At 46.4% G+C, this 227,091-nt stretch carries 206 protein-coding genes, 2 tRNA genes and 1 riboswitch (1 of these 209 running past the window's edge); of the genes, 42 read left to right on the top strand and 166 right to left on the bottom strand.

Going from position 1 to position 227,091, the window contains the following annotated elements:
* The coding region (locus tag CRO25_RS33705; protein ID WP_218670788.1) for a hypothetical protein at positions 1–191 on the top strand (191 nt) is incomplete at its 5' end.
* An 86-nt stretch (positions 192–277) separates the two neighbouring features.
* On the opposite strand, the gene sufB is transcribed toward CRO25_RS33705, so the two are convergent.
* The 7 genes from sufB to CRO25_RS23025 form a co-directional block, all read right to left on the bottom strand.
* Positions 278–1,675, bottom strand: a complete 1,398-nt coding sequence (gene sufB, locus CRO25_RS23055; protein ID WP_076209130.1) for a Fe-S cluster assembly protein SufB — start codon at positions 1,673–1,675, stop codon at positions 278–280.
* Positions 1,676–1,695: 20 nt separating this feature from the next.
* A complete protein-coding gene (gene sufU, locus CRO25_RS23050) occupies positions 1,696–2,127 on the bottom strand; it encodes a Fe-S cluster assembly sulfur transfer protein SufU (RefSeq protein WP_017689537.1) in 432 nt (143 codons plus the stop codon).
* The gene (locus CRO25_RS23045) at positions 2,117–3,337 is read right to left on the bottom strand and encodes a cysteine desulfurase (RefSeq protein ID WP_079696575.1); all 1,221 of its coding nucleotides are present in this window, start codon (positions 3,335–3,337) and stop codon (positions 2,117–2,119) included. Before CRO25_RS23045 ends, sufU begins: the two co-directional genes overlap by 11 nt.
* Positions 3,334–4,638: a Fe-S cluster assembly protein SufD gene (gene sufD / locus CRO25_RS23040; protein WP_079696574.1), complete on the bottom strand. Its 1,305-nt coding sequence runs from the start codon at positions 4,636–4,638 to the stop codon at positions 3,334–3,336. The genes CRO25_RS23045 and sufD overlap by 4 nt, the downstream gene beginning before the upstream one ends.
* A gap of 24 nt (positions 4,639–4,662) precedes the next feature.
* The gene (sufC, locus tag CRO25_RS23035; RefSeq protein ID WP_062833524.1) at positions 4,663–5,445 is read right to left on the bottom strand and encodes a Fe-S cluster assembly ATPase SufC; all 783 of its coding nucleotides are present in this window, start codon (positions 5,443–5,445) and stop codon (positions 4,663–4,665) included.
* A 368-nt stretch (positions 5,446–5,813) separates the two neighbouring features.
* Positions 5,814–6,389, bottom strand: coding sequence for a DUF1802 family protein (locus tag CRO25_RS23030; RefSeq protein WP_079696573.1), 576 nt, complete (start codon positions 6,387–6,389; stop codon positions 5,814–5,816).
* A 127-nt stretch (positions 6,390–6,516) separates the two neighbouring features.
* Positions 6,517–6,978, bottom strand: coding sequence for a Dps family protein (locus CRO25_RS23025; protein ID WP_063564284.1), 462 nt, complete (start codon positions 6,976–6,978; stop codon positions 6,517–6,519).
* A gap of 299 nt (positions 6,979–7,277) precedes the next feature.
* Between CRO25_RS23025 and mtnK the strand changes: the two genes are divergently transcribed.
* Both mtnK and mtnA read left to right on the top strand, forming a co-directional pair.
* Positions 7,278–8,495: an S-methyl-5-thioribose kinase gene (gene mtnK / locus CRO25_RS23020; RefSeq protein WP_079696572.1), complete on the top strand. Its 1,218-nt coding sequence runs from the start codon at positions 7,278–7,280 to the stop codon at positions 8,493–8,495.
* Between the two features lie 44 nt (positions 8,496–8,539).
* Positions 8,540–9,613, top strand: a complete 1,074-nt coding sequence (gene mtnA, locus CRO25_RS23015) for an S-methyl-5-thioribose-1-phosphate isomerase (RefSeq protein ID WP_179132239.1) — start codon at positions 8,540–8,542, stop codon at positions 9,611–9,613.
* Between the two features lie 105 nt (positions 9,614–9,718).
* On the opposite strand, the gene CRO25_RS23010 is transcribed toward mtnA, so the two are convergent.
* A complete protein-coding gene (locus tag CRO25_RS23010; protein ID WP_017689545.1) occupies positions 9,719–10,021 on the bottom strand; it encodes a YunC family protein in 303 nt (100 codons plus the stop codon).
* A gap of 230 nt (positions 10,022–10,251) precedes the next feature.
* On the opposite strand from CRO25_RS23010, the gene CRO25_RS23005 reads away from it, so the two are divergent.
* Positions 10,252–10,830, top strand: coding sequence for a hypothetical protein (locus tag CRO25_RS23005; RefSeq protein WP_053780514.1), 579 nt, complete (start codon positions 10,252–10,254; stop codon positions 10,828–10,830).
* Positions 10,831–10,979: 149 nt separating this feature from the next.
* Here the strand turns inward: CRO25_RS23005 and CRO25_RS23000 are convergent, their stop codons facing one another.
* Positions 10,980–11,366 carry a DUF423 domain-containing protein gene (locus CRO25_RS23000; protein WP_063564280.1) on the bottom strand — a complete coding sequence of 129 codons (387 nt, stop codon included), beginning with the start codon at positions 11,364–11,366 and terminating at the stop codon, positions 10,980–10,982.
* Between the two features lie 279 nt (positions 11,367–11,645).
* On the opposite strand from CRO25_RS23000, the gene CRO25_RS22995 reads away from it, so the two are divergent.
* Positions 11,646–12,122: a hypothetical protein gene (locus CRO25_RS22995; RefSeq protein ID WP_079696570.1), complete on the top strand. Its 477-nt coding sequence runs from the start codon at positions 11,646–11,648 to the stop codon at positions 12,120–12,122.
* Positions 12,123–12,242: 120 nt separating this feature from the next.
* Positions 12,243–13,091 carry a DegV family protein gene (locus tag CRO25_RS22990; RefSeq protein ID WP_064639374.1) on the top strand — a complete coding sequence of 283 codons (849 nt, stop codon included), beginning with the start codon at positions 12,243–12,245 and terminating at the stop codon, positions 13,089–13,091.
* Positions 13,092–13,226: 135 nt separating this feature from the next.
* Here CRO25_RS22990 and pdaA read toward each other — a convergent pair whose 3' ends face one another.
* Both pdaA and CRO25_RS22980 read right to left on the bottom strand, forming a co-directional pair.
* The gene (gene pdaA, locus CRO25_RS22985) at positions 13,227–14,006 is read right to left on the bottom strand and encodes a delta-lactam-biosynthetic de-N-acetylase (RefSeq protein ID WP_072734009.1); all 780 of its coding nucleotides are present in this window, start codon (positions 14,004–14,006) and stop codon (positions 13,227–13,229) included.
* A gap of 157 nt (positions 14,007–14,163) precedes the next feature.
* A complete protein-coding gene (locus CRO25_RS22980) occupies positions 14,164–14,562 on the bottom strand; it encodes a hypothetical protein (protein WP_063564276.1) in 399 nt (132 codons plus the stop codon).
* Between the two features lie 148 nt (positions 14,563–14,710).
* On the opposite strand from CRO25_RS22980, the gene cysC reads away from it, so the two are divergent.
* On the top strand, positions 14,711–15,349 hold the full coding sequence (gene cysC, locus CRO25_RS22975; RefSeq protein ID WP_079696569.1) for an adenylyl-sulfate kinase: 639 nt from the start codon (positions 14,711–14,713) through the stop codon (positions 15,347–15,349).
* A 107-nt stretch (positions 15,350–15,456) separates the two neighbouring features.
* Here cysC and CRO25_RS22970 read toward each other — a convergent pair whose 3' ends face one another.
* From CRO25_RS22970 to CRO25_RS22935, 9 genes are all read right to left on the bottom strand, one after another.
* Positions 15,457–17,337, bottom strand: coding sequence for an ABC transporter ATP-binding protein (locus CRO25_RS22970; RefSeq protein WP_256863734.1), 1,881 nt, complete (start codon positions 17,335–17,337; stop codon positions 15,457–15,459).
* A gap of 27 nt (positions 17,338–17,364) precedes the next feature.
* A complete protein-coding gene (locus tag CRO25_RS22965; RefSeq protein ID WP_079696567.1) occupies positions 17,365–18,561 on the bottom strand; it encodes a nucleotidyltransferase family protein in 1,197 nt (398 codons plus the stop codon).
* Positions 18,545–19,027, bottom strand: coding sequence for a lasso peptide biosynthesis B2 protein (locus tag CRO25_RS22960; RefSeq protein ID WP_079696566.1), 483 nt, complete (start codon positions 19,025–19,027; stop codon positions 18,545–18,547). Before CRO25_RS22960 ends, CRO25_RS22965 begins: the two co-directional genes overlap by 17 nt.
* Before the next feature lie 4 nt (positions 19,028–19,031).
* A complete protein-coding gene (locus CRO25_RS22955) occupies positions 19,032–19,331 on the bottom strand; it encodes a lasso peptide biosynthesis PqqD family chaperone (protein ID WP_079696565.1) in 300 nt (99 codons plus the stop codon).
* On the bottom strand, positions 19,328–20,275 hold the full coding sequence (locus CRO25_RS22950; protein ID WP_079696564.1) for a hypothetical protein: 948 nt from the start codon (positions 20,273–20,275) through the stop codon (positions 19,328–19,330). Before CRO25_RS22950 ends, CRO25_RS22955 begins: the two co-directional genes overlap by 4 nt.
* 144 nt (positions 20,276–20,419) lie before the next feature.
* A complete protein-coding gene (locus CRO25_RS33075; protein ID WP_179132238.1) occupies positions 20,420–20,557 on the bottom strand; it encodes a paeninodin family lasso peptide in 138 nt (45 codons plus the stop codon).
* A gap of 77 nt (positions 20,558–20,634) precedes the next feature.
* Entirely contained in the window at positions 20,635–22,566 is a 1,932-nt protein-coding gene (locus tag CRO25_RS22945; protein WP_079696563.1) for an asparagine synthase-related protein, read from the bottom strand.
* Entirely contained in the window at positions 22,563–23,831 is a 1,269-nt protein-coding gene (locus CRO25_RS22940; protein WP_079696562.1) for a sulfotransferase, read from the bottom strand. The genes CRO25_RS22945 and CRO25_RS22940 overlap by 4 nt, the downstream gene beginning before the upstream one ends.
* Positions 23,832–24,210: 379 nt before the next feature.
* Positions 24,211–25,551, bottom strand: a complete 1,341-nt coding sequence (locus CRO25_RS22935; RefSeq protein ID WP_079696561.1) for an MFS transporter — start codon at positions 25,549–25,551, stop codon at positions 24,211–24,213.
* Between the two features lie 262 nt (positions 25,552–25,813).
* Here CRO25_RS22935 and yhbH point away from each other — a divergent pair, with 262 nt between their 5' ends.
* Positions 25,814–26,980, top strand: a complete 1,167-nt coding sequence (yhbH, locus tag CRO25_RS22930) for a sporulation protein YhbH (protein ID WP_063564268.1) — start codon at positions 25,814–25,816, stop codon at positions 26,978–26,980.
* The gene (locus CRO25_RS22925) at positions 26,977–28,416 is read left to right on the top strand and encodes a SpoVR family protein (RefSeq protein WP_063564267.1); all 1,440 of its coding nucleotides are present in this window, start codon (positions 26,977–26,979) and stop codon (positions 28,414–28,416) included. Before yhbH ends, CRO25_RS22925 begins: the two co-directional genes overlap by 4 nt.
* 65 nt (positions 28,417–28,481) lie before the next feature.
* Here the strand turns inward: CRO25_RS22925 and CRO25_RS22920 are convergent, their stop codons facing one another.
* From CRO25_RS22920 to CRO25_RS22890, 7 genes are all read right to left on the bottom strand, one after another.
* Positions 28,482–30,953 carry a bifunctional diguanylate cyclase/phosphodiesterase gene (locus CRO25_RS22920; RefSeq protein WP_079696560.1) on the bottom strand — a complete coding sequence of 824 codons (2,472 nt, stop codon included), beginning with the start codon at positions 30,951–30,953 and terminating at the stop codon, positions 28,482–28,484.
* A gap of 298 nt (positions 30,954–31,251) precedes the next feature.
* Positions 31,252–32,913 (bottom strand): ABC transporter substrate-binding protein, encoded by a 1,662-nt coding sequence (locus CRO25_RS22915; RefSeq protein WP_079696559.1) that lies wholly within the window; start codon positions 32,911–32,913, stop codon positions 31,252–31,254.
* A gap of 116 nt (positions 32,914–33,029) precedes the next feature.
* Positions 33,030–34,799, bottom strand: coding sequence for a sensor histidine kinase (locus CRO25_RS22910; RefSeq protein ID WP_306291825.1), 1,770 nt, complete (start codon positions 34,797–34,799; stop codon positions 33,030–33,032).
* 12 nt (positions 34,800–34,811) lie between these two features.
* Positions 34,812–36,428: a response regulator gene (locus tag CRO25_RS22905; RefSeq protein ID WP_179132237.1), complete on the bottom strand. Its 1,617-nt coding sequence runs from the start codon at positions 36,426–36,428 to the stop codon at positions 34,812–34,814.
* A 236-nt stretch (positions 36,429–36,664) separates the two neighbouring features.
* Positions 36,665–37,669, bottom strand: a complete 1,005-nt coding sequence (locus CRO25_RS22900; RefSeq protein WP_064639398.1) for a LacI family DNA-binding transcriptional regulator — start codon at positions 37,667–37,669, stop codon at positions 36,665–36,667.
* Positions 37,670–37,798: 129 nt separating this feature from the next.
* Complete coding sequence (locus tag CRO25_RS22895) at positions 37,799–38,803, bottom strand: globin-coupled sensor protein (RefSeq protein ID WP_063564262.1); 1,005 nt, start codon at positions 38,801–38,803, stop codon at positions 37,799–37,801.
* 245 nt (positions 38,804–39,048) lie between these two features.
* A complete protein-coding gene (locus CRO25_RS22890; protein ID WP_079696557.1) occupies positions 39,049–40,944 on the bottom strand; it encodes a PrkA family serine protein kinase in 1,896 nt (631 codons plus the stop codon).
* A 361-nt stretch (positions 40,945–41,305) separates the two neighbouring features.
* On the opposite strand from CRO25_RS22890, the gene CRO25_RS22885 reads away from it, so the two are divergent.
* Positions 41,306–42,154 carry a DUF2161 domain-containing phosphodiesterase gene (locus CRO25_RS22885; protein WP_063564260.1) on the top strand — a complete coding sequence of 283 codons (849 nt, stop codon included), beginning with the start codon at positions 41,306–41,308 and terminating at the stop codon, positions 42,152–42,154.
* A gap of 100 nt (positions 42,155–42,254) precedes the next feature.
* On the opposite strand, the gene CRO25_RS22880 is transcribed toward CRO25_RS22885, so the two are convergent.
* The 3 genes from CRO25_RS22880 to CRO25_RS22870 form a co-directional block, all read right to left on the bottom strand.
* Entirely contained in the window at positions 42,255–42,881 is a 627-nt protein-coding gene (locus tag CRO25_RS22880) for an FMN-dependent NADH-azoreductase (RefSeq protein WP_063564259.1), read from the bottom strand.
* A gap of 239 nt (positions 42,882–43,120) precedes the next feature.
* Positions 43,121–44,344, bottom strand: coding sequence for a PLP-dependent aminotransferase family protein (locus tag CRO25_RS22875; RefSeq protein ID WP_063564258.1), 1,224 nt, complete (start codon positions 44,342–44,344; stop codon positions 43,121–43,123).
* A 141-nt stretch (positions 44,345–44,485) separates the two neighbouring features.
* Positions 44,486–45,142 (bottom strand): response regulator transcription factor, encoded by a 657-nt coding sequence (locus CRO25_RS22870; RefSeq protein WP_063564257.1) that lies wholly within the window; start codon positions 45,140–45,142, stop codon positions 44,486–44,488.
* Between the two features lie 441 nt (positions 45,143–45,583).
* Here CRO25_RS22870 and CRO25_RS22865 point away from each other — a divergent pair, with 441 nt between their 5' ends.
* Entirely contained in the window at positions 45,584–45,994 is a 411-nt protein-coding gene (locus tag CRO25_RS22865; RefSeq protein WP_063564256.1) for a hypothetical protein, read from the top strand.
* Entirely contained in the window at positions 45,991–47,055 is a 1,065-nt protein-coding gene (locus tag CRO25_RS22860) for a phosphodiester glycosidase family protein (protein ID WP_063564255.1), read from the top strand. The genes CRO25_RS22865 and CRO25_RS22860 overlap by 4 nt, the downstream gene beginning before the upstream one ends.
* Positions 47,056–47,401: 346 nt before the next feature.
* Here the strand turns inward: CRO25_RS22860 and CRO25_RS22855 are convergent, their stop codons facing one another.
* From CRO25_RS22855 to CRO25_RS22825, 7 genes are all read right to left on the bottom strand, one after another.
* A complete protein-coding gene (locus CRO25_RS22855) occupies positions 47,402–48,418 on the bottom strand; it encodes a LacI family DNA-binding transcriptional regulator (RefSeq protein ID WP_063564254.1) in 1,017 nt (338 codons plus the stop codon).
* Between the two features lie 99 nt (positions 48,419–48,517).
* Positions 48,518–51,889, bottom strand: coding sequence for a GH36-type glycosyl hydrolase domain-containing protein (locus CRO25_RS22850; RefSeq protein ID WP_063564253.1), 3,372 nt, complete (start codon positions 51,887–51,889; stop codon positions 48,518–48,520).
* A 124-nt stretch (positions 51,890–52,013) separates the two neighbouring features.
* Complete coding sequence (gene bglX, locus CRO25_RS22845; RefSeq protein WP_079696556.1) at positions 52,014–54,179, bottom strand: beta-glucosidase BglX; 2,166 nt, start codon at positions 54,177–54,179, stop codon at positions 52,014–52,016.
* A gap of 134 nt (positions 54,180–54,313) precedes the next feature.
* Positions 54,314–55,912 carry an extracellular solute-binding protein gene (locus CRO25_RS22840; protein ID WP_063564251.1) on the bottom strand — a complete coding sequence of 533 codons (1,599 nt, stop codon included), beginning with the start codon at positions 55,910–55,912 and terminating at the stop codon, positions 54,314–54,316.
* A 54-nt stretch (positions 55,913–55,966) separates the two neighbouring features.
* A complete protein-coding gene (locus CRO25_RS22835; RefSeq protein ID WP_063564250.1) occupies positions 55,967–56,869 on the bottom strand; it encodes a carbohydrate ABC transporter permease in 903 nt (300 codons plus the stop codon).
* 18 nt (positions 56,870–56,887) lie between these two features.
* Entirely contained in the window at positions 56,888–57,847 is a 960-nt protein-coding gene (locus CRO25_RS22830) for a sugar ABC transporter permease (protein ID WP_063564249.1), read from the bottom strand.
* An 11-nt stretch (positions 57,848–57,858) separates the two neighbouring features.
* Positions 57,859–58,623 (bottom strand): alpha/beta hydrolase family protein, encoded by a 765-nt coding sequence (locus CRO25_RS22825; RefSeq protein WP_079696555.1) that lies wholly within the window; start codon positions 58,621–58,623, stop codon positions 57,859–57,861.
* Between the two features lie 464 nt (positions 58,624–59,087).
* Between CRO25_RS22825 and CRO25_RS22820 the strand changes: the two genes are divergently transcribed.
* On the top strand, positions 59,088–60,005 hold the full coding sequence (locus CRO25_RS22820) for a serine hydrolase (protein WP_079696554.1): 918 nt from the start codon (positions 59,088–59,090) through the stop codon (positions 60,003–60,005).
* Entirely contained in the window at positions 60,002–60,433 is a 432-nt protein-coding gene (locus CRO25_RS22815; RefSeq protein WP_072734025.1) for a GNAT family N-acetyltransferase, read from the top strand. Before CRO25_RS22820 ends, CRO25_RS22815 begins: the two co-directional genes overlap by 4 nt.
* A 94-nt stretch (positions 60,434–60,527) precedes the next feature.
* Here the strand turns inward: CRO25_RS22815 and CRO25_RS22810 are convergent, their stop codons facing one another.
* From CRO25_RS22810 to CRO25_RS22730, 17 genes are all read right to left on the bottom strand, one after another.
* Positions 60,528–60,782 carry an AbrB/MazE/SpoVT family DNA-binding domain-containing protein gene (locus CRO25_RS22810; protein WP_024629045.1) on the bottom strand — a complete coding sequence of 85 codons (255 nt, stop codon included), beginning with the start codon at positions 60,780–60,782 and terminating at the stop codon, positions 60,528–60,530.
* A 170-nt stretch (positions 60,783–60,952) separates the two neighbouring features.
* The gene (gene trmL / locus CRO25_RS22805) at positions 60,953–61,417 is read right to left on the bottom strand and encodes a tRNA (uridine(34)/cytosine(34)/5-carboxymethylaminomethyluridine(34)-2'-O)-methyltransferase TrmL (RefSeq protein ID WP_063564245.1); all 465 of its coding nucleotides are present in this window, start codon (positions 61,415–61,417) and stop codon (positions 60,953–60,955) included.
* Between the two features lie 136 nt (positions 61,418–61,553).
* Positions 61,554–62,663, bottom strand: coding sequence for a 3-phosphoserine/phosphohydroxythreonine transaminase (gene serC, locus CRO25_RS22800; RefSeq protein WP_170867852.1), 1,110 nt, complete (start codon positions 62,661–62,663; stop codon positions 61,554–61,556).
* A gap of 212 nt (positions 62,664–62,875) precedes the next feature.
* Entirely contained in the window at positions 62,876–64,300 is a 1,425-nt protein-coding gene (glnA, locus tag CRO25_RS22795) for a type I glutamate--ammonia ligase (RefSeq protein WP_063564243.1), read from the bottom strand.
* Between the two features lie 414 nt (positions 64,301–64,714).
* Complete coding sequence (gene aroF / locus CRO25_RS22790) at positions 64,715–65,779, bottom strand: 3-deoxy-7-phosphoheptulonate synthase (RefSeq protein ID WP_063564242.1); 1,065 nt, start codon at positions 65,777–65,779, stop codon at positions 64,715–64,717.
* Positions 65,780–66,010: 231 nt separating this feature from the next.
* Positions 66,011–66,964, bottom strand: a complete 954-nt coding sequence (locus tag CRO25_RS22785; RefSeq protein ID WP_063564241.1) for a 4-hydroxy-3-methylbut-2-enyl diphosphate reductase — start codon at positions 66,962–66,964, stop codon at positions 66,011–66,013.
* Positions 66,965–67,032: 68 nt separating this feature from the next.
* Positions 67,033–68,493 carry a cell wall metabolism sensor histidine kinase WalK gene (locus tag CRO25_RS22780; protein ID WP_063564240.1) on the bottom strand — a complete coding sequence of 487 codons (1,461 nt, stop codon included), beginning with the start codon at positions 68,491–68,493 and terminating at the stop codon, positions 67,033–67,035.
* 1 nt (position 68,494) lies between these two features.
* Positions 68,495–69,184, bottom strand: coding sequence for a response regulator transcription factor (locus CRO25_RS22775; protein ID WP_063564239.1), 690 nt, complete (start codon positions 69,182–69,184; stop codon positions 68,495–68,497).
* 195 nt (positions 69,185–69,379) lie between these two features.
* Positions 69,380–71,077 carry a S1C family serine protease gene (locus CRO25_RS22770; protein ID WP_079696553.1) on the bottom strand — a complete coding sequence of 566 codons (1,698 nt, stop codon included), beginning with the start codon at positions 71,075–71,077 and terminating at the stop codon, positions 69,380–69,382.
* Positions 71,078–71,225: 148 nt separating this feature from the next.
* Positions 71,226–71,888, bottom strand: a complete 663-nt coding sequence (locus CRO25_RS22765; protein ID WP_072734028.1) for a response regulator transcription factor — start codon at positions 71,886–71,888, stop codon at positions 71,226–71,228.
* Positions 71,885–72,922: a sensor histidine kinase gene (locus tag CRO25_RS22760; RefSeq protein WP_079696552.1), complete on the bottom strand. Its 1,038-nt coding sequence runs from the start codon at positions 72,920–72,922 to the stop codon at positions 71,885–71,887. The genes CRO25_RS22765 and CRO25_RS22760 overlap by 4 nt, the downstream gene beginning before the upstream one ends.
* 3 nt (positions 72,923–72,925) lie before the next feature.
* On the bottom strand, positions 72,926–73,987 hold the full coding sequence (gene liaF / locus CRO25_RS22755) for a cell wall-active antibiotics response protein LiaF (protein ID WP_079696551.1): 1,062 nt from the start codon (positions 73,985–73,987) through the stop codon (positions 72,926–72,928).
* A gap of 170 nt (positions 73,988–74,157) precedes the next feature.
* The gene (locus tag CRO25_RS22750; protein WP_063564337.1) at positions 74,158–74,343 is read right to left on the bottom strand and encodes a hypothetical protein; all 186 of its coding nucleotides are present in this window, start codon (positions 74,341–74,343) and stop codon (positions 74,158–74,160) included.
* 115 nt (positions 74,344–74,458) lie between these two features.
* Positions 74,459–74,992, bottom strand: coding sequence for a 3D domain-containing protein (locus CRO25_RS34185; protein ID WP_079696588.1), 534 nt, complete (start codon positions 74,990–74,992; stop codon positions 74,459–74,461).
* A 421-nt stretch (positions 74,993–75,413) separates the two neighbouring features.
* Positions 75,414–77,351, bottom strand: a complete 1,938-nt coding sequence (gene thrS, locus CRO25_RS22740; RefSeq protein WP_079696550.1) for a threonine--tRNA ligase — start codon at positions 77,349–77,351, stop codon at positions 75,414–75,416.
* A gap of 5 nt (positions 77,352–77,356) precedes the next feature.
* Positions 77,357–77,584, bottom strand: coding sequence for a hypothetical protein (locus tag CRO25_RS22735; protein ID WP_063564233.1), 228 nt, complete (start codon positions 77,582–77,584; stop codon positions 77,357–77,359).
* Between the two features lie 196 nt (positions 77,585–77,780).
* The gene (locus CRO25_RS22730; protein WP_064639434.1) at positions 77,781–78,725 is read right to left on the bottom strand and encodes a putative sporulation protein YtxC; all 945 of its coding nucleotides are present in this window, start codon (positions 78,723–78,725) and stop codon (positions 77,781–77,783) included.
* A gap of 180 nt (positions 78,726–78,905) precedes the next feature.
* Between CRO25_RS22730 and CRO25_RS22725 the strand changes: the two genes are divergently transcribed.
* The 4 genes from CRO25_RS22725 to CRO25_RS22710 all read left to right on the top strand — a co-directional run bounded on the left by CRO25_RS22725 (position 78,906) and on the right by CRO25_RS22710 (position 82,380).
* A complete protein-coding gene (locus tag CRO25_RS22725) occupies positions 78,906–79,310 on the top strand; it encodes a hypothetical protein (protein WP_063564231.1) in 405 nt (134 codons plus the stop codon).
* A 312-nt stretch (positions 79,311–79,622) separates the two neighbouring features.
* Complete coding sequence (locus tag CRO25_RS22720) at positions 79,623–80,117, top strand: cation:proton antiporter regulatory subunit (protein ID WP_053780467.1); 495 nt, start codon at positions 79,623–79,625, stop codon at positions 80,115–80,117.
* 4 nt (positions 80,118–80,121) lie between these two features.
* Positions 80,122–81,360, top strand: coding sequence for a cation:proton antiporter (locus CRO25_RS22715; RefSeq protein ID WP_063564230.1), 1,239 nt, complete (start codon positions 80,122–80,124; stop codon positions 81,358–81,360).
* A 114-nt stretch (positions 81,361–81,474) separates the two neighbouring features.
* A complete protein-coding gene (locus CRO25_RS22710) occupies positions 81,475–82,380 on the top strand; it encodes a YitT family protein (RefSeq protein ID WP_063564229.1) in 906 nt (301 codons plus the stop codon).
* 279 nt (positions 82,381–82,659) lie between these two features.
* Here CRO25_RS22710 and CRO25_RS22705 read toward each other — a convergent pair whose 3' ends face one another.
* The 6 genes from CRO25_RS22705 to metA all read right to left on the bottom strand — a co-directional run bounded on the left by CRO25_RS22705 (position 82,660) and on the right by metA (position 89,596).
* A complete protein-coding gene (locus CRO25_RS22705) occupies positions 82,660–83,673 on the bottom strand; it encodes a zinc-binding alcohol dehydrogenase family protein (RefSeq protein WP_079696549.1) in 1,014 nt (337 codons plus the stop codon).
* Complete coding sequence (locus tag CRO25_RS22700; RefSeq protein ID WP_079696548.1) at positions 83,670–84,647, bottom strand: aldo/keto reductase; 978 nt, start codon at positions 84,645–84,647, stop codon at positions 83,670–83,672. The genes CRO25_RS22705 and CRO25_RS22700 overlap by 4 nt, the downstream gene beginning before the upstream one ends.
* 251 nt (positions 84,648–84,898) lie before the next feature.
* Positions 84,899–86,035: a cyclic dehypoxanthinyl futalosine synthase gene (gene mqnC / locus CRO25_RS22695; protein ID WP_063564227.1), complete on the bottom strand. Its 1,137-nt coding sequence runs from the start codon at positions 86,033–86,035 to the stop codon at positions 84,899–84,901.
* 245 nt (positions 86,036–86,280) lie between these two features.
* Positions 86,281–87,474 carry a PLP-dependent aspartate aminotransferase family protein gene (locus CRO25_RS22690; protein WP_063564226.1) on the bottom strand — a complete coding sequence of 398 codons (1,194 nt, stop codon included), beginning with the start codon at positions 87,472–87,474 and terminating at the stop codon, positions 86,281–86,283.
* A complete protein-coding gene (locus CRO25_RS22685) occupies positions 87,467–88,654 on the bottom strand; it encodes an aminotransferase class I/II-fold pyridoxal phosphate-dependent enzyme (protein WP_053780460.1) in 1,188 nt (395 codons plus the stop codon). The genes CRO25_RS22690 and CRO25_RS22685 overlap by 8 nt, the downstream gene beginning before the upstream one ends.
* 24 nt (positions 88,655–88,678) lie before the next feature.
* Positions 88,679–89,596, bottom strand: coding sequence for a homoserine O-succinyltransferase (metA, locus tag CRO25_RS22680; protein WP_063564335.1), 918 nt, complete (start codon positions 89,594–89,596; stop codon positions 88,679–88,681).
* 234 nt (positions 89,597–89,830) lie between these two features.
* Positions 89,831–89,955: riboswitch (SAM riboswitch) on the bottom strand.
* A 453-nt stretch (positions 89,956–90,408) separates the two neighbouring features.
* Here metA and corA point away from each other — a divergent pair.
* The gene (gene corA / locus CRO25_RS22675) at positions 90,409–91,344 is read left to right on the top strand and encodes a magnesium/cobalt transporter CorA (protein WP_053780458.1); all 936 of its coding nucleotides are present in this window, start codon (positions 90,409–90,411) and stop codon (positions 91,342–91,344) included.
* Positions 91,345–91,436: 92 nt separating this feature from the next.
* Here the strand turns inward: corA and CRO25_RS22670 are convergent, their stop codons facing one another.
* The 8 genes from CRO25_RS22670 to CRO25_RS22635 form a co-directional block, all read right to left on the bottom strand.
* The gene (locus tag CRO25_RS22670; protein ID WP_079696547.1) at positions 91,437–92,438 is read right to left on the bottom strand and encodes an HRDC domain-containing protein; all 1,002 of its coding nucleotides are present in this window, start codon (positions 92,436–92,438) and stop codon (positions 91,437–91,439) included.
* Positions 92,439–92,621: 183 nt separating this feature from the next.
* Entirely contained in the window at positions 92,622–93,500 is an 879-nt protein-coding gene (locus CRO25_RS22665) for an ROK family protein (RefSeq protein WP_063564224.1), read from the bottom strand.
* A gap of 71 nt (positions 93,501–93,571) precedes the next feature.
* The gene (locus tag CRO25_RS22660; protein ID WP_079696546.1) at positions 93,572–94,267 is read right to left on the bottom strand and encodes an MOSC domain-containing protein; all 696 of its coding nucleotides are present in this window, start codon (positions 94,265–94,267) and stop codon (positions 93,572–93,574) included.
* 29 nt (positions 94,268–94,296) lie between these two features.
* Positions 94,297–95,403, bottom strand: a complete 1,107-nt coding sequence (locus CRO25_RS22655; RefSeq protein WP_063564334.1) for a phosphodiester glycosidase family protein — start codon at positions 95,401–95,403, stop codon at positions 94,297–94,299.
* 5 nt (positions 95,404–95,408) lie between these two features.
* Positions 95,409–96,302 (bottom strand): 5'-3' exonuclease H3TH domain-containing protein, encoded by an 894-nt coding sequence (locus tag CRO25_RS22650; RefSeq protein ID WP_072734037.1) that lies wholly within the window; start codon positions 96,300–96,302, stop codon positions 95,409–95,411.
* Positions 96,303–96,475: 173 nt separating this feature from the next.
* Entirely contained in the window at positions 96,476–96,841 is a 366-nt protein-coding gene (locus CRO25_RS22645) for an arsenate reductase family protein (RefSeq protein ID WP_063564222.1), read from the bottom strand.
* A gap of 347 nt (positions 96,842–97,188) precedes the next feature.
* The gene (locus CRO25_RS22640; RefSeq protein WP_079696544.1) at positions 97,189–98,172 is read right to left on the bottom strand and encodes an RluA family pseudouridine synthase; all 984 of its coding nucleotides are present in this window, start codon (positions 98,170–98,172) and stop codon (positions 97,189–97,191) included.
* Positions 98,169–98,750 (bottom strand): cob(I)yrinic acid a,c-diamide adenosyltransferase, encoded by a 582-nt coding sequence (locus tag CRO25_RS22635; protein ID WP_076289912.1) that lies wholly within the window; start codon positions 98,748–98,750, stop codon positions 98,169–98,171. The genes CRO25_RS22640 and CRO25_RS22635 overlap by 4 nt, the downstream gene beginning before the upstream one ends.
* A 226-nt stretch (positions 98,751–98,976) precedes the next feature.
* On the opposite strand from CRO25_RS22635, the gene CRO25_RS22630 reads away from it, so the two are divergent.
* Positions 98,977–99,588 (top strand): DedA family protein, encoded by a 612-nt coding sequence (locus tag CRO25_RS22630; RefSeq protein WP_024628348.1) that lies wholly within the window; start codon positions 98,977–98,979, stop codon positions 99,586–99,588.
* 105 nt (positions 99,589–99,693) lie between these two features.
* Here the strand turns inward: CRO25_RS22630 and CRO25_RS22625 are convergent, their stop codons facing one another.
* The 7 genes from CRO25_RS22625 to CRO25_RS22595 form a co-directional block, all read right to left on the bottom strand.
* A complete protein-coding gene (locus CRO25_RS22625) occupies positions 99,694–100,230 on the bottom strand; it encodes a bifunctional adenosylcobinamide kinase/adenosylcobinamide-phosphate guanylyltransferase (RefSeq protein ID WP_072734039.1) in 537 nt (178 codons plus the stop codon).
* A 37-nt stretch (positions 100,231–100,267) separates the two neighbouring features.
* Entirely contained in the window at positions 100,268–100,819 is a 552-nt protein-coding gene (locus CRO25_RS22620) for a hypothetical protein (protein WP_063564218.1), read from the bottom strand.
* Positions 100,820–100,981: 162 nt separating this feature from the next.
* Complete coding sequence (locus CRO25_RS22615) at positions 100,982–101,203, bottom strand: aspartyl-phosphate phosphatase Spo0E family protein (protein ID WP_179132242.1); 222 nt, start codon at positions 101,201–101,203, stop codon at positions 100,982–100,984.
* Positions 101,204–101,394: 191 nt separating this feature from the next.
* A complete protein-coding gene (locus CRO25_RS22610) occupies positions 101,395–102,603 on the bottom strand; it encodes an aminotransferase class I/II-fold pyridoxal phosphate-dependent enzyme (RefSeq protein WP_063564217.1) in 1,209 nt (402 codons plus the stop codon).
* A gap of 13 nt (positions 102,604–102,616) precedes the next feature.
* Positions 102,617–103,117, bottom strand: a complete 501-nt coding sequence (locus CRO25_RS22605) for an Lrp/AsnC family transcriptional regulator (RefSeq protein WP_024628343.1) — start codon at positions 103,115–103,117, stop codon at positions 102,617–102,619.
* Positions 103,118–103,275: 158 nt separating this feature from the next.
* Positions 103,276–103,671 carry a spore coat protein gene (locus CRO25_RS22600; protein ID WP_079696541.1) on the bottom strand — a complete coding sequence of 132 codons (396 nt, stop codon included), beginning with the start codon at positions 103,669–103,671 and terminating at the stop codon, positions 103,276–103,278.
* A 35-nt stretch (positions 103,672–103,706) separates the two neighbouring features.
* Complete coding sequence (locus tag CRO25_RS22595; protein WP_063564215.1) at positions 103,707–103,940, bottom strand: hypothetical protein; 234 nt, start codon at positions 103,938–103,940, stop codon at positions 103,707–103,709.
* A 96-nt stretch (positions 103,941–104,036) separates the two neighbouring features.
* Here CRO25_RS22595 and CRO25_RS22590 point away from each other — a divergent pair, with 96 nt between their 5' ends.
* The gene (locus tag CRO25_RS22590) at positions 104,037–105,257 is read left to right on the top strand and encodes an FAD-binding oxidoreductase (protein WP_079696540.1); all 1,221 of its coding nucleotides are present in this window, start codon (positions 104,037–104,039) and stop codon (positions 105,255–105,257) included.
* A gap of 61 nt (positions 105,258–105,318) precedes the next feature.
* Here CRO25_RS22590 and CRO25_RS22585 read toward each other — a convergent pair whose 3' ends face one another.
* The 4 genes from CRO25_RS22585 to CRO25_RS22570 form a co-directional block, all read right to left on the bottom strand.
* On the bottom strand, positions 105,319–106,533 hold the full coding sequence (locus CRO25_RS22585) for an MFS transporter (protein WP_072734041.1): 1,215 nt from the start codon (positions 106,531–106,533) through the stop codon (positions 105,319–105,321).
* Between the two features lie 128 nt (positions 106,534–106,661).
* Entirely contained in the window at positions 106,662–107,228 is a 567-nt protein-coding gene (locus tag CRO25_RS22580) for a hypothetical protein (protein WP_079696539.1), read from the bottom strand.
* Between the two features lie 120 nt (positions 107,229–107,348).
* Complete coding sequence (locus tag CRO25_RS22575) at positions 107,349–107,726, bottom strand: DUF350 domain-containing protein (RefSeq protein ID WP_079696587.1); 378 nt, start codon at positions 107,724–107,726, stop codon at positions 107,349–107,351.
* A 114-nt stretch (positions 107,727–107,840) separates the two neighbouring features.
* On the bottom strand, positions 107,841–110,210 hold the full coding sequence (locus tag CRO25_RS22570) for an endonuclease MutS2 (protein ID WP_079696538.1): 2,370 nt from the start codon (positions 110,208–110,210) through the stop codon (positions 107,841–107,843).
* Positions 110,211–110,397: 187 nt separating this feature from the next.
* On the opposite strand from CRO25_RS22570, the gene CRO25_RS22565 reads away from it, so the two are divergent.
* Together CRO25_RS22565 and CRO25_RS22560 are read left to right on the top strand one after the other, a co-directional pair.
* Entirely contained in the window at positions 110,398–110,763 is a 366-nt protein-coding gene (locus CRO25_RS22565; RefSeq protein WP_053780442.1) for a phage holin family protein, read from the top strand.
* 205 nt (positions 110,764–110,968) lie between these two features.
* Positions 110,969–111,352, top strand: a complete 384-nt coding sequence (locus tag CRO25_RS22560; RefSeq protein WP_079696537.1) for a cytochrome C oxidase subunit II — start codon at positions 110,969–110,971, stop codon at positions 111,350–111,352.
* 104 nt (positions 111,353–111,456) lie between these two features.
* Here CRO25_RS22560 and CRO25_RS22555 read toward each other — a convergent pair whose 3' ends face one another.
* The 9 genes from CRO25_RS22555 to CRO25_RS22515 form a co-directional block, all read right to left on the bottom strand.
* Positions 111,457–114,177, bottom strand: a complete 2,721-nt coding sequence (locus CRO25_RS22555; protein ID WP_079696536.1) for a hypothetical protein — start codon at positions 114,175–114,177, stop codon at positions 111,457–111,459.
* A gap of 138 nt (positions 114,178–114,315) precedes the next feature.
* The gene (gene pheT / locus CRO25_RS22550) at positions 114,316–116,769 is read right to left on the bottom strand and encodes a phenylalanine--tRNA ligase subunit beta (RefSeq protein WP_079696535.1); all 2,454 of its coding nucleotides are present in this window, start codon (positions 116,767–116,769) and stop codon (positions 114,316–114,318) included.
* 72 nt (positions 116,770–116,841) lie between these two features.
* Positions 116,842–117,876 (bottom strand): phenylalanine--tRNA ligase subunit alpha, encoded by a 1,035-nt coding sequence (gene pheS / locus CRO25_RS22545; RefSeq protein WP_079696534.1) that lies wholly within the window; start codon positions 117,874–117,876, stop codon positions 116,842–116,844.
* A 464-nt stretch (positions 117,877–118,340) separates the two neighbouring features.
* The gene (abc-f, locus tag CRO25_RS22540) at positions 118,341–120,227 is read right to left on the bottom strand and encodes a ribosomal protection-like ABC-F family protein (RefSeq protein ID WP_079696533.1); all 1,887 of its coding nucleotides are present in this window, start codon (positions 120,225–120,227) and stop codon (positions 118,341–118,343) included.
* A gap of 1,112 nt (positions 120,228–121,339) precedes the next feature.
* On the bottom strand, positions 121,340–121,624 hold the full coding sequence (locus tag CRO25_RS22535) for a hypothetical protein (RefSeq protein WP_079696532.1): 285 nt from the start codon (positions 121,622–121,624) through the stop codon (positions 121,340–121,342).
* Between the two features lie 6 nt (positions 121,625–121,630).
* Entirely contained in the window at positions 121,631–121,825 is a 195-nt protein-coding gene (locus CRO25_RS22530; protein ID WP_079696531.1) for a hypothetical protein, read from the bottom strand.
* A gap of 74 nt (positions 121,826–121,899) precedes the next feature.
* Complete coding sequence (locus CRO25_RS22525) at positions 121,900–122,802, bottom strand: tail fiber protein (RefSeq protein ID WP_256863732.1); 903 nt, start codon at positions 122,800–122,802, stop codon at positions 121,900–121,902.
* Positions 122,803–122,870: 68 nt separating this feature from the next.
* Positions 122,871–123,218 carry a tyrosine-type recombinase/integrase gene (locus CRO25_RS34305; RefSeq protein ID WP_373560309.1) on the bottom strand — a complete coding sequence of 116 codons (348 nt, stop codon included), beginning with the start codon at positions 123,216–123,218 and terminating at the stop codon, positions 122,871–122,873.
* 70 nt (positions 123,219–123,288) lie between these two features.
* Complete coding sequence (locus CRO25_RS22515; RefSeq protein ID WP_079696528.1) at positions 123,289–123,501, bottom strand: hypothetical protein; 213 nt, start codon at positions 123,499–123,501, stop codon at positions 123,289–123,291.
* Positions 123,502–123,700: 199 nt separating this feature from the next.
* Here CRO25_RS22515 and CRO25_RS22510 point away from each other — a divergent pair, with 199 nt between their 5' ends.
* The 3 genes from CRO25_RS22510 (at position 123,701) to CRO25_RS22500 (ending at position 125,823) form a co-directional block, all read left to right on the top strand.
* Positions 123,701–124,282: a hypothetical protein gene (locus tag CRO25_RS22510; RefSeq protein ID WP_079696527.1), complete on the top strand. Its 582-nt coding sequence runs from the start codon at positions 123,701–123,703 to the stop codon at positions 124,280–124,282.
* Between the two features lie 430 nt (positions 124,283–124,712).
* Complete coding sequence (locus CRO25_RS22505; protein WP_097115817.1) at positions 124,713–125,081, top strand: hypothetical protein; 369 nt, start codon at positions 124,713–124,715, stop codon at positions 125,079–125,081.
* Positions 125,082–125,166: 85 nt separating this feature from the next.
* On the top strand, positions 125,167–125,823 hold the full coding sequence (locus CRO25_RS22500; protein WP_097115816.1) for a site-specific integrase: 657 nt from the start codon (positions 125,167–125,169) through the stop codon (positions 125,821–125,823).
* 96 nt (positions 125,824–125,919) lie between these two features.
* Here CRO25_RS22500 and CRO25_RS22495 read toward each other — a convergent pair.
* The 11 genes from CRO25_RS22495 to leuB form a co-directional block, all read right to left on the bottom strand.
* Positions 125,920–125,990, bottom strand: a tRNA-Gly gene (locus CRO25_RS22495).
* A gap of 11 nt (positions 125,991–126,001) precedes the next feature.
* Positions 126,002–126,075: transfer RNA gene (locus CRO25_RS22490), tRNA-Pro, on the bottom strand.
* 142 nt (positions 126,076–126,217) lie between these two features.
* On the bottom strand, positions 126,218–128,344 hold the full coding sequence (locus tag CRO25_RS22485) for an EAL domain-containing protein (RefSeq protein WP_079696526.1): 2,127 nt from the start codon (positions 128,342–128,344) through the stop codon (positions 126,218–126,220).
* Positions 128,345–128,745: 401 nt separating this feature from the next.
* Positions 128,746–129,702 carry an aldolase catalytic domain-containing protein gene (locus CRO25_RS22480; RefSeq protein WP_063564204.1) on the bottom strand — a complete coding sequence of 319 codons (957 nt, stop codon included), beginning with the start codon at positions 129,700–129,702 and terminating at the stop codon, positions 128,746–128,748.
* 83 nt (positions 129,703–129,785) lie between these two features.
* Complete coding sequence (locus tag CRO25_RS22475; protein ID WP_079696525.1) at positions 129,786–131,102, bottom strand: hypothetical protein; 1,317 nt, start codon at positions 131,100–131,102, stop codon at positions 129,786–129,788.
* Positions 131,099–132,214, bottom strand: coding sequence for a DUF58 domain-containing protein (locus CRO25_RS22470; RefSeq protein ID WP_079696524.1), 1,116 nt, complete (start codon positions 132,212–132,214; stop codon positions 131,099–131,101). Before CRO25_RS22470 ends, CRO25_RS22475 begins: the two co-directional genes overlap by 4 nt.
* Before the next feature lie 3 nt (positions 132,215–132,217).
* Positions 132,218–133,186 carry a MoxR family ATPase gene (locus tag CRO25_RS22465; RefSeq protein WP_064639482.1) on the bottom strand — a complete coding sequence of 323 codons (969 nt, stop codon included), beginning with the start codon at positions 133,184–133,186 and terminating at the stop codon, positions 132,218–132,220.
* A 127-nt stretch (positions 133,187–133,313) separates the two neighbouring features.
* The gene (locus tag CRO25_RS22460) at positions 133,314–134,417 is read right to left on the bottom strand and encodes an ATP-binding protein (RefSeq protein WP_063564200.1); all 1,104 of its coding nucleotides are present in this window, start codon (positions 134,415–134,417) and stop codon (positions 133,314–133,316) included.
* A gap of 443 nt (positions 134,418–134,860) precedes the next feature.
* Positions 134,861–135,277 carry a hypothetical protein gene (locus CRO25_RS22455; RefSeq protein WP_024628323.1) on the bottom strand — a complete coding sequence of 139 codons (417 nt, stop codon included), beginning with the start codon at positions 135,275–135,277 and terminating at the stop codon, positions 134,861–134,863.
* Between the two features lie 363 nt (positions 135,278–135,640).
* Complete coding sequence (locus tag CRO25_RS22450) at positions 135,641–136,180, bottom strand: peroxiredoxin (RefSeq protein WP_024628322.1); 540 nt, start codon at positions 136,178–136,180, stop codon at positions 135,641–135,643.
* Between the two features lie 273 nt (positions 136,181–136,453).
* The gene (gene leuB / locus CRO25_RS22445) at positions 136,454–137,539 is read right to left on the bottom strand and encodes a 3-isopropylmalate dehydrogenase (RefSeq protein WP_024628321.1); all 1,086 of its coding nucleotides are present in this window, start codon (positions 137,537–137,539) and stop codon (positions 136,454–136,456) included.
* Positions 137,540–137,770: 231 nt separating this feature from the next.
* On the opposite strand from leuB, the gene CRO25_RS22440 reads away from it, so the two are divergent.
* A complete protein-coding gene (locus tag CRO25_RS22440) occupies positions 137,771–138,751 on the top strand; it encodes an aldo/keto reductase (RefSeq protein ID WP_063564199.1) in 981 nt (326 codons plus the stop codon).
* 227 nt (positions 138,752–138,978) lie between these two features.
* Here CRO25_RS22440 and CRO25_RS22435 read toward each other — a convergent pair whose 3' ends face one another.
* The 4 genes from CRO25_RS22435 to ilvB all read right to left on the bottom strand — a co-directional run bounded on the left by CRO25_RS22435 (position 138,979) and on the right by ilvB (position 144,170).
* A complete protein-coding gene (locus CRO25_RS22435; RefSeq protein WP_079696523.1) occupies positions 138,979–140,520 on the bottom strand; it encodes a 2-isopropylmalate synthase in 1,542 nt (513 codons plus the stop codon).
* Positions 140,521–140,643: 123 nt separating this feature from the next.
* Entirely contained in the window at positions 140,644–141,636 is a 993-nt protein-coding gene (gene ilvC, locus CRO25_RS22430; RefSeq protein WP_053780427.1) for a ketol-acid reductoisomerase, read from the bottom strand.
* Between the two features lie 303 nt (positions 141,637–141,939).
* Positions 141,940–142,422, bottom strand: a complete 483-nt coding sequence (gene ilvN / locus CRO25_RS22425; RefSeq protein WP_024628317.1) for an acetolactate synthase small subunit — start codon at positions 142,420–142,422, stop codon at positions 141,940–141,942.
* The gene (ilvB, locus tag CRO25_RS22420; RefSeq protein WP_063564197.1) at positions 142,419–144,170 is read right to left on the bottom strand and encodes a biosynthetic-type acetolactate synthase large subunit; all 1,752 of its coding nucleotides are present in this window, start codon (positions 144,168–144,170) and stop codon (positions 142,419–142,421) included. Before ilvB ends, ilvN begins: the two co-directional genes overlap by 4 nt.
* 600 nt (positions 144,171–144,770) lie before the next feature.
* Between ilvB and CRO25_RS22415 the strand changes: the two genes are divergently transcribed.
* A complete protein-coding gene (locus CRO25_RS22415; protein ID WP_063564332.1) occupies positions 144,771–145,214 on the top strand; it encodes a GNAT family N-acetyltransferase in 444 nt (147 codons plus the stop codon).
* Positions 145,215–145,220: 6 nt separating this feature from the next.
* On the opposite strand, the gene CRO25_RS22410 is transcribed toward CRO25_RS22415, so the two are convergent.
* The 9 genes from CRO25_RS22410 to CRO25_RS22370 all read right to left on the bottom strand — a co-directional run bounded on the left by CRO25_RS22410 (position 145,221) and on the right by CRO25_RS22370 (position 154,056).
* Positions 145,221–145,601 carry a hypothetical protein gene (locus CRO25_RS22410; protein ID WP_063564196.1) on the bottom strand — a complete coding sequence of 127 codons (381 nt, stop codon included), beginning with the start codon at positions 145,599–145,601 and terminating at the stop codon, positions 145,221–145,223.
* Positions 145,602–145,815: 214 nt separating this feature from the next.
* The gene (locus tag CRO25_RS22405) at positions 145,816–146,778 is read right to left on the bottom strand and encodes an ABC transporter permease (protein WP_063564195.1); all 963 of its coding nucleotides are present in this window, start codon (positions 146,776–146,778) and stop codon (positions 145,816–145,818) included.
* On the bottom strand, positions 146,779–147,858 hold the full coding sequence (locus CRO25_RS22400) for an ABC transporter permease (protein ID WP_063564194.1): 1,080 nt from the start codon (positions 147,856–147,858) through the stop codon (positions 146,779–146,781).
* Positions 147,851–149,389: an ABC transporter ATP-binding protein gene (locus CRO25_RS22395; protein ID WP_072734050.1), complete on the bottom strand. Its 1,539-nt coding sequence runs from the start codon at positions 149,387–149,389 to the stop codon at positions 147,851–147,853. The genes CRO25_RS22400 and CRO25_RS22395 overlap by 8 nt, the downstream gene beginning before the upstream one ends.
* Before the next feature lie 340 nt (positions 149,390–149,729).
* Positions 149,730–150,770 carry a BMP family protein gene (locus CRO25_RS22390; protein ID WP_063564192.1) on the bottom strand — a complete coding sequence of 347 codons (1,041 nt, stop codon included), beginning with the start codon at positions 150,768–150,770 and terminating at the stop codon, positions 149,730–149,732.
* A gap of 578 nt (positions 150,771–151,348) precedes the next feature.
* Entirely contained in the window at positions 151,349–151,708 is a 360-nt protein-coding gene (gene rplT / locus CRO25_RS22385) for a 50S ribosomal protein L20 (protein ID WP_017689664.1), read from the bottom strand.
* A gap of 78 nt (positions 151,709–151,786) precedes the next feature.
* Positions 151,787–151,987 carry a 50S ribosomal protein L35 gene (gene rpmI / locus CRO25_RS22380; RefSeq protein WP_062320217.1) on the bottom strand — a complete coding sequence of 67 codons (201 nt, stop codon included), beginning with the start codon at positions 151,985–151,987 and terminating at the stop codon, positions 151,787–151,789.
* Positions 151,988–152,011: 24 nt separating this feature from the next.
* Entirely contained in the window at positions 152,012–152,506 is a 495-nt protein-coding gene (gene infC / locus CRO25_RS22375; RefSeq protein ID WP_024628309.1) for a translation initiation factor IF-3, read from the bottom strand.
* A 311-nt stretch (positions 152,507–152,817) separates the two neighbouring features.
* Positions 152,818–154,056 carry a glycosyltransferase family 2 protein gene (locus tag CRO25_RS22370; protein ID WP_079696522.1) on the bottom strand — a complete coding sequence of 413 codons (1,239 nt, stop codon included), beginning with the start codon at positions 154,054–154,056 and terminating at the stop codon, positions 152,818–152,820.
* 711 nt (positions 154,057–154,767) lie between these two features.
* Here CRO25_RS22370 and CRO25_RS22365 point away from each other — a divergent pair.
* Positions 154,768–155,295, top strand: coding sequence for a phosphatase PAP2 family protein (locus tag CRO25_RS22365; protein WP_063564190.1), 528 nt, complete (start codon positions 154,768–154,770; stop codon positions 155,293–155,295).
* Between the two features lie 50 nt (positions 155,296–155,345).
* Positions 155,346–156,494, top strand: coding sequence for a glycosyltransferase (locus CRO25_RS22360; RefSeq protein ID WP_079696521.1), 1,149 nt, complete (start codon positions 155,346–155,348; stop codon positions 156,492–156,494).
* Between the two features lie 85 nt (positions 156,495–156,579).
* Here the strand turns inward: CRO25_RS22360 and CRO25_RS22355 are convergent, their stop codons facing one another.
* The 3 genes from CRO25_RS22355 to CRO25_RS22345 form a co-directional block, all read right to left on the bottom strand.
* Complete coding sequence (locus CRO25_RS22355) at positions 156,580–158,133, bottom strand: extracellular solute-binding protein (protein ID WP_079696520.1); 1,554 nt, start codon at positions 158,131–158,133, stop codon at positions 156,580–156,582.
* Between the two features lie 108 nt (positions 158,134–158,241).
* Positions 158,242–159,081 carry a carbohydrate ABC transporter permease gene (locus tag CRO25_RS22350; protein WP_371121667.1) on the bottom strand — a complete coding sequence of 280 codons (840 nt, stop codon included), beginning with the start codon at positions 159,079–159,081 and terminating at the stop codon, positions 158,242–158,244.
* Between the two features lie 89 nt (positions 159,082–159,170).
* Positions 159,171–160,076 (bottom strand): sugar ABC transporter permease, encoded by a 906-nt coding sequence (locus CRO25_RS22345; RefSeq protein WP_063564186.1) that lies wholly within the window; start codon positions 160,074–160,076, stop codon positions 159,171–159,173.
* A gap of 402 nt (positions 160,077–160,478) precedes the next feature.
* Between CRO25_RS22345 and CRO25_RS22340 the strand changes: the two genes are divergently transcribed.
* Positions 160,479–162,725 (top strand): AraC family transcriptional regulator, encoded by a 2,247-nt coding sequence (locus CRO25_RS22340; protein ID WP_079696518.1) that lies wholly within the window; start codon positions 160,479–160,481, stop codon positions 162,723–162,725.
* A 116-nt stretch (positions 162,726–162,841) separates the two neighbouring features.
* On the opposite strand, the gene trmB is transcribed toward CRO25_RS22340, so the two are convergent.
* Together trmB and CRO25_RS22330 are read right to left on the bottom strand one after the other, a co-directional pair.
* Positions 162,842–163,591: a tRNA (guanosine(46)-N7)-methyltransferase TrmB gene (gene trmB, locus CRO25_RS22335; RefSeq protein ID WP_064639506.1), complete on the bottom strand. Its 750-nt coding sequence runs from the start codon at positions 163,589–163,591 to the stop codon at positions 162,842–162,844.
* A 152-nt stretch (positions 163,592–163,743) separates the two neighbouring features.
* A complete protein-coding gene (locus CRO25_RS22330) occupies positions 163,744–163,944 on the bottom strand; it encodes a hypothetical protein (RefSeq protein WP_062320234.1) in 201 nt (66 codons plus the stop codon).
* Positions 163,945–164,216: 272 nt separating this feature from the next.
* On the opposite strand from CRO25_RS22330, the gene CRO25_RS22325 reads away from it, so the two are divergent.
* From CRO25_RS22325 to CRO25_RS22310, 4 genes are all read left to right on the top strand, one after another.
* Positions 164,217–165,170, top strand: a complete 954-nt coding sequence (locus CRO25_RS22325) for a TIGR01212 family radical SAM protein (RefSeq protein WP_079696517.1) — start codon at positions 164,217–164,219, stop codon at positions 165,168–165,170.
* 1 nt (position 165,171) lies between these two features.
* The gene (locus tag CRO25_RS22320) at positions 165,172–165,756 is read left to right on the top strand and encodes a class I SAM-dependent methyltransferase (RefSeq protein ID WP_079696516.1); all 585 of its coding nucleotides are present in this window, start codon (positions 165,172–165,174) and stop codon (positions 165,754–165,756) included.
* A 187-nt stretch (positions 165,757–165,943) separates the two neighbouring features.
* Positions 165,944–166,921, top strand: a complete 978-nt coding sequence (locus CRO25_RS22315; RefSeq protein ID WP_076289946.1) for a type I phosphomannose isomerase catalytic subunit — start codon at positions 165,944–165,946, stop codon at positions 166,919–166,921.
* An 82-nt stretch (positions 166,922–167,003) separates the two neighbouring features.
* Positions 167,004–167,981: an alpha/beta fold hydrolase gene (locus CRO25_RS22310; RefSeq protein WP_079696515.1), complete on the top strand. Its 978-nt coding sequence runs from the start codon at positions 167,004–167,006 to the stop codon at positions 167,979–167,981.
* Positions 167,982–168,107: 126 nt separating this feature from the next.
* Here CRO25_RS22310 and odhB read toward each other — a convergent pair whose 3' ends face one another.
* From odhB to CRO25_RS22255, 11 genes are all read right to left on the bottom strand, one after another.
* Positions 168,108–169,382: a 2-oxoglutarate dehydrogenase complex dihydrolipoyllysine-residue succinyltransferase gene (gene odhB / locus CRO25_RS22305; RefSeq protein ID WP_079696514.1), complete on the bottom strand. Its 1,275-nt coding sequence runs from the start codon at positions 169,380–169,382 to the stop codon at positions 168,108–168,110.
* 5 nt (positions 169,383–169,387) lie between these two features.
* Entirely contained in the window at positions 169,388–172,261 is a 2,874-nt protein-coding gene (locus tag CRO25_RS22300; protein ID WP_079696513.1) for a 2-oxoglutarate dehydrogenase E1 component, read from the bottom strand.
* 678 nt (positions 172,262–172,939) lie between these two features.
* Positions 172,940–176,011: a DUF5704 domain-containing protein gene (locus CRO25_RS22295; RefSeq protein ID WP_256863731.1), complete on the bottom strand. Its 3,072-nt coding sequence runs from the start codon at positions 176,009–176,011 to the stop codon at positions 172,940–172,942.
* Positions 176,012–176,621: 610 nt separating this feature from the next.
* The gene (locus CRO25_RS22290; protein ID WP_079696511.1) at positions 176,622–177,896 is read right to left on the bottom strand and encodes an S-layer homology domain-containing protein; all 1,275 of its coding nucleotides are present in this window, start codon (positions 177,894–177,896) and stop codon (positions 176,622–176,624) included.
* A gap of 341 nt (positions 177,897–178,237) precedes the next feature.
* On the bottom strand, positions 178,238–178,651 hold the full coding sequence (locus CRO25_RS22285; RefSeq protein WP_240321356.1) for an NUDIX domain-containing protein: 414 nt from the start codon (positions 178,649–178,651) through the stop codon (positions 178,238–178,240).
* A 163-nt stretch (positions 178,652–178,814) separates the two neighbouring features.
* Positions 178,815–179,177 carry a cupin domain-containing protein gene (locus tag CRO25_RS22280; RefSeq protein ID WP_063564173.1) on the bottom strand — a complete coding sequence of 121 codons (363 nt, stop codon included), beginning with the start codon at positions 179,175–179,177 and terminating at the stop codon, positions 178,815–178,817.
* Positions 179,174–179,692, bottom strand: a complete 519-nt coding sequence (locus tag CRO25_RS22275) for a GNAT family N-acetyltransferase (RefSeq protein ID WP_079696510.1) — start codon at positions 179,690–179,692, stop codon at positions 179,174–179,176. Before CRO25_RS22275 ends, CRO25_RS22280 begins: the two co-directional genes overlap by 4 nt.
* Positions 179,693–179,857: 165 nt before the next feature.
* Positions 179,858–180,280: a GNAT family N-acetyltransferase gene (locus tag CRO25_RS22270; protein WP_079696509.1), complete on the bottom strand. Its 423-nt coding sequence runs from the start codon at positions 180,278–180,280 to the stop codon at positions 179,858–179,860.
* 168 nt (positions 180,281–180,448) lie between these two features.
* Positions 180,449–180,817 (bottom strand): nuclear transport factor 2 family protein, encoded by a 369-nt coding sequence (locus CRO25_RS22265; protein WP_079696508.1) that lies wholly within the window; start codon positions 180,815–180,817, stop codon positions 180,449–180,451.
* Between the two features lie 44 nt (positions 180,818–180,861).
* The gene (locus CRO25_RS22260) at positions 180,862–181,356 is read right to left on the bottom strand and encodes an 8-oxo-dGTP diphosphatase (RefSeq protein ID WP_079696507.1); all 495 of its coding nucleotides are present in this window, start codon (positions 181,354–181,356) and stop codon (positions 180,862–180,864) included.
* Positions 181,357–181,709: 353 nt separating this feature from the next.
* Positions 181,710–182,495: a DUF3891 family protein gene (locus tag CRO25_RS22255; protein WP_063564169.1), complete on the bottom strand. Its 786-nt coding sequence runs from the start codon at positions 182,493–182,495 to the stop codon at positions 181,710–181,712.
* 193 nt (positions 182,496–182,688) lie between these two features.
* Between CRO25_RS22255 and coaA the strand changes: the two genes are divergently transcribed.
* Positions 182,689–183,618, top strand: coding sequence for a type I pantothenate kinase (gene coaA, locus CRO25_RS22250; protein ID WP_063564168.1), 930 nt, complete (start codon positions 182,689–182,691; stop codon positions 183,616–183,618).
* Positions 183,619–183,676: 58 nt separating this feature from the next.
* Positions 183,677–184,039: a DUF423 domain-containing protein gene (locus CRO25_RS22245; RefSeq protein ID WP_072734064.1), complete on the top strand. Its 363-nt coding sequence runs from the start codon at positions 183,677–183,679 to the stop codon at positions 184,037–184,039.
* Positions 184,040–184,109: 70 nt separating this feature from the next.
* Here CRO25_RS22245 and CRO25_RS22240 read toward each other — a convergent pair whose 3' ends face one another.
* From CRO25_RS22240 to CRO25_RS22145, 20 genes are all read right to left on the bottom strand, one after another.
* Complete coding sequence (locus tag CRO25_RS22240; RefSeq protein WP_079696506.1) at positions 184,110–184,661, bottom strand: histidine phosphatase family protein; 552 nt, start codon at positions 184,659–184,661, stop codon at positions 184,110–184,112.
* A gap of 32 nt (positions 184,662–184,693) precedes the next feature.
* A complete protein-coding gene (gene murI / locus CRO25_RS22235) occupies positions 184,694–185,518 on the bottom strand; it encodes a glutamate racemase (protein ID WP_079696505.1) in 825 nt (274 codons plus the stop codon).
* A 32-nt stretch (positions 185,519–185,550) separates the two neighbouring features.
* Positions 185,551–185,937, bottom strand: a complete 387-nt coding sequence (locus CRO25_RS22230) for a hypothetical protein (protein ID WP_079696504.1) — start codon at positions 185,935–185,937, stop codon at positions 185,551–185,553.
* 227 nt (positions 185,938–186,164) lie between these two features.
* Positions 186,165–186,860: a GNAT family N-acetyltransferase gene (locus CRO25_RS22225; protein ID WP_079696503.1), complete on the bottom strand. Its 696-nt coding sequence runs from the start codon at positions 186,858–186,860 to the stop codon at positions 186,165–186,167.
* Positions 186,861–187,093: 233 nt separating this feature from the next.
* Positions 187,094–187,978, bottom strand: coding sequence for a serine/threonine-protein kinase (locus CRO25_RS22220; RefSeq protein WP_079696502.1), 885 nt, complete (start codon positions 187,976–187,978; stop codon positions 187,094–187,096).
* Positions 187,975–188,556 (bottom strand): GNAT family N-acetyltransferase, encoded by a 582-nt coding sequence (locus tag CRO25_RS22215; RefSeq protein ID WP_079696501.1) that lies wholly within the window; start codon positions 188,554–188,556, stop codon positions 187,975–187,977. Before CRO25_RS22215 ends, CRO25_RS22220 begins: the two co-directional genes overlap by 4 nt.
* Entirely contained in the window at positions 188,553–189,134 is a 582-nt protein-coding gene (locus CRO25_RS22210) for a DJ-1/PfpI family protein (protein WP_072734070.1), read from the bottom strand. Before CRO25_RS22210 ends, CRO25_RS22215 begins: the two co-directional genes overlap by 4 nt.
* 51 nt (positions 189,135–189,185) lie before the next feature.
* On the bottom strand, positions 189,186–190,106 hold the full coding sequence (locus tag CRO25_RS22205) for an SDR family oxidoreductase (protein WP_079696500.1): 921 nt from the start codon (positions 190,104–190,106) through the stop codon (positions 189,186–189,188).
* 51 nt (positions 190,107–190,157) lie between these two features.
* Positions 190,158–191,492: a F390 synthetase-related protein gene (locus CRO25_RS22200; RefSeq protein WP_079696499.1), complete on the bottom strand. Its 1,335-nt coding sequence runs from the start codon at positions 191,490–191,492 to the stop codon at positions 190,158–190,160.
* Positions 191,489–192,349: an MBL fold metallo-hydrolase gene (locus CRO25_RS22195; protein WP_079696498.1), complete on the bottom strand. Its 861-nt coding sequence runs from the start codon at positions 192,347–192,349 to the stop codon at positions 191,489–191,491. Before CRO25_RS22195 ends, CRO25_RS22200 begins: the two co-directional genes overlap by 4 nt.
* Positions 192,343–193,338, bottom strand: a complete 996-nt coding sequence (locus tag CRO25_RS22190; RefSeq protein WP_063564158.1) for an NAD(P)-dependent oxidoreductase — start codon at positions 193,336–193,338, stop codon at positions 192,343–192,345. The genes CRO25_RS22195 and CRO25_RS22190 overlap by 7 nt, the downstream gene beginning before the upstream one ends.
* A complete protein-coding gene (locus tag CRO25_RS22185; RefSeq protein ID WP_079696497.1) occupies positions 193,335–194,630 on the bottom strand; it encodes an ATP-grasp domain-containing protein in 1,296 nt (431 codons plus the stop codon). The genes CRO25_RS22190 and CRO25_RS22185 overlap by 4 nt, the downstream gene beginning before the upstream one ends.
* Positions 194,620–195,621, bottom strand: coding sequence for a beta-ketoacyl-ACP synthase III (locus CRO25_RS22180; RefSeq protein ID WP_064639553.1), 1,002 nt, complete (start codon positions 195,619–195,621; stop codon positions 194,620–194,622). The genes CRO25_RS22185 and CRO25_RS22180 overlap by 11 nt, the downstream gene beginning before the upstream one ends.
* Before the next feature lie 256 nt (positions 195,622–195,877).
* A complete protein-coding gene (locus CRO25_RS22175; protein WP_079696496.1) occupies positions 195,878–196,759 on the bottom strand; it encodes a TIGR01777 family oxidoreductase in 882 nt (293 codons plus the stop codon).
* Between the two features lie 82 nt (positions 196,760–196,841).
* Positions 196,842–197,363 carry a hypothetical protein gene (locus CRO25_RS22170; protein ID WP_079696495.1) on the bottom strand — a complete coding sequence of 174 codons (522 nt, stop codon included), beginning with the start codon at positions 197,361–197,363 and terminating at the stop codon, positions 196,842–196,844.
* A gap of 155 nt (positions 197,364–197,518) precedes the next feature.
* Entirely contained in the window at positions 197,519–198,250 is a 732-nt protein-coding gene (locus tag CRO25_RS22165) for a YdcF family protein (RefSeq protein WP_079696494.1), read from the bottom strand.
* 52 nt (positions 198,251–198,302) lie between these two features.
* Positions 198,303–198,854: a nucleotidyltransferase family protein gene (locus CRO25_RS22160; RefSeq protein ID WP_306291824.1), complete on the bottom strand. Its 552-nt coding sequence runs from the start codon at positions 198,852–198,854 to the stop codon at positions 198,303–198,305.
* Positions 198,855–199,116: 262 nt separating this feature from the next.
* Positions 199,117–199,998: a glycoside hydrolase family 43 protein gene (locus CRO25_RS22155; protein ID WP_079696585.1), complete on the bottom strand. Its 882-nt coding sequence runs from the start codon at positions 199,996–199,998 to the stop codon at positions 199,117–199,119.
* 78 nt (positions 199,999–200,076) lie between these two features.
* Positions 200,077–200,934 carry an EamA family transporter gene (locus CRO25_RS22150; RefSeq protein WP_231952614.1) on the bottom strand — a complete coding sequence of 286 codons (858 nt, stop codon included), beginning with the start codon at positions 200,932–200,934 and terminating at the stop codon, positions 200,077–200,079.
* 42 nt (positions 200,935–200,976) lie between these two features.
* Complete coding sequence (locus CRO25_RS22145; RefSeq protein WP_079696493.1) at positions 200,977–201,942, bottom strand: metallophosphoesterase family protein; 966 nt, start codon at positions 201,940–201,942, stop codon at positions 200,977–200,979.
* Between the two features lie 272 nt (positions 201,943–202,214).
* On the opposite strand from CRO25_RS22145, the gene CRO25_RS22140 reads away from it, so the two are divergent.
* The 3 genes from CRO25_RS22140 (at position 202,215) to CRO25_RS22130 (ending at position 204,787) form a co-directional block, all read left to right on the top strand.
* Positions 202,215–202,985: a DeoR/GlpR family DNA-binding transcription regulator gene (locus CRO25_RS22140; protein ID WP_079696492.1), complete on the top strand. Its 771-nt coding sequence runs from the start codon at positions 202,215–202,217 to the stop codon at positions 202,983–202,985.
* A gap of 76 nt (positions 202,986–203,061) precedes the next feature.
* The gene (locus tag CRO25_RS22135) at positions 203,062–203,592 is read left to right on the top strand and encodes a TetR/AcrR family transcriptional regulator (protein WP_079696491.1); all 531 of its coding nucleotides are present in this window, start codon (positions 203,062–203,064) and stop codon (positions 203,590–203,592) included.
* Between the two features lie 88 nt (positions 203,593–203,680).
* Positions 203,681–204,787, top strand: coding sequence for an MFS transporter (locus CRO25_RS22130; RefSeq protein ID WP_079696490.1), 1,107 nt, complete (start codon positions 203,681–203,683; stop codon positions 204,785–204,787).
* A gap of 36 nt (positions 204,788–204,823) precedes the next feature.
* On the opposite strand, the gene CRO25_RS22125 is transcribed toward CRO25_RS22130, so the two are convergent.
* On the bottom strand, positions 204,824–205,858 hold the full coding sequence (locus CRO25_RS22125) for a formylglycine-generating enzyme family protein (RefSeq protein WP_079696489.1): 1,035 nt from the start codon (positions 205,856–205,858) through the stop codon (positions 204,824–204,826).
* Between the two features lie 150 nt (positions 205,859–206,008).
* The gene (locus tag CRO25_RS22120; RefSeq protein ID WP_079696488.1) at positions 206,009–206,554 is read right to left on the bottom strand and encodes a hypothetical protein; all 546 of its coding nucleotides are present in this window, start codon (positions 206,552–206,554) and stop codon (positions 206,009–206,011) included.
* Between the two features lie 247 nt (positions 206,555–206,801).
* On the opposite strand from CRO25_RS22120, the gene CRO25_RS22115 reads away from it, so the two are divergent.
* Entirely contained in the window at positions 206,802–207,119 is a 318-nt protein-coding gene (locus CRO25_RS22115) for a hypothetical protein (protein WP_079696487.1), read from the top strand.
* A 117-nt stretch (positions 207,120–207,236) separates the two neighbouring features.
* Here CRO25_RS22115 and CRO25_RS22110 read toward each other — a convergent pair whose 3' ends face one another.
* The 10 genes from CRO25_RS22110 to CRO25_RS22065 all read right to left on the bottom strand — a co-directional run bounded on the left by CRO25_RS22110 (position 207,237) and on the right by CRO25_RS22065 (position 221,182).
* Complete coding sequence (locus CRO25_RS22110; RefSeq protein ID WP_063564149.1) at positions 207,237–208,199, bottom strand: glycosyl hydrolase; 963 nt, start codon at positions 208,197–208,199, stop codon at positions 207,237–207,239.
* 91 nt (positions 208,200–208,290) lie between these two features.
* Positions 208,291–209,301 (bottom strand): carbohydrate ABC transporter permease, encoded by a 1,011-nt coding sequence (locus CRO25_RS22105; RefSeq protein WP_079696486.1) that lies wholly within the window; start codon positions 209,299–209,301, stop codon positions 208,291–208,293.
* Positions 209,302–209,333: 32 nt separating this feature from the next.
* Complete coding sequence (locus CRO25_RS22100) at positions 209,334–210,233, bottom strand: carbohydrate ABC transporter permease (RefSeq protein ID WP_079696485.1); 900 nt, start codon at positions 210,231–210,233, stop codon at positions 209,334–209,336.
* Positions 210,230–212,815: a DUF5696 domain-containing protein gene (locus CRO25_RS22095; RefSeq protein ID WP_079696484.1), complete on the bottom strand. Its 2,586-nt coding sequence runs from the start codon at positions 212,813–212,815 to the stop codon at positions 210,230–210,232. Before CRO25_RS22095 ends, CRO25_RS22100 begins: the two co-directional genes overlap by 4 nt.
* Before the next feature lie 14 nt (positions 212,816–212,829).
* Positions 212,830–213,450 (bottom strand): YIP1 family protein, encoded by a 621-nt coding sequence (locus tag CRO25_RS22090; protein ID WP_064639578.1) that lies wholly within the window; start codon positions 213,448–213,450, stop codon positions 212,830–212,832.
* Positions 213,431–214,897 carry an NHL repeat-containing protein gene (locus CRO25_RS22085; protein WP_079696483.1) on the bottom strand — a complete coding sequence of 489 codons (1,467 nt, stop codon included), beginning with the start codon at positions 214,895–214,897 and terminating at the stop codon, positions 213,431–213,433. Before CRO25_RS22085 ends, CRO25_RS22090 begins: the two co-directional genes overlap by 20 nt.
* 11 nt (positions 214,898–214,908) lie before the next feature.
* The gene (locus CRO25_RS22080) at positions 214,909–215,772 is read right to left on the bottom strand and encodes a carbohydrate ABC transporter permease (protein WP_079696482.1); all 864 of its coding nucleotides are present in this window, start codon (positions 215,770–215,772) and stop codon (positions 214,909–214,911) included.
* 2 nt (positions 215,773–215,774) lie between these two features.
* Complete coding sequence (locus CRO25_RS22075) at positions 215,775–216,686, bottom strand: carbohydrate ABC transporter permease (protein ID WP_064641001.1); 912 nt, start codon at positions 216,684–216,686, stop codon at positions 215,775–215,777.
* A gap of 75 nt (positions 216,687–216,761) precedes the next feature.
* A complete protein-coding gene (locus CRO25_RS22070) occupies positions 216,762–219,689 on the bottom strand; it encodes an extracellular solute-binding protein (protein WP_079696481.1) in 2,928 nt (975 codons plus the stop codon).
* A gap of 116 nt (positions 219,690–219,805) precedes the next feature.
* Positions 219,806–221,182 carry an ABC transporter substrate-binding protein gene (locus tag CRO25_RS22065; RefSeq protein ID WP_256863729.1) on the bottom strand — a complete coding sequence of 459 codons (1,377 nt, stop codon included), beginning with the start codon at positions 221,180–221,182 and terminating at the stop codon, positions 219,806–219,808.
* Positions 221,183–221,703: 521 nt separating this feature from the next.
* On the opposite strand from CRO25_RS22065, the gene CRO25_RS22060 reads away from it, so the two are divergent.
* Complete coding sequence (locus tag CRO25_RS22060) at positions 221,704–222,744, top strand: LacI family DNA-binding transcriptional regulator (RefSeq protein WP_257018711.1); 1,041 nt, start codon at positions 221,704–221,706, stop codon at positions 222,742–222,744.
* Positions 222,745–222,856: 112 nt separating this feature from the next.
* On the opposite strand, the gene CRO25_RS22055 is transcribed toward CRO25_RS22060, so the two are convergent.
* The 6 genes from CRO25_RS22055 to CRO25_RS22030 all read right to left on the bottom strand — a co-directional run.
* A complete protein-coding gene (locus CRO25_RS22055) occupies positions 222,857–224,035 on the bottom strand; it encodes a DUF4272 domain-containing protein (protein ID WP_079696479.1) in 1,179 nt (392 codons plus the stop codon).
* Between the two features lie 23 nt (positions 224,036–224,058).
* Complete coding sequence (locus tag CRO25_RS22050) at positions 224,059–225,279, bottom strand: RtcB family protein (RefSeq protein WP_079696478.1); 1,221 nt, start codon at positions 225,277–225,279, stop codon at positions 224,059–224,061.
* A 199-nt stretch (positions 225,280–225,478) separates the two neighbouring features.
* On the bottom strand, positions 225,479–225,901 hold the full coding sequence (locus CRO25_RS22045; RefSeq protein ID WP_256863728.1) for a hypothetical protein: 423 nt from the start codon (positions 225,899–225,901) through the stop codon (positions 225,479–225,481).
* 106 nt (positions 225,902–226,007) lie between these two features.
* Positions 226,008–226,445, bottom strand: coding sequence for a GNAT family N-acetyltransferase (locus CRO25_RS22040; protein ID WP_063564138.1), 438 nt, complete (start codon positions 226,443–226,445; stop codon positions 226,008–226,010).
* 40 nt (positions 226,446–226,485) lie between these two features.
* Entirely contained in the window at positions 226,486–226,911 is a 426-nt protein-coding gene (locus tag CRO25_RS22035; RefSeq protein WP_036669633.1) for a GNAT family N-acetyltransferase, read from the bottom strand.
* 22 nt (positions 226,912–226,933) lie between these two features.
* On the bottom strand, positions 226,934–227,091 hold the end of the coding sequence (locus tag CRO25_RS22030; protein WP_072734098.1) for a GNAT family N-acetyltransferase. Its footprint extends 325 nt past the window's final position; 158 of the gene's 483 nt are visible here — the last part of the coding sequence; the start codon falls outside the window, past its right edge; its stop codon occupies positions 226,934–226,936.

Raw genomic sequence — 227,091 nt, 5'->3', positions numbered from 1 at the left:
TAACGGCTTGTACTTTTTCTTCTGAACTGAATTTAGTCATAAAAAAACTGCACCTCCAATTGGTAGTTGTGTCTAACAATTGGGGTGCAGTTCATAGCGGGTGGTTTTTTGTTTCGCGCGTTACACGCACTCAACTGGCTAAAGCCATAATAAAAAAAGATCGAGGGATAAACTCCCTCGATCTTTCTTGATATGCTATTTAATTCACGTGAAACTGATTCAGCACAACTTTGCCACAATCAGAATCGACGTTTCGAAACGGGTTAGGGCAGTTGGATTAACCAATTGACCCTTCCATTTCGAATTTGATCAATCTGTTCATCTCTACCGCATATTCCATCGGCAGTTCCTTCGTGAACGGTTCAATAAAGCCCATGATGATCATCTGTGTTGCTTCTGCATCGGTCAAACCACGGCTCATCAGGTAGAAGAGTTGATCCTCGGACACTTTGGATACCGTAGCTTCATGCTCAAGCATGATGTTATCATTCATGATTTCATTGTAAGGAATCGTATCGGATGTGGACTCATTATCCAGAATGAGCGTATCACATTTGATATTGGATTTTGCGCCCTCCGCTTGGCGACCAAAGGAAGCCAGACCACGGTAGGTTACTTTACCACCATGTTTACTGATCGACTTGGATACAATCGTTGATGTTGTATCTGGAGCCAAGTGAATCATTTTCGCGCCTGCATCCTGATGCTGATTTTTACCAGCTACAGCGATGGACAGAACCGAACCTTTAGCTCCGCGGCCTTTCAGTACAACTGCTGGATATTTCATCGTCAGTTTGGAACCGATGTTGCCATCGACCCATTCCATCGTTGCATTTTCTTCTGCAACCGCACGTTTCGTAACGAGGTTGTAGATGTTTGGTGCCCAGTTTTGGATCGTTGTGTAACGAACACGAGCATTCTTCTTACAGATGATCTCAACAACCGCACTGTGCAGTGAGTTCGTGCTGTAGATTGGAGCTGTACAGCCCTCTACATAGTGAACGAAGCTGTCTTCGTCCGCAATGATGAGTGTACGCTCGAATTGTCCCATATTTTCGGAGTTAATCCGGAAATAGGCTTGCAGAGGCACTTCACATTTTACGCCTTTAGGCACGTAGATGAAGCTTCCTCCGGACCAGACGGCACTGTTCAATGCAGCGAATTTGTTATCTGCTGGTGGAATAACGGTTGCAAAATATTCACGCAGGATTTCCGGATGCTCTCTAAGTGCAGTATCCGTATCCATGAAGATTACGCCCTGATCTTCCAATTCTTTTTGCATGTTGTGGTATACAACCTCGGACTCATACTGAGCCGATACACCTGCGAGGAACTTTTGCTCTGCTTCAGGGATACCCAATTTATCAAAGGTTTCCTTGATTTCGGAAGGAACTTCCTCCCATGTTTTACCTTGTTTTTCAGAAGCACGAACGTAATACTGAATTTCATTGAAATCCAATCCGTCTAGATCTCCGCCCCATTTCGGCATTGGCATCTTTTCAAATTGTTTCAAGGATTTCAAACGGAATTCCAACATCCAATCCGGTTCATTCTTAATCTTGGAAATCTCGGTAACCACTTCTGCAGTCAGACCTTTACCGGTTTGAAAGATGGATTTGTGCTCGTCCCGAAAACCATATTTGTACTCTTCCATTTCTGGTGCTTTTTTAGCCATCTTGCTCTACCTCCCTATCGTTATTGTACTTTGTTCTCTTCGTCAATCCCTTTGCGTAATGCATTCCAGGCCAGAGTGGCACATTTGATGCGTGCAGGGAACTTGTTCACACCGGATAGGGCTTCGAGATCTTCATAATCGTCGAAATCGACTTCTTCACCTTTCATCAGTGAGGAAAAACGGTTAGCGATATCGAGTGCCTGTTCCATCGTTTTGCCTTTGACAGCCTCCGTCATCATTGATGCAGAGGACATGCTGATGGAGCATCCTTCACCCGTATATTTGGCTTCCTGAACGATTCCGTCTTTCAGCAAAATTTGCAGTGAAATCCGGTCGCCGCACGTTGGATTGTTCAAATTCACCGTGACAGCGTCATTATCAAATGTTCCACGGTTACGCGGATTTTTGTAGTGGTCCATTATAACACGTCTGTACAGATCATCAAGTTGCATCGCCAAAATACTCCTTTGTCTGGATTAAGGCGCTGACAAGCCGATCTACATCTTGTTCGTTATTGTATAGATAGAAGCTGGCACGAGCTGTTGAGCTAACTTCAAGCCAGCGCATTAGCGGTTGACAGCAATGGTGTCCGGCACGAATGGCTACGCCACTCGCATCCAGAACGGTTGCCACATCATGCGGATGAACATCCCCCAGATTAAAGGTAACGACACCCACATGCCGCTTCGCTGGGCCATAGATGGTTAACCCATCGATCTCGGCCAGTCGTTCTGTTGCATAAGCTGCCAGCACACTCTCATGATGTGCGATCTCATCCATACCAATCTGCTCCAGAAAATCAATGGCAGCTCCCAACCCTACCGCACCTGCGATAATCGGGGTTCCACCCTCGAACTTCCAGGGAAGCTCTTTCCAGTTGGATTCGTACAGACCCACATCATCAATCATTTCACCGCCGAACTCAATGGGTTCCATGGACTCCAGCAGCGCCTTTTTGCCGTAGAGTGCACCGATTCCGGTTGGTCCACACATTTTATGACCGGATAATGCATAGAAATCACAGTCCAGATCTTGAACGTCCACCTTCATGTGAGGTGTACTTTGTGCGCCATCAACAACGATGACAGCACCATTGCGGTGTGCAATTTCAGCAATTTGTTTCACAGGATGGATCAGCCCCATAACATTGGATACATAAGCGATGGCTACAATTTTAGTATTGCTTGTAATCGTCTTCTCAACATCAGCCAATTCAATGTGACCATCAGGCTGAAGCGGGATGTATTTCAATGTTGCACCTGTCTCCTTGGCAACCTGCTGCCAAGGAATCAGATTACTATGGTGCTCCATTTGCGTGATAACAATTTCATCGCCTTCTTTGCAATTGGCGCGGGCATAAGATGAAGCCACCAGATTCAGGGCTGTCGTTGTCCCGCGGGTAAAGATAATCTCCTGTGTACGGCGGGCATTGATAAACTTGGCTACCTTCTCACGTGCGCCTTCGTAAGCGTCTGTTGCACGGCTTCCAAGCGTATGAACACCGCGATGTACGTTGGAGTTCTCATACTCATAATAATGTTTGACTGCTTCGATCACAGCACGAGGCTTCTGTGAAGTCGCAGCACTATCTAAATATACGAGCGGGTGTCCGTTAATTTCCTGGTGGAGGATCGGGAACTGCTCGCGAATGGACGGGTTCATTGTCCCAGCTTCTTCTCAATCAGGGACTGCAATTGGGTGCGCAGTGCTTCCAGAGGAATATCCGCCACCACCGGAGCCAGGAAGCCATAGATGATCAGGCGTTCGGCATCCGTACGGTTAATTCCGCGCGACATCAAGTAATGAATCTGCTCGGCATTGACTTGACCAACAGAAGCCGCGTGACCTGCTGTTACATCATCCTCATCAATCAGAAGGATTGGGTTGGCGTCTCCACGTGCTTTAGGGCTCAGCATCAACACTTTCTCTGTCTGCTGTCCATCGGCTTTGGTAGCGCCTTTCTCAATCTTCGTGATCCCGTTGATGATTGCAGAAGCTTCTTCACGCATAACTGCACGTGTAATCATCTGACTTGGTGTATTCTTGCCGAAGTGACGAGCTTCTGTGGTGTAGTTGATTTTCTGTGAACCGGAACCTACAGCGATGACTTTGGAATCCGAACTAGATCCATTGCCTTTCAGCACGGTCATCGTGTTGCTCGCTGTATCGCCATTGTTCATTTCACCAACGATCCACTCGATCGAAGCATCATTCTCCAACACTGCACGACGGAATGAAACATCAGTTACATTCACACTCAGTTGATGAACCGATGCGAAACGTACTTTAGCACCGGATTTTGCGAATACTTCCACAACACCATTATGGAAAACAGGTGCGGACAATTCGCCAGATACATAGTTATCCACATAAGTAACGGAGCTGTTGGACTCAGCAACTACAAGCACATGCGGTGCAAATGTTGCAGATGCGTCATCCGTAAGCAACACTGCTTGCAGTGGTACTTCGATTTCGACATTTTTCGGAACATACAGGAAAACCCCGCCATTCCAAAGTGCCGCATGCAATGCAGCGAGGGAATGCTCATCGGCTTTCACTGCTGTGTTCAGATATGGTTTTACCAGATCGCTGTGTTCGCGAACCGCTGTAGCCAGATCTGTGAAGATAACTCCTTTTGCTGCAAGATCAGCAGACAACTTGGAATATACCGTACCGGAATTGCGCTGGATAACCAGACTGCCTTCCGCTTGGTCCTTAACTAGATCTTTAATGGAAGCTGGTACTTCCTCAAGGGAAGCAATCGCTTCACTAGCTTTATATGTTCCGTACTCGCTGACATTCCAGCGTTCGATTTTTTGTTTTTCCAGTTTAGGAAGCGCAAGCCCGCTCGCAAGCTTTAAAGCTTCGAGCCGCTGTTCGGTCAACCAGCCGGGTTCATTGTTGCTTTCCGACAAGGCGCGAAGCGCTTCAGATTCAACCGGAAGAATTGTTTGTGTAGTCATTGATTATCCTCCTCCGTTTTGTCTTTACGCTTCTTGACCTACAGTTTCGTCTGTAATTCCCAACTCTTCCTTAACCCAGTCATATCCTTCAGCTTCCAGACGGTGTGCCAGTTCAGGTCCGCCGGATTTCACGATACGACCTTGCATCATAACGTGTACGTAGTCAGGAGTAATATAGTTCAACAGGCGTTGATAGTGAGTGATAATCAAGAAACCACGATCTTCGCTCTTCATTGCATTTACACCGTTAGCCACGATTTTTAAAGCATCGATGTCCAGACCGGAGTCAATTTCATCAAGTACTACGATTTTCGGATCAAGCAGCATCATTTGCAGAATCTCGTTACGTTTTTTCTCACCACCGGAGAAACCTTCATTCAGGTAACGGTGAGCGAACTCAGGGTTCATGTCGAGTTCTTTCATTTTACCTTCCATTTGACGAATGAACTTGATCAGGGAGATCTCGTTACCTTCGCCGCGGCGTGCGTTAATTGCACTACGCAGGAAGTCGGAGTTTGTAACACCTGCAATTTCACTTGGGTATTGCATAGCCAGGAAAAGACCTGCACGTGCACGCTCATCTACAGCCATGTCCAATACATCTTCACCATCAAGTGTAATTGTACCGTCAGTTACTTCATATTTCGGATGGCCCATCAATGCAGAAGCCAGAGTTGATTTACCTGTTCCGTTCGGACCCATGATTGCGTGGATTTCTCCACCTTTCATTTCCAGGTTGATGCCTTTCAGGATTTCCTTACCTTCGATCGTCGCTTTCAGACCTTCAATGACGAAATTCGTAGCCATGTGTATTGTTTCCCTCCATTGATTAAATTGATGTTGTTGTCGAAAACGAAAAAGCGCCTATTATATCTGAACAGGGCTTCCCCTGAATTTCTCCTGTACTCGAATCTTCAAAGCAAGAACACTTTAGAATAATTCTAAACTGATTCTCAATGATAATCAAGTCATTTCCTAAGAACCTTTGTCTCTTGCATGAAACCTTATTCTTTCTGATTCTATAGTAAAAGACAAATTGAATCAAATGACAAAACTTCTACGTCATAAATAGACAGTGAGAAAAATCACAGGGATTCAATCTTTTATCAAATCTGATCCTCTCAATTGAAAAAGGACCTATCCATATCATGGACAAGTCCTTCCGATAAATAACATTACATTTTGAGCGTCTCGTTAATCTTCTGTACCTGTTCGTCAAAATCCGCAACGTCCACCACCGGCGTCATTTCACGCGGCACCGGACCATTCGGAATGGAAATCCATGAACGGCATCCGTTGTATTCAGGTAATACGGGAATCTCCATCGGTTCCTTCAAACGGTACACTCGGAGTATCAATACGTGGAGTGGATCTTTTCGTTTCCACTTTAGGCGATCTTCGGCAAAATCCGCAGTCCACATATGAAAGTCAAGAAGTCGATCCAGCATCTCCTGATCTCTGATCTCCAAATCCTGTGTCACTTCAGCATATGCTGTGAGACGGATCGTCGAAGCTTCAGGCACCCATTCGGCCAGTGATTCCTCAACATAGAAATGATCAGAGGACTTTATCAGTTCTTTACGCTGATGTTCATAAGTCGGATACAGATAGAATGCTGGACTTTTCAACTCAAAACGTCGGGTTTCCTCCACAATCCCGCCTTTGCGCATCACCATAACTTGGCGACCCGTTTCCAGCGCTTTGATTGCGGAGGCCCATTCTTTTAACGCTGGTATCGTTGTGCCTATCATAAAGTTCTCCTCCCGAAGTCAGTCTTGTCAGCAGTATAGACGCTCGGCGGCGTCCTGGCAACGTGAAAGATCGGTTAGAGTAACTGTATGGTTTATAAGCCAACAAACTCGGTAAATGCGGATGGAATTAGCCCAAGAAAGAGCGCAGCATCCACATATGTTTCTCCAGATCAGCTTTGAAGCCTGTCAGCATATCAGATGTTGGTTGGTCTTCCGCAGCGTCTGCCACTTCAATACCTTCCTGGTACTCGTTCGACAATGTAGCAAAATCTTCGATCAGATTCTGTACCATTGTGTTGGCATCTTCGCCACCAGCTGCTTCCTGAATGGAGGAAATCTCCAGATATTCTTTCATCGTAGCCGCTGGGCTACCTTTGAGGGTAAGAATACGTTCAGCAATTTCATCCATTTGTACAGTCACTTCATTGTAGAATTCTTCGAATTTTACGTGCAGTGTGAAAAAGTTAGGTCCTTTTACATACCAGTGATAGTTATGGATTTTAACATACAGGACGTTCAGGTTTGCCACCTGACGATTAAGTACTTGTTCCACCGATTTTGCTTGATCTGTTTTGTTTTTTGTAGCCATCTTAATCCCATCCTTTTATTATAAAATTAGTCTGACATTCACTATAAGCAGGGTACCCTGCCGTAAATGACAGAGATTTAACATTTCGGCACCACCCAGTGGTGGGGAGCCTTGTCGGCGGTATTTCTGTCAACCGTCCGGCCTATTTGTTTTTACCCGTACACCGGAAGTTCGAAACAAGTCCGGTATAGGCTGTCTCAAAAAAAGGGTACAAAATCACAGTTATTTCCGATATACTGACATATACCAAGCAAAGAAGTGGGTTTTCCTGTTTCTTCATATATATGGAGGTGGCATTCTTGTCCCAATATCACCCTTTTACACCCCAGGATGCAATCGAACTGGCCAAAACTTTACCGGGTCCGTTTGCGGCAGATGCGAATCTGGAATGTCGTGAGATCGGTGACGGCAATCTGAATTTGGTCTTCCATATCACGGATCAGAACTCCGATAAAAGTATCATTATCAAACAGGCTCTTCCTTATGCGAAAGTGGTCGGAGAATCATGGCCATTGTCTCTGGTACGTGCCAGAATTGAACGGGAAATCCTACAGGAAGAGTATCGTCTATGTCCGGGAATGGTGCCGGAAGTGTACCATTATGATGATGATCTCGCCTTAACCGTGATGGAAGATTTGAGCGATCATGTGATTATGCGTAAAGGCCTCATCGATGGCGGAACATATCCTCTTTTTGCACAACATATTGGGGAGTTCATGGCAAGAACATTGTTTTTCACGTCAGATCTTGGCATGAACCAGCAACTGAAGAAAGAGAAACAGGGCAGATTCGTCAATCCGGATCAATGTAAAATAACCGAAGATCTGGTCTTTGATGAACCGTATCGTATTGCGGAGAAAAATAATTATGAGGCTTCCATTGAAGATGAAGCGGAAGCACTTCGTACAGATGGAGAACTTCATCTTGAAGTAGCCTTGCTGCGCGAGAAATTTCTCACCCATGGTCAAGCTCTACTTCATGGTGATTTGCATACAGGCAGTATTTTTGTCACACCTGAATCCACCAAAGTCATTGATCCCGAATTTGCCTATTTCGGCCCAATGGGATTTGATGTAGGAGCCGTGCTTGCCAATCTGCTTCTCCACTACGCGTCGCTGCCAGGTCGAATTCAGGATCAGACGGCTCTTCATGAGCGTGAAAAGATTTTGCTGGATATGGTTCGTGACGTATGGACTGAATTCGAATCCCGCTTCCGTGGTCTGTGGAATTCCGATCTGGTTGATCCTATGGCCAAAGCACCTGGATATGAAGATCTTTATGTACAACAATTATTCAGAGACTCTGCTGGCTTTGCTGGCGCGAAAATGGTCCGTCGTATTGTTGGACTCGCGCATGTCGCAGATATCGATACGATCGAAGATGCGACACAACGTGAACGTGCTCAGCGCAAAGCGCTGGCGATCGGTAAAGCACTCATTAAGCGTAATCGCAATCTGAACACCATTGGTGAACTTCTAGATACAGTAGCTACTGCGGTTACTTTTATTAAAGCCTAACTCAAAGAATGATACGGCTTAACTCAAGGAACGGAGGAACATCCATGACAACCCCTGAACATCAGCCTCTGTCCTCCCTTATATGGAAACAGGACAAGCTTGAAATGCTTGACCAGCGTTTGCTGCCTGAAACAATTCTGATGCTGAAACTGTACACGCCCGAAGAGGTATGGGAATCCATCCACTCGATGAAAGTACGCGGTGCTCCGGCGATCGGGATTGCTGCTGCATTTGGTGTCGTGCTCGGTGCCAAGGCATATGACGGACTTGCCGTACAAGGCTGGCTGGATCATGTAAAATCCATCTGTGCTCATCTTGCTACTTCCCGTCCAACCGCTGTTAACCTGTTCTGGGCGCTGGATCGTATGATGCAAAAAGCCAGTGACCTCGCTGATTCCGGTGCAAGCATCGAAGATAGCAATGCTGCCCTTGAAGCGGAAGCACTTTTGATTCAAAAAGAAGACGAAGAAGTCTGCCGTCTTATCGGTGAAAATGCTCTTCCTTTGTTCGCAGACGGTATGGGTGTGCTCACACACTGTAATGCAGGCGGACTTGCAACCGCGAAATACGGAACGGCGACTGCACCGATGTACCTCGCTCACGAGCGTGGCATCAATCTGAAAGTATTCGCAGACGAAACTCGCCCTGTCCTTCAGGGTGCACGCCTTACGGCCTTTGAGCTCCAGCAAGCCGGTATTGACGTTACTCTGATCTGCGACAACATGGCAGGCATGGTCATGTCCAAAGGCTGGATTCAGGCAGTTATCGTGGGTACAGACCGCGTCGCTGCCAATGGGGATGTAGCTAACAAAATCGGAACATACAGCGTAGCGGTCCTTGCCAAAGCGCACAACATTCCATTCTATGTAGCCAGCCCACTGTCCACCATTGACCTGTCTACGCCATCCGGAGATCTCATTCCGATTGAGGAACGTGCTGCGGAGGAAGTAACAGAAGGATTTGGCAAACGTACAGCACCGCAAGGTGTGAAAGTATTCAACCCAGCGTTTGACGTCACACCTAACGAATATGTAACAGCCATTATTACGGAAAAAGGCGTCGTTCGCGCTCCTTTCAAAGAGAATCTGGCTGCCTTGTTCGCCAAGGATGAAGCTTAATTAGTGGAAACATGTTTTATCGTTTAATATAGGATTTGTACATGTAAATTAAAGAGAGGACTTCCCAGGGGGGAGCCCTCTCTTTAATTGTTGATTATTCAGGGATTAGATCATCTTGAGCAATGCTTCTACACCCGTCATGCCAACCGTAATGCCCATAGCTTCGGCTTCCGTTGTCACCGACTCCATAGGTGCATGCAGCAGCTGTTCCAATGTGCGCACGCCAACCGCCCGAGCTGCAATGATTTTGCGATCCCCAAGCTTCTCATTAAGTAATCCCACATCGAGTGCTCCGCACATGATATATCCTTTGGATGTATTAATCGTCAGTAATGTCGTTTTGGGCAACTTCACTTCTACCCCGACCAGAACATGTTCTCCAACCACAATCGGCTCCATCGTCACCATAATTTCCCGATACACCTCCTCTTCCACAGGTCACGATAATTGTATGCCTCATTCTGGATCGCCGTGTGGACACCTGCGGAAAAGGATTGGAAATGCATATGGTTTTACTTGATTTTGCCTAAGTGGTTGCTCATTTTCTATGTCTCCAGTACTATGATTATTGCCTTTTTAATGATATAGTGTATTGAAGCATGTTTTTGCTGACATATCTTTTAACGGGGCTGGGATCAATGAAAGAAACCTTATCCAACGAAGAAGAAATCGGCTTTTTATTCAATGTCGATATTCTTATTAAGAGCCGCTCGAATGCATTGGCACTGCAGTCCCTGTTGGAGTTCATAAACAAAGAGGAACAAATTGCAGACTTCCGGATTCAATCCGGCATAGAGCTTGGCAAAATTATTGAAGTGACTCTGCAGTCCAAAAAGGACTCATTCGCCTTTCTTCATAAAGAAAGAAAAAAATCACAATCCAATGCAAGACAGAAGAACTCTTCACCAAATCAAGCGACGGCTTCAACCGTTCCAGTTAAACCACAAAGTGAAATCGAAACACCTGCTTCCCAGAAAGCTCCTTCAACCGAAGCATCCAACACTACCAACGGAAATTCATTCGATGTATGGATTGATACCCTTATCAAAGAAAACCGTCTTACTCGGATCGTTGTGAACAACAAGAACGGCCGGCATCAGAGCATTCCATGCCGAATCTTGAATTTTGATCGGGATACCAGCATTGTAAGCGTCTACCATGTGGATGAAAAACAAGTGTATACGTTCCGGACCAATGAAATTGATGAGTTTCTTTAACTCAATGAGCATTCAAACAAAAAGCAACTTACGGGGAAATTCCATAACATTTCCCAGGCAGGTTGCTTTTTTAGATAATCATTCATGTAACAATGAACTGGTACATCATAATTTCTCCATAGCTACTTCCAGCTATTGTAAATAAATCATCACGAGCGATCTTTTCCCCGCTGCCACACGTCTATTGCTAATAACAACCATCCGACAATAAAGGCTACCCCGCCAATTGGCGTGATGGCTCCCAATATTTTAATACCTGAAATACTCAGTACATACAGACTACCCGAGAATATGATAATTCCGATAAACAGCAGGCGTGCTGCCCACTTGAGCTTGGTTGACGGTCCAAGTTGACCCGCTGTAAGACCAATAATCAGCAGTGCGATTGCATGTATCATGTGGTACTGCACTCCGGTTTCATACACGGCTATGGCGTCTGCACCAATTTTTTCCTTTAACATATGTGCACCAAACGCACCAATAGCTACCGAAAGCATTGTCAGTACAGCACCAAGCATCATCCATTTCCGTTGCATTTGCCTTCTCTCCCTTAATTCATCTCTCAACTATTATTTTAGCGAATCCTTGCAGTGTTTACCAGCCAGCTCCGATGCGGAAGGCATTTATATGTCTGGTTATATATATTTTGTTGCACTTTTGCCTCAAAATCGACGAAAACTGGCGTTAAACCTTGATTTTTATCGATTTTTATGGAAAAGTAAAAAGGAATGCCTTCATTCTCTTGATGAGAATCATAATACCCGGATTAGGTTAATTACACTCATGACCACGATTAAGGGAGGGATATACCATTTATGGATAATCAAAATAACCAGAATAACAATAATCCTTATCAATCCCGTTCCGGCACGAATTATTCAGATCCCAATCATGACGACCTGTTTACACCTTCCCCTTCCCCCTTGGAAGATCCATCCATGGGTCGATTGAAACATTCCGGGCCTGGTATTGCAAGTTTTGTGATTGGATTGGTCTCGATCATTGGTTACATGCTGACTTTTTTTATTGCCACAATGGCTATAAACAGTTCAATTGGCGTTGTAACCACACCGATCCAAGTGGAGGAGATTGCATTACATCCAGCAGTTGCCCTGGCTTCTCTGGCTGTTCTAGTTTGTCTGATTCTTAATCTGGCCGGAATCATTCTCGGCGTGATTGGGCTTATTCTCAAAAATCGAAAAAAAGTCTTTGCTATTATTGGAACCATTCTCAGTGGAGCCATGATCCTGGCGTTTGCAGGGCTTATTATTGCAGGTATCTATATGATGTAGAAGCGTATATCCGCTTTACCTTCATTCTTCAAAAACGATAATGAAATAACACTGATTCATCTCAACATGATCCATTTGATCCATTCTATTGCCAAATTTTCGTATCCAAAGGAGATTGACATGTCACGAATCAAAATTTTCACGGACAGCACAAGTGATCTGGCCCCAGCATGGATCCAGCAGCACGATATCGGTATCATCCCTTTATATGTCGTGTTCGGTGAGGAATCACTGAAGGACGGTGCTGAAATTAAGCCGGAGCAGCTCTATGAACGTGTAAGCAGGGATGGGCGTCTGCCCAAAACAGCAGCACCTTCACCTGCTGATTTCATGACGGCATTTCAACCTTACATAGAACAAGGGTATGATATCTTATATATCAGCTTGTCCTCTGAACTTTCGTCAACTTACCAAAATGCAAGATTGGCCAGTTCCGAGTTCCCGGAAGGTCGCATCTCTGTCGTGGATTCTCTGAATCTTTCTTCCGGGATTGCCCTGATGGTGATGAAGGCAGTTCATGCAGCAGAAAAAGGGCAAAGCCTGACGGAGATTACACATCTCGTTGAAGCCATCAAGCCAAATGTGCGAACTGAGTTTGTCATCGATACGTTGGAGTATCTGTATAAAGGTGGACGCTGCTCTGGCATGCAAAACCTGATTGGCAGTCTGCTGAAAATTCGCCCCGTCATTCGGGTAGCCGATGGCAAGATGTCTCCTGCCTACAAAGTCCGTGGCAAACGGGAAAAGGCGCTGGAACAAATGCTGCAAAACACACTTAACCATAAGGAACAGATCGATCGCGATCTCGTTATCGTCGTGCATACCATGGCCGAGGAAGACGCGCTTGATTTGCAAAAGTCTCTGCAGGAGCAGACTGGAGCACGAGTGGAATTAACTACGGCTGGTTGCGTTATATGTAGTCATTGTGGTCCCAAAACGATCGGTATCATTTACAACACGGTTTTATAAAAGGCCTCTCATCACACAGCATGTTTACTTAATGATTAGAATCATGTCTGCTGAAACCATTAAAGACCAAGCCAGAAAGGGCATCCCAAGCTATCGTAGCTCAGGATGCCCTTTTTCTATTGTAAACATGTAACATTAATAACTTTTTGTTTTCAGGTCATTCAAACTTTTGAACGCATATCCTTGCTTACGTGCCTCATCAATGATGGAGGCTAGCGCCTCTGTGTTATCCTTCGACACAGAGTGAAGCAGAATGACTGCTCCCGGATGAAGCTGTTTCAAGACTTGCTGACGTGCATACTCTGTCCCACGTTGCACTTTGGTATCCCAATCTTTATAGGCAACCGACCAAAACACATTAACGTAACCTTGGGCGTGGCTCTCTGCAAGCGTCCGGTTGTTAAAAATGCCACGTGGTGGCCGCAAGAAGGTCGCTTGCTGTCCAGTTAACCGATTGATCTCAGAACGTACCTGATCAAGCTCTGTTCTTATTTTTTCATTGGAAACTCGGGTCATATCGGGATGGCTCCAGGAGTGGTTACCCACAATATGGCCTTCAGCCGACATTCGCTTCACCAATTCAGGCTGGTCTTTCAGATAATGTCCGGTGACAAAAAAAGCAGCTGGCACCTTTTTGTCGCGCAGAACATCCAATATAGCTGGCGTAAACCCATTTTCATAACCGTTATCAAACGTAAGATACAGCTCTTTCTGTTTTGTATCCCCCAGGAAAATGGCATCATTATGCTGCAAGATCTCCTTAAATCCTTCCTGATCAATGGAAGGCAACTGGCCATTTTGGCTCTTTTTGAAGCCAAAATGATAAGCTCCATTTATTGGCGATGCTTCAGTATGTGCCGGTAATGTACCGAACGTCAATACAGCCAGCAGCATGTAAAGAACCATTCGCTTCATTGCTATCCGCTCCTGTTCCTGAAAAATTCGGTTTGTCGTTTCCTATCACGAACACCTTCAGGTAATATGCCACAGGAACAGCTAATGTATGTAAATTTCGATTACAGATCGCATCACATACTTACACACCATGGAGCCCCGGTTCTCATTTCTCCGTTCAAAACCGTTTATTGTCTCGCTCGGGATGATGAAACAATTCAAGTAAGGTCTGAGGTTTTCCACTGGAAGCCAACCATTCTCTAACCATCTCTATTGCACGTGTCTGACCATCACCACTATCCCGCCAGGTTAGCAGCTCAATTACTTTAATAATCAGGGCAGACATATTATGATTATCATGCTCAGAACGATCTGCGCGCAATTTATGATATAGAGCCTCCTGCTCCCAATCAAGTAAAATCTCGTCACCAATGGTAGGTTTCATCAATGTGTATGCTCTACCACACTCTGAACAGCGAACCGCACTGACCTGCTCTTGAGTAAAGATAGCGCGAATATCCTGATCGCAATCCGCGCACTGAAAATATACCTGTATGTTGTGTATGTTATTGTTCATGTTGGTCTTCCTCCTGCTATGTATGTACTACATCTATACCCGAATTGTCGTTGATTCACGCTAAATTCCGCCAAATTCAGAAGGTGCTATAATCTTGTAAATATGTTAAAATATTATACATATCATAAGTAGGAAGAGGCGGATATCCATGTCAAAGGAAGAGCGTAACATTACTTGGCAGCAATCCAGCTTAAACAGGCAGGACAGGGAAAAACATAACGGTCATCGTAGTCGTGCCTTATGGTTCACCGGCTTATCCGGTGCAGGAAAATCCTCGCTGGCATTTGCTCTGGAGCAGTACCTGTATGAAAAAGGGGTTCATTGTTACGTACTTGATGGGGATAACGTACGTCATGGACTGAATCGGGATCTTGGGTTCACGGCCGAGGATCGGCAAGAAAATCTGCGCCGAATTGGTGAAGTATCCAAGCTGATGGTAGATGCCGGGTTATTTGTTCTTTCCGCCTTTATCTCGCCAGATGCACAAGACCGGAATATGGTTAAACAGCTTTTTGAAGCTGATGATTTCATTGAAATTTATGTTCGTTGTTCGATCGAAGAGTGCGAACGACGTGATCCGAAGGGACTTTACAAAAAGGCCCGCAGCGGTGCCATTCCACATTTCACAGGGATTTCGGCCCCTTATGATATTCCAGAAGATCCTACACTCATCATTGATACCGAAGAGCTATTCATCGAAGAAGCCGTGCAAGAAATTGTGCAGCATCTGGAACGTGTGGGTGCTTTTCAGCTACCGCAGCCTGTTAGCAATGCCATCGTTCACTAATTGAAATAGCAATCAAATTGAATTACTTCCCTACTACACATAGATCAAGGCGCTGCCTCTAATGGCGCGCCTTTTTGCTTTATTCATTTCCGGATTTACCGAGAGACTCATTGCCCCACGACACCTGCTTGCATGTTTAACAGTTTGCTGAACGTGCCTACCGGATCAGTAGACAATTGCTGATAACCCCCTTGTTGGATAACCCGGCCCTCATCCAATACAATCACTCGATCTGCTGTTCGAATGGTGGATAATCGGTGGGCGATAACAATAACCGTCACATGCCCTTTCAGGCGCTCAAGAGCCTCATGAATATGCTGTTCGTTCTCACTATCCAGCGCACTCGTCGCCTCATCCAATACCAGTACAGAAGGGTTCCGAAGCATGGCGCGGGCAAGCACCAAACGCTGACGTTCACCGCCGGATAATCGGATGCCCCGATCACCGATAATGGTATCCAGTCCTTGCGGAAGTTTGCGGACAAATGTTGCAGACGAAGAGAACTGTAATGCTTGCCACATCTGTTCCTCACTGGCATTTGGATCAACCAGACGCAAATTTTCACGAATACTCGTATGGAACAGAAAAGGGTCCTGAGAGACATAACCGATTGAACTTCTCCAGGCTAACAATCGATTCTCGGTTAACGGCACCCCATCCACCAAAATCTGACCACTCTCCGGACGTATGAGTCCCATAATCAAATCAATCATCGTGCTCTTCCCGGCTCCAGACTTGCCTACAATGGCCGTCATACCTCTCGCAGGGATGGATGCATACGCTTCAAATAACGAGTAGGTATCGCTGCCTTCGTAGCGATAATTCACTTGCTGACACTCGATGGACTCCTTAAGCACCAGGGGTTCAATGGGCAGCATATCGCCATCTTTCTGCTGCTCATTCAGCTTGGCCTGGGCCTCCATTCTAACCGAACGAGGACCGGGAACCGTTGACTCCTCATCATATGGTTCACTAGCATTACCCGTTTTTTCGCTAATCTCACGGCTTTTCTCGGTCTCTGTCTGTAACTCTCTCACAATCTGAAACGCGGGCAGCATCGAACTCATATACTCCAGATTGGATTGAATGGATGTAAATCGTGGCCACAACCGTGAAAAGATCAGAATGATGAGCAACAAACTTGCCGGAGGTACAGCGAGCACATGCAGGGATAAATAGATAAAAGCAGCAATAATGACAGCCGCCGATATTCGATGAATCAATTGTGTGCCACTGTTCAACTGGCTGAACTGAATCACATTACGTTCAATCCGCCCACACATACGTTCAAACCAGCTAATATGTGATTTTTCGAGCATATTGCTCTTAATGTCCTTGATTCCGTTAAAGTGCTCTGTAATACCGTTATAATAGCTCTGGGAATATTCCGACGTCTGATCCCCAATCTGTTTTGCTCGTTTCACGAATTTTCTCAATACAATAAACAGTACCAATCCGCAGACCAAGACAAGGGTAGTTAACTTGGCAGACAACCAGAAGGCCAGGCCGATTTGAATTCCGGTGAAGATCAAGGAAGCCGCCATTTGCAGCATAATATTCGTTCCCTGACTGACCCGGGCAAGTTCGGTCGTTAATATATGATTAAAATCGGATTTTCGTTTTTGGAGAAAAAAAGACCACTGCGCCATAATGATGGCACGATAGGTTTCCATGCGCAGCGTTCGAACAAATTGCTGCTGAATTCGAGTGTTGCGAATCGTCTGAAGACGTTGTAGCCACGCCTGTCCAGAGACAATGAGAACAAAGGTCAACAATACAAGCAGCAACCGGCCATTTTCCGAAAAACGATTTAAAAATTCAGATATCCAGGGTAAGTGCAGACCTGTTGAACCCATTTCAAAAATACCAATAAGACTTAACATCGGAACGAGCATATAAATGCCTATTCCTTCCATCAGACTGATGCAGATCATGCCCAGCAGGTTCCAATATAACACTGGGCCCGTTACACGATGCAGTTTCCGCATAAAGAATTGTAATTCCGAAATCATACGTTATCCCCTCTCCGTCATCGTGTTCCTTTTGATTCGCCGCCAGAACCAGAGAAACGGACGTAACGGAAAATACAAAAAATGCAGTGAACGCGGAAGTGGTAGTTGGTCTACATCCCAGGTACTCGGATACAAACGTTCGATAAAGAAAAACAGCTTCTGCCTTGTGCTTCGCAGTGCGAATAGATAGGAACGATAACTCTTTACATCTGCCGGGCTCTCAATCATCTCATTTATGAACACTACGCCGCGTCTGGCTAATTTCTCTCCCGCACGTTCGTGAGCAGACAACAAAGCAAGATAATTGGCATCCAAAGGGGTGTCCATTAATACCGAAGCCAGATGAAGAGCTTGTGAACCGATAGATAATCTGCCTTCTGCTTTCAGGCGTCGCTCCACTTTTTTGACATCCAGTGGCATATTGCGAATCATCTGGTCGATATCCAGTAACCAGCGCATTCTGAACCACCCGTGTCTTGCGCCGTGCGTCACCAAATATGTCCACAGATCCTCCCTTTCCAGCATACGGACAGGCGTCTGGGTATAGGTGCTGAATCGGCTGCGTTTCCACAGTAATTCAAAATCGGTTTCTCTTCCGGAATCCGGATTAAGACGCCAATGGATCTCGACTTGGGTTCTTTTGACCGGGTGTTTGTAACAGATATGATGTTCCCGCCATTTCCAGCTGGCAACAGTTGGTGTTCTCTTGCCTTCCTTTGATTCATAACCAAGCGATTCAAGGATCTCTTCCGCAGACTCCACATCATCAAAGGGAATGAGAATGTCCAGATCTTTAGAGGTCCGCAATGAAATATCTCCGTATAAATCATGTGCCAGCGCGGGCCCTTTGAGCGTAATATTCCGAATGCCTCGTTCACGAAAAGCACCACACACCTGCTCCATTTCGGCGGTCAGATGTAACATGCGGAACGTATTGACTGTATATTGCTGCTTCAGGTTTTCCACTACAAAAGCGGGAATAAGCGCTGAATCCAACTCTTTTATGTTCAGATAGAGAACAGAGTACAGTCGATGATGATGGGCGAGCTGCAAAAAGAGCTGCCAGTCCATGTCCTTCATCCGTATTTGGGCGTCCTCAGGGGTTATTGCTGTTAGATCGCCTTTAATCATGCTCAAAATCAGCTTAAGCTCCTGCGGAAAATCCGCTGTATATTGTTCCCACTCATGTATCGTAGACAATCTCCCCAGCTCCCTTCTCAGGACACCGCTTGCCAAACACGCCGACAACCGTATATTGGTCCATTGTATCTGCTCCGGTCACAATCAGTTTCCCACTTCTCAGCCATGCATGAGCCATCATTTGGCCTTGTTTATTCCGTGCAGTACCCATATATAGAGTACTCTCCACTTTACGGCGTTCCAGCATCTTCATCGCTGCAATTGCCATGACAAGGCAACGGCTCTCCCATAATGTATACCTGCTGGCAATAAGTATAGCTTTAGAAATATTTCGTATTGTCGTCACATTGCTTCGGTTGAGTCCCGTCATCGGCGTTTCGTACATCGGTGTACCGAGGCCAGGAGCAATCTTGGCAAAAGGCATCGCCTTTAATATTCGTGCCCATCCAAGGTGAACATAGGCTTCCCATACCAATCCACGAATTTCACGCGGCAATGAACGATATGCTTTTATTTTTCGCAACATGGCTCTACTCTCCGCGGGTAACGTTAATTAATCCTTCATGCGTCAGATGCTCTAGAAATTGAATAACCTGCTCACGACATAGGTCTAGTTCAATCTCATATTCTGAGGCTAACACTTCAACCAATTCGGTCAATGTTCGTTCTTCACTGATCAGATCCCAGATTCGTCCACCCGTGCTGCCCAGATTATAGTACTTTCCGTTATGGATGCTCATCATGACTTTTTCCCCGCCCATGTCACTGACAAGATTGCCTTCCTTCCGCAACACACGGTCTTCCCCATTTATTGGCTTCGTTGCTGTCATTGTCCCGTATACACTCCTTTGCGTGCATATTCTGTAATTCGGTCAGCCATCTCAAATGCCGTAAAATCAGAGCCTGACCTCGTGATTTTGAAAACTTCAATACCGGCGGACAGCCGTGAAACCGTCTCGAACAGCCATTGTGCCAGACCCTGCCTGGAAACAAGTCCACTACGAAATGTATGAGAGCACAGCATGTGAAGGCGTTCCAATCCGGCAACTTCCTTCAGTTGTACGGGTTTCAGAATCTCTTCCGGCTTCGGATCAAGTTCAAAAACAGCGGCAAGCGGAACAGGTCTATCATGAAAATAGTGCTGAACCGGTATCGCGTATTTCGTAATCTCCGCATGAACCGTTGCGTAATCCTGTTCCTTCATGCCGAATCCGTCTAGACTGGGCTGCCATAACTTTTGCTGCGGATAACCCGGTGATACGATTGCTCTTCCTCCTGCATCCCATGTCAGTGCCACGACATCATCCGTTAAGAGTGGAAAGCCGCGTGAGGCAAGTGCAGCTGATAAAGTGGATTTGCCTGCACCCGAGTGTCCAACAAATGCATAAGCCCAACCATCAATGACCACCGCACTTCCGTGCAGCGGAAGAATGCCGCGCTGCATCATAATGACGGCCATACATGTGCCCAGCACAAATAACCTAACCTTTTTGTCATCAGCTCCCGTTTGAGGGGATACCACGATGCGGCGTCCTTGTTCCATAAGAAACAGACCCGTATCCTCGATCCGAAAAAAAAGACTGCCATTTCGGGATACAAAGTTATCGCTCCCCACATCCCACGCTTCCCACTGTGCTGCCAAATCAGCTATTTCAATGTGTACATCCGTATGGGCAGTTAGAGAATCTGTATCGTTCTGTACGATTTGGAGTTCAGGCATTGGGAATTGGCTCAACCAACGCAAGCCATACGCTTCATACTGCACAGGCAACAATGAATGACTCCTCCTTCGCAATTCTGCTTGTAAGTAAAAAAGCCCTTATATTCGCATTGCTCAATATAAGGGCGGAGGCGAAAAGTTGGAATATTGCCCTTTCCGCCCTTCTAAGTATGATGGCACATGTTAAAACTAAACAACTTAGGAAGTTGGATCGTAGAGATCAGCATCGTGGACAGTAATCCAGTCGATCTGTCTGTAACCAATTCCCGCCATCGTTTGGTTCACTTCCAATACTTCCAGTGCTGGTGCTTGCCATTCCTTTTTTTCCATTTGCATCGTGTTCACCTCCTCTCGTGAGTCAACTGATTAATGAACCTGTAACCCGGTTCATATCGCTACGCCCACTAGCTACATCAGAACTTTCGGATGAATCGATACACGATCAGGCTATGCATCATCAACCGCAAGTCGGGGTGGGAAGCGAGCTCCGGCCGAGGGTTTGGAAAATTCGCAAGTGCGGACTTGATTCGCTCTGTGTTCAATATGCCAGCGACCCGGCTGTCAGAACATAACGCACGCAATTCGGCAGTAAAATCACCCCAATTGGGAATCATGCGGTGCAACCAATCCGCGGGCTGAACACCGCGCACTCGCTGGTTTAACCTCACTTTGTCAGGCAGCTCAGGCGATGTAGCCCTCCGAATCAAAGCACGGTCCGTTCCTTGATTAACATATTGTTCAATCGGTACAGACAGACAGAAACGAATCACTCTGGCGTCACTCGTAGGATCACGCTCCCACGCCCGATAACGAAGGGAGCATTTGGTGGCGACAGCACCATTTTTGTTCGCAATGGCCAGGTTGTTGAATTTCTCTGCCCGTACTTTGAGCGCATCTGCCTGCGCACCACCTTGCAGAACGATAATTGATTTGAGCCGATCCAATACGCCTGTTCTTCTAGCAAACTCCGGATGGATTAATTGCACCGATGCGGCTTGGGCAGCTCCCTTTGACATGGATTTAAACAATTCCGGATAAGCTTTACGGCCCGTAATTTTGGCAATTCGTGAGAACTTCATCCCGGTTCGTTCACTGTACTGCTGCATTTCCCGTAGCCACCGGAACCAGCGTCCGCTTTTTAGCAAACTGGCGTAATAATCTAGTGCTGGGCCCCAGGAGACCGTGAAGTTACCCCGGGCTCCAGTCAGTAGAATGCCTGCATCCTGCTGGCTCGCTTTTTCATAAAAACCACGAATCCAGAAGGAATTCTCAAAGTATTTATAAGGCATTTCCATAATATCAAGCCAGGTGTCCACTTCACTAAGTGGGCTTCTTCCCTCAAAATCAAGATAATTCTCTGTGATATTACCCACATGATTAACCGTAGACTGGATAAACGGTCGTTCATCTGCTAACAGTGTTTTCGATGTATAATCCGTGAAGTCAGGCACCGGAACATAGCTATACGCATTTAACGTTTTTCCCTGTCTCCGCAGTGTTCCTGAGGCAAATCCAACCACAGCTCCGGAATCCAGCCCTCCGCTTAAAGCAGCAGCCACCTGTCGATGCGTTCGCAAACGCGATCCAACAGCTTGACCAAATACCTCGCGGAATGCTTCTACATATTCCCCATCGGACTTGAGCCGTAGAGTCTCCACTTCGTCCCAGCGATGATATTGTTTCTGTTCCAGCCTTCCATCCCTGAAGCTAAGCGTATGGGCAGGGGGCAGCTGGCTCACTCCGCGATAGACGGTAGAATGGATATCTGCTGAGTCATGCATGTCGGGAATGGCAAGAAATTCGGACAACCAGATCTCATCCAGTTCTTTATGTACACCTTCCAATTGCAGCAACGGATTCATTAAGGTACAGAAGGCAAACCGCTCACCATCATGCCGAAAATAAAAGGATCTCATGCCCGTAATATCTCTGGCAGCGAAGAGTCTGCGCTTGCGATCATCCCAGATTGCGAAGGCGAAATCGCCAAGCAGTTTCTCTGCCATATGTTCATCCCACCGCAGATAGGCTCGCAGGATCAGTTCACTATCCGACAATCCTGCTAACTCCGCTCTTGATATGGACAGTTGGTCTGCCAATTGCTCCCGATTATCCAAAATGGCATCCGACGTGATAGTCAGACCGCTCACTTCATCATATAAAGGCAATTGCTCGCTGACCGACTCCGGCGTAATCCACTGGGCGTGGCAGCTCAGAAAAGCTTCATTTCCTTTCCAGACCCCCGTTGTATCCGCTGGAACGTGGCCTAGACTGGCATATAGGCGCCAACTGTCCTCCCACAACGCTTGCTGACCATCGGTGTGAACAATTCCTGCTATAGCGCTCATGACTTTCCTCCCCGGAGTATCTTGCGCTGTGAAGCCCAGGCGCTTATCTGGTTACCAAACGGAATCAAGGATTTGATACGCTGAATCTTACTGTGAGCAGAGGCAAGCTGTACCTTCAATCGTTCCCGCTCACTGTACCCTCGCTCCAGCCGATTATCGGCTGCACGTAATGCGGCTTCCAACTGCCTGATCGTTGCCAATGCGGCCAGTGTCGGGTCAATTGCATCGGGTTCATTCGCTGCCTGATTATCCTTGTTTCCATCTGGAGTGTTGCTCGCTAGGTCTACAGGCTGCATCCGGTAACCTTGCTGCCAGCTGCTGCCCGTTGCTTCTGAGAATTGACGCGTTAGCTTGGATATGACTTCCTCATCCGGGCCAGCTTCGTAACGTACACCCGTCCATTGCTCGGCTTCTTCGAGCTGTTCACTGTAGCCCATCCGATGGAATAGATCTGCGCCTATCACCCGGCAATAGAATTCAACTTCCTGTGGATCGAGTATTTTTTTCCAGTTGTTAACAGAATCTTTATGAGCTTCCTGATGCGAAGATAGAAACGGATCACCGACACCCATACTATAGAACATATTGGACTTTGTACTGTCCACAAAGCGTCCATATTGCTCTATTCCCTCTTCATATCCGATGCCAAGAAAACCGCATAACTTTTCCATTTCGTCCCGAGGGTTGGAGACAAGTTGTTCGTACTGAACTTCATAGGCATTCGTGTGTTTGTCCGCAAAATAATCATTTAAACGGAGCATACCCAGTGTGAGATCAATTGCTTTCATATTAAGGTTCGGACTCTGCAAGCTGCGAATCAGTTCGAATCCTTCTCCTGTATGGCGGTTTACCTTTTTGTAGGAAGCAGCTATGGCAAGGGGGTTACGCTGGAGATGAATGCGCTTGGACTGTGGAAACAGGCGATCAAGCCATTCCAGCATATAATAGTAACGAGGAGATTTATCTACGATGAAGTCTGCCCCACTCCCCTCCAGAAATCCGTTATAGATTTCAAGAGCAAAGCTTCTGCACGCCTTCTCAAAACCTTCGTCTGATACCATAGCACTGTAAAATTGACGGATGATTGCACTTCCACCATAGGGGCGAGAATCAGCCTTCTGCAAATCTACAAGATTCATCAGAAACCACATCTCCTGTGTGGCAAATACACGGCTGTGATTTTGCAGCATCACGGTGGATAGCGAACTTCCACTGCGAGGTACACATAGTAGTAAGACAAGTCCGTTACCATGAACATCTACCAATGGCAGCCTCTCCTCTGTAAAATTAAAATAAGCATGCAGTTGGTATAGCTCTTTATATCAAAATCCGCTAATAATCCTACTTGGGAATAGGTAATATGGATGATGTACTTTCGACAATTTTTAGATACGATATGTATTCATACTTTTACTCTATGATACAAAATGTATCATGTCAATCTTTTATTTTCACCTTTTCATAATATCTTTCTATCCACTCTATTCTGTTCTCTGTCGTTTAAGCACTTATACTTATTCTATGACCCTCAACATCTATAACTGTTGCATAAACATGAAAAAGCTCCAAAGCAGTTTACGAATAAACAGGCCCACGGAGCTACTATTATTAATGATGAACATTCTATAAAACGTTAATAACCACTCATCCAGTCGATCTTGCCTCTGAGCTTTTCCCCGAAATGGGATGATGCATCCATCCCTGCCCTTCTTCCTGATCCGCCTGAATCGCATCCGACATCCCCTGCTGCACTTTCACAGTCACTAGCACTGCAATCCCCACAGCAAAAAAGAAAATTAGAGACAGAATCCCCCAACGGGTTGACCCTGTTAATTGGCCTACCCAACCAAATACAAACGGCCCAAAAATGGAAGAAAATTTGCCTGTAATATTCACAAATCCAAAATACTCTCCAGTTCTGCCAGCAGGCATCAAATTGCTAAACAAAGAACGCGCTGTCGATTGACTTACGCCCTGCACTACGCCAACCAGCCCAGCGAGCAGATAAAAATGGATGGATGATGTCATGAAATATCCTAAGATAACGATGCATATGTAAATGGACAAGCTTACCATCAACACCTGCTTCGCGCCCCAACGCTGTGCCCATGCCCCCAGCAGCAATGTACAAGGAAATCCGATAAACTGGGTCAGTAACAAAGCAAGCATCAGATCTGCTGTCCCGATCCCAATGCTTGTTCCATAAATCGTTGCCATCAGGATAATCGTGTTAATGCCATCATTGAAAAACCAGAAAGCAACCAGCATGCGCATCAGCTGCGGAAAACGCCGGATCTGGCGAAAAGTTTGGCCAAGTCTGCGCACGCCCACACCGGCATATGCTTTCCATGACTTGGGCATGTCCGGTGCTGCAGGACGGCGTGGTGCATGGCGGAATAACGGAATGGAAAATACCAACCACCACAACGCTACGGAGATAAAAGCAAGTCTTGTTCCCGCAAGTGTGCTCGCCATCCCAAACCACCCAGGCTGCTGAATCATGAGCATATTGATCGCAAGCAACAATCCTCCACCAATATAACCATAAGCATAGCCTTTAGAGGAGACCATATCTCTTCGGTCCGCTGATACCAGATCAGGCAGCATCGCATCATAGAACGTGTTACCACCCGCAAAACCGATTGTCGAAATGACCAGCAGTGCAGAAGCGAGCAGCCAGTCTCCCTCCCCAATGAAGCTGAATCCGAGCGTTGCAACGATACCAATGATGGAGAATACTCGCAGAAAATCACCTTTGCGCCCCGATAAATCCGCTAATGTCCCCAGCAAAGGGGTTAACAGCGCTACACATAACATGCCGATGGAATGGGTGTATGCCAGATATGATGCTGCAGTATCTGTATCCAGTGTAGCTGCAGCCACGGAAGCGTAGAAGACGGGAAGAACGGCTGCAAGTACCGTCGTCGCATAGGCCGAGTTGGCCCAATCATACATAATCCATGCCTTAACTGCCCGTTTATTCAAATGGGATCCTTCCTTTGCACACATCCTCTGAGGGATGCCAAGTAAACACCTTGTCCCTATTGTAAAGGAAGTTCGTCACACTTGTTCATCGTTTCTGTAAAAAAGTTCCGGACGATCGGTACAATTTTAGTTGATCCAGGAAGGCAAACTTGCGTAATTGTATCATTTTATCTACTCACGCATCACATATCGTCCCCGCCCGTGAATATACTTAATTACCGACAGGCCAAACTGTGCCGCGTAATCAATGGGGGGTGCCTACATGTCAAATTCACACCAGCCTTACTCGTTCGTCGTATCCCGGGAAGATTGGTCGCTTCACCGCAAAGGGTACCAGGACCAGCAACGCCATCAGCAAAAGGTTAAAGATGTCATCAAGCAGAATCTGCCTGATTTGATTACTGAAGAAAACATCATTATGTCCGATGGACAACAAATCATCAAGGTACCAATCCGCAGTCTGGATGAGTACCGTTTTGTGTATAACTACCAAAAGCAAAAACATGTGGGGCAGGGAGACGGTGACAGTCAGGTCGGGGATGTCATTGGTCGTGATCCCGCTTCGAAGAAACCAGGCAAAGGTGAAAAGGCCGGAGATCAGCCCGGGCATGACATTGTTGAAGCCGAGGTGAGTATCGAGGAATTGGAAGATATGCTTTTTGCGGAACTGGAGCTTCCGGATCTGAAGCAAAAAGACAAGGATCAGATTGAGACACATACAGTGGTATTCAACGATATTCGCAAAAAAGGCATGCAGTCCAATATTGACAAGAAACGCACCATATTGGAGAACTTGCGCCGCAACGCCACTACCGGCAAACCGGGTATTCACCATATCAGTCCGGATGATCTGCGTTACAAGACGTGGGAAGACAAAATTATTCCACAGTCCAATGCAGTCATTATCGCCATGATGGACACTTCCGGGTCTATGGGCTCCTTTGAGAAATATTGCGCACGCAGCTTTTTCTTCTGGATGACCCGTTTCCTCCGCCGTCAGTATGAGAAGGTCGAGATTGTTTTCCTCGCCCATCATACCGAAGCCAAGGAAGTTACCGAGGAAGAATTTTTCACCCGCGGCGAAAGTGGAGGCACCATTTGCTCCTCTGTATATATGAAGGCACTGGAAATTATTGATAGTCGTTATCCGCCTTCCAGCTACAACATCTACCCTTTCCACTTCTCGGACGGAGATAACCTGACCTCGGATAATGAGCGGTGTGTCAAACTGATTGGTGAATTGATGAAGCGCAGCAACATGTTTGGATATGGCGAGGTGAACCAGTACAACCGCAGCAGTACACTAATGTCCGCCTATCGTCATATCAAGATCGACCAGTTCATGTATTATGTGATCAAAGAAAAAGGCGAAGTGTACAAAGCTTTGCGCAGCTTTTTCCAGAAACGGGAAGGAGGCAGCGTAAGATGACAGATGAAATCCGCGACCTTGAATACGCCATTGCCGAGATTATGGAGATTGCCGATGGATTCGGCCTGGATTATTATCCGATGCGTTATGAAATATGCCCTGCCGATATCATCTATACCTTTGGAGCGTATGGTATGCCGACCCGGTTCAGTCACTGGAGCTTCGGGAAGACTTTTCATAAAATGAAGATGCAATATGATTTTGGACTCAGTAAAATTTATGAGCTCGTAATCAATTCCAACCCTTGTTACGCCTTCCTGCTGGATGGCAACTCGCTGATCCAGAACAAGCTGATTGTCGCACACGTGCTGGCTCACTGCGATTTTTTCAAAAACAATGCTCGCTTCTCCAAGTCGAATCGTAATATGGTGGAGAGCATGGCCGCGACGGCTGATCGGATCAGCAACTATGAGATGGAATATGGTACAGAGGCTGTTGAAGCGTTCATCGATGCCGTTATTGCGATTCAGGAACATGTTGATCCACAGTTGATCAAACCCCGCCATTTGGACAAACAACGTTATATGGAGATGAAAATGCGGGAGCAGCGTGGGGAGAAAACGCCAAAGCCGGAAGGTCGCTATGATGACTTGTGGTCCCTTGATGATACCCAGCCCGAGGAAACACCTGCGGAGGGAATACAAGTGCATCACTTCCCACCAGAACCGGAAAAGGATGTCATGTGGTTTATCCAGGAATTTTCCGAAGTGTTGACCGATTGGCAGCGGGATATTATGAGTATGATGCGTGAGGAAATGCTCTATTTCTGGCCGCAGATGGAAACGAAAATTATGAATGAAGGCTGGGCCTCCTACTGGCATCAACGTATTATACGGGAGCTGGACCTGAACAGTGAGGATACGATTGAATTTGCCAAACTGAACTCTTCCGTCGTGCAGCCATCCAAGCAAAGTTTGAATCCCTACTATTTAGGGCTGAAAATATTCGAAGATATTGAACGTCGCTGGGATAACCCGTCCCGCGAAGAAAGAGAACGTTTTGGGCGTCAACCAGGGCAGGGTCGTGCCAAAATGTTTGAGGTACGCGAATTCGATTCCGATACCTCATTTATCCGCAACTACATGACCAAGCAATTAACCGAAGACCTCGACCTCTATGTATTTGAGAAAAAGGGCCCGGACTGGAAAATTACCGACAAGTCCTGGCAAAACATACGGGATCAGCTTGTATTTTCACGCATCAACGGTGGTTCTCCGTATCTCGTCGTTCAGGACGCCGATTACCTGCGCACAGGAGAACTCGTGCTCAAGCATCAATACGAGGGCATCGAGCTGGATCTGAAATATATGGAACGGACCCTGCCTTATCTGTACCGGCTTTGGGGGCGTACCGTCCATGTGGAAACACGGGTGGAAGATAAACCGATCTGGTTCACATATGATGGCAAGAAGCACCACCGCAAGTTTTTATCATAAGAACACAAAAAAGCGGCAAGTCCCTGGCATATGGCGGGGACTTGCCGCTTGGCATTTCAGTGAACTTAGAGAATCGATGGAGTTCCATGCAGCCGCAGCGGCACAAAAAAGTCATGCTCCACTTCGCTTGCCGGCAATGGACGGCTGAAATAATATCCCTGAATTTCGCGGCAATCATTTTGCATCAGAATATCCAGCTGTCCTTTCGTCTCGATCCCTTCCGCGATCACTTCCATCTTCAGATTCTGAGCCATTGATATGATCGTGGCCACAATCGCCTGGTCACTTCGGCTCTCCGTAATATCCGTCACGAACGAACGGTCAATCTTTAACTTATGAATTGGAAAATGCTTCAAATAACTCAGCGAGCTATATCCTGTCCCGAAATCATCCAGGCTGATTTTGACTCCAAGCGCTGTAAGTTCATTCAGAATACCTGTGGATACGGATGCATCCATCATCATGCTCTCTGTAATTTCCAATTCAAGATAGCGGGCATCGAGGCCCGTCTCCGTGAGTGCATTTTTGACCTGCTCCACTAGGTTGGATTGATGAAACTGCTGACTAGACAAGTTAACGGATACCGGAATGAGTGGACCGCCACTGGCATGCCAAAGTTTCATCTGTCTGCACGCTTCGCGCAATGTCCAGTTCCCGATCTCATAGATCAGGCCTGTCTCCTCAGCTAGTGGAATGAACACATTCGGAGACAGAATACCCTTGTCTGGATGATTCCAGCGAATCAAAGCCTCCACGCCGATCATACGGCTGTCTTCTGTACGTATCTGGGGTTGATAATACAAGACCAGCTCATCTCGTTCCAGTGCTTTGCGCAAATACCCTTCCAGTTCAATTCGTTCATACAGCTCCGAATCCAGTTGGGCCGTGTAAAACTGAAAACCGTTCTTGCCGTTTTTCTTGACTTCATACATGGCAGAGTCTGCATGCTTCAACAACGCATCCGCTCCTGTTCCATGATACGGATACATTGCGATCCCGATGCTGGCTGTAACGTAAAAGTCATTTTCCTTTAATCGATAAGGTAGCTGAATCGCTCGAACAATCCGTTCGGCCAGTTCGGCCACCCGTTCATCATTCCCCTGCTCATTGGTAACAACCAGTGTGAATTCATCGCCCCCCATACGAGCAAGCATGACATTATCCGTCGCGTTCGGGTCTGAATCTTGGATTGCACTCATAATTCTGCTGCTCACTTCTCGAAGAAACACATCTCCAATGGAATGTCCCAGAGAGTCATTAATCATTTTGAAACGATCGATATCCATCACCATAACCGCAAATGAACTTCCTGCTGCCCCCGAAGTCGCGATCGTGCTCTCCAGCACATCATCCAGCTTGCGTCGATTAGGAAGCCCGGTCAGCGGATCATGCAGAGCCTGATGGCGGATGCTTTCCTGAGCCTGTTTCTCCTCGGTGACGTCTTTAATCAGGATGTGGCTTCCCTGATGTTTACCATCAATCAGTACAGGCACTACAGCGATACTTAGATCAAGAAGATTTCCCTGAACATTTTTCATTTTGCCCATGAAATGCTGCTGCTCACGGCTATCATCATCCCATTCCACATGATGCATTTCACTTGCCCAATGAATATCAACATGCTTTGAAATCTCATCAATAGAATGATGAATAATCTCTCTTTCTTGGTACCCAGTAATTCGTGTGACTGCAGCATTAATCCCCTTGATAGCCCCTTGCTTATCCACCGAAATAATGGCATCTGAATGGTTTTCGTACAGGGCTTGATACCACTGTTCATTTTCATGAATCCGGCGATCCTTCTGAGACAGACGCTGATTAATGAAGATGCCGAACAAGGTTAACCCCAATGCAATAAAAGTACCCGCAGCGATCAGATATGCGAGAAGTGAAGTTTCAATCTGCATCCCCGAACCAGCCATTGCATCATGTGCATGATGAAATTGTGCAGCTGACATCCCTGTATAATGCATTCCCGAGATGCCCAGCCCCATAATGAGTCCGCTGCCCATCTTGTACACCCATGTATAACGTGACTGATGCTGCCGGAAGAAAAACATGAGCCACAAGGCAGCAAATGAAGCTAAAGCTGCGATCAGGATGGATAACAACACTATCCCTGGTTCATATGTGATGGTAACCGACATGGCAGCCATTCCGATATAATGCATGCTGCTAATGCCTGCGGTCATGAGCACCCCTGCGATCAGGAGCTTGCTTATTTTACCTGACTGCTGACCTGCAATAATTAACGCAACACCAGATGCAATGATTGCAAGCAGAACGGATAGAAAGACCTCACCTGTGGAATACGACACATGCATGGGAAGAACAAAAGCCAGCATGCCCACAAAATGCATGGACCAAATTCCCAAACCCATAGAGACTGCGCCGCAGGTAAGCCAGACATTTCGGGACATGCCCTTAGCCAGACTTACTCGGCCCGCAAGGTCAAGCGCTGCATAAGAAGCCAACGCTGCAATAATGTAAGATAAAATAACCAGTTCTAAGTTGTACGTTCCATGTAGGTGCTCCACTCACTTTGTCCTTTCAACCGGGAAATGCCTTGTATGTATGCAAAATGTAAAAAAAAGCGAGTGCGCTGTCTGGATGACAGGCACTCCCTCCACATCATTTGTCTGGAGACCACCGACTTATTATAAAGCCAAAGTCATACATCTCTAACCCGTTAATATTGATGTATATAGTCTAAACGTCCCAGACGTGAAAATCAACACTTTTTTCCAGATAAAACGAATGTTTAATATTGCGAATTCCCATCCACCACGCGCCTTGCAGCCGTTTATCCCTCCATGCCATCCTTTCCTCACCACCTTATTCACCTTGGACCAGTTTTGCCTTCTTGCGAACTTCTTCGGTCATCGTCTGTTCATAGCCCTTCACATCGAGCTTGTTGAATTCCTTCACATATTCATCCCAGACCTTGTCAAAGTCAGCCGGACTGGAGAGGACTAGTTTGGGCACATATTTCTTTTGCAAATCTGTACGTTTCTGTCCATAGATATGGGCTGGGGAACCTTGATCAAAAGCAATGCTCCAAGCCGGGTACCATGGACGTTCATCCGGCGCAGCGAACAGTTGAGAGAACGTCTCCACGCCATACTTCTCCAGAATGAGCTTATCTCCATCCGTATAGGAGAATTGGGCAACTTCGGGTTGTCGTTCTACACCGACAGAATTACCGTCAGGCAGAGTCGATCCATTACCGTAACGCGGCCAGCTGTACTCAAAATATTTGAATCCGAACGATTGACGGAACTCATCTGAATCTGTTTTCCGGATCATTTCCGCAGAGCGCGTAAACCGCCCCTTGACATCCACTTCGTAGGTTTCTCCTTCGATCCCCCAGTTGGACAGAATCTGATTCTCATCCGTTAATAGGTTATCGAAGAATTGGATGATACGGACCGGATCTTCTGCACTTACAGTAATGCCAATCCCCCGGTTATTAACAAAGCTCGGCGGATCAGTATACTGATCCTTGGTGTTTGCGTCGTACACAATCGGCAGTGCCATATAACGCAAATCTTCATTACCGGCTTCCTTCAGATTGTTCATTTCCTGCCCTACCTGCCAGGCATAATCAAAGAATCCAAGCACTTTCCCACTGGTCACTTTCGCAAGATACTGGTCATAGTTATCGACAAAGGAGGACTTATCAAACAGCTCTAATGAATTCATTTCATTCAACTTCTGCATCCAGCGTTTGGTCTCTTCCGTAAGCCCATAGTCCTTGGCTTCCTGTGTCTGCATATCCACCATAATGGCTCCATCATTCGGATAACCTGCAAGGTGCATGGCCGGATTAGTGATCGTAAAAAATTTATCATCATACGTCAACGACAGGAATCCAGTCAATCCTTCATCCTTATGTTTGTCAGCGTATTGTTTAATCAGATCCATGTATTCATCCAGTGTGGTGATCTTTGGATATCCAGCCTCCTTCAATACACGCCGCTGTATCCAGAATGCACCTTGATCCACATTCGGATTAGGCAGATAGTCTCCAACTACTGCGCTCATGGGCAGAAAATAAATGTTGCCATCTTCCTCTTTCATCAGGTTGTAATACGGCTCATACACCCGTTTAATGTTGGGTCCATACTGATCAATCAGATCGTTGAGAGGAATAAATGCACCCGCATCCACGATTTTGTCAATAGCCCCATCCGGGACCATCACATCCGGGTACTTATTGCTTGCAATCATCGTTCCGATTTTGGTATTAATATCACCAACCAGGTATTCAATTTTGAAATTAACCCCGGTTTGTTCCTCCAGCTTTTTGCCGATTGTGGTTTCATTTGTATTGATGTCCTTGCCTGAACCCGCTTTAAAATACGAGAATGTCACTTTCTCTGTGCTTACTTTGCCGTCTCCCCCCGCTCCAGCTTCCGGTTTAATCTCACTTCCTCCCCAGGAACAAGCCGTCACCATGGTTAAAGCTAATACTGCCGGCAGCCAGCGCTTCAGCATGTGATTAACCAATATGAACGCACCCTCTTTCCCCCCTCTAATGTAAGCACTTTCATTATAAGGTTGATGACAAACTTTGTTTACCGGATAAACTATAGGTTTATGCCTTAGAATGTTTAATGCTTTGGTGGATTGGATGAATCTTCAAGGGGTAAACCAATTTCCACACGTGTGCCTGCCCTAGGAGCGCTATCGATCTGAATATGGAACCGGCTATCGTAGATCAGCTTCAGACGATAGATGACATTCTGTACACCTACGCGATCACCCATAGCGTCTTCCGTTTTCACGTAAGAGAGCAGCTGATTTCGTTTGTCCTCTGTCATACCTGCCCCGGAATCCTCCACCACACAGATCAGTTCTGTACCTGTTCGTCGAATACAAAGCCGAATTTCCCCGCCTTCCTTCAGTGGTTCGATCCCATGAATGCTGGCATTTTCAACAAAAGGCAACAATGTCATCTTGGGAATGGAACAATTCGCAGCCTCTGGGTCCAGATCAATCGTATAATCCAGCTTGTGACCGAAACGATATTTCTGGATTTCAAGAAAACAGGTCACATACTCCAATTCCTCCCGTATGCTGACTTTATCCCGATTCCAGGTGAGGGCATTTCGAAAAATTTTAGCCATATGATAAATAATTCGTGCCGTCTCATCCTCATCTTTCATGAGGCTGCGCATGCGGATGGTCTCCAGCGCGTTAAACAAAAAATGCGGATTAATCTGGCTCTGCAATGCGTTTAATTGGGCATGCCGCCGCTGTAACTCCAAATTTTTATGTTGAATGTCTGCTACATAGACGTCGTTAATCAAACGATGGATCGTCATCGTCATGCGATTGAATTCGGCTGTAAGCTGCCCAATCTCGTCCGACGATTCCGGCTGTCTGATCGGTTCAAATCGCTGATGCTTCACTTTTTCCATGTGTTTCAGTATTCGAGCCAGCCTCACGTGGATTGTGCGTGTCATCCAGATAATAATCCAGGTCGGCAGGATCAGATTGATACAGGCCAGCACAACGACAAGGTGACTGGGTTTGCCCAATTCCTTGTAAATTTCGGATTCATCGAACACTCCGTTGATTTTCCATCCCTCCATTTCACCGGACAATGGATAGGCCATTTCGAACTCTTTCTTACTTTGTTGATCCATGACATCACTATAATTCACGAGTTGACTGGACCATGGGATACCAGAATCCGTCGAGTAGTCTATTTGTCCAGCCGGATTAATCAGATACAGGTTGCCCTGTACGTTAAGGTTGGTGAAAATCTGGCGAATCGTCGATGGCTTCAGATCCAGTCGTACGAACTTTTCCTTCCACCCGGGCAGAGCTTCATAATAATTGAGTTTGCGTAAAATGCTGAACGTCTGCCGATTCCCTTCAGGACCGGATCTCATCAGAATGGGTGCGGAATGTTTACTGTTTGCCAGCAGCCTGTATGGCTCGGACTGTCGAACCTCTTCGGTTAGAAACTCAACTCCCCCGGAAGGCAGTACACTTTTGTTATCCACATATATCGTCAAACCTTGGAGGGAGCGGTAGCCGGAGTAATAGGTATTCAAGATTTTGCGAAGATAAGAATCGTAGGCTTCGATATACTGAACCGGATTGGTGTAATTCACATCCAGCATGTCATTCAGTATACTGTCCGTATAAAAGCTTGAGGAAAAATCGGCCGCATTGCGAATTTCCCCCATAAATTGACTTCGAATCTGTTCCATTCCTTTGGAGAGGTCGGCCATTCGCTGGGATTTTACGTTCGCTATAGTCACCTGATAGAAAATAACATTAGTTAGAATAACGGGTACGAGTACAAAGAAGAGATATAAGATCAGCATTTTATCGCGTAAGCGGATATTATTAAAAAAGTTGAGCTTCACGCTTTCATCTCCCTACCCTTCATCCATGATGCGATTTCGATATTCCGTAGGAGCGCATGATTCCGTTTTCTCAAATTGAGTTGCGAAATAATCACTGCTTCCGAACCCAACCCTCTCGGCGATTTCATATACTCGCATATCCGTCTGACGCAGCAGCTTCTTGGCTTCCTCCATCCGAAGTTGAAGCAGGAAGTCGTTGAAATACATGCCATACACCTTGCGGAAGCGTTGACCCAAATAGACCGGATTCATGTAAAATATGGAGGCAATACTTCTCAAACTAATATTGCTGCTGTAGTTGGCTTCAATATAATGTTTGATTTTTGTCATGGCACCCCTGTGATTGTACTGACGCTGTTCCGCCAGCTTCCGCGCTGAATCTAACATGAAAACCGTCAACAACTGTCTGGCCTCAGCCAATGTTCCCCGATCTGCTTGCCATGCCAAAATTAGCTTGAACGAAGGGATCTCTTTCACATTCGCCTCAGCCGATTTCAGAATCGATAGTACCGCTGAGATCAGTTGGTGGATTGCAGACGTCACTGCAACAGGAGCGTAATTGGCCGTTCTCATATCGGTGAACCATTCACCCATTGCATACTCTAACGCCTGAATCCGTTGTTCCTCCATAAGTGTCAGGAGCTCCTGCTCCTTTTCATGATCGATATGCACCCACTGTACAGACTCATGCAGCATGTCATCATACAGAACGATCCCACTCTTCTCTGAAATAAATTTATAGGAAATCGCCTTCAGTGCGGTTTGATAGGCATGTCCAATGAGTAAAGGTTCATAACAAACCTTCCCGATATATATGCATACAGAGTCATGACCCATTTCGGCGAAGCAGGATTGCATTTGCCCGGCAACCGCATGTAGATTCATTGAATAAGGGCGTAGATGTTCCGCAGTTAACAGAACTCCGATACGTTCGCCGTGCTCTTTTACATGCAGATATGAGCGATTTTCATACATCTTTCCAAGAACAGACTGCACAATCCGGCCAAAATTTTCTCCGTTCCTGGCCCCCGTCCCCTCCTCTTGAACAGTATCCGAAACCTGGAAATGTGGCGTGTTATTCTCAAACAGCAGATATGCCAGCGGATCGTTAGCACTTGTACCCGTCAGTTCAATCCATTGTTCAACCGTTTCCAAATCCGATTCGCCATAAATAAACTGATTAAGTAATCTGACGTATTCCTGCTCCCATCGGGTTTGTTCAGCATGCTTGCGCCGATTCAACTCCTCCGCCAGCTTGCGTAAAGTCCCTTCCAGTTCAATCTCATCAATTGGCTTCAAAATATAATCCTGTACCCCGTACCTCACGGCCTGCTGGGCATAAGCAAAATCATTATATCCACTCACGATGATAAAATAGGGCTGTTTGCACTTATTTAGAACCTGCTCATTACGCTCAACCGTGCGCCGGATCAATTCCAGTCCATCCGTCTCCGGCATACGTATGTCCGTAATGACAACGTCAGGCTGTAGCTCTTCGATCCGGGTACTAGCCTCATCCCCATCATTCGCCTCTCCAGCCACTTCGAACCCGCATGCTTCCCAGCGGATCAGTTTTCTAAGTCCTTTTCGTGCGTATACTTCATCATCAACCAGCAGTACCCGATGCATGCCCATCACCCTTCCCTTTGAATGACAATTGCAGTGTCCCTATATTCATCAGTAAAAAGAAAGCGATTACATAAAATTTTGTATTATTCTGCCTTTTATTGTTAAGGTCTGTGTGGTAAAAAGTCAACAGCTTTTCCTGCAAGCATTGCACAACAACTTCTGATCTCCGTTATTTCCCAAAAAGAAATGGCATACCAAAAAAGCACAGCCCATAGGCTGTGCTGGTTCGAAGACCTTTACGCTTGCACAGGTGCAGTCGTTTGGCGAATCACCAGATTGGATGGCTCCGTAACGACTGGAGGAGTATATGCAGGATTCTCAATCATGGCGATCAGATATTCGATGGATTTGATTCCAATGGAATGAATATTTTGATTAATCGTGGTCAACCCTGGTTTGAACACTTCCGCATAGTATGTGTTATCAAATCCGACAACAGATACATCCTCAGGCACCCGTAAACCATGCTTCTCAATTTCGTGGATCGCACCAAAAGCAGACATATCTGAAGCACAGACAATCCCCGTAGGCTGGTCCTTCAATGCAAGCAATCGGCGAGCTGCCTTACTGCCACCATCGAAAGAATAGTCACAGACCTCCAGATACACCGTTGAATATGGAATGCCGCAGACTCGCAAACCTTCCCGATATCCATCCAGTCGAAGATTCGCTACAGCAGGCCCAAGTGTACCTGAAATATAGGCAATTTTCTGGTGACCCAGTTCATGCAAATGCTTCACACTCATAGCTATGGCATTTGCATTATCCGTCGTTATGTATCCTGCCCGCTTGCCAAACAAGTCGGTATCAACGAACATCGTCGGAATCTCAGCAGTAACCAATTCCTGAATACTCTCGTTGTCTCTTCCTTCCCCGAATACAACAACGCCATCCACATTTCGGCTGCGGCAATGTTTAATAAAGGAGTATGTCGGATCATCAAAACGTGTAGATAAGCGAACAAGATCGTATCCGCTGTTTTCCAGCGCTGTTTTGATTCCTTCAAGCAACTCCGATACAAACGGATTGGTAAAAGGAACCGTCAACAATACACCTACCGTCCAAGAACGGCGTTTTACAAGTCCACGTGCAACCACATTCGGTTGATATTTCAATAGTTCGATGGCTATATTGACTTTTTTGCGAGTTTTGTCACTTACATCGGGATAATCGTTCAGCACTTTGGAAACGGTTGCAACAGATACGCCCGCCTCTTTGGCCACATCATGGATAGAAGCCACCTGATCACCTCAACCTCTTTCAAATCCCCTGTCTCCGGCTGCATTCACTATAACATCGGCAGGTTTGTCTACCCATTATAGCTTAAAACAGCCAGAAACGGTATCTCAGCTTCCAGCCAGTATTACCGCCTATTCCTGTTGATCTAATTTCCTGAGATCAAGTGCCAGTTTCTCCATAGTGGTAGCAAAAACCGCAAGCTCTTCTGAACGGGATGCCTGACGCCTTGCTCCCGAAGCAGTGTGCTCTGACTCCTGTTGAACACTGCCCAGCTTCTTCATGATCTGTGCCAGGTTCGACTGAATTTTTCCTTGAGCTTCTCGGGAACTAGCCGCAAGCTTGCGAACCTCACTGGCAACCACCTCGAATCCCCGTCCAAATTCTCCTGCATGTGCAGCTTCAATGGCGGCATTCAAACCCACTAGATGACTCTGATCCGATATTTCACGAATGATCTCACCCATTTTGCCAATCTGATGAATTTCCTTAGTCAGCTCTTCCAACAGTCCATTGGCCTGATCCTGAGAGGCAGCCGTTTCTCTGGCCACATCAGAGATCGCCTGAGCATTTTCGTTCAATTCACTAATCATGCCCGTCAACTGCTGGGTAATCTGCGTGATCGCCAGCAACGTATGCTGCTGATCTTCAGCGAGTTGATTTAATTTTTCCTTTTCCTTCTTCTCGTAAGCCTCCAATACAAGCTGTGAGTCGAGGTTGAACATTTTACTAAGGGCCTGAATGACCACATGCCAGCGTTCAGGAATGACTTGCTGGAATATGCTTGTTGCAATATCGAGATAAACCATATACGTGCCCAAGTAATAATCTTCGGACAAACCAATGCGGGAATGGACTAGTCCGATTGCAATGCGCTGTTCAATGTATGCATCATCAACTACACCATCGGTCATGGATAACCAGTATAGCTTTTGTGTCTCCTTCAAACGATCGATGGAAGAGAAGCGGGCAATCAGATCGACCAAATTCGGATAATTGCCCACATGATTGTAGAAGTGGTCCACCACTTCGTCCACGACTTTCTCAAAAGCAGGTCGATGATCAGCAAGCAATTGCAGATCTCCGGCGGTCAATCCAATATAATCAAGTTGTTGTTGTCTTGCTATAGCAATACTCATAACTAGTTCTGTCAGCTCCTTAATAACCACAAAAAATATTAAATTGTAAATATCTGTATCGATTATAGACTAAATGACCTAATTTAACATATACCATAAGAACTAATTTGTCATGGAATTGACCTTCTTTGTCAGTTTATTAGTCTTAATTGTACATCTCCCCCATATAAAAAGACCCCTGACCCTGCTGTGAAGGAGCCTCACAGCAGGCGTCAGGAGCCTGATCCGGAATGGTTCGTTGCAGATCAGCGATTCAACAGGCTGCCCACATAACGGAGCAGTTCATTCGCGCTGGCTGCGGTATATCCATGTTCTTCAATCAAACGTTTAATCACTTCATTCATTCGTTTCAGTTGCGTCGCATCTGGTGTCTTGGTTGAAGTTGTAATCTTCACAATATCCTTCAAGTCAGTGAACAGTTTCTTTTCAATCGCTTCACGCAAACGATCATGACTGCTGTATTCGAACTTCCGTTCCTTGCGGGAATAAGCCGAGATGCGGATCAATATCTCTTCCCTGAAAGCCTTTTTGGCATTTTCGGAAATACCGATCTGCTCCTCTATCGAACGCATCAAGCGCTCATCCGGGTCCATCTCCTCATCCGTCAGTGGATCACGAATTTTGGCCCAGTTGCAGAATGCCTCGATATTATCGAGGTAATTTTCGAACAGCGTTCTGGCCGACTCTTCGAACGAGTAGACAAACGCTTTCTGCACTTCCTTCTTCGCCAGCTCATCATATTCTTTCCGAGCCAGGGCAATAAAGTTCAGATAACGCTCACGTTCCTCTTTTGAAATCGAAGCATGCTGATCCAGACCATCCTTGATCGCCCGGAGAATATCCAGCGCGTTAATGCACTGAAGGTTTTGCTTAATCAAAGCACTGGATATCCGGTTGATGACATAACGCGGGTCAATGCCCGACATGCCTTCATCCAAATATTCATTTTGCATCTCACGCAGATCAGCTTCTTTGTACCCTTCGACTTCTTCACCGTCATACATCCGCATTTTTTTGACCAGATCCATGCCTTGTTTCTTCGTTTCTTTCAAGCGGGTAAGTATGGAGAAAATGGCTGCAGTCCGCAGGGCATGCGGTGCAATATGGACATGCTTCATATCACTTTGCTGAATGAGCTTGCCATAAATCTTCTCTTCCTCGGAGACCTTCAGGTTGTAGGGAATTGGCATGACGATCATCCGGGATTGCAAGGCTTCATTCTTTTTGTTGGAAATAAATGATTTGTACTCGGATTCATTCGTATGCGCCACAATCATTTCATCCGCACTGATCAAGGCAAATCGGCCTGCTTTAAAATTTCCTTCCTGCGTCAGTGATAACAGGTTCCACAGAAACTTCTCATCACATTTCAGCATTTCCTGAAATTCCATCAATCCACGGTTGGCCTTGTTCAATTCACCGTCAAAACGATAGGCGCGTGGATCGGACTCGGAGCCGAATTCAGTAATGGTTGAGAAGTCGATACTTCCCGTCAGATCGGCAATATCCTGGGATTTGGGATCGGATGGACTGAATGTTCCGATTCCCACCCGGTTATCCTCGGAAATGGTGACCCGTTCCACTCGCACCTTGCTGATATCATCGCCATATTCGGTCCGAAGACGCATCTGGCAGGATGGGCAGAGATTGCCCTCAATGCGGACACCGATCTCCTTTTCCACTTCGGGACGAAGCTCCAGCGGAATCAGATGCAAGGGCTCCTCATGCATTGGGCATCCGTCAATGGCGTATATAGCACCCTTCTCTGTGCGGGAGAATTGTTCAAGGCCACGTTTCAGCAGCGTTACCAGTGTTGACTTACCTCCGCTGACCGGACCCATAAGCAGCAGAATCCGTTTGCGAACATCCAGACGGCGTGCTGCCGAGTGGAAATATTCTTCCACCAGCTTTTCAATGGACCGATCTAGCCCAAAAATCTCCTGTTCAAAAAACTTGTACCGTTTGTGCCCCCCAACTTCTTCCACGCCAAATGATTCAATCATCTGGTACACTCGTGCGTGAGCCGTCATTGCCGGAGTCGGGTCCTCTCTCAGCAGTGCAATATAATCTTCAAATGTCCCGTTCCATGATAAACGGTCACTCTCTGCCCGATGTTCCGCAACGCGTTCAAAAATATTCATGCTTGGTACCTCCCATGGCTCCTTTAGTGTGATTGTCAACCATTCCGAATGGTATGAAGAAATCAATAGAATTACGGCTTGTGCTTGAATACCAATCTTGCGGTCCGGATTAGTCCCGCCACCCTCTGTCCAAACATCATGTATTGTTGTGAAAAGTGTATTACATACCTATGCGGCAAATCGGATAAGTTGACCTCTTTTTTTCGATCTGCAGGTCTTAATTTGAGGCTTTCCCTGTTCTATCAGACATCTTGTGCGCTCAGAAAAAAAAGAACGGATATGATATAATGAAGGTTCTAAATTCAGAAAACGGAACAATAGATGGCCAGAGACGAGCCACTTCAGGAAAGGAGCAGAAACGATGGCAGTAAAGTACGAAACCGAGTTATATTCGCCTGTAAAGGCTTTTTTCGAACGACGCGGCTACGACGTGAAGGCTGAAGTCAAACATTGTGACCTGGTTGGGGTCAAATCGGATCAGAATGAACCACTCATTGTGGAGATGAAAAAAACATTTAATCTGTCTCTGCTGTTACAGGGAATGCAGCGCCTGAAGCTCAGCCCCTTCGTGTATCTGGCAGTTGAGCGGAACCGCAGCAAGCGTGGTGCCGTGAACCAGCGCTGGGGCGAATTGACCGCACTGTGCAGACAACTTGGGCTAGGGCTTATCACCGTTACGTTCTACAAAACCAAATCACCTCTGATTGATGTGCTGTGCGAACCTGCTGCCCAAGCTCCTATGTCTGGTAGCGGCAGCACCGGTGTCCGTAAAGGCGGTATACGGCGGCAACGACTGCTGAAGGAATTCGACGAGCGAAGTGGTGACTACAACACAGGAGGAAGCACACGCAGGCAGCTGGTCACCGCTTACAGGGAAAAAGCATTACGTGTAGCTTCCGCCCTTCGCGCTCAGGGAGAAGCCTCCCCCGCCTCGATCAGTAAACAGACAAGTGTGGGTTCCGCTGCGGCCATTTTGCAAAAAAACTATTATGGCTGGTTCGAGCGCTTATCCCGTGGACGATATGTGCTGACGGTTAAGGGTGTGCAGGCACTAACTGAGCATGCTCACATGCTTGAGGATAATGATATGATTGAACGGAGTATAAATGAACTAGAAATGGATATTTCCTTGAATCAACATGACGACAGTGAGCTTGAGTTTATTGCGGAAGTAGCGGAGCCCTACCTGATCCATGGAAAGAATGACTGAGGCAACAGGTAACGTAGCTTCATGCAAAATGAAGATGCGAAAAAGCCCATCATCTCGAATGGAGATGATGGGCTTTTTCGTGTTTCTATATATTAGGCTATTAGAAGCTTGCTGCTACTTCGGAAGCCAATTTCAGACCTGCTGCTACGATCTCTTGGGAACGGTCAGGTGAAGCATTGTGGCCTTCAACGATAACCAGTTCAGGGTTTTGGATACCCCAGAAGTTCAGTACATTTGTTACATATTTAACGGACATTTCAGCGGATGCCATAGGCTCTACGGAGTAAACTCCGCCACGTGCGTTCAACAATGCCACTTTTTTGTCGCCTACCAGACCTACAGGGCCTTCAGCAGTGTATTTGAACATTTTTCCAGCTTGGCTCAGGTAGGAAATGTAGTTCACCAGTGGTGCTGGAACAGTGAAGTTCCACAGTGGGAATGCAAATACTACTTTGTCTGCTGCCAAGAATTGATCTTGCAATTGTGCTGCCAGTGCAGCTGCTTTTTGCTCTTCAGCAGTTGCTTCGATACCATTAGCGGCTTTGTATCCACCTGTAATTACAGTGTTGCCGTAGTAAGGAATATCTGTATTGTAGAGATCCAGTTCGGTAACTGTGTCACCTGGGTGGGATTCTTTGTATGCGCTCAAAAATGCATCGTACAATTGTACGCTGACTGCTTGATCTGCAGGACGGTCGTTTGCTTTGACAAATAAAATGTTAGACATGTTCGTTCCCCCGTTAGTTAAAATATATGAGTGCTTCTCCTGAACTTGCAATGATTGCAGCTTATATAAAGAAAACAACAACTCATTAATACATATTATATATAAAAATGTTAGTGGATGCAATAACGTAATTACTTTGGGGGTAACCTATTTGCTTCCAAATCCAATGCCTGGAACTTCTGTTGTCCCAGGTTCCAGGCATGAATTTGACCCTACATTCTTTCTTTTCTAAATCCGGTTTAGCTCCGGGCTGTAAACTCTGTTATGGACTCACTGATCAGATTCATGCCAAGCAGCAACTCATCCCGGCCCGGATGGCTGAAGTTCAACCGGATGTACCGATGATCCTGTTCACCCGTGGAGCAGAGGGAACCGGGAAGGAAGGACACCCCTTTTAACAGCGCTGCTTTGAGCAGAGCTCCGCTGTCCAATCCATCCGGTAACTGTACCCACAGATACATCCCCCCTTCAGGAATGCTATACTGACTGCCTTTCCAACCCGGGCGCTTCAACAATTCGAGCATAAGCTTGAGTCTGGTCTTATACTCCCTGTTCAGCATGGAGAGATGATCACTCCACTTAAAAGGAGAATGGGCAAGCAGTTGATACAATAACCGCTGATTCATGGGACTGGACTGTCCGTCTGCTATCCGTTTCACGGAGGCCATAGCCTGGATCAAGGCCGGATGTCCGGCAGCCCAACCTGTACGCAGGGCAGGTGCTACAGTTTTGCTAAACGAACCAATGTAGAGAACATGTCCACCCTGATCCGCTGTATCCAGCGCAAAGAGGGAAGGATATTTCCGGTAGAAGTCTGCTGGTTCCAATCCATCGAAATGAAGTTCACCATAGGAGTCATCTTCCACGAGCAGCACTCCGTAGCGTGAACACAGATCAAGCACAGCCTCACGCCGTTCCATACTCCAAAGCACGCCGGTTGGATTGGAAAAACTGGGTGCAGCAAAAAGCAGCTTCGGTCTCACCTGCTGCATGTGATGCTCCAAAAGGTCAGGCAAAATGCCATCCCCATCGCCTGTGACGGGCACGATTTTGGCACCTTGCATCTCCAGAACCTCGAGACAGCCTGGAGAGGTAGGATGCTCGACCAGTACGGAATCTCCAGGCTCAAGCAGCAAACGCATCACAAGATCGATGGCCTGCTGAGTCCCTGTGGTCAATAAAATCTGCTCCGGGACTGTCCGTATGCCCTTGCGAGCATTCCAATCATTGTCCAGCCATTCTCTCAACGGTCTGTACCCTGCCGGCTCGCCATACTGCAATGCGGAGGGTCCGGAACTAAATACAGACACCGCTGCTTCTTCCAGCAGTTTGAATGGAAACAGCTCCTCCGCAGGCAGTTCTTCTGCCAGAGAAATGAAATAATCCCGACCAGACATCTCACGTATGTCCCTCAGCGGTGATGTCAAAAGCCTGTTTGTACGGGAGGCGAAGAAATACTTCATCGGTCCGTTCCCCTTTCATCCCTAATCCGAACTGTGCTCGCAGTCCGTAGCCCCTACAACCTATTCCTGTTGGACACTGAATATGACCAGACCGGAAACTTGACGAGTCATCGTATATAGGGATTCATGGAACCATGCTCGTCAGGATACGGTTTTGGTCTGCCTCGCATATAAAGCGTAACGTTCAATCGCCTGTGCCCTGCTGCTTACATCCAGTTTCACGTATATTTTACGCAGGTAATTATCAATCGAACGTCTGCTAACGTTAATCTCACTGGCTATTTTATCATAGGTTACGCCCTGAACAATTCTTTCCATGATAAAAGTTTCGGTTTCTGTTAATTCAACAATAAGTTCTTCTGCAGGAGATTCGACGGGCTGAGCCCACTCTGAACTGGCTAACCATGATAAAGGAATGGATACACATCCCTCACGCAACCCGGAAATCAGATGAATCAGCTGGCTAGGGGAAGCCTGTTTGGACAGCATACCACTAGCACCAAGACTGATCAGATGACGAAATAATTTTACATTGTCCTCGTCCGTTAGAATAATGATGTGACTATGAGCCGACAGATTTTTCATTTGGGATATATACTGATCCGCCTGGCCCTCAGGAAGCCGGTAATCCATCAAAATCAGATCGGGCTGGTGAATGTTCACCAGGTCAAGACCTTCGGACCCGGTCGAAGTCATCCCCCGTACCAACAGATCCTGCTGTTCTTCCAAAATCAATTTTGTTCCCAGCATGCTGGTGGGGTGGATATCTACGATGACCACCTGCCATACTTTTTTCATTGTTGTTCCCCCTGTTATGTATTGGACAAATTCCTTTTCTACCATCAGCCATGATAATGCCTCTATCCTTGCGACAGTCCGTGTATAGAAGAAGTAAAAGTCGGATAATGTCGAAAAATAGAAAAACACTTGATACAGCTGTAAGAACAGCTCTATTTCTACTGTATTTTGCTGTCGTCACATCAGGACTTTTGTCTTCCCAAGCGAAGAAAGATCAAAATATAGTATAAATTTCCTGCATTTCTATCTAAAAAAGTCGAAAAACTTGCCCAAAGTTCCTACTTATTGCATCTATAAGAAATTGTATCCTAGGACTTCCTTCCGATGCAATCTCTTTTTATCCTATTACTCAAAGAATTTCATTTTTGCGTAATCAATAGTGGCATGATAGAATGAGGACTGGAAAATTTTTTGTACCTATAAATAACCAGGAGTGATGATATGAAACCTTCTGTCCAACCTTCTGACATCCATCACACCCGGAGCGCCAAAGGTAAGGCCGGATCTTCAGTCAAGCTGTTTCTGGTCATGTGGATTGTTCTCATTGCACTTGGAGTACTCGGAACCTACTATTATAGTAACCACCTCCAGCAACAGATGATTAATCAGCTTCAGACCCATAATCAACAGCAGATTGCAGCGCTCAAAGCCGACTACGAAAAGCAGCTAACAACGATATCCAAGGAAGTAGCGGACCTGCAGGGCCAGGTGCAGTCCTTTAATGAATTACTGACTTTCACCAAGGATAATGCAAACGATAAAACCGACAACAGCAACAAATTGTATACCCAACTGAGCGAAGTCAAAAAACAACTGGAGACACTCCAGAAAAAGATGGACCTGCTCAAATGATTACACCCGTAAAAAAGGTTAATCGTTTATTTATGCTTGCACTTGCTCCTTTTGTTGGATTGATGTTATGCATGCTGCTGATTCGTCCTCCGCTTGAACCGGGAGACTTCATTCATTCCGGTCTGGCTGAAGAGAATGTTACACCCCGGACCCAGGCAATTAGCCAAGAGCTTGCAGGGGCAAAAGAAGCTGCTGTTCAGACTTCTTCTTCTATTAAAAGAACAACACAGCTGTACAATCAGACAACGAGTACGATGTCGACGCTTGTACAGAAGGCTACGGTTCAAGCCGCTCGCCCGGAAACGATCTACAATCAACGGATCTCATCCAAGCTGGGCGTTCCGTTTGAACGGATAGACAGTGATCGAGTTACGATTGAACTCTATAGGGTCAATCCAGGCGCCTATAAAGGCTATGCGATGAAAATCAAGCTAAAAGACCCCACGGCCATGAAGATGGCTCTGGACAGCGAGCCAGGCCGATCTGAGACAACTATGCAAGCGGTCAAGCGCAGCGGTGCCATTGCCGGAATTAATGCCGGAGGATTCGCCGACAGCGGCGGAAAACGGTATCCGCTGAGTACTACCGTTATGGACGGCAAGTATGTGAATGGTTTTCAGGCCAGCTTTAAGGATCTGTTTTTTGTAGGTCTTGATAATGCCGGTAAGCTGGTAGGCGGTAAATTTTTCGACAAAAGTTCCCTGGATCGCCTACAACCCCAATTTGGTGCCACATTTGTACCCGTGCTCTTGCAGAATGGACAAAAAACGGTCATTCCCGCCAAATGGAAAGTCTCACCCAAGCGGGCTCCACGCACCGTGATCGGCAACTACAAGGACGATCAATTGTTGATTATCGTTGTTGACGGGTATAACGAAGGGGGCAGCTCAGGAGCCACCCTGGAAGAGCTGCAAGGACGTTTGTACAAACTTGGCGTCATGGACGCCTATAATCTGGATGGCGGCGGATCGTCCTCACTCATCGTGAACAACCGGGTTGTGAATAACCCTTCGGATGGGAGCCTCCGACCGGTACCTACTCACTTTTTATTTTACAAATGATGGAGTGAAGCATTTCTTTTCTTCCTATAATGGTTATAATAGAAGTAAAGATTTTGCAGGAGGTGCTATGGTATGTCATTTTCACTGACATTTTGGATTATTGCAATTGTATTGGCTCTCTTCCTTACAGGCATTCTCACTTCATCCTACAACAATGACAAAACTAAGGGCCTTTAAGGGCCAAGCCTCTCCTGGTGAGAGGTTTTTTCATTTTATAATGGGTCAAATAAACAAGCTAAACAAGAGACAAGGCTTAAAAGAATGCTTCAATTCTTCTAAGCCTTGTCTCTTGCTGTACAGTCGTCGTTTAACACAACATCCATGGAATGAAGAGGGGGCAGCGTCGTCAATAGCTAACCGCCTTTTCACCTTGGGCTTGTGCAAGATATGCTGACTGTACCTTGCTGTTTACCGACCCGCCCTCCACCAGTGTCACGTAGATGCGTTCATGATCAACAGGCTCTCCGGCAATAATCTTGATTAATTGTTCGGCTGCCAGTGCGCCCCATTTTCGTTTGGAATAATCAATCGTGACCAGTCTTGGCTGCACATATTTGCTAAGTTCAATATTATCAAATCCGATAATATCAATCTCCTGACCAATGTTTAACTCGCTATCAGCGAGCCGGTCACACATCCCAATCGCCATCTCGTCATTGAGACAAAACACCCCAACTGGTTGAGTATATTCCTGAATAATACGTTCGGCTGCCCGTTCTCCGCCACTCTTCTCGAAATCTCCGGTAATTTCGATCCATTCCACATTCGCTTCCCGCTCCGATACTTGCCTCACAGCCTTCAACCGCTGAGCCGAGTCAAATGAACCTTCAGGACCTGTCACGACATAGATCTTCGTGTGTCCCTGTTCGATCAAATGCTCCATCGCAAGGGTTGCTCCTGCCTTGTTATCCAGTAGAACCTGATTAATATTGGGGTGATCCAGTTCCCGGTCAAGAACGACAATCTTGTGTCCTATGTCTGCATATTGCATTAGTTCCTTGCTCGCAAATGTATGATCCAGAATGACAGCACCATCAATCATTCGCTCCGGAAGCATTCGATGAGATTGTTTCCCGCTGCACACAATCAGGTCGTACCCTTGCGCGTTACATACAGATTTCATACCACTAAGTAAGTCTCCATATACATCCCCGCTAAAATCCGTCAGAAATACACCCAGAATTTTGGATTCTCTCTTCTTCAATGTTCTGGCAGCAGCATTGGGAACATAGTTCAGCTCTTTGGCGATAGCCAAAATTTTGGAACGGGTCTCATCTGTCACTTTGTTGCTACCATTCAGAGCGTATGACACGGTAGAGATCGAAACTCCCGCCTGTTTGGCGATATCCTTGATACTGACCACATTCTTCGCTCCCCTGTTATGTTCATCAGGCCCTTCGAAATCGAAGGACCTGACATCTAAAATATTTATACTTGATAAAATGGACTAACGTTTACACGATTAACTGTAAATCTCAATCACGTTATTCTCGCTCAGGCTCTGTTCAAGCTCCTTACGTGAAATACGCAGTCCACCAAGACGATAAGGTTGTTGCAACCTAGTCGCATCCAGTTCCTTGCCATTCAGCACAATACGTTGTACGGCCTCTCCGCTGAGATGATAGACGAAGGTTACCTTTTTGCCGGCAAATTGGAAATCAAAATGCAAGCCATCCAAGCTGACAGGTAACACAGGGTCCAGAACCAGATCTTCTTCCTCCTGGCGAATACCCAGGGCGTTCGAAATGAGCTGATTCATGTAGATTCCCGGTCCACTGGAGTAGATTCTCCAGCCGCCCTTCACCTGCACATCTCCGGTGCGAAGCTTATCGAACTGCTCCTGCGCTGCATAACGGTTGTTGAATTTCCCGTCAGAACTGCTGAAGTAGGCATTACTCTGGCGTAGATCTGCGTTAGGAACAGCTTCCTGAATACCCACTGGATTGATAATGCCCAGCCCATTCCAGACCTCATCCGGGTTGCCCAGCTTCGCCATGGCTTCAATATAACGGATGTGAGCATGAACATATTGCAAGCCCACTTCACGTCCGAAGTTGGATGCCTGCTCTGCACGTTTGAAATGAGTGCTGACGCCGCCATCATATTGTGCTGGACGATTCATCAATCTGACACCATCCGGGCAGTACAGCTTGTCCTTGATCAGTTCATAATGGGATTGCGCTTGCTCAGGTTCCAGCAACTCGGCAATCATGCTGCGTGTCATCGGCAGCAAACGGTACTGAATACCTGTCTCGCTGTCATCCGGATGCAGCATGCGCTTCGCTTGTGCCGGATCTTCCATATATACAAAGCCCGGAATCACATCGGTATCCAACATATACTTGCTGAAGTCCCTTTTCACACCCGCTGCCATATCGCTTAATTCCGAAGAAAGCTCCGGTTTCACAGGCGCAAGCGCTCTGGATAGCTGCTTCAACGTTTGATAGGTGAGCGCCACAGTCCAGCTGCTGACCATATATTGCTTCAATTGAGCATTGGCAGGCTGTAATGTATCGTCCCAGTCCCCGTCACCATATGAAGAGAGGAATGTATCATGCAGGAAATGACTGCGGATATACTCCAGTTCTTTCTGGGCATGCTCCAGCACGCTGGCTGTCTGATCAGTAAAGTCAAAACCATGTTTTACGGTATAAGGTACTTCCTCATTCAGAATCGAATAATCCTTGGTGGCAATCAGATAATCACTTAGCACTTTGAGAGGCCAAACAATAATGTCACCATGGCTTTCTTCCTGCTGAACTTTGAAATAACGATCGAACATAAACCATTGCGGCCAGTTACCGTCATCCTCATACTGATGCGAATATACCGTCTTCAGAATGTCGCGAACCTGCTCATACTTTTGTGTAGCCATAAAGTATTCGACCGGACCCTGGCAGACATCCCGTGTACCCCAAGCTGCACCGCCATATTGCTCCAATCCGTGAGGAACAGAGTAATGCACCAGCATATTGTGGGTGTACCACCATGCAAGAGCATTCACTTTGAACAACTCATCTGCTCCTTGCTTCTGAGGTTGAGACAAATGGAACCCATTCATCACTTCTGCATAGAAGGTACGATAAGCTGCCACTTCCTCTTCGAAGCTGCGTGTCGAGGATGCAATCTGTCCTCCTTCCAACAGCCCTTGAATGGTCAATGTCCATTCAGCACTGCTGTCCAGTCGTAAAGTCGTCAGTGAGTCGTCGCCTGCGTTTACTCCACTAGCCAGTTCAGTCTCATCGCCAACCGTCACTCCTGCTCCGCTTACCCGCATGCGGTACTCCAGATTAGGATATACTTCGGCACTGAGGGAGCTGTGATCTGCCTTGAAGATCAATTCACCATTCTGCTCCGAAACATGAACAGGAAGTTCATATTCATTCACATTCATCGTAATCTGATTGGTAATCAAGTATCGATAAGCTATTCCTTTTTCCGACTTCACATGAAGATGTACTTCAGGAGTATCCAAAGTTGTATAATTCGTGATAATCAGCGTATCCTCAGCTGTTTTGTAATACCAGCGAACATAGTTGAAGCCCATTTCAAACAGGGAAGGCATCGTGAGTAGGTGGAAGATTCCTTCAACCTCGACGTAGATCCGCTGACCGGATGATTTGGGTATGTTGAGTGCGCTACGTGCATTGCTCATCATTTTATTGAAGTTCGTATTTCCCACAACCACATGGGAATTGAAGATACCATACATATAGGAAGACGTTGTGATTACGTTCTGACCCAGCTTCACATTGTTACCACTCATCAGAATATGTCCATGCGGACGTTCCACACGCATTTCCTTTTCCTTGAGCACAATATGCTCATACGTATCTGTAAAGAACGCCAGCAATTTACCATCCGCGCGCTCTTCTTGATGTCTCTTCGAAGCCGGGAAACGGGAATTCACTTCTTCTTCGGTCATCGATAAAGTAGGCAAGGGTTCACCCACTACCGGATGGAGAGATACTTTTGGGAATACGTTGGATACTGCTTGTACCGTGCTTGCATTCTCTTGACGCTTCGCTTCATACTCGTCCCAAGCCTGTTGGAGAACATCCTGGTATTCGAGTTCCTTCACCGCTTCAGCGTGGTTAGACTGAAAGAGTCCATAGAACACAAAGCGAGCTTCGCCACTCAACACCACTTTTTCGGACTGCAGGGCTGTATATGCAAATTCATACTGGTACACTTCATTCGCAAGTGTTGGCTTACCCAGACTTTCAGGGACATTCGTCTCCTTGTAACTCAAGCCAAAGAACTGAAATCCATCTGTGGAGTAACCTGCTGCACGGGTTAATGAACCCTGTTGAAGATAAGGAAAAGCCCCGCCCTGCGGTTGATTCTGCCGTGAAGCTACGATATATCCAAGTTTCGCATCCTCAAATACGGCATGGTCAATATATTGCGACAAGTAAGCCTCATTGCTGCGTACCGCACCTGGATCGGCATTGCCGACATCCTGGCCATAGACCACGTCGACCTCTTCTCCATTACCGTTTACGGTTACATCCCAGAACCATACACCTTTTGTTGTTGGAGCAAATACAACCTGATAGCCTACACCCTCAGCGGTACCTGTCCATACCATACGACTGCTGTCGGTGCTCACCTGGCTGTCGGAGTGAATGCCAAGCATTGGCACAAAACGAATGCCAGATTCACTGTGAAAACGCAAGTATAGATTGTTCATGGAGCCGTCCACCGGACTAGCCATCCACTGATTAATCATCGTTGTTCCACTTACAGCCTTGAACAAATCACCGCTTTCCCAGAACGTAAAGCACAGGTCGCCGGATTGTACGTTGATTTGAGATTTATTCATGGTCTTCATATATCTATTCATATCCTCCTATCCTGCCTTGTTCCCTGCTGCTGAACAGAAGAGAAGAAGGCAGTGCAGATTTGCTGCTTTTGTATGATGAGTTCAATCATTCATCGATATGAGGTGTATCCCATTACACCAGCTTGAACGTGCTCTCCAATGTATCGCGGCTATTCGGCCCTACGAAAATGTGGAATGTTCCCTTATCACTGCGATGACTCAAATCGGAATGATGATAACGAAGCTGTTCTTCGTTTAATGTAAATGCAGCCGTACCACTTTCACCCGGTGCGAGTGACAGCTTGACATACCCTTTCAGCTCACGCATTGGACGTACAACTTCACCAGTGACATCACGTACGTACAACTGAACCGTCTCTACGCCAGCACGTTCGCCAGCATTGGTTACACGCACTTGGATTGTCAGAGGTTGATCAGCAGTCATTTCATTGCTTGAAACTTCCAGGTCACCATACTCAAACGAGGTGTATGACAAGCCGTAGCCAAACGGAAGCAGCGGATCATTCGGACTATCAATATATTTGGAAACATAACGCTCTTCCGTCTTTTGCGGATTGAGTGGACGTCCTGTATTAAAATGATTGTAATATACCGGTATCTGACCTACAGATTGCGGGAAGGACATCGTCAGACGCGCAGATGGATTCACCACACCTGTCAATACATCGGCAATGGCCGCTCCACCCTCACTGCCCGGGAACCACGCTTCAAGCACAGCATCGGATTCTTCAAATACACCATGTAAGTCCAGAGGGCGACCGTTGAAAATAACGCTGGCGATTGGTTTGCCGGCTGCTTTGAGCTGTTTAACCAATTCCAGTTGAGCTGCTGGCAAACGAATATCCGTACGCGATCCACCTTCACCACTCATTTCGGAATCTTCACCAAGTGCAAGCACGATCAGATCGGCTTTGCTTGCTACTTCAAGCGCTTCAGCAATCTGTTCAGCGGTGATCGTGTGAACGTTGCTGCCTTGAGCAATATGAACTTTCCCGGCAGTAAGACGTTCCTGCAAAGCAGTTCCGAGTTTAACGGCATCTTCTTTGACACCTTCACAGGACCACCATCCGAGAATGTCTTCACTTTGGGCAAAAGGTCCAATTAACGCTACATTGGCTTCTGGCTTGAGTGGAAGAACGTCATTATCATTTTTCAACAATACAGCAGATTTGGTTGCAAGCTCATACGATACCTGACGATGTTCTTTCGAGAACACGATCTCGCGCTCACGCTCCGGATCCGCTGCACGCAGTGGATTATCGAACAATCCCAGCTTTTCTTTCAGTTGCAGAATACGCAGCACCGCTTCATCAATAAGCTTTTCTTCCACTTCTCCGTTCTTGATCAACTCTGGCAGATGATGAACATAACAAGGTGTCATCATCTCGATGTCCACTCCTGCACGAATGGCGCGGTATGCAGCTTCACGATCATCTTCAGCTGCGCCATGAGCAATCATCTCGCGAATGGAAGCCCAATCCGAGATCAATACACCATCAAAGCCCCACTCGTCACGCAAGATGTCACGCATGAGCTTCTCATTTCCGCTCGCTGGAATACCCTCTACAGTATTGAATGAAGCCATAACCATTTCGACGCCTGCATCCAGTGCTGCCTTGTAAGCCGGTAAATAGTACTCACGCAAGTTGCGTTCAGACATGTCGACCGTGTTGTAATCACGACCACCTTCTGCTGCCCCATATGCTGCAAAGTGTTTTACACAAGCCGCCAGACGATCCGGCTCATCCTTCAAACTGTCGCCCTGATATCCACGTACAAATGCCGCAGAGAACAGACTGTTCAAATAAGGATCTTCGCCTGTCGTCTCCATTACTCGACCCCAACGCGGATCACGAACAAGATCGACCATCGGTGCAAAAGTGACATGGAGGCCAGATACGGCGGATTCACGTGCTGAAATCTCAGCACTTTTCTCAGCCAGTTCGGTGTCCCATGAACAGCCAATGGCTAGCGGGATGGGGAAAATGGTCTTAAAACCATGCACGACGTCCGCCATGAACAAGAGCGGAATGCCGAGACGGCTTTTTTTCAGGTAAGCTTGCTGTACATCTATAATGGCCTGTGCACCAGACAATCCCAGAATGGAGCCACTGGCATCCACGGACTGCTCCGTGATTCCCATCTCTTCCATTGGACCTGTGATCTGACCTTCAACATTGGTTCCTTCATAAAAGTTAGCGGTCAGCTGAAGCAGCTGGGCCGTTTTTTCTTCCAGGGTCATTTGGTTTACAAGGTCTAGCAACTGCTCGTTATTCATAGACATTATCCTCCACTACATGTTGTTGAAATAAAGAACCCGGCTGCGTTCGGGGAGAGACCGCGCACCGGGTTCGATTGGATGGGACAGACAGAACACACCTGTCATATCCCATCTTGCTAATTACTGAATGATTACTTGAATTCTTTGTTCAGTTCATCCAGATAAGGTTGAACCAGGGACATTTTACTGTTTACCCATTCTTTCCAGTTCGCTTCAAGATCTCCATTTTTGAGGATCAAGTTGGCATATTCATTCTGGTAGTCGAATGAAGCCTGACTTTTAGCTTTGGAATCGTACAGGTTGATATCCCAGTCGTATGTTGCGAGTGACTGACCTTCTGTACCGAGTTTTGCTTTTTCCTCGAACAGCTTCACAGCTCTATCACGGTAATCCTTTTTAATTGCAGGGTTTACAACACTAAAGTCGTCACCCAGCAGGTACAGACCTTCGAAACGTGCTGGGTATTTGTCTTCCAGAACAGTTCCTTCTGGCAGCAAGCTAACCAGTTCTTTGTTTTCATCATATTTCCAATCTTTACCTTCGAAGCCCATGTTGATGAGCAGTTGTCCTTCTTTGGTAGTCGAGTAGTCGATCAGATCCATGATCCGTTCGAATTTCTCGTCACTGATGTTCGGATTGAAGATCAATGCAGACCAGAAGTTCGCTTGCTCCATGTTGCGGTATTTCCCATCATCACCCAATACGATTGCTGTGTGTACCAGGTCATCACTATCTACACCCAGATTCTTTCTCATATCGGAATCCAGACCTTGTCTGTACGAAGCCAGTCCGCCCAGACTTGTTACTGCAGCTGTACCTGTTACTTTGAAGTTGTTTTGACCTTCATTGTTTTTCCATGTGTAGAACTCAGGATTGAGCAAGCCATCTTTGTAGGCTTTTTGCATCAATTTAAGTCCTGTCAGAGTTTCAGGATCTGATGGTCCCCAGTGGAACTGTCCATCTTCTCCTTTATAGAACGGAGAGTCAGTCATGGCATGCACACTGTTCGGCATAATGATATTCGTCATGGCATCTGCCGCATTGTAGGACAGAGGTACAAGTTTGTTGCCCACTTTGCCTGGATCTTTTTCTTTCACAAGCTCAGCGTATTCATTCAATTCAGTAGTTGTATATGCATCTTTCAGTTCGAAACCAACCGCTTCAGCCCAGTCTTTGCGAAGCGCAATAACACCAATTTGGTTCGTCAATGGGTCAGCAGGTTTGTTCTCGAAATAGATTGGTCTTGGCAGGACGTATGTTCCACCCGTCAGTTCTTCCAGCTTGTCTCCAAGACCGGTCAACTTGTAGGCTGCTGCCACGTTAGGCCAGCGTTCTTTCCAGTCATCCGGGAATTTGTAGAACAGGCCTTGATCAATACTGTTCATGGCATCGCCATGCACGTAGTTCCATACTGCTACATCCGGCAAATCGCCAGAGTTGATCCACAGACGAAGCTTCTCGCCCCATGAATCCCAATCGATATAGTTGTAATCCCATGTTACATTGAACTTGTCTGTCCAGAACTTGTGGAAGTCATTATCCAAGTTCCCGTTTTTAATTTCTGTCAGGTTAGCTACTGAGATGGTCAGGTTGTCTTTGTAATTTCCCTCTGCATCTTTTTCGTTACCACCTGAAGCTCCTTGGCTGGAACAAGCGGTCACCATCAGCATAACTACACTAAGCGTGATGGCAAAGAGAGCTCTTACTGACAACTTTTTGTTCGTTTTCATGTTTTACCCCCATGTTTTTTAGTAGAATTTTAATGCAAAATCCTATACGTATAATCAGGTCTTGATAGCCCCTGTTAATACCCCTTTGGCAAAGTGTTTTTGCAGCATTGGGAAGAAACACATAATTGGTACCATGGTGACAAATACTGCCGCCATCTTCATACCCATTGAGAAATTGCTTGCTTGGGCAGCATCCACACTGGATGCATTGGATGCGTTCGTCTGGGATGTGACGATAATGTTTCTGAGTACATTCTGGAGCGGTAACTGATCCGCTTTTCGAAGGAATATCATCGCATCATACCAACTGTTCCAGTACGCCACACCGTAGAACAACGTGATTGTAGCCATAATTGGTGTAGCCAGCGGAAGAACAACTGAGAACAGAATTCTCCACTCTCCTGCTCCATCCAATCTCGCCGATTCCATCAGCGATTCAGGCAAGGTATAGAAGTAGTTCATCATCAGAATCATGTTGAAAGCACTGAAGCTTCCCGCCAGGATAACGGACCACAGCGTACCTGTAAGGTGAAGTGATTTCATGATCAGGTACAGCGGTACAATACCACCATTAAAGATCATGGTGAACAGTACTAAGAAAAAGAGAAATTTCTTGAACGGAAATTTGTTGCGACTAAGGCCATATGCCATGCTTGTTGTCAGGAACAAGCTGAGTGGCAAACCGATGACTAGCAAAATAATTGTATTTTTGTACCCCGACAGAATCGTTCCGTCAGCGAACAACGCCTTATAGGAATCCAATGTCCATTCTTTAGGGAACATCAAAAATGGATTGTCAGCATATTCTTTTTGTGTTGCGAACGAGATCATAATGACATTCCAGAACGGAATCAGAATCATCAGAGCAAGCACAAGTAAAATGGCGAAAATAATGTAATCGAGAAATGTCATTTTTTCTGTACCAATTCTCGGTTTTTTGTTAGACTTCTTACTCATTTCATTTTTCCTCCTCTCTTATCGGAACAAACCGTCTCCGCCAAGCCACTTGGCAAATCTGTCTGCGAGAAGCAGCAAGACCATATTCACGAGGGAACGGAACAAGCTGACCGCTGTCGAGAATGAGAAGTCCGTTGAGGACTGGAACGTAATCCGATAGATATATACATCCAATACTTCCGATACATTTTTAGTTGCGGCATTTGCCAAGTTGAAGATCTGGTCGAAACCGGAAGACATCAATCCACCAACCGACAGAATGAACATGACGGTGATTGTTGGAAGAATGTTTGGCAATGTAATCTTGAACATTTGCTGCATACGGGAAGCACCGTCAATCTGCGCCGATTCATACTGATCCTGATCGATACCGGAAATGGCTGCCAGGAAGATAATCGCACCCCATCCGCTTGATTTCCAAATATCCGTCAACAGCAGCATCGGTACAAAGTTAGACTCGGAACCAAGGAAGTTAATGGTTGGCAATCCAAGCAAACCAAGTGCGCTGTTTACCAGTCCGTCATAAGCCAAGACGTTGATGACTACCCCGGATACGATGATCCATGAAAGGAAGTGAGGGAACGTAAGAACCGTCTGGAACCACTTTTTCCCTCTGCGCATCCGCAATTCATTCAACAACAGGGCAAGAATAATCGGGAACGGGAACTGAATAATCAGTTTTAGAATGTTGATGTACAGCGTCCGCCATACCGCGTCAATAAAGGTTGGATCCCGGAAAACGTATTTGAAATTCTCAAATCCGCTCCATGGGCTTCCCCAGATCCCCAGGTTTGCCTTGTAGTCTTTAAACGCAAGAGACAGGCCACCCATTGGCATGTAGGCAAACAGGATCAGCCAGACGAGCCCTGGAATAAGCAGGGTGTACGTCATTCTGTGCTTCCAGATTTCACTCCAGAGCGAATTGCCTTTCAAGTTTCCCTTCAGCTTTTTGCTAGGTCCTTCGGCTGCAGGTTTCAAATTGCATCTCCTCACTCTACTTTGGTCTTGTCGTTATACAGAAAATCAAACATTGTTCTCAGGTGTTGCTCCCAGAATCTCCATTCATGGGTACCCGGTGTCTCCACATACCGAAACTCAAAATCCGTTTCCTGCATGTATTCCGCGAATTTGCGATTCATATCCACAAACGGATCAATGTCACCACAACAACTCAGAATATCCGGTAAATCTCCACCTTGCTTCAACAGCTTGGCAGACAGTGCGTACAGGTCCTGATCAGGTTTTACCTGTAACCGTTCTCCAAAAACCGCTTTCATTTCCTTGATCATGCCTGATGGCATCTCCAGATCGTGAAGCCGGGTCTGAATATCAGTTACACCTGATAAGGACACCGCTTTGCGGTACCTCTCGGGATATGTCAGTGCACATTTCAATGCACCGTACCCACCCATGGATAGACCGGCTACGAAAGTCTTTGCCGGGTCTGTATTGAGATTGAGCTGACGCCTGCAGAATTCAGGCAGCTCCTGAGTGATGTAATGGAAGTAATTCAGGCCGTATTCCATATCGGTGTAATAGCTTCGGTTCGCTTCCGGCATAATGATGGTACAGCCATATTGTTGCGCATACATTTCAATTGTAGTCAAACGTTGCCATGTACTTGCGTTATCGCCTGCCCCATGCAGCAAATATAGCGTACCGCCTGAAGTGTCTCCGGAGTCACTGGACACTACATGTATGCTTGTATTCATGCATAACGTAGGCGATCCGGTTTCGATCGTTATATGCGCCATATGTAACCCCTCTCATCGTCGGCTGCTGTCTGTAAACTTCTGTTTCTCTGCCTTTTTGTTGCAACTTCCAGTGATTCCCCCGTATTTCGCTCGGTTATCGAAACGATTTTCTCGAATCGTTTCAAAACATAGCCAACGTTGATTTACTTGGACTTGATTACAACACATTTTACGTGGAAGCGATTTCTTCGAATCGTTTCGAATAAATCATAATCCCGAAGTACAAACCCTGTCAATAACCTTTTTACAAATTTCGCGCTTTTTTCTCAAAAAACTGATTTTCCGTGATAAAATTTGCGTCAAAAGGCACTTTTAATTTGAAACAATTTCCTTTAAGTAACCGTTTGCACCTATTCATTGACATTGAACTTCGTTTGTACTAACATAAGTTCTAATTTTTGATCCAGATTGCGGAAACGTTTCACCAACAGTTAAAATTCTTCTTTTTTAGAAAGGATGTTAAGATGTCTAGTATTATTAATTCTTTTGTTCATCACATAGATGAGCAGCAGTTAAACGTTCATTCTGTTCGGGTATTGCAGAGAGGGGTTACAATCGGAGCGTGGGATCGCACCAGCGATATGCGCCGCTTACAGCATTCTGTCAGCAAATCGTTCACCTGCATGGCGATTGGACTTGCTTTGGATGCGGGCACACTTACACTTGAATCCAGACTAGGAGACTATTTCACATCACCAACACCTGCTTCCCATTTAACAGCCTTCCCTCCTGCGGACCTCACCCTGTACGATTTGCTGCGAATGTCATCGGGGCATGACGTACCTGTGTTATGGGCAGAAGAGCGAGCCACCCTTCCTGAGAAAGATTGGGCGAAATATTACATGTCCCTTCCTTTGAACAGAGTTCCTGGTGAAACGTTTACATACAGCAGTGCAGATACGTTTATGATCTCCGCCATGTTCCAGGCTGCCTCTGGTCAAACCGTTAAGGACTATCTGACTCCCCGGCTATTCGAGCCACTGGGCATTACGAATGTAGAGTGGGAGACTTCTCCCTTAGGCATTACATTGGGCTGTGCGGGCCTGCAACTCACCAATGAGGAATTAGGCAGGTTCGGTCAACTGTTGCTTCAGGAGGGCCACTGGAACGGCGAGCAGCTCATTCCTGCGGAATGGATCCGATTAGCGACAACACAACAGATCCCTACACCAGGAGACGGCGACTGGGGACAAGGTTATGGATATCAATTCTGGAGATGTTCCCATAACGCTTACCGTGCTGATGGCGCCAATGGTCAACTATGTGTTGTCCTACCGGAGCTGGAGTCCGTCGTTGCCATCAATAGTGATGAACAAAATATGCAAGCCATTCTTGATCATGTATGGTCAGATATATTGCCTATTCTGGAGGGGATCATTTGATTATACGAGCAGCCACTCAGGCAGATTATGCGGAGTTGAGAATCATCTATCTCGAGTCGCGACGTGCCCGGTTCCACTGGGCTAAGCCGGAAGAGCTGTCCCTACAGGATTTTGATACAGACACCGTTGAAGAATATATCCTCGTGGCTGAAAATGAAGAAGGACAGCTTCTCGGCTTCGCTTCGCTATATCTTCCCGAGAACTTTATTCACCTTCTGTTTATCCATCCCGGTTTTATCGGCGGGGGTACAGGTTCACGCTTACTTGATGCGTCAATTTCACTTATGCAGCAGCCTGTTCGATTGAAATGTGTATCTGATAATCATAAAGCAATTGGCTTTTACGAACGACAGGGTTGGAAAAAAGTCATTGAAGAAGGTACACCCGGGGAGAAATATTGGGTGATGGAATACAACACGAATAGCTGAATCCATTCGTTTGATCCCGGTAAATTGGAAGTGGACATGATTTTTCCACACAAAAAAAGTATCATGACCTTTAGAGGCCATGATACTTTTTATTTTACCCGTGCTGTGGAAGCTGGGTCATTTCATCTAAACATTGTGCGCATATGTAACGCTCTTTGAACTCATTGACTTCTTCCATCGATCCACAAAAAATACATTTTGGACGGTATCTCTCTAGAATGATATGGTCCCCTTGTACTAAGATCTCTACAGGATCTCCCTCATTCATTTGATACCTTTTACGCAAAGATTTAGGCAATACGATCCTACCCAATTGGTCAACTTTGCGAACGACTCCAGCTGGCTTCATAGCTACGGCACACCTCTCCTATCTTACTCTAAATTTCTAGGTACATTTGTACTATGTTTATTAATTCGCCAAGATTTTGTCGAATCCTGCTGGAAAAAAACATTTTTTGTCCTTTTTTTTGAAAAATGTTTTTTTAGCGAATTCTAACCGTCACTTATACGCGAATTGGATTAATCAAGACCCGGGAAATTAAGTTGACGCAATGCCTCATACACAATGATTGCTGCTGAGTTTGACAAGTTCAATGATCTAACATCACCTGTCATCGGCATCTTCATACAAGTTTCTGGATTAGCAGCAATTAACTCTGGAGGAAGGCCTTTGGTCTCTTTACCGAACACCAGAAAATCTCCATCCTGAAACTTAAAATCGCTATAACGGTTCTTTGCCTTCGTGGTTGCGTAGAAGAAACGCCCTTCAGGATACTGTTCCTGAACCTCGGCAAACGAATCATGATATTCAATATGAACGGCATGCCAGTAATCCAGACCCGCGCGTTTCAGTGTGGCATCATCCGTACGGAATCCAAGTGGACGCACGAGATGCAAATGTGTGCCGGTAGCCGCACATGTACGAGAAATATTGCCCGTATTTGCCGGAATCTCCGGTTCAACCAGAACGATATGTAAAGCCATATGTGTTCAATCTCCTTTTCATTTCATGTAAACGACAATTCTCTAATCTTAAAGAAAAGCCCTCCACACGTCAATGTGGAAGGCTCTGGTAAAACACAAGTGTAATGCTTGAATTCACAACTCGCTGCCAGGTTATTTATCCATTAGTCTTCTGGAAGTGGGACATGAAGTCCGTAAGTGCTTTAACACTTTCATATGGAGCAGCATTGTAAATGGAAGCACGCAGGCCGCCAACACTCCGATGCCCTTTCAGACCAACAAATCCTTCTTGCTCCGAAGCCTTGATAAACTGTTTCTCCAAGTCCTCGTTAGCTAAGCGGAAGGTCACATTCATCAGGGAACGATCTGCCGGATTTACACAGCCACGGTAGAAGTCTCCGGAGGAATCGATCGCATTATAGAGCAAATCCGCTTTCTTCACGTTCTTCTGTTCAATTCCAGCCAATCCGCCTTGTTCCTCGATCCATTTCAGAACCTCGTTCACCATGTATACGGAGAAGGACGGTGGTGTATTATAGAGAGAATTGTTGTCCACATGTGTACTATAACGAAGCATCGTCGGAATCGTTTTAGGAGATTCACTAACCAGTTCTTCGCGAGCAATAACAACCGTAATCCCTGATGGGCCCAGGTTTTTCTGTGCACCCGCATAGATCATGCCGAATTGATTAAGGTCAAACGGTTTGCAGAAAATGTCACTCGACATGTCGGCAATAAGTGGAACTGAACCGGTATCCGGGAATGACTTGAATTGAGTTCCCTCAATTGTTTCGTTAGACGTCAAATGAACATAAGCTGTGCGATCCGGGAAGCTAAGATTCGACACATCCGGCAATTTCATATATTTATCCGCTTCGGAAGATGCAGCGACCTGCGTCTCCCCAATCAGTTTCGCCTCAGACAGTGCCTTCTTGGCCCAGCTGCCTGTCATGACGTAACTGGCTGTCTGCCCTTCCCCGAGCAGGTTCATCGGCAGCATGGCGAACTGAGTGCTGGCTCCGCCCTGAAGGAAGAGGACCTTGTATCCCTTGGGGTTGCCTAGCAGAGACAACAAACGCTCCTGAGCTTCATTATGTACAGATTCGTACACCGCTCCACGGTGAGACATCTCCATAATCGACATCCCTGTATTCCGAAAATCAACAAATTCTGCCTGAGCACGCTCCAGAACCTCAAGTGGCAACGCCGCAGGTCCTGCATTAAAATTATACGCTCTCTTTGTCACAAAATCCCCCGCCCTTTCCATCCGTAGCTGACATATGAAGTGAATATTATCGCTATGATATCAGTATTCCCTATCTGCTTCAAGGGCAATAAGCACCGAAGCTGCGAATCAGGGTTATCAAATTCCTTTATCACCCTGCAAAGTTAATGCACTACATCGTTCAATTCAAGGAAAAGCCTCCGAGAGCGAGTCCCGGAGGCTTTACATTGGGAACAGTTTCTGTTCCGACTGGATTAGCAGTCGAAGTAGAGGCTGTACTCATGCGGATGAATGCGAATTGCCACTGCTTTTGCTTCGTCACGTTTGAGGTTGATATAGTTTTCGATGAATTCTTTCGTGAAGACGCCGCCTTCAGTCAAGAATTCGTTGTCCGCTGCCAGAGCGTCAAGCGCTTCTTCCAGGGAAGCTGGCACACTGCGGATATTTTCTTTGTCTGCATCAGACAAATCATAGATGTTTTTGTCGAGTGGACCATATCCAAGCTCAGTTGGGTTGATTTTGCGTTTGATTCCATCCAGACCCGCCATCAGCATTGCAGCGAAAGCCAGATAAGGGTTAGCTGTGGAGTCCGGTGTACGGAACTCGATACGACAACCTTTTGGTGTCACAGCTGCAACCGGAATACGTACTGCTGCCGAACGGTTACCTTTGGAGTAAACCAGGTTAACCGGTGCTTCATAACCAGGTACGAGACGTTTGAATGAGTTCGTACTAGGGTTAGTCAAAGCAATCAGAGCTGGTGCGTGGTACAAAATGCCTCCGATGTAGTGCAGAGCCATTTCGCTCAGGTTTGCATATCCCGCTTTGTCATAGAACAATGGGGAATCGCCATCGAAGATGGATTGGTGAACGTGCATTCCGCTACCATTGTCACCAAACAGTGGTTTTGGCATGAATGTTGCTACTTTACCATATTGACGTGCAGTGTTATGCACGATGTATTTGTATACAAGCAGGTTATCTGCTGTTTTCTTCAACGTATCAAAACGGAAGTTAATTTCGGCTTGACCAGCTGTCGCCACTTCGTGGTGATGACGCTCGATCGACAGGCCCGCTTCTTCCAAAATGCGACACATTTCACTACGAATATCTTGTTGTGTATCCACTGGAGCTACAGGAACGTATCCGCCTTTAGTGCGAACTTTGAAGCCCAGGTTACCGCCATCTTCCTTACGGTTGGTGTTCCAAGAAGCTTCTTCGGAATCTACGAAATAAGAAGAGCTGTTCGTGCCGCTCTCATAACGTACATCGTCGAAGATGAAGAATTCGGATTCAGGTGCGAAAAATGCTGCTGTACCTACTCCGCTTTCTTTCAGGAACTCTTCGGCTTTGACTGCGATACCGCGTGGGTCACGCTCATAACGCTCGCCATCCGGAGTGAAGATATCACACATAACATTCAATGTAGGGTGTGCTGTGAACGGATCGACAAAAGTCGCTTCAGGATCTGGAATCATAACCATATCGGACTCTTCAATTCCGCGGAAACCTTGAATAGAAGAACCATCAAAGGCTACTCCATTTACAAAAGTGTCTGCGTCAACTGCCGAAGCTGGTAACGAGATGTGGTGCGCACGACCGGATAAATCTACAAAACGAAAATCTACCCACTCGATGTTGTTCTCTTGAATTGATTTCAATACGTTTTCAACCGACATGTATTCGTCCTCCCAAATATTCCGAACATTAAACAACCCCGCTAAGAAAATGTCCATATTCGAATTTTTTTCTGTCGTCATTATAAAATCTCAAATGTGACATCGTCAATACTTATGTAAGGTATTTTTTGCAACTATGTAAGCTATGCTAACATTTTATAAACCTATTGATTTCACTTAACAACGTAAATACACTATATTTAACTGGTTTAATGCGGTAAAGCAGGGGTATATTTAGCCTAAATTATGGAAATAACATTACATCATAAATGTTTCTTATCACCTATGATTAATAAATGCGTTCAAGGCTCCAAATAACATAAAAACCGGACATTTTGTCCTAGCCTCATTCTCATCGAACGGAGCCAGGGCAGATGCCCGGATGATATATATTACCTATGCTATGAAGATCAGTTATACGCCTACTCGTGCTGGAAAGAACTCCGCCGGTTGTTTGGCTGTGTTGAATGTTTTACCCACGATTGGTGCCAATTTCTCCAGATCCTGAAGCAGGTTGGCAAATTGGTCAGGGAACAAAGATTGCACGCCGTCACCCGTCATGGAATTATCCGGGTCCGTATGCATTTCGATAATTAGGCCGTTAGCACCAGCAGCAACAGAAGCCTTCGTCATCGGTTCAACCAGCTCACGGCGACCCGTACCATGACTTGGGTCCGAAATGACTGGCAGATGACTGAGAGACTGCAGAACAGGGATGGCCGACAAGTCGAGCGTATTGCGTGTGTAGGATTCGAATGTACGAATACCACGCTCACACAACATTACATTCGGGTTGCCACCCGCAAGAATGTATTCAGCCGCATTCAACAGCTCATCATAAGTTGCACTGAAACCACGTTTCAGCAGTACCGGTTTGCCACACTCACCCAATTTGCGCAGCAAATCGAAGTTCTGCATGTTCCGTGTACCTACTTGCAGAATGTCTGCGTACTCGGCACAAATATCCACATATTCAGGCGTCATGACTTCTGTAATGGTCAACAGGTCATGTTTCTTGCCTGCTTCAGCCATCATGATCAGACCTTCAACACCCGTTCCCTGGAAGCTGTACGGACCTGTACGTGGCTTAAATGCACCACCGCGCAGCACCTGTCCACCAGCAGCCTTAACCAGTCCGGCAATCTCATCAATCTGTGCAGCTGATTCAACCGCACAAGGTCCGCCCATAACGACGAGTTCTTTGCCGCCAATATCTACTCCTTTGATGGAGATTACGGTATCTTGAGGATGGAAGTCACGGCTTGCCAATTTGTAAGACTTCGAAATCTTGACGACATTCTCCACACCTTTCATTTGACGGAGATGCTCAGCCATTTTCGGCTCTACTTTACCAATAAGGCCAATGATGGTGCGGTCCTCTCCACGCGAGATATGAACCTGAAGCCCTTCCTTTTCAATTGTAGCGACGATATCCTGAATATGTTCCTCCGGAGTAGCTTTACCTGCAATAACGATCATTATAAATCCCATCCTTCCTTGTATGAGAGCGCCTAAGCGCGTCTGATTTAATCTCCAAAACTCTTCTTCACTTAAACGCTTGTTCGCTTTTAAGCTTTTATCCACTAAAGTAAATATAACATATTCACCCTTTTCAGTCAAGCCGACTCTTATCCCCCTTAAAAAAAAGAATCCTGCAGTCAGTCACCGGATTTCGGCTCTGTACTGCAGGATTCTTATAATAATGTTTGTTTACGTTGTACGAGTCTTTTCCCTTACAGGAGGTAATAGCTTGCTCATATTCACCGTACGCTTGATTTCCCATGTTTCCGGCTTGTCATGTTCATATTGCTCCAGATACAGGATGACTTCCTTCGTGATCGGTGTTGGTGTAGATGCGCCCGAAGTAACCGCCACCTTATTCACACCTTTCAGCCATTCCTGCTGAATCTCAGCCACATCTGATACACGATATGCCGTTACACCCGCAATTTCCTCCGATACTTGTGCAAGTCGGTTGGAGTTATTACTGCGAGGATCACCGACAACAATGACCAGATCGGCTTGCCCTGCCTGTTCAGCAACAGCTTCCTGACGTACTTGGGTAGCCAAGCATATCTCATTATGAATTTCTGCGCCTGGATACTTCTCCAGAAGACGGCTCATAATGTGTTTAATGTCCCATTGGCTCATCGTTGTCTGATTCGTAATAAGGATTTTGCCGGGAGGTACGTTCAGTCCGTCAATCTCCTCTTCCTTCTCGATCAGATGAACATGATTGGGTGCAACACCAACCGCACCTTCAGGCTCTGGATGGCTCTTTTTCCCGATATAGATAATGTCATATCCTTCAGCCGTCTTCTCTCGAATAAGGTCATGGGTTTTGGTTACATCCGGACAAGTTGCATCCACTGTAGTCAAACCTTTATCACGTGCCATCTTGCGCACTTCCGGAGATACACCATGGGCAGTAAAGATCACTGTTCCGCTCTCTACTTGGCTCAAAATATCAATCCGGTTCGGTCCGTCCAGTGTAATAATGCCCTCATCTTCAAAAGAGTCCGTCACATGTTGGTTATGCACAATCATACCCAATATATAAATAGGCCGTGGTAGGTCCAGATTGCGTGCCGCCTGGCGCGCGAGCACCATCGCATCCACAACTCCGTAACAATATCCCCGCGGCGAAATTCGCAGTACTTCCACTTGGTTGCCACCCGCTTTCTTTCTCGGCAAAGATAGCCGATGTAATTGCAGTCCTTTCTATTATAACCTTATTCGATAGGCGGAGCAAAGACAACCGGCAACCAAATGATAAAGGTCGTTCCTTCTCCACGTCTGGTTACAACCTCGACAGATCCTTGGTGTTCCTCAATGATCCACTTGGCGATCGACAGTCCCAGACCTATACCTGGTGTGGCACCGCGCGACTCATCTGCCCGATAGAACCGGTCAAAGATAAATGGAACTTCATCCCGATCCATTCCGATGCCCGTATCACTGATGCGCAGTCCTACCTGACCTTTATAAAGTATTGCATCAAGCGTAACCGAGCCATCTGGAGTGTACTTGAAAGCATTCTCGATAAAAATAAACAACATTTGCTGCAAATAGTCCTTGCTGCCGTTCACATAAATGCCATTCAAAATCGATAGATCACCTGGACGCCAGTCAGCCTGGTGATCAAGGAATTGCGATCTGCGAGCCACTTCCTGCACCAGAATCTGCAACGGGATCGGATTCAGTTCGATTTTCTGTCCTGTATCGGCTCTGGCCAAAGACAACATGTCACTGATCAGTCTGCTCATGCGTTTGCCTTCATCCGCCATGTCCTCTATCGCTTCAAGCGACATTTGTTTAACCGTTTCTTCGTCCAGATTCGGTCGGTCCGTGCTCTCCTGATCCCACAGCTTCTTAAGGAAGTCCACATTGCCACGGATCGTGGTCAGCGGTGTACGCAGCTCATGTGAAGCATCAGATACAAATCTGCGCTGAGCTTTATTCGTCTCCTCGAGCCCGCGGAATGACAGCTCTGTTCGTTCAAGCATATTATTAACTGTTTCAATCAGACGTCCAATCTCATCCTTTGGACCCGTGTATTGAATACGCACACTAAGGTCATCCCCGGACTGAATCTGATTAGCGGCATCAATCACATTGACGAGTGGACGCATCGATTTACGAGCCAGAATCAGACCCGAAGTAATGGCAAGCGCCATCGCTACAAGCCAGCCAAAGACCAGAATATTTCGCAGAGCCTCCAGCAATCGTTCCTGGGAACTAACATTGGCACCGACTTGAAGGAGCCCCCTTATTTCATTGGTCCCCTGAAGAGACAAGGGCTGTTGATTCACCAAGAAAGGGGTCCCATTGACATAGATCTTGGATATGCCACGCTTTTTCTGAATCTCATTGGATTTCACAACGGGAAATTGAATCTGAAGTTTCTCCATATTGCCTGAGATTTTACCAGATCTGCTCTGGTAGTCCCACAACTGGATGTATATCTGAGCTTCCTGAAGCTGACTTTCCGTAAAAGGGTCCAGGTCCAGCGACTGTGAGAGCGGATTGACACCAATCTGATTCGTAATTCGTTCACTTTTATCTTTCAGTTGCTGTTCCACTTCTTGATACGTATTAAAATAAACAAAAGCGTAGATCACAACTCCCCAAAAAATGAGTACGGCTGCCAAGATGCCTGAATACCACGCGGTTAATCTTAACCGAATGGACATGTCAGGAGTCACCCCTCAAAATATAGCCGGCTCCCCGGATCGTCTGGATCAAACGTTTGCCGCCGTATTCTTCGGTTTTTTGTCTGAGCATGGCAATATACACTTCGAGCACATTGGATTCACCACTGTAATCATAACCCCAGATTTTATCCATAATCAGATCACGGGACAGCACACGTTTCGGATTTTGCATGAACAGATTCAGCAATTCGAACTCCTTGGCAGTCAGTTCCAGACGCTGACCGTCACGCAACACCTCACGAGAATCATTATCCAGAATAATATCCTCATACATAAGTCGATTATCAGGCGTGTCTGCTATATCCGCTTTACGACGCAATAAGGCACGGACACGAGCCAACAGTTCTTCAAGCGCAAACGGCTTCACGAGATAATCATCTGCACCTGTATCGAGCCCAATTACCCGGCTCTGTACTTCATCTTTGGCAGTGAGCATTAGCACGGGCACTTTGCTCCCCGCTTCTCTGAGTCTGCGGCATACTTCAAACCCGTCAATTTGCGGCATCATGACATCAAGAACCACGATATCCGGCTCTTTATCCATCAGCTTACTGAGGCCCTCCGCCCCATTCGAAGCTGTCTGTACCTCATATCCTTCAAAAGCAAGTCCCCGCCGAAGCATGGAAACGATTTTTTCATCATCATCAACAATCAGAATAGTTGAGCGCATGGTCTTTCTCCTTTATCCCTTAACGTTTTAATCTTATTGTAACAGCCAAAAGCGCAATCTGCATCTTTCCAAACACCTTGTTGCTTTGCGAGTCAGACCTTGATGGAGTACAAACGAATATAGTGCAAAAAAAGCGAAAGGGCCCTCGAACCCTTCCGCTCTTCTAAACCTTATTCTATAACCCATAATTCGGCATTATGGTTGTTGTTGCTGTTGATCCGTCGTTTGTGTAGTATCATAATCGTTTTTGTTGCCGATTTTGAGTTTCACATCCATTTTTTTACCGTCCCGAACAACATTCAGTGTCACTTCACTGCCAATTTCCTGTTTCTTGATGAAATCAATCAAATCCTGACTTGTGCTGTATGCTGTGCCATTGGCACCTGTGATGATGTCATAAGCACGCAGGTCTGCTTGGTAAGCAGGGGATTGATAGATCGTGCTGGCTACAACTGAACCTTCAGTGATATCCGTTCCCATCTGTTTAGCCACTTCAGGCGTAAGGGCCATCAGAGATGCACCAATGAACGGTACGGGCTCTTTGGGAACTTCTTTATTTTCTTTCAAATATTTAACCGCATCCGAGATTACACTCGAAGGAATGGCAAACCCAATACCCTGGGCATCCGCGCTAACCGCAACGTTCATACCAATGACTTCACCATTCAGGTTAAGCAATGGTCCACCGGAGTTACCAGGATTGATGGAAGCATCCGTTTGTAACAAGTGGCTGTACTCACGAGTTTTGCCGGTTTCTTCGTCCGGAATGCTGATGGTACGTTCTTTCGCACTCAACACACCTGCAGTAACTGTGTGTTCAAATCCTTCCGGGTTACCAATAGCTACAAGCCATTCACCAACTTGAGTACTGTTAGAATCGCCCAGTGGAGCGACAGGGAAAGCATCATCGCCACTGTTTTTCTCAATTTTCAATACGGCAAGGTCAAGGTCGAAGCTGCTTCCCAGCAATTTTGCTTCATACGGTTTGCTGTTGTTCTCCAGCGTTACCTGAATCACATCTGCACCCTGAACCACGTGTTGGTTCGTCAGGATGTAGCCTTCTTTGTCAAAAATAAATCCGGAACCAATGCCGAGCGGAACCAACTGATTGCTGCTTTGTTGCTGTTGCTGCTGATTATTTTGGCCTTGGTAGCTATCTGTTCCACCATTGCTTCCGTTACCAAAGAAGTATTGGTACAATGGATCGCTCATCGTAGAACCACCCTGGCTGCTGCTGCGTGTAGACTGCTTGGCAAGTGTTTCGATTTTGACGACAGCCGGACTTGTACTCGTTACTACAGAGGATACATCCTCTTTGCCCGTTGGCAGTAATGACGCTGTCACGTTATTGCTGCTGCCTGAGTTAGTAGGAGAAGATGACTGACTGGAGCTTTCATTGTCTGCACTTGTCAGTGCTTCCTGTGGTGTAAACATGTTTGTTCTGTCCGCTGTATACATCAGCACTGTAATGACCAGCATCCCGGCGATAAAAGAGAACAGGAGCGATCTTACGGAAGAACGTGGCCGACGGTTATTATAATTCCAATTCCCATTGTTCTTGCCGCCGTTCCCCTGATCTCCTCCGTTGCCTGAACCATTGCCGCCGCCCCCTCTGGAGGACGTATTAGCTTGATCAGATGATTCGTTATTGTAATTACTGTAGTAAGTAGGTACGGGCTTCACGGGTTCAGGTCTTGTAATCTCTACATTTCCTTCTTCACGTTGATTATTTTCCCCATTATGACTTGCTGTATCTTCCTGATTCACGGACTGAAAAGGTCCGTAAGAATAATAATAGGAGGAATCGTCCGTCCCTGATGAATTGCGATTCTCCGCTTGTTTAGTTTCATTTTCCTCGTCTTGACGGTTCGCTCTGTAATTACGTTCGTCCATGCCTCTCTACCTCCCAATCTCTTCTTCGCAAGAGATATTCTTTAACTGTCCTTATTTTGTACTTTAAACCTTAACCGTACCTTAAAAACAATTAAAAAGGAGATAAAAGCACGCTGTTATAGAACATTTTTCCCGCCAAATCTGCATTCTAACCCTTATTCTTCACCCAGCCCTGACGATGAGCGTAGATTGCCAGCTGTGTCCGATCGTCCATTTCACATTTCATCAGCAGATTGCTCACATGAGTTTTGACGGTTTTGATACTAATATGTAGTTCTTCCCCGATGTCCTTATTGGTCTTGCCCTCTGCAATCAGCAAAAGCACTTCCTTTTCCCGTTCCGTCAGGCCGGATTCGTTCTCTCTTGCTGTGCGCTGCCTGATGCCACGGGTCAATGCCTGTGATACGTCGCCTGTCATTACAGGCATACCTCGGTATGCTCCTTGCAGAGCGTAGATCAACTCTTCAGCAGATACTGTCTTCAGCACATAACTGACGGCACCGGCTTCAATCGCTTGTACCACAAGGTCATCCTCCAGAAAACTGGTCAGCATCACAATTTTCATCCCTGGAAATTCGGTCATAATCGCTTGTGTCGCTTCCGCGCCATTCATTACCGGCATCATCAAGTCCATCAGGATCAGATCAGGCAGTTCGTTTTCTCCCAGCTTGCGCAGCTGATTCAATGCATCCTGTCCGTTACCCGCTTCCCCCATCACATGAAATGTAGGCTCCAGCATAAGATACGTTTTTAACCCCATCCGCACCATATCATGATCATCCACAATCATTACATTTATTATTCCGCTCATTCCGTTTCCCCCTCTGGTTCTTTCGGGAATTTCGGGATGAATACCCGCACCGTCGTCCCCGCTCCCGGCTTCGATATAATCTGAACCTGACCCCCAAGCTTCTCTGCCCGTTCACGCATCGTTGATAACCCGTATGAACCAGGACGTTCTGCTTGCTGTAAAAACCCTTGACCATCATCGCTAATGCTCATGCTGATCTGATGTTCACTCTCTCGTATGGACAGGCTGACCAGACCCGCTTCCGCATGTTTGACCACATTAGCGACCGCTTCCTGAATAACAAGAAACAGCTGGTGCTCGATGGCATCGGAAATTCCGCCATCCAGTTCCAGCTCTTTCACTCCTTTTAAACCATTCTGCCTGCAATAATCCGGGAACCAGCTATCCAGCGCTTCGCCAAGATTCCTTCCCTCCAACTCCACTGGGCGAAGCTGAGCGATAAGCCCACGCATCTGCCGCTGTGCGATATGCGACATCTGAATAAGTTGCTCCAACACTTTGCTACCATGCTCGGGATTCATCTCCAGCAAACGTGGTAAGGAAGAAGCCGACATATGCATGGCAAAAAGCTGCTGGCTGACCGTATCATGCAAATCTCTTGCCATCCTTTTGCGTTCTTCAATCACAGCGCGTTCGGATGCCTGTTCCTTTTCAATGACTTCCTGCTCACCAAGCCGCTGAAGCAATCTCATTTTTTTCTCAATCGAATCCATCATGACATTGAATTCCTGATATACCCGTCCGAAGGAGGCATCATCTGCCTCAGGCATACGAACAGCGAGATTGCCCTTAGACACTTTCAGCATGTTGAGATCCAGAAGATCAATCTTGCGTTGAAGCCGTAAGGCGGCAATATAGCCCGTGATTACGGTAGCCAGGAGTACAACAGCAACATAGGTCCACGCACGCTGACGCCCTGTTCCCATCAGCACTTCCCCGTACAGCAAGTAAAACCCGCCCAAAGTAATGAGTCCGGTCAGCGCAAAATACATCATCAGTTCCCACTTATTTGCTTTGAGAATCGTTCGAATCATGCGTTAACCCACCTTGTTCACTTTGACATCTCCAATAAACACACTAACGACAATCCGTACTTTTTTTCCTGCTTCGCGATAATGCGCCGTTTCAGCCTGAGCACTGCTTAGGAATCCACCCCGTTTTTGATTTAACAGCGACATGTCTCCAATAAACGAGTTCGTCGTTACAGTCACACCCAGATCCATATCTTCCGGTACAAATACCTTCACATCCCCGATAAAAGAGGAAATGTTAATCTTCGTCTCACCGTAAGGTATTTGCGCCTTCGTCAAATCAATCACCGTATCGCCAATAAATGCCGAAATATTCATCGGTTTCAGGGAGAACACTTCCTGTCCCATATACATATCACCGATAAATGCCGATTTGTTAATTGTATTCCCATGGCCACCATAGTAATTCGGATCATCATCATAGTGGTCATCGTTATCAAATGTTCCATATTCCTTTTTACTTGAACCGTAACCTTTATGCTTGTGATGATGATGTTGATGTTGATGTTTATGATGGTGTTGATGTCCGTGTGTTTTAGGGTCTTCCTTATCTGTATAGAATGAGCCATGTGAATCATTCTTGTGTTCCTGTTCCGGTTTGCCAAATGTTTTCTCGAACTGTTCATCAAACGAAGACGGCATTTCCAGGTCCTCAGGGGACAATGGCTTATAAGGTGGCTCCGGTGGAGGAGGCGGTGGTACTTGGTCATGGTGTTTCCGGTCACGACGACGGGGTCCGATCAGAACGAACAATCCCCCACCAATCAGCATTACCGGAATTAGGTAGCGAATGAACTCGCCCATGGAATAATCAATCCACCCCAGATTGCGTGCCAAGAAGTATCCACCAATCGCCAGTACAATGGCCGGTCCAATCAATGCATGACTCCCATTACGCCGAATTTCGGTTATACCTTTTACACCCCACCAAATCAAAAATAACGGCCAATATGTTCTGAACATGTATCCGATATCTATGTCATATCCCAATTGCCTGAACAATATTATTGCGCCAATCGCAATAAGAGGAATGCCAACCCACCAGCGGTCCCGCGTAGATCGTTTCATCGCTCATGTCTCCTTTGTCTGTATTCTGTATCCAGTTTACATCAGACAAGGATTGGTTAACAGCGGCGGCAGATGGAATTGATCTCAGTCTCCAGACCGAGACGGAAGGGTATTTATGTAAAATATTAAAAACACCCTGGAGAAATACTCCAAGGTGTCTGTGCATTGATTTACTTTTGTGATTTGCCTGTGTTCTCAGTACCGAACTCAGCATTGTATTTTTCATCAGGTGTTTGGAAGTTATCCTTCACTTTGTTTTGGTGCGATTGTTTCACTTTGCTTGCTGCATTCTCTTCTCCAAACTCTGCATTGTACTTCTCGTTTGGCGTTTGTGAACCTTGAGATTTCTTAGCCACGACGATCACCTCTCTCTTCATATTTACATTGCATGTCTGCAACGCGGGGTTCGTCCCCAGAGAGTATTATGTGAAGAGTGCGCGTGCGTTATTCATGTATTAAAATTCATCATCATTATACGGCCTTGTCCAGCCATGAATCGGGTACGGATTTGTACACATCGATGGCTTCCGATAATTCTTCCAGCATTTTTTCAGTGCATTTTCCAGCACCTTGTTTGATCACCTGTACTTCGACGTCCTTTTTGCCCCATTCTTTATACACTTGCTTTGTGGTAGGGAAATAAAGATCAATTTTATTGCCCTTGATCGCCGAGCCCGTGTCTGCAACGATGCCGTAACCGTAACCGGGAATATATAAAATGGAACCCAGTGGGAACAGCTTCGGATCAGCTGCAATCGTTGAGACCGTTTCTTTATCACGGCGCACCTTTACACCTGAATACGTGATTCCGTATTGAGGATGTTTTGGGCCTTTTCCGGTTGATTCCACACCTGCAGTGTATCCGGTAGCCGTCACTTTATGCGTGTCCAACACCTGTTCTGTACGCGGAGCGAGCACCGGCATGGATGGGTCAACTCCGGTCTGCTTCTCCGGAACTTCCGGCCGTGGAATAACAATAGGCTGTGGAGACCATAAAAACCCCATATAGACCAAGGTTGTGAGCTGAGCCTGATCGCTGTATTCATAAACTGCCGTTTCAGAATGTACGCCTTCAAGCTCTCCTGAAGTTTCGCTGTGCTGATTCTCCACATACATGACTTCATTTTCCTCTTCGAAGGTATATGCTTCTACCTGATTCCAGCCCAAGACTACTCCGGCGAACATTACACAACAAGAGATGATTAACCTTATGTTTTTCTTTTGAATTAAGAATTGCTTTTTCATTATAGAACCTCCCCCTTACTGCAAAGGTTTTCCAAAATGAAAAAATTCTATACTTTTCACCTATTAAGGCTTTTAAACCGGATGTCAGAAAACCAGAAAACAAAAAAAAAACCGTCTGAACCCTTGGATTTACTCCAATATGATTCAAACGGTTTTCTATTATAGAACCCACAATTCAGGATTACACCAGTCTTGTTGCAATCTCTTCTTTGAGCTGGGCTACAATTTCGTCCACAGGTTTCATGCCGAGGTCGCCTTCTCCACGTTTCCGCACAGATACACCCTCTGCATTACGTTCATTTTCACCAACGACGAACATGTAAGGCATTTTCTCAAGCTGTGCTTCACGAATTTTATAACCAAGCTTCTCGTTACGCAGATCCGCTTCAGCAGAGATGCCTGCACGTTTCAGTTTCGCTTCCACTTCACGTGCGTAGTCGTCGAAGTTGCCGGATACAGGAATAACCTTCGCCTGTACAGGAGACAACCACAGTGGCAGAGCCCCTGCAAAGTTCTCCAGCAAGAATGCAGTGAAACGCTCCATCGTACTGATTACACCGCGGTGGATAACGACCGGACGATGTTTCTGCCCATCATCTCCCACATATTCAAGCTCAAACCGCTCTGGTAAGAGGAAGTCCAATTGAACGGTAGACAATGTCTCTTCTTTGCCCAGTGCTGTCTTGATCTGAACATCCAGTTTTGGACCATAGAATGCCGCTTCGCCTTCTGCTTCATAGAATGGAAGGTTGAGTTCTTCCACAACTTCACGGAGCATGCGTTGGGACATCTCCCACATCTCGTCATTCTGGAAGTATTTCTCGGTATCCTGAGGATCGCGATAGGACAGACGGAAACGATATTCGTGAATGCCGAAATCTTTATAAACCGTTTGAATTAGCTCAATAACACGAGCGAACTCTTCCTTGATCTGATCCGGGCGTGCGAATATGTGAGAGTCGTTCAGCGTCATCGCACGTACACGATGCAGACCTGTCAACGCGCCCGACATTTCGTAACGATGCATCATGCCAAGCTCGGCAATCCGGATCGGCAGATCACGGTAGCTGTGCATGCTGGACTTGTACACCATCATGTGGTGAGGACAGTTCATTGGACGAAGAACGAGTTCTTCATTGTCCATAACCATTTTCGGGAACATGTCATCCTGATAGTGCTCCCAGTGACCTGATGTTTTGTACAATTCAACATTACCCAGCACCGGTGTGTACACATGCTGATATCCGAGGCTCTCTTCCAAATCCACGATATAACGCTCCAACGTCCGGCGCAGCTTGGCACCATTAGGCAACCAGATTGGCAGACCTTGTCCAACCAGTTGGGAGAATGTGAAGATTTCGAGTTCCTTACCCAGTTTACGGTGATCCCGTTTACGAGCTTCTTCCAGGAAGTGCAAATGCTCATCAAGCTGTGCTTTTTTCACAAAAGCTGTACCGTAAATACGTTGCAGCATTTTGTTTTTGCTGTCTCCACGCCAGTAAGCACCGGCAACATTCATCAGTTTGAATACTTTGATTTTGCTGGTGGATGGTACGTGTGGTCCACGACACAAGTCGAAGAATTCACCTTGCTCATAAATAGTGATAACACTGTCTTCTGGTAAGTCACGAATCAATTCGAGCTTGTAAGGATCGCCCACTTCTCCGAAGATTTTGATCGCTTCCTCGCGGCTAACTTCCTTACGCACAATCGGCAAGTTCTCATTAACAATACGTTCCATTTCCTTCTCGATCTTTTGCAGATCTTCGGGATTGAGAGGTTGTTCCAGATCCATATCATAGTAGAAACCATCTTCAATGACAGGACCAACGCCGAGATGTACCTCTTTGTTTCCATATAAACGCTTCACAGCTTGAGCGAGCAAGTGAGCTGTACTATGACGCATCACTTCCAGGCCTTCTGGTGAATCCAGTGTTACGATCTCCACCAATGCTCCCTCTTGAAGTGTTGTGGACAAGTCCACCACGATTCCATCCAGTTTGCCGGCTACGGCATTTTTGCGAAGTCCGCTGCTGATCGAAGCGGCCACATCTTCAATGCTGCTTCCGTCGGCATACTCACGAACCGAACCATCGGGTAGTTTAATGTTAACTGCCATTTGTCTCATTCCTCCTGTAAATTCAACCTCTGTCCATACATGATCATGGATGGATAATCTATTGCTGTTCCTGCAATTTTTGCAAAGGAACGCAAAAAACACCCGTCCCGGCAAAGGGACGAGTGTTGTATACTCTCGTGGTTCCACCCTAATTCAGCTGCTTCATCCGTATTGGAAGTACAGCCCTCATTGGCATGACGGTAACGGGCATGACCCGGCATATCCTTACTCATGGATGACTACCTGTATTATAGAGGCAATATTTATATCCATTTTCAAAACTGCAGCTACAAAGGGGTAAACCAAACGTGGCATCCGGAGGAAATTTCAGCCTAGTTCCCTCTCTCTGCACTGACCGTGCGTATGGTTCTTGTCTTTGTCAACGCTTTTGTTTATTGTTCCATAACAACCTCAAATAAATATCATGGATCAACAGTTATTATAATTGCCGATATCACTTGCGTCAAGACCTGTCAACAATCCGGAGCGCAGCACTTCACACTCAGGGCAATGATGGCATAATTGCACCTTGTCTTCAAAGATCTGACGGATCGTAGAGATGATAGGCAGATCTGGAGTGCGTGTATGCAGCATGACCTTTTCAGGCGAGATGGAGATCAGCGTACTCACGATCATGTCTTCGATATCCATTTCCAATTCAAGTCCAGGCATCTCTACAACGACCTGTTCATCCTTTTGTACGGGCAGCACATTAAGCGCAGCATCCAATACTTGAAATTCATGCAAACCTTTGTGTATCAAATGTACAAGAGGTACTTTCGCCTCCTGAAAGAACACAAAATATTTGAGTAGCCCCATAAACTCTTCATATTGACGATCCATCCAGAATTCATCCAGCGCATATTCTACCAGCTCATGAAGTTCCTGCTTATATGGCCGAATCCGGAAATTAAGAATGCCTTCAAGATGAAAAAAATGCACCTCTTCCAAATCTTGCTTCAAACCATTGGCCAAAGTGGTACGGCGACGCTCGCGCAGGCCTGGCTGATCCAAGTCACCATTGAATAATAAAGGCATGCAAATCCGATTTACCTTCTCCACCTCATGTTCATCCATGACTGAGCAGGCCTTTGAGATCATCTCTTCCACCATAATACGTTCACGTGTATCCATGATGTAATCTGCAAGTCCAGTGGCAAGCAAATCACTGATCTGAGGCAGCCACTGCTGGAAGTCAGCGTGATTCTCATTGCCTCTGCATACCCAGGCCGCTCTTCCGTCATTATGTTTGAAGGTGAGCCGAAATCCTCTTTTGCTTATATGTAAACCTTTGGTTTTTTCCTTCACACAACGATAAAATTGATCCGCTTCCTCCTGCCCTGATACATCGGTCCATACGGCGAACAGTTCCATAAGAATCACTCCTTTCCTTCCTGTTCAAAGTATATGGCAAGGCTGATAGGGATATACGAAGCGGATTGATGGAAAGCGTGTCATGATTTCTCAGTATATTATCAATCTGTTTGGAGTTAAGACAAAAATGTGTTATTATTTTTATAACAGTATGTTTCACGGAAAAGGGGGGAAGCCAAAATGAGACAACAACCAAGAATACTCCGTTACGCTTTTATTATCATTTTGTGCGTATTCCAAGCGTTGTCCTTCCCTATTCCGATGCAGTCGGAATCCGCTGTCGAGGTAACCGTTGAGACGACTTCCAACAAGGAAGTGCTTGTCCACACATTGGAGTCTCAGCAGAAACCTGCCATTCGCAAATACCCACAAGTCATGTCGAAGTTGATTGCGGTCACGCATAACAAACCTGTCTTTCTTGTGCTCGCTTTGTTGCTAATGCTGCGAATTCCTACACCGCGTCTACCCTTTAAACCGTTGATTTGTCTGTTTAAACGCAGATTATTTCTGCTACCCATCAAATTCACCAGTATGTATGTATCTCCCACCCCTATAGCACCAAAATACGTGAACGCTCTTAACTAGCCTTTACACCGTATTTTAGGTTGCTTTGCATGGAGACACCTCTGTCTGATAGACGGTGTGCTTGTGCATAACTTTTAACCCTTTTAGCAAATGTTAGATATCGATCAGCCTCATTGGCAACACCTATTTGTTAGCATCTATTTTGTTATCCCCATTTTCATTAAAAATTCACAACACAAGGCTGTGTGTCAGGAGTCCCTGGCTCTGTTTACCCGCATCATTTAATGTTCCTAAGTTCAGCTGTTCATTCTATTTTCGGGAAATAAGCCTGTCTTCTGTGGCCAGCCCTCAATTTAAGGAGGCATACTATCCATGGATGTACGCGAAACAGATTTGCCGGGAATCGGCAAGAAATTTCAGATTGAAACGAGCAGTGGAGATAAAATTATTGTCATTATTCACGATGACGGTCGCCGGGAAATGTACCATTTTGAGTACGATGATCCAGACCAAAGCATCTCCATGATTACACTTGATGACTATGAAGCAAGACAGATTGCTGCCATCGTTGGTGGATTGACCTATAAACCAAAGCAGCTTGAAAATATTGAAGTAACGTTTGACGATCTGATTATTGAATGGTACAAAATCGAGCCATCCTACGGATGTATCGGTAAATCTATTGGTGAACTGGACGTACGTCAAAACTCAGGGGCAACGGTTATTGCCGTTGTAGAGAAGAATCACAAAAAACATATCAGCCCCGGTCCGGAGGTCGTGATTAGTGCAGAGTCCACGGTAGTAGCCGTTGGCGAACGCAATCAGCAGAAACTGTTTAAATCCCTCCTCCTGACTGGAAGGGGGTAAATAGATGGATCATTTGATATTCGAAGTAGGTCTGGCCCTTGTGCTCATTGCGGCAGCCGGCCTTTTATCGGCAAAACTAAGATTTTCGGTCGTTCCGTTTTATATTCTGATCGGGATGGCTGTTGGGCCACATGCTATGAAAATCTGGCATCTGGACTTCCGTTTCATTGAAAGTCAGCCGTTTATTGAGTTTATGGGCCGCATTGGTATTCTCTTCCTGCTCTTCTATCTAGGGCTGGAATTCTCGGTTGGTCGTTTGATCAAATCGGGTAAATCCATTGCAGTCGGCGGGTCTATCTATATCGGGATTAACTTCACGCTGGGATTAATATTCGGTTTTATGTCCGGTTTCCCAGTTGCAGAAGCACTTATTATCGCAGGTATAACTACCATCTCTTCCAGTGCCATCGTGGCCAAGGTACTCGTGGATTTGAAACGAACGGCCAATCCTGAAACAGAGATGATATTGGGTATTATTATGTTCGAAGATGTATTCCTCGCTGTATATATCTCGATCTTGTCCGGACTTGTGCTTAGTGATTCATCCTCCATCGGAGGCGTCATCATGTCCGCACTTATTGCTCTCGGATTCATGCTTATCGTGATTATCCTTGGACGCAAAGCAACACCGCTACTAAACAAATTGCTTAAAATTCGATCGAATGAGCTATTCTCTCTCGTTGTATTCGGAGCCTTGTTCCTGGTAGCCGGCTTCTCTGAAACCATTCATGTTGCCGAAGCGATTGGTGCATTACTGGTTGGTCTGGTGCTTGCTGAAACAGAACACGCGAAACGGATTGAGCACTTGATTCTACCGTTCCGTGACTTCTTCGGAGCAATCTTCTTCTTCAGCTTTGGATTGTCCATTGATCCGTTGTCCTTGGGTGGCGAAGCCGTATGGTTAGCTCTGATTGCAGTTGTTATTACATTGTTCGGTAACTTCCTAGCAGGTATGATGGCCGGACGCAGTGCAGGACTATCGCCCAAAGCATCGGCGAATATTGGATTAACCATTGTGTCACGGGGTGAATTTTCCATCATCTTGGCCAACATGGGTAAAGCCGGAGGACTGTTGCCAATGATTCAACCGTTTGCCGCGCTCTATGTCCTAATTCTGGCCATTCTGGGTCCTTTATTAACCAAAGAGTCCAAACATGTATTCCGTTTATTGGATAAAATATTCAAGTTCAAGGATCCTCGGAAAAAGAAAGAAGAACCAAAGGTTCTGCAGAAAGAAGGATAATTCCTTATGTCTGTACAGAACAGACACACTAACGTACTTCGCGGCTCTTACGCCGATCTTTCTGTGACTAACCCAGGGAGAATGGCTCGAAAGCCGCACTAAGGAGGATGACCTATGAAAGCACCTCTGATATCGGCTAATCCGGTGCCACAAACCGCCAAGACCAGATTATCATCTGCCCGTCGCATGTTGAATTTATTGTTTGTAATAGCGGGTGGAATTCTGGCCTCCGTGGGACTTGAATTGTTTCTACATCCCAATAAGATCATTATTGGAGGCATTACAGGTATCTCTTCGTTGTTCGCCCACTGGACCGAAATGAGGATTGGTTTGTTCCTGTTTTTGTTCAACGTTCCGTTTATCTTTCTGTCCTATAGACTCGTGCAAAAGAAATTCGTACTGGTCACTGTTCTGGGTTTGGTTGTCTTTTCGATTGGTGCCATTGTGCTTCATCCCATGCCGCCGCTTGTCGAGCACCCACTGGCTGCCGCCATGTTTGGCGGATTATGTCTCGGTCTAGGAATCGGTCTAGTCGTGCGGTATGGTGGGACACTGGATACGCTGGAAATCGGTGATCCGTCCTCCCGTCCACCTGAACGTGTATTTAGCGGGAAACGGATGCTTATCGAAAAAATAATCATGCTGCTCAACTTGTTGATTCTAACCGCCGCTGGTGTTGTCTTCGGTTGGGATCAAGCGATGTACTCGGTAATTGCTTATCTCATTGCATATGAAATGGTGTATATTGCATTCCGCGGATTCACAGCTAAGCGCAAAATATGTATTTTAACTACACAAAGCGCTCAAGTTGAAAAAGCCATCCGTAAACGGCTGCGCCGTGAACCTGGAACATTGGCTGCTTCAACGGATCCAGGGCATCCAGCTGTCGCTGAAGGTTGGATCCAACACGTTCCGGGAGCGCTCTACTATGAGATTCATTTCCTCGAAATGATCTGGCTCAAATCCATTGTGCGTCATATTGATCCACATGCAGGTATTGTGACAAATCCGGAAAAATAATAGCTCATGTAAGTTGAACTAAAGATATTTACACTGACACTACGATGACAGAACAACCTTCCAATCGCTGTTATCCCCAGATTTTTTCGATTCCCTTTTCTGAAGGGAAAAATCCGGGGATAAAGGCGAACGCTTCGCTTTTTCAGGTTTTTTTCTGTCCTCTTCGTTATCGTGTAATTTTAATTCAACTTACAAAAAACGCTCTCTTCCCCTATGGATGGACAGTATTGTCCAGTAAGGTCAGAGAGCGTTTTTTTCTGTTATCAGACTTACTTGTTATTATAGCTCAACGATGGCTTTGACTACATGTGAATCTGGCAATAACCATTGATCTATTGCAGTAGGTAACTCATCAAATTCCACTCGGTGTGTGATATACCCATCCATGCTTAATTTCTTTTGACGCAAGGTCGACAGGACTTGTTCAAAATCTTCACGGGTTGCGTTTCGACTGCCCAAGATACTCATCTCCCGCTTGTGAAATTCGGGGTCATGAAAGGTAACATCCGCTTTCACCAGTCCCACGAAAATAAGTTGACCACTATGAGCAACATATTGAAACGCCTCATTCATCGAATTCACGTTACCTGTTGCATCGAAGACAGCTGTAGCATAGTCGCCTCCCGTAATTTCAGCCACTTGTTGTACAGAATGTTCATTGGCCTGTACCAGATCATCCGCTCCAGCCCAAGTCCGGCTAAGCTCCAGCCTGTCCAGATTACGATCAACGGCAATGACACGCGCCCCCGCCTGTTTGGCAAATGCCATCACACCCAGACCAATCGGTCCAGCTCCAATGACAACAACCTGTTCACCAGGCCTTAGTGCTGCTCTTCTGACCGCATGAGCACCAATACTGAGCGGTTCTACCATCGCTGTTTCATCCAGTGTAAGTCCTTCGGCTTGGATCAGATGGGAGACAGGCACAACGATTCTCTCTCGCATGCCGCCGTCCACATGTACACCCATCACCTGCATGGACACACAACAATTCGTTTTCCCTGATCGACAGGCGATACAATGCCCACAATGCAAATACGGAATAATACTTACCTGATCCCCAGGCTGTAATCCTGCCTCGTTCGGACCGATTTCTTCAATAACAGCCGCCAGTTCATGACCCAGAACACGAGGATAGGTAAAGAATGGCTGGTTGCCTTTGTACGCATGCAGATCTGTTCCACATATCCCAATCCGCCGAATGGCAACCAACGCCTCTCCTTCTGCTCGTTCCGGTTGAGGCAGGTCCTGGAGCTTCAATTGATCTATTTCTTCACATACAATGGTTCTCATCGTTGTTCCCCCTTGGGTGCTTCTGCTGTCGTTTTGCTTAGCTTCGTATTATATTCAGGTCGTCCGCTTGACCACGTCTCGTTATGCAATGGAGCCAGAATGCGCAGCACTTCATCCAGCAGGATCTGATCGATCGGTTCCTCTACCCAGGCTGCATTATTGAGGATATTACGCTGGCTGGCACTGCTCACCAGTGTTGTCGGAATTCGTTCATTCGACGTGGAGAATTGCACGGCCAGCTTGGCAATGTCATTACCTTGTTCTGTACAGAAGCGGGCAGCCTTCAGGCAGAGCTGTTTCACCTGATCATCTGCCGGATGCCAGGCAGGAGCCCCTCGGGTACTCAACAAGCCCATAGAAAGAGGCGAAGCATTGACGAGGCCAATTTCTTTTTTTTCCAACAAGGGCAATAACGACAATAATGAGGTATCATTCAATGAATAATGACAATACGAGATGATCGCATCCGCATCGATCTGTGGCAGAACCTTCTCGAACAACGGTAGGGGCAATCCACAAATCCCTGCATGGCGAATGACTCCCTGCTCCTTTAGGCGGAGTAAGGTTGGGAAAGCTTCTTCAATAATAATATCGGCCGAGACAAACTCAATGTCATGCAAGAACAAGATGTCAATATAATCGGTATGTAGTCGATCCAGACTCTCTTGTACACTATCATGTATCCGCTTACGCGAAAAATCAAATGCATTCTCCCCATAACGTCCAGCCTTGGTCGACAACGTAAACGAGCTACGTGGCAAACTACGGATGGCTTCTCCAAGCACCGATTCAGCCTTCGTTAATCCATAATAGGGCGAAACATCTATATAGTTCATCCCTGCATCTACAGCGGCGTGAACCGTACGGACACCCTCACCTCGGTCAATATCACGAAATACTGAACCTAGAGAGGATGCTCCAAAGCTCAGTACAGGTACTTCCAATTCCGTCTTCCCAAGTCTTCTTGTTTTCATCGGCCTGCCCCTTCCCAGCATGTCTGCTTACTCACGTGTCCTTTCATTGTAACAGTTGAATTTCAAACTAAAATATCGCCAAATGCGTAATATGTACTGTTTGATGATCTTTGAATAATCGCTTGGTGTGAAGTGAAATTAAAAAGTCCGCCGATTCCCCCTTAAAGAGTAATCAACGGACTTCATATCCAAACTGACTGAATGATTCTTATCCATTCAATTCATCAGCGTGATGTACTATAAAATAAATATTAGTTCTGCATTACAAAATCTTGTTGAATGGCATTATTCTCATCAAACGTCCGCAGGATGTCATATCTTGTGTTACGCTGTGCTGGAATATAACCGGACTCCCGAATCAGTTGCGTAATGGAACCAATGTTGACTTTGTACGTTGCGCCTGCAGCAGATACCACGTTCTCTTCAATCATGGTGCTACCAAAGTCATTGCAGCCAAATTCGAGTGATTTTTTGCCGACTTCAGGTCCCATCGTTACCCATGAGGATTGAATGTTTTTGATGTTGTCCAACACCAGTCGACTGATCGCTACCGTCTTCAGGTACTCTTCTGGCGTCTGACGCTCCAGCTTCAGATTCGTATTATCCGGTTGGAATGTCCAAGGAATGAACGCCAGGAATCCTTCGGAATCATACTTGTTCGCAATGCACTCATCCTGAGCTTCACGTACACGAAGCAGATGCAGTGCGCGCTCTTCCATCGTTTCACCAAGGCCGATAACCATCGTTGCCGTTGTGTTCATACCGATACGGTGAGCTGTCTGCATAACGTCCATCCAATCGCGCCATGAACCTTTCAAACGGCTGATTTTGCGGCGTGTACGGTCATCCAGGATTTCCGCACCACCACCAGGCAGAGAATCGAGTCCCGCTTCGTGAATTGCACGTACAACCTCTTCCAAAGTAAGACCGTCGGACACTTCAACCATTTTCATAATTTCAGCTGGCGAGAAGGAGTGCATCGTAATATTAGGGAAACGCTCCTTGATCGCTTTGAGCAGGTCAGTGTAATAGCTAAACGGCAGATTCGGATTCGTTCCGCCTTGCATCAAAATCTCGGTACCATTTACGTCTTCGGTTTCTTGAATCTTCTGGAAAATGACTTCATCGGGAAGTACATATCCTTCGTCAGAGCCAGGTCTGCGGTAGAAAGCACAAAAACGGCAGTACACATCACACACGTTCGTGTAGTTGACGTTACGCCCAATTACAAATGTTCTGTATGGTTCGGGGTGCATGCGTTTTACAATCACATTGGCGGCGGCCCCGATTTTGTCTACTTCATTTGATTCAAACAGCTGAATCGTGTCTTCCAAGTCCAAACGTTCGCCCCGAAGGGCTTTATCTAAGATACGGTCTACCGTACTCATCGTAAAAAAGCCTCCCTCATGAAGAGAAAATATAATCACGATCCGTCCCAACTTGCTCATATAGATGAAAGTTTTGGTGGCAACATCGCATTTCTGTACTCCACATATCGTAACACAGGTTACATGTGAAAAAAAGCACCTTATGAGAAGGTGCTTTAAAAATTAATAAAAATGTTTACATATGCTATCTAATTTCATTTCTTTTTCAGCGGGCTCTAACACCCGTGTTTCAATACTGTTCGATCCTACGAGTCCTGAAGTGCCTGATCCAGATCTGCAATCAGGTCATCGATGTCTTCCAGACCTACAGAGAAGCGCAGTAATCCGTCAGTTATACCCCGATCACGACGAACCTCAGCCGGCATAGCCGCATGAGACATCATCGCAGGATAAGACAAGATACTTTCAACCGCACCCAAACTCACGGCAACAATTGGCAATTTCACACGATTAAGTACTGCCTTGGCCCGATCGCCTGAACCAACGTCAAATGACACGACTGCCCCGTATCCGCTTGACTGACGTTCATGAGCTTCACGGCCGGGATGATCCAGCAGCCCCGGATAAAATACAGCCGTAATATCACTGCGTCCACTAAGCCATGCAGCCAGCTTCGCTGTGCTCTGTTCACTGTGGGCCATACGCGCACCCAAGGTTTTCATACCACGCATCAGCAGCCAGGATTCCTGAGCCCCGAGCACGGTTCCAAGTCCATTCTGCAATTGTTTTAGCTGTGTACCCAATGAATCCGTACGAGCAACGGCTAAACCTGCCAGCACATCACTGTGTCCGCCAAGAAACTTGGTCGCACTATGTACGACAATATCCACCCCGAGCTCAATCGGACGTTGGTAATAAGGCGTCATGAAGGTGTTATCAAGAATGGAGATTAACTCATGTTCCTGTGCCCAGGAGGTGACTGCAGCAATATCCGTGATCCGAAGTGTCGGGTTGGATGGTGTTTCCATATAGACTGCCTTCGTATTCGGTTTGAGCGCTGCTTTCACTTCATCAATATTGGTCATATCCACAAAGGTAGTCTCAATCTGCATCCGGCTCAGAATGGAAGTAAGCAGTCGATACGTTCCTCCATATACATCTTCCGTCACAATCATGTGATCGCCTGCCGAGAACATCATGAACACACTGGAGATGGCAGCCATGCCTGAGGAATAGGCAAATCCGCGTGCCCCACCCTCCAATAATGTAATGTAATCCTCCAATGCCTGACGAGTCGGGTTACCGGAACGACTATAATCATGTTGAGGTGGATTAAAAATATCAAAATGATGGAATGTGGAGGCCTGGTAAATTGGCACACTGGAAGCCCCGGTGGTTTTATCGATTTCATCACCGAAATGCAGCAGCTTGGTATCGAACTTCAGGTCGGAATGAACATTCCGTTCATGATTGTTGGCATTATTGTTTTGCTCACTCATGATGCGTTCCCCCTTCTATCTCCTGCTGTGCAGCTGTGAGTGCATTGCCCAGATCGGCAATCAGATCTTCGGCGTGCTCGATCCCTACAGAGAAGCGCAACAGACGGTCATCTACACCTACAGCGTCACGAATTTCAATCGGAATATCCGCATGGGTCTGTACCGCAGGATAAGTCATCAATGACTCTACACCCCCGAGGCTTTCCGCAAAAGCAATCAGTTTGATGTGACGAAGCAACGGTTCAACATAACGAGCATCCTTTACTTTGAAAGAGAAAATGCCTGTATTTCCACTGGATTGTTTATTCTGTATTTCAAATCCGGGATGATCCGACAAACCAGGATGATACACTTCATTAACGGCTGGGTGCTCCAAAAGGTACTTGGCAATCGTCAAAGCATTATACTCATGCCGCTCCATGCGAAGAGCGAGTGTCTTCATGCCTTTCATCAGCTGATAGGAGTCGCTTGGAGACAACACTGCTCCAATAGAATTGTGCAGGAATGCCATTTCGGCCGACAATTCTTCCCCTTTGGTAATAATTAATCCGGCAAGTACATCATTATGACCACCCAGATACTTCGTGGCACTATGGATGATGATATCAGCACCGAGTTCAATTGGACGCTGGAAGAATGGAGTCAGTAGTGTATTATCCACAATGGTCAGCAAGTTATGGCTCTTGGCCCAGGAGCATACCGCTTCCACATCCGTAATCATCATTAGTGGATTGGTTGGTGTCTCAATAAATACCGCTTTTGTATTCGGTTGACGAATACTTTCCAGAGCTGCCAGGTCATTGGTATCTACATAACTTGCTGTCACACCAAATCGAGACAGGATGCGTTCAAGCAAACGATACGTTCCGCCGTACAGATCCAGCGATACAATCAGATGATCCCCTTGTCCAAATAAAGCGAAAATCGTTTGCAAAGCAGCCATGCCGGAGCTACAGGCAAAACCTGCATCACCGGATTCCAACGCTGCCGCTGCTTCTTCCAACACTTTACGGGTTGGATTGGTCGTACGAATATAATCAAATCCCGTGCTTTGTCCAAGCTTTGGGTGGCGAAACGCAGTGGATTGATAGATCGGAAAATTAATGGCGCCCGTTACCGGTTCATTGATAGACCCAATTTGGGCCAATCGACTTTCGATTTTCAACTTGTTGTCTTCCATTGCAGCATCCTCCTGTAATGTCGATTAGATTTGCGGACCAATATCGTAAGGTGTCTCTTGATACACATAGTAATTGAGCCAATTAGAGAATAATAAGTTTGCATGTGCCCGCCAAGTGGCCGGGGGAACACGGGAAGGATCGTCATTCGGGAAATAATGTCTAGGCAGCGCAATGTCCATGCCTTTAGCTGCATCACGGTCATATTCCCATTTCAATGAAAGCGGGTCATACTCAGCATGTCCGGTTGCAAAAATCTGTTTGCCGTCTTTGGTAGCAACCAGGAAAATACCCGCTTCCTCAGATTCAGCCAATATTTCAAGGTTTTCATTTTTTTCAATATCTTCACGTCGCACTTCCGTATGGCGGGAATGCGGGACGTTGAATACTTCATCAAATCCGCGCAGCAACTGTACATTGGATCTGTTGATCGTATGTGAGAATACGCCAAAACATTTTTCATCCAGCGGAACTTTGGGAACTCCGAAATGATGGTATAAACCCGCTTGGGAAGCCCAACATATATGCATGGTCGAAGTCACATTGGTTTTGGTCCATTCGAAGATCTCCTGGATTTCTTTCCAATAGTTCACGTCTTCAAAGTCCATTTGCTCTACAGGAGCGCCTGTAATGATCATGCCGTCAAAACGGCGGTGTTCAATCTCATCAAAGGTTTTGTAGAACAAGTCCAAATATTCCTGGGAAGTATTCTTGGACGTATGAGACTTCGGATGAACCAGAACGATATCTACCTGAATGGGTGTGTTACCCACCAGACGAAGCAATTGTGTTTCTGTCGTTTCCTTTGTGGGCATCAGGTTTAATATAGCGATACGTAGTGGACGAATGTCCTGCTGGTAAGCAGATGTCTCGTCCATGACAAAGATGTTCTCTCCTGCAAGTACTTCCTTGGCAGGCAGTGTGTCTGGAATTTTGATTGGCATGGTGTTTCTAACTCCTCCTTGTGCATAAATAGATGCAGCCACTGCGGAATCGATACGATTCGCATCCGTACAGTTATAGGCTGCCATGAGCTTGCCTGCAGGCGCTGAATTGCAACCACATTGCTGGCGGCAAGCTCAAGTTCCTTAGCGAAAATCACTGCTGAGAAGTCGGTGCATATAACAAAGACCTTCCTCGGATTCCGAGAAAGGTCATATGTAAATAGATATGCGCCTCTCTCATCTCTCAGTTACAACAGTGTCACTTGGACACTTGGTCGCTGCAAGAATTAGCACCGTGCGGTATACCGCCGGTTGCCGGGTTTCATCGGGCCAGTCCCTCCACCTACTCTTGATAAGATTTCGCTTTATTCAATTGTAAATACTAGTGTGGTTCACCTTTTACTTTAAGACATTAATCCCCTCACGTCAAGGTGTAGTTCAATGTCTGTTCCTCAGGATCGGAACCGTTCATCATCCGTTGTCATACACTGCTCCAGGGCGCGAAATCGACACATTTTTGCGCTTGAAAGGACCCTGTACCAGCGGTATACTAGACAAGTGTTATAAACCCTTATGTGAGAGGTGACATATTCAATGGATGGCGACCCGAGGCCTGACTGGCAGCCGAATTCCGACAAACTGCATAGAGAATTGATATCAGCATGCCGGCAGCGGGACGTTACTTCCGTTTGATTATAGAGCGAACGCAGTCCTGACTTCCAGGCTCCGCTGCCGACCGGCTGATCTGTTCTTTTTGCGCCCATATTGATGAAATCCGCCCATTTGGCGGGTGCAGAAGGAGTAGATGAATAATGAAAATCCGGTTGGTAAATAACGGTGTATTTATTCCGGTGGACGACATTCAGCAGGCGCTGACTCCACCAGCGGAGGGGTTTTACTGGATTGATGCCGACGTAGACGATTTGGCGGTACTTCAACCGCTGTTCATGATGCATGATCTGGCCGTGGAAGACTGTTTGAGTGACGAAGAACAACGTCCGAAGATTGAAATTTATGAGAGCCATTATTTTATTGTTATTAATAGCATTCGTTTTGATGATGAAGAGATTTTTTTACGTGCCGTCAACTTGTTCCTTGGCAGACACTTTATTATCAGTGTTACCAAACAGAAAGTTAGCGAATTGCGAACATTGAAACCGATCCTATGGGAACAGGAAATCAGTACGCCGGATAAGCTGCTGTATCTGCTGGTTGACTTGATTGTTGATAATTATTTCACCGTAGGTGACCGAATTGAAGCGCGTATCGAGAAGCTAGAAGAAGACATTTTGATGCACACCAAGAAGTCTCATCTGAATGAGATTATCGGGTTGCGCAGTGAGATTTTGTGGCTGAAGAAAGTGCTGGGACCTCAGAAAGAGGTCATTAACACACTCAATAAAAAAGATCTGCGTCTTATTGATGATCAACTGCAAAAGTATTTCAGTGACATTTATGAGAATGCTGTGAAAATATCCGAAACCTTTGAGACTTATCGCGACCTGATGGGGAACTTACGAGAAGCTTACCAATCCAGTATCGCCAACCGGGCGAATGAAATCATGCGTGTGTTCACCGCCATTACCACGGTGTTCATGCCGCTGACCGTTATCACTGGCATCTATGGGATGAACTTCACGAACATGCCTGAGTTGGACTGGAAATATGGTTATTTCGTGGTTATTGGCCTAATGGTTACGCTGGGCCTAAGCATGTTCTTTATTTTCCGCAAAAAAGATTGGGTTTGAAATAGCAAAAGACGAAGCGCTCCACTTTTGGAGACGCTTCGTCTTTTTTTATAATTAGTTTATTGTATGACAACTAACGTCCTATTTCCAATCTAGCCTGCATTCTGCTCTGTCTCTGTGTGACGACGAAACCGGATGCGAATCATGCGCAGTCTTTCGTAGACCTGCTCCAGATTGCTCCCGCCAGTCTTCTCTTCTCCATACACCTTATGTAACACGGGCTTCAGAAACGTATCTCCCAGCTCCTCGTAGGCGCTCCATACCGCCTCTTGCTCCTCTTCGGGCATGACAGCAAGCTCCGCATCGAGTAGACAATCTGTGTCATACCCCTCCAAATCCAGTGCCTCTAACAGTTCAATTAGCTCCCGACGGGACAATCCGGAACGATTCACGATCTCCTCTAACGTATATCCTTCTTTCATCCCTTCAAGTACCTGCTTCCGTGTGGTAAATCTGTCTAGCTCCTGCTTGTATTTCTGCTCTCTCTGTTTGTACAACCAGCTCTCATATTCTTGTTCCTTCAGAACCGAGTACACCCACTCTAGCGGAAAAGATGTGGAACGTTCCAGTCCATTCGTAAGCTCCAACCATTCAGCTCCGTACTCGGAAGCCTTGCTCTCTCCTACGCCAGGCAGTTGCATCAATTCATCGATGGTTTGTGGAACAAATGCACTGATCATGCGTAACAACCGGTTTGTTGCAATAAAATAGGGGGCCTTCCGGTCAGACGCTGCTCTCTTCCTGCGCCATATGCATAGGTCCATATACAGCCCCTCATTGCCATATAATTCACTGTAACAATGAAGACGTTGACCGCCATAACTGCGCGACTTCAAATCATCATTTTCGTGAAACATACCCTGCAGCAACGGACGATATCCTTCGCCCATCTGTATGGCTAACTGATGACGATAAACATTTAACAGCTCGTCCCACGAACTGCCAGCATACCAGATGTCATCCGTTCGATCTCCTTCCTCATATCGGCTCCATCCCAGATGCCACGCTCCTTCTTCTTCACCGATCCACAACTGCGCATGCTCTTCATTCTGACCTGACATTCTGGATAATCTGTTCATGAAAATGACTTCCATTTCTTGTCCCTCCTTCAATAGTTCAGCTCGACACAGTCTGTTTTGTGCTAAATTAAGCAACAAAAAAACACCTCTCCTGCAAAATCCATGCAAGAGAGGTGCTTCCTCATTAACCGTGCTATGCTGTTGCTCATAATATTACCACAATGGAAAAATTCGTCAACTGCTTGTTTGTAAAGCCATTTACTTGTTCAAAGCCAATTTGGCCAACGCAAGCGAACCACACAGTCCTGCGTTATCGCCAAGTCCCGGTGAAACGACATACTGGTCAATTTCGGACTGAAGTGCAGGATGCTGAACGTATCCAGCGAGCAATTCCTGCAGTTTGCTGCGAACCATTGGGAACAGATGCTCCTGCTTCATCACACCGCCACCCATTACAATTTTCTGAGGTGTGAGGATCAATACATAATTCATCAGAGCATGCGCCAGGTAATGTGCTTCAATCTCCCAGGCCTTGTGATCGGCTGGCAGTTCGTAAGCCGGTTGCTCCCAACGTTTATTGATGGCAGGACCTGCGGCAAGCCCTTCCAGACAGTCCCCATGATACGGACAGAACCCTTCATACGTATCTTCAGGATGTCTGCGTACAATGATGTGTCCCATCTCTGGATGTGACAATCCATGGACCATTTTGCCACCTACAACTGCGCCTGCACCAATACCCGTTCCGACAGTAATATACAGACAGCTATCCAGGCCTTGTGCAGCCCCCCAGGTTGCTTCCCCAAGCGCAGCACCGTTTACATCCGTGTCGAACGTCATCGGTACATCAAAGTGCTCCTTGAGCTTACCAATCAGGTTATACTGACCCCAATGCGGTTTGGGTGTTGTTGTGATGTAACCATAGGTCGGGCTTCCTTCAATCGGATCAATTGGACCAAATGAACCTACACCCAAAGCTTCAATACCTTTACCTTCAAAAAAAGCGATTACTTGAGCCATCGTCTCTTCCGGTGTCGTCGTTGGAAAGCTTACGCGCTCAAGAACTTCTCCTTCTTCCGTACCGATACCACATACAAATTTGGTTCCTCCAGCTTCAATTGCGCCTAAAATCGTCATGTTAGTCACTCTCCCAAGTAGTTTAAAATTAAAATGGATCTTCGAATCTGTTCTCTAAACGAGGACATGAATTAATCCTGTTCAGCAGTTTCGAGCTTGGCCAATCGCTTCAATAAGGTCTGCTTCCAGCTGTCGGCTAACGTTGGAATGGCCAGCAAAGCACGCATAGCAACGGCATCCTGCTTCCCCTGATGCATAATTCGATTGGCTTTCAGAATGGTCATTGATGCAGGGTCCGTGCTTATTCGTCTGAATATTGCAGAAGGAGTTACCTCACCCTCTTGCAACACCCGAAAATAAAATCCGGTATGCCCGCTATCCTGAAAATAAACAGGCAATTCTTTGTAATCATACCTTGCACCAAGCTTGAAGCAAGGCTGTCTTGGCTGGCTGACCTGTACCGTGGCTTCCCCCAATTCATACACATCACCAATCCGGACTTCTTCCTCCATACAGCCTTCAACTGTCAGATTTTCTCCACAAGCTCCCCAGTTCAGCTTGCGATCCAACAGTTGTTCAAGCGCCGGATAACGACTGTAATCGTATACACAAACTGCCTTATCAGGCCCACCATGATGCTCGAGATCCGCCTGGGCATCCCCTGTCATTCCGGTGAATGACAGGAAGACCGGGCTGGATATGGGATGTTTCACAATGCCGCTCATCACTTCGCGCTTCTGGCCAGGCAAGGCCTGAAGTTGCCCTACGTTTACAGCTAATACCGCCGTTTTGCTTTCATCTGGCTTCCGGTTATGTGTGAGTGTCATCTGATCCTACCTCCCATATTAGCTTTCTTTTAACGAACAGAGCCACCAAAAACAAGTGTATTACTTAACAAGCGGCCCGGGGAAGTAAGCATTTTGCCGCCAGCATACATGCCAGAAGATGCACCACCATCCAGGTTCATTGCCTCCTTGGCACCAAGCTTCTGCATGACAGCAGCCCATTCTTTGATCGTCGCTCCTGACACGGTAGCCAACATAACCGAACCGTCGGCCATTATGGCTATACCGCTTCTTGCGCCGGAGGCATTGAGAATTTTGGTATCCTTGAAGCCCTCACTCGTTGGATTTACGGCAATTTTGCCGTCTTTCACCAGACGCGGACCTGCGCCCACAGCGGTGACTACATCTTGCCAAGGGATCTCTTTGCCTGCTGCATTGGTGTATTTATAATTCATCTCTACAGTTGATCCAACGGTGAAGCGATCCGACGAAGATTTCTGATTTCCCGTGAAGACCAGCACCGAGCCATTCTTCGGAATGGCTACATCGGTATTCGGTACTTTCTTGGTGACAATCCCTTTCTCCATCACAACCGCCGTACCTCCTTTGAACCCGACTGTAGATCCCCGCTCTGGCGTGTATAACATCGTAATACTCGCATTCGCGGAAGGTGTTCGGTTAATAAAGGTCGCATACCAACTGCGTGATTTCCCTTCTTTATCTGTTACTTTACCCGTCAGACTCACTTGAAGCGAATCCATGATGGCTGAACCGTCTTCCTTAAACCCGATCGTTGTTCCGTATCTTCCAATATGTATAACTTTGCCGTTTGCTATTAACATGCCGTATGGATCTGGAGCTCCGTTATAAGCTTCAAAAAACGCTCCGTTAATGGCCGCTTGCGCGCCATATGCCTTAACAATCGAAGGTAATGTTGCGGTCTGACCGACCTGCTTCTTCGCCAATCCTACGGTAACTGGTGTACCCTTGGGAATACTAACCGTCTGCACGGTAAAACTGCGTCCTGCTGCTTTTACTTTCTGTACCTTGGTGCTAATTGCCGCTTTGGCATCCGCTGTCTGTGGAGCACTCACCGCTCCTGAAAGGATTACCGGCAAAGCAAGGACGAGGGCCATAGCCCCTGTCCACCACTTTTTGCCCGTCCTTTTTGTCTGCATACTACTCACCCTATTGCCACTCCCATCCAAGAGCCCAGGCTCTTCATCTCAAGTTGTTCGAACTTGTCCATCACCATATCCGGATCAAGACGCAATTCACATACATCCAGTGCACAAGCTACCGGAACAGCACAGTGAATCTCTGCCAGTTTACGAGACAGATGAAGCATATCGAGATCATTCTCAATCTTGTTACGTACCGAAGGGGTAAGTTTATCCATATTGTCCAAAATGCCTTCTATGGAGCCAAACTCCTGCACAAGTTTCAAAGCCGTCTTCTCCCCAATGCCCCGTACCCCAGGATAATTGTCACTGGCATCGCCCATCAGACCTTTCATGTCAATCACTTGACGAGGCGTCAGTTGTTTCTCCGTCATTAGAGATTCAGGCGTATACACCATGTAATTGCCATGACCTTTTTTCATAATAATAATGCTTGTGCGGTCATCAATCAGTTGCAGCATATCATGGTCACCCGTAAGTACCATCACGTTCATATCCGTCTGCTCGGTGTAGTACTTGGCAAGTGTACCGATGCAATCATCAGCCTCATATCCTTGAGCGCCAATATTCGGAATGTTCAAACTATCCATCACTTCACGAATCAGAGCAAATTGAGGAATCAGATCATCCGGAGCTTCCGGACGGTTCCCCTTGTACGCTGCATACTCTTCACCGCGAAACGTCTTGCCCCCCATATCCCAACAGCATACGACATGACTTGGCCCAAAGGTCTGAACCGCATCCCAAAAATAACGGATAAATCCGTATACTGCGTTGGTTGGCACGCCTGCCTTTGTACGTCTGATATATCCGCTTGCAGATGTTGCATAGAATGCACGGAACAACACCGCCATACCATCTACCAGCAACAAAGTAGGTTCATTACGTTGATTCACTTGAATTTGTTCTCTCCTGTCCTGTATCTAGCAAATAAAATATCGAACTAATTCTATCATTATAGCATAGTTCCGCCAAGGATCGACCAGCCAAAAAAGCCCTGAAATTTGAACATTCAGAGCCTTTTTCACCTTGGTTCATTTAACAATCAATGAAATCATTCATCTATAAATTACGCGTTGTTCCATTCCTGCTCATACGTGTCTTCTTTGAATCCTACGGTCACTTTGTGACCATCCGTAACGATTGGACGTTTAATCAGACGACCATTGGAAGCCAGCAAACGAATCTGCTCTTCTGTGGACAACCCTGGCAGCTTGTCCTTCAATTGCTGCTCCTTGTACACTTCCCCACTCGTATTAAAGAACTTCTTCACTTCAACTCCGCTCTTCTGAATCAACTCCGTTAATTCTGCTTCGGATGGAGGTGTGTCGAAAATAGGGATTAATTCCAGCTCATGCCCCTGAGCTTCCAGCCATTTTACGGCTTTGCGGCACGTGCCACATTTGGCGTATTGATATACTTTTAGATTACTCATCGTTACTTGTCCTCCTATGTGTGCTCCGGTGGTGCTCCGGTTTCGATTTCTCGCTTCCCTTGGTTTGCTTCGCAAATCCAAAAGTCGCTCCAAACCGATACCATCGCACTGTAATTTTAAACCTCTTTTCGAATGAGAAAAATATACATTCGGCTTTAGGGTCAAAAACCTTAAAACATAAAAATCCTACAACCTAAAAATTTCAAAAATTAGCCTGCGGCATTTTGTTCGGATGCAGTTTGCATGCCTCACACTGGTTGAGCTAACTAACCGTTGACTTACAGCTGGACACAAACGCACTCTGAGCTACTACACACAGCGCACAATCAGGCTGTTTTGACAGCTTCCTACAACGCTTTTCTCGGTGATGCCTCGGTATCCAGGCGAGCCTCCAGGGCAGCCATATCTGCGGGCAACGGGGCTTGGAACGTCATCCGATTGTGCAAAATGGGATGGTCAAACGCCAGCTCACATGCATGCAATGCCTGACGTGCAATCCAAGTGTCTCGTTCCTCCCGAACAGCCATGGTCTGCTCATCAATCTCATGCACTGGAAGGGTCTTGTACATCCGATCCCCAATTAACGGGCAGCCAATCGATGTCATATGTACCCTTATTTGATGGGTTCTGCCGCTCTCCAGCTTCAGATTCACCGCACTGGCACTTCCGCCCGCCCATCGGACAACGGTCGTGTATAACGTTCTTGCCGCATACCCGTCAGGTGTAACGATTCGACGATGCGGCTCTTCGGGATCACGATCAATCGGGCCATCGATGGCCCCCTCTTCTTGGGCAGGACTACCGTGCACTAAGGCAATATATTGTTTATCCACCGTTCCTGCGATCATCTGTTCAGACACATGCTGGTGCACATATGGATTTTTTGCGATTGCCAGCACACCCGATGTTTCCTGATCCAGTCGATGAATCGGCCTGAAGCGGAATCGCTCGCCTTTGGACTTCCAATAATGGACAACCCCGTTTGCCAAAGTACCTGTGTAATGCCCATGTGTTGGATGTACGATGACACCGGAATCTTTGTTCACGATAAGCAAGTGCTCATCTTCATACAGTATCGTAAAGGGAATCGGCTCAGGTAAAATATCATCCGACTCTTCCTGTTCCATTCGGACTTCCAGGACGTCACCTGCGCTAACTTTGACGCTGATGTATACCCGCTCGCCATTCAACATAATTCCCTGCTCTGTAAGTTTGATTCTCGACAGGAGCTTGCGCGAGACCTGTAGGCGCCGCTGAAGCACGGTCTTCAGCAGCCAGCCATCTTCATTTTCGGGAACCGTGTAAATAAGTGGTGAATAATAATCGCTCATTCTTTGTCTTTGCGGCGGAATACTTTTTTGCTCCGCACATACTCAATGTCAGCTACCTGTTGTCTCGCATTAGCAGTCCGAGCTACAACGAAGAAATAATCAGACAGACGATTCAAATAACGTCGTACAGAAGGGTTGATATCCGTATGTTGTCCGAGGGTTACGGCACGGCGTTCAGCGCGACGACATACTGTACGGCAGACATGTAATGTGGAAGAGAGCAAACTGCCCCCTGGCAAAATAAACCGTTCCACCTTCGGATTTTCCGCATCATACAGATCAATCCATTGCTCAAGCCGGGTGACCATCTCATCCCGTACTTTATATTTGGTTTCGCTAATTTTTACAAAGGCGAGATCGGACCCGCAATCAAACAATTCTTGCTGAATTTCGAGCAAGTGTTCACGCAAATCCTCAAATTTCCCGTTAGCTTGATCAATAAAACTGATGGCCTGCCCAACAAAACAATTCAGCTCATCAATTGTCCCATAAGCTTCAACCCGGTCATCGTCCTTGATAACCCGTCCACCAATGACTGAGGTCTGTCCCTCGTCACCTGTTCGTGTATATATGCCCATTGTAATCCCTCCTATTGTTAATATCATTCGCATGGTAGAACGCTGGGGTTAAATATAAATGCATGCCCTTCTAGAGTTTAACTTAATCAGTATACTTGACCTACTATGAATACGGGAATGCTATTATTTTCAGAAACCAGTGAGATCCTTCACACGTATATATGAGTTGGTGTACTCTGCCGAGTATACGCCAAATCCTTGCAAACCAAAAGTAGAGGAGACGATTATGCAAAACTGGATAACCGATTTCATGGAACAATACGGCTACATAGGCATTGCACTCATTATTGCGCTTGAAAACGTATTCCCTCCCATCCCCTCCGAAATCATATTACCTTTTGGCGGCTTCATGACCACCTACACCAGCCTGACCCTTCCCGGTGTTATTATTGCTGCTACCATTGGTTCTGTGCTTGGGGCTGTCATTCTCTATGGGATCGGACTGCTGATTGATGTCAATCGGCTGGAGAAGATTGTAGAACGTTGGGGTCATATTCTGCGGATCAAAAAAGAAGATATCCACCGTGTCGATGCATGGTTTGACAAATATGGAATGTGGACCGTACTATTCTGTCGCATGGTTCCCCTTGTTCGAAGCCTGATCTCAATTCCTGCCGGCATGTCCAACATGAAATTTGGTTTATTCCTACTCTTCACAACCATTGGAACACTGGCCTGGAATATTATTCTCGTCTCGGTTGGTGCGGCTCTCGGTGCTTCATGGGAGAGTATTCTGCACTTTATGGACGTGTACTCCCTGGTCGTATATGTACTTCTGGCGATTATTGTTGTTGGCTGTATAATCTGGTGGATCAGACGCAATAAAACTCGGAAATAAAGAAATTTACACGCATAGCTTTTGTCATAAAATAAAGCCTCCGCACCACAATTTGTGGTAACGGAGGCTTCTTTAGGCTCGTCCATCGTTTAACACTATGAAATACTAATCTTCATATCGCAGCCCTCGATCTTTGAGATCAACAGGCAAGCCAGATATCAACAGATACATCTGTTCCGAATGCGCCTGCAACGCCCGGTTAACTGACGCCATTCTTGCTGCAAAAATTCGTTCTTCCTCTGAAGGATACAAAGAGCCATGCATTTCATTGGTAATGACGAGCAGCTTTCCCTGGTAAGACAGAAGGGCGTCCAGCAACAGCTGTGTCTCTGAACGCTGCTGATCCAGATCATCACTTGCCCTGAACCCGGCTGCCATCCATGCGGTCAGACTATCCACAATGACAATCCGCTGATCTGCCAGGAAGAGATTGGATTCTCGATTAATCTGGTGAAGCACCTCCGTCAGGTGCTGGCCGTTCCCAGCCTGGATGGCACGATAATGAGCGGATGGCAATTCGGGAATCACGGGATCATGATCACCAGTGGATAAATAGATGCCCTCCCGGCTAATCCGGGCTGCGTATCCAAGCGCAAATCGGGTTTTACCACTGCCTATGCCGCCTGTGACCGTAATTAGCAATCCGCTCCCCTCCTTCAGTAGCCATACTAGATTGCATTTACTCTGTCAGCGCCTTCAGCACTTTCTTGGACTCTTCGACATTAGACGCCGACACCGGAATGGTAGCAAACAGATTTTGTGCAGCATAATCTACATCTTTGAACATTTGCATGTCTTCCAAGGGAATGCCATAGAGATGTGATTCTGTCTTGATATCTGAACCGTCATCTCCTTCACCCTTTTCAACCAGGACCCCGCCTTCAAATACACCGCGCTTATACTTCTCCGCATCAAATGTATCATCCAGCGGAATATTGGAGCCGTTACTTCCGTACTGCTTCATATCAGCCTCAGGCAAAATGAAAATATCATGACCACCAGCCGCATATTCTACCATAATTTTCTGAACATCATACATTGCACTGGTGATAACCTCCACCTTGGGCTCCTCGCCCAGCTTCTGCTGCAAATTAGCTTGCAACTGCTCCGAGATCACGGATGGATTTCCTTGGTTATCAATGATAAAAATTGTAAAACCGTCCTTACCGCCACAGCCAGCAAGCAGAAAAATCATAGAAATGATTGCGGTAAGCCCCCAAAATCTCTTCATTCCAGTTCCCCCTTTAGTCTCCTATGTACAATATATCACAATTGTTCCACGCAAAAAAATAACCCTACCTATCCAAAGCAATCTGTTCATAGATCAAAAAAAAAGACCCTTTCCGGGTCTTCTTCGAATCGAATATGCGTAACGTTTCGATACAACGAAAAATTACTTTCCTTTAATCGGATTAGCCTTCATGTATTCATTAATCTTCAAATCTAGCAAACTGCTAATTTCAATTACAATATCGGATGTGAATGATTTCTCTTCAAGGAATATCTGTTCCATCTTGCGGCGTAGCATATGGATCTCATCTTCCAAGGAAACGTTATGCAAAGATGCGTGATCCGGTTTCACCGACCATCGGTCGCCATGATCGTCTTCTGCCAAATAATGCCCACGATTAGTCGGTAAATCATATTCAACACAAAACAAAGCCAACCCCTCCTTGGAAAAATTAGTTTCCAAATACAAGAAAAACTTATTTCAAATTGAAATTATATCACAATATTTTGTAAAAGAAAGTTATTTTTTTTCTAGTTTGAAGAAAGTTTATGTCGATCAGAAGCTTCTAATCCCTATTAACCCTCTTTTTGCAGTTTGTAAACAAAGTTTCCGATTCGTTCCAAGGCTTCATTCAATTGGGTCACAGATGTTGCATAGGAACAACGAAGAAATCCTTCTCCTTGTGGACCAAATACATTACCCGGAACAGCCGCCACTTTATTTTCCGTTAGCAAACGCTCAGCAAAAAGATCCGAACTCAGCCCCGTCTTCTGGATACTAGGAAATGCATAAAATGCTCCCTGGGGTTCATGGCAGTCCAGTCCAATATCTCTAAAACCCTGCACGATAAGGCGTCTGCGCTGATTATAGGATTCAACCATTCTATCCTTCTCACCCAAACCGTTCGTCAATGCCTCAAGCGCGGCCACCTGTCCCATAGCAGGTGCACACATCACCGTGTACTGATGAATTTTGAGCATGGCTGCAATCAGTTCAGGATGTCCGCACATATACCCAATTCGCCAGCCGGTCATCGCAAAAGCCTTGGAAAACCCACTAACCAAAATGGTACGTTCCTTCATATCCGGAATCGTAGCGAAACTAACATGTTTTTGCGTATACGTCAGCTCAGCATAAATCTCATCCGCAATGACGATCAGATCATGCTTTTTGATCACTTCAGCAATAGGCAACCATTCTTCATAGGTCATGATGGCACCTGTCGGATTGCTCGGATAACAGAGGATAAGAACCTTCGACTTCGGCGTAATTCCCGCTTCCAGCGCCTCGGCAGTCAGTTTAAACTGATCCTTCGCATACGTTTCTACACCAACCGGTATGCCTCCACCAATCGAAGCGATTGGAGAATAGGCCACATACGAAGGTTCTGGAATCAGAATTTCGTCTCCGGGTACAATCAATGCACGCAATGCCAGATCAATGGCTTCACTGCCACCAACGGTAACGATAATTTCGTCCTTTGGATCATACTTGGTATCAAATTGAGTATCCAGATACTCGCTGATGGCTTCCCTCAGTTTCGGCATACCCGCATTGGAAGTGTAACTGGTCATGCCTCTTTCGAGTGAATATACACAAGCTTCACGCATATGCCACGGTGTTACAAAGTCCGGTTCACCTACACCCAGTGTGATGATATCCTTGTTATCGCCAACCAGATCAAAAAATTTGCGTATGCCGGATGGCGGTATCTGTTGAACCAAAGGTGCCAAATACGAAGTCATTTTCTTGTTGTTTCCTGTTGTCTGTTCATTCACTATCATGACGCATCTTCCTTTACGGCGAGATCATGAGACGGTTGTCTTCCTGATGGTCTTCAAAAATAATCCCGTCCTGCTTATATTTTTTAAGAATAAAATTCGTTTTGGTTGAAAGTACAGAGTCAATCGGAGACAATTTCTCCGATACAAAATTAGCGACTTCACGCAGGTTGCCACCTTCTACTTCTACGAGCAGATCATATGCACCTGACATGAGATATACCGATTTCACTTGCGGATACAGATAAATGCGTTCAGCGATCCCTTCGAAGCCACGACCACGCTCAGGCGTAATCTGTACTTCAATCAAGGCTGTTACTTTCTCATCATCAATCTTGCTCCAGTTCACAACGGTTGCGTATTTCACAATCACGTGGTCCTGTTCAAGCTGGGCCACGGCGTTCTTGATCTTATCTTCCGACTCCCCCAGCAGCGTCGACAGCAGTGCGGGAGTCCTTCTCGCGTCTTCCTTCAACAAATCCAGAACTTTTAATTGCAGATCGTTCAGATCCTTCATGTCTTTCCCTCCAGCGTCATCCAGCTTCCTGAAAATGAATTAATACTTATATTACATGAATTCAACGATCATGCAAAGACAAAAACCGCCCGCCCTGAATTCGGGCAAGCGGTGGTATGGTCTGTAACAGTACCTGCTTCAAACCATAATTACAAAGGTTACATGTAATAAGGGTTACCGTAATTCGGTTGATGCTGGGGTACATTAGGCGCCTGGTTGTAAGCACTGGCCTGCGTATTCTTTTCCTGAATGAACTGCTGGCATTTCTGTTGGGTCTGGTGGGCCGATTGAATCTGCTTGTCCACATCCTGGCGCAATGCTTTCGAGCCTACCGAATACATGTTGTTCTGCTGCATCACATTGAACAGCTCACCTTGCAAACGGAGTGTATCATTGGTCAAGTCTGTGAACATCCGACGTGTAATGGGACAGGAAGCTTCGGTTGTTGCTGTCGTATATTCGCGCGCGGTTCGTCTTAAATCCGCAAGAATCGACTTCAACAAATCCTGTTCCTGCATAAAAGATCCATTAGATGATAAAGATTGAGAATACACACGGTTTCCTCCTATACGTTTAGATTTGGCTTCTATTACTGCGCTTGTGTTGGAGCAATAGATTGATGTTGTTGCAAAGCATTAACGAGTGTGTTCAGATGCTGTTCATGGGAACGAACATAGTGATTCAGTGCCTGCTGAATTTGCGGATTATGTGAGATGGAAGCTGTGGCCGCGCACTGCTTGATCAGCAGTTCTTCATTGGTTATTGAATCCGCAATATAATTCAATTCTTTCGGACTCAGCGCTTGCATGGATTGATTCTGCATGTTTCGTTGACCTCCTCGGCATAAAGTTTATGCGCAATTATTGTTAACCCGGTCACTCAAAAGTATACAAACGTAATCATGAAGGAGATGTTTCTAATGGATCTGGTCTATGGTACACCGTTCTGGCCTTCCACTTTTAACCCAAATTCCAACTATCCCTCGCTACAAACCGACATCTCCTGTGACTGCTTGATCATAGGTGGTGGTATGGGGGGGGCACTGACTTCCGAATTGCTTACGGAGCGTGGAGTTAATACGGTTGTTATTGATAAGAGAAAGATTGCGCATGGCAGTAGTTCAGCCAATACAGGACTTTTGCAGTACACAAACGACAAAACACTGACCTCCTGTATCAATACCTTTGGTGAAAAGACAGGCGTGCGCTTCTATGAACTATGTCGTGAAGCCATGCAGAAACTCACACAAATTGCGGACAGGTTGGATACCGATCCCTGGTTTATTCCACGGACCAGTCTCTGTTTTGCCAGCAGCATTGATGATGTAGCCATGCTGGAGGAAGAATATCAAACGTTGAAGCATTATGGCTTTGAAGCTGAACTGTGGAATTCCGACAAAATCAGCACCCATTTCCCCTTCAGCAAACCTGCCGCATTATATACGTTGGGGGATGCTGAAGTGAACCCGTATCGTTTTGTTCATGCCTTGTTTGAATCGGCAAGCAAACGAGGAGCACGAATCTATGGACAGACTGAGATGATTCATTGTGAATTCGATGATGATGGTGTGCTGTGTCATACTTCAGGTGGGAAAATCCGGGCCAGCAAGGTTATTTTTGCTGCCGGTTATGAGACGCAGACCATCAAAAAAGACCAAGGAGCCTACCTGCAAACCACCTATGCTATCGCTACTAAACCGTTGCCTGACCTAAAGGAATGGTATGAGCACAGTCTGATCTGGGAGACGGCACGCCCTTACCTGTATATGAGAACCACACCAGACGGACGGATCATTGCTGGCGGTCTGGATGAAGAGACACCGAGGGAAGATCAACGTGAGATTCGGGCAAGACACCGGGGAGATACACTGCTGGAAGAAGTTCGCTCTTATTTTCCACTGGAGGGTCTTGAAGTTGATTATGCCTGGGGTGCCGTGTTTGGCAATACGAATGACGGACTTCCGTTTATCGGCCCACATCCTGAATACCCGCATTCTTATTTTCTTGAGGGTTATGGCGGTAACGGTACAGTGTACAGCATGTTCGCTGCTTCTCTTTTGGCCGATGCTGTTACAGGAGTTGAGAATGGCGATATGGAACTTTTCTCATTAACGAGAACGAGTAAACCTTCTCCTGTGTAAGCAACGCCTCAAATAAATAAGGGTACAGCTCAGGATTATTCCCTGGACTGTACCCTTTTCCCTATGCTGAGGGTTCTTGCTGATCCGGATGTACTAACAAGTTGCGCATGAATATCCAGCCAATAAGCGGGAAAGCCCCAAGCGCCACAATAAGCCAGGTTAATGTTTGTAAAGAAGGGCCATTCATGACCGTCAGAATAAATACAGCAAGGCCAAATAAACGACCGACCATCAAACAAAGCTCCCTTAATACGACAAGTTCAACCCTTTTCTCTACATTTTCGCCGCTCGCTCCCATCAGGTCGAATCCTGCCGAAATCATTGGCAAAATATACAACGGCATCGACAAGGCAGATCCAATTCCCATAATTAAAAGCGTACCATAGCTGACCTTCCATAATAGCGGAATTAACACGATGAATAACAATATCGCACCGGCTAACATCCCTCTGGACCTGTATTGCGGCTTAAACCATTTTCCTGCGGCCCAGTAACTCACCAGTGCTACGGCTGAAGTGATTAGCGAGAACTGCCCTAGTTTATATTCCTGCTTAGTTGCCACATAGACGAGCAATGCAATCAGAAAGGCAAAAACGCCTTCCCGCACGCCTTGTGCAAACAGTCCCATGCCAAGCGGTCTCCATGCGCTATCTTTGGCAGACAACTGTCGCCACGGTTCAGACCAGCGGTATGTGCCGCTGACCTCCCTTTTTTTCAGAAAAAAACTGAACACAACGGCAATCACATATATGACTAATGACACCGTAAAAATAAGGCGATAACCCGAATTATCAACCATTCGTGAAATAATAAGACCTGAGAACCACGGACCGATGATGCCTGTCATGGAACCCAGCAGACCCACCCAGCCATTGAACAGGTCCCTATTCTCCCGGTCAGTCACCTCAAAATAAACCACATTGAACGCAATCCAGAACAATCCAAGTGCACATCCAAACAAAATCCCCAGAGGCCATATCCAGTCAACCGCTTTTGGTCCCGCCCATAACACAAGCATGTAAAAAATACCTGACAAGGCCGTTCCTAATCGCAACGCACTCATTTTGTTATGTTCCTTGACCCACTTTCCCGCAAGCCAAAACGTGAGTCCAAGTGCAATTTGCTGGCTGATCGTAAACCATCCCAGCATAGCGTAGTCGGGACGACTTTTCCACAGATACACATTCAGAAACGTTCCCGACAAAGCTCCGGCTAACACAAACAATCCATTCACGCCTAGTAGCAGAATGGATTGTCGGCCCAGAGAAATCTTCATCTGCTCCCTCCTTATTCCACCTGAAGTCAGCACTTCACAGGCAAGGTCTAAGGGTTAACGTACCCCAAGCAGAAGGAAAACATGATGAATTTCCCGGATTATTATATTTTCAGAAGCGACTTACTCTCTTATTTCCGTGCACTCAAATTCTGGATCAGACGCAGACGGTCATCTTCGGACAGGTTATATTGAACCTGGAAGCAACCTGAGCATACATACATTTGTACAGAGAACGGCGCATCCAGCAACGAATCCGTACCAGAGACAGCATTGGCAACAGGATTGAACGTATCCTTGGTTGCCTTCTGTGTACCCGTGAGGATCATGAATTCACGGCAGTGTGGGCATTCCGGAACCTCTTCTTGCAAATCAAGCTGCTTCTCCACACCTTCTTCGTATTGAATCAGATCATTGCCCTCATCGGCATATTTCGTCAATGTACGAAGCTCCGGCAATTTCAGCTCTACTTCATCTCCCCACAGATTGGCGAGATCCGTAGTTTGTTCATCGTCCTCAACATCATCCATAGCATAGATGTCTTCCTCGGCTTCATTGTTCTCTTCATCACCGATATTGATGTTTAGAGTACGATATCCCTTTAATTCATTATGACAGTAAGGGCATTCTTCTTCTGGACCTAGCTCCTCATCCCATACAATCTCGGTGTGGCACCATGGACATACTGTTGGTTCCATATTAAATCAACCTTTCTCTTTCAGATAATCATGTGTTTAACACATATATGATGCCTATGGCAAAAAATACAATCGATGCAGCAAACAGAATCCGTATCAATATCTTCATGAACGGTCCCCCTACATGATGCTCGCGCCAATAACAAATGACAACGAGACGGAAATAATCATGGATATCAATCCAACGGCCCGGTTATCCGCTTCAATCTCCTTGTCAATGGAGAACACCGGTGTCAGAAACTCGAATAGAAAATAGGCAATGAGCAGAAGGACAAATCCTACAAATGACCACGTCATAGCTTCATACACCGATGATTTGGCCTGAATGCAGAAATGAAGCACGTTGCAGATTCCAAAGATCTTGCCTCCTGTAGCCATCGCAACCGCCATATTGCCCTTCTTGATTTCATGCCAGCATTTGTACTTGGTCACCAGTTCAAAGCAAGCAAGAAAGACAAGCAGCTCCATAATCGCTACGGAGAAAAATCCGAGCACCATCCCCAAGGGATGAGACAGCAATTCGTCAATCGTCCCTTTCACTCATCGTTCCCCTTCCCCATTCTGCCGCCTGAACTCACTCAGGCGGCAGAACTTCTTTGATTCCTGGTCGGGCTATTCCAATTCTGCGACGGTCACACCGTTTCCGCCTTCTCCGTAATTGCCCAGCCGGTAACTTTTTATATGTCTATGCTTACGCAGGTAATCCTGAATACCGGAACGCAAAATTCCTGTTCCTTTACCGTGAATAATATACACCTGACCCAGATTAGCAAGGAAAGCTTCGTCGATAAAACGATCTGTCTCCATCAAGGCTTCTTCCAGATTCGTCCCCCGCAAATCCAGTTCACTTTTCACATTGTTATCGCGAGTTCGTTTCACGCCGGTTACCGGTTTCTGCTTCGGTTTGGCTTCTGCTGGTGCAGACTGCTGTAATTCCAGGTCATTCAGGGATACTTTCATTTTCATGATCCCCAATTGAACCATGGCATCCTTGGTGCCTGACATCTCCACCACATGACCTTTTTGATTCAAACTGTAGACAAGAACTTCATCGCCCGGTCCGATGGCCCGAGACTTCGTTGCCGTTGAAGTGCGCTTAGCCGTCTTCTTGCGTTTCTCAGGTTCAGCTTCATCCAGTTGTTTGCGAGCAGCAATAAGTTTGTGCTCCTTCACGGATGCGCCTTCTTCCATAGCGAGCTGACGAAGATCAGTTATAATCTTCTCAGCTTCCGCTCTGGCCTTGTCCACAATGTTGCGGGCATCTTCTTCCGCTTTTTCAATGCGTCGGTCACGCTGCTGTTCCAGCTTCTCCAGTTCGGCTTGATGACGGCTGCGCAATTTCTCCATGTCCTGGCGCAGACGTTCCGCACTCTCACGTTCTTGCTCCGCAGTAAGCCGGTTCTCTTCCAGGGAAGCGATCATATGCTCTACACGCTGGTCTTCTTCTTTCACTTCGCCACGCGCGTAATCCAGAATGTATCCTGGCAGACCTAGCCGCTCCGCAATTGCAAACGCGTTACTCCGTCCCGGCACACCGACGAGTAGTCGGTAGGTAGGGCTCAGTGTATTAACGTCGAATTCCATGCTGGCATTAATAACACCTTTTCGCTCATAAGCGTAAGCTTTCAGCTCACTGTAATGCGTTGTTGCTACCATGCGGCATCCGGTCTGATGCATATGCTCCAGAATGGAGATCGCCAGTGCAGAACCTTCTGCCGGGTCGGTACCTGCCCCAAGTTCGTCAAGCAACACCAGACTTTTGGTTGTCATGTTCTTCAGTATCCGAATGATGTTCGTCATATGACTGGAGAATGTACTCAGGTTCTGTTCAATGCTCTGTTCGTCACCAATGTCCGCGTAAATCGCATCAAAAACACATAACTGGCTGCCATCTTCCGCTGGAACAAACAAACCTGACATTGCCATGAGGCTCAGTAAACCAATCGTTTTGAGTGTTACTGTCTTACCACCCGTATTTGGACCCGTTACGATAATGGACGTATAATCGTTGCCGAGTTCAATGTCGGTTGGCACCACATTTTCAATCGAGATCAGCGGATGGCGTCCCTTTTTGAGCTTGATGAATCCGCGATCGTTCATGCGTGGCAATGTGGCTTTCAATTCACGGGCAAGACGTGCTTTGGCAAATATGAAATCCAGCGATCCCAGCAGGTCAACATCAACCAATAACCACTCTGCCTGTTCACTGACAAGTGCCGTTAATTTCTGCAAAATCACTTCAATTTCGCGTTCTTCCCGGATTCGGGTCTCGCGCAATTTGTTATTCATCGCAACGATGGATTCTGGCTCAATAAACAGCGTTGCTCCTGAACCGGATTGATCATGGACAATCCCGCCAAAGTAAGAGCGATATTCCGATTTCACGGGAATCACGAAACGGTCTCCCCGAATGGTTATCAGCTGGTCCTGCAGCATTTTGGATACTGTAGAAGAACGGATCATCGAATCCAGTTTCTCACGGATGCGAGCTTCACCGCCGCGCAGCTCACGACGAATCTGCGCCAGTGTTACACTCGCGCTATCTGAGACTTCGGCATTGTCGTCAATACAGATACGAATTGCATCTTCAAGCGTTTTTTGCTCAGATAACTGATCACTGATGTAGAAAATCGATTCCACCTTTTCATCATCGTGGAGTGCAGCGATCTGACGTTTCAATCGACGTGCTGCAAAAGTGGTGTTGGAAATTCCCAGTAACTCATGCGGGTTCAACGTGCCCCCTATTTCGGCGCGTTTGATCGAAGCGGTAATATCCACAATTCCCCCAAAAGATGGAGAGCCTTTCAGACGATCAAACATAAAAGCTTCATCGGTTTGCTGGAGCAGTCTCTTCACTTCTTCCAGTTCACTGATCGGCTCCAATTGTTCCGCTTTCTTTTTTCCCATCGTAGTCTGGGCAAAGCTTTGCAATGTATTTAAAATTTTGCGATATTCCAATGTTTTCAAAATTTTCGTGTCCAAGTGTACAACTCCTTCCAAACTATAACTGTATTATAACGAAAGAAACTTTCTAGCGCTATTTAACGAATCCTTCCACACATAACTTGGGACATAGCGCCGCAAACTACAGGTGTCAGGATTGTGCAACCTCACCATTGAACAGGATGTACAATGCTCAATCCGATCTGAATAAAGGAGGTATAACACCATGAATTTTCTGGGACATGTCGTGCGATTTATCATCGCCGCAATTGTATTGATGGTCGTCAGCTGGATCGTACCCGGATTCGCCGTCGGTGGTTTCTGGAGCGCGCTGATGCTTGCTCTGGTTATCGCTCTGCTTGGCTGGGTTGTTGAAGGCATCTTCGGTAAAAGGGTTAATCCTTTTGGCCGCGGTATAGTCGGCTTCATCGTCAGCGCACTGGTGATCTGGATTGGTCAATATGTCGTAGATCATGTACATGTCAGTCTGCTTGGTGCTGTTCTGGCTGCATTGGTCATTGGGATCATTGATCTGTTCATCCCGGTTTCCACCCCTTTTGATGCCGGAAGAAGATCCAAAGATCACGCATAGGCTCCAACGTACCTACTCCCCATAGGCTTCCCCTAAACCTCTGATGGCTTAAACGCCTGATGAGGTTTATTTTTTTAGGTTGTGCGCATGCTGATGTTCAAAAAAACGACATAGGCAGCATGTACAGGCATCGTCAATTTGCGGTATGATGACTGGAGAAATCATTCAAATTTTATCCATATCACGCTTTTTGAGGAGGCAAATGATGAAGAAAGGCATGGCATGGCTTGCGGCCTGTATGTTGATTCTGGTCCTTGCTGCATGTGGTGGAACTGGACAATCCGCAGAATCAAACGGCGAGTCCGACTCGGGTGCAACTGCAAGCGAAGAACTGGTGATCAAAGCAAGCAACTATGAATTTGACCAACCTGAATACCATTTAAAAAAAGGTGTCCCGGTTAAGATTGTTTATGAAAATACAAACGGAAACCATGGTGTTCTCGTGCCTGAGCTGAACCTTCGGCTGGATACCAGGAACAATTCCAAAGTGATTACTCCCGACACAGCAGGGGAATTTGAAATGTCCTGTTCCGTCTATTGCGGAAGCGGTCACGGCAGTATGATCTCCAAAATTATTGTTGAAGAATAGTGTTCAAGACAAGGAGCCCCCGTAGCGACGGGAGCTCTTTCTTCATTATAACAAATTGTACAAGAGTGCGCTGTCCAGGATTCCAGTTATGACATAATCATCAGCTAGGTCTGATCCTGCTCAATCAATTCAATCCATTCGTTATATTCCGTCTGCAATTTCGTATATTCATCCCGCAATTGGCGGTAATCTGTATTCAGTTGCTCCGCCTTCTCCTGCTCCATCTCACGTTCAACCTGCAGCAAACGTAACTGATTGGCCGCAAGTTCATACCGCTCACCGATATCCAGCAGTTCATTTTCCATCGTCTGCTTTTCTTCGATTGCTTCCGCACGCTGCTGGGCAAGCTGCTGCCGCTCGTGTTCCAGCTCTTCTACCTTCTCCACACTGGCAGCACTTTCTTTCTGCCAGAGATTCAATTCATTCTCCAGTGTAGTCCATCGATCTTGCCAGGACTGTTCCTGAGCCGCCCATTCATCTGCACGACGTTGCCAAACCTGATCTTGTTGTTCCGCTTGTTGTTCTGCTTGTGCTACTCTTGAGCTTAGCTCAACTTCCCGATCAGTCAGCTCTTTCAGGCGAGAGGAGAGCTCTGCCTGTTTGGCAGACAATTCTTCATGCTTAATCTGCCACTCAAGTGCTTCTTCTTCTGTCTGAGTCAGTATGCTACCTTGTTCATCGATACGCCCAGATAGCTGATTAGCATTCTGTCTTGATTCTTCAAGCGCACGCACGATTTCTTTCTTTTCTTCGCTCATCTCATTCAGCTTGCGAGTATAGTCTTCTTCACGCTGCAGTGCATCACCATAATCCTTACGGATTTGTTTATAATTTTCCTGCAGCTTGTTCAGTTCTTCACGAGCTTCATTCAATTCACCTTCAAGCTCTTTATGTTGTAGCTCCAGACGACCAGCTTGCGCAAGATAACGTTCTGCTTCTTCGCTGGCGTGACGAGCTTCTTCTTTAACAACGGATAATTCATCATGAAGGGACTGTACACCAGACTCTAACGTTTCATTCTGTTCTGCAGCTTCAAGTACCTGAGTCTCCAATTCGCCGATCTCGATCAGACGTTGTTCAGCCTGCTCTTTCCAAGACTGCTCGCTCTGCGTCAGTGCACCAAGTTCATGTTGCAATGTGCGTACTGCCGCATGGGCCTGCTCAAGCACTTTTTGCAGCCTGCGCTGCTCATCCTCGGACTTCACTTCGGCTTCACGGAGTTTTTTGATTTCCTGTTCAAGCTGACCGTGCTGATCCTGTACTTTTCGCAGTTGTGCTGTCAGAGAAGATTCACGTTCAACGGTCTCGTTATACTGCTGTTTCCATTGCTGTTCCGCTTCCCGGAAATGTTCGGCCTCAGCTTCTGTGTTGCGGAGTTGTTCAGTCAGCAGAGCACTATCCGCTTTTAGTTGTTCCAGCTGCTGCTCCAATTCCGTAATTCGACGAAGCTGAACATCTTGCTCCTGTTTGTATACGGCTTGTTCACTGCGCAACATTTCAGTTTGATTACGCTCGTGTTGGAGCTGTTGCTCCTGATCCACAACAACCTCTTGAGCATTCTTGAGCTGCTTGCGTACCTCGGCTAATTGGCCTTCAACATCGATTAAGCGCGATTTGGCCTGTTTACGTTCTTCTTCCAACTGCTGCTTCAGCTTGCCTTGCTCTTCTTGTAGCAAAGCTTCAGCAGTTGCCGCAGCTTCGTTCGCCTGAGTCTGGGCTGCTTCATGGATTTGCTGAAGCTGTTCTTCATAAGATGCTTCTTTTTCCATCCATTCCAATTCCGCCAGTTCGGATGACTCCTTGAACGTTGCATTCAGCTGTTCAATCTCAGCCAGTCGCTTCTGCTCTGCTTGTTGCTGCAGTGCGGTTTGTTCTTCTTTTGCCTTCTCAGTCAGTTCTCGAGCTTGATTGACGGCAGCTTGCTCTGCCTGCTGTATACGCTGCTTCATCTCGGACTGAAGTTCACGGTATTGAAGCTGGGCTTCTTCCTGAACCTTTTGCAACTGAGACTCGGCTTGTTCCAATTCAGACAAAATTGCCGCTTCTGCTTGCTCCTTCGCCGTTTGTACTTGCTGTGCAGCCTGCACCTCAATTTTTTGACGTTCTGCCACGGCCCGAGCTTCGGCTTCTTTCAGTTGAGCTGCCGTCTTATCCTGCAGCTCCTTGTATTGTGCAGCCGCTTTGGCTTGGGCTTGCTGCAACTCATTTGCTGAACGTGTCTGTGCTTCTTTCAGCTGAGCTGCCGCCTGAGTCTGTACATTCTTGAGTTGATTCGCTGCTTTTTCTTCTGCTTCTTTGAGACGCGCCTGTGCCTTCTCCTCAGCCACTTTCAGTTGCGACGCAGTTTGAGCCTGAAGCTTTTGCTCGCGACCTGCTGCCTGAGCGCGTTCCTGCTCCAGTAATGTATTCAGCTTGGCTACTTCTGCCTGCTGATCCTTCTGGAGCTTCGCGATGGCCTGTTCCGCCTCAGATTTAAGCTTCATTGCTTCAGCGAGTTCTTGGTCACGGCGTTCCAGTTCCTGCTGATGTTCATTTTGTATGGCATTCAGCCGATTGAGTTCATTTCTCATTTCGGTACGTTCACCGGTCAGCATTTTCAGCTCATTCCGAATTTCCTGAGTCTGAAGAGACTGCTCAGCCATATGTACAGCTGCCAGAACTGCAATACGCGGGGTATCCAGTCGGGAATTATGTTTGGAGATGGCGCTCATTCGCTCATCCACCAGGTTAGCTACTTGTTTCATATAGTCGGCACTGCTGCCAACCAGTTTATAGGAAGTCCCGTAGATCTCTACGGTGACGCGTGTACGATCAGGTATAGTCACAGTTGTGCCCTCCTTAAAGTCTGTATGTTGATTCTAAGCTGTAAAACAAAAAAAGTCACATCGATCCTCTAATGCTAAGGATTCGATGTGACTTCAAGCAATTCCTGCTAATCTTTGTTCAAAAAATTGACTTATGTTCTATTTACGCAATTCGGCTCCAAATTGCTCCTCCAGACGAGCAACAACACGAGCATGAACCTCAGTAATTTCCTCATCCGTCAATGTGCGTTCACGGTTGCGATAAACGAGAGCCATCGCTACGCTCTTCTTGTCTTCACCCAACTTGCTGCCTGTGAATACGTCGAATACCTGTACGGTTTGCAACAGTTCGCCAGCAGATTCACGAATCGAACGCAGCATATCCCCAGCTTCGATATCTTTACTCACAACAACTGCGATATCCCGCTCAACTGCCGGGAATCGTGGAAGCTCACGATAACGGATATCCGCATCCGCTTCACTATAGATAGCTTCAAGCCCGATCTCTGCGAGATATACATCGTTCAAATCATATTGCTGTTGCAGTTCAGGATGCAATTGACCCATCGTACCAATCAGTTTGCCCTCTCCGCCATCTGTTGCTTCAAGGTATACCGATGCGGAACGACCAGGGTGGAAGCCTTCTGGACTGTTTGCTACCAGGCGAATGCGCTGCTCCAGGCCCACATAGGCGAACAGGTTCTCAAGTGCACCTTTCAGATCGAAGAAGTCCACTTTCTCTACTCCCACATTCCACTGCTGGGATGCACGATTTCCAGTGAGCAACAAGCTCAGGACCGGAATTTCATGCGGTTGCTTCGTCAGCTTTTCTTCTTCAGTGAAGAACACACTACCTACTTCGAATACAGCCAGTGAATCATGTTTGCGGTTCATGTTATACACCGTGGCATCCAGCATTTGCGGCAAGATGCTCTTACGAAGCACGCTGCGGTCCTCACTCATTGGCATAGCCAGCTTCACGGCTTTACTGCCTTCTGTTAGAGAAGGGAACAAGGATACTTTATCCGGGTGTACGAATGAATAGCTGATCATTTCCTGCCAGCCACTACCTGCAAACAAACCACGAATGGTACGGCGCATTGCTTGTGAACGCGTGTAAGCACCCGGTGTTGTTGGTCCTTCGATCAACGTGGTTGGAATATTGTCGTATCCATACAGACGGGCAATCTCTTCAAACAGATCCACATCAAGTGTAATATCCCCTCTGCGGCTAGGCACTTCAACATCAAGCAGACCCTGCTGCGCATCACCACATGCAAAGTGCAAACGAGCGAAGATGGTTTTCACTTCAAGCAGGGACAACTCGGTTCCCAGATAGCGATTCAGTTTATCCAGCGACAGCTGCACAATATGTTTATCCGCTGCGGCTGTTCCAGCTTCCACGATCCCCTGATGAACTTCGCCTTCCGCATAACGCTGAATCAATTCAGCCGCACGGTTCAATGCCGTAATGACAGCAGCCGGATCGACTTCTTTCTCAAAACGCATGCTTGCTTCGGAACGCAGCCCCAGTTGGCGCGACGTTTTCCGAACGGTTCCGCCGTCGAACTTGGCGGATTCCAGTAACAGATTCACTGTGGTTTCCGTTACCTCGGAATTTTCGCCACCCATAACACCCGCAATGGCTACCGGTTTCACGCCATCGGTAATGAGCAGCATATGCGGCTCCAGCTTGCGCTCCTGGCTATCCAACGTCACGATCGTTTCGCCTTCTTTGGCCATCCGCACTTCAATATGGCCCTTCTCCAGCTTATCTGCATCAAAAGCATGCAGCGGCTGTCCGTATTCCAGCATGACATAGTTCGTGATGTCAACGATATTATTGATCGGACGGATGCCAGCGGCCATCAAACGGTTTTGCATCCACTGCGGGGAAGCTCCCAGCTTGATTCCAGTTACATAGCGGGCTGCATAATGACTGCATTGTTCGCCAGCCGTAATCTCAACCGAGATATGATTCGCAGCCGCATCACCGATTTCCACCAACTTTTGAGTTGGATCAGGCAGTTTCACTTCACGACCAAGAATTGCACCCACTTCATAAGCTGCACCCAGCATGCTCAAACAGTCGGAGCGGTTCGGTGTCAGGTCCAGTTCAAGAACATGATCGTCAAGACCAAGCACTTGGCTGATTGGTGTGCCAATTTCCGTTTGTGCCGGCAATACGAGAATGCCTTCCTGTTGGTCCTTCGGCAGCAACTTGTCGTTCATGCCCAGTTCTTTCGCAGAGCAGATCATGCCAAGGGAAACAACGCCGCGCAGCTTGGCTTTTTTGATATCGAGTCCACCAGGGAGCTTCGCTCCTACCAGGGCAACGACTACCTTTTGACCGGCATCCACATTTTTCGCACCACATACGATCTGCAGATCTTCTTCCTGTCCGGCATCAATCACACATACATTCAGCTTATCAGCGTCAGGGTGTTTCTCCTTACTCTTCACGTAACCAACAACCACTTTGTTCACGCCCTGGTTCCGGTTCTCCACTACATCAATCTCAATCCCCGCACGGGTGAATTTCTCTGCCAACTCCTGCGGTGCCACGCCTTCCAGCGCGATATAATCAGACAGCCAATCTGTCGATACTCTCATGGACGTTCACTTCCTAATCTATGAATTGGTGTTGCAAATGAAGGGCGTTCGCCCTGTATGCTACTTCGGTAATTACAGTCGTCCGAATTGTTTCAGGAACGCCATATCACTGTTGTAGAAATGACGAATATCATCAATGCCATATTTCAGCATGGCGATACGCTCTACGCCCATTCCGAATGCAAACCCACTGTATTTCTCCGGATCATAACCGCCCATCTCGAGCACTTTCGGGTGAACCATACCGCCGCCCAAAATCTCAAGCCAACCTGTCTGTTTACATACCCGACAGCCACTGCCACCACATTGCACACAAGTCACATCCACTTCAGCACTTGGCTCTGTGAACGGGAAGAAGCTTGGACGGAGACGAATTTCGGTGTGTGAACCGAACATTTCGCGTACGAATTGCAGCAAGGTACCTTTCAGGTCACTCATGCGAATGTTCTCGCTAATAACCAAACCTTCTACCTGATTGAACTGGAACGAATGCGTCGCATCGTCATCGTCACGACGGTATACTTTACCCGGACAGATGACTTTAACAGGAACTTCACCTTTCATGCTTTGCATCGTACGAACCTGAACCGGAGACGTATGCGTACGCATCAACAGATCTTCTGTTACATAGAAAGAATCCTGCATATCACGCGCCGGGTGGTTCTTCGGCAGATTTAGTGCTTCGAAGTTGTAATAATCCATTTCAACCTCAGGACCTTCCGCTACGCGGTATCCCATACCGATGAAAATATCTTCGATTTCCTGTACCACTTTGGTCAGTGGATGCAGTCCGCCTTGACGTCCGCGACGTCCTGGCAGGGTCACATCAATTTTTTCGGATTGCAGACGTTTCGCCGTCTCTTCCTTCTGGAACTGCTCCTGCTTGCTATCAATGACTTCTTCAATCGCCCCGCGAACATCATTGGCAACCTGACCAATCACCGGACGTTCCTCTGCACTAAGCGTACCCATACCGCGCAAAATCTCGGTCAATGCACCCTTTTTCCCCAAATACTTTACACGCAGATCACTCAGCGTCTGTGGATCGTTCACGCCAGACAGTTGCTCCAACGCTTCGATCTTTAATGCCTCCAAACGTTCTTTCATGTGTAAATGCCCCCTTTATGTGGTTTAATGCAACAAAAAAAGGCCTTCTCTCCCCTGAAGGGACGAAAAGACCGTGGTACCACCCTTGTTAGACATTCATTGCTGCCCGGCCCTTCCGGCCTGCAACATGTTTGCCTCACTCTATACGGAATAACGACCGTTAACCGTTACCCCCTACTGACTCCTGCGATGAATCGCAAGATATGGTTCAGGGAACCGCTCCGGAGTGAATTTCAGCAGCCTTGTTCTACAGAAACGCTCTCAATCTACGGCGCTTCCTCCCTGTACAGAGGCACTGCTTACTTGTCTCCATCATCACGTTTGCATGTCAGATAAACCTTCAAATTTACTGATGATCGTCCATTATTATATGCAAAATCGCCCGAAATAGCAAGCTGTAAAGCCGCATGATCAAACGTTAAGCCAAAAAGTAAAACGGCATAAGCTTCGTCAATCAATTACTTCTATTTTCGCAGCTCGTGCAACTGTTTCAAACGACGCTGAATTTCGCGAACCTCGGCAACTTCAGCCGCCCGTTCAATTACATCATCAGGCTTAGTCAACACATCATTGCCCCCACTGTTCATAGGAGATAACAATTCGGATAAACGCATTTCAAGCCGCAGCCGTTCATCATCTGACTCCCGAACCTCAAGGGCAGACTCTCGCAGTTTGATGGATTGCTCCCAGTCCTCCACTCCGCCTTCATACAGTGTAGCCTTCCCACCGGGTTCTAGATCAAGCAAGCGGCTGGCGAGTACTTTGGTCAACATACGGTCATGGGATACGAGTACCAGTGCTCCGGATGCCTGCTTCAATATATTCTCCATCACTTCCTGTGTGTCAATATCCAGATAATTGGTCGGTTCATCTAACACCAGTACATTAGATCCCCCGAAGTACAACCGCAGGAATGCAACTCTGCACTTCTCTCCCATACTCAAATCCCCAATACGCTTGAACACATCATCTCTTGAGAATAAAAAGCATCCGAGAATGGTACGTGCAGCACTTTGTGTCATGGATGGAAGACTGAGCAAACTGTCCAGAAGTGTCTCTCTTTCCGGTAACCCCTCAAGCTCTTGCGAAAAATAACCGATCTTCAGTTGTGGATGACGTGTCACTTTGCCCTGGGATGGTTCCAGATCTCCAATCATCAGTTTGAGCAGTGTCGTCTTGCCTGTGCCATTCGGACCACGTACGGCAAGACGATCTCCACGTTCGACTGCAATCCGGAGATTGTGAAGCAATGTCGGGCTCCCCGGATAAGCAAAGCTAACGTCTTCCAGTGCAAGGAGTTGGCGGGCAGCCAGCGTGTTCACCTGCAGCTCCATGTTCAATTTTGCAGCTTCGCGGGGTTTATCCACGCGTTCCTTCTCCAGGCGCTCCAGTTGCTTTTGCTTGGCATGGTAGCGGGAAATGTTCTTGTTGGCTTTCGCTTTGTAAAAGCTCTGAGTTATTTTCACTTCCACATCGCTTGCTGAATTATGAGCCTGATGAAACCACTGCTGATAATTGCGAATCGTCTCTTCTAGCGCTTTCCGTTCCAGCTCCTGCTTGCGATAGGTTGCTTCCTGCTCACGTAATTCGCGTTTCTTATGGCCTTTGTAATCAGTGTAACCACCTTTATATTTGGTCAGTGCATCCGGACTAAACTCAATGACACCCGTTGCGACCTGATCAATAAAGGTCCGGTCATGAGAAACAAACAACAATGTTCCAGCATAGGCCGAAAGCCATTCTTCAAGCCAGCGCATGCTCTCTTCATCCAGATGATTCGTCGGTTCATCCAAAATCAGAAATTTGGGTTTACTGACCAGCAATCCTGCGAGACGGGCCTTCGTTTTTTGCCCACCACTCAAAGAATGATACGGCCGATTCCAATGTTCCGACGATAACCCCAGACGAGTCAGTACCTTCTCTACCTCAGTCTCCCACATATACCCGTTCAATTGCTCATATTGCTCCATCGCTATCGTATAAGCTTCGAGCAGCCGCTGCTCATCTGCCGCTCCACTGTTGCTCATCCGTTGTTCCAGTAATTCCAGGTCCCGCTTTACTTCGTAAATCCGTCCACTTTCCTGCCGGACAGCATCAAGCACATTCATCTCAGGCTTGATCAATGAGCGCTGGCGCATGAAACCCCACTCCTGCTGCGGAATGTGACGTTCGATGCGTCCACCACCCTCTTCTTCTCCAAGTATGATGCTTAATAAGGTGGTCTTGCCACAGCCGTTGCGACCTAGAATGGCGAGCCGCTCACCTTCATTTATTTCGAGATTCAATCCTGCAAACAACTCATTCCCGTTCCACTCTTTCGATACTTCATGTAGGCGTACCAATGTCATCATGAGGCCTCATCCTTCCTGCAATTCAAAATAAAAAAACCGCTGGCATCAGCCGGCGGTAGGCAATTCAGGATTGGATAAAGCGTCAAAAAACAAGCATAAGATACTCCACGGTATGAACAAAGAACCCTTAAAAGGGTACACACAAGCAAAGCCAGAACAGCCTGCCTGTTTCCATACCTGATCCCATAGCTGAATTTGGACACACGAATCCCCTCATTGCTCAGCCGCTTTTTGGCTGACTGCGTCGTAAACTCTCTGCAGTTACTGGGGTTCAATTCATGTGTTTTACTTCATGGGACGTATGGTTACCTCTCATTCATGTGTAGTATCGATTTCTCCGTTATTGTACCAGATGATGGGGAAAAAGCAAAGGTTTTGAATTTGGAGTCAGTGATATTCTCCATTCAAACATGACTTAAAATACGCTAACTAACTTCTAGAAAAAGAAAAAACCCTTGTTTTCACAAGGATTTCAGGTGTTGCATTAGTTAAGCGGGTGATGGGAATCGAACCCACGCTATTAGCTTGGAAGGCTGATTCTCACCCTATTCCGCGATAGTCTTAAACAGTCAAAAGATTGGTGAAAGAACATTTTCAAATGTGAGGAGCAGTCATGAGCGGCATGTACAATCGTTGAATACAAGATTAATTAAACCATGATTGCCCCTTTATAATAGTAAGAAACAAATTAAGTAGAGCTGTATTTGGCGCTATAAAGTTGGCGATAATTTAAACATTAGGAGGGCGATTTTGATGAAACAAGAAGAAAAAACTTAGAATTGTATCGGAAAAATTTCTGGTTAATGGGGAGTTAATAGATTTCAAAGATTTCGAAGAGCAGTACTCTGAGAAGTTTGATGATTTTTTAAATAGATGTGCTAATTTTTCTGCTTTCTTGAGAACTGGCAAAGAGCATATTATAGTAGAGAGACGCAGAGAAGAACTCCGTAGTTCTGATAGTAGCGTCGGAGTTAATGATAATTAAAGAGGCATAAAGCATCTGAAGGCGAGTAGATCGACCATTATGCAAAGTTTAAAGTCAGATGAACTAAACAAAGGCACTGCCAGCGTTATGCCAGCAGTGCCTTTTTGTTATGTATAATCTAAAGTTGTTATTCCGGTTCTTGTTTAACTCTATCAGCAGCCATCTGCACCCTAACATCCGCTAGAAGCGCATATAAACCGAAGGATATCACAACTAACTGAACTATAAACCAAGTCCAGAATCCGAGATACATTGATAATGAATATTTTTCATTAAATATCCATAACGCAGATAACGTGATAATTGTCATAACAATTAAGAATAGCATAGCAGGCCTTAAGCGGGTCACTAAGATTTTTGTTGCTTCTGCGTTTAAGGCCTTGGCAGTCCCTGTTATCAGTTGTGTATCCAAGAAAAATCATCTCCTTGATTGTCTACGCAAATACATAAAACCAGTTAATGATAAGCTGAGAATTGCTGAAGGCACTATTGCACCCCATGATACTGTTCTAAAAATCAGAGGAAGAACTAGGATAAGAATAGACATTATAATACCCGTATACATACCCTGCTTTTCTAATCCGTCTCTTTTCATCATTAATTTTTGCAGCATTTCTTTCTCCTCCCAATTTTCATTGGCCCCCTCAATAGGGTATGCTGACTTATCAGAAATAGTAACGATATTGTCTACTTTAGTCCCTGTGTAGGTATAGCCGATGGATTCAGAAGCCTAACATAATTCTCACCTATGCGTTTATACATAATTACATAAGGTGAACTGGTCTGTGCAAAAGCCAGGTATACACCGTCACCGCTGTATTCAACACTTTGACCATCACCACTCGGAACTTCAGCAATCGGAATAGACGTAAAATCTGTTGTTGTATAAACCGGATCATTAGCTGCTATTGTCTCGGCATAGGTCCGTGCTACGTTTTGCTGACCATTAATCACCGTAGATGTCTCAATGGTCTCGATCCCATCCGCAAGCTGCTGAAATGAATGCGGGGAAGTCCCTGCTACCGTTCCCCCTTTGACGATGACGGCGGTTTTAACAAGTTCTTTCCCCTCATCGACATGCGTAAAAACCTCGTTGAGCGCATCAACCAGGTTGTCTTTATCCGTTGTCTGTAATTCGGCTAGATCGCCGATTTGAGATAGAGCCAACTGCCGAACAGTGTTCACGGCTTTAGGTGTAGCGGCCTCGCCTTCCTCATCCGATCCGGTAGCGCTGGAGAGCTGCGTAATCCCCTTCTGTGTCAAAGATGCATCGTCAATGACGATCTCCGCAACCTTACCGTCCGTGTACTCGTTTGCTGCTACCAGTGCCTTTGCCTGCGCTCCGGTTTTCGTTTCCCCGTCCTGCCGGACAAACTTGGCATCAGCCCCGCTCATGAGCCCTGAATGCCCTCCGCTTACAGCATCAGGAATGACGTCCGTCCCGCCCGGAAGATGGGATGATGCATGGGCGCCTGGTGTTGCTTCACCTGTAGCTGTCAGAACAAACCGTTTTCCAGCTGGATCGGTTGTAACGGTAATCCCAGTACCACCGACGAATGTAACCGTATCGGTCTTGCTGGTTGCTTCCAACCAATTTAAGGAAGTAGAGTGAAACATAACTCTATTTCTGTTGCACTGGAGAAATGTCAGGAATCTGATTAAATCAAGCTTTGTCCCATTCTCACGTTTGAGTGCAACATTAGCCGGATTGTGTAAAACTCAAACGGCGTATAGCATTCCTGGGTAATACCCAAATACTTCAGTGTGGTTGCCATATCCTCATGACCAAACATCTCCATTAGTAACGCCAGATTGCGTGGATCGTCGTTATAAAGGTGATAACCCCACGTCTTCCTGAGTGAATGGACTCCAATGTCTGTAAGCCCAAAACGGTTGGCTATACCGCTGATCATTTTATAGGCTGTTATCCTATGGATTGGCTCTCCCACGGCTTCTGTGAGCGTCTTCCGTTGCCTGCTGGGGAACAAATAGTCATCATCGTCCATATCTGCAATGTAAATCATTCAATCATCGTAGATATCCAGGTGAATGATGAATTTTTTCCTCTTACGCTTCTTACGTTTCCGGTTCTTTCGTTTTCTGAGCCACATAATTAATGTGAACCTGGTCCCGAACGGAAACGACTTTGAGCTGCAACAAGTCGGATACACGCAATCCACTATGAACGCCCATACTAAAGAAAATGTAATTACGGAAACTTGTTACCTTCAGGTAATTTTTGATTTGTTCAACAACTGCCTTATCTCGGATCGGCTGTACCTCGTTCATACCACCACCTCATATATAATTCAGGATGACAAAAAAACACTTTTCAACGATCGGATAGTTAAAGTCGGAAGAAACTATCTACTTTTCATTCCTTAATTACTAAATATTGATATTTTTAATATATCATGGTATCTTTGAAAGCGTGTTCTCAAATCTTATATCTTGCATAAACTATTAAATAATTTGGAGGAGATTAACAATGAAATCATTAAAGGTTATCTTAGGAGTTTCGCTTGCTTCGTTATCAGTATTTTCGTTCTCATCTCACTCTTTTGCAGAATCCGCATCAATTCCCCTCTCTTCTGAAGTTACCTCCTCATCAAATATTCAGGATGAGTTTAATCTCGCCCCCGGTGATGCTATTGAAATTTATGAAATAGATCTGAAACCAGAAAGTATGACAATTCAATCAACCACCTCAGCTACCTTCTCCCTGTCATCGTTTGGTAAAGGTTCAGAAGGGAATACAGGTACAAAAGGTGAATTCAAGTCAACGAACTCCATTAAATGGGATTCGAGTAATAAAAAAGTCACTCTAAAAGTTCGTCAATATGAGATTGTCAAGGGTGGTCCTATGCCAGTTTATGGTTCTGCTAAGATTCAATATGATCTGATAAGTCAAAATAACAACAGGGCAGACGCTCTAATACTAGAAGGTAATTATTATAGTGAGGACGGCACTCTTAGCTGGTCAAATGTAAAGCCAGGAACATATAATTTGATTATAAAAAATGTTGGTTCGGGATTTGCTGATGCTTCAGGGTCATTTTCTGTTCAATAGATTCATTGTTGAGAACACACTCAGCCTGATTAATCTAATCAGGCTCTTTATATTTCACCCTCTCTTTTAGAAATAAAAAAGCCGCCAGTAATGACGACTCTCTCAATCTTTTTTTGTAACCGTTTCAGTTAAAAGACCCCAGCAGGATTCGAACCCGCATTATACCAAAAGGTCATGATATATAATAAGCGGGGATCTTACCCGCCTTTCCCACAATCTGCACCCCTGACGATCTAGGAGACCACCGGAGTAGTCCATGTCTAAGGAAGTTTACCTTCCCACAGCACAGTCGAGTACTGCATCGAATAGTTCGTCGGGTTTGCAGGGACATAAGGCAATTGCCTTATGTCCCTTAGTTTAGTTCCAAACCCCAGACGTTGAGCCGACTCACTAATGTCCATCTAAACCGAAAAGATCTGTTACTGTCTACATGCCGGAAGAGATCGCACGTTCAAAATCAGACAAGAAAAAAGAATCTTGGTTGGCGCTCGGAGAAGCTAAATGGAGTGAAAAAGTAATTGCAGGAAAGGCAGTCAAACAGGAGGACATCACTTTCAAGGACTTTATTCCAAAATGGGAGAAAGGCTACGCTGCTGGGAATATGGGCGATTACAAGCAGCACGTGAACCTTTACAACCTCAACAAATATGTAGTTCCGGAGTTTGGCCATCTGAAAATAAGTAAAATAACAACATTTCAGCTCGTTTCCTTCTTTGGAGAACTGAAGCGCGAGAACGGAAAAGAGTTCGCTACCAATTCGAAATTGAATATCTATAAAGCGGTCAAGTCGGTTTTTTGACGCTGCCCATGATTGGAAGTTGATTGCGACGAACCCAATAGATGGCGTTAAGAGACCACAAACTAACAAGAAGGAAAAGAAAGCTATGCGCGTTGTGAAGATGGCATTCAGTAGTTCGGAGACAGAAACGGTTCTGCTGGCTCTCTATGACCTTCCAGATAGATGGAGGATCTATTTTACCGGGTCACTCCTTGGAGGATTCCGACGAGGAGAATACTTGGCCGTAGAATGGACAGACGTTGATCATGATCGTGGAGCAATCTGGATCGATAAGCAGATCACATTTGATAAAGAAGGTAACAAGATTGAAGGTGAAGTCAAAACAGAGGAATCTGAGGGCTGGGTGGATATACCTAAGTGGTACATGGCTCAGCTCAAGGAATACGAACGATTATGGAAGAAAGAGAAATTCCAATGTAAAGATTGGGCTGGAGAGAACAAATCATATGTATTCCATGGCGGTAAGGGTATTATGTACTTCCCTACGCCCCCCACAAGTACCTGGAGAAAGTTTTTGCAGAAGAAGGGCATTCCACATGTCAAACTACATGGGTTGCGGCACACGGCAGCCATGCTGCTCAGAGAAAGCGGCGCGGATCTCAAGACCACGCAGGAACGATTACGGCACACTAAGATCGGAACCACAGCCGATATCTACACACATAAGTTTGAGATGATCTCCAGAGACTCCGCGGATCGTTTAGAGGTGTTTGATCCTAAAAAATTGAGAATTGCCCCATGACCTGCCCCATGAAAAAAACAGTCTAGTCGTATGTGGAATTATAGACAAACAAAAAAACCCTTGTAGGGCAAGGGTTTAAGGTGTTACAACTTATAAAGCGGGTGATGGGAATCGAACCCACGCTATTAGCTTGGAAGGCTAAAGTTCTACCATTGAACTACACCCGCGCGAATGACGATCGGGACGACACGATTTGAACATGCGACCCCCTGGTCCCAAACCAGGTGCTCTACCAAGCTGAGCTACGTCCCGTCAAGTTCCGAGGAACATTAACATGAATTTTACAAAATTAATATACCATGATCATCCAATGCTTGCAACTTCTTTTTACCATTTTTCCTCTAACCTTTCGAAACAAAACAAGACAGAAGCGTGTCCACGCCCCTGTCTATCCTTACCCCGTGGGTTTATCCACATCTCTCAAAAACTTTTTTTCAAAATCGGCTGCCACAATGGGTTTGCTGAAAAAGTACCCTTGAGCCTCATGACAATGCTGATCACGAAGAAATGAAAGCTGGTCCTCATTTTCAACGCCCTCAGCCGTCACTTTCAACTGCAGGTGATGAGCCATCGACGTAATGGTCGACACAATTGCCGCGTTATTGCTGTCCTCCATCACTTCATTGACAAAGGAACGGTCAATCTTGAGGCGGTCAATCGGCAAATCTTTCAAATAGTGCAGTGAACTGTACCCGGTACCAAAATCATCAATACTGATGTGCACACCAATTTCCTTGATTTTGCGCAACTGCTCAAACGCACGATCCTTGTCAAACGTCATGCTCTCCGTAATCTCGAGCTCAAGCCACACAGGTTCCAAGCCTGTTTCCTTGAGAATGCCGCTGATGTTGTCCAGCAGATGGGAATGTCTGAATTGTCTCATGGACAGGTTAACCGATACACACAGCTTGCGGTAACCTGCTTCTTGCCAGCGCTTGTTCTGTGCACAGGCCTCACGCAATACCCATTCTCCAAGTGGCACGATCAGCCCACTTTCCTCCGCAAGAGGAATAAATTCCCCAGGGGATACTGACCCTCTCAGCGGATGCTGCCAACGTACCAAAGCCTCCATACCCACAATCAAACCACTAGCTAGATTAACCTGCGGCTGATACACAAGATAGAACTGACCTCGATCCAACGCTTTGCGCAAATCATTCTCAAGCTGCAAACGTTCTTGGGCTTTCATCTGCATCGCATGGGCATATCGGTTTAGCTCTATTCCCTGCTCTTTGGCATTATGCAGCGCCGTATCCGCATTCTGGATGATCTCTTCCGGTGAGTCTCCGTCATGCGGAAATATCGCCATACCAATACCCAACGTGAGATGGTACTCGTTCCCATCCACCGTTACAGGTTTTTCGAACAGTTGCAAGATCGATCTAGTCCGTCGCAACGCCGTATCTGTTGTGCAGAAGTCTGTCATTGTCAGTACGAATTCATCTCTTCCCAGTCCGAACACTTCCTCTCCCGGGAGCGAAGAATGATTCAAACGCTGTCCAACCTGACGAAGTACACGGTTTGCCGCTTGTTGCCCCAACGAATCATTAATCGTTTTGAACCGATTAATATTCAATACCAAGACTCCAACAAGCTGCTCCTCTACCATAGCTGCATTCATCATCACTTTCAGTCGCTGAGAAAGACGACGGCGATTCGGCAGCCCTGTCACATCATCATGGTGAGCAATAAAGTTCATTTTAGCTTCAGCCACCTGTTGTTTGAGGAAAGGCGTATCCACCACAGACGAATACAGTCCCTTCTGGATGAAGAAATAACCCAAACAATCGCTTAACAGACCTAGCAACAGATTGAGATCATTAATCTTCGTAGCAGAGACAAAGTAACATTCTCCAAAGAAGAAACAGAGAATTGCACAAAGGATGGTAGGCAGATCACCATCTTTGCCTTTTTTCCATTGAACGAATAACACAACAGCAGTCACGCCATACAGGATTCCGATCAGAAAATGAATTCGGGTAAACATGCCTCCAAGTACATTGCCCTCCAGCAAGTTCGGCAGTACAGCCCATTCCTGAATAGCCACTGTATACAAAACAACAAAAATGCCGAGTGTTCCGCTGAAGAGTAAAAATTTGCGTGGTAACGCAATTTCCCTCTCGCTAACTGCATATATGAACAGCAAACCTGCCGCACAAACAAGAGATCCCAGCGACATCATCTTCAGCGAGAATTCTGATTCCACCATTGCGCCATTCGGCATTTCTTCGGCAAAAGAAACGATGTGAACCAGTTCAAATAAACCAATTAATAAAAACAGTGTAGTCATAAGGACCCTTCGGAGGGTCAGTCTTTGAGTCTGAAATAACCAGCTTTGATTATAAATGCCGATACAGGCCGCTGCTGCAGCGAAGCCACCCAAGAGTGTCAAAACCGGGTAACCCGATATGATCAGATCAGAGCTTGCAGAGGAACGAAACCATTGACTTGCGAGGAAACACAATAAGCCGCCTATCGCGACCCAACCTATTTTTCTCTGATCTTGCTGATTAGCCTTCATGCCGTGTTTTCCTTCCCGGGATCACCTATCCTGAAATAACTTTAACGATATAAATTTACATTGTTACAATATTCGACATTTTTACATCTACCAACGTTCAATTCACATGCGAATACATGCTATCTGGTACATAATAACATTTATTTCCGCAGACGTGAACAAAAAAATAAGCACTCCTAGGAATATTTATTCATAGATATGTAGAAAAACAAGGCAATAAGAACTAAAAAAACATGAACTCCTCATTGGAGTCCATGTTTTTTTGATTTGCAACTGTATTTTAGACTAATTTTCGCCACATGTGCATCATTCGACTTAAAACGCTAATGCGCTAAAGTTATAGTCGTATTAGATCCATCTCTTGTTGACTTGAAGTCAATCTCAAGAATTATGCAACAAGCTTATTTGTCAAAATTCACTTCTGGTGTTGTCAATTTATCATAGAAATCAACAACCTTGTCTTTGTCTTCCGACGAACGCAGTGCCATCGCCGAGCGAGGATGCTCGTCCAATGTACCTGTAATCATATAAGGCAAAATGTAACCCCACTCTTCTTTTTCACGGAGAGGGACCATCAATTGCTCCAATACACCCAGTACTGGACGCAGGTTGTATTTTGTGCCTTTCAAATGAGCAACGAGCAGTTCAGTAGGACAGTTTCCTGCAGCACGTCCCATACCGTATACGGAAGCATCCAGCAGTTCAACGCCAAGCTCAGCTGCTACCAACGAGTTCGAGAACGCCAGTTGCATGTTATTGTGTGTGTGAACGCCAAGACGTTTGTTCGGCAGATGAGTTTTGAACTTCTCCACCAGATATTTCACATCGTTATGATCCAGGCTTCCATAGGAGTCTACTATGTATACAACATCCACAGAACTTTCCTTGATCAGTTCAAAAGCTTCCAGCAGTTCATTTTCCATAACATTAGACAATGCCATAATGTTCAGCGTTGTTTCATATCCACGATCGTGGAATGTTTGAACCAGAGCAAGTGCCTTGTCTACATCTTTGCTGTAACAAGCTACACGGATCAGATCCAGCATGCTTTCGCTGCGCGGCAGAATGTCATTTTCGTCCACACGTCCAACGTCAACGAGTGCAGACAATTTGGTATTGCCTTTTTGCGGAATTACTTTACGCAGGAAATCATCATTCAGAAAACGCCATGGTCCTGCTTCTTCTGCACCTTTCAAGAGCTTAGGTGAGTTTTTGTATCCAATTTCCATATAATCAACGCCGGCTTCATTCAATCCAGCATAGAGCTGTTGAACAAAGTCCACGCTAAAGTCCCAGTTATTTACCAATCCGCCATCACGGATTGTACAATCTACTATTTTGCAATGATTTGTCTTCATTAATGTCTGCTCCTTTTCTGACCAACTTGTGTATTCCTCTCATGATACTTGAACGTAACAAGAAAAGTAAAGGGATTCCCGACTTATTTACTTCGATAAGATTTCCATATCCGATCAATCTCACTCATCTCGGAATCATCTGGAGATTTCTTCCCATAGCGTACAGCGTTATAGGTATCTGGTAGCATTACAGAGAGCTTTTGATCATCTTCTCTGACCCCATGCTGAACAATCGTCTCCGCAGCCTCCAGTGGCGTATGTGCACCCTGTATATGCACGCCCCGGTGTGCAGCTCTGTCAATCCACTTTCGATAATAATATCGAACACGTTCAGCTTCCTGTGAGGGCAGCGACTCCTTCTTGCGGAACCAGGATTTGCGCGTTTTTGCAGGCACCTCTAACGTTTCGCTAATGTCCACATACTCCGTCCGGGGTTCTACCTTCTTCTGACCGGGCTGCAGTAGCCCTTTGAAACGCTCCATAAGTTTGTTTATCGCCTTCTGTCCCAAACGTAGGATAAGCCACAAGATCACAACTGCGACAGCCCCCATGACTACCCATCCCAGGATATCCCAGAAAACAGAGGGCTCCCCTGCCGGTTCCATCCCTTCAGGTATCATTGGCGGTTCATTTGGAGCTGTAGGCGTAATAGGTGGCTCCTGATTGGAACTCGAACCTATTAAACCTCTGATCCAAGCAAGCAGACGGTCACGCAGTGGTCCTAGCCAGGCAACAAGACTGGGAAAAGCACCAATTCCTGCGATCACAATCAGCATCCATAACAGACGCTGATGATTCGCCCGGGCAAACTCACGTAACACGATCCTTTTTGAGCCATCATTTAATATCGCCCGATCCAGCTGCACACTGTATTGGCCTACCAACCAGCCAACAAAACTGATTACTCCCGCTGCATATATGGTTCCGGTGTAAGCCCGAAGAGGTTGCATGAATTCAATTCCATTGGCCGCCCCACTAAGCACAATTGCACTGACTACACCCCAAATCTGCAAGCGCCAAATCAAAATCGAACGGAAAACAGGTTGAAAATTCAACCCAATATAGGCTGAAATTACACCCCATATCACTGCAGTCAGCAAATCAGGTAAAGGAAACGCCCACACTAGTGCGATAACCAACGAGACCAACAGCCCCATAAGCAACGCTGCACCCCATCGAATAAACGTGTTTTTTTCACTGATGGTTGGTAACCTGTGTTGTACCCACTGACCTAACCAGCCAGCAATAACAAAGATAGCCATTAATGTGTATGGAAAATGTCCCGTTGCATAGAGAGAAGTAAGCGTTAATAGCGGATAGAAATATACCCCAATCAACAGAACGGCCGACAAGGATAAAAGTACTTTTTCCTTGGTATTGTTGCTGTTGGACTCATTCATGCACTCACCGCCTTGGAATCGCTTTTCCCGCCCTCTACGGGGAGTATGGTCACACGGTGGCCTTGCTCATGCAAACGCGCAATTTCATGTTCCATAGCTGGAGATACATAGGACGTAATTAAGAGATAACTGCGAACCTGCTGAGCCTCTTCATTCCGTTCGACTTCATCACTCAGGAACTGCTCCATGGGAACCATGCATTTCAGCTCCGTCTCTGCCATAGCTTCCAGTAACATTTCCAGATGAGGACTGCCGTAATCGGGCTCAATACGTAATGGATTACGCCCTCCACTTACACGGTAGCCATTATGAGCAAATCCTGCGGGTAACCCTCTTCCAATCGCATCTACCGCGGCTGTTGCCGCATAACGGAGTGCCCGTTCGATCATCTCCGGGCGGGTAACGACACTCCACATGTCCGCCGACTCCTGAATGTTGACCACAATCCAGGATTGAGGGTCCGCAGTCCATCCCTGCTTATAAACCTGCAATTCTCCCGTGCGTGCACTTGCTTTCCAATGAATACGGTTCATCGGATCACCCGCACCATACGGTCGTACCCCGAGAATCAGAAAGGGATCTTCAACAATCCAACGGGATACCTCAACCTCACCTTGCCATACCTGATAGATCGCAGGCAGATCCTCCGCATGAACAAGTGAAGGATATACGACCATCGACAGATGCACGGGAATTGGCTTCGAGGTACGCCAAAGGCCGAACAAGTCCCCTCCGGTCATGGTTACGGTGTTTAACATGTAGATCCCACGTCTACTGCATACAAAAGGATGCTTGCGCGTAATACGGGTAAACGGTTTCAAAGTGAAGATACTTTTATGATTCTGATAAATATCTCCCTGACTGATATCCATGCCTGAGCCCGAACGAAACACAAATGAAACTGGCATCATAGCTTCAAGTCTGAGCCATGGAACCGATATTCGTTTTTCATTCGCAATCGTCTCAACCATCTCCAGCTCATCCCCGGCGTAACAACGCATTTTGCTGAATTCTCTGGTGTACTTCAGCTTACTTAAAGCCGGACGACCGAACCATATGCCGTGTACTCCAATAACAATGCCTCCAACAACGACAAGCCATAGTAATGCCATATGTTATCGCCCGCTGCCTGTAGCAAGATTCTCCGTCGGCACTTCAGTCTGGCTCAGAAGTTCCTGAATAATACGCTCCGCCAAGCCCTCTTGTTGTCTCACCCGGTTGCGGAATACAAGCCGATGGGCTAACACGGGCTCCGCCAATAATTTAATATCATCAGGGAGAACGAAGTCTCTGCCATGTAAAGCAGCCCAGGCCTGACTTGCCTTGAGCAACGCCTGAGCTCCTCGTGGGCTTACGCCCAGTGAAAGCTCGGGATGCTGCCTAGTCGCTTCTGTCAGACGGATAATATATCGTAATAGATCTTCGTCGATTTGGACCGAAGTATAAGTGCTCTGTGCCTCAAGCAGCTGCTCGCGACTAATGATAGCGGACAGATCGGCAACAGAAAGGCTCGCTACCGTACGTCTCAGAATTTCTACACTTTCTTCACTGCTTGGATAGCCCATTCGGATCTTCATCATGAAACGATCCATCTGTGCCTCGGGTAATGGAAAAGTTCCCTGGTTATCTACCGGGTTTTGTGTGGCAATGACGATAAATGGTCGTTCCAGCTGTCTGGTTGAACCATCAATACTGATCTGCCGTTCCTCCATACACTCCAGCAAACTGGATTGGGTACGCGGTGTAGCCCGGTTAATCTCATCTGCCAGCACCAAGTTGGCAAACAGGGGGCCAGGTCTGAATTCAAAGTCCCCTTCTTTTTGGTTAAAAAAATGAATACCTGTCAAATCGGATGGCAAAAGATCCGGTGTGAACTGAATACGCTGGAAGGTACAATCCAGTGAAGAGGCTACTGATTTGGCTAACATGGTTTTCCCCGTACCAGGTACGTCCTCCAGCAGGACATGCCCTGAGGCAATAATGGCTGTCATCACAAGCTCAATCGTATGGTCTTTGCCCACAATGATCTTCCCTACATGGTCCATTAGCTGTTTGTTCATTTGTTCCATTCCCTGGATATTCATAATTGGTTCTTCCTCCCGTAAATTGAGCTATGTATTCGCATTCATTCTAACTATAACCCTAATCGCCCCAACAAAAAACAACAGGAATCGGCGGGTTAGCCAATTCCTGTTCGCATTACTCTTGTGTTTACACCAAGGGAAGCATAATGATGAACCGGGTGCCTTCCCCTTTTTTGCTATCCACAGAAATATTGCCTCCGTGATTTTTGATAATGCGGTAACTCACGGAAAGTCCCAGCCCTGTTCCGCTCTCCTTGGTGGTGAAAAACGGGTCAAACAGGCGCACAAGGGTGTTGTGGTCCATTCCCTGTCCATTATCAGCAATGGATATCTGCACATACTTGTTCTCGGTTCCCGTAGAGATCTGAATCAAGCCAGTATGCTCTTCGCCCACATCCTCGATGGCATCCATTGCGTTTTTAACCATATTCAAAATTACCTGCTTAATCTGTTTGACATCAATGGACACATTTAACGGGACTTCTGCTTCATCCAGGGTGATCTCGCACCCCTTCATCAATCCTTCGCTTTCTGTCAGCAAGACCACCTCTTTGAGCAAAGAGTTAACAGAAATAATGGTCTTCTGAGGAGCTGACGGTTTCGAGGAATTCAGAAATTCGTAGATAATGTCGTTCGCCCTGTCAATCTCCGTTAGAATGATTCGAGCGTACTCGTCTTTCCCCAATTGCAACAAATGAGGACGAAGCAACTGGATAAATCCCCGGATAGCCGTCAAAGGATTGCGAATCTCATGGGCAATCGATGCCGAAATCCGCCCCAACATTGCAAGTTTGTCATTCTGATAAGCGGTCTGCTCAATCTGTTTATAATCGGAAACATCCTTCACACTGAAGAGGAAGTCCCCATCCATCTGATCCCCGTACGTTACTGTAACTAGCCAATGCCTGCCATACTCGTCAATCAATTCATGATAGCGCTTACGATGAAAGATAGTTTCCCGATAGATGCGTAAAATTTTCTTTTTCTTGAATCGGCTCATCTGTGGATGATGCAGCATTTGCATCAGGGTGCAGCCGCTCAATAGACTCCTAGGAAGCTCCAACAATTTTGCCATTTGAACGTTAATAAACGTCAATACACCGTTACTGTCAAACAACATTATACCGCTATCCAGATGTTCCAGGACATTCTCATACTTGTTGTTATCCAGATGTACAGGCGGGAATCCATTCGTTGGTCGAGGCACTGTATCCTGAAATTCACTAATCATGTCAGGTTCCTCCTTTTCACGTAAATGATAAACTTGCCATTCGGACATCATATCATCACAGAAACAGGAAGGGCCGATTTTATTTTTCATTACCGGTGCCCTTTCATTAGGGGGCTGAGCCGAAAATATGGATGGCATGTCCGGAACCCAAGCTGGTCTATTCCGGGTAACCAAGAGTCGATCCGGAAAACATTATACGTCTGTTCCATTCTAACCTTCTCCTATTCCCAAACACGAACATTTTTTGCTCCGCCTCTTTTGCAAGTCTGTTTTTATCATAGACAAGTTTATAGAAGGGAGTCAATCGGAGAAAGTGTCGAATGGAAATTATTTTAAGAAAAACCGTGAATTAGTTTCTATATACAACAAAAACGAAGCTTATTCGCTCGATTAGCGAATAAGCTCCGTTTGTATAGTTTAAATTTTAAATAATTAAATTCAATCTATAGTCCACTCTTGTTATGCTGAATTTTGAGTCTGCGCTGACTCATGACGGCTAAGCGACGCTTTAGTTCACTTTCCCACTTCTCATCCTTCATTTCCTTGGCAAGACGAAGTAGATCCAGAGACATGTCGATCTGACGCTGCACAATGACCATAGCATCCTCGCTTTCACGATTCACGCAATTTTCAAAAATCGCATCTTCGTCTTCCGTCACGTAATCTTGAAAATCAATCTCCGACGCACCATCTCCATGCGCATATTCAGCCAAAATTTCATATTCATTTTCCACTTTATAATGCACTTCTACCCGGTGACACACCGGACAAAACAGCAGGGGAACATTATGAACCTGGGTGCGGTAATGCTTCAGCGTGCCCTTTGTTCCCACCATACTTGCCCCACAACAGTAACTCATTTTTGTTCACCCTCCTTATAACGTGCCGAGACTTTTTAATGGATAGCAGTCCCGTACACTTCAAGCACTTCCGAAAAAGGAATAGTTCCATCAGTGTATCACATTCATGTACAAATTATAAATGCAGAGCACCGGAATATTTACCGGGTTTCCATACCCTATTCGCCTTAAGGCCCTTCGATTCCTCTTTCCAGAGATAAAATGAAGGCTTTCTTCTATTACATCATTACCACGTTTACGTCCCTGTTTAAACACTTTTCTTCCTTTAGGCTTTATATTCTCGCAAAAGGGTGCAAAAAGCCCTCAATCCCATGAGGGATGAGGGCTTGAACAATAAACGTTCAAGTTCAAGTTCAATCAGGCTTACAGGTTGTTGTCGCCTGGTTTCCAGTTCATTGCACACAATCCACCGGATTGCAGAGCTTGCAGTACACGAAGTGTTTCTTCAACACTACGGCCTACATCATTGTGGTTAACGACTTGGTATTTCAATTCGCCTTCTGGATCAATGATGAACAAGCCGCGCAGTGCAACGCCTTCTTCTTCAATCAGAATGCCATAATCTTTAGCAACTTGTTTCGTGATGTCGGAAGCAAGTGGGAAGTTCAATTGACCAAGACCATTGCTGTCTTTAGGTGTGTTGATCCAAGCTTTGTGGCTGTGTACGGAGTCAACGCTCACGCCAAGAACTTCAGTATCCAAAGCTTTGAATTGCTCAGCAGCATCACTCAAAGCTGTAATTTCAGTTGGGCACACAAAAGTGAAATCCAAAGGATAAAAGAAAAATACGAGCCATTTGCCACGATAATCGGACAGTTTTACGGAACCAAAGTCTTGTCCATCTCCCGATACTGTTTCCATTGCAAAATCCGGTGCGGGTCTACCAACCAAACGTTCTGCCATAACTAACAATTCCTCCTTTGGGATTATGTAAGCACTCATGTTGAATGCTCATCATCAAGAAAAACGAGAACGCTTTTCCTGTAATTAAAATGGGTTTGTTACTTGATAACAAGTACAAGTAAAATGTTATCATCCGGACTTCTCAAAGTCAAGATTATAATCGTTGTTTTATTATAATAATTATAAATAAGGATTTTTCGTGGCAATAATCATAAAGGAACAGCCCTCTGCAATTCCGAATCGGAGCAAAGGGCTGTACTGTTCTTACTATTATTAAGCCTGTTTCTGAATTGCCGCGACGATCAGATCGCCCATTTCCGTCGTGCTGATCGCTTTGCTCTTGTCTACAGCAATATCGCTTGTACGATGTCCCGCATTCAGCACATCAGACACGGCTGCTTCAATTGCGTCAGCGCCTTCTGCATAACCAAAGGTTGTACGGAACATCAATGCCAGCGAAAGGATCGTTGCGATCGGGTTCGCCAGTCCTTGACCTGCGATATCCGGTGCTGAACCGTGTACTGGCTCATACAGACCAAAGCTGCCTTCACCCAGCGATGCAGATGCCAGCATGCCGATCGAACCTGTCAGCATCGCTGCTTCATCACTAAGGATATCTCCGAACATATTTTCAGTCACGATAACGTCAAAGCTGGATGGACGACGCAGCAACTGCATTGCACAGTTGTCTACAAGCACATGTTCCACTTCAACATCCGGATATTCCGGTGCTACACGGTTAACAACTTCTCTCCAAAGACGGGAAGTTTCCAGCACGTTCGCTTTATCTACTGAGGCCAGTCTTTTGCTACGTCCTTGGGCAATTACAAATGCCTGACGAACGATGCGCTCCACTTCAGTTACATTATATACGCATGTATCCACTGCTTCTTCGCCTTGTGCACCTTCACGTCTGAACTTTTCACCAAAGTAGATTCCACCGGTCAACTCACGCACGACCATCAGATCCGTACCTTCCAGCACTTCCGGTTTCAAGGTGGAAGCATCCTTCAAGCAATCAAATACCACTGCCGGACGCAAGTTTGAGAACAATCCGAGCGCTTTGCGAATGCCGAGCAGGCCTGTTTCCGGACGCAATTCCTTGCTGTTGTTGTCCCATTTTGGACCACCAACGGCTCCGAGCAGCACAGCATCTGCACTCTTACATACTGTCAGTGTTTCTTCAGGAAGCGGCGTACCTTTCTCATCAATAGCGATTCCACCAAACAGCGCATGCTCTGTCTCAAAACGGTATCCGAACACTTCCTCCGTACGTTTGAGAACTTTCTCTGCCTCCGCTACGACTTCAGGACCAATTCCGTCACCTGCGATAACTGCAATTTTTTTCACGTCTGCCATGGGTTGTCCACTCCTTATATCTATTCATTCGGTTATTCACTTCAATAATTAACGTGTCATTTTTAACTCTCTCCTTTGTATCATATTCAGAGGTCATTTGACCAAGATATACAATCTATGACTTTAATAGTTTTTACCTATAAGCGGTTTAAGATTGGTTGTTCTGTACCTCTGACTGAGTTAAAATAAAGCTTGAAGACAAATTCAGGTAACTCAGGAGGGATTGCAATCATGCAATACACGTACTTGGGAAAATCAGGTCTTAAAGTCAGCCGGATCTGTCTCGGCACGATGAACTTTGGCCCTGCTACAGACGAAAAAGAGGCATTCCGTATCATGGATGCGGCACTCGATGCTGGTGTGAACTTTTTTGATACCGCTAACATTTACGGCTGGGGCGAAAATTCAGGTCTCACCGAGGAGATCATTGGACGCTGGTTTAAACAAGGCGGCGGCAGACGTGAAAAAGTCGTTCTTGCAACCAAAGTTTATGGCTCTATGCACGACGATACAGACGGACCAAACAATGATGCAGGTCTCTCCGCCTACAAAATCAGACGACATCTGGAGGGTTCCCTCCGCCGCCTGCAAACTGATCATGTTGAACTGTACCAGATGCATCACGTTGATCCCGCCATCTCATGGGACGAGCTTTGGGGCGCGTTTGAGAACGCTGTTCATCAAGGCAAAATTGGTTATGTAGGTTCAAGTAACTTTGCTGGTTGGCAGATTGCTGTTGCCCAAAGCGAGGCCAAAAATCGCCATTTCCTCGGTCTTGTATCCGAGCAGCATAAATACAGTCTTAACTGCCGTTTGCCTGAGCTCGAAGTGCTGCCCGCAGCGAAAGAACTGGGCCTTGGCGTTATTCCATGGAGTCCGCTTGATGGTGGTTTACTTGGACGCAATGCCCTCCAGAAGCTGGAAGGTACACGCAGTGGAGGCATTGCTGAACGGATTGAATCCCATCAAACTCAGTTGGAACAATTCGCAGCACTTTGCCGCGAACTCGGCGAACCACAAGATACCATAGCTTTGGCTTGGGTTGCCGCCAATCCAGCAGTTACCGCACCCATTATTGGGCCTCGTACGCTGGAGCAGTTTGAAACTGCGCTTAAATGTTTGGATGTACCTTTGGAAGAAGCGGTCCTCAAACGTTTGGATGAAATCTTCCCAGGTCCGGGAGGACAAGCTCCAAACGCTTATGCTTGGTAAAACCTTATCAGCTTAACTGATTACGTCATTTCAATGAAAAATGCTCTAAATAATAATGCAATTATCCTATACGTAACAACAAAAAAGTCTGACCTTCAAATGTTGAGGGTCAGACTTTTTATGTACCTCACTGAACTACAATACTTAGGGCTGGGGACTCCATCTCAGCTTCTCCAGCCAGACGAATTCCAGTCCAATGAAGAGCTTTGCTTGCTGCAAATGATGTGTTAAAGGTTCACATTAACGCGATTCGTGTAAGTCTTGCGTTTTTCGATCAACTTGTTCAATCCATCGACATAAGCACGTGCACTGGCACCCAGAATATCGGTGCTTACGCCACGTCCTTGTACAGATATTTGGTTTTGAGTAAGTACGACGTGTACCTCACCCAATGCGTCCTTACCATGTGTAACCGATTTGATCGAGTAGTCGGATAGCGTTACTTCTTCTCCGCTCACTTGGTCAATCGCATTATAGATGGCATCTACCGATCCATTTCCTTCTGCTTGTTGTTCAACCGTATCACCATCAAGTGTAGCAATACGAACTTTAGCCGTTGGAGTGGATTCATCACCATACGTCACAAAGATGGATTCCAGTTTAAACACCTCAGGTGCATCCTGCAATTTCTCTTCGATGACCGCCAGCAAATCCTCATCTGTCACTTCTTTTTTCTTATCAGCCAGATCTTTGAATTGGGCAAAAGCACGGTTCAAGGCTTCATCTTCCAGTTCATAACCCAACTCAATCAAGCGCTCACGGAAGGCATGTCGTCCCGAGTGTTTACCCAATACGAGCTTACTTTCCTTCAGACCGATGGTCTCTGGCGTCATAATTTCGTAAGTTGTTTTCTCCTTCAGCATGCCATCCTGATGAATTCCGGATTCGTGTGCAAACGCATTCGCACCAACAATCGCTTTATTCCCAGGTACAACCATACCCGTCAAACGACTCACGAGACGGCTGGTCCGAGCAATTTCAGAAAGTTGCAGCGAAGTTTTCGCCTGGAAAAATTCCTGACGTGTCTCCAGTGCCATGGCAATCTCTTCAATCGCGGTATTACCTGCACGTTCACCAATGCCGTTAATGGTGCCCTCAATTTGATCGGCTCCATTCAGAATGGCTGCAAGCGTGTTGGCAGTGGCCATCCCCAGGTCGTTATGACAGTGTGCACTCAGCTGCACCTTATCAATGTTGTGTACGTTTTCCTTAAGATGTTTGAAAATATTACCGTACTCATATGGGCTCAGATAGCCCACCGTATCCGGAATATTTACAACAGCTGCGCCTTCTTCCACTGCCATATTTACCATCTCAACGAGGAAATCATACTCGGTCCGACCTGCATCCTCTAACGAGAATTCGAGCTTCGAAAAAGTTTTCTTCGCATAACGAATTGCGGAACGAGCTGTATCGAGAACCTGGGCTCTGTCCATGCGCAATTTGTGCTGACGGTGAATAGGTGAAGTTGCCAAAAAGATATGGATACACGGGTCTTGAGCGCCCTTCAATGCCTCTTTCACCGCATCGATATCCTGCTCTCTGGAGCGGGACAAGCCAATGACGGTAACGTTTTTGACCGCTTTGGCTACTGCATCAACTGCCGCCAAATCGCCTGGAGAGGCCGCGGGGAAACCGGCTTCCATCCGGTCAATACCAAGCCGCTCGAGCTGGTGCGCAATTTCCACCTTTTCACGAGTATTCAGATTGACCCCCGGGGATTGTTCTCCATCACGCAGCGTTGTGTCAAATACATAGATTTTACGCACGCCTCGCACCTCCTAGACTTGTATTTTATGTTCCTCTAAACCAATAATAGCGGCACACGCATATGCACGGCCGCTATTCCCGGTTGAAGCTGTAAGTTTACTAGATTACCTTAAAACGAATGCTTACTTCTTGATCCAGTGCATCATCTCACGCAATTGTCCGCCAACCACTTCGATTGGGTGTTCAGCTTCATTGCGACGAGTTGCTGTCAGGAATGCACGACCGGATTGGTTTTCCAGGATGAAGTCACGTGCAAATTTACCTTGTTGGATATCTGTCAGAACTTCTTTCATTGCTTTCTTCGTATCTTCAGTTACTACGCGAGGTCCAGTTACATAGTCACCGTACTCAGCTGTGTTACTGATGGAATCACGCATGCTTGCAAGTCCACCTTCATACATCAGGTCAACGATCAATTTCAATTCGTGCAGACACTCGAAGTATGCCATTTCAGGAGCGTAACCCGCTTCTGTCAATGTTTCAAATCCAGCTTTTACCAGGGCGCTTACACCACCACACAGAACAGCTTGCTCACCGAACAGGTCTGTTTCTGTTTCTTCACGGAAGGAAGTTTCGATAACCCCTGCACGCGTGCAACCGATACCTTTCGCATAAGCCAAACCGATATCTTTTGCTTTACCTGTTGCATCTTGCTCAATTGCGATCAGGCCCGGTACACCGAATCCTTCCACGTAGGTACGACGTACCATGTGACCAGGGGACTTAGGAGCTACCAGCAATACATCGCTGTCTTTTGGAGCAACGATTTGACCGAAATGAACATTGAAACCGTGGGAGAAGAGCAATGCAGCGCCTTTTTTCAGGTTTGGTTCGATTTCGTTTTTGTATACAGAAGCTTGTGTTTCGTCAGGCAGCAAAATTTGAACTACGTCTGCACGGCTAGTAGCTTCAGCCGGGGACAGAACTTCAAATCCGTCATTTTTTGCAGTGTCAAAAGATTTACCTTCACGAAGTCCGATGACTACGTTCAATCCACTGTCACGCAGGTTTTGAGCTTGGGCATGGCCCTGGCTACCGTAACCGATGACCGCAATCGTTTTTCCTTTCAATACGTTAAGCTCTGCATCCTGTTCATAATAAGTAGTTACTGGCATGTTTATAAGTCCTCCTTTGTATTGTAAAGAACCCTTCATTAATGAGCGGGTGTCTCAAGGGACCGGCACGCTTTTCCTGCTTTAGCGTCTCTGGTCTGATCCGATCCGTTCAGACACCCGCCCATTAATGCGGGTGTGTGGCTATATAGTCAAGCGTTACATCACTAAAATGTTAAATTGCAACTTGTACGGGACTGGCACCTCATCTAAGATGAACGGTATTTCTCAGCTTAATGCTGCTAACACATCATTGTCGTTCCGTCGATAAGCATCAGACCATGCTTTTTTTCTCAATATAATTGCTTAAACGTTGCCTCGTACCAATGCAGTTATGCCTGTACGTGAGAGTTCGCGAATGCCGTATGGCTTAAGCAGTTCAATCATCGCATCAATTTTATCTGTATCCCCGACCACCTGTACAATCAGGCTGCCTGGACCAACATCTACAACAGATGCGCGGAATGTCTCCACCACACCCAGAATTTCTGGTCGTTCAGATGGCTCTGCCTTTACCTTGATCAATGCAAGTTCACGGGCAACCATCGGTTTCAGACTGAAATCAACCACTTTGATGACATCGATGATTTTGTAGAGTTGCTTTTCAATCTGTTCCAACGTTTTGTCATCTCCGATCGTCACAATGACCATCCGGGACAAACCCGGTTCCTCGGATTGACCTACCGTGATGCTCTCAATGTTGAATCCCCGTCGACCGAACAACCCTGATACCCGCTGCAGGACGCCAGGCTGATCGTTGACCAAAATCGAAATCGTATGTCTTATCATTCCTCAGCATCCCCCATCAGCATTTGATCGATTGTCGCTCCTTGCGGAACCATTGGATATACATTTTCTTCCTTGCGTACTACGAATTCAACAACGACCGGTCCTGGTGTATCCAGGGCTTCTTGCCAAGCACGCTCGGCTTCTTCCTTGTTGGTTGCACGCAATCCTTTTACGCCATAAGCTTCAGCAAGTTTTACAAAATCAGGGCTGCCTGCCAGATCGATATGACTGTAACGGTTCTCATAGATGATCTCTTGCCACTGACGTACCATTCCAAGGACCTGATTGTTGATAATAACAATTTTCACCGGGATGTTGTTAATGGCACAAATTGCGAGTTCTTGAGAACACATCTGCATGCCGCCGTCACCATTGATGGAAATCACGAGCCTGTCTGGATTGGCCATTTGAGCGCCAATTGCAGAAGGGAATCCAAAACCCATCGTTCCTAGTCCACCAGAGGTTACCCATGAACGCGGTTGGTTGAATTTGTAATATTGGGCTGCCCACATTTGATGCTGTCCAACGTCCGTAGTCACGATTGCTTCGCCTTTGGTTGTATCATTGAGCATTTCCACAACCCATTGCGGTTTTAATACTTCATCTGAATCTGTGTAGCTGTAAGGTTTCTCTTGTTTCCATTGTTTGATCTGATCTCTCCAAGCATCCGCACGTTCAGCACGTTGAACCTCTTTGTTCGCTATTTCGAGAACCGTTTTCACATCACCAACGATTGGAATGTCGGTTGCGATGTTTTTGCCGATTTCAGCCGGATCAATATCAATGTGCACAATTTTGGCATGTGGAGCGAATCCATCCAGCTTGCCTGTTACCCTGTCATCGAAGCGTGCGCCGATGTTGATGAGCAAATCCGATTTTTGAATCGCCTGATTGGAAGTGTATGTTCCGTGCATACCCGGCATCCCGGTCCACAATTCGTGACCACTCGGGAATGCTCCAAGTCCGAGAAGTGTTGTCGTGATTGGAATGCCTGTCTTCTCCACAAATTCGAACAGCGCTTCGTGTCCACCGGAGTAAACTACACCGCCGCCTGCCAGAATCATCGGACGTTCCGCTTCCTGAATCGCCTGAGCCAGACGATCAACCTGAAGTTTGTTCGGTACTGTCCGTGGGTTGTACCCTCTCAATGTAACAGGTTCAGTCACCGGTTCAAACAACGTTTTGTTTGCCGATACATCCTTCGGAATGTCGATCAATACGGGACCTTTACGACCTGTATTCGCAATATGGAATGCCTCATGAATGACACGTGGCAGATCTTCTACGTCTTTTACCAGGTAACTGTGTTTGGTGATTGGCATTGTGATTCCGGTGATGTCCGCTTCCTGGAAAGCATCTGAGCCGATCAGGCTGGAAATTACATTTCCCGTAATGACTACGAGTGGTACGGAATCCATATACGCTGTTGCAATACCCGTAACTAGATTCGTTGCTCCAGGTCCGGAGGTAGCGATACAGACACCCACTTTTCCGCTCGCCCGTGCATATCCGTCAGCTGCATGAATGGCGCCTTGTTCGTGACGGGTTAACACGTGCTTGAAATCCTCGAAACCATACATCGCATCGTAAATGTACAACACTGCGCCGCCCGGGTAACCAAAAACACACTCTACACCTTCCAGCAACAAGCTTCTCAGCAGAATTTCGGAACCGCTAATGACCTCCGGCTTCATCCATTTTTCACGTAATTCATCTGTCGATCGTACTTCTGGAATTTGAGCTCCCATCAGTCATCCTCCTCTCGGAATTTACATCATTCTGACATTTAAAGTTACAAAAAAAACCTTCCATCCCTGCAAACAAGTTTATGCTTGCGAGGGACGAAAGGTTGTTGCTTCCGTGGTACCACCCAACTTTGTCCGAAATTTCGCAATAACGGACCTTACCAGGTACAAAAAACGATAGATCAAACGGATATACCCGTTCTCCATACCTGTTGTCTGTAACGCAGACATACGATTTTCCCTAATACCCAATGGAGTGACATCCAATGCTTTTCAGGAAAACAGCTCCGAGGTGAGCTCGTATATAAGGGGTAATGGTGGTGGTTTCAGCAATTCCAGCCACTCTCTGAGCAAAAGAGCCCTTAAAACTTCGTCCTCTTCATAGCCGATGAAATATTCTCGTTAAATGTTAGGAACATTATATGATTCCTCTAACCGATAAGTCAATACCCCTTTTGTATAAAAATTCAGAACGTCCCTAATCCTTCATTCTCCATCTTTAACGTTACCCCAATCCCAATGCTTCATTCAGTCACCTTTCAACTTGCCTCAGGCATAGGATATACGAGCAGCACGACTGGTCCTGAAAGGAGGCTTCCGATGGTGATTCGGCAACGTAAATCCAAGCTGGATGATGCCGCCATAATGAGGCTGATTGACTCTCAACTTGTTCCTCTATCTCATATGAGTGAAATTGAAATCAATAAAATACGCAAAGAAATACCCCTGCGAATGAACAGGGGCATGACCTTTGTTGTCTCATCGAATCCTGACAACGAAGCTGTCGCATTCATCCATTTTCTCATGCACGGCGAACTGCTGTATGTGGATATGATGGCTGTTGCTACAAAAGAACAGCGAAAGAAATACGGTCAGACCTTGCTGCTCAAAGCCGAGAATTTTGCAGCATCTCGTGGTTGCAAAAGATCCAAAGTGATGGTTGACGAAGGCAACACAAAAGGTCTTCGATTTTACCAGAAAAATGGATATATCACCATTCGATACATTATGTTAAGCCGCTGTTACGAGTTGGAAAAAACATTATAAATCGGTCTAGAAAAAGCCTGGTGGCCGTGGTCCATAGGGTCCATATCCCGGTCCTGGCCCTGGTCCATATCCACCACCAAAACCAGGTCCATACCCTGGGCCTGGTTTTGGCCCCGGGCCAAATCCTGGTCCACCACCTGGACCATAACCGAATCCAGGGCCAGAGCCGTAAGCATAAGGCAGCGTTGCGACAGCGAGTAAATCAAATAATACCAATGGCAAAATAGCTTTGGTGTGTACTTTTTTGCCAACTGCACGTTTCAGCACTAATTTATTGCCCGATACTTTCAACAGTCTTCCGGTCACCCGAGTACCGTCTTTTTTGATCGCGACAATATTTTTGCCTATTAATTTCATCGCTTCATCACGCGTAACATGTTGTTTCATACTATCCCCTCCTCCTCGGATCGTTCAAAACAGTGTATTCGTCCAGGGCCGGCTTCGCCTGTTTCTTTGTCCCTAAATGAAAATATGGGTGTCTTTCTCTATAACAGTTAAGAAAGCTGATGACCTGTTATTTATCTTTGTGAAACAAAAAAAAGGTTCGCACGAGGCGAACCTTTTCTAGTAAAGCATTATGTGGGAAACATAATTTCGGTTGTTACCTTTTCCCCGGATCATACGGTTCCCCGAGTGCAGACGGAGCAGAAGAGCGTCCAACAGCCGCAACGAGCACGATGATGGTGAGCAAGTAAGGAAGCATATAAATAATTTCCTGGGGAATACTTTGAGACCATTCGAACAACTGTACATAGTTCCGGATAGCTTGCGAGAAACCAAAGAACACAGCCGCCCCAAAGGCACCAATCGGATTCCACTTACCAAAGATCATCGCTGCAATCGCAATGTAACCTTGGCCGGAAACAGTATTATGAGAGAATGTGCCTGTCGTAGTCAGCGTGATTGCAGCTCCACCAATAGCAGCCAGCGCACCACTGATCATTACCGCAACATAACGATAACGACGCACTTTAACACCCACGGTATCCGCAGCACTTGGATGTTCACCAACCGAGCGAAGACGAAGACCGAATGGAGTTTTGTACATAATGTAATACGTCAGGAAGACGAACAGAATAGCCAGATATGTTGTCGGGTACACATTCTTGAAGAAAGCTTCCCCAAGCAAAGGAATATCCTTTAACAGTGGCACATCAAACTTGCTGAATCCTTGTACCAATGGTGAATCGCCTGATCCTTCAAACAGCAGCTTTACCAGATAAAGTGTGCTTCCTGCTGCCAGAAAGTTAATGACGATACCGCTGATAATTTGGTCAGCCTTAAACGTAATGGAGGCAACCGCGTGGATCAGTGAAACCACTACACCCAACACAACCGCGAACAAAATCCCCATCCAGGCAGACGTCGTTCCTCCCATGCCAGCTTCTTGTGCATAATGCGCAGCAATCCCTGCAGCAAACGCACCAAATACCATGAAACCTTCAAGTCCAAGGTTGGTCACACCGGATTTTTCCGAGAAAATCCCGCCCAGGGATGCAAAAATCAATGCCGTGGCAAAGACAAGCGTCGTATTGATAATTTGCCCAATTGTCAACAAGTCCATCTACAACACCTTCTCTTTCTTGCGCTTGGAATAGAACGGTTTAAGTACCCAGCGCACGATGCCTTGTGCCGCAATGAAGAAGATAATCGAACCGATAACAATCCGAATAATCTCGGGCGGTACATCCGCAGCAAAGCTCATTCCCGCAGATCCATAAGTGAGCGTACCGAATAACAAAGCACCCAGCAACACACCAAACGGATGATTCAAACCAATCAGTGCAACCGCGATTCCGTCAAAACCTGTACCTGGCGAGCCCGACATAACGGTCTGATATTGGAACACCCCGAGTACCTGGAATGCACCGCCAAGACCTGCAAGCATACCACTGATAAACATAGCTTTAACGATATTGCGATTGACATGCATACCCGCATACTCTGCCGCATTCGGGTTATATCCTACGGCACGAATCTCGTACCCTTGTTTGGTTTTCCACATGTAAATATAAAAGAGTACAGCCATGACAAGAGCAATCAATGTTCCCATGTGAACACGGGAGTTGCCCATCAGCTCAGAAAGCCATGTCAGACTAATCGATGCGCTATCACTGATATCCACCGAACGATTTTCACCTTTTAACAGCAGGAATTGGCGCACGATCAGGTTGGCCAGATACAAACCAATCCAGTTCAGCATGATACTACTGATAACTTCGTTAACCCCACGCGCTGCTTTAAGATAACCGGCAATAGCTGCCCACAGACCACCAAATACTGCACCAGCAATCAAAGCCAGTGGAGCATGAATGTAGATTGGCAGACCTGCAAACTTCACGCCTACAAAAGTCGCTGCAGTCATACCGACGAGAAATTGTCCTTCGCCCCCGATATTAAACAGTCCTGCACGTGCCGCAAATGCAAATGCAAGTCCTGTCATAATCAGTGGTGTCATTTCCCGAACTGCTTCACCAAAGTTGTACATGTCTCCGAAAACCTTCGTAAACAATGCACTGTACGCTTCAATCGGGTTGTATCCGCCGATCAGCATGACAATACCACCCAGGATCAGACCCATAATGATGGCTACAATAGGTAATATAAATGAATCACGGGTAAACCATTTTAATACGTTATTCATGCACAGTACCTCTCTTTTGGGTGCTGCCCGCCATCATCAAGCCGAGCTCCCTGTCATTGGTTTCTTCCGGCAGCACCTCGCCCACGATCTGTCCTTCATAGATGACAGCAATTCGGTCGGATACGTTGATAATTTCATCCAGCTCGAATGAGATCAGCAATACCGCTTTGCCCTGATCACGTTGTGCAATCAATTGTTTTTGAACAAACTCAATAGCACCTACGTCCAGACCGCGAGTTGGCTGGGCAGCAATAAGCAGTTCAGGATTTTTATCAACCTCACGTGCGATAATGGCTTTCTGTTGGTTCCCTCCCGATAAGGAGCGGGCCTTTGTTTCAATGCTTGGTGTACGCACATCAAATGCCTCGACAAGACGCTTCGCTTGCTTCTTGATCGCATCGAAGTTAAGGAATCCTTTACGCGTATAAGGAGACTTATAATACGATTCCAGAACAATATTTTCACTCACAGAAAAATCAAGGACAAGTCCATGCTTGTGCCGGTCTTCCGGAATATGGGCTACACCCGACTCCGAAATATGGCGCGGAGAATGATTAGACAGTTCTTTACCCTCAAGGCGAATCGAACCGCTATCTACTTTACGCAGTCCGGTAAGAGCCTCAATCAGTTCGCTCTGTCCATTACCATCGACACCTGCGATTCCTACAATCTCACCTGCACGTACATTCAGGTTGAGTTCGTTCAGAACCGAAATGCCTTCTTTGTTTTTGGCGGTCAATTTGCTAACTTCAAGCACATTGTTTCCTGGTGTAGCCGGCTTTTTGTCCACTTTAAATGTGACATTGCGACCAACCATTTTTTCTGCCAACTCATTTGGATTCGTTTCTGATGTTATAACTGAATCAATCACTTTACCACGGCGAATAATTGTCACCGTATCGGAGATTTCCATGATTTCTTTCAGTTTGTGTGTAATCAGAATAATGGACTTGCCTTCGGCCACTAATTTTTTCATGATTACCATCAGTTCTTTGATTTCCTGAGGTGTTAATACAGCAGTAGGCTCGTCAAAAATAAGAATGTCTGCACCACGATACAACGTTTTTACAATTTCAACACGTTGCTGCATTCCGACAGAAATATCATGAATTTTGGCATGCGGATTCACTTTGAGTCCATACTGTTCAGACAGACGCTGCACTTCAGCAGCAGCTTTTTTATAATTAATGTTGAGACCTTTCCTTGGTTCAGATCCCAAAATAATGTTCTCTGTTACCGTGAACGGCTGTACAAGCTTAAAGTGCTGATGCACCATGCCGATGCCAAGATCGATTGCTTTGTTAGGGCTATCGATGATGACAGGCTTGCCATTCACTTCAATGGAACCTTCATCCGGCTGATAGAGACCAAAGACAATATTCATCAACGTTGATTTACCAGCGCCGTTTTCGCCCAGTAGAGCATGGATCTCGCCTTTACGAAGCTGAAGGCTGATGGCGTCGTTGGCAACAATGCCTGGGAAACGCTTCGTGATTTGTTTCAACTCAACGACGGGGGTTGCTGCACCCATGTAATCACCCTTATACCTGATATAGTGTGGTTCCGCAAACGTAAGAAAAACGTCTAACGACGTTTATTCAAGGAAGATGACCGCATTTCAGCGGTACTTTTTCTTGGGATTATCGAATCCTTCAGTTTCAGCGAAACTTCTGCATTCCATAATCTTAAGAAAAGCTCCTACCGGAGCGTTGATACGAAGACTTCTTTCTTTTGCCGTGGCTAATGCCCAAGCACATACTACATAGCTTGTACAATTGTTATGATGACCTGAGCAAATTTTCCTACTCTGACAATCATAAGGCCGGTCAAGACCGGCCTCGATGATTATTCATTTTCACAGCAGAATCAGATTACTCTGTAGGAACTTTGATTTCGCCGTTGATGATTTTTTCTTTGTACTCGTCCACTTTTGCAAGTGTATCAGCAGAAACATTTTTCGTAGAAGTGTCAGCGATACCTACACCGTTTTCTTTCAAAGTCAGGTTCTCAGCTCCGCCTTTGAATGTTCCATCGATGATTTCTTGGTTTACGCGCTTAACAGCTTCGTCAACTTTTTTGATCATGGAAGTCAGTGTTACTTCATCACCAAACTCCAGGGATTGGTCTTTATCTACACCGATAACCCAAACGTCTTGACCTTGTTTCTTACGAGCGATTGCTTCGTTGAACACACCATTACCTGTAGCACCGGAAGCGTGGAAAATGATATCTACGCCTTTGTTGTAAAGTGTAGCTGCTGCTGCTTTACCAAGGTCAGGCTTATCAAATGCACCTGTGTAGTTGGAAATGAATTCAGCATTAGGATTAACCGCTTTAACGCCTTCTCTGAAACCTACTTCAAACTTTTTGATCAGTGGGCTTTCCATACCGCCAACAAAACCAATTTTGTTCGATTTAGTTGTCAGACCAGCTACAACACCTACCAAGTAAGAACCTTCTTCTTCAGCAAATGTTACTGATTTAACGTTAGGAGCATCAACAACACTGTCGATGATCGCGAGTTTGGAATCAGGATTTTGTTCAGCTACAGTCTTGATCGCATCAGCCAATTGGAAACCGATACCCCAAGTCAGATCATATCCACCTTTAACGAACTCGTTCAGGTTTGGAATGTACTCTTCATCGGATTTACTTTGCAGGTATTTAACAGCTACACCTGTTTCAGTTTCAGTTGCTTGCAGAGCTTCCCAAGCGGATTGGTTAAACGATTTGTCGTTAACTCCACCTACGTCAGTAACCATACCAATTTTCAAATCGGATTTAGCTTCAGTGTTTTCGCCACCTGTAGTTCCTCCGGCATTTGTTTCCTCTTTCGGTTTGCTACCGCAACCTGCGAGCATAACCGATACTGCCAGCAACATGACCAAAGACAAGCTGAGCATCTTTTTCATTTCTCTGTTCCCCCTTAATGATATATACCTAATTCCTGTCCAGGCCAAAATGGAACGGATCAACAGATCGATAATATGGCTTTTATGCAGAATGTATGGTTTCTTCGACATTAAAAGCGCATTCTTATCCCTTAAAGATTGTGTCACCTGTCGAAAAACCGAACATTATGACTTGAAGAGAAAATTTTAGGACTAGCCTACTAGAGGTGATTATACATTCAACCCGTGGTAAAATCCAGATGTTTCATCACCAAATCTCACTTATTTTTGCTCTTTTTTTATTGAAAGCGCTTAATAATTTAACGATTTAACACACTAACGTTACAACGATGTAATGTTATATAACAAAAACGTATCACACTTCCTAGAAAGATGTGGAATCCACCTGTTTTTGTTTGCATTATTTCACCGTTCGTATTTTATGTATTATCACAGCCTGTTATTCACCCGTTATATGCTTTCATTGTGCCCTTACAGATTGCAGCATATTCGTCGCGCACAACCAGACTCTTTGGAGTAGATCAATCTTTAAGCCGTAAAAAAAGCCGCCATAGGTACGGCGGCTTGCATAAACAATTTTAAGCGTTGATTTTGCCTTTAGCTACAGTAGCCAAAGAGTTGAACGCATTGATGTCGTTAACGGCCAGATCAGCCAACATTTTGCGGTTCATGTCTACACCAGCAAGTTTCAATCCATGGATCAGTTTGTTGTAAGACAAACCATTCATACGTGCTGCAGCATTGATACGAACGATCCACAGTCTGCGGAAGTTACGTTTTGTGTTGCGACGGTCACGGTATGCGTATACCAGGGATTTCATTACTTGCTCGTTAGCTGTTTTAAAAATACGGTGTTTGGAACCGAAATAACCTCTTGCCAGTTTCAAAACCTTTTTATGACGACGACGTACTACAAAACCGCCTTTTACTCTTGCCATATTAAAAGAACCTCCCAATAAATATTAAATGTATCCGTGGTATGTGTACGGCCTAAGCCGATCCCCCATACGGATTTACTATTTCAAGTTAGCCAGACCTTGTTTCAAACGTCTTACGTCCCCGGCAGCCATTACTGGGTTGCCGTTCAGAACGCGCTTAGCACGTTTTGATTTGTGGGAAAGCAAGTGGTTTTTGTGAGCTTTGTAACGCAGGACTTTACCGGAACCGGTAATTTTGAAGCGTCCTTTCAAACTGCTGTGTGTTTTCATTTTAGGCATTTTGTGTTTCCTCCTCCAATGTTATCAGGCTTTAGGAGCCAGAATCATGATCATACTGCGGCCTTCCAATTTTGGTTGACGTTCGATGGTGCAAAGTTCTGCAACCTCCACCTTAACGCGTTCCAAAATCCGTTGACCAATGGCGGCATGCGCAATTTCACGTCCGCGGTAACGAACGGAACATTTTACCTTGTCGCCTTCTTTCAAGAACTTAACTACATTACGAAGCTTCGTTTGATAATCATGCTCCTCAATATTGGAACGGAACCATACTTCTTTAATGTCAACAATTTTCTGGTTCTTACGGGCTTCTTTGTCTTTCTTTTGTTGCTCATAGCGGAATTTGCCATAGTCCATGATGCGGCATACCGGCGGTTTAGCCTGTGGTGCCACATTGACCAGGTCCAAGTTCAGGTCAATCGCCATTTGCAGTGCTTCCCGAATCGGCGTGATCCCAATTTGTTCTCCTTCAGCTCCAACAAGGCGTACTTCCTTCGCCCGAATCTCATCATTAATCATGTGATCTTTACTAATAACCGTCCACCTCCAGGTCATTTTGAATATCCTGTTACACAAAAATAAAAGGGATGCCGGTTAAGCTACCGACATCCCTGTAATCAACACAATTCTTCATGAGTAAACACTTCATAAATTATTGGGATCGTTGACCAGCCAACATGTTTGTTGATCAGGTGAGAAGTCGGACTTCTACTTGTGATTCCATAGCTATTCATTTAACGCACTTGAATACTATAACATCCTGCAAAACTATTGTCAACGTCTCTACAATATTTTTTTACAGAAATGCTTTCATCCAAGTCAACCATTCATTATCCCTGCTTGCTCTGCACCTCATCCAAACGTACAACACGTGTATGTTGGGTATGGCTCCATTGTTTGTTGTTCTGCGTGAAGAACGCGTAGAACGTAATTGGATACCATGAAAGAAGGTAAATCGGGAACAGGATCAGGTACAGATACACTTTGGCAAAAGTAACCTTTTCCAGCGCCATGGACAACAAGAATGTCAGGATATTCAGACCAATCGCTACGAATCCTACCCAAAGCGGGAAGTACCCGTATATGTTTGCGATATGAGGACCACTGAATATCGCTGTATCCACCCACAGGACAGCTGTCATCAGGAACGTAAGCAAAACAACATACACGTTTGCGCCATACACAGCAAGGTCAAATTTCACCAAGCTTCTTTCCTTGATACTCTGCCACAGCAGCGGGAAGAAATATCTGCGTGCAACCGTAAAGTGACCTTGCATCCAGCGAAGACGTTGTCTAGCTGAAGCTTTAAAGGTTAACGGCTTCTCATCAAATACTTTGGCATCATAGTTAAAGACAGGATATACATTACGCTGAACACTGCGCATGGTAAATTCCAAATCCTCAACCAGACTTGTAGCACCCCAGCCAATTTCCTTGAGCAGGTTGGTCTCGAAGCACATTCCAGTACCTCCGAGGAAATTCGCCATATTCAAATTATGACGGGACAACTGCCACAGACGGTTGATGTACCAGTAAGATACGCCATATGCTGCAGTGATCCAGGAATCCTCCGGATTTTTAGTATCAATGTATCCTTGAATTACACGCGAACCATTGCACAAGTCATCATTCATCTCGAGCAAGAAGTTACGATCAACCAGGTTATCCGCGTCAAACATAACCACTGCGTCATACTGACGTGGCAATTTCCACAGGTATTTAAGCATCCATTCGATGGCATACCCTTTACCTCTGAGATCAGCATTCGTACGTACACAAGCATTCAATCCATGCTGTCTTACAATTTGAGCCGTTCCATCCGTACAGTTGTCACAAATGACAAACACATCGTACATATCTTCCGGGTAATCCAGTTGTTTCAAGTTCTCCATCAAAGCACCAATGACTTGTTCCTCATTGTGAGCTGCGACGAGTACAGCGAATGATTTTGTCGCCGGATAATGTTTCTTTTTCTTTTTCTTAATCAGACCGAACAGCGAAAACGTGAATTGGTACACGGCTAGCAGTGCCAGAAGGACCTGCATCGTGACGAATATAGCGTCCAACATCGTTCTCTGTTACCCCCTTTTTTTCAAAACCAGATTACTTTAAATGTTTCTCTGCCTGGATTCTGCACTTTTATTTTTTTGTGATGCGCAGAATATGACCCTGTTCTTTTGTTTACTACGCAAATATTTCAGACAATGTTTCAAGCATGGTTGATGCCAGTTGGCTGCTTTATCGATTTTGTATTCTTTTCAGCCATTTGTCAAAACTGCAATTCCACTTCCTGAAGCAGAAATGTGAACTTTAAACGCTGAATAGGCACTTCGTGATACTCCAACCTCGCATTCATGCCTGTTATATCTTATTTTCAGCCGTTTACTTGATTTTTATTTCTAAAGTCCCTGCTTTTTTCATCAGGCTGATCCATATCGACAGAGGCTCTATATCAAATAACGTAAACAGACCCCAAAAAGTTCAGTCTTACACTCACATTTTTTTAACCGCATTTCAGCCATGTTGAATCATTGTATCTTTTTTAGATCGTCCAAGTCAAAAAGTTAAGTTGGATGTATATCCACTCTTTAACATGAATTTTACTTTCTTCACATGTGTTCTTCTTGAAAAGGACAACATTTAAAAATATGATAAACATATACCTGAAATAACCTCAAGTTCACGAAAAAACGGTTATATACTAATCAGGACGAAACCGGACACAGCAATTTACCGGAAATACTGCCGCCAACATGGGGCCTGACTGGCAGGAGGCCAATATGAGCCGTTTATTCGTAAAGTTTCAAGAGTATGATCGAAATGTATTTATGTGGATTAATGGTCGACTTCATAATCGATTTATGAACTTTTGGCTGTATTATTTCACCCATCTGGGCGGAGCAACTTCTTCTATTGCAGTATCCTTACTAATCTGGCTGCTGGCTCCCGCTCCTTGGAGTACAACAGGACTTCAGGCATGCATCGCTCTAGCCGTTAGCCACATTCCCGTAGCAATCGCCAAAAAACTGTATCCGCGCATTCGGCCTTACCTGGCCCTACCGGATACGATTACGTTCCGCAATCCCCTGACGGACCATTCGTTCCCTTCAGGGCATACTACTGCCGTATTCTCAGTTACGGTCCCTTTTATGACGATGGAGCCGTTCCTGTTGCTGTTGTTACTCCCTGTTGCATTAATTGTCGGATTTTCACGGATTTACCTAGGGTTACACTATCCCTCAGACGTGCTCGCAGGTGCTACAATCGGTACTTTAGTCGCACTTGCAACAGTTGCTTTATGGACATAATGTGAATATGTTAGACTAAGGAAAACCTAGCAGGAACAGGTGAAGCAAGCGTGGAGAAAAAAAGAGTATTACTATTATCTGAAGGCTTTGGCGCTGGTCATACTCAAGCCGCTTATGCGCTGTCCAGCAGTTTGCGAAAACTTTCGCCTAATGTACAAACCAAAGTGCTTGAGTTGGGGAGTTTTCTGAACCCCAGAGTTGCGCCACTCATCATTACAGCGTACAAAAAAACGGTCATTAATCAGCCCAAGCTCATCGGGTATGTATACAGGCACCAATATAAAAAATCCTTGAACCGGCTGACTACACTTGCGTTGCATAAACTGTTTTACACCCATACACGCAGTATTGTGCGTCAGCTTCGTCCAAATGTTATTGTATGCACCCACCCTATTCCCAGTGCCGTCATATCCAGACTGAAACGTCTGGGTGTGCAGGTTCCACTTTGTACAGTCATCACCGATTATGACGCACACGGGACATGGATTAGCCCAGAAGTGGACCTGTATCTTGTTTCTACAGATGAGGTAAAGTCCAAATTAATGCTGCGGGGTGTATCTTTAGACAAAATTCGGGTTACCGGCATTCCGATCCACCCCAACTTCTGGGAGCATCCCGGGCGGGATGAGATCCGAGGCAAATTCGATTTGAAGAACATGCCTACTGTGCTTGTGATGGGCGGTGGTTGGGGAATGCTTAGTGATGAAGTGGTTAACCAATTATTGACACGCTGGCATGAGGATGTTCAGATTATTTTCTGTCTTGGCCGCAATGACAAAAGCCGAATCAGCATGGAACAAAATCCGTTGTATAAAAAAGATAATATCCATATCATCGGGTACACCAATGAAGTGGACAAATTAATGGAAGTATCTGATCTCCTGATCACCAAGCCTGGTGGAATGACATGCAGTGAAGGGTTGGCAAAGGGAATCCCCATGCTGTTCCATAATCCCATACCGGGTCAGGAAGAAGAAAATGTTCAGTATTTCACCGCACGAGGTTTGGGGGAGCCCATTACTTCCCTTGATGTTGTTGTAAAATGGATGAATAAACTGCTTCATAACTACCCTGACATTGTTCGCAAACGCAAACGCCACATGGCGCAGATTGCCAAATATCATCCGATGCAGAGCGCACAGAGTATTATCGACCTTCTGGACCTGCGTCCCTACTCCGCAGACCAAGCCAGACTGTGACGGCTTCAAACAAGCCTGGCATGTACACAGTTAAAGGTGCCTTCGAATCGAAGGCACCTTTTTTCAATATGAAGAAAAGTACAAACTATTGAATACCAGCAGACTTCAAGTAATCCTGCCACTGCTTGGTATACTCCGTCTGAATCTTCTCAAGGCCCGCCTGTTTGGCTTTTTCCATAAATGTATTCAGACCCGCTTCTACATCCTCCACCAACCCTACATTCAACGGATAGAGATACTGCTTCTCTACCTGCTCCAATGCAGCTTTCTCAGCTTGGTATGGTGTCCAATCCTCAGCAAATCCGGTGTAGATGTCCGGCTTTTTCATTTTGTCCAGCTCTTTGAAAATAGCCAGCACATCATCAAAGCTCTTATCGTAGAGCATGAATTCAGGATTACGCCAAGCCCAGCCATTCATGCCTTCGCGTGGGAATCCATTGGTCTGGGCATCGCCCACCATTTTATAATAACCGTCTTGAACTTCAAAGTTCTTGCCTTCCACACCATATTCGGTGAGCCAGTTGTAACGTTTGTCCGTAACCAGTTTCTCATAGAATGCGAGTGCTCTCTCCGGGTTTTTGCTGCTGCGTGGAATTGCAAACCCATTGTGGATCGGGTGTACCGGTTGTGCAAACCCTTTGGCATTCGGGTAAGGGAAATAACCGAGCTTCCAATCCGGGTGAGTGGACTGAACCTTGATCACATCCGCGTTAAATTTGTTCGGGTTCTCTCCCGACAGAACAACCGCCGCTTTGCCATTTTGCAGCAATGAGTTGGACGTATCCTTTACATTCAGCACGTTTTTCGGGAAGAAGCCTTTGTCCATCCAGCGTTTGTACGTTTTCAGATCCTCCAGATGCTGCGCAGACCCCCAATAGGAAGTGATATTGGATGGAGTATCATACGTGATGTCCAGTCCATAAGGGAGCTGACCTGCGGTATTCACCAGCTTGGATGTTAATTGACGAATACCATGGGTATGGTTTGCATTGCTATCCGCGATTGGAATCATATTCGGTTCATTGGCTTTGATTCCCTCCAGATAGGCTTCGAGTGTCTCCAGAGATTCCGGTTTGGGCAGATTGTACTTCTCACGCAAATCCTCACGGTACGCAATACCCTCAGTAACATATTCAGTCCATGTCGATGGCACAGTATAGATCTTGTCATTGACTTTTACCGCGTTCCACATGTCATCAGGCACATAAGCTTTGAGCGTTGGTGCTGCCTTAGGCAATAGTTCATCCAGAGGCAGGAATGCTCCTTTTTTCGCATAGGACTGATAGAACGTCCAATCCGCGGTGAAGATCAGATCAATCGGTTGACCGGAAGACAGCAGCAATTTGTATTTTTGGTCCCAGTCTGTCCATGAGGTATAGTTGAATTTTACATTGACGTTCAGATCGGCCTCAGCCAGCTTGTTAATTTCCGACTCAATCACTGGCAGATCCTTGGGTGCATCACCAAGCATGTAGAATTGCAGTGTTACCTTCTCCCCTTTGTTGTCAGAAGAACCTCCCTGCTCACTTCCTTGCGCCGATCCCCCCGAACCGTTATTACATGCGGCAAGCACCCCGGCAAACAGCATCAGGGCAAGAACCATAGACAGGTGCCGAATTGTTTTGTTACGCATACGCATCCTCCCTTTTTGTGAACAACCTTATATGTTAGCGCAGACTCGCCATGGTTCAGACGCAGACGGGCAGACAGCTATCCCGCATATTCGCACCCACAGCGCGTAAGCGTTCTAACCTTTCACCGCACCAATGGTAAGACCCTTGACAAAGTAACGCTGTACAAATGGATACAGGAACAAAATGGGGCCAGTAACCACAATAGCCATCGCCATTTTGGTCGATTCGGTAGGTACATCCTGGCTAAGAGTTATACCGGTACCAATCGCCATCTGGTCAATGAAGGTAATCGTGTTCATGGTGTTATACAAATAGAATTGCAGCTGGTACATATCCGGGTTGTTAATGAACAAGGATGATGTGAACCAGTCATTCCAGTATCCCAGTGCCAGAAATAACCCTACAGTGGCAATGCCGGGCATCGCCAGTTTCAGTACTACGCTAAAGTAAATGCGGAAATCATTCGCACCATCGATTTTGGCTGACTCAATCAGCTCATCCGGAACGGCTGAACGAATGAAGTTTTTCATCAGGATAATGAGAAAAGGCGTCATCAATCCCGGAAAAATCAACACCGTATACGTGTCCGTAAGATTGAAATAATTTGCAAGCATGATGTACCAAGGAACCAATCCCCCACCAAAGAGGGTTGTAAAGTAGATGAAAAATGAGAAAGCGTTCCGGTACTTGAAATCTTTGCGTTGCAGTACAAATCCCGCCATCGTAATAAGAAATAGTCCAAGGGCCGTACCCACAACGGTTGTAAATACCGTCACGCCATAAGCTTTGAGCACCTGGGTCGGAAATTTGAACACCATCTTATAACCTTCCAAGGAGAAATCGGTGGGAAAGAGGTGATACCCGTCTCTTACAATGGATTCGTTGCTGCTGAATGAGCCGGATAAAATCAAAAGAAATGGAATGATACAGATTAAGGAAAGAATCAGAATCATGCTATAAGCGATGATTTGAAACAACAAGGTGAATTCCGTATCTCGGGTACGCGTGTGCATAGTAGGTCTCCCTTCTGCCTATAGGCGTTTTAGAACAAGGCGTAGTCCTCATTCACTTTACGGATGATATAGTTGACGGTCATGATCAGGATAAAACCGAACAGCGATTGATACAGACCAGCCGCAGTAGCCATTCCGATATCAAACGTCACTTTCAGGGAACGATACACATACGTATCGATGATATCTGTAGCGTTATATAAGACACCGTTATTTCCAATGAGTTGGTAAAAGAGATCAAACTGTCCCTTCATAATGCTCCCGAGCGAGAATAACAACAGGATGACAAAGGTCGGTTTTAGCATCGGTACGGTGATGTACCAAATGCGCTGAAAGATATTGGCCCCGTCAATCCGGGCTGCCTCGTAATACTCATCGCTGATCCCTGTAATAGCTGCAAGGTAGATGACCATGCTGTACCCGAGATTTTTCCACAGATAAAAAATGATGATCAGGAACACCCAGATCCAGGGTGTATTGTAAATATCAACAGGCCCCGCCTCAAAACGTTTGAGTACCGTGTTCACAAAACCGGATTCATAGTTGAACATGTTGTAAGCGATTACACTTAATAGAACAAACGAGATGAAATACGGTAAAAACATGACCGACTGCGTAATTTTCTTAAACACTTTTCCCCGAATTTCACTGAGCAAAATCGCACAGAAGATCGCTAGCCCGTTTCCTAATATAATGAAGGCCAGATTGTACCCCACCGTGTTGGTTGTCAGCTTCAGCAGCATTCCGGATTGCCACAGAAACTTGAAGTTCTCCAGGCCCACAAATGGGCTGCCGAACAATCCACCTTCAAAATCATAGCGGGTAAACGCATAATAGATGCCGACCATCGGAAAATACGAGTTAATCAGAAAAAAGATCAGTGTAGGCAGCAGCATGAGAAACATGATTTTGTTTTTGTTCAATTCTTTGAGCATGGCTCGATCCCTCCCGAATTTCTTACGGCGCGACGCGCAGTGGAGCTCTGTTTTTATTGTAGTTGCCCTAAGTGCTACCGGATACTGAATCATTCGGCCGGATCATGAACGATTCTGCGAAACAGAATATGAACAATATGAACGAACACTGAAATGAATGCCTGAGCGTTCACAAAAGTTGATATCGTGCATAGGTTGAACCTAGTGAACAATAAAGCGAAAGTTGAACTTTAGCTACGGAAATCGGCCATAGCATGCTGTCCACCGTTGATGTAAACGCATACATACTATATAATTCGAGATACATCCGTGATTCACCACGCCCATATATGAATTCTCATCCTTCGCTATGAAGTCTAACTTTTGTTCATCCAAAACAGGAGGTCCACGGGAGGAAAGATCATGCGCAAACGTTCAGAGGACAGTCAGAAGGTGTTTGCACGGATTCTCATCGGCATTATTGTTAGCACTGTTGCCACCTTGCTTGTGGCTTCAACCATTTTGTACGTCAACTATAATCGCATTGCCCTTCGTCAGGTCTACCGAACCGATATGAACGGTCTTACCCAGACCAGTCGGGAAGTCTCCAAGATGACCGAGACCGCCAAATCACTGTCTTATCAGATTTATCAGGATTACACCATCTCTGCCCTGCTGCTCTATTCAAATCCGAGTATCTATGAAATTACGTCAGCGATGGAACAACTCGACAACTATCGCATGTCCCTCCCTTTTATCGAATCCATCTATGTATATAACTCCAAAAATGATGAGTTCTTTATCAGCTCCAATGAGGTTCGCAATGGACAACAATCCATCTCTGAAATAGACGATCAAGGGATTACAAGTATCCTCGACCGTTTCCATGATTACAAACCTTTTGTCCCCATTCCGCGTACATACCAAGTTGGCTCCACCGAGGAAACACAAGTCAGCAGTTATACGTACCTCTGTTACGACACGATCAATGACAATGCTACACTGAATTATGCTGTTGTCGTAAATATTAAGGACGACTGGCTCAGTCCCAATATGAACTCAGCTGATCAGCCAGGGAAAACGTTTATTATCAATGAACAGGGACAGTTATTGTCCGATTTCAGCAATCGTGCGCTAATGAAAGATTTGTCCAATGAAACGTTTATGCAGCCAATCCTAGAAAACACGGAGCAGTCCGCCTATTTTACGGCAGAGGTTGATGGAATAAAGTCACTCATTACCTACACTGCTCCTGATAACCTGGGGTGGCGCTATGTAAGAATAACGCCTTATGACTTAATCACCTCAGATATTCGTAATATGCGGACACACACCGTTCTGTTTTGTATTGGGCTATTAATTGCGGGAGTGCTCTTATCCTACCTCGTGTCCCGGAAGCTATATCATCCCATTGATAAAGTGCTTGTCCGTATGCGTGTGATGGAAGCGGAGCGTCGTGGCAGTCTGCATCTATTACGACAGGATTTTCTGCGTGGGGCTTTGCAAGGACGTGAAACGGTAACGGGAGGCATGCTGGAGGACAGAATGAAGTTCTACGGCTCTTCTGTTGATGTTCATCGTCTAACAAGACTGGTACTGCTTCGTATTGATCATTTTACCGATTTCAGCGATACCTACAGGGATGAAGTCCAACTTATAAAATACGCGATGATGAACATTTGCATGGAAACGGCTGACCTTTACTACCACACCGAAGCTGTGGATATGGGCAGCGATCTGATCACACTTATCTTTAATGATAAAGTTCAGGATGAAGCTGATGATGAGCATTGCCCCATTGAGGACCTGCTGCGCATGATGCAGGCTGCCGTGATGACACATCTAAGATGTTCCATTTCATTTACCATCGGACCAGTGGAAGATTCACTGGAAAACAGTATTGCTTCTTATACTCGATCAGCAGAAGCTTCTCTTCATCGTTTGTTCATGGGTCCTGGATGCCTGATTTATACCTCGAACATCATGGCGTACCATGCCAAAGAATATGCTTTCCCTGTTGGAAAAGAGAGACAGCTGATTGATTGCCTGATGACAGGCAAGACAGGCGAAGCCAAACAGGTCTATGCAGACATCGTGAGCGAAACGGCAACTTATCCATTTACCGTATTTCAACTGGCTCTGTCCCATCTGACCATGACTCTGAATCATGTGAGAAACACACTCAAAAAGAACAACCAGCTTACACTTGAATCCATCTCCGATCGTTCAATGCTTCCGATTCATGATGCCGAGGATCTTAGTGAAGTTCACGCCCACTTCTATCGCATGTTCGACGAGCTTGGATCCAAAGTTGAGGAGAAAAGAACGCTTAAGCATGAGGAACTCATTCGCAAAATTAACTGCATTATTGAACGAGATTACGCAGACACCAATCTTTGTCTTACCTCGATTGCAGATGAACTAGCCATGTCACCCATCTATGTCAGCAGACTCTATAAACAACTAACATTAAAAGGTCTAACCGATGTTATTAACGAGACCCGCATAGCCAAAGCGCAATTCCTGCTCATTGAGACGGAAAACTCTGTAGCTGATATTGCTGAGCAAACCGGGTTCACCAACAGTTCTTATTTCTATCGGATGTTTAAGAAATTCAACGGGGTTACTCCCAACGATTATCGACGTAAGGAGCTTCATTCGGAGCTTTAGCAGAAGTAAAACGAACTTCCACAAGTGACGTCATGAGTTTAGTTCCATCAGAACAGCAAAAAAAGCGTGATATGAGAGTCTGGTAGCCAGACGCATATCACGCTTTTTTATAAAAATTACTCTTGATCTTCGCCAGACTCGTCCGCAGCTTCCCGCACTTTATACTTGTCCAAGCGGATTTGTTGATACTCTCGCAAAGCCTCTTCACCCACGATGACTTCAACCCGGTGAATGTTCATGCCTTTGCCCATGAATTTCTGCTCATACTCTGTCATGACATGCTCTTCATTCAATCCATCACGGTGCAGGTTCAGGGACAGATTGGTCATTTGCAGACCAAAGTCGGCAATCGCATTGAGAGAGAAATCAAACAATGTCTCCGAATCGGTTTTGAAATGAATCTGTCCTTTGGTGTTAAGCAGTTCCGTATATTTCTTCAGGAAACGTGGATGTGTCAAACGACGACGTGCATGCTTGGCTTTCGGCCAAGGATCGCTGAAGTTCAGATAAATCCGCTCCAGTTCTTCCTGTTCAAATACTTCCTCAATCTGTTCGATATTAGCCAGAGCCAGCTTCAGGTTGGGTGGTGTCTCCACTTCTGCCTGACTCCATGCTTTCCGAGCCTTCTCGCTGGCACGACGCACCAATTCATCATACATATCAATACCGATAAAATTGAATTCCGGATATTTATAACTCATTTGGCTGATAAATTGACCTTTACCCATGCCAAATTCCACAAAGATCGGATGGTCATTGCCAAACAGTTCAGACCATTTTCCTTTGTACTGTTTGGGATCAAGAACAACGAGGTCAACTTGTTGCTCCAAATTTTCACGAATCCCTTTTCTGCCACGTAAACGCATCTTATTCCTCCGTTTATCCATACTTGTCTCAGAATCATTTTGCCGAAGAACTCGCTAATTGTAAAGAGCAATGAAAAAGGAATCTTCGGATCTGCCACTTTGGGGCAAATCTCAAAGATTCCCTCTTCGATTTATTTGGAATTGGGGTCCAACTACTTTAATAGTTCATAGTCTACCTTATCTTGGTGTGAAAAATCAAATGTCTTTTCGAAAGCATCGCGAACTTTTTGTCTTGCAGCCGCTTTCACTTTCGGATTGCCATTGAAACGAACACCTGTCAAAGCCAGAGCTTCTTCTGCCGTCAGTTCTACAGAAACATGATGAAGATCATTATTTTTAACTTGGGAATTCATTCATATCACCTCACGGTATAGTATGGTCCATGACGTCAACATTGATTCAAATGCTATGATGAATAGTACCCATTAGATGGTGTCTGACGCTGCTTTAAATATAACATATTGTGTAAACTATAGCAAGGATAAAACCTCGTTTCTACGGCCTATTTTTGCGACTAGATTCCCCTTTTTTTGAGTTTTTTGATACAATGGTAAAAGTTCAAAAAGAGTCGAATTCGGTAATAGAATAAGCAAGCCATTAGGTAAGCCAAAGGAGTACCCTGAAGATGAATGCACCTTCAATACAACCTCCTCTTCTGTGGGGAGATAAACGATTCCATACCTGGAATTACGAAATGAGAGACGAATTTAACAATAAGGTTTTCAAAGTGATGCTGGATGCGGGGTTCACCTGCCCGAACCGAGATGGATCTATCGCCAAAGGGGGCTGTACATTTTGCAGCGCTCGTGGATCGGGTGATTTCGCCGGTAGCAGACGGGATGATCTGGTCACCCAGTTTAATACCATTCGGGATAAACAGCATCTGAAATGGCCTACAGCCCACTACATTGGCTATTTCCAAGCCTATACCAACACATACGCACCCGTTGAAGAACTGCGTGAATACTTTGAAGAAATCTTGAAGCAGCCCGGTGTCGTGGGTCTGTCCATTGCCACTCGCCCTGACTGTTTACCGGATGACGTCGTTGATTACTTGGCTGAATTGAATGAACGCACCTACCTCTGGATTGAGATGGGTCTTCAAACCATTCACGAGTCCACGTCAACCCTAATTAACCGTGCGCATGATACGCAGTGTTATGAGGAAGCCGTTGCGAAGTTACGCAAACGGAATATTCGGGTGTGTACACATATTATATACGGACTGCCTCAGGAAACCCATGAAATGATGCTGGATACCGGACGGGCTGTTGCCAACATGGATGTGCAGGGGATCAAAATTCATCTGCTTCATCTGATGCGCAAAACGCCAATGGTGAAGCAGTATGAAGCCGGGCTTCTTCGTTTCCTGGAACAAGACGAGTACATTAAACTGATCGTCGATACGCTGGAGATGCTGCCACCTGAAATGATTGTACACCGTCTTACAGGTGATGCACCCCGTGATTTATTGATTGGGCCGATGTGGTCCATGAACAAATGGGAAGTGTTGAATTCCATTGATCGTGAGCTGCGTGAGCGGGATTCCTGGCAAGGTAAATACTGGAGGGGGGCTTAAGATGGGCTTTCTTTCGGTTTTAAGTTGTGCCCATCAGTGGATTTCTTCCCGTCTACAGCCTGGAGATTTAGCTATTGATGCAACGGTAGGCACGGGGGCGGATACTCTGTTTCTGGCACAAAAAGTTGGTAAACGTGGTCAAGTCATTGGTTTCGATATTCAGAGCGAGGCACTTACCCTAGCACAAGCCCGCATTCGCAAACAAGAGGACAGTGCCAAATTGGGCTCCATCTCCATGCTTCAATTAAGCCATGATCGAATGGCTGAGGCTGTTCCTGAAACATGGCAGGGTAATGTCGGTGCTGTAATGTTTAACTTGGGTTACCTGCCTTCTGAAGATGCGGACTCCAGCATTATCACAGAAACAGACAGTACTATTGCTGCTCTCCAGGCTGCACTGGCATTGCTCAAGCCGCGCGGCATTATTACCGTTGTGCTGTATCCAGGTCATGATGGAGGATCACAGGAAGCGGATGCGGTATTGGAGTGGTCCTCTGCTCTACCTGTAGAGCAGGCACAAGTGGTGATCTATCGCCAATTGCAGCGTGATGCCTCTCCTTTTCTGATTGGCATCGAGAAAAAATAATTTCCTTTGTCCCACAAATGCAATAAACTAGACACAATCGCAACAAAGCACTCTTTGGGTTTAATTTATGCGATTTGTGTACTACATAAAGACGTGCAACCGTATTCACTGTTACATTCATGCCAACTACGCGGTCATGATTGATTAAAGCGATCCACCATTTCATATACTAGAGGAGAGATTAGGAATGCCTACGCCATACCCACTGCAATTTCAACCAGAGTTCAAAGAACGTGTATGGGGAGGTCGCGCGCTGGAGCAATTCGGCCTGACGCCGCCTGAAGGACATATAGGAGAAGGCTGGATGATTGCGGATCATCCCAATGGTACAACCAAGGTATTAAATGGAGCACTTGCCGGAAAAGGCCTCGATGAAGTCCGTGAACAACTGGGCACAGCTTGGCTTGGAACCAAAGGAGTTTCGGAAAAGGGCGGACGATTCCCGCTTCTGATCAAACTGCTTGACTGTAACGATGATCTGTCCGTACAAGTTCATCCAACAGATGATTACGAAGCGCTCCCTCCTGGCGAGCTTGGCAAAACGGAAATGTGGTATGTGCTTGATGCCAAACCAGGGGCTCATATCATCTACGGCCTGAATGAAGGCGTTGACCGTGAAGTACTGAAGGAAGCGCTGGAGAATGGTACGGTCATGGATACCCTTCGTCAAGTACCTGTAGAGGCTGGAGATACGTTCTTTATCCCTGCGGGAACGGTACACGCTCTATGTGCAGGTGTCGTTGTGGCTGAGATTCAGCAAAACTCGGATACAACATACCGGATTTACGATTATAATCGTCCAGGCCTGGATGGCAAACCACGTGAGCTGCATGTTGAGGATTCATTGAATGTAACGGCTTATGAGGGTGCTGGCGCCACGACGATGAAAACCAACAACGCAACTCCAGGTGAGTGGCTGAAGCTTGCGGAATGTCCATACTTTGTAGTGGAAAAAGGGATTGTTACAGGACGTTGGGAGCTCTCTACGAGTGCTGAAAGCTTCACTATTCTTGTGGTCTGTGAAGGTAGCGGAACGCTGGAGTGGGATAACGCGGAATCGGATAAAATTGAATTGAAAGCTGGACAATGTTACTTACTGCCTGCCAACCTAGGCTCCTATACGCTGGATGGCAACACTACTGTTCTTCGCTCTTATTTGCCTTAATCGTATAATCAATGATCTATTCAAGTGATCTACCTTAGCTTAAATGGCTCTAATGTGACCTGTGAAGGAGGATTTACACGAGATGCAGGAATCTACCTTTAGCCTGGTTGGCAATGAAGGTACCCGTATTCATGTGTACCGCTGGCTTCCCGATCCGGAGTGTAACATCAAAGGTGTGGTCCAGATTGCACATGGCATGAGCGAGACTGCTGCCCGATACGCTGAATTTGCCCAACATCTCACCACGCACGGCTACGCGGTCTATGCGAATGACCATCGTGGTCATGGTAAAACGGTCGAAAACTCGGATTTGTTGGGCAATGCCGGCGTAGATGCTTTCCGCTGGATGGCGAGTGACATGATGAATCTGGGCGAAGTTGCCGCCAAAGAAAACCCTGATGTGCCCCTCTTTTTGATGGGGCATAGCATGGGGTCGTTTTTGGTACAGCATCTAATGTATGCTGGCCACGAGCGTTACCATGCATTTATTTTGTCCGGCACCAATGGCAAACGTGGTCTGCTTCGGATTGGAGAGAAACTGGCTTTCTTGCAGTGTGGCATTCAGGGGAAGGGTCATCCAAGTATGCTGCTCAATGCGCTCGTATTTGGCGGATTCAACCGTTCTTTCCGTCCGGCAACCACGCCGTTTGATTGGCTGTCCCGGGACTCCGAAGAGGTCAAGCGGTTTATGGATGACCCTTTGTGTGGAGCCGTCTGCTCTGCAGGTTTTTTCCGTGACTTTTTCAAACTGCTGTTGGACATTCACTTGCCGCGCAACATGAAACGTATTCCTAAGGATAAATCTGTATATCTGTTCTCGGGTGAACAAGATCCGGTGGGACTTCATGGCAAAGGAGTGCTTAACCTGGTCTCCCAATATCGAGAGCTTGAGCTTGAGGATATTGAATACCGCCTCTATCCGGGGGGGCGCCACGAAATGCTGCATGAAACGAATCGGACTGAGGTTGCCGGGCATGTCGTGGAGTGGCTGGAAAGGCATACTTCCGACTACAGTGCCTATCATTCCACAGCACACGCAGAAACCGCCGATTCCATATAATGCGACACAAATTACCTATACAATGACGAAAGCCCCTGAACGGGTGCACAGCATACACTGTGCTCCGCGTTCAGGGGCTTTACTTTTTTATTTATAAGATGGCAATTTAATGTTAATCGTTATGGATTACCCTTCGATCAGCAAAGACTCTGGATCTTCAAGCAATTCTTTTACCGTCACGAGGAAACGTACGGCTTCGCTACCATCAATGATACGGTGATCGTACGACAGGGCGATATACATCATCGGACGGTTCTCCATCCGCTCTGCATCAATCGCTACCGGACGAAGCTGGATTTTGTGCATACCCAGAATACCTACTTGAGGTGTATTCAAAATTGGTGTGGACAACAAGGAGCCAAACGTTCCGCCATTGGTAATGGTGAAGGTTCCTCCTTGCAGATCAGACAAAGCCAGCGTGTTGGAACGGGCTTTGGATGCCAGGTCAGCAATGCTTTTCTCGATCTCAGCGAAGCCAAGACGATCTGCATCACGTACAACCGGTACGACAAGACCTTCTTTGGCAGATACCGCAATGCCGATATCATAGTACTTTTTGAGAACTACATCTTCACCATCAATCTCCGCGTTAATGGTTGGGAACTTTTTCAGTGCGCCTACAACTGCTTTGGTGAAGAAGGACATGAAGCCGAGATTGATTTCATGTTTCTCTTTGAACTTGTCCTTACGACGTTTACGAACATCCATGATTGCCGTCATATCCACTTCGTTAAACGTAGTCAACATCGCTGCAGTCTGCTGTGCTTCTACCAGGCGTTTCGCAATGGTAGCACGACGGCGGGACATACGTTGACGCTCCACTGGTTTGGTATACGTGGAACCACCTGCTGCCGGAGCACTAGGTGCTGCAGCGGGAGCTTTAGCAGGAGGCGCTGTAGGAGCGGCGGCCTGCGTGTTGTGAGTTTTCACATCATCCTGATAAACACGGCCAATCGGATCCTTGCTCTGTACCTGATCGAGCTCAATACCACGCTCACGTGCAAGTTTACGAGCAGATGGTGAAGCTGTCTTCGAGCTGCTATCCGAAGATTCCGGTGCTGCAGCAACGGGTGCTGGTGGCGGAGTTGGAGCTTCCGGTGCAGGAGCTGATTGTTTCTGCTCTGTTGCTGCTGGTTGGAAAGCGGACGCGCCGCTTCCTCCTCCAGTTCCAGCTGAAAGTGTTCCAATCGTTTCACCAATTTCTACAGTCTCGCCTTCCTGGCGAACAATTTTCTCAAGAACACCGCTCTCTTCAGCACTGATCTCAATATTTACTTTATCCGTTTCCAGTTCCAGAAGAACATCACCCTGATTAACGGTTTCGCCTTCTTTGACCAGCCATCTGGATACGGTTCCTTCCGTTATCGACTCACCCATTGCAGGTACTTTAATTTCACTCACAGCTGTTACCTCCCCAGTGGAATATTATTCTTCGTCGTTTGCTTCAATGCGGATGTAATGATCTGTTGCTGTTCCATGCCATGCACAAGTTGATAACCGCTGGAAGGACTCGCATGTTCCGGGCGACCTTCGTATTTAACGGTTGTTCCTTCTGGCGCGATTTCACGAAGACGAGGCTCCATGTATGTCCAGGCACCCATGTTTTTGTTTTCTTCCTGTACCCACACCAGCTCTTTCAGCTTGCTGAAACGTGCAAGTACACGCTTGATTTCTTCCGCCGGGAACGGATACAGCTGTTCGACACGAATAATGTGAAGCCAAGACCAATCTGCTTTATCTTTCTCAAAAGCATCTTCCAGATCGATGGCGATTTTACCACTGCACAAAACAATGCGCTCTACGCGATCCGGTTTCGTGCCCAATCCTGCTTGCTCAAGCACAGGCTCAAACTTGCCTTCGCTGAACTCTGTTGCAGGTGAAGCGACACGAGGATTACGAATGAGACTTTTCGGCGACATCATAACGAGCGGACGAGCATCTTCCGTTTCAGTCAACGAAGCCTGACGACGCAACAGATGGAAATATTGCGATGCACTTGTCAAATTCGCAACGGTCATATTGTCTTCTGCACAAAGCTGCAGGAAACGTTCCAGACGAGCACTTGTATGCTCAGGTCCCTGACCTTCGTTCGCATGCGGGAGCAGCATGACCAGACTGGATTTTTGTGACCATTTGGCACGGCCGGCAGATACGAATTGGTCAAAAATAACCTGTGCACAGTTGGCAAAGTCTCCGAATTGTGCTTCCCAGATTACAAGCGTATCTGGTGAATAGACGTTATATCCGTATTCGAAACCAACAACGGACTCCTCAGACAACGGACTGTTGTAGATGGCAAAAGATGCTCTTGCCTGTGGCAGATGATGCAGTGGACAGAATTTCGCACCATTCTCGGAGTCATGCAACACCAAGTTCCGATGGGCAAACGTTGCACGCTCTGCATCCTGTCCACTGATCCGGATTGGTTTGCCATCCGCAAGAATGGTAGCAAACGCAAGCGTCTCTGCAAGACTCCAGTCTACTTTCTCGCCTTCGTTCAGAGATGTGCTTCTGCGCTGCAAAATACGCTGCAACTTCGGATATACATTAAAATTCTCTGGCCATTTCAGCAAATCGGCGTTAATTGTCCGCAGATTTTCCAATGGTACCGCAGTTGGAATAATTGAAACGGCTTCTGGCTCGCTAATTTGACGTTGATAATATTCATGTACTTCATTGTTCTTCATCTGCTCGTATGCTTCTTTTAAGCGGTTCGTCACAGCTTCACGAATGCTGTTGATGGAGGCATCGTCGATAACCGATTCCTCTTTCAGATGATCCTGATACAAGTGACTAACCGTTGGATGAGCTTTTACTTTGTCATACACCGTCGGCTGTGTAGTTTCTGGATCATCTGTTTCGTTATGACCATAACGACGGTAACCGATCAGGTCAATCAGGAAGTCCTTTTTGAACAGGTTACGGTATTCTGCTGCCATACGAATAGCTGCGATACACGCATCCGGATTGTCTGCATTGACATGCACAATCGGAATCTCATATCCTTTGGCAAGGTCACTCGCATAATACGTTGAGCGTGAATCGCTGCTGTCTGTTGTGAATCCAAGACGGTTGTTCACGATAATATGAATTGTTCCGCCATTTTGGTAACCAGGCAATGCTTTGAAATTGAGCGTTTCTGCTACAATACCTTCCCCAGGGAAAGCCGCATCACCATGCATCAGAATAGTTGCCGCTTTGGTTACATCCTGCTTCGGATATCCCGGATCACGGCGATCATCCTGTGCTGCACGTGCAAAGCCCTGTACAACCGGATTTACATATTCCAGGTGACTCGGGTTATTGGCTAGCGTAAGACGCGCTTGTACTGTTTCACCGTCTTTTACATAACGGTTTGCGCCCAGATGATATTTGACATCCCCCGTCCAACCGTAATTGATTCCTGTTGACCCTTCGGAAGGAACCAAATCCTTGTTAGGAGAATGATGGAATTCAGAGAAAATTTTGCTATACGGCTTGCCCAGTACATGAGCAAGAACGTTCAATCGACCACGGTGAGCCATCCCCATCAGAATATGGCTGGAACCAGCGTGTGCCATAATTCGGACTGCTTCATCCAGCATAGGGACTAACACGTCGTTACCTTCAATGGAAAAACGTTTTTGCCCAACAAATGTTTTGTGGAGGAAATCTTCAAATTGCTCCACTTCAACCAAACGTTCCAGTAAAGCTTTACGCTCCTCTGGATTAAGCGGTGCCGGCGAAGTACGAGATTCTGCACGGCGGTTCAGCCATTCCCGCTCATGAACCTCATGCACATGGCTGAATTCATAAGCGATAGGACCAGTATATATTTGCCGCAGGCGCTGGATGGCATCCAATCCTGTTACCGTCTGTCCATCTGCACCTTCCCAGATCAGGGAAGCTGGCAGAGCTTTCAAATCTTCTTCATTCAATTCAAAATGCTTCGGTTCAAGCAAAGAAGTATCTGAATCTTCACTGATTCCAAGGGGATCAATATCGGCCGCAAGGTGACCATAGGTACGAATATTCATTACCAGTTTCCCTGCTGTAACCGCTTTCTGTAATAGTTGAATATCCACGCTTCCGGAGTCCTTTTGGGCGTTGCCAGAATACGAGACTGTATGTGCATCCCTGCCAGACATCGGCGGTGCACCCCATTGTTCAAATAATTCCCGATAAGCCGGTGTAACTGCACCCGGGTCTTGGGAGTATAATTCATATTGTTCCTGTACGTATCCCATATTCGGGCCATAGTAACTTTCCCAGGGTTTCTTGTTGCCTTCCTCGATCGTCATCGACGTTCCCTCCGTCTTGATTTAGTCATAAGTTTTTGACGGAAATCATTGACTAAGCCGTAATTTGCGTTCGTTCAACATTTTAAGCTAAATTTTTCATGAAGTCCAATAATCGTGCTGTTGGTGGTATTAACGTTGTTCCGACGCTCCCGTCAAGGTTTGTCTGCGTTTTCAAAATCATAGTAAACTGATGATTGTATATACCGTCGCACAGATGTCGAATACTGTCCTGATCCGTTCGAGGGTTACACCTTCCTCAACTTTTTCAAGTGAAGTCCGTGTTCTAATATCTATTCTATAAACTTTTACGCTCAGGAGCATTTCCTATTTTTAGTTCAATTGATGCATAAATTAGATGAATCGAATAATTGGAACATTTCCGACCCCACAAATGTGCTCTGATTGTATGGCGTTTTGTTGTTAATCGCTTATCCTACAATGGTTTCTACACATTTTCAGGTTTCACCCGTTTTGCAGCCTCCTTATTTAGAATTGTGGTCCATAATGTCCAAAAACAAACCGTCAAGATAAATATTAACCATTTGGCTTGGTATTCAACAAGAAAATGGGTATTTCTTGAAATTCAATGTATAAACCAAAAGCCGCCTGTAATGCGTAAAAGCATCCGGGCGGCTCTTTTGGACTTAGTTTATTTAAACTGACAGACATTTTATTTTTTTAATGTGGCACCTGAGACTGAAAATCGCTCCGGCTGGACTGATCTGCATGGTAAAAGACCACATCGCCCTCCTTTAAGAGCCAAGTTCTGCCTTGATTGTCTACTGGACTGTTGTTGAAACCTTCCATCTTCCACTGATTCATCAGCGGAGCATAAATGTATTGCAGGTGTGGAGCCTCTGTATTCCCATCTCGAAGTGTCTCGATATTAAAGTTGACCACGATATATCCGTCCTTCAGAAATACAGAAGCCTTTTCATCCAGTTGATTTTGTCTGGCAAGCGATTCGAGATTGGTTCCCTTTGGCACGGCGTATACATCTGCAGGCAGGCTGTATTCTCCGTACCAACGCTGGATCGCCGCATTCGCTCGGTCCACACTAACACCCGAAGGAATGTCTGTCTTGGGTCCAATCAGTGTACGAATGGAAGCGGGTAGGATCATCCAGTCATAGCGGCCTACCCATGTTTTCTGGTGAGAGGTTTGATCAACAAGCGTAACCATATAATCGGCGAGCGATCTCTGGTTACGTTCATCGGCTGTCAGTTCATACGTATACTGATAACGCGCCGTATCCCCCAATTCCGTACCGGGTACATTACGCAATCTCGAGTTCAGGACAACAAACCGTTTCTCCAAATCCTGCGCCGATCCTATTCTGATAAGTCGCTCTTGACCGCGGTGGTAGTAAAGATCGACTTCTTGTCTGGAAGAGCCGTCTTTGCTCACAAAGTAGAATGTTGGAGTAATTCGAACACCATCCTGTTTGCCAAACATATTTCCTTTTGTTTTCAGGTCGAACTTGATATGGTAACCCGTTTTCACCGCAATATTACTAAAACCCTGCACAGGGTGACTGCCTGGGCGAACAGGTAACACGAATGGTGCCAGATTCCCTCGCGGATCACCATCAATACTGTTAAGTCCTGTCCAGTAGCTCACTCCTGTCGGCTCCGAACTCCCGAGTTGCTTGCGGAACACGTTCTCCCAATTATAATCGGCGATATCCGTAACGTGAAAATCATACAATCGCCCAACAACCTCCACCGGGACCGTATCTGCCGCAACATGATGGGTCAGATTTGTGTTGGCATCCTGCTGTTCGGTGAATGTCGAAGGAGCATTTTCCGCAATATTGCGAAATTCAACTCGGTAATGCCCTTCATCCACCCATACTGGAAGATAGAAAATGGTATCCAGTTGGTTAACCGGAATGTCCACCCAGGTCTTGGCTGGAATGAACTGACTCCTATCGGCGTTATAGACGTCAAATGGGAAACGAATCTGCTTGATGCGAAAATACTTAGCATAGTCCCTATTGCCATAACCCGGGTAACTGGTTGCGTCCAGATGCTGCCCTGAGGTCGGGATGCGCACGATAAACGGTCGTTCCAGAATAAGCGCCGAACTGGTCGGATCAGGCACTGTTTTCTGGTTATGGGGCTGATCATCAGACACCCAGGCGTAGTTAACGACAGGCGTGTGCACCGTGACAGAATTGATTCCTTGAATAGAAAACTTCTGATCCTGACCGCCTTTAATGTTTCCAGGAATCAAGCCATATGCGATCTCGCCCGTTGTCGGTTGGTCCGCCTTGTTGACCAGTGTATTCTGAATAGTTAAACGATTCTGGTACAGCACGTTGTCGCCGATCATACCAGGCTGTGGAATTGTCCCAGGTCGCGGAGCAGTCTTATCCATCGAAGCAGGGTCCATCACAGTGGTACCGTTAAACACTACCTTGTCATTATTTACAGTGTTCTCTTTAACCTCGGCTTCTGCTTTGGTTTGGAATAATGACGTCTCATCAGGTGTAGGCGGCTCGCTGTCACCGCCTGACTTTGTTTCAGTGCCAAGGTCGATTTCCTTGCAAGGTGCAGGTTTCACATGTGCGGTAACCGCATCATCATTAGCCGATTGTAAGGTCGGGGGTGTATATCCGTTTGGAGTCAACGTTACTGTACCACCGTAGCCACCAAGTGCATAATTGGATATCGTAGCTTGATTTAGCTGATAGACTTCCAAATTATCAATCTGCCAATAACTATATTGTCGTGTAACCTGCATTGGTTTTTCCACAGGAACGTCTAGTTCCTTAGGTTGTGGAGGTGTTCCTGGGTCATTAGGCCCTGTCGAGGCTCTGCCCGGAATCGTCCATGTTTTGTGATACTTCTTTTTTACGTTGACCGTATAAGTCACTGTTCCCGTCATGTTCACCCAACGGTGCTGGAACAAGTATCCTCTAGCCATGACATTTGCATAGAGATCTTCAGAAGTCGGGATGCCACGGGTGACATCAAACTTCTCAGACCCCCGATCATCAGCTTTCAGCACGCCCGAAACGGAGGGGTCCATGACAGCCGATTCGATCAACGCTCCTTTATTAGGAGGACTGATGGTCACGGGGCAACCCACAACACCGCCGTTACCTGGATCAGTTCCCCCGTCTCCTCCGTTGCCTGTGCAGTCCTTTACCTCTAACACCTGTGTTCCTCGCTCATCCAACTGCTGGGCAGTGTCCACAAATCGGGCAGTGATGGTGGTGCTTCCGACGATACCTTTGATCGTCATTTTCCCATCTGCACCTATGGTCGCTACTGCTGGATTGGAGCTTTGCCAGGTCAATTTGGGATGAGCGGTAAGCTCATGAACAGAAAGATCTGACTTGGTCAGGATAGCTTTAGCTTGCAGCGGTGTGGCTGTGTCTGCTTTACAAGCGTTTGGCAGGTTCACAATGAGTCCTGGTTCGGACGTTACCGTAATGTCAGCCGTATCCGAGATGAGGTATGTACCGTTGTTCCAGATTGCACGCACAAAAGCAGTACCCGGCTTTTCAGCCTTCACCATTCCGGTTTTGGGTTCAATACTCACAATACTAGGATCGGATGACCACCAGGTGGTTTCAGCTTCGCGCCGACTTACGTCGATGCCTTCACTAAATTGAGTTGCACCATAATTTTTCGTTTTAACTTTGGCTACCATCTGTTTAGTTTCTCCGACCGTTAGAGTGGAGTCTGGAGTTACGTCGATTTGCTTTTCTTCTTCGAGATCCCCTTCCCAGATGATGTCCATAGGAGTGTAATAAACGACATTGTATTTTGGACAACCTTCCGTTGTCTCACCACCATTTAAAAAAGGTTTTTTTTCAGTCGGGGTATGGTAGCCTCCAGTAATTGTCCTTATTGCTACAATAGTAGAGGGAAATGGAGGACTTGGGTCCCCTACGCCAGTATAAGAATTTTGATCTGCTCTACCTTGATAGTCAACATCATGTATTCGAACATTTTTAATATTTGTTGCATCTACTTTGTTTCCATTATAGTCAGGCCAACTTTCTGGGGGCCATTTACTGAAATCAACATTATCAGGTATTTCTTTAGCTTCAGGATATGGACTCGAACAACTTCCTACATTTCTCGCATAGGTTGGGCCTCCCGCATGTTCAGCTTTAAATCGCCCGTCATCGACTTGGTACCAGTACACTCCTGGTGTTCCTATAGTAGGTGTTGCTAAGACCGTGACTTTATGAGGATTTTTCATTGATTTTGGCCCATACTGATCTGTTGCTGCATTAATGAAATTAATGGGTAGTAGGGAATTAGCTAATAATTCACTAACAAACACAGTTATCAAAATGAGACTAAGGAAACGTTTATTGATTTTTTTCACCACCCGAATCAAGCTACCTTTGAATTTTAAACGCTCCTTCTGTATCAGACTTCAAGAAATAGGACCAAGACTTATTTCTTAAAGTTGATGTAATCCAAAATCTTGTTTCAACACCCTTTTTAATCAGTTCACTAGAATTCATGGGTAACGTTGTAAAGCCATTCTGTTTTGCCAATTCCAAATCTAAGCGATTAAATTGTATAAGAGAATCAGAAAATCCCTTGTTAAATGTTAATAAATTTGATTCTTCTAAATTTGAAGTGAAAGAAACATCAGAAAATGTTTTATACGAACCAGGAACATAATTTTTCTCCAATAGTAATGAGGCATAAATACCTTTTGGTGTGCTCTTAGTGGTATCCACGACTATTAGTCGATGTATCTTCATTACACCAGATTTGTTAGTTAAGGTAATGTAACTTTTGGATAAGTCTGAAATATTAGCAGAACCCGAACTATACTTATAATTACTAATCGTCGTTAAATTCGTTCCTGTTGTACCTACCTCACGCATTTCATTCAGATCACTGTACTTCCCTGCATCCGTGCCCTCGACATCCATATAACGTAGCAAAATAGCAGACACTTCGGCTCGCGTTGTTGGATCAGCAGGCTTCAAGGAACCATCCTCAAATCCACCCACAATGCCAGTCCCGCGAACAAGTGCAAGATAAGGAATTTGCTCTGCACGAATCGTTCCACGATTCACTTCAGGGGTAGGTAGCAGTGTATTTTTGGTATCGTCAAAAGCATCCTGGAAACTGGTTCCCGACTTGATCAGTCCGTTTGCAATCCATTTCATCATCTCGTAGCGTGTGAGCTCGGCATTGGGGTTGAATCCTTCCGGATAATCACTAGCATGAATGAAGCCTTGGCCGACCAACTGTGTCACAGCTGATTCAGACCAGTGCCCCTTGAGATCAGCAAAAGGATTCTCACCTTGTACCTTTTCCAAGCTGGTTGCACGGCTGAGAAGTGTGGCATACTCACCACGAGTGATTTTGGCATTGGGGCGGAACGTACCATCCTGATAGCCGGAGATCAGATTTTTATCATAGGCTTTGACAATTGTGGCTTGCGCCCAGTGCCCTTTGATATCTTTGAACTTCGTAAGCGCAGAGGCAGTTGTGCCCGCTCCATTCGTGCTTGTAGCAGCATCCACAGTAGACACCAGACCCACGGTTCCAGTAGTCAGCAGCGTTCCTGCCAGCAAAGCCGTCGTCAACAATCCGACTATTAACACATTCCTTTTTGATTTACTACCGTTTAATCTCATCTGCTTCTTCAAATCTACTCACTCTCCTATGTACCTTAGTATGGGGCAAACTCCTGCTTCTTCAGCAATCGTACTACTCTTCAAGCCAAAACCTAAATTTGTAATAATCATCAATATTCTACCATGCAAATCTAGGCAATTGGTATTATTTTTCAGCAATCCCCATCACTAAAGGCCTGCAACCTCCCCTTCCAAAGACCCAATCCACCCCTAAAAACACAAAAAAAGGCCACGAATCCGCAGATTCATAGCCTTATGCTTTAAGGTGTCAGTCCTATTCATTTGAAAAAATTGTAATCTATCTATCACAGAATAAACGATTCTGTTCCATTTGACCAGTCCTAAAATTCAAATCAAGTAGTTTTGTTAATCATATACTTTGCAAATGGCGTCAACGACAACGCTCCGACCTCTTCCAGAGTAAACCATTGTGCGCCCAGCGAATCTTCGCCATCCGGTTCCCTTTTGATCTCATAAGGCCGACTTTCGCTTGTCAAATATACATCGTATAGAATTCCAATATGGTGCAGCTCTTCCGGCTCGCCTTCGTGAACCCACTCCAATACGTTCGATTCCGCAGAACGAATCACCAATTGTAGATTGGAAAGACCCGTCTCTTCCTCGATCTCACGGTGTAGGGCGGTCTCCGGTTGCTCACCAAACTCCAACCTTCCTCCAGGCAAATCCCATTTCCCCATGTAGGCCCCTCTCGCCTTATGTATTAACAGGACTTTTTGCTCCCAAGTGACTAAACCGTATACCCCCATGTGTGTGTACCGATCCACTTAAAGGTTCTTCCTCTCGTCTGAAAGATGCCTAACTTGCTCTTCCAATCTACGAATACGCTTATTCAACTGATAGAACGATGGAGTAAATATCACTCCAATAATAATAACAATGACCCAAACACTCAAATCATCAGCCCCTATCTTAAGAATCTCCCGACTCTAGCGATAACCGAACAATCAGTTCTTCACCCTCAATCAACAATGCGGTTAACCCTTTGTTCGAGCCAGATTGGTGATTCTCCCCGTTGGTCCAATACGCAGCTTCTCCTGATCGTATCGCTACCCGTTCGCCTGTCTCGCCTTCCACCCAACCTTCGCCTTCAAGCACCAGAAACACCTGCTCGCCCACAGCTGGATGCAAACCTACACTTCCTCCTGCAGACAGTTTCAGTTGTGCTACGTGGCAGGCTGTTGCGCTTCGGAGTATCGGCGTAATCTCTGCTCCCTCACTGCCATAAGCGGTGATGGTACGTCGGTCCTCTGGTTTGAGACGATATATCTTCACTTCTTATTCTCCTCTGCCACGGTATCGAGATCCAGAGACAAACGAATCATATCGACGCAGCGAATACCATCTTCTATAATCTCTTCTTCATAATGTTTCACAAAGAAATCCCGATCAACCCCTACAATGCGAAAACCACAGCGTTGATATAGCTTCAACTGATGAAAACTTGAGTTGGCTGTCCCAATTTCTACCGTTCGACCACCGAGCCTGCGTGCTGCTTCTATCGCTTCCTTGATCATGTGTTTGCCAACGCCCTGTCCCTGTAATTCTTCCTGTACGGCAATATTAACAATCTCAACCGTCTCTGGACGCGTCTTCAGCAAGACAAACTCTCCTACCATTTCCCCTTCATATTCAGCGATAAAACAAACACCGCGACTCAGATATTCGTCAACTATGGCTTTGGACGGATCAGCCATCAATAAAAGTTGATAAGGTTTTTCTTCTTCCCAGTCCAAAATCCGGAACGACAATTTCACACCAATCTCCACCTTTTCCTCGTACATATTCATTTACGTCCCGTTTGCAGAAGCCTATGTATGGCTAGTCACCAAATATATAACAACCTTCCGTATATAAATGTTTTAGTCTGAATTCATATTTTTCTCTTTTTATAACTTCGGGTTACTACGGAACGATTTTTATACTTTATTTCACCATCTAGTTCACCAAATCTATTAGCTACTTACCGCTCCAGCCTGATTTTGATAATGACGAATCACCATGCCAGATGTTTTTTGCATGCCCTGTTTCTCATAGAACTCCTGGAGTTCGTTATCGCACAAAAGATCAATCATATAGAGATCACCCAGACGATTAAACATACGCTTGATGAGATCTGTTCCGATCCCTTTACCCTGATACTCCGGAAGCACTTCCAGTAAGGGAATATATGCGCTAAGAACTCCATCTGAAATCGCTTGAATAAAGCCCACCACATTTCCGGTTTCTTCATCAATAGCCAGTTCGACAGCATAGGATTGTTCCAGCAACTTCAGAAATGTAGGCGTAGATGGAGGGTTTGGCCAACCTTCGAAAAAAGCCCCGCTAAGTTGGGCGATTCCTATTCCCTCCAGCGATTCACGAAATGTAATATCCATAATAGCAAGTCCTCTCCTTTTAAAAAGTAAACTTCATTATATCATAATATCTGGATATAAATATATAGAATTGGCTGATAAAATATGAGGCATGCTTCAAATAGAAGCCTTAATTATTAGCTTTATTCAAGTAGACTGTTATAACAACGCAACGTTCTATTCCTCACGTTATTCACCCGCACTTAAATGTTCATGAATTAATTTCCATTCTCCGTTGATGCCTGCAACAAATACATTGGTAGCCCGACCTTTTCCAGCAGCCGGCTCCCCTTGATACATTCCTTTCCAGTGATACGTATAAATACAGACCGCCTGTTCTTGCCCAGTCGTAATCCACGTGACATCTTCTGCACGATATACCTCATCCTTGACTGTCTCCCAAGCGTTTTCAAAATAAGCCCGAATTTCGTTAAGGGTAGTACAAGACGTTCCCGTAAACCAATATACGGCAGCCGGTGATAACCATTTGCTTACCTCATCAAACTGATGTGTATTGGTTGCTGCAATGTATCCTTCCAGTGCATGCTGATATCCCATAAATGCTTCCTCCTCCTGAGCGTTTTGAATTATTTAACTTCACTCTATTCAAGAACCGAATCGCTATACACCATAAACGTCTCTTTCAGTGTACGTCCGGTTGATTTCTCCCAAATCACACTCCGCTCAAACGTACCTGCTTGAAAAAATCGCGGGAAACGTTCTGCAAACCAATCCTGCATGGGCAGCTCAAGCGCCTGTCCTAGAGACACCCACAACAGTTCGCCTTCCGGCGGCTCGTTCAATAGCTCTCCCTCATAAGAAGTAGCCACGTAGTTGAAGACCATATAACGCAATCCTTGCTCCGGATCACAAAATTCATCAAGACCTTTGTATGTAATCTCTTTCACAACAAGTCCTGTTTCCTCTTTAACTTCTCGCACGGCACCATCCACAATACTTTCTGGAAAATCAACTTTCCCTCCAGGAGCAATGTATCCCGGAAATCCTTTTTGGTTCGGTCGATTCATTAAAAGTACCTGATCATTCCGTTTGTCCCATACCATACACATCGTTAAAATCTCAGTTCTAGTTTCCATGTTTATCCTCCCAGTTGCCTTATACAAACCTAATCCCTTGCAATTCACACATATTCACTCACTCGACAGAAAAACCTTCCAATCCTTGATTCCCAGGTATTTTTCTGTCCTCTCCGCTCTTGTGTAAATGTTGAATTAAGCTTGTATACTTCGTTGTACTCTAACACTTCTGGTACATAGATAGATTCTCCTGCTTCAATCTCTATTCCGAATCCCTCTTCACTTTCCTGATTATCTGCAAATTCAATTTCGATATAAACGCATACGAAAGACGGACCGGAAATTTCGGAGGCCCGCCTCTTTATGATGTATGCAATGTTTCGTTTTTGAACCGAATATCGAATAGGCGATACTCAGCTCATGCCTGTAATTAACACCCGGCGCTCTTTCCACTCGGCACGGCGATAAGCCTGCAGCAGACCAAATTTGCGGATACTTGCTTTCGGTACCGATTTGTAAGGCATAACGACTGTAAAGTCCTCATCAAACGGCACAAAAGACAATCCGACTTTCTCATTGGAAAGCCACTCGGCCTGAATGGGCTGCCTTGAACAGGCATCGAAGGTAGAGCCCAGTCCATCAGCAAAAAAATCATAACGTGCAGCAGGTGTTCCGGGTTCCTCCATACAGAGAAAAAGGCTGAGCTGATCACAAAATAGCATAATTTCTAAATCATGTTTCAGCCTAAGCTTCAACGCTTCACCACCACCAAGCTGCTGTTCCCAACGTAACTGATGCTCCCGTTCATCGTTCAGATATTCCCTAATATCTTCATCATCATTGGCGTTAGCACCCAGGTTGTTTTGAAACAAATCTGTATACATCATGCTGCACAACAACCCGGCGTACAGGTTTTTCTCCCGAACCTCTTCAATACCTTTACGGTAAAATACAAATCGTGGACGTAGCGGAAAATCACGAAACGAATACGGTATCTGACTATAATCATTCCAGAATGGAGCAGAATCCAGTTCAATCCATCCCCGATCATGCTCTTTTGCGGCAAAAATCAGATCTTCTCGATGCGCTTCATCAGTTAATAATTCCGTTTTCCAATGGGAAGCCATTTCTCCGGCTACTAGTCCATGCTCATGCTGTGCGGTCAAAACAAAATCATGCTCTCTCTCATATACGATCATTTGCTGTCACCCTCCCGCATGGTATACGTTGACTTTAACATAATTTGGTTTACAATTTCCTATAAGTTGCTTTTCATTCAACTTTCAGGGAATATACTAAGGGACCATCAATGTAAAGGTGTTGTCAGTTCCCTGAAATTTGGTACACTAATGATTGTGCCAACATAACATTACATACAGAAAGCGGGATCTCATGAATTTATACTCTCCTTACACCGAGTTTAACCGCAAGGAATGGGCTGACTTGAAGAAATATCAGACCACTCTTCCACTAACGACAGCGGAATTGGAACAGCTAAAGGGATTAAATGAAGAGGTATCCATTCAAGAAGTTGAGGATATTTATCTACCTCTTACCCACTTTATTGACTTATATGCAGGAGCTTCACGAGAGCTGAATCGCTTAACGGCATCTTTTTTAAAAAAAGAAGCACATCACGCTCCCTACATTATCGGTATTGGGGGCAGTGTTGCCGTGGGCAAAAGTACAACTGCCCGCCTGCTTCAGGCTATGCTGGCCAGAGGCAAAGGAAATCCAAAGGTGGATCTGGTCACTACGGATGGTTTCCTGTATCCCAATGCCGTGCTGCAAGAAAAAGGCATCATGAACCGAAAGGGATTCCCGGAAAGTTACGATATCAAGTCACTGATTCAGTTCATGGGTGATGTCAAATCAGGCAAACCCGAAGTGATGGCTCCCGTATACTCCCATCTTGCCTACGACGTCATTGCAGGTGAAGAGAATGCCATATGTCAGCCGGATATCCTCATTATTGAAGGAATTAACGTGCTCCAGGTCAAAAAGGAAACCCCACTGTTGGTCAGTGATTTTTTTGACTTCTCCATCTATATCGATGCAGAAGAGGAGCATATCCGCCACTGGTACATTGAGCGTTTCAAGCTGCTACGCAATACAGCTTTTCAGAATGAGAATTCCTTCTTCCACAGCCGTTTTGCCAATCTGGAAGAAGATGAGGCTGTTCTTACGGCAAGTCAGATCTGGAAAGATATCAATGCCAAAAATCTGCACGAAAACATCCTGCCAACTAAAGGACGAGCCAGACTGATTCTGAAAAAGGAAGCGGACCATTCGATTCAGCGCATTCAATTGCGTAAGCTGTAAGTGTCATAATGAGCAGAAACATTCTGCTTAATACTCATTAAAAAGGAGACAAGACTACATGCAGACCTTGATTGTACTTGGAAGTATCATGATGTTTCTTGCTGTTGCCCTTGGAGCATTCGGTGCACATGCGCTCAAACGCAGATTGTCTGCTGACATGATCAAAATATACGAGACTGGCGTTCAGTATCACCTTGTTCACGGACTCGGAATCATCCTTCTCGGACTGTTCGCTGATCGACTGGAGCAGCCTTCTCTTGTGTTGCTGGCTGGATGGCTGCTATTCGCCGGCATCCTCTTGTTCTCGGGCAGTCTGTATGTCCTAAGCGTAACTGGCGTTCGAAAACTGGGGGCGATCACACCCCTTGGCGGAGTAGCATTTTTGGTCGGTTGGGTAATGTTATTAGTCGCCGCTTTGTAAAACCAACATCGTAAACTGAAAAGAGTGTTCTAGCCGATCTCAAAAAATCGCTGGAGCACTCTCTTTATGTTTAACTTCGCCATATACGGCGAATGCTGTGTGTGACTTTATCTCCCTGCTGTTTTTCCAGGACATATACATCAGGATTAGATAGATTTTTCCACTCCTCGAATCCAAAGGATTCATCATGGCTGCGAATGAGCAGAGATAACAGATTACCGTGTGTAATCACAGCCCCGCTATGCTCAGGCCGGCTCCACAGCTCGTCCAGCACCTCAAGGCCCCTGGCTGTCGCGAAACGAGAAGATTCACCACCTTCTTCCGTCCAGTCTTCGTCCGTGTATGTACGTTCAAGCACATCCATCCAGTTATCCAGATGAAGGGTACTAAGCACCCTTTCTTGAAGACGTTCATCCGTATGTATATGTTGCAGGACGGTTTTGCCCAGTGGGGCAGCGGTTTGAAGTGCCCTTTTCCACGGACTCGACACAATGTATTGGATTGGGTGCTCCGCCAACATCTCAGCAAGTTCTTCTGCCTGACGAAGTCCTTCATCCGTAAGCTCGGCATCCGGTTCTTGCCCTGTAGCTTTGGCATGACGAATGAGATAAATAGACTGCATCGCCCTTCAACTCCTGTTGATTCAAATTACATTCAATGCTTCTCCAGATATTTGAGTGCAATTCGCATGTTCTCCCGGTCTTCCGAACGGCCAGATGAACTAAGAAAAGTAACATTATCCTCTGTCCACACGCCCTTTTGGTCTGCCAACCCAAGAAGCTGCTTCAAGCGGTTAACCGTTCCCGTACTGCCATCAATAATCTGAATATGATCTGGTAGAACCGTACGAAGAATCGATGTATAAAACGGGTAATGCGTGCAGCCAAGTACAACTGTACCGTATAAGTTCAGATCAAGATCAGCCAGTTTAAGGCGGAAATACGCCGCAATCTTCTGTGGATCAAAGTCCAACTGCTCACACCACTCCACAAGTTCAGGTAATGGAATGGAATCGACACTGTGGTGATCATCCACTCGGGATACCAATTCATGATATTTCGTTTGACTCAAGGTTAGGGCTGTAGCAAATACAAGCACTCTTTTGCCGCTTCTTCGATTCATTTCCACTGCCGGTTTCACAGCAGGCTCCATCCCGATAACGGGGATATCATACTTGGCACGTAAATCCTTCACGGTCAGACTGGTCGCTGTATTGCAGGCAATCACAATCGCTTGCACATTTTCCTGAACAATAGCCTCCACACAATGGAAGATATGTCCTCTAACCTCATCGGCGGACTTGGTCCCATAAGGAACATGCAATGTATCGGCATAATACAGAAACGCTTCTTCAGGGAATTGATGCAAAGCTTTATGCAAGACGGTTAAACCACCGATTCCCGAGTCAAAAAATGCAATTTTCTTCTTCAAGGGTTTCACCTCTATAACGTATTCTTTCAGGTTCCTGGAACCTCTCATTCCTGCTCATGATGACTGGGAGGTGAGTTATGTTATTCTACCTTCATTTTATACTGTCTGAGCCAGTCTTTGCCACTTTGCCAGCGTTCCACGGGGTTACGCTCTCCGAGCAGTTCACTACTAGCCTGAGCCATAAGCCATTCCTTAAGGCCATCATTCGAACTGGACTCCAGCTGCTGAATCAGGACGTTCAGTCCCTCTTCACCCGTATCCAGAATCTGAGCATACGCCTCTGTATTAGCAGCAATATAATCACCTGGATTACTGCTGGTCAGAATCTCAGGTTCGTTCACGATTTGCTGAAGATTGCTATCAATTTTCCAGCTCACGTCATGACTTTCCACCTGATTCGAGCATGCTACCAACATCCATGCTGCACACAGCATCACCGTGCCGCTTGCAATACGTTTGCGAATCATGGAATCACTCCTGTCCCTGCTCAAACTTATGAACGGCACTCTCAATAAACTCGACAAAGCTATGATCATAATTATACTCATCCCGATAGATACGGATATGCGCTACAATGACTTATTGCAGGTTCTTTTGTACAAAATTCCTAATCATTGCTGCAACAACAACTTTTGATCCAGAGTTTCAACCCAGCGGATTGATGCCCTTCATTTAACACAAATGATTGCATCTTTTATGACGAGGTCGTGATGCTGAAATCCACACCAAACTGGATTAGTCCCAGCTTCCGGGCAACAGTTTGCGAAGCTATATTATCCCATGATGTACTATAGATTGGAATGCGCCCGCTCTCTTTAATATGATACTGCCAGCACTTTACCGCCTCCGCTGCATAACCCTGTCCTCTGAAATTAGGCGCCGTATACAGACTAGCCTCAGCACCCTGTTGGGATACACGGGCCGAACAACATACAGCGACAGCCGAATCCTCCATAACATAAGCAATAACGGGCATTTTTTCATGCAGACGCTCTATTAAATCAGAAAAATGCTTTTCCAGCAGAAAAGTACGATGACTCTCTATAAGCTGAACATTTGGATGCCATTCGCCGCACTTCTCGGGAAATGTATAAGCCGGGCCCATCCATGCACTCTTCACTGGCTTAAACGTCTCCACTCTCCGAATCAGCTTCGCAATATCGAGCGGAAGCTCAGCATCACAGCCTAGCTCTTCAATCAGAGTGAACGGCAACTGCTCATGATAGTAGGAACATTGCCCGACAGAAGTTATTCCAATAAATAAGGCTGGAGCCTGCCCACCATCCGGTTCGTTAATACTTAACAGACGCTTCTGATTGTCCATCGTATACAATGTATCTGCCTGAATTTTCATCATATCCATGGGTGAACGGTTTGAAATGGGATTCATAATTACGGAATGAACCTCTGCAATAATGGTTCGCCTACACTTCTTTTTCCAGCGTCATGCTGCTTCAGAAAATCAGTTATTAATCCTGATATCGTATATTTGCACATTGGCTATACCCCCTCATTAATTTCCATTATACGGTATATCACGTGCAGATACGAATCCAATGTGCACAATTGCGTATGAGTAATATATTAGAGAATTTTAAGATCTAGACAGTGATTCAATATCGTTTATTGATCCTGCAGCACGGCTTTTTTCCATGCTTCACCCAATTCAGCAACCGATGCATAACGACTTGCCCGCTCAGGGTCTACTGCTCGAATAACCACCTGGTACAACGCTTCTCCCGCATCCCATCTGGCATATGAACGATCCAACTCTCCACCCAGCAGGGAAAAAGCCATCGCTCCTAAGTTGAACACATTCGTAATTCCATCCATTGGTGCACCCAATTCAAATTCCTCAGGAGACATAAACCGGGATGATCCCCACATCCGTCCCATCGTATTCGTGAAAGAGCCCTTTCGATACAAATCAATATCACATATTTTCATCGATTGTTTGTCAAAATCATAGATCAGACTGCCATCGTAAAAATCAACAGCCACATACCCTCTCCGTTGCACTTCGATGTGAAAATCCAAAATCTGCTTCATCGCCTGAATACGCGTCTTTACCGGAAGCTGTCTGAATCGATAATAGGGGGAACGAGGGTCCTCATACTTGGCTGGTGGTGGAAAATCCCAATGGGAATGCAGACATTCTCCTTCCACCCAATCGAATACACAGACGTAGCCATGTTCCGTTGCAAAATGGTCTTTTAAATGAATCAATGTGTCATGTGCCAAATCTTCGTATATGGAAACGGATGATTTCAAATAATGAATCGCTTCGGCAGGTGTACTTAAACTGTTCGCATGTATCGTGCATGCTCCAGCATATTTCACGAATATCCGCTTTCCGTCCAGACCCAGAATACCAAAGGACAAATTGCCAGAATCCTGCTGATCAAACACACGGAATACAGTACCCAGGCGCGCGATCCACTCGAATGAATGAGGTTCTTTTAACTCAAAAGAAATGCCGTCAAGTTCAAGCTGAACCGTGTCCGTCATAAGTCACCACCTTCTTCAACATGCTCATCGCTCACATTCAAACGCTCAGCATAAAAGTACGTCATATGCGCTTCATCGTAACCCTTTCCCTGAACGACCAGTGCATTGCGCTCAATGCCATAGGTTTCAAATCCATGCTGCTCATACAATCGCCTTGCTGACCCGTTTGTGGTAACCACACTGAGATTGATTTGCTCTATGCCTTCCAATTCCCTGCCCCGATCCAACACTTCGCGGAGCAATCGGGAAGCAAGTCCACATCCACGATAAGACGGTGAGACATAAACTCCCCAGATGTATCCTTTGTGCCTCAGCTTTAGTCCCTGTTCTCTTTTGAACCCCATTGTCCCTGTGAGGATGCCTTCTTCTGTATATGCACCCAGAATGTAATTATCGGGTTCGGTATGTATACGTTCCTGCACTTCACTCATGGGAAGCTGAATGGACATTTCAAATGAAGCCCCGAAGGCTTCCGGATGATTTTTCAGTGCTTCCAGCCGCAAAGGCCAATATTTCTCTGCCTCATCTCTGCGTATATTGCGAAGGATGAACACGTTCTTCTTCTGACCTTCATTCATTCTTCAACCACTCCCTGCATGTCATAAGGATAATCGATTTGTAGCTTTACATTCGCTGCGGCTTCCTGGCCTGCAAGCAAACCTACAACATAGACCCCAAGATCAATGGACGTCGCTACCCCTCCGGCCGTAATCACATTTCCGTCTTTCACAATCCGAGTTTGAATCACCTCAGCAACATATGGCTCAAGCAGTTCATAGACATTGGGATGCGTTGTTGCTTTTTTACCCGTTAAAAACCCCGCCGCCCCCATCAGCAGAGAGCCTGTGCACACGGATACCTTCAGTGGAACATTCTCAGCTTGTCTCAGCCAGCCGACAAAAGCCTCATCGAATCGAAGCTTACGGGTTCCCATGCCACCAGGAACAAAAATGAGATCATATTCCGCCAAATTGGGCTTCACCCGGTCCACCTTCAACGTTAAACCCGATTCGTCCGTAACCTGATCTGTCATCGCACATGTTTCCCACGTCGTGCCTTTGGTTTGTTCAAAGAAATTCAACCGATTGATCACATCATAAAATCCTGCAAAATCAAGGAAAGTCAAACCATCAAACAAAACAAAAGCGATTTTCATATGAAAGCCCTCCAGTGTTTTTTATTTCGTGATTGAGTTTCGTAGCTGATTCTATTTCAATCCACGCGCAATAATCCACTCCAGCCATTTCCAGGGAAGCAGTAGCTTGCCGATGATAAGCAAACGCGAGCCTTTGCCCAGCGCATAACGAAGCCTTGGTGCACGCATCCGTGCAATGCGAGCAATCAGATCGGCCACTTCCTGCGGATCAGGTGCAGTCTCTCCAGCATGCTGGGAATAACGAAGAACCGCGTCCAGCTTATCCTTATAGGGAGAATGGTCGCTCCTGTGAATTTCGCCCAAGCCTTTACTCCATATGGGTGTACGATAAGCACCCGGCTCTACCAGCACAACCCGGATGCCGAACGAGGACATCTCATGACGCAAACTTTCCGTGAAACCTTCCACTGCGAATTTGGATGCAGCATACGGCGCATAACCTGGAAAACCGGACAATCCACTGACGCTGGACAAGTTGATGATCAATCCCTGCTTTTGCTCACGCATGACAGGCAGGACCGCACGTGTAACGGCAATCAAGCCAAACAGATTCGTTTCCATTTGCCGACGCCAATCATCCATGGATACTTCTTCAATAAATCCGCCAAGCGCAAATCCTGCATTGTTCACCAGCATATCGATCCGCCCATTGTTTTGAAGTACCGTCTGAACAGCCTCCTGTACCGAATCACCATCCGTTACATCCAGGCGAATAACCTGTAACCGATCCGAAATGCCCGCCTGCTCCGCCAACCTTGCCAATTCCACATTCCGACTCAAATCTCGCATCGTTGCCACAACACGATATCCTTGTTTAGCCAGCGTAACCGCCGTAAGCATGCCGAACCCACTCGATGTACCCGTGATTAACGCCACAGGGGCGTTTGGGTTGAACTCTTTCGATTTCCCCACGGTTAAACCTGTTTCGCCCTGTATATGATCATCCTCTGTCTGTATCTTCTGTTCTGTCATCTGCTTCACCTCTTCCCTCGATGGATTTAGTCGATTTATCACGTTACCTTATCATCCAAACGCTTCACTACAAGTGTGCTGTCTCTCCACTCGGCGCAGCTTCGTTATTCCCGGTTCAAACGTATAAGGAACGAATATGATCTCGGGTATGGTGCATTCCAGCCGCTCTCCCAGCTTCGTCAGCTCCCGCTTCACACAAAATTCCACCTGCTGCATCCCTTCTCCTCCTCCGAGCCGAAGCGATACTTCCAACATCCCGCTACCTCGCTGTACGACGCGATAATGCTCAATAACTGGAGAGGCTGCAATCACCGCACGCGTAACAAAATCCGGGAATACAGGTACGGCTTCGCCCGTTTGTCGATGTGGAAAATAAAGCGTGTCATCACAGCGGCCTTCGATCCGCTCAATGGCAGTGAATGGAGACCCACAGGCACAAGGAACCGCTGCCTCGGTCAAAATGTCGTTCAGTCGATACCGGATAATCGGCTGTGAGGTTCTGGAGAAATCCGTGATTACAGGCACGAACCTCCGGGTCGTGGGGTCAATGAACTCTTTTTCAATATGAACGATATCTTCATTCAAATGCAAAGTACCTAAGCCACAGGTTGCGCCCAGAAATCCTTCAGTACACTGGTAAACCTGATGAATGGTTTGCCCAAAAACACTCTCCAGCACCTTGCGATCCAGGGGGTCCAGCACTTCAGCAACCGAAATGATTTTGTCCGGTACAGTGGTCAATGTGCCTGACGTATAAGCCTCAGCCAACATTCTCAGCATGGAGGGCGGCGCTACCCATACGGTGGGTCGGTATGTTTCCATACGTTCAACCAAGGTATCGACACGCTCCAGCAGATCAAAATATTGAAATTGCAGCTTACCCCGCTGCACCGATTCATACAGATTACTGTTGGCCCGGAGGAAAAAGGCGATCTTGGCAGGCTTCCACAGTCCGCCAGGCAGGAGCTTGGCCAACACAGTCCCTGTCCACGCATCCTGCTCACGATCACTCACCAGAAACAACCCCCGGTTGCCCGATGTGCCTGAGGACAAGCCTACCGTCACGCCCTGAACGGATGGCTTGAAATTACGCGTTTCCTCACTTTCCCCGGCGAGAGCCATCGCTTCGCCCTTGGAAATGCCCAGCGTGTTGAGCCGATCGAAATGCTGCATCATGATCGTTTTGTCAATCAGCGGAAAGCTTCTCCAGTTGGATGCATCAACATCACCCCACCACTCCCGGTAAAAAGCGGACTTTTTACGAACCCGTTCCACTTGCCGAATGATCTGGCGTTCCTGCCAGCGTTCAAGCTGCGCTCGTGTTTTCCATTTTCTCAATCCCCGTGCAAGTGCATAATGGTAGACAATACGCAGTGTACTGCTCATATGTGCTCACCCTCTGTACCCCAAGCATTCAGCGCTTCACGGCAATGACTGGGCACAATCCGAAGCGCTGGAAACTGCTGATGCAACTGAACGAGTCTGTCAAAATTCCCTCGATACGCCTGACGATCCGACATAATGATTCCAGCGAGTGCGTGAGGTCTGCGTTGCTCCTGAAAAGCACGACTCGACCACACCGCGTCCGCGCACAGAAAATAGTCATGTGACTCCGTACTAAGCAAAATTCCCATCATGCCTTCCGCATGACCCGATACGTCAACACCCAGCAGACTGCCATCACCGAAAATATCGTATACCTCGGGAAAAGGAAAATCCTCACCCGCTCTTACCCATCTCTCCGGCTGCTTCGTAACAGGCAATGATCGGGCATCAAAGTCCTCTGGCAGCAGCCCGGACAGAAAGCCTGCCTTTACAGCCGCAATGGGGCCAAGTGAACGCACGGCGTCATAGGCTCTTGGCAGATAGATCAATTGCGCCTGTGGGAAATCCCGCACACCTGCAATATGATCCCCATGAAAGTGCGAGAGGATGATGTACCGAATATCCGAAGCTTCCAGTCCTAAACGAGCCAGAAAATGTACCGCACTGTCTTCTTCACGATAGACCACAGGTGTAATATGACGATACAGCGCGTTTGGCAAGCGGGCGGTTTCCTTGAAAAAACGGGAGCTATATCCCGTGTCCAGCAGAATCGGACCATGTACAGGATGAATGATACACGCAAAGCCGGCCGGAAAGGCCACCGGACGCAAACTTCCACCACGCAGCGTCAGAAACTCCGGATGTGTGCAATAACCCGCTGCGCCCAGATGAAGTTTTACCGAAGTTGTTGTCAGCATGATTCAGCCCTCCACCAGTCTGCAAATTGTTGTAACCCCTCATCAATGGTCAACCGAGGCACATACCCCAGCTTCTCACGGGCATCCGAAATATCCAGCGTCTGTGGAATCGATAACGAACCAACCGTATACCGCGTCAATTGAGGTTCACCTAACGCAGGAATCAAGCGGTGTACACGTTCCAGCACTGCGGCTGCTCCGTATGCTGCTCGGTAGGGAATATTTCGACGGTGTAAAGACATTTCCAGCTTTCCAAACAACGTGCTCACCAAATCCTGAAACGGTCTCGGATCTCCATTGGAAATATTGTAGGCACGACCCAGCACTTCTGTCTTGGCATCCCTACATAACAACAGCGCATCCACCACGTTATCCACACAAGTCAGGTCAATGAGTGCCTGTCCGCCTCCGATCATAGGTACACCCGATTTGGCATTTGCTGCAACGATTCTGGGAAAAAGGGTCTGGTCATATGGACCAAAAATAGCTCTCGGACGAATCATGATCGATGGAAGTCCATTAGCATGAGCCTGCAAAACCACTTGCTCAGCGAGCCGCTTGGTGGCTGCGTAATGATTAGCTGGTTTGGATGGCAAGGGGTCATTCTCATGTATGGCATATCGCGGACTGTAGTTAAAATATAAGCTCGGCGTTGATACATGAATGAAGCGCTGTACGCCACCTTTCATACAACGGTCCACCAAATGCTGTGTCCCCTCCACATTACTGCTGTAAAAATCCCGATATTTGCCCCACGGCGACGATAACGCCGCACAGTGAAACACAACATCCTGACCCGAACAGACCTCATTCACCGCCGCCTGATCCCGTATATCTCCGTTATAAAATCGAATGCCTGCTGCCTCAAGCTGTGCACCGTGCTTTGGCTGGCGTCCCATACCCGTAACTTCCCAGCCTTGCTCTGCAAGCCGTATCGCCAGATGCCTGCCCAGACATCCGGTTGCTCCTGTAACCAATGCTCTATTCATCGTTGTTCACCGTTCCATTCTATGTCGTGAGTCAAAGCTTCAGTCAGCGAGAACTTATGTTTCCTTGCAAGCCGCCAGGCGGAGAGTACAATTGCAAATTGCTCAAACAAAGGTTTCATATCGTGTCTCAGATACACCACATCCCTCGTTCCCCGCCAGGCTGTCATCCATGTCCGCAGGCCGCCCTTCCCCCAGAGTTGCTGCAATCCACTTCCCAACATCGGAAGCATCAACATCGCTTTGCTTCCTTGCTTGGGGATGATCACCTTTGCTGCTTTCACCAGCTCTTCAGGTGCAATTAAAGCACGTACCAAGCCATCACCAGGGTGAAACAAATGGATGCCACTGGTCGCCCTCGGATTACACTCAATGGCATACACTTGTCCGTCCTCTGTTTCGATAAAATCAAACCCAATCTGCCCGCTAAACCCTGTCGCCTGTACAAATTGCCTTACCCACTCGTAAATTCCTTCATGCTCCACATGTTCAAAAAAAACACTCGCCCCTACGCTGCCCGTTCGATAGCGACTGTCGTAGGTTGTATGTGCAACGATTTTCCCTTCATAAGCTACGCTGTATGTACATAACATTTGCCCGGCAACATAAGCCTGTGCAACCCAAGGGGAAGCCGAGGATATTTCCGTGTCACCAGGAGGATCATTCTGTAAACGGTGCTGCTTCATTTTACCTTCGTATATCTTCTGATCAGGTGCGCCTCTATCAAAGTCTGCTGTGGAGGATATCGGCATACGAACTCTGGCAGCAAAGCGGGAGTATACGGGCTTCCATACCCATTCCCCTTCTATATCCAGATCAGCCTGCGCTTCCATCCATTCCTGCCGACTGTTGATTAGACGGGTATCCGGCACCGAAAGGCCAAACGACTCTGCAAGCTGAATAAAGCGATATTTATGATGCAATTCATGCAGCTGCTCTATAGGCGAAACAAGTACACGGCAGTGATTACGCAGTCGATCTGTCCCTTGGGCAATATAAAAAACTTCTTCACACATCGGAATCAACAAGTCGATCTGCCAGGTTTGAACCAGACTCTCCATCTCTAACAAGTAATCCTCTGTTTCATGACGTGGAGATGGAACCATGAAACACTGCTCCACCGCACTGGTCAATCTGCACAAATGACGCACCACGCTCTCCGCGACGTAAACCCGGTGACCCGCACGATGAAGCATACGCGCCAGATCGAGCGTTACCGGAGCCCGCCCGCCTGTGAGCAGCACATTTAAGGATTCTGATGTTTGATGTCCATTCTTCGTGAATCTAGTAGTCAAAAATAAGTCCTCCCAGTGATAATCCGGCGGCTGTTCCGATCATTAGCACCCGATCTCCCCTCTGAATGCGCTGCTGCTTGATCGCTTCATGCAACCCCATCGGAATGGAAGCGGCAATGGTATTGCCGTGATTTCGTGTAATGTCCATAAAACGGTCCTCTTCGATTCCTAGCTTCTTGCGGATCAGCCTCATCGCCATGGCACTTCCCTGATGCGGAATTACCAATTGGAAATCCTTCATCTGATTACCGGTTGCTTGCAACATATCGTCAATAAATGCTGGCAGCAACCTGGAAGCCATACGGAAGATGGCCTGTCCATCCATATGAAAAAGATAGGGGTCCGGCTGCTCTGCCACATAATTCGAGGCATGCAGACGAGTACCCCCACCGGCAATTTCCGAAAACCGCGCGCCGCGGCTGTACGTTTTCAGCGAGGCATGCACAATTTGCGAAGACTCTCCTTCAGCAGAGCGTTCAATAATGACAGCAGCAGCTCCATCACCGAACAGGGCAGCACTCTCCTTGTTCGACCAATTTAACCCCTTTGAGGCGATCTCCGTAGCTACAAGCAGCACCCTTTTATAACGCCCGGCATCCACCATATAGGAGATAACATCCAACCCGTTTAGGAAACTTAAACAGGTCGCATCCATGTCAAAAGCCGGTACACCTGAATCCTGCTGTCCCATCGCCTGCTGAATGAATACCGCCGTACTGGGTAAAGGTTGTTCCTTCGTACCGCTCGTACACACCAGACAGTCTATATCTGCGAACGTCAATCCCGCATCAACAAGTGCGGCTTCGGCAGCCCTCGCTCCCATGAAGGAAGAGGTCTCTGCACCAGAAGCGTAATGACGCACACCTACACCTGTTGCTTTGCTGACCCAGCCCGCAGGCACCTGCAAACGGCGATCCAACTCCTCGTCGGTTACTTCCTGTTCAGGCAAATACTTGCCTGTTCCAACAATTCTCACTCTTCTAAGCTGCATATGACCTACCTCTTTCTCTTCTTCTGACTGAATATAAGTTCAACTAATAAATATGTACACTAACACTCCAATGACAGAACAACCTTGTTATCGCAGTTATCGTGTAAATGTTTAGTCGAACATATCTAAATGAAAATTACACTTCACCCCGCCTGGCTAAACGCCATGACGAAGTGCAGAAAATACAGCAGAAGGGCAGATATCTCTGCCCCTCCCGTTGTGTTATTTTTTTATTCAGTCATGTTGATTCATTTCCTTACTTCAAAATCTCGGCCAGTGCAAGATCGAGCGTATCATACTTGAATGTAAATCCTTCTCTTTCCAGCCTCTCGGGAATCACCCAGCGACTTTTGAGAACCAGTTCTGTTTCGGTCCGGATGAATCGTGCTCCCAGTTCAAGCATCCAGCGAGGTGCAGGTAGTCCAATCCGAACTCCCATCTGCCGCCGCAGACTCTCCATAAGCTGGCGGTTCGTGACAGGATGCGGAGAGGAAGCATTAAACACACCTTCCAATTGAGGATGTTGCTGAACATAGATAACCATGCGGAACAAATCCTCTATATGAATCCAGCTGAACTGCTGGGTTCCAGATCCTTGTGATCCACCCAGCCCAAAGCGGACCAGATTGGTGAGTGGCTCCATGACGCCGCCTTCTCCCAGCACAATGGCAATCCGTAATGCAATCTGACGTGTAGACGGCAGGCTGAATTCAAAAAAAGCCTTTTCCCACGCCTTGGCGACATCCACCGAGAATCCGGAGCCAATCTCGCCCTCTTTCTCCGTCATGGGACGATCTTCTGCATGTCTGTATATGGTGGCCGTGCTCGAATTAATCCATAATTCAGGAGGGTTGCTACAAGCCAGAACAGACTCCCCCAAAATGCGGGTTGTGCGTGTTCTGGATTCCAAAATGATTTTGCGGTTCTCGTCCGTGTAACGGCAGTTTACGGATTTTCCGGCCAGGTTAATCAGCAATTCTGCACCTTCAAGTGCCTGTATAATTCCAGCCTGGTTCTCCCAGGCAATATGACCGGGCTGACGTGAGATAATGAGCACCTCATAACCAAGCTCCTTGAATCTTTGGGCAAAATCCTGACCAACAAACCCTGTTCCACCCGCCAACACAACCTTTTTCACGGTATCCCCTCATTTCCCCATACTGGGTAAAGCAACTAAGCTATATATGGACTAACACTGTCTGCGACCGTTTTGTTTGATTTTAATTTATGCCCAAGGCTGCGTATAAACGATTGCGTTCTTCAATCGCCCATGCGTTCGCTGAGTTTTGCTCCAACTGATACATAAGCTCATCATGGAAATCATGAATCATGAACCCTTCAGGCAAATCCCCCAGCATGGCTGTAAAATTGTATTCAGGCAGTTTTCTTTGACCTTTACCAATCTGCTTCAACCATTCCATCCATTCGGCAAGCGTCAGCACTTCTTCCTGCCATAGTTCGGCCTGTAATCCAAGTGAATCATGAAACTGCTCATAAGCAGATGGCTCGGAGAAGGGACGACAAGCTTGCACAGCCAATTCATACAACTCGATTACTGCCCGCCGTACCTCATGCTCAAGCTCGATTTCCAACCCTTCCATGAAGTCCTGAACTTGAATTGACAGCCCGTCATCATATAGTAATGGTGCGTGTGCCAACAGACGCACAATCTCTTCCATGTCATGTGCTGAAACTTTCTTTTGCTCATAGAGAGCAGGTAACATATATGCTGTAATGATCATTCACTCCTACATCGTTCTTCTATTAATGACGTATATTATATCATGATTTGGCGGGTTATCCTTGAATTCACTTTAACGATGACAAAAAAGGCAACCTAACTCTTTCAAGAGAGCATAGGTTGCCTATCTGTTCTTATAGGAAAAGCAAATAGCATCTAAATAAATGCTTTAACCGATGCAAAATACTCCCGTATCATATTGATCGGTTTCAAATAACCCGGTGAAGGAGCGGAAATGCCGTATTCGGCAGCGTAACCGTTCTTGGCGGCCAAATACTTGGATCTGAACATATGGTAATCACTTGTGACAATCATGATCTTGGGATGCTCCAGCCCGGATGCATCAATGATTTTTTTGGAAAAAGCCATATTCTCCTGGGTGCTCGTCGATCGATCTTCCATAATGACTTGTGTGGGGCTGATCCCCTGATCAACAAGGTAGTTTTTCATGGCGAGTGCTTCCGGAATCGATTCTCCCGGCCCCTGCCCGCCGGATACAATCACTGGCGTCTGAGGATGACTGCGGATATAGTCCAAACTGGCATCCAGCCTTTGTTTCAAGGTCAATGACAATTCAGTTCCCTTGATGCCCGAGCCGAGAATAATGACATAGTCCGCTTCTTCCGGATCATCCGCGTTAAGCTGAGTAAACACAAGTGCTTCGATAATTACAAATGAAACCGCAGCGATCCCGAAGCCAGTAAGCAGAATGCGTTTCAGCAGGATATGCTTTTGATAATCAATCCGCCTCAACACGATAAAGGCTACAGTGATCATGCCAAAAAACTTCACTGCGAAGTTCCAGCCCCAGAAAACAAGGAAGAACACAAAACATGCAATGAAAATAAGATCAAGGATTAGGCCTTTTTCTCGTATAAACTTTTTCATAAATCCAGTAACACTCCTTCTCGGGCCTTCACTTCCGTCATATGCCCTTGATTCAGGATTTTATGATCGTGAGCTTGGGCCACTGTTGTTGCCAGCATTTCTTCTCTACACGATGATTATAGTAGTCTGCATCCGTGAAAAACGGACTTTGGCGTACGATTAACGTATGCAGATCCTCCAGCCCATGTGGGGCACAGATACACACCTGACCCAGTTCATCTAACCGCACACCTATGGCTGTGACGATTTCTGGCCAATATCGAAGGGCATCTTCTGTGGATTGATAGGGCTCGTTTCCATTACGCAGATGCATCCTCGCCTGATTTTTCACCGACCATTTGGAATTGCCTGTCTGCTCGCGAAGCCCTTGTTCCAGCAGCAGGTCCCGCTCCTCACGCATATCTTCCGTATCGTAGTAAATAACATCAATATCGCTGTGAAGTTCGCGAAGAGGATAGCCATGAAGCACATCCCAGATATAATTGCGAATATACCCCGCACCTATGTAACACTGAGGCAGATCCAGACTGCGAATCCGCCGCAGGTCATGCATTAATTGTTCATGCTCCGTAATCGCCTGGATCAACTTTTCCTCATGCAGCATATAACGTCTCTCCCCGTCACTCTATCCATTTCATTGTAGAGCTATCATTGCTCGCTTTTACATTACCGACACGCTGCTCCTTCCAATATATCATGTTTGAGTACCTGCGATAAAATAAACAAATCCCCTCAGGCAGTCATCCTAGGCTCATCTGAACAGATGTTCCTTAAGATCATTTACCCTGAGGGGATGAATTGAAGAAGATTGAAAAATCGATTAGGCCAGCATCTTTCCCGAATACATGATCTGCATTTTCTACATTTTACGTTGGATTATCCATAAGCGTCAGTTGTCCTTGCTTCTCCTGCATGCGGAAAATAACGGGTCGTTCCTTCGGATGATTGTTCGGAGCATGAATGGTGAGACACAGTTGTCCTTCGAACGTTCGAAACAGCATCCCATGTCCTCCATTATTGGCGAACAACGGCTTGTCATCCTGCTTCCATGGTCCTTGCGGTTTACCGGACACCGAGCGGGCCATCCCCAGTGTATAACCGTCTTGACCGGATGTGGACCACATCATGACGAGTTCATCATTTTGCATACGATACAAAAACGGACCATCCGTGACATAACGGTTTCGCTGTTCTCCACCTCCGACAGACCATGGCGCTTCGGAAGCTTTGAATAACAGATCAGGTTTGCCTATCGTTCCTTTCAGATCCGGTTTCAGACGTACCGCGTACATCTCCCCATCCTCCACCTGCACCCATTCCTTGCAAAAGATCATCCACGGATCACCCTGATCGTCCACATACAATGTACCGTCCAGGCATTCCCAATCTGGTGGCGTCAGGGAGCGACACCACAATTCAAAAGGCCCTTCCGGCTGATCAGCCACCAACACACCTGTTACCCGCGGAACACCTTCCGCCTTGAAGCTGGCAAACATAAAAAAGCGACCTTCCCATTCATAGACTTCCGGGGCCCAATAGTGGTGATCGGACCAGAAGTCCGCTGGTGCACGGAAGCATGGGGAAGGACCACTCCAATGGATCAGGTCTTCACTCTCATAGACATCAAAACCGATGGCTGGGCCGTTCCACACATTTTGCCCGATAGAGCCATATAAATAATATTTCTTGCGCGATGGTATAGCCAATATGTAGGGATCACGAAAATGAATATCTTCCAAACGGTGCACGTTCAATGGTTCATCCTCCTCATGAGAGCGGTTCATTAACCATGAGTATACACCATATCTCCAAATACTGGAATTCCATTAACCCCACATACCAATCAGCAATATGCCGCCAAAAATAACGATGGAACAGAGAATGCGCTTCTTCCCCTGTTGTTCTTTCAATAACAAAATACCGAGGAAGGCCGCGAATACCGTTCCTACTTCCCGAAGCGGGCCCAGTCTAGCCATTGGCGCCTGCTGCAATGCAAACAGAAACAACAAGTACGAGCCCGGATTCAGCAGCGCTCCCAGCATAATGGTTGATCGGTTCTTCTTCCACTCCTGACGCAGTTGGCGGGAAGCGAGCAGCGCCGGAGTCAAGCCGGCAACAAAGCCAATGTTCGTCACTTCAAGTAACGACAGGGGTGAAATATGCTCTAGATTTAATTTGTCCACGAACACATAACTCGTTGTACATAACCCGACACATAAGGCCATCAGAACCGGCTTTGATCCTGTTACACTTGAGCCAGATTTGCCAACTCTGCTTCCCACACCACTCAGCACCGTAAATCCTACAATCATGCAGGCAATACCGACCCAGCCGAACATGGACAACGTTTCCCCCAGAAAAGCAACACCGATCAATGGCACTAACAAGGTGCTCGTTCCCCGCATAATCGGATAAATCTGCGACAAATCGCCCAATTCATACGTCTGCGATAGCAGCCAGGAATACAAGGCTTGCAGCGCCATCGATAACACGAGTAGTGCATAGGCTGGTATGGATAAAGGTTCCCGTACCAACTCCACGATAAGCACAGGCAGCAGTATTACGGTTGGAATCATCATGATGGACCATAAAAACACACTTTTGTTTAAACTGCGTTTGGTGAACATACTCCAGACAGCGTGAGCCATCCCGGAAGCGAGCACCAGAACTATAGGTAAAATCATAATCAAAACGTTCCTCTCTAATGCCTTGCTCTTCTATATTCTCTAATGTGCCGAAGTGCTCTCAGGTTGATGTTCTGGCTGTTCCTTCACGACCGATCCGTCTTCCAGACGAATCCAGGTATCAAAGCTGCGTTGTCCCGCCTGCAATTGAACGACCCGTCCTCCGCGCAGCATGCCTTCCCTTCCATATGTACTGTGTCCACTCGAACGCCCGTAGCAGAGACGAATGCCGTGGTAAGTCCCCTGAAAATCATTCACATGATCATGTCCGCAAAAGGTCCCCATCACATCGCCCATCTCCAGCAGTGCAGAGAACAGACCCGAGTTCACTTGGGCAGAGCAGACAGGTTCATATTTGCTGCCGTAACAGATCTGTGTGTCCCACATGGACTGATATTCAGGAATCGGGATATGGAAAAACGCCAAGGCTGGGAGCTTCTCCCCGCGGCTGCGGCCGGGATTGACGCGTGTGGATTCAGACATCAGCCACTGGATCTGATTAGGCTGAATCCAGCCATAACCGGGAATGGACTCGAACTGGGAATAGTTCCCCGAATCGAGTAAATACAACACTGCCCCCGGACGGCCATCCGCTCCGGCAATCTCCAATGTGTAATTGCCTAGTCCCGCAATCTCACGCGGTCCAGATTCCGTCACGGTATGCGCATGCTCCTGAATCACATCCATTAATGCATCGGGGGTAATCCGATTCTCTGTATCATGGTTGCCATACACAAAAGCCCACGGAATACCACGCTCTTCCACTACCGACACAGCATCACGCAATGCCTGCTCCGGGTGTTCACATTCCTTATTGCCAGGATCGACTGGTCCCGTGTAGATGACATCGCCTGTAAAGACAACCAGATCGGGCTGTTCCGCTTCAATGACCGTTTTCATTAATTGCCTGGTCCGAAGATCTTCAGGTCGCCCATCTTTCCAGTGTAGATCTGTAAACTGCACGATTTTGAATGCTCCATTTGCTTGAAAAGCAAGCTGACGTTTCACCCTTTTTCCTCCCTGATGATCCATGTACTATGGATTGAAGTTTTGAATGTTGTTTGTTGTGGTTTTACGTTGTTTTATATGATCTTATCGTCACATCATATTGCTGTCAATACATATTAAGAACAGAAGTTACTTCTCATTATACTCCTCATTACATTTCAAAATTGACAAGGTCTTCTCTCCAACTTAAACTATTAAAACAACAACAATCCACACCATCTCACAACTCTAAAATAAATAGAACTTAGATCGAAACTTCAGGAGGCACAGCCATGTCTTTAACGTATGAAGAACGCAGACACACCATTCTTATCCAACTTGCTACCCAGGGCAAGGTTCAGGTACAGGTTCTGGCGGATCTGTTCCAAGTATCCACGGAGACGATCCGGCGGGATCTGGATCGACTTGAAAAGGAAGGCGAATTGCGCAAAGTGTACGGAGGCGCTGTACGTGTACGCTCAGGCATGATCGAAGCCCCTTTTCAAAAGCGAGCTCAGCTTCAACTGAACGAAAAGCAGGCCATTGGCGTGGCAGCCGCCTCTCTGATTGAGGATGGAGAGACCATAATGCTGGACAATGGTACAACAACGCTGGAGATTATGCGGCAGCTGCGACATCGGTCTCAGGTGACCGTCATAACCAACTCCGTCCCCATTCTTACCTGTGCGCTAGAGGAGTTTGCAGGCAAAATCATTTTCGCTGGAGGAGAAGTCACCCCGGTCGTACAAGCCTCTACTGGACCCATTGCTCATGAATTGCTCAGTCAATTCAAAGTCAATAAGGCATTCATCTCAGCAGGTGGCGTGTCATTAACGGATGGGATCACAGATTATGTGCTGGAAGAGGCACTCATCTCCCGCAAAATGATGGAGCGTGCGGAGGAAGCCATTTTGGTAGCAGATCATACCAAGTTTGGACGTTCAACCTTCGCCCAGATTGCACCTATAAATCAAATATCCATGGTGATCACAGATTCTGGATGTCCCACAGAATGGATAGATGCTCTTCACCAAATGGAAATCGAAATGGTTCACAGCATTTGACAATGTGAGCCATTTTCTATATTTTAGAAGTATAATGATCGTTCTATCTTATTCTGAAAGGAGCGTATCACTTCTTATGAGCAGCAAAAAGGAAATGCTGTTGAACGTGGCTGAGGAATTATTCTACCTGCACGGCTTTCATTCTATCGGCTTGAAGCGAATCATCACAGATGCCGGGATTGCCATCATGACGTTATATAATCACTTCAACTCCAAGGATGATCTCATTGTTGAAGTACTTCGGCGGCGCGAACAGCGCTATCTGGAACAGCTGCGGCAGTATGCCAACAACAAAGCGCAGCCCGTATTCCTCAATCTGGCGGAAGGCCATGCACGCTGGTTGATGGAGCATGAGTCGAGAGGATGCTTGTTTTTGCGTGCCAAGGAGGAATTTGGCGGAGATCCAGACAACGTCATTGTACAAACTGTCAACGCACATAAGAAACATGTGATGACCTTGATTAAAAATCTTCATCCTGCCGCAAGTGACCGTGCAGTGTTGCAATTTAACCTGTTGCTGGAGGGTTCTACTGCACTCGCTGAGACAGAAAATGTAAATAGCGTCTGCCGGGAACTCATTGACATGACGCAGAATAGTTTCAAGTAGTCCCACACCGGGTGAGTTAGTAGTTCAACTCACTTTTTTATTTCAAAGAAAATATAATGATCGTTCTATCTAAAAGGCGGTGGATTTGATGAAAAAAATTATTTTCCCAGGGATTGCCCTTATCGCTGTATGTTATGCATTCGGGAGATTCAGCTATGGGCTGTTTATGCCGGAAATCTCGGAAGCACTCCAACTGGACGATGCCCAATCCGGAGCAATCAATTCCGCAACCTACATTGCGTACTGTCTGTCTCTACTTAGTGCCCCACTGTTAATTAATCGCATTGGGCACTATCATGTCATTCAAATAGCGGGCGTTAGTGCTGTGCTCGGTTTATTGGGCATAGCCTTGTCTCCAAACGCGTTTGTTCTCACACTAGGTGTATTTCTTGCCGGATTAAGTACAGGCTTGGCCTCTCCTGCATTGGGTAACACCGTCTACGCTGAGCTTGCACCTGAGCAGCAAGCCAGGGGGAATAGCTGGATTAACACAGGTACCAGCTTTGGCATTATCGTATCCGGTCCGATCTACTGGCTGTTCACCGAGTATTGGCGTTTTACCTACATCTTCTTTGCTGTTCTGGGTGTTGTAGTAGTGTTATGGAATAGACGTGTTCTTTCCCCACGCAAAACAGAGCCTTGTACCAAGTCCCTCTGGGCATGCATGAAGCCGACCAGACCCGGTGTGGCTCTGCTCATGTCTTCCCTTCTGACAGGTATCAGTTCTGCGATCTATTGGACCTTTGCCCGAAACTTCCTCACGGACGAAAAAGGGGCCTCCGATTCGGAAGCCGTACTGTTCTGGATTGTGATGGGGATTATGGGGATTCTCGGTGGGTGTGCTGGTCGGATTATTGAACGCATCGGAATTGGATGGTCCTATCGGATAGGCCTTCTGCTCTTGTCTGTTTCACTTGGCGTTATCCTTCTTCCATCGATGGCCGCCAGCCTGGTCTCAGCTGTTATGTTTGGCAGTACCTATATATTTCTGACCAGTGTATTCATCGTGTGGGCGACCAGGTTATTTCGTCCAAATACGTCCATCGGAATCAGCCTTGCTTTTCTCGCGCTCGGTGCGGGGCAGTTCATTGGATCATCGATAGCGGGGTACACCATTGAGATGTTCTCCAACACGACAGCATTTCTGGCCTTTGCTGTACTGGGTCTGTTCGGATTACTTATTCGGGTGAAATAGCCAGACCCTTATCCTACAAACAAGCAAACCAACAGACTATACATCCGCTGCGCATCTGAAACCAATATGCCCAGTAGATGTATCAGGCGTGTTGGGGATTCTGGCCGCCACTCTATAGCGATTGCAGTAGGAACGGTGGCATAGGTAGGAACCGCCTTTTAACACCTTGCGGTCTTCATGAGGAGATAATTCCGTGGCAGCATCCGCAGCCTTCTCGTGATCCGTAACGTAGTTGTCTGCGCACCACTCCCATACATTGCCTGACATATTATAAAGTCCGTATGCATTGGGAGGAAACGATTGAGATGGAGCGGTGCCTGCATAACCGTCGGCTGCATTATTTTTCGCCGGAAATACACCCTGCCAGATGTTGCAATAGTGCTGTCCATCCGGCCTTAACGTATCGCCCCAGGGATATTTTTTCTGAATCAGACCACCCCGGGCTGCATATTCCCATTCGGTTTCTGTAGGCAGACGTTTACCCGCCCAGCGGCAATAGGCATTGGCATCATTCCATGAGATATGAAGAACCGGATGATCAAAGCGATCTTTTATATTAGAATCGGGTCCTTCAGGATGAGCCCAGTCTGCACCTTCAACAACCCACCACCAGGGTGTCTGTTGTACCACGGTTCGAACTTGAGTCGCCGTTTGCGGAGAAACGAACAGATGAAAAACAAAAGACCAGCCAAACCGCTCCGCCTCAGTCCTATACCCCGTCTCACGAACAAACTGTGCAAATTCCGCATTGGTTACCGTACAGGCATCCAGATAAAAGGAGTTCACCTGAACTTCTCTGACGGGGCCTTCTCCATCCGCTGCAAAAGCTTCAGGGTCATTCGTGCCCATCAGGAAACGTCCACCTTCAATACGAATGCTTTCTTTCTTCTCTGCTCTATTGGTTAGAGCTATTGTGAAGTCAGCTGAATAACTGGTATGACTTGATGGCTTGTCCTCAACAGCCTCTACCGATGCAGCCGTTTCCTCTGGCAGACTCTTTTCCTCGAGCTTGCCGCCCCGACTTGCAGCGCAGCAGCAGGAAGAAGGTTTCTTTGGCAGCCGATCATGCATCTCAAGCATCCCCTTCTATGGTTAGGTTTAAGACTCGTTCTCCCTATTGTACACGGCAGGGCGAATATTCGGATACGGTGGTGTTGTCATTCCTGCTCCTACTTTTTTGAAAGTTTTCATTCATCTGAACTTCTTCATCCGTTTCGCATATCAATCAAGGTGACTATATGGGCTAATGATTCTCTCGTTCCACACCTGTACTTCAATATAACGCTCCGGTCCGAGATCACCCTGTTGATTCCATTCCTGAGGCCATCCATAGGATTGAATAATGTCCAGTATTTCATCTTTCGTGTAGACCTGCTTACGGTAGGGTTTATCATCCATATAACGCATCGTTGGAAACAAATCACCGTAGGTAAAACTTACGGAATCAGCAGGGAGATTCTCCCATGAAATCGTCACCCAATCCGGTTCGGTATACCATGATTCCAACCACGCACATGCACCCAGGGTCATATAGTGAGGATAACGGTTGCTCGGTTTACCACCTTTGGTGATAAACTGCTCGTACGCTTTCCGCTCAAGTTCTCTGCGAATCATCATGTAATCTGCTGATCGCTGACTGGCAAAATTCCGGCCTTCCTGCCAGATATGCTGCGCAACAGCTTCTGCATCCTGCTCGGACAGACTGGAGAGATTGCGGAATGGTCCAACACTTTTTTCAAAATAATGATACGCTTTCAAGTCTGTCATACGGTACCACCTCCATGTACATCTCTTCGTCTCCCGTTTCGTTAGTCATAGTGTACATCATGCCAACATGTATGGAAATAACTGTAGTAAACCATTCCCTCTGGTGCACTATGCCATTTCAATTACAGTACCATCTTCGGATCGCTGCTTCGCTACTCCAGAATGATTCAGCACCTCTCCATCCAATAAGTGATAAACTAATAAAAAGACATTTTATCTTCAACAGGCTTAAAGGGAGGTTGTGTGTATGTTAGGCATTAAAGTACAGCAAGTAGAGAATAAACTCATCATCCGTTGGCAGCTTTCCAAAATAGAAATTCCCATCTCAGATATTAAAGCAGTTACCCTTGATGATACATATGGTGGAAGTGAGCCTTCAGCCATTCGAATCGGCGCAGCGTATGGCGCTTCCGAAACAATCCTGATCCGTACAACCAATCAATCCTACATCTTGTTTACTTCCAATGAGGCATTGTATCCAAAAATCAGTGCCATGCTATCCAATAATTCAGGTGAGCGGAATGCGTCAAACTTGCAACGTGCTAACGAATCTAGCGCACCTTAAAGGTCCGATTCTCAAGGCAGGCCAAATTAACGCGAACAAGAGGCGTCCACCGTCATGTTCATGACTTATGGAACAGCCCCCTTTTTTTTCACGTCGGTAGAAGTTCAGATAATACCCCTATCTCCAACTCCACTTCGGTAATTGATCCAGCGTAATGACTTCTTCACTATTATATACTTCCTTCAAATACGCCACGGTATTATGATTGCCACCCTTTAGGAATTCCCCTGTCCAGGTACAGAACCAGCTCCAATGTACACCTTGCTCTTTCATCTGCTTTGGATCAGGAATGGAGCCATTCTCGGCTAAAGCAATGATTTTGCTGTCATTCACTAATTCACGCAGATTTTCATAACGCTTAGCTAATGGGCTGTGATCGCCTGCTTCTGGATACACATCCACACTCACAATGTCCACCACATCGTCACCCGGATACCAATCCGGCTTTTCCGAGTTCCACACCCAGATCAGATTACCCAGCTCATACGTGTTGACCAATTGATCATACATTAGGCGGTATAACTTTTTGGCAGGTTCAGGTCCTTGGGCTCCCCACCAGAACCAGCCTCCTTCCGCTTCATGAAGCGGCCGGAATAACACAGGCACCCCAGCCTCCTTGAGTTCTTGCAGATGTACTGCAATGGCATCGATATCCCGGATCAATAAGGTATACTCTTGCGATTCAGGATGAGCCAATGCTGAATCGAGATCGTAGGTGGTGGCATCCGTATAGAAACCGCGCCACCATTCTTTGCCTGGTTCATCTATCAGATGAGTAGGTGCATTCCAGTGCCAACACAATGTCACAATTCCGCCTTGCAGATGCCATGCAATCGCATCCCGAATCTCCTGAGAGATCGCGCCGCGTTCTGTCCTTGATGGAGAATAATCCATGAGATCGAATCCAATTACCGCCGGCTTGCGGCCTGTATTCTCATTAATCCAGTTCAGATTGCCGTAATCCTGCTGGCCGGACAGTACCCCTTTTCCATAACGCTCCGCCAAGTACTTCATCAGTTCTCTAGCCTCGGAAGTCGCATCTTTATTCACCAAATAACCGCTTATCTTTTGTTCCGTCATTGATAATCCCCCATTCCAAGGTAGGATACATAGAGACCCAAATATCAAAAACACCCGAATTACGCATCCTACACGACTACGCCAAGCCCGGTTAACCAACTACACCTGAACGTTCAATACTTTCCACGAAATAGCGCTGTACAAATAAATACAAAATAATGAGTGGTGCAATCGCCAGCAGAATTCCTGTATCCACGATCATGGCAACATAATTGGGGTCTGCCTTCATGCCCGAGTTCGAGCCAAAACCCATCAATTGGGGAATTAACTGGTTCGCCTGGGCAGGCAATGAAGCCACCTTCAGCGAGATAAGCGGGCTTTCACTCATGAATAGCGCGGAATAGAACGTATCGTTGTACTGCCAGACAAACGAGAACAGAATGACTGTGATCAGCGGTGAAATGGCGTTCGGCAGCATAATTCGAGCAAATGTCCGAAATCCGCCTGCTCCATCAATCAACGCAGCTTCTTCAATTTCCTTGGGCATGCCCTTGAAGAACTGGCGAAAAATATAAATGAACAGCCCCGCCTTCAGCCCACCAGCCGTAGCCGCAGTAATCATCGACGGCCAGTATGTATTCAGCAGGTTGATCCCTTCTCGCCCCGTGAACAGCCGAATCATGCCGAGAAAATCAAAGTTGCGGAAATGCAGATACATCGGCACCATCAGGGTGCTTGTCGGTACTAAAATAGTGAGGATGACTAATACAAACAGCACATTGCTGCCGGGAAAAGAAAAGCGGGCGAAGCCGTACCCGGCTAACGCACAGGATATCGCTGTGAGCAGCGTTGTAATCGTGACGAACAACAACGTATTCGCCAGCAAAGGTAAATAATCCATCACCTGCGCCGCAAGCTTGATATTATCCAGCGTAAAATGCTGGGGAATCATATAGATGGTCGGATTATAGATATCCTGTTTATCTTTGAACGCAACCGAGATTTTAAGAAACAATGGATACAAAATAATAAATGAAATACCAATAATCAATGCATATCTGAAGATGGAATACAGGAGGTCCGATGTCTTGTTTCGTACCCTCTGCATGCGGTAGTTCTCTTTCGGAACCACCACCATGCGATCCGTTCCCGACACAGCCATAGTCTCATGCCTCCTTCAACGTTCGTTAGCTTTCAGTTGTAATGAACCCGTCGTGACAGTACCCATCCCACAACAACCAATACCAGACCGATGACCAGCGTATACAGCCAGGACATGGCTGAGCTCAGGCCGAAGTTCTGGGTTTTAAATGCCGTCTGGTAGATGGCCTCCGTCACCGAGCTGCCTGCAAAGGAATCAATAATCGTATAGATGACATTCGTCAGGATCAATGGACTCACCATCGGAAACGTAATTTTCCAGAAGGATTCATAGGCCGTTGCACCTTCAATTTTGGCCACTTCATACATCGAACCGGGTACCGATTGCAGCGCAGCGAGGAAGATCAGAATCTGTACCCCAGAGCTGCTGACAATATCGTAAATGCGCATAATGGCTTCCACGATGTAATCGACATATGCCATTGGCAGCCCCACATCATTCAGCATTCGCACGATTGAAAGGACGTTGAACGAAGCTCCCCCCTCCGCCGACGAATCCACTGCACTGATGTCTCCCATCAGATTGATCAGACCTGCAGACTCGGCCGCCGCCACAGCACTGGAGGCCAGAATGACCGGCAGGAAGAAGATCGCACGTGCCATCGTTCTGCCCTTGAATTTCTGGTTAAGCAGTGTCGCCGTAAATAAACTGAAGAATAGAATCATCGGCACATTCAGCAGCATCGCTCCGACCGAATCTACTAGAATCCGGTTGAATGTTGCATCGACCAGGATGGCATCTTTGAAATTTTTCAAACCGACAAAATCCAGTACATAGCCTCCTGGGGCAACCGACAGATTGCTCAAACTGAACCGGATCGATTGCAGCAGCGGCGTAGCGAACAAGAAGATGAAACCAATCAGCCAGGGCGAAATAAACGCAAGGCCAAGCAGCGCTCTCCGTGATTTCAAGGATAAACGAAGGGTTCTCATCGGTTCACTCCTTCCACTGCATAGTCCGCCCCGCCAACGGTAATTCCATCAATCGTTACCGGATCAGCCGTGTAATTCACCAAAATCGTTGCATCGCCACTATATGTGACACGCACCACGCCATCCTGAACTCGTTCATGCTCGGTTATTGGCTGGTTCCGCAAATGACCTAATACCTCATTCGCTTCCTTGTATAAGGCTGCTGCGTCATCTACCCAATAGGCAAAGTCAGTGGCATAAGCCGAATCATAACTGGTCAGCTTCAGCTTGGACGATGGTTCATACGTCCATTGAAACTGCGGAGCTGATCCCAGCTCCAGACTGCGGAGCAGCTGTTTGCGCAGATCCTGATCCCCTGACGTATTCATTGCGGAAGCAGCGTAGTCCATATATCCATGAATGACCATCTCATAAAAAGGAACTTCCTCATCGGTAATGTTGAACCGGCTGGAGCCTGAGGGAGCGTTAACAATATGCTGCGTATATCCCCACGCATACGCATTAGCGGATGATAACATCATGTTTGGATATTCCTGCTGCAGCTTGCCCAGCTGCTCCTTCACTATGTTCTTCGCGGTCTCCCGGTGGATGACACGACTATCCCGATAATCCGAGCTCAATACCTGCCCGAGATCACGCAGCGATAATGCGCTGAGTTCCAATTTGTTGATTTTCCCGGCAAACTCGCTCACCACATACGGCAGCTTGGCGGCCGACAACAGATAATAACTGTCTTTGCTCTGATCCATCCGGTTGAGGGCAGGACTGTATGGATACAGTTCAGCTGTCTCCTTGGTGACAAATCGCGCTGCATCGGAGGAAGGGGCAAAGTTCCAATCGTCGTGATAAATACGCTGAAACGCCACATCAGGGAATAACGCTCCACCGGACTGCTTCAGTTGTTCAGACAGATCATGCAACTCGGAACGACTGCCCACTTCACTGTCCAGCTTGACCTGGGTCGGTGTATGGTGACTGAAACCTCCGCCAAACCATCCCTGATACCGCATCTGCACGCGGTTCACACCTTCCTGCTGCAGCCTCGCAGCCATTTCAGCCGCTTGTTCATATGTCGTCATAGCCAATGTGGTCCGATAAGGTACACCCAGGAATGAAGCTTTTTTGTCCACTGCACCTAACACATCCACGTAAAAAGGCAAGGCTGATTCGTCCTCCAGCGGTTTCAGTACGTTCTGCCCAACCAATTGCTGCTGATACAAACGGGCCATCCCGGAATAGCTGGCATCCTTACCATTAAGGAAATGGTATCGCACCTGAATATCCCCGCGGAATGGTTCCTCGCTTAGTAGCTGAATCTCCTGCATCTTTTGCGAGGTATACATCTCCAACTCATCCTCACCCCGCAGGGAGAACGTGCCGTAGACGTGGTTATAGCTATTTTGCCTGCCTCCAATGTCCGCAGAGATACTGGCCATGCCATCCCCTTTTTCAATCACGGCAAACCAGGCATGTTCACCGTTCTTCAAACCAAAGACAGGCATATGGACAGATTCACTAACCTGCGGGCGACTGAGTGAATTGTCATTCGGATCTGCACCATACACACGTTGTACGTACTGCTCCTCTTTGACCTTTCCGTTATTCAGATGGATCAGACTACCTGAACCGTCAGGTACAAACATATAACCTTCACCTTTCGTATCGGCGGCACCAAAATAAGCGAGCAGATCGATATTACGAATACGGTATTGACCGCTCTCTTTCACCTGACTTAGCGGCACGGTTACAACCAGCGAACCTTGATCCAGCCGATATTCCACCGGAATGACGAAGCTTGGTTTATCCGATGTGCCCCCGCCTTCGACTCCATTCTCCTCATTGTCAAAAGCAAGATCTTCAGCGGTGTACCCCGCCGTCTCAAAGGCATCCAGCATCTTGTTCAGCACAAGCTGCTTAGATATCTGTCCATCCAACCGTTCCAGCACATCCGGATTGTTCTTGGTTGGATAGTAGCGGGCAGATGTATATCTTGCGACTGTGGCATCCAGTTTCGAAAGGACCTTCTCCTCCAGACGCTGTTTGCTTATCAGTTTGGGCAGAGCATCAATGCCTAGCGAGGTATCCCCAAGCGTGTATGTAACACGAATGCCCTGATCCACATTGGCAGCTGCGAACTGTTTGTTGCTGATGCTGGAGCTAAAGTTCGGAAAGTTCTCCAGTGTACCGATCGCATCCCGAAATGACACGTTCAGCTGGGAGGACAGAACTTCCTTTTCATAAGCGGAAGCCAGGCCATCCTGATTACGTTCGTTCGGATTGCTGTACCAGATCTGTCCACTCGCTCCATCACGAACGGCAATTTCCGTCGTCTCCTCGTTGTAATAAAGCGCCAGGCCCTGATCCTCGGCGACCAGTTGCATACCCGGCACCCCCTGCGAGGAATCGGTAAGGAATTGCAATGATTCCGTCTCGGTTGGCATAGCCTCTGTTGTTGCTTCAAGATAAGTCGTTGCCTCCACGGCTGGAACTCCCCTGTTATTGATATACAGCAGTACGGCTGTAAGCAGGATCACAGCAGCACCACTGGCCAGCACCGTATATATTCGTTGCCTTTTGTTCACGGATGCCGCCTCCTTTAGGTCCGAAAAATCAACTCGCGGTAGATGTTGTAACCGAATTCATATAACTGCTGCAACATGCTGAACACCAATGCTCCGAGGAACACGATTATGCCCATGACAATTAACGTCAGCAGCATCGTCAGGATCGTTTTGATCACGGTGTACTGGTGTACCGTCATCGTGCCAATGAAGAGCAGCAGCACGAACCAGAAGAACGCGATGCTATTAAACAAATAATAAAACGCCGTCTCTTCCTGTACCATAAACCGGCTGATGATAATCATCGGGACATAGATCAAAATAATCGGAATAAGTGAGTATCCTGTTGCCAGAAAAATCTCCTTGAACTTCCCTTCACCTTCCATCAGGGTGGTTACAGCCCAATTGGCTATGCACCAAAGAAAGAACGGTACTGCAACCGTTGCGATCTCCCCTATGCTGTTGATTGTGCGAGGATCGATGTAATTCACAAGAAACCCCGCGTATTGTTTTTGCAAAATCATCATGATAATGGTAAGCGCCAGTGCTCCAAAAGCAACGGTCAACCTGCCCCGCTGATCCGACTTGATATCCCAGAATGCATCAATGGGGTGAAAAATGAGATGCAGCGGAAACCTAATGTAATCCTGCTTCACGGTCAATCTGCCTCCTCCGTCTCCATTTAACCGCCACTCGGACCAGGATCAGAATGAAAATCAGTGCGATGGCAAGTGTCAGAAAGGTGCCGAAATGTTCCTTCATCATCTCTCGCCGATATCTTTTGAACGCGACAGAATAACTTTTGCGATCCATACCCAGTTCGAAGTAACCCAGAGCTTCCTCGTTCTTCTTCTCCATCAGCAAGGACTTGCCGATACCGATATAGGCGATATCATAGTTGGCGTTCAGCTTCAGCACTTCTTTCCAAATATGAACAGCCTCCGTATCCTCACCCTGATAATGAAGGGCAACCGCCTCATTCACGCTGGCTCCAAACCGTGTTGGCTCATAGATAACCAGATTGCTTTTTCCCCGATCCAGCACTAATTGATGATCCCCGGACTGCTCCATGGCGACTGGTGTTTTGAGCGTTCCCACCTGATTTCCTTTGCCTCCATATACGTAGAGCAGATGACCTTCATCATCGTAAGTAAACACCCGGTTCTGCGTCGCATCCAGCACACTGTACATACCGTTGCCCAGTACCTTCACATCAATCAGCTTGGACGGGCCCGGGTTATTGCGGAATCTGATATCTCCTTTGACTTCAAAATAACCAAATCTCTTCAGCACATCCTCGCCGGATGGATTGAGACGTTTAATCGGTTCGCTGGAACCCGGGTCGATATTGGTCGCATATACGAACCCTTTGGTGTCGATATCGACATTGGAAAACTCGGTCGGTACAAACAAAACCATCTGCGCCCGCTGGGCTTTGGTTGAGAGCATCCGCCAAATGTATTCGCCGTAGTCGCGTTCCACCTTGTTCGTACCAACGTATCCAATGAACTGGCCGCGCTCGTCAAACTGCATAATTCCTTCGTAAACACCCTGAGCCACCACATACACCCGGCCTACCCGATCCACAGTCAATTTCAACGGTTGGAACTGAAAATTGGTCGCGAGGATATCGGACTCCGGCTTCGTAATCGTATAGACCAGCTGACCTTCCGCATCCAGGACAACTACACGGCTGTTCCCCGTATCAGCGATGTATACTCGATCCTCTTCATCCACGAATAATCCACCTGGCGTATTAAAACTCTCCTTGCTGCCGTCCATCATAAATCCTTCGATCACCCGCAGCAGCTTATAATCCGCGTCCAGGACAACAATTCGGCTGTTGCCACTGTCCAAAATATAAATCTGCCCGGAGGGAGAAACGTTTACATCACCGGGGTCTTTGAATTCGCCAATGCCCAGGTCACTGCCCGAGATGGTTTGCTTGGGCAGATAGGCATCCGGTGAAGGAACGGCCTCTTTCCAGTAGTTGTAGTTATAACTCTCATACGGCGCCGGGGAGGCCGCCGCAGGCACGGCATTCACCAGCAGCAGCGATACTGCCGCCAGGAGAACAAGCCATCTTTTCACTGTGCGTGCCATATCGTTCCCCCTTATTCCTTCATGCCCGAACTCGCCATCGTCTCAATGATGCGGCTCTGCGAGAAAATGAACAGCGTAATGGGCACACTCATCAAAATAAGTGCTACCGCAGCTCCTGCCCCGGCCCGGGATATCCCGCCCTGAATGATCTGACCCGCCGCATAGTGCAAGGTCTTGAGCTGTTCACTGTAGATGTATCCATTGCCATCACTGCCCCACAGCATCTGGAACAGCAGAATGATCAAGGTGAGCCAAGCTGGCTTTACATTGGGCATGACAATGGACCAGAAAATCCGGTATTCACTAGCACCGTCAATTTTGGCTGCTTCCAGCAACGCATCCGGGATCTGCTCCATGAACTGCTTCATCAGATACAGACCCAATGAATAGGCAAATGCCGGAATAATGACGGCCCAATACGTATCAATCCAACCCAGCCATGACATGATCATATAGTTGGGAATGGCCGTCACGGCAGGTGTGAACATCAGGGAAAGCACAACAACCTGGAACATGAACACTTTGCCCGGAAATTTGTGCTTGGCGAGTGGGTACGCCGCTGCCGAAGCGAGCAGTACATGGCCCACGATGCCAATGCCCGTAATAAATACCGTGTTGAATATATATCGTGAGAACGGAACCCACGAGTCACTCAGCAGATTCAGCAGATCCGTAAAGTTGCTGATCGTTGGATTTTTGACAAATATTGTGGGTGGAAAAGTAAAAATCTCATCCAGCGGTTTGAACGCATTATTGATCGCATAGATCAGCGGCAGCACCATGAAAGCACCAAATACGAGCAGAAGGGCAAACAGGGAGATGCTTCCTGATAAAGAGCGGTTGACCCGCTTTTTGCCTGTCGCAATTGCAGCCATAGCTATTCTCCCACCCTTCGAAGCAGTTTCTGTACCAGCAGGTTGGTGCCCACCATAATCATGAACAGCACGGTTGCAATCGCCGAGGCGTATCCCATCTCAAACCGCGTTGTACCAAAGTCGATCAAATGGGTCACCACCGTCTCCGCCGCATAGTTCACACTTGGGAACCCCGCCAGCGCAATGGACACATCCGCCACCGCGAATGAGGTCGTAAGTTGAATGACCGCACCGAACATCAATTGCGGGCGCATCGAAGGCAGGGTAATATACCAGAGCTCCTGCCAGCGATTTTTGATTCCATCTACCGCACCTGCTTCATATAACGTCCGGTCTACGGTCTGCAAACCGGCGATAAACGCCAGAAAGCCTGTGCCAAGACTGAGCCACAATTGCACCAGAATGAGGATTGGCATAATATAGGCTTCCGTTTTCAACCACTGGATTGGCTCCAGCAGAAATCCCCATTTGATCAGCAGTCCATTTGCTATACCGTAGCGATCCCCCGAGAAAATCATCAGCCAGATAAAATAGACGTTCCCCGATATGGATGGCGCATAGAAAATCAGCGTCATGAACGCTCTCCATTTGGGTGTTAATTCATTAATGATCCACGCAAATACGAAACAGGCAATATAGCTGATGGGTCCGGTAATAATGGCAAACAGCAACGTATTTTTGATAGCAATCAGAAATACGTCATCCTCCAGAAACAGCCGGGTATAGTTCTGCCAGCCAATAAAACGCGGAAACTCCAACATGTTGAAATAAGTGAAGCTGAGTATGATGGAGATGACCACCGGAATCACAGTGAACATGATGAATAGGATCATATAAGGAGCTAGCAGTACATAGGAATGTTTGCTGGCCTTCATTTCCTTGAGCTTCCAGGACCACCATGATTTCATGCCCATGCCTGGTGTTTTCTCAGGAGGACTGTTTTGTCCGTCTCGGAGTGATATTTGTGACACTGTTAACCCTCCCTCTACTTACGGAAGACCAAATTCATTACGCTTGACTCGAATCTCGTCCTGAATATACTGGGTGTAATCCATGATGGATTCCCTGGCTTCCACTTGGCCAACAACCGTCTTGTAAAATGCATTGAACAGATGGCGTCCGGTAAAATAACCGCCAGGCACCTCGGGAATGCCCTTTACCGTCTCGAATTGTGCTTTCAGATTCGCATAATCCTCAGCAGGCCACGGAAGTGAATCGAGTGCCTTGATGTTGGCTGTCGGATAACGCGCAGCCGCACCCATCAGCCCTTCCATCTCGCGGCCAAACTCAGCCTGAACCGTTGTACTGGTCCACCAGTTCATGAACTCCCACGCGGCCTCTTGGTCCTTGGCGCTCTCCAGCATCATGACCGCGCTGCCGCCACCCGGAACGTCCCGATTCAATGTTCCATCCGGCTGCACAGTCCCCGGAACCGGAACAAATCCCCATAATCCACGGATCTCCGGTGCAAATACAGACAACTGGTTATACATCGTGTAATCCGTCAGACCAATCGGCATCTGTCCGGTCCGGAAACGGTTGGCAAAGTCATACTCCCGCTCCAGCTTGTAATCGGTATAAAACTCTGTCCACTTCTTAAAGGTCTCAATACCGATGCGCGAGTCCAGATCCGATTCCTTGCCGTCATTCCGATAGAAGGAGCCTCCGTTCTGCAGCAGCATTGTGGCATACTGCGAGTTAGGCGGGATATTGACCCCCTGAATGTTGGCTTGGGCCACCACCGGCATGCCAAATTCCATATGATTTTTACTCAGAATCGCCAGCAGGCTCTCGACATCATCCCACGTTTGAGGAACTTCAAGCCCCAGCTCTGCAAGCACATCTTTTCGATAAAACAACATATTAAAGGTCTGTGTCTCCGGCAGGGCGTACACGCCTGAATCATAGGCGTACGGTACGATGGCACTGTCTCTAAACTCCTGTTCTACCGTGGTATAGTCACTGAACTGGGTGAGATCCACCGCCGAGTTCCGCATCGCAAAGTTCACCGGCAGATCATTGCCGATCTGCATCGCTACATCAGGTCCTTCACCCGACAAGGTGGCTGGCAACAGCGTACCCATGTTGACCAGCTTCAAATTGACGTTGATGCCGCTCTCCGGTGTGAATGTCTCATCAATCATCGCTTTCATCGTGTTCGCCTGATCACGGCCACTGCCGATCCAGACCGTCACCGTGCGCTGATCCTCTGATGTGGCTACGTTCCCGATCTGGTTATAATCAATGAAGAACGAGTGATAGAATGTCTTCGCTTCATGACCAAGCTTCGCCAGTGGACCCGTACCCGTTCCGGGAATGCTGCTGTCTAATGAAGCTACATAGAGAGCATCAATCTCAAGCGGTTGCTCGCGAGCCTGCTGCACCCATGTCCCCAGTCCGCCTGTGTTCGTTTTGTAAGCGGCAAGTCTTCTTGGAATGGTATCCGGCTTATCGATCATCTCATCCAGCTGTTGGGCCATCGTTTTGATCAACGCTTCCTGATCGCTGGACTGGCCTGACAGAAGACGAAGTTGCCTTGCAACTTCCTTCAGACGTTTGCTTTCTCCGCTAAACACCTCCAGCAGATTTGGGATCTGCTTCTCCACCCGATAATCCCGGAATTCATCCGGCTTGGTGCCTGTAATCATTAGGATTCTCCGGTACATGGAGTTCAGGTTGTACAGGCTGTCCTCCACATTGCGAATAAGTGGTGCGAAGTCGCCCAGGCTGTTCTCCAGCCGAATGACATGTTTGCCTTTATCCAACTGGAACTTGTAAGCATCCTCACCGCCCAGCACATCAATGCGATAGTCGCTTTGGTAACGGAATGGCGCCTTTGTCATCTCCCCAAATGGAATCTCGCCATCGATGGTCAGCTTGCGTGTGGAATAGATGCCTTTGACAAAATTTTGCTGAGCGGTAAAACCAATATGATAAAGTCCACTCTCCGGCACATCCACTTCCCATTCGATCCACTGTCCTGGCAGACGCCAGTTAAAGCCACCAATCGTATTAATACGCACTTGGGAAGCACTGTACGGAGATACGGCTGAACTTGATCTTTCACTGGTTGGATATAACGTAGGTGAAGATTTGGCAACAGCCGCTTCCCCTTCAATTCGGATGAGCACATCCTTAGGCTGACCGGAAGGACCCATCTGCTTGGCCCCCGCGGTTTCCGCATAAGCAACGGCTGGCTTCTCGTTGAATAGTCGTATGGATCGAATTACCATGGGTTCGCGAGAGGATTTCAGCGTTAACGTGTGCTTCCCTTTTTCCAGATAGAATTTGAATGGAGCCTGTTCATACCCGTCCGAGTCCTGAAATGTTTCCTCCATCCAGCGGGGCTTCTCCACTTGTTTTGGACGAAGATCATTGCCCTGATTATCCTGTTCAACAGCTTGTTTCTCATTGCCCCATACCCGGTCAAACTGCAAATAGGCGGCTTCCGCAAACGGAAGTTCACCGTCAATGTACAATGCACGCTCAATGGCCGAACTCTTGCCTTCTACGGGAAAATAGACAGCAGAGAGGTTGTACAGCCCGGTTTCCGGTACTTCAACTACCCAGTCGATCTCGCCTGTCTCCCCAGTATGAAGCGATACACCCGGCCTGCCCTCATAATTATTCAGCTTGCGTACCTCTTCACCCTCTGCCCGTATGTAGTCTCCTGCTTCGATGGTCATATCCACATTCGGACGTGAGGCCTCGCCTGCTTGGGACAGATATTGTTCATATCCGTTCTTCTGCCTCGTCTGCTGCAAGATGGCATCCACCTTAATGGCAGGCAAACTGCCAGAAGGCACAACTGCACTCTTTACACCTGCACCGGAAGTAAGCAAAAGTATAATGCAGACTGCCGCTGCTGCAATGACTATGGGCAGGATCCATTTCTTTCGTTGTAGAATTCCAGCCATCCTACGAGCCCTCCTCATCAAGGCTGATGCCAGCAATGCTTAAATGGTGATACAGGAAAAGAGGTACCCGTGCGTGAGCCCGGACACGAGGCACCCCTGTCTGAATCATGCTGGTATTACTGTTTGCCAAGTTTATCGACTGCCGCTTGTGCCTGTGCTTTATACTTCTCAGCTGTTGCTGTAACGGAAGCATTGTTTTTGATAATGTCGTTTACATAGTCACCGATTGGATAACCCGCGTAGGCGTCATCCAGCAGGATGCGGCCCGTTCCCGCGATATGCTCGCGAATCATAGCGATGTCCTTCTCGTCGGTATAACGGCTTTCCAGGTAATCCTGACCTGGGTACTCTTCAATCTGCGGAATGTCGAAGGTTTCTTCATAGATTTGGTATACCATTTTAGGATCTTCCACACCTTTGGGAATGAATTTTGCTGAGGCAGCGTTGTTGGCGTATGTTACATCCTTGTTGCCCTGAGGACCGTTCGGAATTGGTACGACTCCAGCAGCAAAGGTGATATCGCCCAACTGCCATTCCGCAGCAGTGAACAAAGCCACATCTCCATCCTTGAATGTGTTGCTTTCCTCCCAGTTCGTTTTGTCGCCTGTTTTGACTTTCACAACATTCTCGACGTTATACAGGCGTTTGACGAATTCGGCAGCTTCAATCGTTTTCGGATCGGATAATCCTTCTTTTGAATGTTCGTCGTCTACGATCGTGCCGCCATTGGCTGCAGTAAAGTGACGAAGTACGTCGATGGCCCAGCCAGAGAACCCGTATACGTCAATTTTTCCGTCGTTATCCGTATCTTTGGTCGCCTGTTTCGCCAGTTCCATGAATTTATCCCAATTCCATTCGCCTTTGTTGTATAGCTCCTGAGGATCAGGCAGCGACAACTTCTTGAATAATTCACGGTTATAGTGAAGTCCCAGACCGATGCTGGTTGGAGATTCAAATGCGTAGTAGTTGCCTGCGATGGCAGGGAATTTCGTGATCAGGTTTGCCTCTTGGTTGATGTTATTCTCAGCTGTGGTGAATTCGGAGATCGGAAGCAGTTGCCCTTTGAGGATGGCGGGTAATGCGGATTTGTACTCCATCTGAACGATGTCTGCGAACGATTCGCCAGCCAGCGCTGTCGTGGTAAATTTGTTCATGTATTCTTCGAATGGCACGTTTACAAACTCAATTTTCACGTTGTATTTCTTCTCGACTTCAGCGATTTTATCCAGTCTAGCCTTATCCGATGCGGTCTCCCCCGCTGGCTTTAGATCCCACCAGGCCGCAACCTTGATGACACGTCCACCCAAATCAGGTACATCTACGGCCACTTCTTCTGTTCCGCCTTCTTTGTCTGTCTCGACGGTTCCAGTGCTATTGCCCGAATTCGCTGGTGCATCATCAGCTGGCTGAGCCGCCCCCCCACCACTGCAAGCGGATACAAAAAGCATTACGACCAATAACATGAGCGGCAAAACGTTCCATTTTCTAGTCACGATTTTAACAACCTCCCCGAATGTGTATACAAATCATGGTCCGGCATAACTCCCTGACTTTCATTTACCCTAATGAAATTCGACGACCACCACCATTTGTTATTTTACCGTTTGGTTTTGACAAACAAAATTTAACATAGCATAATGTAAGCGTCAACATTTTTATTGTTAACATTTTCTAATTATTCTGATAAAATGCTGTTATATCGCTTTAATACCTTATGATATAGCATATTATCCGAATACCATTCTGAGTACTTCCATATCCAAAACGAAAATCATTTTTGATTATTTTGTTATTTTATAAAATAACAAAAAGATAATAACCTATTCAAAATTCGCCTTTTTCTCCTGCAACACGTCCATTCGCCAAGGTCTATTTTCGTCGTTACATGTATGGAACACTAACATTTTCACTTCTACAGCCGTTATTAGATTAAGAGAAATACATCATGATATACTAGAATCAGCTTTATTGCACAATGTAAGGAATACGGCAGAACTACGAGTGTAAGGATGGTATGATGAAGACGAAGGTAACAATTCAGGAAATTGCACATTTTACAGGTCTGTCAAAATTTGCGGTCTCACGAGCACTGTCCGGAAAATCAGGTGTTAGTGAGCAGACACGGGACGTTATTCTTAAGGCCGCTGGCAAACTTGGATATTTCAAAGATAACAGCATGTTGTCTGGTGATATGTATAGCAGCAATGAACTTCAGGACCCGCAGAACACGCGGTGGAGTGGCACCATTTTGATTTTGTTTCCTAATGTTCGTTATCAGAATCAGGAATCCGTATATTGGGGGCCTGTCTTTAACGGGATATCCTCCAGACTGAACCAGAAAGGCATCAATATTCTTACTCTGACAGAGCCTTCTGCGGATCAACTGTTCACGTTGCTGAATCCGGATGCCATTCGGGGCATTATTACGGTTGGTTCTATCTCCACACCCATTCTGCTTGAAATTAAGCGTCTGGGCATTCCCGTCGTCATGGTGGATCATCTGGACCCCGTCTTTCACAGTGACAGTATTTTCACAGACAACTTTGCTTCCATGCGTGACATTATGCTCTATTTGCTGCGCAAGGGATTCAAACGGTTTCAGTTTGTTGGAAATACCAGTGATGCGCACAGCTTCTATGAACGATGGGTCGCCTATACTTCGGTATTAATGGGGCATGGATTGGAAATGAATCAGATCCCCGAACTAAGCAGCCCGGATGTGGATGATTTTCGCAAGACGTTCACTTCGGTCATTCATGAGGGGAATTTGCCTGAGGTTTTTGTCTGTGCCAATGACTTCTATGCGCTATACACCATCGAGGCTCTGGAAAGTATTGGGATTAGTGTACCCGACCAGTGCGTAGTCACCGGTTTCGATAATGTGTATGATAATATCCCTGTACTCGCCACAGTTAATGTGAACAAGGAATTGCTTGGTGCGCGTGCGGTTGACCAGATGTTATGGCGAATTGTCAACCCGGAGAGCAGTGTGGAGAAAAAGCTGATTCTTGCTGATGTGATGATTTGGGAACAGTACGGAAGACATAGCGGATAAAACGGCAAGGTAACCATAGACAGCAAAACACCCCCATATCCAGTGTTCGGCTGGCTTGGGGGTATTTGAATTTGAATGTCAAATAAAAAATAGTTGATGTTAAAAGTCCATTCTACGTATCTGTCCGGACATCATCCCAATCTTGATCCAGATAACAGATCAGCCAATTGAGCGCACGGTGACGTTCGTAGGCCACTCCCCCATTCAGACCCCCGGGAGGTGTTTGCTCCTTCACACGACTGTCTACACACACCCAGTTGTACCGGTAGATTAGATCCGCTGCATCCAAAATCTCACTTTTGGAGCGAAGCTGTGCCCCGGCTACAAAGGCTTCAACATCGTCACATTGCTGCAAATACCCTACATCTTGTCCTACGTTACAAAGATTTACCGGAGCTCCAAGTTCCTTGACGTAGCCAAGCGCCCATAACATCACATGATAAGCCTCATATCCCCATGAAAAGGAGATAACCTCCTGATGCTCTGCCCCATGCTGCTCCACAAATCTTCTCTCCACAGGTGAAAAGAATGAAGCTGCATCATACTTGTCGATCACTTCCTGGACCAGCGCTGCTGTATCTTCTGCGCTCTCCCCCGCCCCCAGGCATTCACCCTTGAGAGCTGCAATACAGAGGGCTACCGCGCGATCTGCGACTTGTTCTACACTGCGGATCGTTGTATGCTCATCCCCCGCTCTTGCAGGTAAATGAACATTGAATGGGATTCCTTGCTCCGTTAGAAGCTGCTCGGAGCGCTCTTTACGCTGCATTGCAGATTCCGACGGGGGTCTGGCATCATCCAGAAAACTGGTGTGCGCTGTCACTTTGTAATCCTCTACTTCGGATTCTCCGTTGACATCCAACAGCAGCTGACCTTGCGCATTCAGCAAGGAGCCACCTCCCCAGAAGATGACTGCATCCAGGGCATCGGCCAGATGCAATAATTCATTAAAGAATTCTTCGGAAATGTCTTCTTCTGTCTCGATCCCAACAACCATATTCAGTGTAGAGCATTTAATAAGTACCTTTTCCTGTAGCGCAGCATTCTTTCCCTCAATCTGACTTAGAAATCCCAGCATCCCCTGAATCATTGCAGTAAATTCTTCAGGGTGGGTCTGGCTCGTCATGATATTGAAGCCCTTTGTCTTCTTACTAAATAACTTCTTACGTGTAACTTGAATATGGGTTTTGTCTTCCTTACGCTCAATTGTATCCTGAGGGTATATGGATTGTATCATTTCAAACAGCTGATCCAGGTCAAACTGCGAGCTGTATATCGCACAATTTCTCATGAGGTTCACCTTCTACTTTTCAATTAGTCCTTATACGGGTCGAATTCATTGCCCCCGGCCATCGCGACACCTACGGGACGCATGATATGGTTGATTTTCAAGGTATGCGCATGCGCATTCAGCACGTCCTGCAGCTTCTTGTACACAAATGGACTTTCATCCGTTCCTGCACCCCGAAGCTCCACACCATAGGCACGAATCGCCGCTTGCATCTGTTCCTCGCTGATCTCCCCACCCATGCGTGTACGCAGCTTATAATTCATTTTGCCAGCCGCCTGGGTTCGGCTCATAGTGCGCCCTGCACCATGCACGGTGCTGCGGAAAGACTCGGTATTCTCTTCGCTGTGGATTCCTTCCACGATCACCGAGATATCTCCCATGCTTCCGCCCACAAAACCGAGCTGGCCCGGTGCCAGCGGCGTTGCTCCTTTGCGGACCACCACCACGTCTTCGCCCATATGCTGTTCTTTCCAGGCAAAGTTATGATGGTTATGAACCGAATATTCTGCGCTCGCTCCGAGGATGCCGAGAACCTGCTCAATCACATAATCGCGCCCTGCATACGCATAACGGCCTGCCAATGTCATCCCGTCCCAATACATATCACCCATTTCACTCTTGAGGTCAAACAGTGTTGGTGATTGGTCCATCGATTCTCCCGGCGCTTTGCCACTAAACGCACGTCCGGCAGCCAGATTCAGAAAACCACTGGCGACCTTATGCCCAAAGCCACGACTGCCAAAATGGTTTGCAATCCATACTTTACCCGTCGCCTCTTCCACAAAAATATCAACAAAATGATTACCACTGCCCACAGTCCCGAGCTGGTTGCGCGCGAGTGTCTTCAACTTGTGTTGTAGTCCAGGCTCAATGGAATCAAACAACTTCCAGCTGGCATCGTCGAACAGCTCATGCTCCACAGGATTTGGATTGTTGCGTCCTACACCGAAGGATATGGTCGCATTAATATCATCCATAATCACAGCAATCTGATCCCGTATATCATCCCACATCAGGTTGGTGCGCACTGCCTTGTTACCGCAAGCAATATCATATCCAACCCCTGACGGACTGATCATGTTCCGGTAGGCAACTACGCCCCCGATGGGCTGTGAATATCCTTTGTGATGGTCTGCCATTAGAGCCACGCCCAGTACATCTCCATACTGCGAGCAAGTCACCGCCTGACTTACCGCATTCTCCAGCGGCTCCCCCCAGACTTTAATGTTATCTACGATACGCATGATCTGGTTAACCTCCTTTTGTCTTCATTAAAACTTACAATTAAATATGTACATTGAAACATATAAGTCCCTGCCCACAACTTTCTTTATTTTACCAAAGAGGGACCCTTCCCGAAACTATACATTCCTTCAGCTCAAAGATATCCGTATAAAGTAAAAAAAGAGAGCTAGGCTCTCTTTTACATGATCAGTCCCTATTTTATTTCTTACTGATCTTAAACTTGAACTCCCACGTCGCTGTGTTACCCGAATAACGGCCCCTGTTCTCCGTCACGACAACCGATAGAGTCTTGTTGATTGATTTGGTAATGGAGGAAACCTTAACGTTCATACTTTTGCTCCCTAGATCAGGGATTTTGTCCTGCTCTTCGGCATTCGCTTGTAATTTCAGCATATCTGTAGGTTTCAGATTCAACGTGACCGACGAACCCTCCTCCAGGCTCTTGCCGTTCACACTTGCCCCTATGGCCCATTCATTACCAACGGAATTGTTCTCCACCAGTTCTGCACTGACAAGCGTCACGGTCACTTTAACCGTCCTGGCAGCGGCATAGGATGTTGGGGAACATACAGCGAATACCAAACTCAGAATCATCAAGACATTAGCCCATTTTTTGAACACGAGAGTGCCTCCCTCATATCAGTTCATTTATTTCGAGACTATGCCTTATTCGCCCTGCTCCTTAAGTAGTCCTTCTACCTATTAGACATTTTCCGTGATATATTGATTAATTAAAATGCTTCCGGTAACCCTGAACTTTCTCATCTTTAAAGCCCAGCTTTTCATAGAAAATATGAGCCTCTTTGCGCTGATCGCCAGACACCAGAATCATGTATTCACATCCAAGATCTCTCGCAATGTGCTCAATCTGAAGCATAAGCTTCTGACCAATTCCCTGTCTGCGTACCCGATCGGATACAATCACATTCTCCACAACCATGAAGGGATTGCACTGACCCGCCAGATCCATACATTCAATACCCATAACCGATCCGGCCAGTTCGCCGTCGTAAAATGCACCGAGTACATGGTAGTGCCCATTTTGCTGGATATAATGAAACATCTTCTGCATCTGTTGTTCATTAGTCGGTGTACCCATCAATTCGTTGTATAATTGGCTTAGCGCCGGTAAATCCTCAAGTTCGATTGCTTTAATGGTAACCATAATAACCCTCCTGATTTTGCCCTATTTCACATACGCTGTCTTACGTTAGGTCCTTCTTAAAATAATAATGACTGTGTCCGGTCGGTGCATTCTCGATCGTTGTGATCAATTGGTAGCCATGCTTCTTGTAAAATTCAGGTGCTTGATATGAGAAAGTATTCAACATGACAAAATCACAAGATTTCTCTCGCGCAATTCGCTCAACTTCAAGCAACAACTGAGAACCATATCCCCGATGCCGTTGTTCAGAATCCACCCAAAGAATATCAACCTCCAGCCAGTTCCAGCAAAGTGTACTAAGCACACCTGCAACTATCTCGCCGGTCTCATTTTTGATATTGAAATTCAGTTCTTCGTAACGATGCCTTAATTCCTCGCTCACATGCGCAGCATTAAATGCGATAAGTTGCTGGCGAACATACTCTGAATCCTCTGAAGTACTTGGATTGATGTTTATTTGGGACATCCTCTTCTCCTTCTTCTCGTCATTACTTCGTGGTAAACATCTGAATAGGACCTTCCCAGTCAGGCTCTCTAACCTCTTGGTATTTATTATCGGTATAGCGTGCGATGACCTTACGCCAGAAAATCTGAGCAGGCTCATTCGTCTCCATCTCCGCTACTTTCCATGTCCCAGGGAAAAGGT

Origin of the sequence: Paenibacillus sp. RU5M, from assembly GCF_900221055.1 — a bacterium.
Taxonomy (GTDB): Bacteria; Bacillota; Bacilli; order Paenibacillales; family Paenibacillaceae; genus Paenibacillus; species Paenibacillus marchantiae.
This window is presented reverse-complemented; position numbering and strand designations above follow the sequence as displayed.

Excerpts from the sequence above, each read along its gene's own strand:
- sufB (WP_076209130.1), bottom strand. The coding sequence starts at position 1,675 with ATGGCTAAAAAAGCACCAGAAATGGAAGAGTACAAATATGGTTTTCGG.
- sufU (WP_017689537.1), bottom strand. The coding sequence starts at position 2,127 with ATGCAACTTGATGATCTGTACAGACGTGTTATAATGGACCACTACAAA.
- CRO25_RS23045 (WP_079696575.1), bottom strand. The coding sequence starts at position 3,337 with ATGAACCCGTCCATTCGCGAGCAGTTCCCGATCCTCCACCAGGAAATT.
- sufD (WP_079696574.1), bottom strand. The coding sequence starts at position 4,638 with ATGACTACACAAACAATTCTTCCGGTTGAATCTGAAGCGCTTCGCGCC.
- sufC (WP_062833524.1), bottom strand. The coding sequence starts at position 5,445 with ATGGCTACGAATTTCGTCATTGAAGGTCTGAAAGCGACGATCGAAGGT.
- CRO25_RS23030 (WP_079696573.1), bottom strand. The coding sequence starts at position 6,389 with ATGATAGGCACAACGATACCAGCGTTAAAAGAATGGGCCTCCGCAATC.
- CRO25_RS23025 (WP_063564284.1), bottom strand. The coding sequence starts at position 6,978 with ATGGCTACAAAAAACAAAACAGATCAAGCAAAATCGGTGGAACAAGTA.
- mtnA (WP_179132239.1), top strand. The coding sequence starts at position 8,540 with ATGACAACCCCTGAACATCAGCCTCTGTCCTCCCTTATATGGAAACAG.
- CRO25_RS23010 (WP_017689545.1), bottom strand. The coding sequence starts at position 10,021 with ATGGTGACGATGGAGCCGATTGTGGTTGGAGAACATGTTCTGGTCGGG.
- CRO25_RS23005 (WP_053780514.1), top strand. The coding sequence starts at position 10,252 with ATGAAAGAAACCTTATCCAACGAAGAAGAAATCGGCTTTTTATTCAAT.
- CRO25_RS23000 (WP_063564280.1), bottom strand. The coding sequence starts at position 11,366 with ATGCAACGGAAATGGATGATGCTTGGTGCTGTACTGACAATGCTTTCG.
- CRO25_RS22995 (WP_079696570.1), top strand. The coding sequence starts at position 11,646 with ATGGATAATCAAAATAACCAGAATAACAATAATCCTTATCAATCCCGT.
- CRO25_RS22990 (WP_064639374.1), top strand. The coding sequence starts at position 12,243 with ATGTCACGAATCAAAATTTTCACGGACAGCACAAGTGATCTGGCCCCA.
- pdaA (WP_072734009.1), bottom strand. The coding sequence starts at position 14,006 with ATGAAGCGAATGGTTCTTTACATGCTGCTGGCTGTATTGACGTTCGGT.
- CRO25_RS22980 (WP_063564276.1), bottom strand. The coding sequence starts at position 14,562 with ATGAACAATAACATACACAACATACAGGTATATTTTCAGTGCGCGGAT.
- cysC (WP_079696569.1), top strand. The coding sequence starts at position 14,711 with ATGTCAAAGGAAGAGCGTAACATTACTTGGCAGCAATCCAGCTTAAAC.
- CRO25_RS22970 (WP_256863734.1), bottom strand. The coding sequence starts at position 17,337 with ATGCGGAAACTGCATCGTGTAACGGGCCCAGTGTTATATTGGAACCTG.
- CRO25_RS22960 (WP_079696566.1), bottom strand. The coding sequence starts at position 19,027 with ATGTTGCGAAAAATAAAAGCATATCGTTCATTGCCGCGTGAAATTCGT.
- CRO25_RS22955 (WP_079696565.1), bottom strand. The coding sequence starts at position 19,331 with ATGACAGCAACGAAGCCAATAAATGGGGAAGACCGTGTGTTGCGGAAG.
- CRO25_RS33075 (WP_179132238.1), bottom strand. The coding sequence starts at position 20,557 with ATGCAAATGGAAAAAAAGGAATGGCAAGCACCAGCACTGGAAGTATTG.
- CRO25_RS22945 (WP_079696563.1), bottom strand. The coding sequence starts at position 22,566 with ATGAGCGCTATAGCAGGAATTGTTCACACCGATGGTCAGCAAGCGTTG.
- yhbH (WP_063564268.1), top strand. The coding sequence starts at position 25,814 with ATGTCAAATTCACACCAGCCTTACTCGTTCGTCGTATCCCGGGAAGAT.
- CRO25_RS22925 (WP_063564267.1), top strand. The coding sequence starts at position 26,977 with ATGACAGATGAAATCCGCGACCTTGAATACGCCATTGCCGAGATTATG.
- CRO25_RS22915 (WP_079696559.1), bottom strand. The coding sequence starts at position 32,913 with ATGCTGAAGCGCTGGCTGCCGGCAGTATTAGCTTTAACCATGGTGACG.
- CRO25_RS22905 (WP_179132237.1), bottom strand. The coding sequence starts at position 36,428 with ATGCATCGGGTACTGCTGGTTGATGATGAAGTATACGCACGAAAAGGA.
- CRO25_RS22895 (WP_063564262.1), bottom strand. The coding sequence starts at position 38,803 with ATGAGTATTGCTATAGCAAGACAACAACAACTTGATTATATTGGATTG.
- CRO25_RS22890 (WP_079696557.1), bottom strand. The coding sequence starts at position 40,944 with ATGAATATTTTTGAACGCGTTGCGGAACATCGGGCAGAGAGTGACCGT.
- CRO25_RS22885 (WP_063564260.1), top strand. The coding sequence starts at position 41,306 with ATGGCAGTAAAGTACGAAACCGAGTTATATTCGCCTGTAAAGGCTTTT.
- CRO25_RS22880 (WP_063564259.1), bottom strand. The coding sequence starts at position 42,881 with ATGTCTAACATTTTATTTGTCAAAGCAAACGACCGTCCTGCAGATCAA.
- CRO25_RS22875 (WP_063564258.1), bottom strand. The coding sequence starts at position 44,344 with ATGAAGTATTTCTTCGCCTCCCGTACAAACAGGCTTTTGACATCACCG.
- CRO25_RS22870 (WP_063564257.1), bottom strand. The coding sequence starts at position 45,142 with ATGAAAAAAGTATGGCAGGTGGTCATCGTAGATATCCACCCCACCAGC.
- CRO25_RS22865 (WP_063564256.1), top strand. The coding sequence starts at position 45,584 with ATGAAACCTTCTGTCCAACCTTCTGACATCCATCACACCCGGAGCGCC.
- CRO25_RS22860 (WP_063564255.1), top strand. The coding sequence starts at position 45,991 with ATGATTACACCCGTAAAAAAGGTTAATCGTTTATTTATGCTTGCACTT.
- CRO25_RS22850 (WP_063564253.1), bottom strand. The coding sequence starts at position 51,889 with ATGAAGACCATGAATAAATCTCAAATCAACGTACAATCCGGCGACCTG.
- bglX (WP_079696556.1), bottom strand. The coding sequence starts at position 54,179 with ATGAATAACGAGCAGTTGCTAGACCTTGTAAACCAAATGACCCTGGAA.
- CRO25_RS22840 (WP_063564251.1), bottom strand. The coding sequence starts at position 55,912 with ATGAAAACGAACAAAAAGTTGTCAGTAAGAGCTCTCTTTGCCATCACG.
- CRO25_RS22835 (WP_063564250.1), bottom strand. The coding sequence starts at position 56,869 with ATGAGTAAGAAGTCTAACAAAAAACCGAGAATTGGTACAGAAAAAATG.
- CRO25_RS22825 (WP_079696555.1), bottom strand. The coding sequence starts at position 58,623 with ATGGCGCATATAACGATCGAAACCGGATCGCCTACGTTATGCATGAAT.
- CRO25_RS22820 (WP_079696554.1), top strand. The coding sequence starts at position 59,088 with ATGTCTAGTATTATTAATTCTTTTGTTCATCACATAGATGAGCAGCAG.
- CRO25_RS22810 (WP_024629045.1), bottom strand. The coding sequence starts at position 60,782 with ATGAAGCCAGCTGGAGTCGTTCGCAAAGTTGACCAATTGGGTAGGATC.
- trmL (WP_063564245.1), bottom strand. The coding sequence starts at position 61,417 with ATGGCTTTACATATCGTTCTGGTTGAACCGGAGATTCCGGCAAATACG.
- serC (WP_170867852.1), bottom strand. The coding sequence starts at position 62,663 with ATGGAAAGGGCGGGGGATTTTGTGACAAAGAGAGCGTATAATTTTAAT.
- glnA (WP_063564243.1), bottom strand. The coding sequence starts at position 64,300 with ATGTCGGTTGAAAACGTATTGAAATCAATTCAAGAGAACAACATCGAG.
- aroF (WP_063564242.1), bottom strand. The coding sequence starts at position 65,779 with ATGATCGTTATTGCAGGTAAAGCTACTCCGGAGGAACATATTCAGGAT.
- CRO25_RS22780 (WP_063564240.1), bottom strand. The coding sequence starts at position 68,493 with ATGTCCATTCGGTTAAGATTAACCGCGTGGTATTCAGGCATCTTGGCA.
- CRO25_RS22775 (WP_063564239.1), bottom strand. The coding sequence starts at position 69,184 with ATGCGCTCAACTATTCTGATTGTTGATGATGATGAAAAAATCGTTTCC.
- CRO25_RS22770 (WP_079696553.1), bottom strand. The coding sequence starts at position 71,077 with ATGGACGAACGTAATTACAGAGCGAACCGTCAAGACGAGGAAAATGAA.
- CRO25_RS22765 (WP_072734028.1), bottom strand. The coding sequence starts at position 71,888 with ATGAGCGGAATAATAAATGTAATGATTGTGGATGATCATGATATGGTG.
- CRO25_RS22760 (WP_079696552.1), bottom strand. The coding sequence starts at position 72,922 with ATGATTCGAACGATTCTCAAAGCAAATAAGTGGGAACTGATGATGTAT.
- liaF (WP_079696551.1), bottom strand. The coding sequence starts at position 73,987 with ATGAAACGATCTACGCGGGACCGCTGGTGGGTTGGCATTCCTCTTATT.
- CRO25_RS34185 (WP_079696588.1), bottom strand. The coding sequence starts at position 74,992 with ATGGGGTTTTTATGGTCTCCACAGCCTATTGTTATTCCACGGCCGGAA.
- thrS (WP_079696550.1), bottom strand. The coding sequence starts at position 77,351 with ATGGCAGTTAACATTAAACTACCCGATGGTTCGGTTCGTGAGTATGCC.
- CRO25_RS22735 (WP_063564233.1), bottom strand. The coding sequence starts at position 77,584 with ATGAGTAAGGATATGCCGGGTCATGCCCGTTACCGTCATGCCAATGAG.
- CRO25_RS22730 (WP_064639434.1), bottom strand. The coding sequence starts at position 78,725 with ATGGAACTGTTCGCCGTATGGACCGATGTATCAGGGCAGGAGGAAGCG.
- CRO25_RS22725 (WP_063564231.1), top strand. The coding sequence starts at position 78,906 with ATGAGACAACAACCAAGAATACTCCGTTACGCTTTTATTATCATTTTG.
- CRO25_RS22720 (WP_053780467.1), top strand. The coding sequence starts at position 79,623 with ATGGATGTACGCGAAACAGATTTGCCGGGAATCGGCAAGAAATTTCAG.
- CRO25_RS22715 (WP_063564230.1), top strand. The coding sequence starts at position 80,122 with ATGGATCATTTGATATTCGAAGTAGGTCTGGCCCTTGTGCTCATTGCG.
- CRO25_RS22710 (WP_063564229.1), top strand. The coding sequence starts at position 81,475 with ATGAAAGCACCTCTGATATCGGCTAATCCGGTGCCACAAACCGCCAAG.
- CRO25_RS22705 (WP_079696549.1), bottom strand. The coding sequence starts at position 83,673 with ATGAGAACCATTGTATGTGAAGAAATAGATCAATTGAAGCTCCAGGAC.
- CRO25_RS22700 (WP_079696548.1), bottom strand. The coding sequence starts at position 84,647 with ATGAAAACAAGAAGACTTGGGAAGACGGAATTGGAAGTACCTGTACTG.
- mqnC (WP_063564227.1), bottom strand. The coding sequence starts at position 86,035 with ATGAGTACGGTAGACCGTATCTTAGATAAAGCCCTTCGGGGCGAACGT.
- CRO25_RS22690 (WP_063564226.1), bottom strand. The coding sequence starts at position 87,474 with ATGAGTGAGCAAAACAATAATGCCAACAATCATGAACGGAATGTTCAT.
- CRO25_RS22685 (WP_053780460.1), bottom strand. The coding sequence starts at position 88,654 with ATGGAAGACAACAAGTTGAAAATCGAAAGTCGATTGGCCCAAATTGGG.
- metA (WP_063564335.1), bottom strand. The coding sequence starts at position 89,596 with ATGCCAATCAAAATTCCAGACACACTGCCTGCCAAGGAAGTACTTGCA.
- corA (WP_053780458.1), top strand. The coding sequence starts at position 90,409 with ATGAAAATCCGGTTGGTAAATAACGGTGTATTTATTCCGGTGGACGAC.
- CRO25_RS22670 (WP_079696547.1), bottom strand. The coding sequence starts at position 92,438 with ATGGAAGTCATTTTCATGAACAGATTATCCAGAATGTCAGGTCAGAAT.
- CRO25_RS22665 (WP_063564224.1), bottom strand. The coding sequence starts at position 93,500 with ATGACGATTTTAGGCGCAATTGAAGCTGGAGGAACCAAATTTGTATGT.
- CRO25_RS22660 (WP_079696546.1), bottom strand. The coding sequence starts at position 94,267 with ATGACACTCACACATAACCGGAAGCCAGATGAAAGCAAAACGGCGGTA.
- CRO25_RS22655 (WP_063564334.1), bottom strand. The coding sequence starts at position 95,403 with ATGCAGACAAAAAGGACGGGCAAAAAGTGGTGGACAGGGGCTATGGCC.
- CRO25_RS22645 (WP_063564222.1), bottom strand. The coding sequence starts at position 96,841 with ATGAGTAATCTAAAAGTATATCAATACGCCAAATGTGGCACGTGCCGC.
- CRO25_RS22640 (WP_079696544.1), bottom strand. The coding sequence starts at position 98,172 with ATGAGCGATTATTATTCACCACTTATTTACACGGTTCCCGAAAATGAA.
- CRO25_RS22635 (WP_076289912.1), bottom strand. The coding sequence starts at position 98,750 with ATGGGCATATATACACGAACAGGTGACGAGGGACAGACCTCAGTCATT.
- CRO25_RS22630 (WP_024628348.1), top strand. The coding sequence starts at position 98,977 with ATGCAAAACTGGATAACCGATTTCATGGAACAATACGGCTACATAGGC.
- CRO25_RS22620 (WP_063564218.1), bottom strand. The coding sequence starts at position 100,819 with ATGAAGAGATTTTGGGGGCTTACCGCAATCATTTCTATGATTTTTCTG.
- CRO25_RS22610 (WP_063564217.1), bottom strand. The coding sequence starts at position 102,603 with ATGATAGTGAATGAACAGACAACAGGAAACAACAAGAAAATGACTTCG.
- CRO25_RS22605 (WP_024628343.1), bottom strand. The coding sequence starts at position 103,117 with ATGAAGGATCTGAACGATCTGCAATTAAAAGTTCTGGATTTGTTGAAG.
- CRO25_RS22595 (WP_063564215.1), bottom strand. The coding sequence starts at position 103,940 with ATGCAGAATCAATCCATGCAAGCGCTGAGTCCGAAAGAATTGAATTAT.
- CRO25_RS22590 (WP_079696540.1), top strand. The coding sequence starts at position 104,037 with ATGGATCTGGTCTATGGTACACCGTTCTGGCCTTCCACTTTTAACCCA.
- CRO25_RS22585 (WP_072734041.1), bottom strand. The coding sequence starts at position 106,533 with ATGAAGATTTCTCTGGGCCGACAATCCATTCTGCTACTAGGCGTGAAT.
- CRO25_RS22580 (WP_079696539.1), bottom strand. The coding sequence starts at position 107,228 with ATGGAACCAACAGTATGTCCATGGTGCCACACCGAGATTGTATGGGAT.
- CRO25_RS22575 (WP_079696587.1), bottom strand. The coding sequence starts at position 107,726 with ATGGTGCTCGGATTTTTCTCCGTAGCGATTATGGAGCTGCTTGTCTTT.
- CRO25_RS22565 (WP_053780442.1), top strand. The coding sequence starts at position 110,398 with ATGAATTTTCTGGGACATGTCGTGCGATTTATCATCGCCGCAATTGTA.
- CRO25_RS22560 (WP_079696537.1), top strand. The coding sequence starts at position 110,969 with ATGAAGAAAGGCATGGCATGGCTTGCGGCCTGTATGTTGATTCTGGTC.
- pheT (WP_079696535.1), bottom strand. The coding sequence starts at position 116,769 with ATGAGAGTATCGACAGATTGGCTGTCTGATTATATCGCGCTGGAAGGC.
- pheS (WP_079696534.1), bottom strand. The coding sequence starts at position 117,876 with ATGAAAGAACGTTTGGAGGCATTAAAGATCGAAGCGTTGGAGCAACTG.
- abc-f (WP_079696533.1), bottom strand. The coding sequence starts at position 120,227 with ATGATGACATTGGTACGCCTACATGAAGTATCGAAAGAGTGGAACGGG.
- CRO25_RS22530 (WP_079696531.1), bottom strand. The coding sequence starts at position 121,825 with ATGCTGCAAAAATTAATGATGAAAAGAGACGGATTAGAAAAGCAGGGT.
- CRO25_RS34305 (WP_373560309.1), bottom strand. The coding sequence starts at position 123,218 with ATGGACGATGATGACTATTTGTTCCCCAGCAGGCAACGGAAGACGCTC.
- CRO25_RS22515 (WP_079696528.1), bottom strand. The coding sequence starts at position 123,501 with ATGAACGAGGTACAGCCGATCCGAGATAAGGCAGTTGTTGAACAAATC.
- CRO25_RS22510 (WP_079696527.1), top strand. The coding sequence starts at position 123,701 with ATGAAATCATTAAAGGTTATCTTAGGAGTTTCGCTTGCTTCGTTATCA.
- CRO25_RS22505 (WP_097115817.1), top strand. The coding sequence starts at position 124,713 with ATGCCGGAAGAGATCGCACGTTCAAAATCAGACAAGAAAAAAGAATCT.
- CRO25_RS22500 (WP_097115816.1), top strand. The coding sequence starts at position 125,167 with ATGCGCGTTGTGAAGATGGCATTCAGTAGTTCGGAGACAGAAACGGTT.
- CRO25_RS22485 (WP_079696526.1), bottom strand. The coding sequence starts at position 128,344 with ATGAAGGCTAATCAGCAAGATCAGAGAAAAATAGGTTGGGTCGCGATA.
- CRO25_RS22480 (WP_063564204.1), bottom strand. The coding sequence starts at position 129,702 with ATGAAGACAAATCATTGCAAAATAGTAGATTGTACAATCCGTGATGGC.
- CRO25_RS22475 (WP_079696525.1), bottom strand. The coding sequence starts at position 131,102 with ATGAATGAGTCCAACAGCAACAATACCAAGGAAAAAGTACTTTTATCC.
- CRO25_RS22470 (WP_079696524.1), bottom strand. The coding sequence starts at position 132,214 with ATGGCATTACTATGGCTTGTCGTTGTTGGAGGCATTGTTATTGGAGTA.
- CRO25_RS22465 (WP_064639482.1), bottom strand. The coding sequence starts at position 133,186 with ATGAATATCCAGGGAATGGAACAAATGAACAAACAGCTAATGGACCAT.
- CRO25_RS22460 (WP_063564200.1), bottom strand. The coding sequence starts at position 134,417 with ATGATTAGTGAATTTCAGGATACAGTGCCTCGACCAACGAATGGATTC.
- CRO25_RS22455 (WP_024628323.1), bottom strand. The coding sequence starts at position 135,277 with ATGAGTTACTGTTGTGGGGCAAGTATGGTGGGAACAAAGGGCACGCTG.
- CRO25_RS22450 (WP_024628322.1), bottom strand. The coding sequence starts at position 136,180 with ATGGCAGAACGTTTGGTTGGTAGACCCGCACCGGATTTTGCAATGGAA.
- leuB (WP_024628321.1), bottom strand. The coding sequence starts at position 137,539 with ATGGCAGACGTGAAAAAAATTGCAGTTATCGCAGGTGACGGAATTGGT.
- CRO25_RS22440 (WP_063564199.1), top strand. The coding sequence starts at position 137,771 with ATGCAATACACGTACTTGGGAAAATCAGGTCTTAAAGTCAGCCGGATC.
- ilvC (WP_053780427.1), bottom strand. The coding sequence starts at position 141,636 with ATGCCAGTAACTACTTATTATGAACAGGATGCAGAGCTTAACGTATTG.
- ilvN (WP_024628317.1), bottom strand. The coding sequence starts at position 142,422 with ATGATAAGACATACGATTTCGATTTTGGTCAACGATCAGCCTGGCGTC.
- ilvB (WP_063564197.1), bottom strand. The coding sequence starts at position 144,170 with ATGGGAGCTCAAATTCCAGAAGTACGATCGACAGATGAATTACGTGAA.
- CRO25_RS22410 (WP_063564196.1), bottom strand. The coding sequence starts at position 145,601 with ATGAAACAACATGTTACGCGTGATGAAGCGATGAAATTAATAGGCAAA.
- CRO25_RS22405 (WP_063564195.1), bottom strand. The coding sequence starts at position 146,778 with ATGGACTTGTTGACAATTGGGCAAATTATCAATACGACGCTTGTCTTT.
- CRO25_RS22400 (WP_063564194.1), bottom strand. The coding sequence starts at position 147,858 with ATGAATAACGTATTAAAATGGTTTACCCGTGATTCATTTATATTACCT.
- CRO25_RS22395 (WP_072734050.1), bottom strand. The coding sequence starts at position 149,389 with ATGGGTGCAGCAACCCCCGTCGTTGAGTTGAAACAAATCACGAAGCGT.
- CRO25_RS22390 (WP_063564192.1), bottom strand. The coding sequence starts at position 150,770 with ATGAAAAAGATGCTCAGCTTGTCTTTGGTCATGTTGCTGGCAGTATCG.
- rplT (WP_017689664.1), bottom strand. The coding sequence starts at position 151,708 with ATGGCAAGAGTAAAAGGCGGTTTTGTAGTACGTCGTCGTCATAAAAAG.
- rpmI (WP_062320217.1), bottom strand. The coding sequence starts at position 151,987 with ATGCCTAAAATGAAAACACACAGCAGTTTGAAAGGACGCTTCAAAATT.
- infC (WP_024628309.1), bottom strand. The coding sequence starts at position 152,506 with ATGATTAATGATGAGATTCGGGCGAAGGAAGTACGCCTTGTTGGAGCT.
- CRO25_RS22370 (WP_079696522.1), bottom strand. The coding sequence starts at position 154,056 with ATGTTGGACGCTATATTCGTCACGATGCAGGTCCTTCTGGCACTGCTA.
- CRO25_RS22365 (WP_063564190.1), top strand. The coding sequence starts at position 154,768 with ATGAGCCGTTTATTCGTAAAGTTTCAAGAGTATGATCGAAATGTATTT.
- CRO25_RS22355 (WP_079696520.1), bottom strand. The coding sequence starts at position 158,133 with ATGCGTATGCGTAACAAAACAATTCGGCACCTGTCTATGGTTCTTGCC.
- CRO25_RS22350 (WP_371121667.1), bottom strand. The coding sequence starts at position 159,081 with ATGATTCTGATTCTTTCCTTAATCTGTATCATTCCATTTCTTTTGATT.
- CRO25_RS22345 (WP_063564186.1), bottom strand. The coding sequence starts at position 160,076 with ATGCTCAAAGAATTGAACAAAAACAAAATCATGTTTCTCATGCTGCTG.
- CRO25_RS22340 (WP_079696518.1), top strand. The coding sequence starts at position 160,479 with ATGCGCAAACGTTCAGAGGACAGTCAGAAGGTGTTTGCACGGATTCTC.
- trmB (WP_064639506.1), bottom strand. The coding sequence starts at position 163,591 with ATGCGTTTACGTGGCAGAAAAGGGATTCGTGAAAATTTGGAGCAACAA.
- CRO25_RS22330 (WP_062320234.1), bottom strand. The coding sequence starts at position 163,944 with ATGAATTCCCAAGTTAAAAATAATGATCTTCATCATGTTTCTGTAGAA.
- CRO25_RS22325 (WP_079696517.1), top strand. The coding sequence starts at position 164,217 with ATGAATGCACCTTCAATACAACCTCCTCTTCTGTGGGGAGATAAACGA.
- CRO25_RS22320 (WP_079696516.1), top strand. The coding sequence starts at position 165,172 with ATGGGCTTTCTTTCGGTTTTAAGTTGTGCCCATCAGTGGATTTCTTCC.
- CRO25_RS22315 (WP_076289946.1), top strand. The coding sequence starts at position 165,944 with ATGCCTACGCCATACCCACTGCAATTTCAACCAGAGTTCAAAGAACGT.
- CRO25_RS22310 (WP_079696515.1), top strand. The coding sequence starts at position 167,004 with ATGCAGGAATCTACCTTTAGCCTGGTTGGCAATGAAGGTACCCGTATT.
- CRO25_RS22300 (WP_079696513.1), bottom strand. The coding sequence starts at position 172,261 with ATGACGATCGAGGAAGGCAACAAGAAACCCTGGGAAAGTTACTATGGC.
- CRO25_RS22295 (WP_256863731.1), bottom strand. The coding sequence starts at position 176,011 with ATGGACATCATCTGGGAAGGGGATCTCGAAGAAGAAAAGCAAATCGAC.
- CRO25_RS22285 (WP_240321356.1), bottom strand. The coding sequence starts at position 178,651 with ATGGGGGTATACGGTTTAGTCACTTGGGAGCAAAAAGTCCTGTTAATA.
- CRO25_RS22275 (WP_079696510.1), bottom strand. The coding sequence starts at position 179,692 with ATGAATATGTACGAGGAAAAGGTGGAGATTGGTGTGAAATTGTCGTTC.
- CRO25_RS22270 (WP_079696509.1), bottom strand. The coding sequence starts at position 180,280 with ATGGATATTACATTTCGTGAATCGCTGGAGGGAATAGGAATCGCCCAA.
- CRO25_RS22265 (WP_079696508.1), bottom strand. The coding sequence starts at position 180,817 with ATGGGATATCAGCATGCACTGGAAGGATACATTGCAGCAACCAATACA.
- CRO25_RS22260 (WP_079696507.1), bottom strand. The coding sequence starts at position 181,356 with ATGGAAACTAGAACTGAGATTTTAACGATGTGTATGGTATGGGACAAA.
- CRO25_RS22255 (WP_063564169.1), bottom strand. The coding sequence starts at position 182,495 with ATGATCGTATATGAGAGAGAGCATGATTTTGTTTTGACCGCACAGCAT.
- coaA (WP_063564168.1), top strand. The coding sequence starts at position 182,689 with ATGAATTTATACTCTCCTTACACCGAGTTTAACCGCAAGGAATGGGCT.
- CRO25_RS22245 (WP_072734064.1), top strand. The coding sequence starts at position 183,677 with ATGCAGACCTTGATTGTACTTGGAAGTATCATGATGTTTCTTGCTGTT.
- CRO25_RS22240 (WP_079696506.1), bottom strand. The coding sequence starts at position 184,661 with ATGCAGTCTATTTATCTCATTCGTCATGCCAAAGCTACAGGGCAAGAA.
- murI (WP_079696505.1), bottom strand. The coding sequence starts at position 185,518 with ATGAGAGGTTCCAGGAACCTGAAAGAATACGTTATAGAGGTGAAACCC.
- CRO25_RS22230 (WP_079696504.1), bottom strand. The coding sequence starts at position 185,937 with ATGATTCGCAAACGTATTGCAAGCGGCACGGTGATGCTGTGTGCAGCA.
- CRO25_RS22225 (WP_079696503.1), bottom strand. The coding sequence starts at position 186,860 with ATGAATCCCATTTCAAACCGTTCACCCATGGATATGATGAAAATTCAG.
- CRO25_RS22220 (WP_079696502.1), bottom strand. The coding sequence starts at position 187,978 with ATGACGGACACGGTTCAGCTTGAACTTGACGGCATTTCTTTTGAGTTA.
- CRO25_RS22215 (WP_079696501.1), bottom strand. The coding sequence starts at position 188,556 with ATGAATGAAGGTCAGAAGAAGAACGTGTTCATCCTTCGCAATATACGC.
- CRO25_RS22210 (WP_072734070.1), bottom strand. The coding sequence starts at position 189,134 with ATGAAAATCGCTTTTGTTTTGTTTGATGGTTTGACTTTCCTTGATTTT.
- CRO25_RS22205 (WP_079696500.1), bottom strand. The coding sequence starts at position 190,106 with ATGACAGAACAGAAGATACAGACAGAGGATGATCATATACAGGGCGAA.
- CRO25_RS22200 (WP_079696499.1), bottom strand. The coding sequence starts at position 191,492 with ATGAGCAGTACACTGCGTATTGTCTACCATTATGCACTTGCACGGGGA.
- CRO25_RS22195 (WP_079696498.1), bottom strand. The coding sequence starts at position 192,349 with ATGCTGACAACAACTTCGGTAAAACTTCATCTGGGCGCAGCGGGTTAT.
- CRO25_RS22190 (WP_063564158.1), bottom strand. The coding sequence starts at position 193,338 with ATGAATAGAGCATTGGTTACAGGAGCAACCGGATGTCTGGGCAGGCAT.
- CRO25_RS22180 (WP_064639553.1), bottom strand. The coding sequence starts at position 195,621 with ATGCAGCTTAGAAGAGTGAGAATTGTTGGAACAGGCAAGTATTTGCCT.
- CRO25_RS22170 (WP_079696495.1), bottom strand. The coding sequence starts at position 197,363 with ATGATCATTACAGCATATATGTTACCTGCTCTCTATGAGCAAAAGAAA.
- CRO25_RS22165 (WP_079696494.1), bottom strand. The coding sequence starts at position 198,250 with ATGAAAAAGTTTATACGAGAAAAAGGCCTAATCCTTGATCTTATTTTC.
- CRO25_RS22160 (WP_306291824.1), bottom strand. The coding sequence starts at position 198,854 with ATGCTGCATGAGGAAAAGTTGATCCAGGCGATTACGGAGCATGAACAA.
- CRO25_RS22150 (WP_231952614.1), bottom strand. The coding sequence starts at position 200,934 with ATGATTTTACCTATAGTTCTGGTGCTCGCTTCCGGGATGGCTCACGCT.
- CRO25_RS22140 (WP_079696492.1), top strand. The coding sequence starts at position 202,215 with ATGTCTTTAACGTATGAAGAACGCAGACACACCATTCTTATCCAACTT.
- CRO25_RS22135 (WP_079696491.1), top strand. The coding sequence starts at position 203,062 with ATGAGCAGCAAAAAGGAAATGCTGTTGAACGTGGCTGAGGAATTATTC.
- CRO25_RS22130 (WP_079696490.1), top strand. The coding sequence starts at position 203,681 with ATGAAAAAAATTATTTTCCCAGGGATTGCCCTTATCGCTGTATGTTAT.
- CRO25_RS22125 (WP_079696489.1), bottom strand. The coding sequence starts at position 205,858 with ATGCATGATCGGCTGCCAAAGAAACCTTCTTCCTGCTGCTGCGCTGCA.
- CRO25_RS22120 (WP_079696488.1), bottom strand. The coding sequence starts at position 206,554 with ATGACAGACTTGAAAGCGTATCATTATTTTGAAAAAAGTGTTGGACCA.
- CRO25_RS22115 (WP_079696487.1), top strand. The coding sequence starts at position 206,802 with ATGTTAGGCATTAAAGTACAGCAAGTAGAGAATAAACTCATCATCCGT.
- CRO25_RS22110 (WP_063564149.1), bottom strand. The coding sequence starts at position 208,199 with ATGACGGAACAAAAGATAAGCGGTTATTTGGTGAATAAAGATGCGACT.
- CRO25_RS22105 (WP_079696486.1), bottom strand. The coding sequence starts at position 209,301 with ATGGCTGTGTCGGGAACGGATCGCATGGTGGTGGTTCCGAAAGAGAAC.
- CRO25_RS22100 (WP_079696485.1), bottom strand. The coding sequence starts at position 210,233 with ATGAGAACCCTTCGTTTATCCTTGAAATCACGGAGAGCGCTGCTTGGC.
- CRO25_RS22085 (WP_079696483.1), bottom strand. The coding sequence starts at position 214,897 with ATGGCACGCACAGTGAAAAGATGGCTTGTTCTCCTGGCGGCAGTATCG.
- CRO25_RS22080 (WP_079696482.1), bottom strand. The coding sequence starts at position 215,772 with ATGGCTGCAATTGCGACAGGCAAAAAGCGGGTCAACCGCTCTTTATCA.
- CRO25_RS22075 (WP_064641001.1), bottom strand. The coding sequence starts at position 216,686 with ATGGGCATGAAATCATGGTGGTCCTGGAAGCTCAAGGAAATGAAGGCC.
- CRO25_RS22070 (WP_079696481.1), bottom strand. The coding sequence starts at position 219,689 with ATGGCTGGAATTCTACAACGAAAGAAATGGATCCTGCCCATAGTCATT.
- CRO25_RS22060 (WP_257018711.1), top strand. The coding sequence starts at position 221,704 with ATGATGAAGACGAAGGTAACAATTCAGGAAATTGCACATTTTACAGGT.
- CRO25_RS22055 (WP_079696479.1), bottom strand. The coding sequence starts at position 224,035 with ATGAGAAATTGTGCGATATACAGCTCGCAGTTTGACCTGGATCAGCTG.
- CRO25_RS22050 (WP_079696478.1), bottom strand. The coding sequence starts at position 225,279 with ATGCGTATCGTAGATAACATTAAAGTCTGGGGGGAGCCGCTGGAGAAT.
- CRO25_RS22040 (WP_063564138.1), bottom strand. The coding sequence starts at position 226,445 with ATGGTTACCATTAAAGCAATCGAACTTGAGGATTTACCGGCGCTAAGC.
- CRO25_RS22035 (WP_036669633.1), bottom strand. The coding sequence starts at position 226,911 with ATGTCCCAAATAAACATCAATCCAAGTACTTCAGAGGATTCAGAGTAT.